This window comes from Dactylosporangium sp. CA-139066 (assembly GCF_050936175.1).
In the GTDB taxonomy this organism is placed as follows: Bacteria; Actinomycetota; Actinomycetes; order Mycobacteriales; family Micromonosporaceae; genus Dactylosporangium.
Genome location: NZ_JBNJNH010000002.1, coordinates 561736 through 786909, shown reverse-complemented (window position 1 = coordinate 786909; position 225174 = coordinate 561736). Strand labels below are relative to the sequence as shown.

Below are 225174 nucleotides of genomic sequence, written 5' to 3'. Positions count from 1 at the left end.
ACGTCACGGTCACCGTCGCCGACCAGGCGAAGCTGGGGACGTACGACGCGGCGCCGGTGAAGGTCACCCTCGTGTCGCAGCAGCGCGAGAACGTGCTCATCGTGCCGGTGAGCGCCCTCGTGGCGCTGGCCGAGGGCGGGTACGGCCTGCAGCTGGTCAGCGACGGCGCCGCGCGCACGGTCGCCGTGAAGACCGGGCTCTTCGCCTCCGGCAACGTCGAGGTCACCGGCCCCGATCTCGCCGAGGGCCTGACCGTCGGGGTGGCCGGATGATCGAGCTGACGGAGGTTCGCAAGGTGTACCCCGGCGGCGTCACCGCCCTCGACGACGTCTCGCTGCGCATCGACGCCGGCGCCCTGGCCGCGATCGTCGGCCCGTCCGGCTCCGGCAAGTCGACCCTGCTGCACCTCATCGGCGCGCTGGACGTCCCGACGAGCGGCACGGTGCGCATCGACGGCCGCGACGTGGCCGCGCTGTCGGACGCCGGCCTGTCCCGCCTGCGGGCGACCACGATCGGGTTCGTCTTCCAGCAGTTCCACCTCGCCCCGGGCCTGTCGGCGCTGGACAACGTCGCCGACGGGCTGCTCTATGCCGGCGTCGCCCTCCCCGAGCGCCGCCGCCGGGCGGCCGAGGCCCTGGAGCGGGTCGGCCTGGCCCACCGCCTCTCGCACCGCCCGCACCAGCTCTCCGGCGGCGAGCGCCAGCGCGTCGCGATCGCCCGCGCGGTCCTCGGCGACCCGCCGCTGCTGCTGGCCGACGAGCCCACGGGCAACCTCGACAGCGCGGCCGGCGCCGGCGTCATGGCACTGCTGCGCTCCCTGCACGAGGCCGGCACGACGGTCGTGGTCATCACCCACGACCGCGACATCGCGGCCGCGCTGCCTTCGCGTTTCGCGCTTCGCGACGGGCGGCTGGCATGAGACCCGCCGACGTCGTACGCCTCGGTCTCATCGGCCTGCGCACGCGCCCCCTGCGGGTGGTGCTCTCGGCGCTGGGCATCGCGATCGGCATCGCCGCGATGATGTCCGTCGTCGGCATCTCCGCGTCCAGCCGCGCCCAGGTCGACCGCCAGCTCGCCGCGCTCGGCACCAACCTGCTCACGGTCGGCCCCGGCAAGTCGTTCTTCGGCGCCGACTCCCACCTGCCCGACGGCGCGGAGGCGATGGTCGCGCGCATCGGCCCGGTCACGGGAGTGTCGGCCACGGGCCGGGTGCCGTCGGCGCACGTGTACCGCACCGACCGCATCCCGTCCGCGGAGTCCGGCGGCATCGCGGTCCTGGCCGCCCGCCCCGACCTGCCGGCGACGGTCGGCATCACGGTCCACGCCGGCACCTGGCTGACCGCGCCGACCTACCCGACCGTCGTGCTCGGCTCGCGCGCCGCGTCGATCCTGGGCCTTACTTCCGGCCTGGGCCTGAACGTCTGGCTCGGCGACCATTGGTTCACGGTGGTCGGGATCCTGGATCCGGTACCCCTGGCCCCGGAGCTCGACAGCGCCGCCCTCATCGGCTGGCCGGCCGCCACGGAGGTGCTCGGCTTCGACGGGTACCCGACGACCATCTACAGCCGCTCCCGCGACGACTCGGTGTCCCAGGTCGCCGACGTGCTGGCCGCGACCGCCAACCCGGAGTCGCCGAACGAGGTCCAGGTCTCGCGCCCGTCCGACGCACTGGCCGCGAAGGCCGCGACCGACCAGGCGTACACCGGCCTGCTGCTCGGCCTGGGCGCCGTAGCCCTGCTGGTCGGCGGCGTCGGCGTGGCGAACACGATGGTGATCTCGGTCCTGGAGCGCCGCTCGGAGATCGGCTTGCGCCGCGCGCTGGGCGCCACGCGTTCGCACGTCCGTCTGCAGTTCCTGTCGGAATCCCTGCTGCTGGCTTTCCTGGGCGGCTCCGCCGGCGTCGTGCTCGCCCTCCTGGTCACCGAGTCGTACGCCGCCCTGCGCGACTGGCCGGCGGTGCTCCCGCTGTGGGCTCTGGCCGGCGGCCTGGCGGCAACGCTGCTGATCGGCGCGGTAGCGGGGCTGTATCCGGCGATGCGCGCGGCGCGGCTCTCTCCGACGACGGCCTTGGCTTCGTAGCCCTCGCCACCCGCCTCACCTGTCGCGGGGCGCTGTGCGGCTTGCGGTGCGCTGTGCGGCTTGCGGCGCGCTGTGCGGCTTGCGGCGCGCTGTGCGGCTTGCGGCGCGCTGTGCGGCTTGCGGCGCGCTGTGCGGCTTGCGGCGCGCTGTGCGGCTTGCGGCGCGCTGCGCGGCTTGCGGCGCGCTGCGCGGCTTGCGGCGCGCTGTGGTGCTTGTGCGGCGCCGTGGGTCCTCCCGCGGCGCCGCAGGTCCGATAAGTCGGGCACTCCGTGCCACGACTTATCGGATTTATACCTTATGTCGGATTCTAGGCAATGATCGCTTGCAGGGCGATCTCGACCATCTGCCCGAACGTCTGCTCCCGCTCCTGAGCCGTGGTCCGCTCGCCGGTCTTGATGTGATCGCTGACCGTGAGCAGGGTGAGCGCCCGGGCCCCGAACCGCGCCGCGATCGTGTACAGCGCCGCAGACTCCATCTCCACGGCCAGCACCCCGTAGTCGGCGAGCCGGTCGTACAGGTCGGGCCGGTCCGTGTAGAAGGCGTCGGCGGCCAGGATCGGCCCGACCCGCATCGCGATCCCCTTCTCCGCGGCCACGTCGACGGCGGTCCGCAGCAGCCCGAAGTCCGCGACGGGCGCGTAGTCGATCAGCCCGTCGAACCGCTGCCGGTTCATCATCGAGTCGGTGCTGGACCCGATGGCCGCCACCACGTCGCGCAGCTTGAGCGACTCCTGGATGGCCCCGCAGCTGCCGACCCGGATCAGCGACCTGACCCCGTAGTCGTTGATCAGCTCGTGCGCGTAGATGCTGGCCGAGGGCATGCCCATGCCGGACCCTTGTACGGACACCCGGACCCCCTGGAAGGTCCCGGTGAACCCGAGCATGTTCCGGACGGTGGAGTAGCAGGTGGCGTCCGCGAGGTAGGTCTCGGCGATCCACTTGGCCCGGAGGGGATCCCCGGGCAGCAGGACAAGCTCGGCAATCTGCCCCGGCTCGGCCCCGATGTGCGTGCTCATACCCGTGATCCTGCCAAACGGTGAGCCCCCGCGTAGACGGGGTTGGGGGGTCAGGTAACCTCTTCGGCGGTGGCGTGTCCGAGTGGCCTAAGGAGCACGCCTCGAAAGCGTGTGAGGGGGTAACTCCTCCCGGGGTTCGAATCCCCGCGCCACCGCACCTGGCCAGCACGAACGCCCGGCGACTCTGAGTGAGTCACCGGGCGTTTTCGCGTGCGGTCTCAGTTTTGGTCTCAGTTGGCGTCGTCGGCCTCTTCGGCAGGTCGCCACAGGAGCCCGCCGACGCGCTTCGCCACGTCTCGCCGCACCTGACCCGTGATGTGCTGGTACCGCTTCGCCATGGCCGAGTTGGACCAGCCCATGATGCCCATCACCGCCCGTTCGGCGACTTCGAGGATCAGGAGCACGGTGGCCGCCGTGTGCCGGGCGTCGTGCAACCGGCCGTCTCGCAGCCCTGCCGCCTTGAGTAGCCGCTTCCACTCCCAGACGCAACGCCCAGTGGAGCTCCGTCCGCACATCGAGGCCGCATTCGAGCGCTCGCACGTGGCGATCGACTTTGCAGGCTTCTCGGGGGAGACGCTACGCGACGCGCTCAGCGAAACCCTCGACAAGGTGCGCGCCGGCAGCCTGACGCCCGAATCCCTGGCCGTGCGCGTCCTCCTGTACGACACCTCCGGACCGGTGGCCCTGCCCGCCAGGGCCGAAACACAGTCCGACGATCCAGCGGTACGCGAACGCGCCGAACGGATCACCCGACGCGCGGCGAGCGGCATCCTCGACCAGGTCAACGAGCTGGGCGAACTCGGGCTCATCCCCTCGGCGACCGTCGCCGTGCGGGTGTGGGGCGGCGCGCCGCAGTGCAAGCTGTACATCCTCAACAACGACGAGGTGTTCTTCGGCTTCTACCCCGTGGTTGAGCGCACGGTGACGATCAAGGGCACGCCGTTGGCAATCTACGACCTGATGGGCAAGGACGTGCCGCTGTTCCACTACGCAGTCACCGACGACGATGAGGCGATGGGGACCCAGTTCGTCCATAGCTCGCGCGCCTGGTTCGACTCGCTGTGGAACAGCGTTGCCCGGGAGTACGAGCCGTGACCGGCGACGCAACCCTGAGCCGGCTTCTTGCGGGGCGTGGGCCGCTGCTGCTCGATTTCGACGGACCGGTGTGCGCGATCTTCGCTGGATACCCCGCGCTCAGCGTCGCCGATGACCTCCGCGCACTGCTTCACGCCCAGGGCGTCACGCTCTCGGAAGAGTTGCTCGGTACCGCCGATCCGCTGGAGCTGCTCCGGTGGGTCGGAACGCTGCGGCAACCCGAGACCACGCGTGCGGTCGAGGATGCTCTGTGCGCGGCCGAGCTGCACGCGGTGCGGTCCTCGGCGCCTACCCCGTACGCACGGGAGGTCATTGTGGCCGCCCGCAAGGCCGGCAAGCCGATCGCCATCGTCAGCAACAACTCTGCGGGCGCGGTTATGGAGTACCTGACCGCGAAGCGGCTTGCGCCCTACATCACCTCCGTGATCGGGCGCGCCTACGCCGACCCGGCCCGCATGAAGCCAAACCCTGAGCCGATCCTGCACGCCGTGTTTGACCTCGGCGCCGAGCCGAGCGACTGCGTGCTGATCGGCGACTCGCTCGGCGACATCGCCGGTGCACAGGCGGCCGGCGTACGAGTCATCGGCTACGCCAACCGCGAACGGAAGCTACAGCCCTTCAAGGACGCGAAAGCAGATGCAATTGTCAGCAGCCTCGGCGACGTCGCCGTAGCGCTGATCTGCGAAGAATCAGACTAACCACACAGTCCCGCCCATTGCCGCCCGCGAAAACGGGTGGGGAATCAGCGCGCCCTGGAACGACTCACGTCCCGGCGTCGCAATAGAGAGTCCGTCGTTCAGAAATGGAACTCCCCGGCGCTTCTGTGGCTGAGATCCCGGTGGCGTCGGGTCGAGCCGGTAGGGCGCACTGCGCCGCTCGTGCAAGGCGAAATAGCCGCGCGGTGTGCCCTGCCGGGCGTGAGACCGGAGGCGATTGCGTTGACACATGCGCCACGGCAGACAGGCGACGGTGACGTGATGGCGGCTCGCCGACTGACGCAGGCCACGAGATACGACGCACCGGTCAGGACGCAAGCCGTGTACCCGGGCGGTCAACTGATCGATGACGCGCAATCAGTGCTGGACTCGCACGTCACGGTGCTGGGAACCGGGCGATGTCGGAACTGCGGCGAGCCGGGGCCGTGCCCCGAGAGGGAGCGCGCGGCGCAGATCTTCCGGCGATCGCAGCGATTGCCGCGCCGCCAACCGGGCGCCTCGCGACCAGAGACGGTAGGCCCACATCGGGACGGCTGGCGGTGGTTCGGCGGTGGCTGACTTCGACCGTGTCGATCAACAGGCGCTGCTGCCCGACGCGCGAGCGGTCGCAGCGACACATGTGCCCGAGAACGGATTGTGCCGTGGATGTCTGGATGCCTGGTCACGGTTGGCGCCGCATCCGTGCACCCACGCGCAGTGGGCATCGGTCGTTGGCTGGCTTGCACCGGTAGTGAAACAGCAGCAACAGGCAGGAGGGCGAGAATCCGATGAGCGCTGACTTTCCGGCCGTGCCGTCTATCACCGAGGCGGAGCTAAACGTACGCGGCCTGCACGCCTACGTCGCCCAGGACGAGGACGACCTGGTCCTCGTGCTCCAAGAGCACGACCCGGACGGCGCAGGTCTCACGGTGACGCTTGAGTCAGGCTTCGGCCCAACGTTGCAGGAGGCGATCGCCTCCGCCGAAGAACTGTCCCGAGCGGCGTGGCAATGGGCCGCACTACTGCGACGTCGCGCGGGGCAACCGCAGGCCAACCGACGCCACGTAGACCGGTAGACCGGTAGTTGTGTTGCCGAATTTGCCTGTGCTAAATCAAGTCGCCTACGGCGCAGCCCGCAGGCGGTGACCGCTCGCCCGCAGGCCGCGCAGAGTGGTCATGAGTAGAGCCCGGTTAGCTTGCGGCCGACGATGGTCCCACGGCTTTCGACCTCGGTCCGTCGGGGCTGCATGCCGCAGCTCCCGCGGACACCGGTCGGCGCTCAGCGCCTCCCTGCCAGATCCGCACATACACGACGAATGCCTCCGGCGAACCTCAGGGTCCCGGAGGCGACGCCCTCCGTACACCCGTCGGCCAGGCAAGCCGTGCAGACCACCATCGGAGCCGCCAGGCCAAGCCCGCTGCACGAGTCGCCTCCGGCGAGCCTGGCGACCTGACGCCGGCCCGCTCCCCGGGGGCGGCCGACGGGTGCACGAGGGCTTCAGGCAAATTGACGGTATCAACCCAACGAAGAGTTCCCCATCGAACCGCGCCCGGAAGCACCCGCGAAGAGACCGGCGAACCGCATGACTACATCAGGAGAAAGCCTCGCCAGGACAACCAACGGCCGGAACCAATCGCCCACCGCGAACGCTGTGCCAAGCAGCCGGTTGGCTGCATGCACGCTGTCCAATCCAGCGTCTACAGCCACCTGCGCAAGGCCGGTCAGGGCCTGTGCCTGCCCGTACGGGTTGGTGATGGTGCGGGCGAGCTGTTCGGCCTGGTCCAGGTCGCCGGTGCTGGCCACAGCCTGAACCAGGCCGGCCAGGGCCTCTGCCTGCGAGCCCGGGTTGGTGATGGTGCGGGCGAGCTGTTCGGCGTCGGTGGCCAGTCGTTGCGCGTGGTCGACGTCGCCGGTGCTGGCCACAGCCTGAACCAAGTCGGCCAGGGCCTGCGCCTGCGAGTACGGGTTGGTGATGGTGCGGACGAGCCGTTCGACGTCAGTGGCCAGTCGATGCGCGTGGTCGACGTCGCCAGTGCTGGCCACGGCCTGAACCAGGCCGGCCAGGGCCTGCGCCTGCCAGTCCGAGTCGGTGATGATGCGGGCGAGTTGCTTGGCATGATCGACGTCGCCAGTGCTGGCCACGGCCTGGACCAGGCCGATCAGCGCCTGCGCCTGCGAGTACGGGTTGGTGATGGTGCGGGCGAGCTGCTCGGCATGGTCGACGTCGCCAGTGCTGGCCACGGCCTGGACCAGGCCGATCAGCGCCTGCGCCTGCGAGTACGGGTTGGTGAAGCTGCGGGCGAGCTGTTCGGCGTCGGTGGCCAGTCGATGCGCGTGGTCGACGTCGCCGGTGCTAGCCACAGCCTGAACCAGGAGAATCAGGGCCTGCGCCCGCGAGTACGGGTCGGTGATGGTGCGGGCGAGCTGTTCGGCGTCGGTGGCCAGTCGTTGCGCGTAGTGGACGTCGCCGGTGCTGGCCACAGCCTGAACCAAGCCGGCCAGGGCCCATGCCTGCCAGTGCGGGTCGGTGATGGTGCGGGCGAGCTGCTCGGCATGGTCGACGTTGCCGGTGCTGGCCACGACGTGGACCAGGCCGGTCAGGGCCTCGGCCTGCGAGCCCGAGTCGGTGATGGTGCGGGCGAGCTGCTCAGCATGGTCGACGTTGCCGGTGCTGGCCACGGCCTGGACCAGGCCGGTCAGCGCGTGCGTCTGCGAGTCCGGGTTGGTGATGGTGCGGGCGAGCTGTTCGGCGTCGGTGGCCAGTCGTTGCGCGTGGTCGACGTTGCCGGTGCTGGCCACAGCCTGAACCAGGCCGGCCAGGGCCTCTGCCTGCGAGTCCGGGTCGGTGATGGTGCGGGCGAGCTGCTCAGCATGGTCGACGTTGCCGGTGCTGGCCACAGCCTGGACCACGCCGGCCAGGGCCTCTGCCTGCGAGTCCGGGTTGGTGATGGTGCGGGCGAGCTGTTCGGCGTCAGTGGCCAGTCGTTGCGCGTGGTCGACGTCGCCGGTGCTGGCCACAGCCTGAACCAGGCCGGCCAGGGCCTGCGCCTGCCAGTGCGGGTCGGTGATGGTGCGGGCGAGCTGCTCAGCATGGTCGACGTTGCCGGTGCTGGCCACAGCCTGAACCAGGCCGGCCAGGGCCTCTGCCTGCCAGCCCGGGTTGGTGATGGTGCGGGCAAGCTGCTCGGCATGGTCGACGTTGCCGGTGCTGGCCACAGCCCGGACCAGGCCGATCAGGGCCTGCGCCTGCGAGTACGGGTCGGTGATGGTGCGGGCGAGCTGCTCAGCGTCGGTGGCCAGTTGATGCGCGTGGTCGACGTTGCCGGTGCTGGCCACAACCTGAACCAGGCCGGCCAGGGCCTGCGCCTGCGAGTACGGGTTGGTGATGGTGCGGGCGAGCTGTTCGGCGTCGGTGGCCAGTTGATGCGCGTGGTCGACGTCGCCGGTGCTGGCCACAGCCTGAACCAGGCCGGCCAGGGCCTGCGCCTGCCAGTGCGGGTTGGTGATGGTGCGGGCGAGCTGCTCGGCGTCGGTGGCGAGTTGTTGTGCGTGGTTGAGGTCGCCGTTGCTGGCCACAGCCTGAACCAGGCCGGCCAGGGCCTGCGCCTGCGAGTACGGGTTGGTGATGGTGCGGGCGAGCTGCTCAGCATGGTCGACGTTGCCGGTGCTGGCCACGGCCCGGACCAGGCCGATCAGGGCCTGCGCCTGCGAGTACGGGTCGGTGATGGTGCGGGCGAGCTGCTCAGCATGGTCGACGTCGCCGGTGCTGGCCACCGCCCGGACCAGGCCGATCAGGGCCTGTGCGTGCGAGTACGGGTTGGTGATGCCATCGGCAAGTGCTTCACCGCGGGCGGGATGTCCAAGCATCGCCCATGCTGCGGGCAGGTCCGCCGGAATGTTGGCGTTGCGTTGCTCAAGTTCGCCGCGGTGGAGCGACAGGCACGCCAGCGCGTACAGATCGGGGACCGGACGGGCCAAGAGCAGGGTTTGGCAGGTCTGGACCTCGGCCAGCGCGGCGGCGTCACCGCCGGACAGATCCAGCATCCGGTCATGCCGGGCACCGTCCGTTGCCAGCGCCACCAAACGGTCGACCTCGCCGCTATCTTCGAGCATCCGCACATACCCGCGCAGCAGATACTCAGGCGTCACGTCGGGCCAGGCGGGCGAACCATCGCAGGGCGCGCGGTACGTTTCCGCCCATGCGTGCAGCCGCGCGCGATAACCGGCCAGATCTGCGCCGAGGTACTCGACAGCGGCGCGCTGCAGTTCCTCGTGACCCAGCAGATACACCTCACCCACGGTGTCGGCTGCCCACTGCGTCGCGCGCCGCATGAACGTCCGGCCCGCGACCGTGTGCAGCACATCCTCGATCTCGACCAAATCCGCGCCAGTCAAGGACCGCAGATCAGCACCCGACAAACCACCGCGTGCAGCGGTCAGCAGACCCAACAGGTCACGCTCCAACCTGGTGCCCTTGAGTAGACGCTTCAGTTCGGAGCGTCCTGCCCGCTGCAGGTCGAGGGCATGCGCCGAGCCGCCCAGCAGCCGCACAATGCCGCCCTCCCGCAGCGGATGTCTCGTCGGGACGTCATCCGGAATCGGCGGATTCGGCCGCCCAGCCACAATCACCCGCATGCCGGCCGGCGGCACCCGCGGCAACAACCCGGCGATGCTGTGCGCATCCGGGCCCGTCGTCGTCCCACGATCCTCGTCCAAACCATCGACGACCAGCACCAGGCGGCCACCCGCACCACGACACCGCGCAGCGGCCTGGCTCAACAGGTCCAACAACTGCGCCTCACGCACCATCTCGCTCACGGCCGCTGGCAACTCCTGCCCGAGCAACGCGCACAGCTGCTCCGTCAAGACCGTGGTAAACGCCTCACGCGTATCCTGCGCCGCCAACCGAGCAGTGATGAAGAACGACACCAACCACACGCGTCCGCGCAGCACGGCTGGCGGCTCCAGCACAAACGACGACAACAACGCCGACTTCCCCGCCCACGGCCCCGCTTGCCACCACACATACGATCCGCGGCCCTCATCCAGGCAAAACCCCGCCAACTCCGTCAGCTCCGCCTCCCGATCGAGCAGCACCGGCGGAGCAATACGGCGCACCTGCTCCAGATACGTCGACCGAGCCGGCCGCACCGCAGGCGCCGCCGAGATATGCACCTGACCGGCGTAACCGATACCAATCCCGCCGCCCGAACCATGACCGTGCCAACCTGATGCGCTCACACCGCCGTACGGGATGACTTCGGGCCCACCCTCGTCGCCGGGCACGGTCAGGGGCTCGACCGGCCCGGCTGAGAAGGGTCCTCGAGCTCCCGCCCCCGCGCCAACCGCACGTCCCCGCCGACCTGACCGAACGCAATGCCACCACGGTCGGCCTGGGCATGACCCCCACCCGTCAACACCCGGACGTCACCCCCAGCCAGGACCGACATCCCGGCCCGCTCCTGCGCACCACGCAACTCAGCAACAAGATCGGCGATCACCTTGCCGAACGCCTCGTCTTTGTTGGCGGCCGCCGTGATTGACAACTCGACGCGCTGCCGGGTCACCTCGCTGACCGCACCATCACCAGCGCCCACTTCGTCGGCGAGATCAGCCAATGCGGGATCCGCACCCAGCTTCGCCGCCACCACATCGTGCAATCGATCAAGACCCGCGTCGACCGTCGCGTCGAACTCAGCGTCCAACCGGCCGGCGACACGACGGGCCTTCCGCAGCACCCAGGCGATGACATACCCGGCGACCACACCAGCCTCGATCACCACAGCAGCGACACCTCTCCTCACGACATCCATCGACAGTCTCATGCGCGACAACCGGCCGTCGCAACGATGCCTCACCTCATCGACCGAAATACCGAACAGTAGAACCGACCGGCCCACCGATTCCGCATCGACCTTGAAGTGCGTACGCACGGCACCTTTGCAGCTCAGATCGACGTTACCGATCTCGTTGCGTGTCCCTCGTGTCCCTGGCTGGCCTTCTAGCAGGGAAATCCCAGGGATAGCTTGATCACGATCGTCCCTGTAGCCGCCTCGAACGCGACGAACGGCTGGAACAGAGGGACGGTAGGATCCCCTCTGTTCCGGCCGTTCTGGTCTTAGTTTTGGTCTCATTCGTGGGCGTCCGGCACGGTCCGCAGGAGGCCCAAGGCCGCCCGCGACCAACGCAGCGAACGCACGATGACGATGCCGAACGAGCGACCGAGGCACTGAAAAGCGGAAGGTCAGCGCAAGATCGTCATATAGGTGTGGGCGCATACGCGGTTGGAACGCGGTCTCAGTTCTGGTCTCATTCGTCACCGTTCGCGGGGTCCCGCCGACAAGCACAGAAGGCCGCCTGTGCTGGTCACGGACGGTGCTGTATCCCCGCGGACGGTGCCTCTCAGACCTCGAAAGCGTGTGGGGGTAACTCCTCCCGGGGTTCGAATCCCCGCGCCACCGCACTCGGCCAAACCCGGACGCCCGGCACCTCCGCAAGGAGGCGACCGGGCGTTCGGCGTATCAAGGTCGGCGAACGGCTAGCGTGGTGCGCATGGCGAACCCGCGTGACCCGCTGGCCGATCTGCGGCGCATTGCGTTCCTGCTGGAGCGGGCCCACGAGGCGACCTATCGCGTCCGGGCGTTCCGAGGGGCCGCCGCCAAGCTCGCCAAGCTGCCCGACGGCGAGCTCGAGGCCCGGGTCAAGGCGGGGACGCTGCGGGAGCTGCCGGGGGTCGGCGACGTCACCGCCCGTTGTGTGGCTGAGTCGCTGGCGGGGGAGGAGCCCGTGTACCTGCGGCGGCTCGAGGCCACCGCCGGGCAGGATCTCGACGAGGCCACCGCGGCGCTCCTCAACGCCCTCAAGGGCGACTGCCACGCGCACTCCGACTGGTCCGACGGTGGGTCGCCGATCGACGAGATGGCCATGGCGGCGGCGCAGATCGGGCACGAGTACCTCGTGCTCACCGATCACTCGCCGCGGCTCACCGTCGCCCGGGGGTTGTCCGCGGAGCGGCTCGAGGAGCAGTTGGCGGTGGTGGCCGAGATCAATGCCGGGTTCGAGGGGATCGGGATGAGCTTCCGGATCCTCACCGGGATCGAGGTCGACATCCTCGCCGACGGCTCGCTCGACCAGACCGACGAGCTGCTCGGGCGGCTCGACGTCGTCGTGGGGTCGGTGCACAGCAATCTCAAGGACGAGCCCGACGTCATGACCCGGCGGATGGTCACGGCGCTGGCCAACCCGCACCTCGACATCCTCGGGCACTGCACCGGGCGGCTCATCACCGGCGGGCGCGGCACGCGGCCCGAGAGCCGGTTCGATGCCGAACAGGTCTTCCGGGCCGCCGTGGAGCACGACAAGGCGATCGAGATCAACTCGCGGCCCGAGCGGCTGGACCCGCCCAAGCGGCTGCTACGCGTGGCGCTGGAGGCCGGTTGCCGCTTCTCCATCGACACCGACGCGCACGCGCCCGGGCAGCTCGACTGGCTCTCCAACGGGTGCTCCCGGGCCGTCGCCTGCGGCGTCCCGGCCGACCGGATCGTCAACACCATGGGGGGCAAGGACCTGGTGGCGTGGGCGGCGTCGCACGGTCAGTAGGCCCTGCGAGATGCCGACGCCGGCCAGGACGATGAGGCCGCCGACCGGCTGGTGCCAGGTCAGGCTCTCGCCCAGGAAGACGACCCCGGCGATCGCGGCCACGAACGGCGGGAAGTACGTGACCATGGAGCCCGTCGTGACGCCGGCCGTCTGGACCACGTGGTAGTTCAGCGCGAACGCGATGCCCGTGCCGAAGACGCCCAGCGCCAGGACGCCGATCCAGACCTTCGGTGAGAGATCGAGCGGGGACGGCGGGAGGCCGGCGATCAGCGGGGCCGCGATGACGAGGTGCAGCGTGGACATGATGAGCTGGCCCGCCGAGAGCTGGAACGGCGAGATCTCGAAGTGCTGCATCAGCCAGCGGGTGTAGTTGAACGCGATGCCGTAGCAGGTCACCGCGACCAGCAGCATGAGCTGGCCCGTCAGCGAGCTTCCGCCCACGCCGTTCCAGACGCCGAGCACGACGAGTACACCCGCGAAACCGGTCAGCAGGCCGGCGATCTGGCGGCGGGCCGGGCGCTGCGAGCGGACCGCGACCAGGGTCACCACGAGCGTCGTGAGCGGGGCGGTGCCGTTCCAGATGCCGGCGAGGACCGACGGGACACGTTGCTCCGCGTAGCCGAAGAGCACAAAAGGTACCGTTGCGGCGAAAGCGGAAAAGAGGAACAGATGGCCCCAGAGCCGGGCGCTGCGGGGGAGGGGCTGGCGGCGGGCGGCCAGGATGATCAGCAGCGTGAGGGCGCCCAGGAAGATCCGGTAGAGGGCGATGTACACCGGCGCCAGGCCCGTCAGCGCATCCTTGATGAACATGAAGCTCGTGCCCCAGATCAGGGCGACGGCGGCAAACGCCGGCAGCCAGCGTTTGATGTCAGGGGCAGAAGGAGCCATGGACCTTACTGTGCCGGACCGCGCGAACGGCTGTCATCCCCGTTCAGCCACGCGCTGCGAATTGGCCTGCGCGTGTACCACGCCGACCGCCCCGGTGACGTAGGGTTCGCGCGTGGGTTCTATCGATGACATCGCCAACAGGTATGTCGAGCAGTGGGCGCCCCTCGACCCGATCGGGGCGACCTTCGTCGGCGTTGCCGGCCACGACGACCGGCTGACCGACCTCTCGCCCGACGGCTTCGCCGCCCTGGCCGACCTCGATCGGCAGGCCCTGGCCGACCTCGACGCCGAGACGCCCGCCACGGAGACCGAGCGCGTCGCCAAGGAGGCCATGCAGGAGCGCCTGGGCCTGGCCCTGGAGCGCTACGAGGCCGGCGACCTCGCCAGCGACATCAACGTGATCTCCAGTCCGCTGCACGGCGTGCGGAGCTCGTTCGACCTGATGCCGACCGACACCGAGCGGGCCGCCGAGGACATCCGCGCCCGGCTCGCCGCCGTGCCCACCGCGCTCGCCCAATGGCGCCAGACGCTTCGGCACGAGGCGCAGCGCGGCAACGTCGCGCCCACCAAGCAGATCATCGAGGTTGCCAAGCAGTGCGAGGTCTGGGCCGACCTCGAGGGCGACAACTTCTACCCCGACCTCGCCGCCCGCGTCGGCGCCGAGCACCCGGCCTTGGCCACGCATCTCGCGCGCGCCGCCGAGGCCGCGCGCGCGGCGACGGTGGAGACCGGCGAGTTCCTGCGCCGCGAGCTGGCGCCGCTGGGCCGGCCGAAGGAGGCCGCCGGGCGCGAGCGCTACCAGCTCGCCTCCCGCTACTTCCTGGGCGCGACCGTCGACCTCGACGAGGCCTACGCCTGGGGCTTCGACGAGCTCGCCCGCCTCGAGGCCGAGATGCGCACGGTCGCCGACAAGATCGTGCCCGGCGGCTCGGTCGACGAGGCGGTCGCCGCGCTGGACGCCGACCCGGCCCGCACGATCCACGGCAAGGAGGCGTTCCGCGACTGGATGCAGCAGCTCGCCGACGCCACCATCACCGAGCTCAACGGCCGGCACTTCGACATCCCGTCGCAGGTGCGCGCGATCGAGTGCATGCTCGCCCCGACGTCGGACGGCGGTATCTACTACACCGGGCCGAGCGAGGACTTCACCCGCCCGGGCCGCATGTGGTGGGCGGTGCCGCAGGGCATCGACAGCTTCTCGACGTGGCGCGAGGTCACGACGGTGTACCACGAGGGCGTCCCCGGCCACCACCTGCAGATCGCCCAGACGTATGTGCGCGCCGAGCTGCTCAACCGGTGGCGCCGGGTGCTCGCGTGGTCGTCCGGGCACGGCGAGGGCTGGGCGCTGTATGCGGAGCGGCTCATGGACGAGCTCGGATACCTGTCCGACCCCGGCGACCGCCTCGGCATGCTCGACGGCCAGGCCTTCCGCGCGACCCGCGTGATCGTCGACATCGGCATGCACCTCGAGCTGGAGATCCCGCGGGACAACCCGTTCGGGTTCGCGCCGGGCGAGCGGTGGACGCCGGAGCTGGGCTGGGAGTTCCTGCGCGCGCACTGCCGCGTCGAGGAGAAGTCGCTGCGGTTCGAGCTCAATCGGTACCTCGGGTGGCCCGGCCAGGCCCCGTCGTACAAGCTCGGGGAGCGGGCCTGGCTCGCCGCCCGGGCCGACGCGCAGGCCCGCAAGGGCTCGGCGTTCGACCTCCAGGCCTTCCACCGCGACGCGCTCAACCTCGGCTCGCTCGGCCTCGACCCCCTGCGGGCCGCGCTCGCCCGGCTGTGACCCGGCTCCTCGGACTGAGGGCCGAGGAGCGGTTCGCGTTCGCCGTAATTTTCGTTTGTGACCTTCCCTCACTCTGGGCGACGCTAGGGTGACTGATCAGATGCACGGCCGGTGGTGATTTCGCAGGTTGCGATATGGCACCTTGTGGCCTGGCGATCTGTGACGCAGCCGACTCATACTGATGGCGAGGCTAAGGGGGGAACCGATGCCCACCGTCTTCTACAAACGCCACGGCATTCTCATTACTGACGATGTCTACGCCGCCTGGGGGCTCGAGCCGCGGATGTACGACCTCGAGGGCCTGCAAGATCTGCACGTCGAGCACGACGGGCGCCCCGCCCGCGTCGTCCTGCTCGTCGCCGGCGCGCTCGCGACCGTGGGGGCGGTCGTCGCGATCAACCTGACCGAAATCTCGGGGCAGTACGTCGTCACCGCGGGCGTGCTGTTGTCCGTCCCGCTCACCAACCGTGCGCTGCGGATCTTCTCGCCGGGCGCCTGGCACCTGTGCGCGCGCTACGCGGGCGCCGGCGTCACGCTATTCACATCGACCAACTTCATGTCGGTAATGCGCGTGCGCCGCGGCCTGATGCGCGCGTTCACGGCGAGCGCCGCGGACGTTGAGCGCCTGGACCGCTCCGGCTACGCGGAGGCCTACGGGAGGCTGAACTCCCTGCTCTGACGGCCGTACCGATGAGCACGCCCGCGGGGCCGAGGAGCCCCGCGGGCGATGCCAGTTGCCCGTATTGTCGCGAATGTGCATTCATGGGCCAACTTTGCATACTCACGTGAGGCATGACGCGGCACTTCGTATGCTGAAAGCGCACGTCCTAGGGTTTGGAGGAGGTCCACCCGATGGCCGCGAGCAACGAGGTACTCGTCTGGCACAAGTCTTCCGCCTGTGGCAGTTCGTCCTGTGTGGAGGTGGCCGGCGGCGCCGATGGGATCCTGGTTCGTGATTCGGATGACCCGGACGGCGCTCGGCTGAAATTCGGCGCGGCGGACTGGCGCGCTTTTGTCGCGGTGGTGTGCAGCGACGCTCTGTTTCCGCCGGAATGATGGCTGTGGGAGCACGCCGGAACGGTGTGCGTGCGGTCGTGGGCTTGTGGCATCGCAACGCGTGTGAACCGGCATGGCGTGATCACTGAAGGTCGAAATCGCCGTCCTTGATGCCGGTGACGAACGCACCCCAGGTGTCGCGTCCGAACGACAGCACGGAAGCGTCCGGATTCTTCGCGTCGCGGACGAAGATGCCGTCCGACGCGAGGTCCGCTACCTCGACGCAGGTCGAGTTGCCGCAGTAGCTGCTCTTGCGCCAGCGCGGCGGCATGACCGTCTCGTGCATTGAACACCCATTTCCTGGTTAAGGGGCCGCCCACGGGCGCCCCGATGGTCTTCGGCGTCAATCCGAAGATCCCTTTTCGGCAGGGCGACCGTCCGCGCCGGCGACGGGGCGTTTCGCGGCGGCGGCGATCCTTCGTGCCGACTCCTCCTCACCGATCGAGTGCTCCCACATGTGATCCCAGGCGTCGCGGTGGCGCGCGATCCGCACTGAGTCGTCGACGATCTCGTCGGTGGGCCCGCTCTCTCGGTACAACACGGCGTGGCTGTTCTCGTCCGTCAGGTACAACAGGTCGTAGTTGCCGAACGGTGGGTAGGGTCGCTGAAGCGGGTGAATGCGCACCCGGATCAGCCCGTTTTCGATGGCGGTGCTGATCGCGGCCAGCGTCTCGCGCAGTGCCTCGGGCCCGCCGTATTCGCGCATCAGGAGCGCCTCATCGAACAACGCGAAGAGCTGCGGTCGCGGATTGCGCCCCAGCAGCGCGTTGCGACGTTCGGCGCGAATGGCGGCGCGGGCCACGATCTCGTCGTTGGTGAGATCTCCAATGAAACCCTCGGTCACGGCCCGCGCGTAGGCCTCGCTCTGCAACCATCCCGGAATCACCTGCGGCGCGAAGCTGCGGATGACGGCGGCCTCGGCCTCGAAGCCGATGAGCTGGCGCATCGCCGCGGTCAGAAGTCCCTGGTACCGCCGGTCGTCCCACCACTGCCGGCGCTGCTTCGACGCCTTGGCCGCCTGGATGAGGTCCTCGACGGTCCTGCGGTCCTTGATGCCGAGGTACGCCAGCAGCGGGCGCAGATCGTTCTGGGTGATGGTGACCTCGCCGGACTCGATGCGCATCACCTTGGAGAGCGACCACTCCATGGCCTCGGCCACCTGGGTCTGCGTGTCTCCCTTGGCGTTGCGGGCGTCCCGGATCGCCATCCGGACCTTCCGGCGCGCGACGGCGGGCGTGTCACCCGAGCTCATGACGTCGTCTGTCCCTCGTTGGACGTATGCCTACTTGCCGTATCGCTGTTTCTGGTTACCCTACGCGTCGGTGGACGCGGGCGGCAGACATTGGTGAAAACGCCAAAATCCGGCATTCCCCTTTTGATGCGGACTGCACGGGCTGATCGGGTGATCGCGGTATCGACCGGAGGACAGTGTAGGTACCGATCAGCAATACAGCTGTCCGTGATATGGCAGATTTCGCCGGATCGTTACCTACCCTTCGGTAGGTAACGATCCGGACGGTCAGCCCGATGTCGCGTGGCGCCGCTCCAGCGCGCGGATCAGGGCGCGGCGGACCTGGCCGAAGACCCGCCGGTCGCAGCTGTGGAACAGGCGTACGTCGTGGAGCCCGTACTGCGCGCGGATCTCCTGCGCGGCCGGGCGCCGGCCGGCGCGAGGGTGCTCCAGGACGTACACACCCTCCAGGAAATCGATCCGGTACTGCACGTGGGCGGGCCGGAGGATCACAAAGTGCTCGGCGGTGACGACCAGGTCGGGACTTCGGTAGAACATTCGCATCTCCCTTTCCCCCTCGGTCTTGCGGGAGGGGCCGGCGATGCGGTAGGGATTACTTCAGGTATCGACGCTGCCCCTCCGCGTAGCCGGAGCGGCGGCCCGCAACGAAAACAGCGCCCGGTTGCCGCCGGGCGCTGTTGCGTATCCGCCACTCGCCCCCTCGTGGCTTACTGCATCGATGGTCGCATGGCCACCTACCTGTGCGCTAGCTAACAACCTGCTATATCGCAGATTGCAGTACCGCGGGTTGGCTCGATCAGAACGGCAGCGGGTGGGCGCGCTGCTCGAGGGCGCGGAGAAGCGCAGCTTGCGGTAGTGCCGGTCGTCTCGATCAGAAGGGCAGCGGGTGGGCGCGCTGCTCGAGGGCGCGGATGAGCGCCCGGCGCACCGCGGAGAAGCGGGCGCGGTCGGTGGTGAAGTAGATCCGGACGTCCGCGTGCTCGTAGCTCGCGCGGATTTCGTGGCCGGCCCGGAAGCGGACCCCGCGGGCGTGCCGGAGGACGTAGGGCGCCTGGATGGCCTCAAGGTGGAACCGCGCCTCGACGGGCTGCAGGACTACCACGTGCGTGCCGGTGATGAGTAGGTCCGCGCTCCGGTAGAACAACATCGCCGCCCCCCTCAAACGACGTGTCGGTGTCCCGATGGTCGCACGGGCTGTCACGGGTCAGTAGGCGTCGGCCGGCGATGTTGCAGATGGCGACATGACGTTTTGGCTGTCCGGTGGGTGACGCCCGCCACACTGGACGGCTTCCGCGTGACCCCCGGGGCGCCCCCGGGCGGCCCCTCCGTGGGGGCGGCCCGGCGTTTTGCCTGGTAGGCGAGCGGAGGATACGAGATTCGAACTCGTGAGGGTTTTATCCCAACACGCTTTCCAAGCGTGCGCCCTAGGCCTCTAGGCGAATCCTCCGTGCGCCAGGATACCCATCGCTCGGACGGCGCGTGCACCGGGTATTGTGGTGTCCAAGCCACTCGTGCGGCGGCACCTCATGAACCTCCCCAGGGCCGGAAGGCAGCAAGGATAAGTGAGCTCTACCGGGTGCACGGGTGGCCTCTTTTGCATCCGTGCCCGCCCGCGTGACGCCTCCCGAAAACTGTCGGTGGTCCGGAGTACGGTGGTCCCGGCTCTAGTCGAACGGAGGACCGCAGGTGGCGCTCGCGCTCTACCGCAAGTACCGGCCTCGCACGTTCGCCGAGGTCATCGGGCAGGAGCACGTCACCGAGCCGCTGTCGCAGGCGCTGCGCTCGGGCCGGCTCAACCACGCATACCTCTTCTCCGGCCCGCGCGGCTGCGGCAAGACCAGCAGCGCCCGCATCCTGGCCCGGTCGCTCAACTGCGAGCGCGGCCCGACCCCCGAGCCGTGCGGCGAGTGCCAGTCCTGCCGCGACCTGGCGCCCGACGGCGCCGGCTCCATCGACGTCATCGAGATCGACGCGGCCAGCCACGGCGGCGTGGACGACGCCCGCGACCTTCGCGAGCGGGCGTTCTTCGCCCCGGTTTCGAGCCGCTTCAAGGTGTACGTCATCGACGAGGCCCACATGGTGTCCTCGGCCGGCTTCAACGCGCTCCTCAAGCTCGTCGAGGAGCCGCCGGAGTATGTGAAGTTCGTCTTCGCCACGACGGAGCCGGAGAAGGTCCTCGGGACGATCAAGTCCCGGACCCACCACTATCCGTTCCGCCTCATCCCGCCGGGCGTGCTGCGCCCCTATCTCGAGCAGCTCACCGCCGCCGAGGGCGTGAAGGTCGAGCCCGCCGTCTTCCCGCTGGTGGTCCGCGCCGGCGCCGGCTCGGCCCGCGACACCCTCTCCGTGCTCGACCAGCTCATCGCCGGCGCCGGCGACGACGGCGTCACCTACGCCCGCGCGGTCGCCCTGCTCGGCGTCACCGACGTGGCCCTCATCGACGAGATGTGCGATGCCCTGGCCGCCGAGGACGGCCGCGGCGCCTACGGCGTGATCGACCGCGTCGTCGAGGCCGGCCACGACCCCCGCCGCTTCGCCTCCGACCTGCTCGAGCGCCTGCGCGACCTGATCGTGCTGCAGCAGGTCCCCGACGCCGTCACCAAGGGCCTGCTCGACGCACCGCACGACCAGCTCGAGCGGATGGGCGCACAGGCTTCGCAGCTCGGCCAGGCGACGCTGTCCCGCTACGCCGACATCGTCCACAACGGCCTGACCGAGATGCGCGGCACCACCGCGCCGCGGCTGCTGCTGGAGCTCATCACGGCCCGGATGCTGCTGCCCGGCGCGGACACGTCGAGCTCGGCGCTGTTGCAGCGGCTGGAGCGCATGGAGCGCCGCCTGCAGGCCGGCGGGGTGCCGGCGCCCGAGAGCGTCGCCTCTCCGGTGCGGGCGACCGCCGACAGCGGCAACCGCGGGCTCGACTACATCCGTGGCGCGGCCGCTGCGGCTCCTCCTGCGGCCGCTCCTCCTGCGCCGGTTGTCTCGGCGCCTCCCGCTCCTGCGCCGGCCGCCGAGTGGGCCGAGGAGCCGGCTCCCGCACCGGCACCCGCGCCGGCTCCCGAGCCGGTCGTAGCGCCGGCTCCGGAGCCGCCCGCGGCCGCGTCTGCGCCTCCCCCCGCGGCCGCGCCCGCGCCTCGGCCGCAGAGTGGTGGGGGCCTGGACGCCGATGCCATGCGCCGCGCGTGGCCCGACGTCCTGGCGCTGGTCAACGACAAGAGCAAGAAGACCGGCGCCATCCTGCGCGACGCGACCGTCCAGGACGTCGAGGCCGGCACGCTGGTGCTCGGGTTCAAGTACGCGACGCACGCCAACATGCTCAACGCCGGGCCCGAGGTGCTGCTGAGCGCGCTGCAGGAGCTGTTCGGCGGCCGGTGGCAGGTCCGCTGCGAGGTCGGCGGGCAGCCGGGCGGCGGCGGGGGCGGCAATCGCCCGGCGCCGCCGAAGCCCACGCCCCAGCCGGCCGGCCCGTCGTCCGGGCCGGCGCCGGGTGCGCCGCCGTCGTCCGGGGGCGATCCGGCGGCATCGGGGCAGTTCCGGGCGGCGCCCCAGCAGGCCCGGCCCGATGCGAGCCTCGCACAGTCCCACGCGATGTCCCAGCCGGCCCCGGCGGGGGCCCTCGCCGCGGCGCGTGGCGGCGATTCACCCGCAGGGGGCGGTGGCGTTCAGGGCGCCGCGGTGGCCGTGGCGGTTCAGGAAGACGACTGGCCGGTGGCCGCCGTGCCGGGGGGCGGAGCCTCCGCAGGGCCGTCTCGCCCCGCCTCGGTCGAGCAGGACGGCTGGCCGGAAATGGCGACGCCGGGCGGCGCCGCGGCCGGGAGCGCGCCGGCGGTCGACGCGCGCTCCACGGCGACGGTTGAGGCGCCGAGCGCCAACGGGCACGGACCGGGACCTGTTTTCTCCGGCGACATGACGGCGGCCAACGGCTCGCCGGTCAGCGCCGGCTGGGCGGGCGGTTCGCCGGCGGCTTCGGGGGCGGCACCCGCTTCGGCTTCGAGTTCGACCATGGCCTCGGCGGGGGCGGCGATCGCCGAGCCGGCCGCGCCGCCGGCCCGATCGCGGCCGGCCGGGTCCAGCGCCATCGAACGGGCCCGTGAGGCGGCCAGGGCGGCGGCCGCGGCGAATGGTGCCCGGCGCGGCGGCGGAGCCGGCGTCGGCGTTGCCCCGGCCGGCGGCAGTGTCAACGGCTCCGGCCCTGCGCCCGGCGGCGGAGGGCCCGGCGGGCGCGCCGGTGCGGCGGGGGCCAACGGCGGGCGGTTCGGCGCCAGGGGCGACTCGGCCTGGGAAGGCACCAGCGCGGACGAGCCGCCGTGGGATCCCGACTACGACTCGCCGGTGCCCGATCCACGCTCCACAGGGCCCGAGCCACGCTCCACAGGACCCGATCCGCGTTTCTCGGGGCCCGATCCCCGCTTCCCGGGGCTCGATCCGGGCGACGAGCTGCTCGACGACGCGAGCGAGGTGCGCGAGACGAGCGAGGAAGCGGCGCTGCGGCTGCTGATCGAGACCTTCGGGGCCGAGAAGATCGGCGAGACCACCACGTAGACCGGCGGGCGACCGGCCTTGGAACGGTTCGGGTGGAGCGAAGCTCCTCCGGCGCGAGCGAAGCGCGCCCGGGATACTGTGCAACATAGGTCACAGCGACAACACACTCGAAGGAGCGCTCTGTGCGGCCCGGTGGACAGCCCAACCTGCAGCAGATGATGAAGCAGGCGCAGAAGATGCAGCAGCAGATGGTCGCCGCGCAGGCGGAGCTGGCGGAGGCCGAGCTCACCGGGACCGCGGGCGGTGGGCTGGTGACGGCCACCGTCAAGGGGACCGGCGAGGTCGTGTCGATCAAGATCGATCCCAAGGCGGTCGATCCCGACGACGTCGAGACGCTTGAGGACCTCATCGTGGCGGCGGTGCACAACGCGGCGCAGGCGGCTCGCGACCTTACCGAGCAGAAGATGGGCCCGCTGACCGCGGGGCTCGGGGGCCTGGGCGGCGGGCTCGGGCTGCCCGGCTTCTAACGGGCGTCCGGCGTGTACGAAGGCGCCATCCAAGACCTCATCGACGAGCTCGGGCGGCTGCCGGGGGTCGGGCCGAAGAGCGCGCAGCGCATCGCGTTTCACGTGCTCTCGGCCGATCCGGTCGACGTCAAGCGGCTCGCGCAGGCGCTGCAGCGCGTCAAGGAGCTCGTGCGGTTCTGCCAGCGCTGCTTCAACGTGGCCGAGGCCGAGCTGTGCCGCATCTGCCGGGATCCGCGGCGCAGCGACGAGGTGTTCTGCGTGGTCGAGGAGCCCAAGGACGTCGTGGCGATCGAGCGCACCGGGGAGTTCCGGGGGCGCTACCACGTGCTCGGCGGGGCGATCAACCCGCTCGAGGGCATCGGGCCGGACAACCTGCGCATCCGGGAGCTCATGGCCCGGCTCGCCGACGGGGCCTGCAAGGAGCTGATCCTGGCGACCGACCCCAACACCGAGGGGGAGGCGACCGCCACCTACCTCGCGCTGCTCGTCAAGCCGATGGGGCTCAACGTGACGCGCCTGGCGAGCGGGCTGCCGGTGGGCGGCGACCTCGAGTATGCGGACGAGATCACGCTCGGGCGCGCCTTCGAGGGAAGGCGCGCGGTCTAGGCCCAGGGCAGGGGCTAACCCTCGGGGCGGTTGAGGATTCCGGCGACGACGGCGTGCACGACGGGCAGGTCGGCCGGGTCCTTGAGCGTGCCCTTGGCGCCCGTCACGGTGTACCACTCCTCGGCGTCCTTGTATTGGACCTTCACGACGAAGGAGCCGTCGGCGCCGATCTCCGAGCGCAGCGTGAGGTCCCCGGTGACGACGCCGACCTCGTCGGTCATCACCCCACCGGGGCCGGCCACGATGTCCGTGGTCGGCGCGGCCGCGACGGGGGCCGGTGCCGGTGCAGGGGTGGGAGCCGGAACGGCGGGAGTCTCAGCAGGCGTCGGCGTCGTCTCCGCCATTCCGGTCCCTCCAAATAGGACTAAGGATTTACTTGCAGGTCGCCAGCATGTCCGACAGCGCGGTCTTCTCGGCCTGCGTGACGGTCAGCTTGTAGTACGTCTTGACGGTGATCCAGTTCTGCGCGTACGTGCACCAGTAGGCGTGGGACGGCGGCTTCCACGTCGACGGGTCCTGGTCGCCCTTTGCCCGGTTCGACTGCAGGCTAACCGCGAACAGTTGCGGGCGGGTCAGGTCGTTGGCGAAGTCCTTGCGCTGCTCGTCGGTCCACTTCGCCGCGCCCGAGCGCCAGGCGGCCGCGAGCGGCACCATGTGGTCGATGTCGAGGTCCTGCGGGTTGGTGGTGTCCTTGTCGTCGTACGGGCTGTGCCACGAGCCGGCCGTGATCTTGCAGTCGGCGGTGGCCTTGACGTTCTTGCCGTCTCGCTTGAGTACGACGTCGCGCGTGTCGCAGCCGTTCCCCTGGCTGATCCAGTGCGTGAACTTCTCGCGGCTGTAGCCGGACATCGATCCGGCCGTGGCGACGCTCAGCGCGTCGAGGGCCGCGGCACCGCCGCCGGCGTTGTTGCCACCACCGCCGCCGTTGCCGGCCGGGGCGCCCGACGCGGGCTGAGCCTCGCCGGGGGAGGTGGAGACGTCGCAGCTGCCGGCGCCGGTGAGCACCGTGGCGAGCGCGAGGGCGATGAGGACGGCTTTGCCGTTGTGGAGGGGGCGCACGTCCTTACTGTGCGGCATCGGCGCCCGTGATGCCCGGAAGACCCGCCCGTGTCGATCCTCACGGGCGGGTCCGGTTCCCGACTCTCAGCCGCGGTTGGCGGCGCTCAGCACGGCGCGCAGCGACGCCGTCACGATGTTCGCGTCGATGCCGACGCCCCAGTACGTGGTGCCGTCGACGGAGCATTCGACATACGCCGCGGCCTGCGCGCCCTCGCCGGAGGTCAGCGCGTGCTCGGCGTAGTCCAGCACCCGCACGTCGACGCCGACGTCGCCCAGGGCGTGCACGAACGCGTCGATCGGGCCGTTGCCGGTGGCCGTCACGGTCCGGGTCTCGCCGCCGGCGGTGATCTCCGCGGTCAGCGAGACCTTGCCGTCGGCCGTGGCGGCCTCGTAGCCGACCAGCGTGAAGCGGCGGTCGCTGAAGTACTCGCCGGAGAAGATGTCCCACATCTGCTGCGGCCCGACCTCGCCGCCCTCGTCGTCGGTGTGCCGCTGCACGACGCCGGAGAACTCGATCTGCAGCCGGCGGGGCAGGTCGAGGTGGTGCTCGGACTTCATGACGTAGGCGACGCCGCCCTTGCCCGACTGCGAGTTGACGCGGATGACGGCCTCGTAGGAGCGGCCCAGGTCCTTCGGGTCGACGGGCAGGTAGGGCACGCCCCAGGCGAACTCGTCCACGGGCACGCCGGCCTTGGCCGCGTCCCGCTCCAGCCACTCGAAGCCCTTCTTGATGGCGTCCTGGTGGGAGCCGGAGAAGGCGGTGTACACCAGGTCGCCCGCATACGGGTGCCGCTCGTGGACGGGCAGCTGGTTGCAGTACTCGACGGTGCGCTTGATCTCGTCGATGTCGGAGAAGTCGATCTGCGGGTCGATGCCCTGCGAGAACAGGTTGAGGCCCAGGGTGACCAGGTCGACGTTGCCGGTGCGCTCGCCGTTGCCGAACAGGCAGCCCTCGACCCGGTCGGCGCCGGCCATCAGGCCCAGCTCGGCGGCGGCCACCGCGGTGCCCCGGTCGTTGTGCGGGTGCAGCGACAGCACGACCGACTCGCGACGGGGCAGGTTGCGCGACATCCACTCGATGGAGTCGGCGTAGACGTTGGGCGTGGCCATCTCGACCGTCGCCGGCAGGTTGACGATCAGCGGGCGGTCCGGCGTGGGCTGCAGCACCTCGATGACCGCGGTGCACACCTCCAGCGCGTAGTCCAGCTCCGTGCCGGTGTAGGACTCGGGGGAGTACTCGTAGAAGATCTCGGTGTCGGGCGTGATCGCCTCGGCGTACTTCTGGCACAGCCGCGCGCCGGTCGTGGCGATGTCGGTGATCCCGGCCCGGTCCAGGCCGAACACCACGCGGCGCTGCAGCGTCGACGTCGAGTTGTAGAAGTGCACGATCGCGCGGCGGGCGCCGACCAGCGACTGGAAGGTGCGCTCGATGAGGTTGTCCCGGCACTGGGTCAGCACCTGGATCGTGACGTCCTCGGGGATCAGGTCCTGCTCGATCAGCGTGCGTACGAAGTCGAAGTCCGTCTGCGAGGCGGCGGGGAAGCCCACCTCGATCTCCTTGTAGCCCATGCGGACCAGCAGGTTGAACATCCGCCGCTTGCGCTCGACCGACATCGGGTCGATCAGCGCCTGGTTGCCGTCGCGCAGGTCCACCGCGCACCAGCGGGGCGCCACCGTGACCTCGTTGCCGGGCCATTGCCGGTCGGTCAGCGGGATCGGGAACTGTTCGGAGAAGGGCCGGTAGCGGTGAACGGGCATACGGCTGGCGGACTGACGGGCGATCTCGGACATGATCTATCTGCTCCTGAGTTTGCGCGAATTCGCGGAAAAGGTCTGGGCTTCCACAGACCGGCAGGAGCGCAGACGCGCACTATCCCCGCGACGAGGTGCCGGCCTGACGGGCCTCGTCGCGGCGACCAAGAAGAAGCGTCTGCCACATGTCGAGAAAAACCATACGCCCCTCATCCGGTACGGCGAAGCCGGTCCCGGTCAGTGAGAGGATTTCACCGGCGGGGCGACCTCGGCCGATGTGCTCAGTGACCGAGGTCACGACGACGGCGAAGCGGGCCGCGGTCAGCGGGAGGGCTTCGCCGAGGGCGGGACGACCTTGGCCGATCCGCTCGGCGACGGAGGCGGCGGCGGAGGGGCCGAGGTGGCCAGCGGCGCGCCGTCGACAACCGGGCCCGGCAGCGAGATCGTCGGCGGGGCCGCCACCACGTCGCCGGTGAGCATGAGCTGACCGAAGGGCAGCTTGGCCGCGGTCAGGATGCCGTTGTCGTTGTAGCAGAACGTCCCGGGGTCGATCGCCGGCGCGAGCGCGGTGGTGCCCGGCTCGACCGAGAAGCACGGCGCCGACGTGCCGGCCAGCGGGTCGGCCGGGGCCACCGACATCGGGATCTGCCGGTCCAGCAGGACGTCGAGCCAGGTCACGAAGACGTACTGGATGCGGGGGTCGATCGCGGCCGGCAGCCGCTTGCCGGCGGCGGCCACCTTGATGCAGCCGCCGGCCGGGTTGATCGAGCACTGGAACAGCCCCTCGGGCCGGCTCGCGATCGCCACGTCCGCGGTGCCGCCCAGCGCGCCGCCCTGGATGTCGACCCGCCAGGTGCGGTCGGCGGCCACCGTGACCAGGACCGAGCGGGGCGTCTTGCCGGGCGCGGTCAGCGTGTAGGCGGCCACGTAGCGCTGGTCCTTGGCCACCGCCACCCGGGCCGCCAGCTGGCTGCGCGGTTCGGGCTGGGCCGGCGCCGGAGTCGCGGTGCCCGTGGCCCGCGGGTCGGCGCCGCCCGGCGAACTGCAGGCGGCGACCAGCACGCCCGTCAGCACGGCCAGCGCCGTGCCGGTGGTCACAGTGATCGCATGAGTCCCGCCCCGTCGACGCCGCACCCGCGTATTCTCGCCCGGCGGAGCGGCCGGATCGTGGAACGCCACTCCCGGGGGCCATCCGACCCCGGTACGCTCGGCTGCGGTGTCCTCGCCCGAACGGGCGGGATGAGAGCTGGAAGGAGCTCGACGGCGGTGGCGCTGATCGTGCAGAAGTATGGCGGTTCGTCCGTCGCCAACGCCGAGCGCATCAAGCGCGTCGCCGAGCGGATCGTCGACACGCGCAAGGCCGGGCATGAGGTCGTCGTGGTGGTGTCCGCCATGGGCGACACGACCGACGAGCTGCTCGACCTCGCCTCGCAGGTGAGCCCGGTGCCGGCCGGCCGCGAGCTCGACATGCTGCTGACCGCCGGCGAGCGCATCTCGATGGCGCTGCTGGCGATGGCGATCAACAACCTGGGGTATGAGGCCCGCTCCTACACCGGCAGCCAGGCCGGCGTCATCACGACGTCGACGCACGGGCGCGCCCGGATCATCGACGTGACCCCCGGGCGCCTGCGCAGCGCGCTCGACGAGGGCGCGATCGCGATCGTGGCCGGGTTCCAGGGCGTATCCCAGGACACAAAGGACATCACCACCCTCGGGCGCGGCGGCTCGGACACCACCGCCGTCGCGCTCGCCGCGGCGCTGCACTCCGACGTCTGCGAGATCTACACCGACGTCGACGGCATCTTCACCGCCGACCCGCGGGTGGCCAAGAACGCGCGGCACATCAAGCAGATCACCTACGAGGAGATGCTCGAGTTGGCCGCGTGCGGCGCCAAGGTGCTGCACCTGCGCAGCGTGGAGTACGCGCGGCGGTTCTCGCTGCCGATCCACGTGCGTTCCTCGTACTCAACCGCAAACGGCACCATGGTCACCGGATCGATGGAGGACCTTTCCGTGGAGCAAGCGCTCATCACCGGCGTCGCGCACGACCGCAGCGAGGCGAAGATCACCATCGTCGGCGTGCCCGACCAGCCCGGTGTCGCCGCGCGGATCTTCCAGACGGTCGCGGCCGCGGAGACCAACATCGACATGATCGTGCAGAACGTGTCGACCGAGAGCACGGGCCGCACCGACATCTCCTTCACCCTGCCGAAGACGGACGGCCCGGCCGCGATGGCCGCGCTCGAGCGGATCAAGTCCACGATCGACTTCAAGTCGATCCTGTTCGACGACCACATCGGCAAGGTCTCGCTCATCGGCGCCGGCATGCGTTCCAACCCGGGCGTCGCGGCCAAGCTCTTCGCGGCCCTCGCCGAGGCCGGCGTGAACATCGAGATGATCTCGACGTCGGAGATCCGCGTCTCGGTCGTGTGCCGCGACACCGACCTCGACGTCGCCGTCCGGGCGATTCACGACGCGTTCGAGCTGGGCGGGGATGAGGAAGCCGTGGTGTACGCAGGGACGGGAAGGTAGGTTCGTCCCTCATGGGCGGTCTGCCGAGCCTCGCCGTTGTCGGTGCCACCGGGGCCGTCGGCTCCGTGATGTGTGAGCTGCTGTCGTCCCGCAAGAACGTGTGGGGCGAGATCCGGCTCGTGGCCTCCAAACGCTCGGCCGGCCGGAAGGTGACCGTGCGCGGGGAGGAGACCCTCGTCCACGAGCTGGCCCCCGAGGTCTTCGACGGCATCGACGTGGCGATGTTCGACGTGCCCGACGAGGTCTCGGCCGAGTGGGCGCCGGTCGCGGTGTCGCACGGCGCGATCGCCGTGGACAACTCCGGCGCCTTCCGCATGGACCCCGACGTGCCGCTCGTGGTGCCGGAGATCAATCCGGAGCAGGTGCGCAACCGCGCCAAGGGCATCATCGCCAACGCCAACTGCACCACGCTGACGATGATCGTGGCGCTGGCGCCGCTGCACCGGGAGTACGGCCTCAAGGAGCTCGTCCTGGCCTCCTACCAGGCGGTCTCGGGCGCCGGCAAGGACGGCGTCGACACGCTGCACGACCAGCTCAAGCGGGTCAGCGGCGATCGCAGCCTCGGCTCGCGCTCCGGCAACGTCCGCCAGGCCGTCGGCGACGACCTCGGCCCGTTCCCGGCGCCGCTCGCGCTCAACGTCGTCCCGTGGGCCGGCTCGCTGCGCGACGGCGGCTGGTCGTCGGAGGAGCTGAAGCTGCGCAACGAGTCGCGCAAGATCCTCGGGCTGCCCGATCTCAAGGTCTCGGCCACCTGCGTTCGCGTTCCCGTGGTGACCGGGCACTCCGTCGCCGTCCACGCCGTCTTCGGGGTGGAGGTCGACGCGGAGGGCGCCCGCGAGGTGCTGCGGCACGCGCCGGGCGTGATCCTGGTCGACGATCCCGCCGCCGGCGAGTTCCCGATGCCGATCGACGCCGTCGGCACAGACCCGTCGTGGGTCGGCCGGATCCGGCGCTCGGTCGACGATCCGCGGGCGCTGGACTTCTTCGTGACCGGGGACAACCTGCGCAAGGGGGCGGCGCTGAACACCGCCCAGATCGCGGAGCTGCTCTCGGCGGAGTTCCAGGCCGCCGCGTCCGCGTAGAGCGCCTTCGCTTCCGCGGGCAACGCTGCCGGCGCGCGGCCGTGCCAACGCCGGCCACGAGTCCGCTTTGGCTCGCCCGAGTGCTGTCCGCCGCTCACCGGGTCCGCTTTTCGCTCCGCCAGAGCTGCCCGCGCGCTCAGCGTCCGTTTCGCCCGACGACTGCTGCCCGCGTTCGATGGCGCCCTCAGCGTCGGTAAGCACGCTGAGAGCTGGGGACAAAGGGGACGTTCGCCGCCCTGCCGCCTCTACCGCCGCCGCGGCGGCGCCGCTCTTGGCACCGCGGACGTCGGGATTCCTCGTGGGAAGAACGGTCGTCAGTTGCGCGGGCCCGAGCCATGCTTCGAAAACCGCCTAACGCCGCAACTGCCATGACTTGACCGATTTATGCGGCGTCAGGCGAAAAATCCGAGCATGTCGTGGCGCGCCAGCGCCCGACATGTCGTCTGTGAAGCGGCTCTCAGTTGACACGTACATCTAACTGGTAGCTACTCTCAAAATATGGATGCTGTCACTTCGAGCCCGCGGCGGTGGCTCGCGCTCGTCGCGATCGTGCTCAGCGTGCTCACGGTGGGGTTCGACACCACGATCCTCAACGTGGCGCTGCCGACGCTCGCGACCGCGCTCAACGCCGGCAACGACGACCTGCAGTGGATCGTCAACGCGTACGTGCTGGTCTTCGCCGGGCTGCTGCTGCCCATGGGGGCGCTCGGCGACCGCTACGGGCGCAAGCGGCTGCTCATGACCGGGCTGCTGCTCTTCGCCGGGGCCTCGCTCATCGCCGTCTTCGCGGGCAGCGCGGGGCAGGTCATCGCCGCGCGGGCGCTCATGGGGATCGGCGGCGCGATCCTGACGCCGCTCACGATGGCCGTGCTGCCCGTGCTGTTCGAGCCGCACGAGCGCGGCAAGGCGATCTCATTGCTCACGATGGGCATGGGCATCGGGCTGCCGCTCGGGCCGATCATCGGGGGCTACCTGCTGGAGCACTTCTGGTGGGGGTCGATCTTCGTGATCAACCTGCCCGTCGCGCTCGTGGCGCTGGTGGCCGTGGGGCTGCTCGTGCCGGAGTCGAAGTCGGCCACGCCGAAGCGGGTCGACCTCCTCGGGGCGCTGGTGTCGACGCTGGGGCTGGTTTCGCTGGTGTACGGCGTGATCGAGGCGCCCGCGCGGGGCTGGACCGACGGGCTGGTGCTCGCGGGGCTCGTCGGCGGCGCGCTGCTGCTGGCCGCCTTCGCGCTGATCGAGCGGCGCACGGCGCAGCCGATGATCGACCTTCGGCTGTTCCGCAAGGCCCGGTTTGCCTGGGGTACCGCCGCCGGCACCCTGGCCTCGTTCGCGCTCTTCGGGGTGCTGTTCATCCTGCCGCAGTACCTGCAGGCGGTCCGCGGCAACGACGCGCTCGGGGTCGGGCTGCGGCTGCTGCCGCTGATCGGCGGGCTCTTCGTCGGCGCGCCGCTCGGCGAGCGGATCGCGCACCTCACCGTCACGCGGCTGCCGGTCACGGCCGGCCTGCTGATCGGCGCGGCCGGGCTCGGGCTGGGCGCCCGCACCGACGTCGGCTCCGGGTACGGCTTCGTGGCCCTCTGGCTGGCGCTTACCGGCTTCGGCGTGGGGCTGGCGCTCACCCCGGCGATGGACGCGGTGCTCGGCTCGCTGCCGCGCGACGAGGCCGGCTCCGGCACGGCGATCACGATGACGCTGCGGCAGGTCGGCGGGGCGCTCGGGGTGGCGCTGCTGGGCAGCCTGACCTCGGCCGTGTACCGCGACCGGCTCGCCGGCGCGCCCGAGACCGCGCGGCAGTCGATCTCCGCCGCGGTCGCGGTCGCGGCGCGGACCGGCGACCGGGCGCTCGCGGCGACCGCGCGGGCCGGGTTCCTCGACGCGATGACGGCGGTCCTGCTGGTCTGCGCTGGCATCGCCGTGGTGGGCGGCGTGCTCGTGGCGCTGTTCCTGCCCGGTGCGCAACCGGCCGGCGGTGCGGAAGAATCGGTGGATGAGCTCACCAGGGTTGCGTGAACGCAAGAAGCAGAAGACCCGCTGGGCGATTCAGGAGCACGCGGTGCGCCTGTTCGTCCAGCAGGGCTACGACGCGACCACGATCGAGCAGATTGCCGAGGCGGCCGAGATCTCGCCGAGCACGTTCTTCCGGTACTTCAAGACCAAGGAAGACGCGGTCATCCAGGACCGCTACGACGAGCTCATGGCTCAGGCGATCCGCGCCGCCCCGGCCGATCTGAAGCCGCTCGACGTCGTGCGCCGGGCCTTCGTCGAGTCGTTCGCGGCGATCGACCCGGACGAGGTCGAGCAGGTCCTGCAGCGGGCCCGGCTGCAGTTCTCGGTCCCGGCCCTGCGCATGCGCTCGCTCGACAACATGCAGGAGTCCATCCGCTACCTCGCGGCGCCGCTCGCCGAGCGCCTCGGCCGGGAGCCCGACGACTTCCGCTGCCAGGCGTTCATCGGCGCCTGCGTCGGCGCGATGATCAACGCGGTCCTGGCCTGGGCACGCGAGGGCACCAACCCGGCCGAGCTGCGCCCCCTCATCGAGGAGGCGCTGTCGGTGATCGCCGACGGGCCCTGAGCCTCACTCCTCGGCCAGCAGCCGCGTGGTCGGCAGGCGGCGCAGCAGACGCACCGGGAGGATCGCCGCCGCCGCGGTGACCGCACAGCCGGCGGCCGCCGCGAGGCCCGCGACGACGTAGCCGACCGGCGGGAGGCCGCCGCCCAGCGCCGCGGCCACGCCCAGGCCGGCGCCCGCCCCGAGCAGGCCGCCGGCGACGCCGAGGATGACCGCCTCGTAGCCGGCCAGCCGGGCGAGCCGGGCGCCGCCCCAGCCGACCGCCCCGAGCAGCGCGAACTCGGCCGAGCGCTCGCGGATGTTGACGTACAGCACGTCGGCCACCGTCGCCGCGCCGAGCAGCATCGTGATCGCCGCGGCGACGTAGTCCGTGCCGCGCACCTGCACGGTGATCGCGTCGCCCAGCAGCGTGCCGGTCACGCTGCCGCGGAACCCGGTCGCGATGACGGCCAGCAGGGTCAGCGCGGCCACCCCGACGGCCAGGCTCAGCGCGCCCATCGCCGTGCGGGCCGGCGCCCGCAGCGCGTTGGTCCAGGCCAGGCCGGCGATCGTGCGCGGAGCGCGGCGCATCCGCACGCGGGCCACGGCCGGGCGGATCGCCGCCGCCGGCGACGCATGGGTCGCCCGCCAGGCCGGCACCAGGGCCGCCAGCAGGGTGAGCGCGAGCGCGGCCGGGGTCGCCGCCAGCAGGTACCACGGCCGCAGCGGCACCGACAGCAGCGGCGCGACGATCGCCGCCAGCGCCGTGCCGGCCGCGCCCGCGGCCAGGCCGACCGCCGCCGACTCGCCCAGGACCAGCCCGAAGAGTTTCCGGCGCGGCCAGCCGAGGCAGGCCAGCACGCCGAGCTCGGTCTGGCGGGTGCGCACCGCCGCGCCGGTCGCGTTGGCCACCGCCAGCACGCAGGTCACCAGCACCAGGATCGCCAGCAGCAGGCTCTTGCGGTCGATTGCGGCAACGATCACGGTGGCGACGCCGGGCTGCAGCCACAGCCGTTCCACGCTGAGCGCCGGGCGCCCGTGCAGGCCGGCCGGCACGTCGGTCGCCACCGGGGCCGCCGAGCCGCCGACCGCGATGTCGACCCGCAGGCCGGTCTGCTGGTTGATCAGGTCGGCGACCGCGCGCACCCGCTCCTTCGACAGGTCGTCCAGGCCGAGCTCGCCGGTCAGCCGGACGCGGATCGAGCCGATCGGGGCCGCCGTGTTCACGCCCTGCCGCGCCGTCAGGCCGTCGTACCGCGCCCGCCAGAGCCGCTCCATCGCGTCGAGGCTGGTCACCAGCTGCGCGCGCGGCGCGACCGGCCCGGCGATGTTCGCCGTCGGCGCGAGGGTGCCGCCGGGCATCGCCACGCTCGTGTCGCGGTACGGGTCGGCCGGCATCGCGGCGAGCGCCGGCCCGGTGTTCACCCGCGCCGGGTCGTACACCCCGACGGCGTGCAGTACGGCCGGCCCGACGGGGTCGCCGAGCTGCGGCAGGAACGCGTGCGCGTAGGTCGGGCGCATCGCGGTGTCGGACAGCTCCAGCGGCGGCGGGCGATGCCCCACGCCGTCGCGCGGCGTCGTCCCGGCCGCGTCGCCCGCCGGCCCCGCGCTCCAGAAGATCCCCACCGTGGCGTCCCGCGCGTCGTCGCGCACGGTCGGGTGGTCGCCGCCGTTGATGCCCGACGTCGCCAGGGGCGACAGGTCGGGCTCGGCGGTCAGCCGCGAGAGGATCCGGGGGTACGCGTCCGCCTCGGACACGCCGACCGTGGCCACGTTGGTGCCCGGGTCGGCCTCGTAGCCGTCGATGAGGTTGTCGAACCGGGCCCCGTTCGCCACGGCGTCGGCCCCGGCGCCCGTGAGCCGGTCGACGCGGACGGTGGCGTGCTGGTCGAGGGTCGGCTGCGAGGCCATCAGCACCGGCAGCACGTTCGGTTGTGCCTGGCCGCCGAGGTACGAACCCGACAGCAGCGCCGAGTCCAGCCCGCTGAGCCGGGCCTCCTGCTCGGGGTCGACCGCCGCCACCAGCATCGGCACGGACACCAGCACGTTGAGCTGGGGCCGGTCGGTGGCGTTGCCGCTGGAGGCGGGGTCGCGCGACCAGCACTGCGCGACGGTCCGGTAGTCGGGCGCGAACGGGTTCTCGCTTCCGCCGATCGGGTGGGTCACGCCGGGGCAGACGGTGACCCGGCTCCCGTCGGCGCCGATCTCATCGAGGCGGGACTCCCGCGGGAAGGTGTCGCCTTCGTAGTGCCGCCCGAACTCGACGCGTTCGCCGGGCACGAACTCGAGGCGGTCCGCGGTGACGTACAGGTAGGAGCCCCCGTCGCCGGCCCGGCTGAGCCCGCGGTCCCAGTCCCAGGTCGAGCGGATCCGCAGGACCTGGTGCTGGAGCCGGTTGTCGACGTACGGCGTGAGGTCGATCGGCACCGCGGCTTCCTGGATGACGTACCCGACCGTGGCCAGCGGCGCCGCCACCGCGACGCCGGGCACCGCCTGGACCTTGCGCCACTGCGCGACGGTGATCCCGCCGAAGCCGCCGGCGGCCGCGTCGAACGAGACCCGCGGGTCGGGGTTCTGGTCGGCCGGCCGGACCAGCAGGTCGTACACCGGCCGGAAGTTGGCCCGCACCGTGCCCTGCGCCTGCAGCTGCGCGCCGCGGGCGGCCGACCCGAGCAACGCGAAGCTGCCGACGGCGATTGCGACCGCCAGGAGGGTCGCGCCGACCCGTCCCGCCCGGAACCGAAGATGTGCCCAGATGAATGCCATGGCTGCCCCCGCTCTCCACCGGCTTGGGGACAGCCTTCTATGTCTCTGGCACTTATTTCAAGTCCCGAAATCAGCTCGCCATCTCCGTCGCCGCCGCGGCGCCCGGACGAGGACGTCGCCTCCGCAGCGCTCGGGCGAGGACGTCGCAGGTGCGGCGCTCTGGCGAGGACGTCGCGAGCGCGCCGCCCAGGGTCAGGACGTCGTCGGCGCGGCGCCCAGCGAGAAGCGTCGCCGGTGCGGCGTTGGGGCGAGGACGCTGCCGGTGCGGCGCCCGGGCCAGGACGTCCCGAGCGCGCCGCCCAGGGCCAGGACGTCGTCGGCGCGGCGCTCGGGCCAGCACGTCGCGAGCGCGCCGCCCAGGGCCAGGACGTCGCCGCCGTGGCGCCCGGGCGAGGACGTCGCGAGCGCGGCGTTCAGGCCAGGACGTCGCCGCCGTGGCGCCCGGGCGAGGACGTCGCGAGCGCGGCGTTCAGGCCAGGATGTCGCCGCCGTGGCGCCCGGGCGAGGACGTCGCGAGCGCGGCGTTCAGGCCAGGATGTCGCCGCCGTGGCGCCCGGGCGAGGACGTCGCGAGCGCGGCGTTCAGGCGAGGACGTCGCCGGCGCGGCGCTCAGGCGAGGACGTCGTCGGCGTCGGTGATCGTGTAGGCATACCCCTGCTCGGCCAGGAAGCGCTGCCGGTGGGACGCATACTCGGTGTCGATCGTGTCCCGCGCGACGACCGTGTAGAAGTGCGCCTGCCGCCCGTCGGACTTCGGCCGCAGCACCCGGCCCAGCCGCTGCGCCTCCTCCTGTCGCGACCCGAACGTGCCCGACACCTGCACCGCGACCGCCGCCTCCGGCAGGTCGATCGAGAAGTTGCCGACCTTGGAGATCACCAGGATCTTCAGCTCGCCGGTGCGGAACGCGTCGAAGAGCCGCTCGCGCTCCTTGTTGGTCGTCGAGCCCTGCACGATCGGCGCCTCGAGGAACTCCCCGAGCTGGTGCAGCTGGTCGATGTAGCCGCCGATGACGAGGATCTGGTCGTCCTTGTGCCGGTTGATCAGCGCCCGCACCACCGGCAGCTTGGTCCGCGCGGTGGCCGCCACCCGGTAGCGCTCCTCGGGCTCGGCGACCGCGTAGGCCATCCGCTCGGCGTCGGTCAGCGTCACCCGGACCTCGACGCACTCGGCCGGGGCGATCCAGCCCTGCGCCTCGATGTCCTTCCACGGCGCGTCGTAGCGCTTGGGGCCGATCAGCGAGAACACGTCGCCCTCGCGGCCGTCCTCGCGCACCAGGGTGGCGGTCAGCCCGAGGCGCCGCCGGGCCTGCAGGTCGGCGGTGAACCGGAAGATCGGCGCCGGCAGCAGGTGGACCTCGTCGTAGACGACCAGGCCCCAGTCGCGGGCGTTGAACAGGTCCAGGTGCGCGAACGTGCCGCTGCGGCGGGTCGTGAGCACCTGGTAGGTGGCGATGGTGACCGGCCGGATCTCCTTGCGCTCGCCGGAATACTCCCCGATCTCGGCCTCGGTCAGCGTGGTGCGGGCCAGCAGCTCCCGCTTCCACTGCCGCCCGGCGACCGTGTTGGTGACCAGGATCAGCGTCGTCGCCTTGGCCTCGGCCATCGCCGCCGCGCCGACCAGCGTCTTGCCGGCGCCGCACGGCAGCACGACGACGCCGGAGCCGCCGGCCCAGAACGACTCGACCGCCTCGCGCTGGTAGGAGCGCAGCGTCCAGTCGCTCTCGGCCAGATGGATCGGGTGCGCCTCGCCGTCGACGTAGCCGGCGAGGTCCTCGGCCGGCCAGCCCAGCTTCAGCAGCGCCTGCTTGAGCCGCCCGCGCTCGGAGGCGTGGACGATGACCGTGTCGGCGTCGATCTGGGCGCCGAGCATCCCGGCCAGCTTCTTGCTCTTGGAGACCTCGATGAGCACGGCGCGGTCGGACGCGCGCAGGACCAGGCCGTGGACCGGGTCGTTGAGCAGCTGGAGCCGCCCGTAGCGGTCCATGGTCTCGGCGATGTCGACGAGCAGCGCGTGGGGCACGGGATAGCGCGAGAAGCGCAGCAGCGAGTCGACGACGCCCTCGGCGTCGTGGCCGGCGGCGCGCGCGTTCCACAGCCCGAGCGGGGTCAGCCGGTAGGTGTGCACGTGCTCCGGCGAGCGCTCCAGCTCGGCGAACGGCGCGATGGCCATCCGGCACGCCTGGGCGTCGGGGTGGTCGACCTCGAGCAGGAGGGTCTTGTCGGACTGGACGATCAATGGACCTTCTGGCACCGGACCAGTGTCGCATGACGGTGTGACACTTCCCGGATAGTGGGAAGGGTCCACGCCCATGCAACCGCGCGCATCACGGCCTGCGTTGTTCATTGTGACGGTCTCGCGGCCGTCGCCGCGGAGCCGGACGCACGCGTTCGGGGCCGCTCCGGGAGGGGGCGGTCGAATCAATTCGGGGGCGGACGCGTCGTCCGATTCCGGCTCCGTGACCGGCCGGCCTACCATCGATGCATGACGGACCTGCCGGAGGGCTTCTCGCCGCTGGCCAAGGTCGGCCTGAGCGTTCTCGCCGTGGCGGCCCTGACCTGGTTCCTCGTCTCCTGGCTGGTGCTGCACAGCCCGCTGACCGACGCGATCGGCGAGACCGCCGGCTCCCTCACCGCGGTCCTGCTCGTCGTCTCGGTGATCGGCATGGCCGGCGAGGCCGACTAGCGCCTGTTTCATTACTGGGGTGGGAGCGAGGCCGAGTCCAGATTTCGTCTGGCGGTGGCCCGCGGAAGCCTGGCTACCGGTGTTGTAACCCGGCTTTCGCGGGACGCCGCCAGGCGGAATCTGGGCCGGCCGCAGCCCCGCCTCAGTAATGAAACAGGCGCTAGGTCCACCGGCTTTTGCGACAACGACCGGACGCGGACCTGGCGTGGCCCGGGAGTCACGGGCCCCGGCCACGGCGGACGTCGCGGTAGCTCAGATGTCGGATTCCGGAACCGCGCCGGTGATGCGGTGCAGCGCGAACGTGTGCAGCATCTCCGTGCGCTCGTCCTCGGCCCGCAGGTAGCCCGAGCCCATCGACACCGGCCGGACCAGCCGCGACGCCGTCGCGCCGTGCGCGTCGACGTAGCCGACCCAGACCCGGGTCTTGTCCCGCAGCGCCTGCTGGAGCACCTCGAGCGCCTCGGTGTGCGAGGCCCCGCCGGCCCCGTTGGCCCGCACCGTCACCGGCGCCCGCCGGGCCACCCGGGCCGCGGCGTCGCCCCGGCGGATCTGCTCGATGACCCCGGCCAGCCGGGGCGCCGACAGCCGCACGCTCGCCGCCGGGTCCTCCACACCGCGGGCCGCCCACGTCGGGCGCGGCGCGCCGCGGCGGGCCTTCGGGCGGCTCAGCACCGCGGCCCCGGTCGAGTCCTCCTGCACCGGCGGGTAGCCGGCCTCGCGCAGCGCCTCCAGCAGGCGGGCCGGCGTGTGGCGGCAGGCGAGCACGGTCGGGGCCAGCCGGCGCAGGCCGAGGCCCTGCAGCCGGCGGTCGGCCAGCACCTCGGCGATCACCGTCTCGTCGTCGCTGCGCACGTAGGAGTTGGCCGAGCCGATCCGCATGCCGCCGTGGCGGCGGGCGACGTCGTCGATGAGGTACGCCAGCGTCTGCGGCACCGGCGTCCGCGAGCGCCGGGCCAGCAGCGCGTGCAGGTCGCCGGCCGAGTAGCCGGCGTCGAGGCTGCGGCGCACGGTGTCGGGGGTGATGCGGTACACGCTCGCCGACTCCTGCAGCCCCAGCAGCTCCAGCTCGCCGGCCAGCGTCGGCTCCGGCGGCCCGGGCACGATCACCGACAGGTCGGCCTGCAGCAGCACGTGGTCGACCGGGGCCGGCAGTAGCACGTCGAGCGCCGCCGCGGAGCCCGGCAGCGCAAACCCCTCCGGCGCGGCGATGCCGAGCGGGTCGTCCGGGTCGAGCCCGTCGGCGGCCAGCTCGGCCAGCAGCAGCCGGCCGTATCCGGTCAGCCCGTCGAAGCCGGTCAGGCCCACGAACGCGGCCTCGGCCAGGGTGGCCTCGATGCCGGTCGCCGCACCCCGGCTGTGGCGCCGCGGCGCCCGCCAGGTCAGCGTCTCGACCACCGCGGCCGGCGCCGCGGTCTGCCCCGGTTGCAGGTCGGCGAGCACCTGCAGCGCGGCCCGGCGCTGCGTCGGCGCGCCCGGGCGGGACAGCTCCGGCGCGAGCGCGTTGATCGGGCGGTCGCGGTCGTCGCGCTGCCCGACCAGGGCCGGCGCGCGGGTCATCGTGAGCCAGGCGACCGCCAGCCGGTGCCAGCGGGCCGCGATGCCGAAGGCGCGCCAGGCGTCGTACGCCACGGTGGGCAGGAAGACGCTCTCGATCCGCTTGTTGTCGACGATCTCCTCGCCGATCAGCCCGGCGGCGGTGACGATCTCGGCCAGCAGCGCCGCCTGCGGCTCCTCGACCCCGACGAGCTTGGCGTAGCGGCGCAGCTCGCGCACGCCGAGCCCGCCGGAGCGCAGCACGGCCGGCGGGTCCTGGCCGATCGCCTCGATGAGCCCCTCGGCGTGGCGGACGAGCTCCAGCACCTGCCCGGCGCCGGCCCGGTCGAGCTGGGCGGGCTCGCGCTGCGGGGTCTCCATCGGCGGCGGCTCGGGGTGCATCTGGCCCAGCGGCCCGGCGTCGCGGCGCAGCACCAGCGACACCTCGACCGGCAGCTCGACCGCGTCGCGGCCGACGGCGACCAGCAGGTGCCGGTCGAGCAGCCAGCGGATCGGCGAGTCGGAGTCGGGCTGGAGGCTGGTGGCGGCGACCGTGCCGACGGGCGGCCCGGCGGCGAGCCGGTCGAGCACCGCCCGGGCGGCCGGCGGCGCGGCCAGCAGCGTGCGGCGCAGCCCGGCGGCGTCGGCGGCCAGCGCGCCGGCGACCGGGTCGAGCTCCTCGGCGGGCCGGCCGAGCCCCGCCGGATAGGGCGAGCAGACCTCCTCCACCGCGCCGGCGATGCGCAGGGCCTGGTCGGGGCCGAAGACCACGGCGTAGGCGCGCAGCCGGTCGATCGCCGCGCGCACCCGGACCGCGTCGACCCCGGACTGCGCGGTCAGCGCCAGCACCGCCTCGACCGAGGAGACATGACCCACGCGGGTGTACCGCAGGGCGTCCAGGATCTCCAGGGTGAACTGGTCGAGGGCGTCCAGCGCGCGGGCCACGGCGACCCGCGACTGGGCCCGGTGGGCGAGCGCGGAGAAGTCCGACGGCGGCGGGATGACCAGGTCGGGGCGCAGGCGGATGAGCGCCGCCAGCTCCTCGTCGGGCAGGGCGCGTAGGTGGTCGGCCAGCGATGTCGTCGTCATCTCGCCTCATACGCTAACCGGCGCGTATGACAAAAGAGGGCGGGCCCGTCGGGCCCGCCCTCGATTGCTTACGGTGTGTTACTTGAGACCCCCGCTGACCGCGGTGATGAGCTCACCGTTCGTGGTGTCGCCGGAGAGCTCCCAGACGAACGCGCCACCGAGGCTCTGCTGCTTGGCGTACGCCATCTTGCTCGAGATGGTCGACGGCGTGTCGTAGCTCCACCAGTTGTTGCCGCAGAGCGCGTAGGCGGTGCCGCCGACGGTGCTCGTGGCCGGGCAGGTGTTCTTCAGGACCTTGTAGTCCTCGATGCCCGTCTCGTAGGTGCCGGGCGCGCCGCCGGTCGCCGAGCCACCGGGCGCGGCCTGGGTGACGCCCGTCCAGCCGCGGCCGTAGAAGCCGATGCCGAGCAGGATCTTGTCGGACGGGATGCCCTTGCTCTTGAGCTTCTGGATCGCCGCGTCCGAGCAGAAGCCGGCCTGCGGGATGCCCGAGTAGCACGTCAGCGGCGAGTGCGGGGCCGTCGGGCCCTGCGCGTTGAAGGCGCCGAAGTAGTCGTACGTCATCGGGTCGATCCAGTTGAGGTTCGAGATCGCGCCGGCGTAGTCGGTCAGGTCGATCTTGCCGCCGTTGGAGCCGTCGGCCGTGATGGCCGCCGTCACCAGCGCGCTCGAGCCGAACTTGGCGCGCAGCGCCGCGATCACGCTCTTGAAGGCGTTCGGGCCGCTGGAGTCGCACTGCAGGCCGCAGGCGTTGGGGTACTCCCAGTCGATGTCGATGCCGTCGAACACGCCGGCCCAGCGCGGGTCGTTGACCAGGTTGTAGCAGGAGTTCGCGAACGCGGTCGGGTTCTGCGCGGCCTGCGTGAAGCCGGCCGACCAGGTCCAGCCGCCGAACGACCAGATGACCTTGAGGCCCGGGTGCTTCGCCTTCAGCTTCTTGAGCTGGTTGAAGTTGCCCCGCAGCGGCTGGTCCCAGGTGTCCGCGACGCCGTCGACCGACTGGTCGGCGGTGTACGCCTTGTCGTAGTCGGCGTAGCTGTCACCGATCGAGCACTGGCCGTTCGACGTGTTGCCGAACGCGTAGAGGATGTGGGTCAGCTTCGAGGCCGAGCCGCTCGTCTCGATGTTCTTGACCTGGTAGTTGCGGCCGTAGACGCCCCACTCGGTGAAGTACGCGACGACCTTCTTGCTGCCGGTCGACGGCGGCGTGGAGGTGGTCGGCGGGGTGGAGGTCGGCGGCTTAGACGTCGGCGGCTGGCTGGTCGGCGGGTTCGACGTCGGCGGCTTCGTCGTGGTCGGCGGCGCGGTGGTGGGGGTACCGCCGCTGCAGCTCACGCCGTTGATCTTGCAGTTCAGCGGCGGCTTGGCGCCGGCGCCGTTCATGCCCCAGCTGAAGCTCGCGCCGGCGGCGAGGGTCGGCGCCCACGACTTGTTCTTGGCGACGTAGTGCTGACCCGTCTGGGTCACGTCGGCGTCCCAGGAGCTGGTGATCGAGCCACCCGCGGGCAGGTCGAACTCGAGCGTCCATCCGTTGATGGTGCTCGCGGTGCCGTTGGTGATCTTGTAGGTGGCGCCCCAGCCGGTGCCCCAGTCCTGGTCGACCGTGAACGTGGCGGTAAGGCTCCCGGCGGCGTTGGCCGACGTGGTGACGATGGGAACGACGGCCCCGGCCGCCGCCAGAGCGGCGGCGACGATGAGGCCGTTGCGGACGGATCGTTTCATCGCGTCTCCTGGATGGTCTCTTAGGAAACTTTCCTAAAAGTATTGGGGACGGTAGTGGTCAAACTCTCATCGCGTCAATAGACATGGCCGATTTTCTCGATGGCATAACCACTGTGACCTGGGCATCCTTAAAGGTGTCTCAACAACCGGTTGTCATTGGCTTTGACCTTGACATGACGCTCCTCGACACCCGGCCCGGCATCGCTGCAACGTGGCGGGCGCTCACGGTGAGTACCGGGGTCCACGTCGACGCCGATCTGGCGGTCAGTCGGCTGGGCCCGCCGCTGCGGCAGGAGATGTCCGAATGGTTCCCACCCGATCGGATAGAGGAGGCCGTCGGCATCTATCGTGCGCTTTACCCGGACCACGCCATAGCGCCCGCGATGGCCCTCCCAGGAGCATTCGAAGCCTTGGATTCGGTACGCCGAGTGCCCGCCCAAATCGCCGTCATTACCTCGAAACTGGGGCGACTCGCCGAGCTGCATCTCGCACATTTGGGCATTTCGGTTGATCGGGTGTACGGCGACGTCTTCCATGACGGCAAGGCGCGCGTGCTGCGGGACATCGGCGCCGCTCTCTATGTCGGCGATCATGTGGCCGACATGCAGGCCGCCGTCCTGGCAGGCATCCCGGCGGTCGGCGTCACCTCCGGCCCGTGCTCCGAGGCCGACCTGCGCGCCGCCGGCGCCACGGTCGTGTTCGAGGATCTGCGCCCGTTCCCGGCGTTTCTCCAAGGCATGATCTCGGTTGGCCGGGCCGTTTCCGGTGACTAGCCTTGGTGTGCAATCCCGGTGTCCGCGCTGCGCGGCCGCCGGGACGGGTCCGACACTGGGGAGCAGGGCAGCGTGCCGACGGGTCGAGTGAAGTGGTACGACCAGGAGAAGGGTTTCGGGTTCCTCACCAGCGACGACGGCGGAGACGTCTTCGTACACAAGGCGGCGCTGCCGTCCGGAGCGGGTGAGCTGAAGACCGGCCAGCGGGTCGAGTTCGGGGTGGTGGAGAGCCGCAAGGGCAGCCAGGCGCTGCAGGTGAAGCTGCTCGAGGCGCCGCCGTCGGTGACCGAGGCCCGCGCGGTGGCGAGCCGGCGCCCGCCGGAGGAACTGCACGGCCTGATCGAGGACATGATCAAGGTGCTGGAGGCGAAGATCCAGCCCGACCTGCAGCGCGGCCGCTTCCCGGATCGCAAGACTTCTCGCACGGTCGCCGAGGCCGTCCACCTGGTGGCGCGCGAGCTCGAGGTTTAGTTTTCGGGGTGGTTCAGGGGGCTGTCCGGCTCTTGCGCGGACGGGCCCCCTGTGCCATTGCCGCCTTACGCGCCGACGAGCGGGGTGGCCGGCACCAGGCCCTCGGCCGCCGCCCGGTTGAGCAGCGCGTCGACGGCGGCGTGCCCGTCGGGCCCGAGCGAGGCCGTGAACTCGTTGACGTACAGGCCGATGTGCTGATCGACGACCGACTGCTCCATCTCCTGCGCGTGCTTGAGCACGAACTCCCGACTGGCCTGCGGGTTCTCCCACGCCAGCCGCACCGACTCCTTGATCCACGCCGTGGCCTGCTCCGGGTCCACCCGGTCGCGGTGCGCGATGATCGCCCCGAGCGGGATCGGCAGCCCGGTGTCGTTCTCCCACCACTCCCCGAGATCCACCATCGCGTGCAGCCCGTACCGCTGGTAGGTGAACCGCGCCTCGTGGATCACCAGCCCCGCGTCGAACGTCCCCGCGGCCACGGCCGGCATGATCTCGGCGAACGGCACGATCGTCACGCTGGCCGGCGGCTCCGCGGCCGACCAGAGCCGCATCAGCAGATAGGCGGTCGTGCGATCCCCCGGCACCGCGACGCTCTTCCCCGCCAGCGACCGGGTCTGCGCATCCTTGACGAGCACGAGCGGCCCGCACCCCCGCCCGAGCGCACCGCCGCACGGCAGCAGCGTGTACTTGTCGAGCAGCCACGGCAACGCCGCGTAGCTGACCTTGACGAGGTCGAACTCCCCGTTCAGCGCCGCGGTGTTCGTGACGTCGACATCGGCGAACGTCACATCAAACTGCGGCGCCCCGGCCACCAGCCCGTGCGTGAGCGCATGGAAGACGAACGTATCGTTGGGACACGGCGAAAAGGCCAGCGAAAGCGTCACAAACCCCAACCTAGACCTCCGAGCCGACCCCGCACCCCGAGTAACGAAACCCCTGGTGTGACCCTCGCGACTCCGCGGCCTCTTCGCATTCCCCGTGCTCAGCGCTCGCCTTTGCTCGTGCTCAGCGGTCGTGCTCAGCGCTCGCCTTGCCCGTGCTCAGCGCTCGCCTTGCCCGTGCTCAGCGCTCGCCTTGCCCGTGCTCAGCGTTCGCCCGCCTTGCTCGCGCTCAGCGCTCGCCGAGCGCGGCGAATGCCTCACGCAGCGTGGCCAGCGCCTGCGGAATCCTCCACGCCGCCCGGTCCCGCGGCCCGACGGCATTCGAGATCGTCCGGATCTCCCCGAACGGCACCCCGGCACACACCCGAGCGGCGGACGCCACCCCGAACCCTTCCATGGCTTCGGCCACGGCATCGGGATGCCGCTTCTCGACGGCCTCCTTGGACCGCGCGGTGCCGGTGACGGTCGACACGGTCAGCACCGGCCCCCCGACGGCCTCGGGCAGCACCACCCGCAGCTGGCGCAGCAGGTTGGCGTCGGCGTCGTACCGGCTCGTCCCGAACCCCAGCTCGTCCACGCTCTGAAACCCGTCGGGCCCTTCGGCGCCCAGGTCGGCCGCGATGGACTCGGTCGCCACGACGAGCCCCCCGATCTCCACCCGCCCCGCAAACCCACCGGCGATCCCCGCGGACAACACCACGTCGAAGGGCGCCCCCAGCTGTGCCCCCAGCCCGAGCATCTGCGCGGTCACGGCCGCCGCGGCCGCCGGCCCGACCCCGCAGGCAACCACCACAACGCCGCTGCCGTCTCCGAGCGCGTCGCCGCGCTGCTCGCCGATCCCCAGCCCGGCAAGCACCTCACCGCGCTCAGCCTCAACCGCGGTGACGATCAACGCGCGCTCGTACCCAAGAAGCCCACTCATCCCCGGCCCACCTTCCCTCTACCGCCCATAGTCCCGCGTACACCCCAATCCGCGGTCCGCCAAACGTCGGGCAGAGTAGGAGAATGCCGGACACCCCGCCTTCTGACTGCTGGCTGCACCCCGACGTCGAGGTCCGCAGGTCCGCAATCGCCGGCGACGGGCTGTTCGCCCGCGCCCCGATCCCGGCCGGCACGCCGATATCCCGCCTGGGCGGCCGCCTGGTCACCTGGCCGGCCCTGCTGGCGATCCTGGACACCGCCGCCCGCGACCCCGCCCACCCGTACGTCGACACCATCACCGTGACCGAAACGCTGCACCTCGTGCTGCCACCGGCCACCCCGAACGGCAAGGGCAACCACAGCTGCGACCCCAACCTGTGGTGGACGGACGCCTACACCTTGACGTCCCGCCGCCCGGTCGCCGCGGACGAGGAACTGACCAACGACTACGCAACAAGCACCGCGAGCCCGGACTTCACGATGCCCTGCCACTGCGCGTCGCCGTCGTGCCGCACCGTGATCACCGGCGACGACTGGCAACGGCCCGAGCTCCGCGCCCGCTACGGCCGGCACTGGGTACCCGCCCTGCTCACCCTGATCGACACCCACGCCCCACATCCCCCTCGGTGAGCCACGGCGCCCATCTGTTCCATCGGGTCCGCACCGGTCGCCGCTCGACACTCCGCGCCCGGGCGGCGGTCAACGGGCCGCCGCGCTACCGGCCCGGACGGCGCTGTGCGGCGCCGGGAGCCGGTGGACAGCGTGCGCCGCGAGGTGGTCCCCGGTCCGCCACGTCGGCAGGGGCCCGGGCTCCCGGCCAGCAACACAGGGGTCGGGCGGCGCTGTGCGGGCTCCGGAGGGCGGCGGCGGGCACAGCGCGCGCCGGGAGCCGCTCGACGTTCCGCGCTACCGCCGGGTCCACGCCGGTCCGCGTTGGGCGCCAGCGGACAGCGTGCGCCCCGAGGTGGTCCTCAGTTCGCCATGTCCGGCTGCGGGCCCAGGCTCGGGCGCGGAGGTCGTGCGCCGCCAGGCCGGCTGCGGCCAGCGCTCAGTGCCGCCTACCGGCCGTCGTCCTCCAACCGTGCAGTGGGGTCGATCCCCGACGGTCGATACAGCGTGTATCCAGGCGGCGCCAACGGCGATGCCCCGTCCTCCACGTCCACGGCCGGCATCTTTCGAGTCTCGCCGGGTCCGCCCGGCGCCGCACTCCCGGCACCGGCCGGCGCCTCCCCAGCGCCGGACTCGCTCCGGCGCCGTCGCCACCCGAACCGGCGCCGTCCGCCGTCGTCGGCCGCTCCGGCTGGCTGCGGCACCGTCGGCCCCTCGGCCGGCCGCGGCACGGTGGTCGCATCGCCGGCCGGCATCCGCGCAGTGCGCGCCGCCGATCCGCCACCTGCCGATCCGCCCCGCCCGGCACCGGCCGCCGCTCCGCCGGCCGCCGCCGCAGAACCAGACGTCGCCCCAGCCCCCGACCGAGCCGACCCGGCCCCGGTCGCAGCCCCCGCGCCCGGCCCAGCTGCCGACCTGGCGGCACCTGAAGCGGACCCGGGCCCAGGCGCAGGGCCGGGCCCGGCGCCGGGGGTAGAGCCGGCGCCGGAGGCCGGCGTCGAGACCGTGGTGGCGTCCAGGTCGGCGGCGTCCGGCGGCGCACCGCGCAGCCGCTCGCGTCGCAGGACCACGGCCGAGTACACCGCCCGGACCGCACCCAGCGTCACGAACGCCGCGGCGATCAGCAGCCCCCACGAGCCGCCGAACGGGATGAGGCCCACGGCGCCGCCCAGCACCCACGCGACCATGAGCAGCGTCTCGGAGTGGGCGAAGGCGCTGGCCCGGACGTTTTCGTCGATGCGCTCCTGGATCGAGGCGTCCACGGCGAGCTTGGCCAGGCCGCTCGCGATCGCGGTGACCAGGCAGAGCAGCGCCACTGTGCCCAGCGAGTCGCGGTCGGCGGCGAGAATCGCCACGAGTGCGGTGAGCACCAGGCCGATCGCCTGCAGCAGCGCCGGGCGATGGATGCGCAGCCGGGTGCCGATCGCGGTGGCCAGGAACGAGCCGACGCCGAGGGCGCCCGCCGCCACCACGACCGCGACCTGCTCGGACAGCTGCCAGGCGGCGAGCCGGACCGGGAGCGTGCCCTCGCGGATGGCGAAAGCGAGGTACAACGTCAGGAACCCGAACAGCGCCCGGAGCGTCGCGCTGCCGAACAGCGCGCTCACCACGACGCGGCCGCTGAGGACCTTCACCCCGCGCCGGCCGAGCGGCTGCAGGATGCGCGGCATGGTCTCGGGCGGGTCGGAGTCAGCGCGCGGGGGCAGGCGCAGCGAGGTCACCATGCCCCAGAGGAAGATCAGGATCGACACCCGCAGCGGCCACTGCGCCCCGAAGTGCCCGGCCAGTAGGCCGATGGGCAGCGCGATGGCGCCCGCGAACGTGCCGAACACCGACGCCCGCGCCCCCGCCTCCGACAGGCCGAGGCCGGCCGGCAGCAGGCGGGGCACGGCGGCGCTGCGGGCCACGCCGTAGGCCCGGGACAGCACGAGCATGCCGAACGCCGCCGGATAGAGCGCCCAGCCGGTGAGGTGCTCGGAGAGCAGGAAGGCGAGGAACGCGCGCCCGAGCATGGTGACGGCCAGCGCATATCGCCGGCCGTGGCGGAACCGGTCGAGCACGGGCCCGACCACCGGCGCGAGCAGTGCGAACGGCAGCATCGTGACGATGAGGTAGAGCGCGACGCGGCCGCGCGCCTCCCCGGCGGAGACCGAGAAGAAGATCGTCCCGGCGAGGCCCAGGGCGACCAGGGTGTCGCCCGCGCACGACGCCGCATGCAGGTCGAGCAGGCGCAGCATGCCCGCCTCGCCGCCCGCCCCGCGCTCGCGAACGCGCAGCAGGTTGCGCCCGAGGAACCGGCCCGCCCTGGTCGTGCCGACGGTGGCGACCCGTGCCGCGCGCACGGTGGTGACCACGGTCTGCGCCACTCCTCGAATCACCGACATGCCACCATCCTGAACCATGGGTACGACAGTTTCGGGGGCGCGCCGGGGCCGCCCTGCCCGACGGGCTCGGCGATGAGGAACAATGGAGGCGTGACTGCCTCGACTGCACCCGCGCGCGGAAGCGGCCGCGCGTCCAAGCCCGACCAGGTCCTCGCGGACGCCGTCGAGGTTGCGCGGCAGGGCCTGGACGTCGTTGATCCCGACCACGTCGGCGGGCATCTCGGCGTGGTTGCCGAGGGTGAGCGCCTCGTCACACATTTCTTCGAGTGCGGCCTGCCCGGCTACCGCGGATGGCGCTGGGCGGTCACCGTCACCCGCATCCCGCGCAGCAAGCAGGTCACGATCTGTGAGTCGACGCTGCTGCCCGGCCCCGAGGCGCTGCGCGCGCCCGAGTGGGTGCCCTGGCAGGAGCGCCTCCAGCCCGGTGACCTGGGCGTGGGTGACCTGCTGCCGACCCCGCCCGACGACCCGCGCCTCGCGCCCGGCTACGTGCAGTCCGACGACCCCGCGATCGAAGAGGTCAACTGGGAGCTCGGCCTCGGCCGCACCCGCGTCCTGTCGCGTGAGGGGCGCCTCGACGCGGCCCAGCGCTGGTACGACGGCGACCGCGGCCCCAACGCCCCCATCTCCGTCGCCGCGCCGTCCAGCGCCCGCTGCGGATCGTGCGGCTTCTACCTGCAGCTCGCCGGTTCGCTGCGCCAGGCGTTCGGCGTGTGCGGCAACGAGTACGCGCCCGATGACGCCCAGGTCGTCTCCGTCGACCACGGCTGCGGCGCGCACTCCGAGGTGCTGGTCGAGCAGGTCCAGACGGTCGAGGAGCTGCCGACGGTGTTCGACGACAGCGAGGTCGAGGCGGTCGCCGTGAGCCGCGCGCCGGGCTCGGTCGACGCCGACGAGCCGGCCGAACCCTATGGGCACGGCTGAGTCCGACTACACTGAGCGACCGTCTCGCATACGCGGGGCGGTCGTCTGGCGACTGGACACCCGCGCCCCCGGCCCCGGGCGTATCCTTCCCGATGGCTGCATGGACGTCATCCATCGCGACGGCGAGCTGTTCGTCGCCGGGCCGGACACGACCGCTCATCCTTGGTTGGGCACGCGCGGGGAGCGCCTCAGCGCGGTCAGGTTCGGCCCCGGCTCCGGACCCGCCTTCCTGAGGGTGCCGGCCAGCGAGCTGCGGAATCTTCGGGTACCGCTGCAGGATCTTTGGCCTTTGTCACGAGTCCGTCGCCTGACGGCGGCGCTCGATGCTGCCCGCGACCGCGGGTTCGTCCTCGAGTCGGCCCTGCTGGCCGTGGACCGCGCCGACGACCCGCTCGTGCCGCACCTGCTCGCCCGGGTGCGGGCCGGGGAACCGGTGGCGGCGATCGCGTCCGAGGTCGGCCTCAGCGAGCGGCAGCTGCATCGTCGCGGGCTCGCGCTCTACGGCTACGGCCTGAAGACCCTGAGCCGCATCCTGCGCCTCAACGACGCGCTCGAGCTGGCCCGCCGTGGGATGGCGTATGCGTCGGTGGCCGCGACCGCCGGATATGCCGACCAGGCCCACCTCGCCCGCGACGTGAAGGACCTGACCGGCGTACCGATGTCCGAATTGCTAAAAGCCAAAGACTGAGCGCATTTACTCGGGTCCGCGCAAGTTGCGACCGTTGTTCCCACCAGACACCGGTCGGCGCCGGGGCGCCTCCCTGCCACCTCCGCGGTGCCAAGAGCAGTACGGCCCGCCTACGATAGCGGCGAGTAGAGATCGACGCCGTTGCCGTCGGGATCGTGCATGACGGCGTACCGCTGGCCCCAGAAGGCGTCCCAGGGCGCCTTGTGGCTCTCGTAACCGGCCTCGACGAGCGCGGCGTGCATCCGGTCCACCTCGGCGGGCGACGGGCACTCGAAGGCGAGCGCGATCCGCGGGCCGCCGGACGCCGGCGTCCACGAGGGATCAAACGAGTGGATCGTCTCGATCGTGTCCCAGGTGAGCTTCACGCCGCCCGGCAGGACGTACTCCACGTGCGGGCTCTTGTCCTCCGCCTCGGGCACGTCGAGCCCGAGAAGGCGGTAGAAGGCGAGCGAGCGGCCCATGTCCGCGACGATCAATCCGAAGACGTTGAGTCGAAGTGCCATACGCCCAAGCTAGGCCGCCCGGCGCGCGCCCGTCTTGAACGAATCGGACGCCGCGCTACGGCGCGGCCGGCGCGTCCGTGCTGGGCGATCCGACGTCGGCCCGGGGCCTGGCGCGACGCTGCGCTATGACGGGGCTGGCGTGTCCGTGCTGGGCGATCCGACGTCGGCCCGGGGCCTGGCGCGACGCTGCGCTATGACGGGGCTGGCGCGTCCGTGCTGGGCGATCCGACGTCGGCCCGGGGCCTGGCGCGACGCTGCGCTATGACGGGGCTGGCGTGTCCGTGCTGGGCGATCCGACGTCGGCCCGGGCCCGGCGCCGCCGCCGGTTCCGGTCGTGCACGACCATCGTGAGCAGGCCCGGAATGCCCCACAGCGCTCCCGCGACCGCGATCGTGAACCAGTTGCCGTGCCCGTTTCGGGAGAGTTCGTCGCGGAACGGCAGCATGATCAGCGCCGCGATGATCCACAGCGCGATGCCGACGATGGCGAACGGCACCATCGGCGGGTCGAGCGGCTTGGGCGGGGTGCTCACGGAGATCACGGTACCCGCCCGGAGCCGTCCCCCGCAGGTGCCGGGTGACCGAGGGCACAGGTCGTTAGCCATGCTTATTAGGTAAGCTAACAAACGTGATGGTTCGCGCTCCCCGACTCGCCGCCGCCCAGCTCGCGGCGGCCCTGCGGGACAGCATCACCCGGTTGAACCGGCGCCTGCGCCAGGCCCGGCCGATGGGCGATCTCACGATCACCCAGCTGTCCGCACTCACGAGCCTGGAGCTCGGCGGCGCGCTCACGCCACGCGAGCTCGCCGAGATCGAGCGGGTGCAGCCGCCGACCCTCACCAAGATCATCGCGAAGCTGGAGGAACGCGGTCTCGTCCAGCGCACGCCGCATCCGACCGACGGCCGCCAGGTCATCCTCGCCGCGAGCGAGTCCGGCCGCGCCGTCGTCGCCGAGCACCGCCGCACCCGCGACGAGTGGCTCGCCAAACAACTCATGGCCCTCACGCCCGAAGAGCGCGAGGTGCTGGCCAGGGCCGCCGAGATATTGGGGAGGATCGGACGCAGCGCATGATCGGGACGACGTTCGGCTCATTGCAGGTCCGCAATTATCGACTGTTCACCATCGGCCAACTCGTCAAGCTCCTCGGTACCTGGATGCTGTTCACCGCGCAGGACTGGCTGGTCCTGCAGGTGTCCGGCAACTCCGCCTCCGCACTGGGTGTCGTCACCGCGCTGCAGTTCACGCCGGTCCTGCTGCTGACGCTGTACGGCGGCCAGCTCGCTGACCGCTTCGACAAGCGCCACCTGCTCCTGCTGGCCAATGCGGGCTCCGCGGTGGTCGCCACGCTCCTCGGCGTCCTGGTCGTCTCCGGCGTCGCGACGCTCGGGTGGGTCTACGTCACCGCCGCCCTTTTCGGCGTGATCAGCGCGATCGAGACCCCGGTCCGCCAGTCGTTCGTCTCCGAACTGGTCGGTAAGGAGCTGCTGCCCAACGCGCTCTCGCTGTCGTCGGCCACGTTCAACAGCGCGCGCATCATCGGCCCCGCGATCGCCGGCCTCTTCATCGCCGCCATGCACGACCGCACCGGCCCGATCTTCCTGGCCACGGCGCTGCTGTGCACGGCCCCGCTGATCTGCATCGCCCGGATGCACCCCGCCGATCTGTACCGCGCCGAGCGCTCGGCCGTGGCCGCGAGCGAGGCACGGACGGTGGACGGCCTGCGGTACGTCTGGCACCGCCCCGATCTGAGCCTGGCCATCCTGCTGGTGCTGGTCGTGGGCCTGTTCGGGTTCAACTTCCAGCTCACCCTGGCCGTGCTGGCGCGGGTCGAGTTCCACGTCGACGCGAAGTACTTCGGCCTGCTCACCACGGCCATCGCCCTCGGCGCCCTGGCCGGCGCGCTGGCCAGCTCGCGCCGCCGCAGCCGCCCGTCGGTGTACACGGTGCTGACGGCCGCCATCCTGTTCGCCGGCTTCGAAACGCTCGTCGGCTTCGCCCCGTCGTTCATGACGGCGGTGGCCCTGCTCGTCCCGACCGGCTTCTTCATGATCTACTTCGCACAGGCCGCCAACCAGCGCGTCCAGCTCGGCGTCGACGCCGCCTTCCGCGGCCGCGTGATGGCCCTGTACGTCCTGGTCTTCCTCGGCAGCACTCCCATCGGCTCCCTGGTCATCGGCTGGTGCGCCGAGCGTTTCGGCCCGCGCTCGGGCCTGTGGACGGGCGGCCTTATCTCGCTGATCGCCGCGGTCGCAATGGGCGTCGTCCAACTGCGCCGGGTGGGCGGCCGCATCCACGTGGGCCTGCGCCCCCGCCTGCACGTGCGGGTGCACGAGACGGCCGGCGTTCCTGCGGTACGCCCCGCGGTGCGCTGAAAAAATGTCGTACCCCTGTGGTTGAGTCAGGGGCATGGAGCGATCGCGTCTGCTGCAGTGCCTGGCCGCCGACTACATGCGCCTGCGTGAGGTGGCCACCACCGGCCTCAACGCCCAGGTCCCCAGCTGCCCCGGCTGGACAGTGTCCGACCTCGTCCGCCACGTCGGCCAGGTCTACCTGCACAAGGCCCTGGTCATGCAGGCCGGAGCCTGGCCCGAGCCGTGGCCCCCGGCGACCACGGCGACGGAGGACCCGATAGCTCTGCTCGACCGCGCCTATGGCGCCCTGACCCACGAGTTCTCCCGCCGCGGCGACACCGACCACGCCCTGACCTGGCACGAGCCCGACCAGACGGTGAAGTTCTGGATCCGCCGCATGGCCCAGGAGTCCGTCATCCACCGCCTCGACGCCGAGCTGGCCCACGACACCGAGCCCGCTCCCATTCCCGACGACCTGGCGCTGGACGGCATCGACGAGGTCCTGCAGGTGATGGCCGGTTACGGCTCCCACGCCTGGCACGAGGACCTCACCGACCAGCTCGCCGGCGCGAAGGGCCGCACGGTCCGCGTCCAGTCCGCCGCCCCGTCGTCCACCGCCGGTTCGCCCGCCACCGCTGCGGCGTCGGCCGGTTCGTCCGCCGCCGGCGCGTCGCCCGCGTTCGCCGGTTCGTCCGCCGCCAGCTCGCCCGCCGCGGGTGCGACGTCGGCTGGTTCGTCCGCTGCCGGCGCGTCGCCCGCGTCCGCCGGTTCGTCCGCCGCGGCGTCGGCGTCGGCCGCAGGATCGCCGTCGGCCCAGGGTGGCTCGCCGGTCGCCGAGTCCGTCCCCGCCTGGCTGGTCCGCATCGACCCCGAGGGCGCCACGATCACGCCCGTCACCTCGGCAACCGCCGCCACAACCGGCCCCGCGGCCACCATGGACCTCATTCCCGATGCGGTGGTAACCGGCCCTCCGGCCCACCTCTTGCGGTGGCTGTGGTCACGCGAATCGACCCCAACGACCGATGCGCATTCGCCGGTCCAGGTGGATGGTGACGAGGAGGCCATCAACGAGCTTCAGGCTCTGCTGAGGGCCTTGACCCAGTAGCGAACGAGCGCGGCCCGACGTCGCCCGTTCGGGCGCAGGCCACGGCGGTGGCCCTGCCGCCCCGGCGCGACGTCCGGGTCAACGCGTCGCAAGCCCGACCAACCGGCACGGACCGCACGACCGCCACGGTGGCACCGCGCTCGATCACCGAGCACCGCACGGATCGCACCGACCGCCACGACGGCTCTGCGCCGGACCGTCGGGCACCCGCACGGACCGCACGACCGCGACGACGGCACCGCGCTGGATCTCGACCACCGCACGGCTCGCACGGACCGCACGACCCGTCACGACGGCACGGCGCTGGATCTCGACCACCGCACGGCTCGCACGACCCGTCACGACGGCACCGCGCTGGATCTCGACCACCGCACGGCTCGCACGGACCGCACGACCCGTCACGACGGCACGGCGCTGGATCTCGACCACCGCACGGCTCGCACGACCCGTCACGACGGCACCGCGCTGGATCTCGACCACCGCACGGCTCGCACGGACCGCACGACCGCCACGACGGCGCCGCGCTGGATCTCGACCACCGCACGGCTCGCACGGACCGCACGACCGTCACGACGGCACCGTGGCGAACCACCGAGCACCGCATGGACGGCACCGACGGCACGACCGCTACGGCGGCACCGTGCCGGGCACGGAGCACCGAACGGGCCGCATGGTCGCGAACGACCGGGCGACCAACCGCAAGAACGCAGGACTCAACTGGAGGGACCGCAGGACCGACCTGGACGCGCTGGCGGGCGCGACCGGCAGAAGTCCCGCGGCCCGCGCCGGCGCGAGGACGCGACCGGACCGTAGGTCACGCTGGCGGGCGTGACCACGGGTTCGGGCTCCCGCGCCGGCGGTGCGGCCGAGCAGGCGGTGGCGAGGGGGCGCCGCCTGCTCCGGCCCCTTAGCCGACCCGCACGCCCGACCCAGCCCGCGCCAGGTCAAGCCCGCGGGTCCGACCGGAGCCCGCGTGTGCCACCGAGCGTGCGCCCGCGCCAGATCAAGCCCGCGGGTCCGACCGGGGCCTGCGGGTGCCGCCGAGCATGCGTCCCATCGAGTCTGCGCGCCTGCCCGAGCCCGCGTCAGGTCAAGTCCGCACGTCCGACCGCGGCCCACGTCCTCTGCCGAGCGGGCGGCCCATCGAGCCCGCGCGCCTGTCCGAGCCCGCGCGCCTCTCCGAGCCTGCGCTTGGCCCCGGCCTGCCGCCAGGCCAACGTGCTGCTGTAAGCCGAGTGCTCGTGGGCTGAACCTGACGGTCAACCTGCCGCTAGGCGAATGCGTCGCCCGGTCGACGTGCGGCCGAGCGCGACGGGCCTCCCGACGCCGGGGCGCGTGGCTGGGTTGACTCGGGCGAATACCGAATGCGCTGCCCGGGGCGACACACCAGCTGCGGGGCCGGCCCGCGCTCCGAATGATCTTGCGTGGTAGGCGTGGGGCGGGTGAGGTTGGCGCGGCGAAGAGGGCGAAATTGGTGGCGATCGCTGTCGTGTGAGCTTAGTCTCAGATCGTGGGCGTGTTGCACGGCCTGCTGGTGGCCGGGGTCATTGGGCTTATCGCCGTGGCGCCGTGTCTGCTCTGTGCGCTGCTCATGTCGGCCGACGAAATGATGTACCGCGCGGGGGAAGCGGTTCGTGGGTGGCTGCGGGGCGAGGTCGAGGTCGGTGGGTGGTGGTCGCGGACCCGGCTGGGGCGCAAGTGGCAGCTCAGCAAGGCCGCGCAGCAGGTGACCACGATGAGGAACGCCCGGGCCGCGACGCCGCCGATCGAGCAGGTGGCGGGGGATCTGCGGCGGCTCAACCGGCTGCGGGAGAGTGTGGCCACGCGGTCGCGGGTATGGTTCGTCGCCGTGCAGGAAGCGTACGACGAAGGGCTGTGCACGGCGTGCGCGCAGCTCGACGTCGAGGAGCACCTCGGGGAGTTGGGCGGGGTCGACCTCGAGCTCGAGCGGCTGCGGGTCGAAGGGGAGCTGGAGAGGGCGGGGCTTGTGTTGCGCAATGCGGAGGCCCAGCAGCGTTGAGGGTGTTCATGGCGGCGTACCCGCCGGCGGAGGTGCGGGAGCACTTCAAGAGCATGGTCGACTCGCTGGCGGTCGCGCGGCCGCGGGAGCGGTCGGTTCGGCTGCACTCCGGCGAGCGGTGGCATCTCACCGTGGCGTTCATCGGGGACGTCGAGGAGCCCGACGCGGCCGTCGAGGCGCTTGGCGAGCTGCGAGGGACGCATGGCCCCACCGTGCGGATCGCCGGGGGGAAGACGCTCGGGCGGGGGCGGTTCCGGCACCTCGTCGCCCAGCTTGAGAGCGACGATCTCGAGCCGCTGGGAACCGCCGTGCGGCAGGCGCTCAAGCGGCACCGGCTGCCGTACGACCGGCGGCCCTGGCAGCCGCACGTGACGATCGCGCGGCCGGGGGACCTGCTCAGCCGGGAGGAGCTGGACGGGGATCTGGCGACGCTCGCCGCGTATCGGGGGCCGCTGTGGCGGGTCGACGAGGTGCGGCTGATGCGCAGTCACCTCGGGCCGAAACCCGAGTATGACCAGCTGGCGGCCGTGACGCTGGACGGCACGGCCGCCGGCCGGTGACTACCAGGCCCAGGCCTCCGGGCCGGGGCCGCCCTTGCCGACGGGCGGGAACAGCTCGTCGAGCCTGTCCAGCGTCGCCTGGTCGAGGGTCAGCGAGAGCGTGCCGAGCGTGCTGTCCAGCTGCTCCTGCGTGCGCGGGCCGATGATCGGGGCGGTCACCGCCTCCTGGGCCAGCAGCCAGGCCAGGGCCAGGTTGGACGGGGTCGCACCCAGCTCCGCGGCCAGCTTCTCGAAGGCCTCGAGCGCGGCGCGGTTCTTCTCCAGGTCGTCGGCGGCGCGGCCCTCGGCGGTGCGGGCCGCCGAGCCCTCGGCCAGCTTCGCCAGGGCGCCGCTGAGCAGGCCGCCGTGCAGCGGGGACCACGGGATGACGCCGAGGCCGTAGTGGCGAGCGGCGGGCAGGACCTCCAGCTCCACGGTGCGCGCCATGAGGTTGTAGATGCACTGCTCGGCGACCAGGCCGAGGAAGTGCCGGGCCTTCGCCGACTCCTGCGCCGCGGCGATGTGCCAGCCGGCGAAGTTGGACGACCCGACGTACAACACCTTCCCCTGCGCGACGAGCAACTCCATCGCCTGCCAGATCTCCTCCCACGGGGTCGTGCGGGAGATGTGGTGCATCTGGTACAGGTCGATGTAATCGGTCTGCAGGCGCTTCAGGGAGGCGTTGGCCTCGGCGATGATGTGGCGCGCGGAGAGGCCCTGGCCGTTGGGCCACTCCTGCATCTTGCCGTAGACCTTGGTGGCCAGCACCACCTTGTCGCGGCGGCCGCCGCCCTGGGCGAACCAGTTGCCGATGATCGTCTCGGTGACGCCCTCGCCGAGCTTCCAGCCGTAGACGTTGGCGGTGTCGAAGAAGTTGATGCCGTGCTCCAGCGCGCGGTCCATGATCGCGAAGCTGTCCGGCTCGGTGGTCTTCGGGCCGAAGTTCATGGTGCCCAGGCAGAGCCGGCTGACCTGCAGGCCGGTGCGGCCAAGGTTGGTGTACTCCATGTACACCAACCTATTACGACGTCTCCCGGGCCGCCGGTGCGCCGCCGAAGAGCACGTCGTCCCAGCTCGGCAGGCGCTTGCGCGGCTTCTCCGTCGTCGCCGACGGCTGCTCGACCGCGGCGGCCGCCGAGGCGGTGTTGCGCCGCGGGCGCAGCACGGCCAGCGACGGCACGGCCGGGACCTCCTTGGCCTGGTCGCTGCCGTCGTCGTCGAACGGCGAGCGGCCGATGAGCGCGGCCGCGCCCCGGGCCCGGTTTTCGTGCTTGACCGGCGGCGGCGTGACGACCGGCTCGTCGGAGCCCCCCGGTGCGGCGCCGAGCGGGCGGTCCAGCGAGGCCAGCAGCGCGTCGCGGCCGGCCCGGATCGGGTCGTTGCCCAGCCCGCGGCCGCCGGGGCGGCGCTCCGGCGTGGCCGGGCGGATCGGCTCGTGGCCGCCGCTGCGCACGGCGTCGGGGCGCAGGCCGAGGTCGCCGCGGCTGGTCTCGCCGCGCGAGGGCAGCGAGCGCTCCGGCGACGGCGGCTCCTGGCCGAGGATGCCGGGGCCGCGCTCGGTGCACAGATACTGCGCCATGTCGTCGTGCGGCGCGACCAGCTGGCGGGCCTTGTCCAGCTCCCAGACGGCCTGCGCGGTCGCCTTGCCGCTGGGCCAGGTCGCGGTGATCCGCCAGGTGCCGTCCTCGCGCCGGTAGGCGTCCCACGAGATCTTCTCGGTGTCGATGCCGTGCTGGCCGAGCCGGGTGTCGACGACCTCGGCCAGGGACGAGCCCTTCTCCGAGGTCTTCAGCCGGGTGCGCCGGGCGTGCTGGGCGAGCATCGCGCGCTCCTGCAGCACCGGGCCCGCGTAGCGCAGGACCCGGTCGACAGGCACGCCGGCGACCCGCGCGACCTCCTCGGCCGACTCGCCGGAGCGGATGCGGGCCTGGATGTCACGCGGGGCGAGCTGCGAGGAGCCGGTCTCGACGGTGCTGGTCGGATGGCTGTGATCGGGGCGCAGCGCACTGTGCACACGTTCGTCGATGGGCAGCGCCAACAGCCGCCCGACCTCGTCGGCCAGCACGAACGCCTGGCCGTCCTCCGAGAGGGCGACGAATCGCACAGGACGCATCGCGTGCCTCCGTCCCACCCGCTGCAGGCGCCAACGGCCGGCGCCTTCTGGTCACAGTACGGCAACCGTAGCTGGAACGATGCGCGCCGCGCCGACAGAAACGCGGATCCGACCAGATCAGGGCCGCATCAAAGCCGTTCGATCACGTAGTCGACGCAAACGGTCAGGGCCTCGACGTCCGCGGGGTCCACGCCCGGGAACATCGCGATGCGCAGCTGGTTGCGGCCGAGCTTGCGATACGGCTCCGTGTCCACGATCCCGTTCGCGCGCAGCGCCTTCGAGATCGCGGTCGCGTCGATCGAGGCGTCGAAGTCGATCGTCCCGACGACGTTGGAGCGCACCGCCGCGTCGGCGACGAACGGGGTGGCGACCGCCGAGCGCTCGGCCCAGCCGTACAGGATGGCGGCCGACTCCTCGCTGCGCTTGGCCGCGAACGACAGGCCGCCGCCGGCGAGCATCCAGTCCACCTGCTCGGCGGCGAGGAAGATCGTGGCCAGGGCCGGGGTGTTGTACGTCTGCTCGAGCCGCGAGTTGTCGATGGCGGTCTGCAGGTCGAGGAAGTCGGGGATGTAGCGGCCGGACTCCTTGATCTCGGCGGCCCGCGCGATCGCGGCCGGCGACATGAGCGCGATCCAGAGGCCGCCGTCGGAGCCGAAGCCCTTCTGCGGCGCGAAGTAGTACACGTCGGTCTGGCTCACGTCGACATCGAGGCCGCCGGCGCCCGACGTCGCGTCCGTCAGATGCAAGGCGCCTTCATCGGTACCGCTGAGCCGCTGGACCGGCACCGCAACGCCCGTCGAGGTCTCGTTGTGGGGCGAGCAGTACGCGTCGATGCCCTCCTCGGCGCGCAGGAACGCGCCGGTGCCCGGTTCGGCCTTGATCACGGTCGGCTCGCCGAGGAACGGGGCCTTCTTGGCGGCCGAGGCGAACTTGGCGCCGAACTCGCCGAAGCTGGCGAACTGGGCCCGGTCGCGGATGAGGCCGAAGACCGCGACCTCCCAGAAGGCGGTGCTGCCGCCGTTGCCGAGGACGACCTCGTAGCCCTCGGGCAGGCTGAACAGGTCGGCGAGGCCGCGCCGCAGCCGGGCGACCTGGTCGCGGACCGGCTTCTGCCGGTGGCTGGTCCCCATCCAGCTCTGGGCCACCGCCGCGAGCGCCTGCACCCCCTCGGGTCGCACCTTGCTCGGACCGGCGCCGAAGCGTCCGTCGGCGGGCTTGATCTCGTCGGGAATGCGGATTTCAGCCATGTAGGTACTCCGGGGTGCGGCGGGCGGACGACGGGTACCTCGCGGATCCTGCCACCTTCCGCGCCGCACCCCCGGAAAAATTAACGAGGGTCACACTCCGTGCGGAATGCGATCCCACCCCTCGACATCCTGCGGCTTGCGCGGGGCCGGGCCGACGTACTTCGCCGACGGCCGGACCAGGCGGCCCAGCTCCTTCTGCTCCAGGATGTGCGCGCTCCAGCCGGCGACCCGGGCGCACGTGAACATCGAGGTGAACATGTGCGCGGGCACCTCGGCGAAGTCGAGCACCACGGCCGACCAGAACTCGACGTTGGTGGCGAGCACCCGGTCGGGCCGGCGGGCGTGCAGCTCCTCGAGCGCCGCCTTCTCCAGCGCCTCGGCGACCTCGAAGCGCGGCGCGCCGAGCTCCTTCGCCGTGCGCCGCAGCACGCGGGCACGGGGGTCCTCGGCGCGGTACACCCGGTGGCCGAAGCCCATCAGGCGCTCGCCGCGGTCGAGGACGTTCTTGACGTACCCCTCGGCGTCCCCACTGCGCTCGACGGCCTCGATCATGCCGAGCACGCGCGAGGGCGCACCGCCGTGCAGCGGGCCGGACAGGGCGCCGATGCCGGAGGAGATGCAGGCGGCCGCGTCGGCGCCGGTGGAGGCGACCACGCGGGCGGTGAAGGTGGAGGCGTTCATGCCGTGCTCGGCGGCGGAGATGAAGTAGGCGTCGACCGCCTTGACGTGGCGCGGGTCCGGGTCGCCCCGCCAGCGGCGCATGAACCGCTCGACGATGGTCTCCGCCTTGTCGATCTCCTTCTGCGGTACCGCCGGAAGACCGAGGCCCCGGGCGGCCTGTGCGACGAAGGAGAGCGCGGTGACGCTGACCCGCGCGAGGTCCTCGCGGGCCTGCGGGGTCTCGATGTCGAGCAGCTGGCCAAGGCCCCAGTAGGGCGCGAGCATGGCCACGGCCGACTGCACGTCCACGCGGATGTCGCCGGAGTGCACGGGTACGGGGAACGGCTCCGCCGGCGGCAGGCCCGGGCCGAACTTCCCGTCGACCAGGAGTGCCCAAACGTTGCCGAAGGACACCTGGCCGATGAGATCCTCGATGTCGACGCCGCGATAACGCAGTGCGCCGCCTTCCTTGTCGGGCTCCGCAATTTCGGATTCGAAGGCGATCACGCCCTCGAGTCCCGGCTTGAAATCGGACATCACGCACTCCTGCTGAAATCGGGGTGTCAACTCCCTGACCATCTTCGCCCCGGGGTGTGGCGGCTGCCGACTGAACGGAGGCTCAGATGTGTCCTGCATGACACATCTTCACGCATAGGCGATCGGCGGAGGAAGGATGTGGGCGTGAGACCCAGCACATCACCGCAAGATTTATCGCGGATGCGGACCGAGTACTCAGGGGAACTGACCGAGGAAAGCATCGCCGACAACTGGCTTGTGCAATTCGCCACTTGGTTCGCGGACGCGGTGGAAGCGGGGGTCGAAGAGCCCAACGCCATGCTGCTCGCCACCGCATCCGCCGACGGCCGTCCGTCGGCCCGCACGGTGCTCCTCAAGGGGTACGACCAGCGGGGCTTCACGTTCTTCACCAACTACGACTCGCGGAAGGGCCACGACCTCGCGGGCAACCCGCGCGCGACGCTCGTCTTCCCGTGGTACCCACTCCATCGCCAGGTGATCGTGAGCGGCGCGGTGCAGAAGGTGCCGCGGGAGGAGACCGAGGAGTATTTCGCGGTCCGGCCCCGCGGCGCCCAGCTCGGCGCGTGGGCGAGCCCCCAGTCGACCGTGATCGGCGCGCGGGCCGACCTCGAGGGCTGGCTGGCGGCGGCCGAGCGCCGCTTCGGCGACGGCCCGGTCGAGGCGCCGCCGCACTGGGGCGGCTTCCGGGTCGCGCCCGACGAGGTCGAGTTCTGGCAGGGCCGGGCCAGCCGGCTGCACGACCGGCTGCGCTTCAGCGGCGGCAAGCTCGAACGACTCGCGCCGTGACCGCCGTTCAGGAGAAACAAAGCACCTGGCTGCGCCGGCACGCGATCGACATCCGGCCGCTTCGCCACTCGGCGTACCGCCGCATCTTCATCGGCAACGCGGTCTCGTTCTTCGGCGTCCAGTTCACCGCGGTCGCCGTGCCGGTGCAGGTGTACGCCATCACGAAGTCCGCCCTGTGGGTCGGCATCTCGAGCTTCGTCGGCCTCGTGCCGCTCATCGTGTTCTCGATCTGGGGCGGCGCGATCGCCGACGCGTACGACCGGCGCAAGGTGCTGCTGACCAGCTCCACCCTGATGTGGGTAACGACGCTCGGGCTGCTGGTCCAGGCCGTGCTGCACGTCGACAACGTGTGGCTGATGCTCCTGCTCATCGCGGCCCAGTCGGCCGCGTTCGGCATCAACAGCCCGGTGCGGCAGGCGATCATCCCGGCCCTCGTCGGCTCGGAGGAGGTCGCCGCGGCCAACACGCTGGGCTTCACGGTGTCCAATGTGGCGGCGATCGGCGGCCCGGTCGGCGCCGGCATCGTCATCGCCGCCTTCGACTTCTCCGCCGCCTACGCGGTCGACGCCGTGCTGTTCACCGTCGTGCTGTGGGCGGCGCTGCGCCTGCCCGCGCTGCCGCCCAGCGGGACCAGGGCGACGGCCGGCCTGCGCGACATCCGCGACGGGCTGCGCTTCCTGGCCGGGCACCGGCTGATCCTGCTCACGTTCGCCATCGACATCGGCGCCATGGTGCTGGCGATGCCGAAGGCCCTGTTCCCGGTCGTCGCCGACCAGCACTTCGGCGAATCGTCGCTGGCGTGGTTGTACTCCTCCATCGCGATCGGCGCCGTGCTCGCCGGGCTGACGTCGGGCTGGATCGGGCGCGTGCACCGCCGGGGCGTGGCGCTCGTGCTCGCCGTGGTGGGCTGGGGCCTCGCGGTCGCCGCGGCCGGCGCGGTGCCGTGGCTGTGGGCGTGTGTAGCTTTCATGGCGCTGGCCGGCGCGGCCGACATGATCAGCGGGGTGTACCGCCAGACGGTGCTCCTCAGCGCCCCGGACGAGATGCGGGGGCGGTTGCAGGGCGTCTTCTTCGCCGTGGTGGCCGGAGGTCCACGTCTGGGTGACCTTCGGGCCGGCTCAGTGGCCGACGCCACAAGCGCCACCTTCTCGTGGGTCAGCGGCGGAATCGCCGCCGCCGTCGTCGCGGTGCTCCTCGGGCTGACGTTTCCCGTCCTCCTCCGCTACACCGACACGACACAGTAACGATATTGTCGCGCCCATGGACACCGCCGCCTCCGCGCAGCTCTCGCACGCCCCTTCGGGTACACAGTGGACGATCCGCTCGGGCGGCCAGGAGGCCGTCATCGTCGAGGTGGGCGGCGGCATTCGCGCCTTCACCGCCGACGGGCGGGACGTCGTCTCCGGATTCGCCGAGCACGAGGGCGCGGTCGGCTCCGCCGGGCAGATCCTGGCGCCGTGGCCCAACCGCATCCGCGACGGGCAGTACGCCTTCGGCGGGGAGCACCTGCAGCTGCCGCTGACCGAGCCGCAGCGGCACAACGCCATCCACGGCCTCGTCAACTGGGCCCGCTGGCACGTCGTCGACGCCGCGCCCGACCGCGTGACCGTGGCGCACGACCTGGTGCCGCAGCCGGGGTACTTCTGGCCGCTGCACTTCGAGACGACCTGGTCGGTGAGCGAGGACGGCCTGCGCGCCGAGCACGTGGTCACCAACACGGGCGATGCGGTGGCGCCGTTCGGCCTCGCCACCCACCCGTACGTGCTCGTGCCGGGCGTGGCGGTCGACGACCTCACCCTGCGCGTGCCGGCCCGCAGCCGGCTGCTGGTCGACGCCCGCCTGCTGCCGATTGGCGCGGCCCGGGTCGCCGGCTCCGAGTACGACTTCGTCGAGGGGCGCCGCCTCGGCGCGACCGTGCTCGACACGGCCTTCGGCGACGTGGACACCGACGCCGACGGCGGTTCCCGGGTCGAGATCACCGCGCCCGACGGCCGGGGGGTCACGGTCTGGGCCGACGCCGCCTTCACGTGGTGGCAGGTGTACTCCTCCGATACCCTCCCCGCTGACCGGCTGCGCAAGGCGCTCGCGATCGAGCCGATGACCTGTCCGCCCGACGCCTTCCGTTCGGGTCGCGACGTGGTGAGCCTGGAGCCGGGTTCGAGCTGGCGCGGCACCTGGGGGATCCGCGCGATCTAGGCTGCATCTGTGGAGCTTTCCGAGGTGATCCGCCGGCGGCGGATGGTGCGCAACTACGACCCCGACCGTCCGGTGCCGGCGGAGACCGTGGAGCGGCTGCTCGGCTACGCCGTGCACGCCCCGTCGGCCGGCTTCTCCCAGGGCTGGGAGTTCCTGCTGCTCGACACCCGCGCCGACGTCGAGCGCTTCTGGGCCGCCACCACCCCCGAGGACAACCCGCCCACGGGGTGGCTCGACGGCATGACCCGGGCGCCGGTCGTCGTGGTGGCGCTGAGCCACCGCGACGCGTACCTCGACCGCTACGCCCAGCCGGACAAGGGCTGGACCGACCGCGACGAGGCCCGCTGGCCGGTGCCCTACTGGCACATCGACACCGGGATGGCCAGCCTGCTGGTGCTGCTCGGCGCGGTCGACGAGGGCCTCGGCGCCTGCTTCTTCGGCATCACGCCGGACCGGATTACGCAGTTCCGGGCCGAGTTCGGGGTGCCCGAGGCCTACATGCCGGTCGGCGCCATCACCATCGGCTACCGGGCGGAGGACAAGCGATCGCCGTCGCTCAAGCGGGGTCGCCGGGAGTCGCCGAGCGTGACGCACCGCGGCAATTGGGGTAACCGAGCCGATTCGTGACGGGCTTTCTGTCGTACCCACTCGGTACCCTGGCTCCGTCAGGGGGGTGACGTTCATGATCTTCAAGGCGGTCCGCGACGGCCGGCCGTATCCGGAGCATGGGCTGACGCTGAAACAGTGGTCCGAGATTCCGCCGCGGCAGGTCCGGCTCGACCAGCTCATCACCACCAAGCGGGAGCTGGCCCTGGACAAGCTGCTCGCGGAGGACTCGACGTTCTACGGCGACCTGTTCCCGCACGTGGTGGAGTGGGAGGGCGGCCTCTATCTGGAGGACGGGCTCCACCGCGCGCTGCGCCGGGCGCTGCTGCAGCACACCACGATCCACGCGCGGGTCTTCCAGGCCTGAGCGCTTACCCTTGGGTAGTGACGACGCCGACACGCCCCCTGGACCTGCTCGACATCGACGGACTGCACTCCGAGGAGGAGCTGGCGATCCGTGGGGTGGTGCGTCGCGTCGTCGACGACCACGTCCGGCCCTATGTCGCGGAGTGGTACGAGCGCGGCCAGGTGCCGGTCCGTGAGCTGGCTCTCGAGCTGGCCAAGGTGGGCCTGCTCGGCATGCACCTGGAGGGCTACGGCTGCGCCGGGGCCAGCGCGGTCGCCTACGGCGTGGCCTGCCTGGAGCTCGAGGCCGGCGACTCCGGGGTGCGCAGCCTCGTGTCGGTGCAGGGGTCGCTGGCGATGTTCGCCATCTGGAAGTACGGCTCGGACGAGCAGAAGGACGAGTGGCTGCCGCGCATGGCGGCCGGCGAGGCGATCGGCTGCTTCGGGCTGACCGAGCCCGACCACGGCTCCGACCCGGCGTCGATGACCACGCGGGCCCGCCGCGACGGCGACGACTGGGTGCTCAGCGGCGGCAAGATGTGGATCACCAACGCGCCGGTGGCCGACGTCGCGGTCGTGTGGGCGCGGACCGACGAGGGCGTTTCCGGGTTTGCCGTACCGATGGACACCCCCGGCGTCTCGACCCGCGAGGTGCACCACAAGCTCTCGCTGCGGGCCTCCTGCACCGGGCAGATCTTCCTCGACGACGTGCGCCTGCCGGCCTCGGCGCAACTGCCGCTCGCCTGGGGCCTCAAGGCGCCGCTGTCGTGCCTCACCGAGGCGCGGTACGGCATCGTGTGGGGCGCGCTCGGCGCGGCCCGTGACAGCCTGCACGCCGCCCTCGACTACGCCGGCGCGCGCGAGCAGTTCGGCCGCCCGATCGCCGGCTTCCAGCTGACGCAGGCCAAGCTGGCCGACGCCGCGGTCGAGCTGCAGAAGGGCTACCTGCTGGCGCTGCACCTCGGCCGGCTCGCCGACGCCGGGAAGCGCCGGCCGGAGCAGGTCAGCGTCGGCAAGCTCAACAACGTGCGGGAGGCGCTCGCGATCGCCCGGCAGTGCCGCACGATCCTGGGCGCCAACGGGATCAGCGCGGAGTATCCGGTCATGCGCCACGCGGCCAACCTGGAGACGGTGCTCACCTACGAGGGGACCTCGGAGATTCATCAGCTGGTCGTCGGGCAGGCGCTGACGGGGCTCGCCGCCTTCGGGTGAGATCGATTCGCGGCGCTTTACCTCGGCCCTTACCGTTGATGTCAGGAAGATCCTTCCATCAACGGAGTCGAGCATGGGCGACAAGGACGAATCGAAGACCTCCGAGTACCCGGAGGTCACGTCCGGTTCCGGTTCCGGCACGTGGAACCCGGAGATCGGCGACCCCGTCGACCCGCCGCGGCCGATCGAGGGCCAGGTCGTCGACAAGCGCGAGCCGATCGTCATCAAGCAGGGCGGCGGCGCGATGCGCGGGCTGTTCTGGCTCGTCGCCACGATCGGCCTGATCGTCGCGCTCGTCCTGGGCGCCAAGACCATCGGGCTGTTCCCGGGGCTGAAGAACCCGTTCGCCCAGCAGCAGACCGACCGCAGCGGCCCGGCGCTGCTCAAGTCCGTACAGGACCTCAACCAGTTCGTCGCCGCCGAGGGCAACTTCCAGGTCATCGTCGACGTGCAGAAGGACCGTAAGTACATCCCGGACTTTCTGCTCAACGAGCGCATTCTGTTCGTGGCCGCCGGTTCCGTCGAGGTGTACGTCGACTTCTCGGCCATCGGCCAGGGTGCGGTCAAGGAGTCGGAGGACCGCCGGTCGGCCGAGATCAACCTGCCGGCGCCGCAGCTGCGGCCGGTGCGGATCGACAACGACCACAGCTACGTCTACGAGGAGGAGCGCGGCGTCTTCAACCGCATCGGCGACGCGTTCAGTTCGGACCCGAACCGTCTCCAGGAGGTCTACAAGCTCGCCGAACAGAAGATCGGCGCCGCCGCCAAGGACGCTGGCCTGCAGAAACGCGCCGAGGACAACACGCGCAAGATGCTGATCCAGTTCCTGAACGCCCTGGGGTACACATCGGTGACCGTGAACTTCCCGGCGGGCTGATCGCCGCCGTGAACTGCAAAGTTCCTTGTCAGTAGTTGTGTGGTAACACGCCGAACACTGGTCATTTACCCGATGGACCAACTTGCGTGCCCCTCATCACAGTATTTGACTCGGGGTAACTGGCCGATCCGCGAATTGATGACCTGGGGCGGAGGTGACGGTGGCTACCGTCGCGCTCAAAGATGTGATGAAGGTGTTCGCCGACGGCACGGTTGCCGTCGACCGTGTGAACCTGGACGTTGGCCAGGGCGAGTTCATGGTGCTGCTCGGCCCCAGCGGCTGCGGCAAGTCCACGCTGCTGCGCATGGTGGCCGGCCTGGAGGACCCCACCTCCGGCGCGATCATCATGGACGGCGAGCTGGCCAACGACCTTCCGCCGCGGGAGCGGGGGGTCGCCATGGTCTTCCAGGACTTCGCGCTGTACCCGCACATGACCGTCGGCGAGAACATCGGCTTCCCCCTGCGCCTGTCCGGCATCGAGCCGGAGCCGCGGGCCGAGCAGGTCGCCGAGGTGGCCAGCGCCCTGGGTATCGGTGACGTCCTCGCGCGCAAGCCCGGGCAGCTCTCCGGTGGTCAGCGCCAGCGCGTCGCGATGGGGCGGGCCATCGTGCGCCGCCCGAAGCTCTTCCTCATGGACGAGCCGCTGTCCAACCTGGACAGCGGCCTGCGCGCCGAGCTGCGGGCCGAGATCTCCGGCCTCGTCCGCGAGCTGGGCGTCACCACGATCTACGTCACGCACGACCAGGCCGAGGCGCTCACCATGGCCGACCGGGTGGCGATTCTGCGCAAGGGCGTGCTGCAGGACGTCGGTACCCCGACGCAGGTGTACGGCCGGCCGGCGACGCTCTACGTGGCCGCCTTCCTCGGCAGCCCGCGGATGAACCTGCTCGAGGCCGAGGTGTACGTGCACCTCGACCGGCACATCGCGCTGCACATGGGCGACCAGGTGCTGCACCTGCCCTGGAACGACCTCCGCTCGCGGCAGGTCGCACACTTCCACGGCGAGCGCATCGTCATCGGGGTCCGGGCGGAGGCGTTGACCCCGGTGCCGGACTCGACCACGGGAGACGTCCTTCGGGGCCGCATCCGGTACCTCGAGCACCACGGCCACGAGTCGCTGGCGTTCCTCGACATCGGGGCGACCGCCGTGATCGTCGACGAGATCGGCAAGCCGCCGACCGACGTCCCGATCAACGGCGGCGGCCTGCGCCGGTTCGTCTCGAAGATCACCGGCCGCGGCGGCGAGGACGAGCTCGTCGGGGCCGGCGTCAACGGCCGCGGCGGCACCCAGCGCCGCCCGGCCAACCGCGAGAGCGTGCTGAGCGACCCGGGCCGCCACCACCGCCGCCCGGCGGAGCTGGCCGTGCGGCTCGCCCCGTACCCGAACGTCACGCACGGTCACCCCTTGACCGTCGCTGTGCGCATGGAAGCTCTGCACTTTTTCGATGAAAGGGGACAGCGCATCGATGTGGGGTGGCGCTGAGTGACATACGTCGCTTAGCCTTCGCCGATGGCGGCCAACGGAGAGTCCGGCACGGGTCTGCTCATCATCGAGCGGATCCTGCGTGATCGCGAAGGTATCTGGCGGCAGATCGGCGAAGAGCGCGATCTGGGCAAGCTGACCAAGCACATGCTGTACAGCTCCGTGGTGGCTCTGGCCTGCTACGGAGCTGTACTCGGCGCGTCGCACAGCGTCGCTCAGGCGGCGCTGTCGGCCGTCAAGCTTCCGCTGCTGTTCCTCATGACGCTGGCGATCTGCCTGCCGACGCTGTACCTGTTCAACCTGGTCTTCGGGGCCCGGCTGCAGGTCCGGCAGGCGCTGTCGCTGGTCATGGTGACCATCACCGTGACCTCGGTGCTGTCGCTGGCGTTCGCCCCCATCAGCCTGTTCTTCCTCATCACGGCGTTCAGCTACGACTTCTACAAGGTCCTCAACGTCGCGATCCTCACGATGACCGCGTTCGTGGGTCTGCGGTTCCTGACCAGCGGCATGCGGGCGCTGAACGCGCACACGGAGGCGATCGCCGCCGCGAAGCGGGCGGAGACTGCGCGGGCGCAGCGCGAGGAGGCGGAGGCCCTGGCCGCGCTGTCGGCCCCTTCCGCCGAGGACGGCGGCGACGACGCCCCGGTTTCGCCGGCGCCCGCCCCTGTGCCCGTGCCCGTGGCCGCGCCCGCCCCGGTGGCCGCGGCTCCCGCGAACGGCCTTGTGGCCACCGTCGCCGCCCCGCCCGGTCAGCCGTTGCTCATGCCCGACGGCCGCACGGTGTACCCGGTCAGCCCGTATCCGCAGCCCATCCCGGTCATGCGCGAGGCGCCGCACCCCGCGCCGCAGCTGGCGCCCGGCGAGCGCCCGGCCAGCATGACGCTGCTGAACGTGTGGATCCTGCTGTTCGGCTTCGTCGGCACCCAGCTGGCCTGGACGCTGCGCCCGTTCGTCGGCTCCCCGGGCGAGCCGTTCGAGATCTTCCGCAAGATCGAGGGCAACTTCTACGTCGAGATCGTGAAGGCGATCGGTCGCCTGTTCACCTGAACCCTACTGGCCGGTAACATGTCCGGCCATGAGCATTGATGCGAAGGCCATGGCGCTGGGCCTGACGTCGGCCGTCCCGTTCGCGCGCACCGTCGGCATCGAGATCGTCGAGGTGAGCGCGGACGGCGACGACGTCCGCGCGGTCGCGACGCTCCCGGACGAGGAGCGCCTGCACAACCACGTGGCGGGCCCGCACGCGGGCGCGCTGTTCGCGCTGGGCGAGACGGCGTCGGGCGCGGTCGTGATGGCCGCGTTCGGCCCGCATCTGGCGCTGGGGACCCCGCTGGCGGTGCGCGCCGACATCGCGTACGCGAAGCTCGCGCTCGGCCCGGTCCGCGCCACGGCCACGCTGGGCCGGCCGGTTGCCGAGGTCATCGACGAGCTGACGGCGGGCGGCCGCCCCGAGTTCCCGGTGGCCATCGAGATCATGCGGGCCGACGGCGCCGTGACCACGACGATGACGGTGGTCTGGACCATCCGGCCGCACCGCTGAGCCGCTCGTTTCTCCCGGCTTTCCTGACGGCGCCGCTTCGGCGCGGGCTCGCACCCGCGCCCGCGGCGCCTTTTGCGTTCTCGTGTTCGGAAGAGGGACGAACCTGTTAACTACTGGAAAGTTTCTTGACTATTACCGAGATGTGATGTGACCATCATCGCCAGGCTCGAAGGGGTGGTTCACGCATGGATGCAGGCACGGGGGTCGACCTGGTGGGCATGGCGGACGCCGTGCTCCAGCCGGGGTTCATCGGCAAGGAGCCGCCTCCCTGGTTACGTCGCCGCCTCGCCGAAGGGCTGGGCGGCGTCGCTCTGTTCGCGCGCAACGTCGTGGACCGCGACCAGGTGGCCGAGCTGACCGCCGCAATGCGGGCCGAGAAGCCCGACGTCATCGTCGCCATCGACGAGGAGGCCGGCGACGTCACGCGCATCGATGCGCACACCGGCAGCCCCTGGCCGGGCAACCTGGCCCTCGGCGCGATCGACGACCCGGCGCTGACCCGCGAGGTCGCCGGGCACATCGGGCGCGGCCTGGCCGCCGCCGGCATCACGTTCGACTATGCGCCCGACGCCGACGTGAACAACGACCCCAACAACCCGGTGATCGGCTCCCGCGCGTTCGGGGCCGAGCCCGAGCGCGTGGCCCGGCACACCGCGGCGTGGATCGCGGGGCTGCAGGAGGCCGGGGTCGCGGCGTGCGCCAAGCACTTTCCGGGGCATGGGAACACGAGCGTCGACTCTCATCTGGATGTACCGCTGATCAAGGCCGGGCGCGTCGAGCTCGACGCCGTCGAGTTGCTGCCGTTCCGGGCGGCCATCGCGGCCGGCGTCCAGGCGGTGATGAGCGCCCACCTGCGCGTCCCCGCCCTCGACGCCGAGCTGCCCGCGACGCTGAGCCGGAAGATCATGACCGAGCTGCTGCGCGACGAGCTCGGGTTTGACGGGCTGATCGTCACCGACGGCATCGAGATGCGCGCGATCTCCGACCGCTACGGCCTGGCCCGCGCCACCGTCATGGCCCTCGACGCCGGCGCCGACGCGATCTGCGTCGGCGGCGAGCACGCCGACGAGGAGACGGCGGTCATGCTGCGCGACGCGATCGTCGCCGCGGTGCGCTCCGGCGAGCTGTCCGAGGAGCGCCTCGCCGACGCGGCCGCGCGCGTGGCCCGCCTCGCGGCCTGGTCCGTCGCCGCGCCGAAGCTCGCCCCGGACCCGCGCGCGGCCGAGATGGGGCTGTCGGCGGCCCGGCGGGCGCTGCGCATCACGGCCCCGGACGCCACGTTCCCGCTGGCCGCCCCGGCGTACGTCGTCGAGTTCGAGCCCCAGCTCAACTTCGCGATCGCCCCCGAGACGCCGTGGGGCGTGCTCGCGCCCCTGGCGGACGTGGCCCCGGCGACGTCCGGCGTGCGGCTTTCCTCGGAGGCCGGCCTGCCCGACGCGCTGGAGGCGTCGCTCGGCCGCCCGCTCGTGCTGGTGGTGCGGGACCCGCATCGCTATCCGTGGATGGCCGACTCGCTCAAGGCCTCCTTGGCGGTACGTCCCGACGCCATCGTCGTCGAAATGGGCGTGCCGGCGGATCCCAAGGGTGACGTGCACATTGCCACGTTCGGCGCGACGGCGGCGGCGGGCCGTGCCGTGGCCGAGCTGCTGGCCGGCCGCTGAACCCCTGATCGTCCCATGCCGGGCGCGGCGGCACGGTTGCGTCGCGCCCCTCATCACGATCGGTGACTTCATCGATACCCTGAGACGACCCACAGCTTCGAAACCCGCGTCGTTACCCGGCCCGGTCTAGCATGCCGGGTATGCCCCGCACCCAGTCCCGCCCCGCTCTGCTCGTCGCCGGCATCGCCGCCCTGACGGCGGTGCTCGTCGCCCTTACCGGCTGCACCGGCAAGTCCGACAACAAGGGCGGCGCGCCGACCCCGGACCCCAACCTGCCGGCCGCCGACGGGCTGCTCAAAGACTCCGCGACCGCGATGGGCGGCATCAAGACCGCCAAGTTCCTCATCACCGCCGACGGCACGATCGCCGGCGTCGCCCTGAAGCGCGCCGACGGCGTGCTGACCAAGGAGGGCAACGCCCAGGGCACCGCGCAGGTCGAGCAGGTGGGCACGACCGCCGACCTGGCGTTCACGATCGTCGGCCAGACGATGTGGCTCAAGGGCCCCACCGGCGACTACCAGCAGATCCCGCTGGCGCTGGCCGCGTCCGTCTACGACCCGTCGGCGATCCTCGACCCGGAGCGCGGCATCGCGAAGGTGCTCGCCACCGCGACCGAGGGCAAGAGCGAGGCCGCCGAGTCGGTGGACGGCCAGGCCACCTATCGAGTCGCCGCCAAGTTCCCGGCCGAAAACCTCTCGAAGGTCGTCCCCGGCGTGACCGGCGCGGTCCCGGGCAAGGTGTGGATCGCCAAGGACACCAAGCGCCTGCTGAAGGCCACGTTCGACCTGCCGGCCGTCGGCGACGCCAAGGGCGGCACGGTCACCGTGACGTTCACCGAGTTCGACGCCCCCGTCACCATCACGCCGCCGAAGTAGAGCCGAGCCGATGCGCCAGAGCGACCCCTCGGCCTCGGCTCCGTCCGCCGATGCCACCGCCGACCGCGTCTCGGTCCCGTCGCCTGAGACCGCCGCCGACCGCGTCTCGGTCCCGTCGTCTGAGGCCGCCACCGATCGCGTCTCGGTCCCGTCGCCTGAGGCCGCCGCCGACCCGGGCTCGTCCGTTCGCACTTCGGACGCAGCCCGGGCCCGGCCCACGAGCCTGACGACCGCTTCCGGCGACGGGGTTTCGGCGCCGCGGCGGCGATTGGCCATCGGGGTCGGCGGAGCGACGGTGCTGCTGGCGGCGCTGGACGCGTATGTGGTCGTGGGAGTGCTGACCGACATCCTCGCCTCGCTGCACATCGCGACCAACCGGCTCGAGCGGGTGACGCCGGTCGTGACGGGGTTCCTGCTCGGGTACATCGCCGGCATGCCCCTGCTCGGGTCGCTCTCCGACCGGCTGGGGCGGCGCACGGTGCTCATCGGGTGCCTCGTCGGCTTCGCGGGCGGCTCCGTGCTCACCGCGGCGTCCGGGGACTCTGTCTGGCTGCTCGCGACCGGGCGGGCCGTGCAGGGGCTCGCCGGCGGCGCGCTGCTGCCCGTGACCCTCGCGCTCGCCGGCGACCTGTGGGCCGAGCGCCGGCGCGCGACCGTGCTCGGCGCCGTCGGGGCGGCGCAGGAGCTGGGCAGCGTGCTCGGCCCGCTGTACGGCGTCGGCATCGCGGCGCTGCTCGGCTCGTGGCGGGGCATCTTCTGGCTCAACCTGCCCCTCGTCGCCGTGGCGATCGTGCTGGTGTGGGTGGCGCTGCCGGGCCGGACGGCCGGCGCGCCGCGGCAGAAGACCGACGTGGTGGGCGGTCTGCTGCTGGCGGTCACGCTCGGGGCGGCCGTTGTCGGGCTCTACAACCCCGACCCGGAGCGCGCGGTGCTGCCGCCGTGGGGCGGGTGGGCGCTGGCCGGCGCCGGGGTGGGGGCCCTGCTGTTCGTCGGCTGGGAGACGCGGGCGCGCACGCGGCTCGTGGACCTGCGCGACGCGCGGCGGCGGCCGTTCTTCGCGGCGCTGGGCGCGAGCTTCTGCGCGGGCGCGGCGCTCATGGTGACGCTGGTCGACGTCGAGCTGGTGGCGCAGACGCTGCTCGGCCGCCAGGGCGTGCAGGGCACGCTGGTGCTGACTCGGTTCCTGGTCGCGCTGCCGGTCGGCGCGGTGCTGGGCGGGTGGCTGGTGTCGCGCTTGGGCGAGCGCCTGATCGCGACGGCCGGCCTGGTCGTGGCCGCCGGCGGATACGTCCTCGTCGCCGGCTGGCCGCCCGACGTGCTCCAGCGGCAGTACCTTGGGTTCCTGCCCCGCCTCGACACCGACCTGGCGATCGCCGGGCTCGGCCTGGGCCTGGTCATCGGCCCGCTGTCGGCCGCGGTCCTGCGCGCCACCCCGTCGGCCCAGCACGGCGTGGCGTCGTCGGCGGTGGTCGTGGCCCGGATGATGGGCATGCTGATCGGCGTGGCCGCGCTGACCGCGTGGGGCCTGCACCGCTTCCACGAGCTGACCGCGAAGCTCAACTTCCCGCTGGTGTTCGGCAAGCCGGCCGACGAGCAGCAGCGGTTGCTGGACGCCTACAAGGCGGCGTTGCAGTCGGCGCTGCGGACCGAGTATCGGGAGATCTTCCTCGCGACCGCGGTCATCTGCGTGCTGGGCGCCGCCTGCACGCTGCTCCTGCCCGGCCGCGCCCGGACCGCCGAGTAGCCCACCGGCCTACGCCGCACGCTGCGCGGGCCGGGCGGCACGGGACGGCCTGCGCGCGTCGGACTCTGCGAGGCGCCCGGGCGGGCGTCGGTCCGCGCGGGAGGGCCTGCGCGCGTTGGGCTCTGCGAGGCGCCCGGGCGGGCGTCGGTCCGTGCGGGATGGCCTGCGCGCGTTGGGCTCTGCGAGGCGCCCGGGCGGGCGTCGGTCCGTGCGGGACGGCCTGCGCGCGTCAGACTCTGCGAGGCGCCCGGGCGGGCGTCGGTCCGCGCGGGACGGCCTGCGCGCGTTGGCGTGTGGGGCGCGGTCCGCGCGTTGGGCCGCGTTGGGCCTGAGTGCGCCGGGCGTCGTGGGGCTTGCGTGCGCTGGGCGTCGTGGGGCGGGCGTGCGGTGCCGGGCTAGATGTGGCCGCCGGCGCGGGCGAGTGAACAGATCGCGATCAGGCGCAGGGCGGGCCACTCGAGGCTGGACCAGTCGACCTCGGAGGTCGGCGGGAGCTGCCACTGGGCCTCGATGAGGGCGTCGCGGACGCCGGTGGCGTAGCCGGCCAGCGGTACCGCGCCGGGGCCGTGCTCGGGGTCGCCGAGCGCATCGCGGACGGCGGCGGCGTGCTGGTCGATCGCGGCCTGCAGGCCGGCCGACTCGCGGGCGGCGGCCAGGCCGGCCTCGCCGAGCCAGGTCATCAGGCCGTTGAGCGTCGAACGGGCGACGCTGCGCCGGGTCGCCTCGGAGTAGTCGCCGAACGCGCCGCTGCCGGTGCCGGCCGCCGTGTAGCTCGTGTCGTTGGACATGCCACCGAGTTCGGCCGCGCGGGCGACCGGATGACCGGTGAACCCGGGCCGCACCCCGCGCCACCCGGCCCGCTCCCGAAACGCCGTCACCGCCGCTCGCCGCAGCGCTCCCGAGCCGCCGACCCGCTGCCACAACGCCCGATCGCGGGCACCGTGAGGCCGAGTCCGGCGTCGACGCCACACGAACGTGCGGATCACCGATCCGCTGCTGCAATGCCCGGTCGCCGGCACCGTGAGGCCGAGCGAGCCCGGCGGCGACGCCACGCGAATGTGCGGGTCGCCGACCCGCTGCTGCAATGCCCGGTCGCCGGCACCGTGAGGCCGAGCGAGCCCGGCGGCGACGCCACGCGAATGCGCGGGCCGCCGACCCGCGGCGGCGTCGTGAGGCACAGTGAGCCTGCCGACACACTTGCGGGTCGCCGATCCGCTGCCACGACGCCGGATCAACGGCGCCGTGGACGGCATGCGGGCGGGAGGTGGCCCGGGCCGCACCCCGGGCCACCCGTCCCGCGGCCGAGGCCCGCTGTGGAGGAGGCGGGCTCAGCCGAAACTGCGGGCCTTGGACTCGTCCGGCATGAGGACCCACAGGATCAGGTAGATCACGAACTGCGGGCCCGGCAGCAGGCACGAGATGACGAAGAGCAGGCGCATCACGTTGGGCGACATGCCGAAGCGCCGGGCTAGACCCGAGCAGACGCCCGCGATCCAGCGGTTGTCGCGCGGCCTGACGAGACTGGACATCCCTGGCTCCCTTTGTCGATGTGTACCTCAACCGTAGAAATGCCCGGACCGGCCGCCCTCCAACCTTTGGCGGAAATCGGGGCGGGCGACCACTAGGGACTTGTCCGCACGGGTAGCCGTCCGGTTGCCGAGCGTTGCGTCGTGGTTGGGCCGCTCACGCGGGGTGTGAGGCGGGCGATACCAGGTTCGTCCGACCTCATGACAACGTCCCCGACGGAAGGCCTCGTACTGTGACCCGGTTCGCCCGCCGCGCCACCACCATCGCCGCCGCGCTCATCGCGGCGCCCCTCGGCTTCGCGCTCGTCACGACCGCTGGACCTCAGGCCCTCGCGGCCGGCGCGCCCGCCACGGCCGGTGTCGCGCACGTCGTCGAAGCGGTTGGCGCGCACGCCGCGAGTGCCGTGAGCGCCGACGACGCCAGCGCGAAGATCAGCAAGAAGAAGAAAAAGAAGAAGAAGCCGACGGCCAAGAAGACCCCCGCCAAGACGCCGGCCACGACCCCGCCGACCACGCCGTCGAAGCCGGTCGAGGGCGGGTACACCGAGATCGAGAACGAGGTCGTCACCCTCACCAACAACTTCCGGCAGGCCAACGGCTGCGGCGCGCTGCGCATCGACAGCCGGCTCGTAGCGGCCGCCCGGGCGCACAGCACCGACATGGTGACGAAGAACTACTTCGACCACACCGGCTCGGACGGCAGCAGCTTCGTGCAGCGCGAGGCCGCCGCCGGGTACACCACCGGCGCCTCGGCGGAGAACATCGCCTGGGGCTACCGCTCCGCGCAGGACGTGGTCACCGGCTGGATCAACAGCCCGGGGCACCGCGCCAACATGCTGAACTGCTCCAGCGTCGCCGTGGGCGTGGGGCTGGCGTACAAGGCCGACGGGACCCCGTACTGGACCCAGGATTTCGGACGCGTGTAGAAAGCACGGGTGACCACCCCTCGTGGACTGCTGCCGCTGCTGGCGGGCGCCGCTCTCCTGGCGCTCTCCGGCTGCGGCGACGACAAGGCGGCCGCGCCGCCCCAAGCGAAGAGCAACGCCGCCGCCTACTCCGGTGTCGACGTGTGTTCCCTGGCCGACGACGCGCAGCTCAAGGCGGCGCTCGGCGAGGGCCTCGGCGACAAGGCGCGCAAGGACACCGACGCCCTCAAGGCGTGCGCGGTCGACGCGTCCTCCGGCAACTTCTACCTGTTCCTGACGGTCGTGAAGCCGTCGATGGCCGCGACCGATCAGGTCGGCTACGACAAGGCCGCGGTGGAGGGCGAGAAGGAGATCGACGCGAGCACGTTCTCGTTCTTCGACGACGGCCAGGCGTACGTGGAAACCGCCGACGGCGATCTGGTGCTGCGGGCGTCGCTGATCTACTACGTCGACGGCGGCAAGATCACCGATGGGCCCGGCGTCGTCGGGCGCCTACATACGCTGCTCGGGCAGATGACACAAAAAGTCTAGGCCGGGTTCATGGCGGCTCCTTAGCGTCCCGGCCCATGAAGAATCTTCGACGTGTTGGCCTCGGCGTGGGTGTCGGCGTGCTCTCGCTCGCGATCGCCGCGCCGAGCGCCTCGGCGCACGACTCGTTCGGCCAGGCCACCCTCACCGGCTGGGCGATGCTCCCGGCGGCGACGTTCGTCTCGGCGAGCGACCCGTCCGGCGCCCTGCTCGGCGGCACCCCGTCCAACGGCATCACCCCGCCGTTCGACGACCAGCCCGTCCAGGGCTTCAGCGGCATCGTGAAGAACGGCGACGGCACGTTCGACGTCATCTCCGACAACGGCTACGGCAACAAGGCCAACAGCGGCGACTTCGTCCTGCGCATCCACAAGGTGTACCCGGACTACGCCAAGAAGACCGTCGACGTCGTCGGCGGCATCAACCTCACCGACCCCAACGGCTTCGTGTCGTGGCCGCTGACCCGCAAGGACCGGGTCCTGACCGGCGCCGACTTCGACATCGAGTCGATCCAGCGGGTCGCGGACGGCACGTACTGGATCGGCGACGAGTTCGGCCCGTACCTGCTGCACTTCGACCGGGCCGGCCGCCTGCTGCAGGCGCCGATCCCGCTGCCCGGCGTGCGCGCCCCCGAGAACCCCGAGGGCAACCCGAACCTCAACAGCAGCAAGGGCTTCGAGGGCCTGGCGCAGTCGCCCGACGGGCGCCGCCTCTACGGCCTGCTGGAGGGCACCGTGGCCGGCGACCCGGCCGGGGCGCTGCGGTTCAACGAGTTCGACCTGGCGAAGCAGCAGTACACCGGGAAGATCTACACGTACCAGCTGGACGACCCGAACAACTCGATCGGCGACGCGATCGCCGTCGACGACGACCGCTTCCTCGTCATCGAGCGCGACAACGGCCAGGGCGCGACCGCCAAGTTCAAGAAGATCATCATGGCCGACAAGCGCGACCGCAACCACGACGGCAAGATGGACAAGACCGTCGTCGCCGACCTCATGAACCTCGCCGACCCGCACCACCTGGGCGGCACCGCGAACGTCTTCACGTTCCCGTTCCAGACCATCGAGGACGTCGTGATCCTCGACGACCGCACGCTCGGCGTGGTGAACGACAACAACTTCCCGTTCTCCAGCGGGCGCACCCCGGGCCAGCCGGACAACGACGAGTTCATCACCATCCGCCTGACGGACAACCTGCACGCCGACAAGCGCTTCCTGCACTAGCGAACGCGGGTGTGCAGCCTGGGACCGCTACGGAACGAGGCTGCACACCGCCAGCAGGCGCAGCATCGCCCACGACGGGCGCGACCAGTCCTCGAGCGGGTCGCCGGCGTCGCGGGCCGCGTCGCGGATCGCCGCCGCGTAGCCGGCCAGGGCCACGGGGTCGAGGAGCGACCCGCCCAGCGACTCGCGGATCGCGGCCGCGTGCTGGTCGACGCGGGCCAGCAGGTCGGGGCGCTCGGCGGTGGCGGCCCGGCCCGGGCGCCCGATCGCGTTCGCGAGCTCGGCCAGACCGGCGCGGGCGATCCAGGCCCGCCGTCCGGCGGTCAACGCGTCGAAGGGTGCACTCACGCCGCGACCATAAGCCGGGCAGGCGGGCCCGCGCAGCCCCCAAATTCGCGGATGGGCCGAACTGGCACGTTCGCGGCAATGATCAGCTGGGTAAGTGAATCCTCATGGCCGATCGCGACGAGACGCCGGACGAGCGTTACGACCGCAACTGGAACGAATTGCTCCAGGAGCTTCGGGTCGCGCAGACCGGTGTGCAGCTGCTCTTCGCATTTCTGCTGACGCTGCCGTTCAGCACGCGATTCCCGGCGGTGTCCCCGGGACAGAAGGTCACCTATATCGTCACGATCCTGTGCACGACCGTGTCCGCGCTGTGCCTCATCGCGCCGGTGAGCCACCATCGCATTCTGTTCCGCCGGGGCCGTAAAGAGGAACTCGTCGCGGTGAGCAGCAATCTCGCGGGAGTCGGCCTGTGGTTTCTGTGGCTGTCGGTGGTCGGTGCCGTGTTTTTGATCTTCCAGTTCGTGGTGGGAATGTCCTGGGCCGTCGTGGTCGGCGCGGTGTTCGCTGTCGCTTTCATCGGAATCTGGTACGTCCTGCCGACTCTCAAGCGCTGAAGCGCCCCTGCTCTTGACACCGGCTGTGCCCTACGCCACAGTGGGAGCGCTCCCAATTCCTTTCCGCCAAAAGGGGTGTCTGTGCAGCGCAAATTCCCCATAGCCGCCGCGGCGGCACTGCTGCTCGTTCCGCTGGCGGCCTCGGCCGCGTATGCGGATGCACCGGAACAGATCGTCAACGGTACCTTCGACAGTGGCACCGACCCGTGGTGGTGGACGGGCAACTCGCCCGCCTCGGTGGTCGACGGGCGCCTATGCGCCAACATTCCCGCCGGCACCACCAACCCGTGGGACGCCATCCTCGGCCAGAACGCGATCCGCCTGCAGGCCGGCGAGTCGTACCGGCTGGCGTTCACGGCCTCCGGCTCGATCCCCGTCACCGTGCGCGCCAACGTGCAGCTGGCCGACCCGCCGTACACCCAGGAAATCTCGGAGGCGCCGGCCCTCTCGCCGGAACCGCACGATTTCAGCTACACCTTCACCGCGGCCGCCGACACCACCGGTGGGCAGGTCGCGTTCCAGGTCGGCGGCAGCGCCACCGCGTGGACGTTCTGCGTCGACAACGTCTCGCTGCAGGGAGGGGCGCCGCCGCCCGTGTACGTGCCGGACACCGGCCCGCGGGTGCGGGTGAACCAGGTCGGGTACCTCGCCAACGGCCCCAAGCAGGCCACCGTCGTCACCGACGCGACCGCCCCGCTGCCCTGGCAGCTGCGCAACGCCGGCGGCACGGTCGTCGCGAGCGGCACCACCTCGCCCAAGGGCGTGGACCCGACGTCCGGGCAGAACGTGCAGACGGCCGATTTTTCGCGGTACACCACCGTGGGAAGCGGCCTGACGCTCAGCGTCGACGGGGACACCAGCGTCCCCTTTGACATCGGGGTGAACACGTCCTACGAGAAGCTTCGCACGGACGCGCTGTCCTGGTTCTACGTCCAGCGCAGCGGCATCGAGATCTCCAACGCGATCGCGCCCGGGTACGGCCGCGCGGCCGGGCACCTCGGCGTCGCGCCCAACCAGGGCGACACCGACGTGCCGTGCCAGGCCGGCGTGTGCGACTACCGGCTCGACGTGCGCGGCGGCTGGTACGACGCCGGCGACCACGGCAAGTACGTCGTCAACGGCGGCATCGCCGCGTACCAGCTCATGAGCACCTTCGAGCGGACCAAGACCGCGGCGAACACGCGCCCGGACAAGCTGGCCGACGGCTCGCTGCGCCTGCCGGAGCACGGCAACAAGGTGCCCGACGTGCTCGACGAGGCCCGCTGGGAGCTCGAGTTCATGCTCCGCATGCAGGTCCCGGCCGGGCAGCCGCTCGCCGGCATGGTGCACCACAAGGTCCACGACCAGAACTGGACCGGCCTGCCGCTCGACCCGGCGGCCGACCCGCAGCCCCGCGAGCTGCACCCGCCGTCGACGGCGGCGACCCTCAACCTGGCGGCCACGGCGGCCCAGGGCGCGCGGCTGTTCGCGCCGTACGACAAGGCGTTCGCGAACAAGCTGCTGGCGGCGGCCCGCACGGCGTACTCGGCGGCGCTGGCCCACCCGGCCGTCTACGCGCCGGCCAGCGACGGCAACGGCGGTGGCGCGTACGACGACGCCGACGTGAGCGACGAGTTCTACTGGGCGGCGGCCGAGCTCTACCTGAGCACGGGCGAGCGGGTGTACCGCGACGCCGTCATGGCCTCGCCGTGGCACACCGCCGACGTCTTCAAGCCGGAGGGCTTCAGCTGGCAGTTCACCGCGGCCGCGGGCCGGCTGGACCTCGCGACCGTCCCCAATGGACTGCCGGACCGCGCGCGGGTGCGCCAGTCGGTCGTGGACGGCGCCCGGAAGTACCTCGCGGCGGTGCGCGCCAACCCGTACGGCATCGCGTACGCGCCCACCACCGGCAAGTACGAGTGGGGATCCAACAGCGCGGTGCTCAACAACCTCGTCGTCGTGGCGACCGCCTTCGACGTCACCGGCGCGGCCGAGTTCCGCGACGGCGTCGTCACCGGCATGGACTACCTGCTCGGCCGCAACGCGCTGAACCAGTCCTACGTCACCGGCTTCGGCGAGCGCTCGTCGCACAACCAGCACACGCGCATCTACGCGCACCAGCTCAACCAGGCGCTGCCCAACCCGCCGTCCGGATCGCTCGCCGGCGGCCCGAACTCCAACCTGCAGGACCCGCTCGCGGCCAAGCTGCTCGCCGGCTGCGCGCCCCAGTTCTGCTACGTCGACGACATCAACTCGTACTCGACCAACGAGATCGCGATCAACTGGAACTCGACGCTGTCCTGGGTGGCCTCGTTCATGGCCGACCAGGGCGAAGGCCGCGGGGCCACGCCGGCGTGCTCGGTCTCCTACAGCAACGTGATCGACCTCGGCTCGGCGTTCGTGGCGCAGGCCACGGTGAAGAACACGAGCCGTCAGACGATCGAGAACTGGCGGCTTCGGTACTCGTACACCGGGACCCAGCAGGTCCAGCTCGCGGTCAACGGCACGGCGACGCAGACCGCGGCGGACGTGGAGATCAGGCCGTGGCAGTCCCGGCTCCGGCCGGGCGAGCAGACGACGATCGTGATCGTCGGCACCGTCCCGTGGGGCCCGAACAACGCGCCGGCGACGTTCTCCTGCGGATAACGTCACGCACCGGTAAATGCTGATAAGTCCGAAAAGTCCGGCGCCGCCAGGCGCCGGACTTTTCGTTGGTCAGACCAGCCATACGACCAGCGCGACGATCGCGGCCAGGACGACCACGACGGGCAGGGCGAGCTTCAGCAGCGTGCTCGTGCCGGCGACCTTTGTCAGGTCCACCGCCTCCGCCTCCGGTGCGTCAATGACGCGAACCGCGGGCGCCGCTTCGGCCACGGGCTCCGGTGCGGCCTCCGGTCCGGGAGCTTCCACAGTGGACTCCGCGGCCAGCTGCTGCTCGAGGTTCTCGACGAACTGGGTGAGCAGGCGGGTGCTGATGTCGGCGATCGTGCTGCGACCCATCTGGGCGAGCGGGCCGGCGATGTTGAGGTCCGTCTCCACCTGGACCCGGGTCGTGGCCTCCTCGGCGACGAGGACCGCGGTCACCAGCGCCGACGCGCGGCCCTTGCCGCTCGCGTCGCGGCCCTTCGCCTCGATGACCGCGCGGTGGGCGGCGGCGTCCTGCTCCTTGAAGACCGCGGTGCCGGAGAACTGAGCGGTCATCGGGCCGACCTTCACCTTGACCTTTCCCTGGTACTCGTCTCCGCTCACGCCGGTGAGCTGAGCGCCCGGCATGCAGGGGGCGATGCGTTCGATGTCGGTCAGGACGGCCCAGGTCTCATCGATCGGGCGGGCGACGATGAACTCGTTGGTCAGCAGCATGATGGGGGGTACCTCCGGTGAGTGCATCCAGGAGTGGTCCGACGGCGGCCAGCGAGTGGGCGCTGACCACGGCGTCGCAGTACGGCCACGCGGCCGCCATGCCGCCGACGAGCGGCCGGTAGCGCGGGCTCTGGGTCCGAGGGTTGACCCAGACGATGCGGTTGGCCAGGCGCGACAGCCGGGCCATCTCGGCGCCCACCGGGGCGGGATCGCCGGTCTCCCAGCCGTCGGAGACGATGAGCACGACCGCGCCGCGGGCCAGGCCGCGGCGGCCGTACTCGTCGTTGAAGCGCTTGAGCGCGGCGCCGATGCGGGTGCCGCCCGACCAGTCGGGCGCGGCGCGGCCGGCCCGCTCCAGGGCCACCGCGGGGCGGGCGCGGGCGAGCGCGCGGGTGAGCCGCGTCAGGCGCGTGGCGAACGTGAACACCTCGGCGCGCGTGGCGCTGCTCGCGCAGTACAACAGCTGGATCATGGCCCTCGCGTAGGGCTCCATGGAGCCGGAGATGTCGCACAGCACCACGAGGCGGCGGGGCTTCTCCTTGCGGCGCCGGCGCGGCAGGCGCAGCGGCTCGCCCCCGGTGCGGCGGGCCCGGCGCAGGGCGGCGCGCAGGTCGACGGCGGTGCCCTCGGGCGCGGTGCGGTAGCGCCGGCTGCGCCGCGGCGGCGTGGCGATGCGCAGCTGCCGCATCAGATCGGCCAGCAGCGCCAGCTCGTCGGCGCTCAGCGTGGCGAAGTCCCGCGCGGCGAGCCGCTCGGCGCCGCTGCCGGCGATGGCGACCTCCACCTCGCGCGGCATCTGCGACCTGTCCGTGGAGTCCGATGCCGTCGGCGTCCCGCCGGACCGGGTCGCGGTCATGCCCTGCGCGTTCAGGTCGCCGCGGAAGTCGGCCTCGTCGACGAAGCCGCGGAAGACCGCGTCGAAGATGCGGTCCAGGATCGGGAACTGCTCCGGCGAGCAGGTCAGCGTGGCCCGCGCGCAGCGGTGCAGCTCGTCCACCGTGCGCGGGGCGAGCAGCTCGACGGCCAGCGCGAAGCGGGCCACGCGGTCCGGGCCGACCGGCAGCCCGGCGTCGTGCAGGGCCGTCCCGAAGGCCGCGACCAGCGTGGCGAGGTCAGTCCGTGACGATGTCGGCGAGCCCGGCACTGCGGGCCACCTCCTGGTCGTCGCGGTATTTGAGTACCGCGCCGAGGGTCGCCGCCGCCGATACCTCGTCGAGCGGCAGGCCCAGCATCCGCAGCGCGTTGGCCCAGCTGATCGCCTCGGCGACGCCCGGCGGCTTGGCCAGGTCCAGCGTCCGCAGCCGGGAGACCGCCCCGGCCACCCGATCGGCCAGCGGCGTGGCGGCGGCCGGCACGCGGCGGCGGATGATGGCGGCGACGCGCCCGGCGTCGGGGTAGCCGATCCAGTGGTACAGGCAGCGGCGCAGCAGGGCGTCGTGCAGGTCGCGGGTCCGGTTCGAGGTCAGCACCACGACCGGTGGCACGACCGCGGTGCGGGTGCCGAGCTCGGGGATGGTGACCGAGCCCTCGGCGAGCAGCTCGAACAGGAACGCCTCGAACTCGTCGTCGGCGCGGTCGACCTCGTCGATGAGCAGCACCGCCGGGCGCGGGCCGGGGTGCTCGATCGCCGCCAGCAGCGGGCGGCGCAGCAGGTACTCGGGCGCGAACAGGTCGGCCTCGCTCGGCGTCTCGCCGCGGGCCTCGGCGAGGCGGATCCCGAGCAGCTGGCGCGGGTAGTTCCACTCGTAGAGCGCCTCGGCGGCGCTGAGGCCCTCGTAGCACTGCAGCCGGATGAGCGGCGTGTCCAGGGCCGCCGCGAGGGCGCCCGCGGCGGCCGTCTTGCCGACGCCGGGCTCGCCCTCGAGCAGGATCGGCTGGCCCATCTTCAGCGCCAGGAACAGCGCGGTCCCGAGGCCGGGATCCGCGAGGTAGCCCTGCCGGTCGAGGCCCTCGACCAGCGACTCGACGGTATCGGTCACAGGTATCGGGAAGGGTCGTCGGCGAACGCGCGGCGGCAGCCCGTGCCGCAGAAGTAGTAGACCGTGCCCTCGTGCTGGTAGTGCAGCGCGTCCGGGACCACGGCGACGTCCATGTTGCAGACGGGATCCTTCGCCGTCTGTACCGCGGAGGGCTTCTCGATCAGCGGCAGCATCACGCGCCCGGGCGGAGGTGCCGTCTGCCGGGGCCGCGCCGAGATGATCTCGGCCAGCACGGACAGGGCGATCTCGGCCGGGGTGCGCGCGCCGATGTCGAGCCCGGCCGGCGCATGAATGCGGCCGTCGGGCACGTCGAGCTCCGACAGCACCGCCGCGGCGCGCTTGCGGCTGGCGACCAGGGCGATGTAGGGGACGCCGGCCTTCACCGCGGCCGTCAGGATCTCGCCCTCGTCCCGGCCGTGCGAGGCGACCACGACCGCGCTCGCGTCCAGCGGGATGGGACCCTGCGCGGAGCTGTCCCAGCCGATGGCGCGGGCCACCTCGACCAGCGCGCGGGCGACGGGCGCCTCGCCGTGGACGAAGACCAGCGGGGCCGGGATCATCGCCTCCAGGAAGATTTCGAGGGTACCGCCGGAGAGGCACGGATTCGCGACGGTGAGCAGACCCTCGGCGCCCGGACGGTCATCGGGCCCCTCGGAGTCCGGGGTGATGCGCAGCAGCGTCGACTCGCCCGTCTCCAGCAGCCGCAGCCCCTGGAGACGGACGGTCGACTCGGCACAGGTACCGCCGACGAACCCCTCCATCGTGCCGTCCGGCAGGACGAGGGCGCGGTCGCCGGCCTTGGCGCTGGTCGGCCGCTCGGCCCGCACCACCGTCGCCAGGACGAACGGGGTCCGGTCGGCCCGCAGCCGGTCGGCGCGATGAAGGAGGTTCGTCATGAGATCGCCAGGTCCGTTCGGATCGGGCGGCCCTGGGCGGCGCGCCACACGTTGGACGGGGTCAGGGGCATGTCGGCGTGCCGGACCCCGAAGGGCTTGAGCGCGTCGAGCACGGCGTTGACGACGGCCGCCGGTGAGCCGACCGTGGCCGACTCGCCGACGCCCTTGGCGCCGATGGGGTGGTGCGGCGACGGGGTGACGGTCTCGCCGAGCTCCCACGACGGGCACTCCAGCGCCGTCGGCAGCAGGTAGTCCATGAGCGAGGCGCCGAGGTGGTTGCCGTCCTCATCGAAGGCCATGAGCTGCATGAGCGCCATGCCGATCCCGTCGGCGAGGCCGCCGTGGACCTGGCCCTCGACGATCATCGGGTTGATCCGCACGCCGCAGTCGTCGACCGCGATGAACCGGCGCACCTTGACCTGGCCGGTGGCCGGGTCGACGTCGACGACGCAGATGTACGCGCCGAACGGGTACGTCAGGTTCGGCGGGTTGTAGACCGTGGTCGCGTCCAGGTGGCCCTCGACGCCCTCGGGCAGCTCGAGGCTGGAGTGCGCGGCCATCGCGATCTCCTGGATCGTCTTGCCCGCCTCGGGGTCGCCCTTGACGAAGAAGCGGCCCTTCTCCCAGTCCAGGTCGTCCGGCGAGACCTCGAGCATCGCCGAGGCGACGATCCGGGCCCGGTCGCGCACCTTGCGCGCGACGATCGCCGTGGCGGCGCCGGAGACCGGCGTCGAGCGCGAGCCGTAGGTGCCCAGGCCGAACGGGGTCTGGTCGGTGTCGCCGTGCACGACCTCGATGTCGTCGGGGGAGATGCCGAGCTCCTCCGCGACGATCTGGGCGAACGTCGTCTCGTGGCCCTGGCCCTGGGTCTGCACCGACAGGCGCAGCACCGCCTTGCCGGTCGGGTGCACGCGCAGCTCGGCGCCGTCGGCCATGCCCAGCCCGAGGATGTCCATGTGCTTGCGCGGGCCGGCGCCCACGCCCTCGGTGAAGAAGCTCAGGCCGATGCCCATGTACTCGCCGCGCTCGAGCTTCTCGGCCTGCTCCTTGCGCAGGTCCTCGTAGCCGACCATGTCCATGGCCAGGCGCAGCGCCTTCGGGTAGTCGCCCGAGTCGTACTCCCAGCCGGTGGGGGTCGTGTAGGGGAACTGCTCCGGCTTGAGGAGGTTCTTCATCCGCAGCTCGGCGGGGTCCATCTTCAGCTCGTACGCGAGCACGTCGATCATGCGCTCGACGAGGTACACCGCCTCGGTGATCCGGAACGAGCAGGCGTACGCCACGCCGCCGGGGGCCTTGTTGGTGTACACCCCGGTGACGTCGCAGGACGCCGCCTCCAGGTCGTAGGAGCCGGTGAAGATGTGGAAGAAGCCCGCCGGGAACTTGGTGGGCTGGGCGGTACCGTTGAAGGCCCCATGATCGGCGAGGACGTTGACCCGCAGGGCCCGGATCTTGCCGTCCTTCGTCGCCGCGATCTCGCCGCGCATGTGGTAGTCGCGGGCGAACGCGGTGGCCGTGAGGTGCTCGTTGCGGTCCTCCATCCACTTCACCGGCTTGCCGGTGACGATGGAGCCGACGATCGCCAGCACGTAGCCGGGGTAGATGCCGACCTTGCCGCCGAAGCCGCCGCCGATGTCGGGCGAGACGACCCGGATCTTGTGCTCGGGCAGCCCGGCGACGAGGGCGTACACCGTGCGGTGGGCGTGCGGCGCCTGCGTCGTCGAGTAGATCGTGAGCTTGCCGCTGACCTTGTCGAAGTCGGCGACCGCGCCGCACGTCTCCAGCGGGGAGGGGTGCACGCGCGGGTAGAGCACGTCCTCGGCCACGACCACCTCGGAGTCGGCGAAGACCGCGTCGGTCTTCTCCTTGTCCCCGGCGCTCCAGTCGAAGATGTGGTTATCGGTCTTGCCCTCCTTGTCGTCCCGGATGACCGGGGCGCCCGGGGCGAGGGCCTGCTTGGCGTCGGCGACGACGGGCAGCGGCTCGTACTCGACCTCGATGAGCTCCAGGGCGTCGCGCGCGATGTAGTGGTTGTCGGCGACGACGAACGCGACCTCCTGGTTCTGGAAGCGCACCTTGTCGGTGGCGAGCACCGCCTGGGTGTCGTAGGACAGGGTCGGCATCCAGGCCAGCTTGAGTGTCTCCAGCACGGCGCCGGTGATGACCGCGCGCACGCCCGGCAGCGCCTCGGCGGCGCTGGTGTCGATCGAGATGATCTTGGCGTGGGCGTACGGGCTGCGCAGGAACGAGCCGTGCAGCATCCCCGGCAGCTGGATGTCGTCGACGTAGTTGCCCTTGCCCCGGACGAACCGCGCGTCCTCCTTGCGGTGCATCCGGCCGAAGCCCATAGGGGTGGGGTTCTCGGTGACGGTCATGCCTCAGCCGCCTCTTTCGTCGTCTCGTGCTCGGCGGCCCAGCGCACCGACCGGATGATGTTCTCGTAGCCGGTGCAGCGGCACAGCTGACCGGAGATCGCCTCGCGGATCTCCTGCTCGGACGGGTCGGGGTTGCGGTCCAGCAGCGCCCGGCTGGTCATCAGCATGCCCGGGGTGCAGAAGCCGCACTGCAGGCCGTGGCACTGCACGAAGCCCTGCTGGACCGGGTCGAGGCCGTCGGCCGTCTCCAGCCCCTCGACGGTCCCGACGCTCTTGCCGTCGGCCATGACCGCCAGCACGGTGCACGACTTCACGGGTACGCCGTCGAGCGTCACGGTGCACACGCCGCAGTTGGACGTGTCGCAGCCCCAGTGCGTACCGGTGAGGCCGAGTTCGTTGCGCAGGAAGTGCACCAGCAGCAGCCGGGGCTCGACGTCGCGGGTGTGCTGCTCGCCGTTCACCGTCACGGTGATGTGCATGGTCTAGGCCTCCTGCCCGCGCGCGCGAGCGGTCGCGGCGCGCAGCGCGCGCGTGGTGAGCTCGCCGGCGAGGTGCCGCTTGTAGTCGACCGGTCCGCGCTGGTCCGCGACCGGGTTGGTGTGCTCGGCGGCGATGCGCCCCGCCTCGGCGAACGTCTCCTCGGTGGCCGGCTTCCCGGCCAGGTAGGCCTCCGCCTCGGCCGCGCGGAAGTGCTCGGCGCCGACCGCGGCCAGGCCGATCCCGGCGGACCGGACCCGGTCCCCGTCCAGCCAGACGGCGGCACCGGCGGCCGCGACCGCCCAGTCGCCGACGCGGCGCTCCACCTTGAGGTACGCCGAACCGCCGCCCGGCCGGATCGGCACCCGGACCTCGGTCAGCAGCTCGCCCGCCTCGACGACGGTCTCGTACGGCCCGACGTGGAACTCGGACAGCGGCACGGTCCGCGACCCCCGCGGACCCTGGATCACCGCCGAGGCGTCGACCGCGGCGAACGCGGCGGAGAGGTCCTCGGCCGGGTCCGCCTGGCAGAGCGAGCCGCCGACTGTACCGCGGTTGCGCACCAGCGGGTCGGCGATCACGCGCTCGGCGTCGGCGAAGATCCGGTAGTGCTCCTCCACGACCGGCGAGGCGAGCAGCTCCGCGTGGCGCGTGAGCGCGCCGATGCGCAGCTCGCCCCCCTCGACCCGGATGTAGGAAAGTTCGGCCACGTCGTTGATGTCGATGAGCGCCGTCGGGCGGGCCAGGCGCAGCTTCATCATCGGGATGAGGCTGTGGCCGCCGGCGATCACCCGGGCGTCCTCGCCCCACTGGGCCAACAACTGCAGCGTCTGCCCGACGCTGGTAGCTTTCGCGTACTCAAATGCGGCGGGTACTTGCATCGCGCCTCCGGTCGTTCGGCTCCGGACAATGAGTCGAATCGTCGTCCTAAAGGCGACAACGGACAACTCCGTCTGTGTAGCCGGCGGCTATACGCAGCGTGGTCCCCCTTGCGTGGCCAGGGCCGCCGGGCAAGATTGCGGGCGTGGGTGGCCGCAAAAGGGTGATTGGTTCGATTGCGCAGGTCGACGGCGGGGTGGCCGAGCTCTGCCCCGACGACGGCCGGCCGGGCCGCTGGACCCTGCTGCTGGACGGCTATCCGCAGTCCGCCGTCGATGTCGAGGACCCGAGGCGGCTCGACTTCGAGTACATGCGGCGGATCGCCTCCGTCGTGGACGCCATGACGCCGGCCGGCACCCCGCTGTCCGTGCTGCACCTCGGCGGCGGCGCGCTCACCATGCCGCGGTACGTGGCCGCCACCCGCCCCGGTTCGGTGCAGCGGGTCGTGGAGCTCGACGCCGCCCTCATCGACTTCGTCCGCCGCGAGCTGCCGCTGCCCCGCGGCGCCGACATCCGCGTGCGGGCCGCCGATGCCCGGGCGGCCGTCGAGTCCCTCGCGCCGGGCCGGTTCGACCTGGTGATCGCCGACGTCTACGCCGGCGCCCGCGTTCCGGCCCACCTGGCGTCGCTGGAGTTCCTGACCGCGGCCGCGCGCCTGCTGCGCCCCGGCGGCGTGTACGTGGCCAACCTCGCCGACGGGTCCGGCCTGCCGTTCGCGCGCGGTCAGGCGGCGACGCTGCGGCGGGTGTACCGCGACCTGGTCCTGCTGGCCGAGCCCTCGGTGCTGCGCGGGCGCCGGTTCGGCAACGTGATCCTGGTGGCCGCGGCCGAGCCCGGTCGCATACCGCGGGCCCCGCTGACCCGGGCGGCCGCCGGCGACCCCTTCCCGGCCCGCCTGGTCGACGGCGCCGACCTGGCGAACCTCATCGGCAACGCGGCCGTGGTGACCGACGCGACCGCCACGTCGTCGCCGCCACCACCGGCGGATTTGTTCTGATGGATTAGTTACCGACCAGTCCGCGGGAACGCGCTTAGGGATCGTTCAGGTTCCGCTTACAGTTCCGGAATGCTGGAATTCGACACCGTTCCCGCCGCGCGCCGCTCGGCCGAGGAACGCGCCGCACTGCTCACCGATCCCGGGTTCGGCCGGGTGTTCACCGACCACATGGTCACGATTCGGTACGCCGAGAGCAAAGGCTGGTACGACGCCCGCCTCGAGCCGTTCGGGCCGCTCTCGCTGTCGCCCGCCACCGCGGCGCTGCACTACAGCCAGGAGATCTTCGAGGGCCTCAAGGCCTACGCGCTGCCGGACGGCGGGGTCGGGCTCTTCCGCCCCGAGGCCAACGCCCGCCGCCTCAACGCGACCGCCGAGCGGCTGGCCATGCCGGCGCTGCCCGAGGAGTTGTTCCTGCGCGCGGTGTGGACGCTCGTCGACGCCGACCGCGACTGGGTGCCGACCGGCGAGGGCCAGAGCCTGTACATCCGCCCCTTCATGATCGCCACGGACCCGTTCCTCGGCGTCCGGCCGTCTTCGGAGTACCTCTTCGCGGTCATCGCCTCCCCGTCGGGCTCCTACTTCGCCGGCGGCGCCAAGCCCGTCACGGTCTGGATCTCCCAGGACTACTCCCGCGCCGCGCCGGGCGGCACCGGCCACGTCAAGGCCGCCGCCAACTACGCGGTCAGCCTCCGCGCGCAGGCCCAGGCCCAGGAGGCCGGCTGCGACCAGACGGTCTTCCTCGACGCGGTGGAGCACCGCTGGATCGAGGAGTCGGGCAGCATGAACCTCTTCTTCGTGTACGAACGGGACGGCGCCCCGCTGCTCGTCACCCCGCCCCTGAACGGCTCCATCCTCCCGGGCGTGACCCGCGACTCGGTCCTGACGCTGGCCCGCCACCGCGGCTGGTCGGTCGAGGAGCGCCCGTACTCCCTGCAGGAGTGGCGCACGGACGCCGTCGACGGCACCCTGCGCGAGACCTTCGCCTGCGGCACCGGCGTCGTCATCACCGCGATCGGCACCGCCCGCTCCCGCGACGGCGAGTTCCTGATCGGCGGCGGCGCGGAGGGCCCGGTCACGTCGTCGATCCGCGATGCGATCGTCGGCATCCAGCGCGGCCTGACCGACGACCCGTTCGGCTGGTCCCGCCGCTCCTGATCCACCGGTACGTCCCTGCCCGCCCGATCGCGGACCCGATCGGCCGGAGGGGCCGCTTGCCTGACCCGGGCGGCGGCGCTTGAACGTCCTTCGTGCATGGCTGGCCGACTTACCCATTCGGCCGGCCCACGCCGCGCTTTTTGTCGGCCCGCTCCCGGCGCCGCACTTTTGTCAGCCTCTGTACTTTCTGATCCGCTTTGTCGGCCCGCGGTCTCTGCGCTGCGCTTTTCTAGCCGCCCTCTTCGCGCCTTCTCTGCCAGGCAGCGCCCCTCCGGCCCCGGGCTGCCCTCGACCGCCTGGCCGCGCTCCTCAGCAGCGTGAGCGGCGTCGCATCGTAAAGCGAACGTTCGTTCTTGACGCGTCGCCGCGGCGGCGCGATCCTTCAAAAGAGCGAACGAACGTTCTTTTTAGGAGACGCAGATGGCCGCGAAGCACACTGACGCCCGCTCCGGGTGGGGGCGGGTCGGGGGGATCGTGCTCCTGCTCACCGCCCTGCTCGGCCTCATCATGGTCGCGTTCGCCTGGCCGGCGACGCGCTCGAGCGTGCACGACGTGCCGCTCGCCGTGGCCGGGCCCGACCAGGCCGCCGCGCAGGTGGTCCGGCAGCTCGACGCCAAGCGGCCGGGAGCGTTCGACGTCAGGGTCGTCGCCGACACCGCGGCGGCGGAGCGGCTGATCAGGGACCGCGAGGTGTACGGGGCGATCGACCTCACCACCGGAAAGCCCCAGGTGATCATCGCGTCGGCGGCCAGCCCGGTCGTGGCGCAGGCGCTGCAGCAGCTGGCGCTCGGGCTCGCCCCGTCCGGCGGCGAGGGCACCGCGCCGGCGGTGCGCGACCTCGTACCGCTGCCGGCCGACGACCCGCGCGGCGCCGGCCTCGCCGCCGGCGCGCTGCCGCTGGTGCTCGGCGGAATCATGGCGGCCGGCCTGATCACCAGCCTCGTCGCCGGCATCGGCCGGCGCGTGACCGGCGCGCTCGCCTTCGCGATCACGGGCGGGTTGGCGCTGGTGGCCATCCTGCAGTACTGGCTGGGCTCCCTCGAAGGCAACTTCTGGACCAACAGCGGCGTCGTCGCGCTGTCCATCGCCGCCACCGCCCTCACGCTGCTCGGGCTCGAGTCGCTGCTCGGCGTGGCCGGCCTGGGCCTCGGCGGCGCGCTCATGATGCTGCTGGGCAACCCGCTGTCCGGCCTGGCCAGCGCGCCCGAGATGCTGCCGTCGGGCTGGGGCGCGATCGGGCAGTACCTGCCGCCGGGCGCGGCCGGGTCACTCCTGCGCAGCACCGCGTTCTTCGACGGCGGCGGCGCGCTGCCGCACCTGCTGGTCCTGATCGGCTGGGCGGTCCTGGGCCTGCTCCTGGTCGGCGCCGCAGCGCTGCGCGGGCCGCGGCCGCGACGGGCACCGGCCCCGGAGACCGAGCTCGTCGCCGCATAAGGCACCGGGCGCTCGGGCGCAGGCCCGAGACGGCGAGCTCGTCCGGCCTAAGGGCGCGGGCGAGCTCGCCGCGCAGGGCCGTGCGCTCACAGGTGGTTGCCAAGCTGACCCCGGCCCGGTGCCAGGGAACCTCGGGATTGTTGCTCGTGAGCGGCTCCCCGGAAGCGGGCCGCCGGACGACTCAGGGAGCCACGATGAGCAGCCAGACCGACCAGCAGCCCGCCGCCCCCGTCTGGGCGAGCCCGGCCCCTACGACGACGCCGCCGGTTGCTCCGGCGCCGCCGAAGCGCATCAAAACGGTCATCGTCGGGGTGGTCGCGGCGCTGGTGATCGGCGGCGGTGGGTTTGCGGTCATCCGAGCCGCGAGTGGCTCGTCCGCCTCGACGTCGCAGCAGGCGGGGCCGGGCGGCGGGCAGGGCGGGCCCGGCGGCCCGGGTGGCTTCGGCGGCGGGTTCGGCGGGGGCATGGGCGGGGCGAACGGCCTGTCCGGCGCCCTCTACGGGGACTTCACCGCGTCCGACGGCAACGGGGGGTACACCACGAAACGCCTCCAGTCGGGAACCGTCACCGACATCAGTACCACCTCGATCACCGCCAAGAGTGCCGACGGGCACGCCACCACGTTCGTGATCGGCGCCTCCACGACGGTCGACAACGGCAACGACCAGGTGGCGGATGTCAAGACCGGCGACGCCGTGACCGTGGTCGGCACGGTGGACGGCTCGACGGTGACCGCGACGACGATCACGGACACGACGCTGAACCAGGCCAACGGGGACCAGGGCAACGGCCAGATGAACGGCCAGCCGCCGAACGGAGCACCTCAGGGCGGCGCCGGCAATTGATCCAAATCACGTGGCATCCGCGGTGTGCTTGTACGAATATAATAGTTATGGTCGTACAAGCACGCAGCCGGCGCCTGCTGATTCTTGGCATCTGCTGCATGAGCCTGCTCATCGTCGGGCTCGACAACACGATCGTGAACGTCGCGGTGCCGGCCATCGGGAGCGACCTCGGGGCCCCGCTGTCGGGGCTGCAGTGGACCATCGACGCCTACACCCTCGTGCTGGCCAGCCTGCTGCTCATGGCGGGCTCCACGGCCGACCGGGTGGGGCGGCGGCGCACGTTTCAGACGGGCCTGATCGTGTTCTCGGTCGGCTCGCTGCTCTGCGGCCTGGCGCCGACGCTCGGCTGGCTCATCGCCTTCCGGGTGCTGCAGGCGATCGGGGGCTCGATGCTCAACCCGGTCGCCATGTCCATCATCACCAACGTGTTCACGGACCGCCGCGAGCGGGCGCGGGCCGTCGGGGTGTGGGCGGGCGTGGTCGGCATCAGCATGGCGCTCGGGCCCGTCGTCGGCGGTCTGCTCGTGCAGACGGTCGGCTGGCGCACGATCTTCTGGATCAACGTCCCGATCGGCATCGCCGCCGTCGTGCTCACCGCACTGTTCGTCCCCGAGTCGCGCGCGCCGCGGCCGCGCCGGGTGGACGTGCCCGGGCAGGCCATCGTGCTGGTGCTGCTGGCCAGCGCCACGTACGCCATCATCGAGCACGCACCGGCGGCCGCGGTCGTGGCGCTCGTCGCGCTCGTGGCCCTGCTGCTGGTGGAGCCGCGCCGCACCGAGCCGCTGGTCGACATCACGCTCTTCCGCAGCCCGCCGTTCGCCGGCGCCACGACGATCGCGGTCGCGGCGTTCGGCGCGCTGGCCGGGTTCCTGCTGCTCAACACGGTCTATCTGCAGGACGTGCGCGGGTACTCGCCGCTGCACGCCGGCCTGCTGACGCTGCCGATCGCCGCGATCACCGTGGTCCTCGGCCCGCTGTCCGGCCGGCTCGTCGGCGGCCGCGGGCCCCGCCCGTCCCTGCTCGTCGGCGGCGCCGGCATCGGCGTCAGCGGCCTGCTGCTCACGACGCTCACCCCGCACACGTCGATCGCGTGGATCCTCGCGGCGTACGTCTGCTTCGGCATCGGCTTCGCCATGGTCAACCCGCCGATCACGGTCACCGCGGTGTCGGGCCTGCCCACCGCCCAGGCCGGGGTCGCCGCCGCGTTCGCCTCGACGAGCCGCCAGTTCGGCTCGACGCTGGGCATCGCGGTCCTCGGCGCCGTCATCACCGCCGGCCTGCACGGCCGATCGATGGCCGTCGGCTTCAGCCCGGCCAGCCACGTGGGCTGGTGGATCATCGCCGGGTGCGGCGCATCGATCCTCGCCATCGGTACGCTCACGACCGGACGCTGGGCAACCGCCCGACAACCCGATCCGGAGCTCGTCGATGCCTGACCCGCACACCGCCGCCCAGGCCGCTCAGGTCTGGCGCGACCTGCTGACCCTGGTGCACGAGCGCCACGACCGCCGCAAGGAGGCCTGCGAGGCCCTCGACCTGAGCTTCGTGCGGATCAAGGCCCTGCGCCGCCTGGCCGGCGAGCCGTTGACGATGCGCGAGCTGGCCGCGCGCCTGCAGACCGACGCGCCGTACACGACGCTGGTCGTGGACGACCTGGAAAAACAGGGTCTCGTACGCCGGGAGCCCCACCCCGCCGACCGCCGCTCCAAGCTCGTGACGGCGACCGACCTCGGGCGCGCGGAGGCCGCCCGGGCCGAGGCCATCCTGTCGGCGCCCCCGCCACAGATGCTGGCCCTCTCCCCGGAGGATCTGGCCACGCTGGCCCGCATCGTCGAGCAGCTCGACTCGCCGTGAGACCGGCTACCGTCGCGTGCGGCGCGCGGCTCGACTCGCCGTGAGACCGCCTACCGTCGCGTGAGGTGCGCGGGCTCCAGCGGGGCCGGCAGGGGCGCGGCGGGCAGGGTGAACGTGAAGCGCGAGCCGCCGCCCTCGTTGTCCGTGGCCGCGATCGTCCCGCCGTGCCGCTCCACGATGCGCTTGCAGATCGCCAGGCCCAGGCCCGTGCCGGCGTAGCCGCCGGAGCGGTGCGCGCGGTGGAAGTTGGTGAAGATCGCCTCGTGGTGGCCCGGCGGGATGCCGATGCCGTTGTCGGAGATCTCCACCCGGACCAGGGCGTCGGGCGTCGGCGCCGACGAGATGGCGATGCGCGGGATCGTGCCCGGGGCCGTGTACTTCACCGCGTTCCCCACCAGGTTGTCGAGCAGTTGGCGCAGGAGTACCGGGTCGGCGCGCACCTCGTCGAGGTGGCCCAGGAAGAACTCCGGGGGCGGCGTGCCGGCCGCCGCGGCGAGGTCGGCGCGGGCGTTCGTCACGTCGACGACCAGGTCGCGCAGGGAGACGTCGGCTGGAGCGATCGTGGCGTTGCGGGCGGTGGTGTACGCGAGCAGGTCGTTGATCAGGTGACGCATGCGCGCGGAGGCGCGGGTGATGCGCACGAGGCTGTCGCCGGCCTCGCGAACCTCGGGGTCGCCCGGGGGCATCGAGCGCAGGATGTCGCCCAGGTTCTCGGCCCAGCCGTCGATCGTCGTGAGCGGGTTGAGCAGGTCGTGGGCGACCACGCCGGCGAAGGACGACAGCTCGTCGCGGTGGCGGCGCTCGGCGGTGACGTCGTGGAAGACGACCACGGCGGCGTCCTGCGAGGGCAGGCGGGTGGCGCTGACGCTGACGATGCGGCCCTCGGGGATGCCGGCGTTCTGCACCAGCAGTTCGAGGTTGCGCACGTCGGTGCCCCGCAGGGCCTGGGCGTGGGCCATCTCCTCGGCCGGCAGCGGGGTGCCGTCGGCGCGGTACAACCCGTAGTGCGCCGGGCTCGCGATCGCGCCGGTGCCGCTGGTGACGCCGCCGAGCAGCGCGACGGCGGCCGGGTTGCGCATGATCCAGCGGCCGTCCGGGCGGATCACCGAGACGCCCTCGCTCATCGAGTTGACGATCGTGGTGAGCAGGTCGGCGTGGGCGGCCGCCTCCCGGCCGGCGTCGGTGAGGCGGGCGAGCAGGTCGTTGCGCTCGTCGCGGCCGAGCGCGATGGACAGGCCGACGACCGCGAGCATGCCGACGAACGCCTGGGCGAGCAGGGCGCGCACCGGAGGGGAGCCGACGGCGGCGAAGGGGCCGTTGCCGTGCAGCGTGAAGAGCACGGCGATGGTGCCCAGGCCGAGGTCGTGGACGACCACGAACGTGGTGTGCAGGCGCAGCGCGGCCCACACGGTGAAGACGAGCAGGGGAAAGGCCAGGGGGAGGCGGGGGGAGCCGAACGCGACGCCGTACGCCGTGAGGGAGCACGCGACGACCGCCGCGTACTCGGCCAGCCGCGCCGGGCGCGGGCGCCGCAAACGCCGGCCGTGGACGAAGTGGTACCCCAGTCGCAGCCCGACCGCGCTGATGAGCAGGATGCTGACGGCGTTGCGCAGGAACCAGACCAGCCCGTCGGACCAGCGGAACTGGCCCGTGGTGAGCCAGACCGCGGTCGGGCCGACCAGGGCGCCCGCGCCCGAGCCGGCCACCGTGGCGATCATGAGCCGCCAGAGTTCGGCCGAGCGGGCCAGCGGCTCGTCGCCGCCGGCGCCCCACAGGCGCGGGCTGAGCCGGCGCAGCACGTGCATGAAGACGGCGACCTGCGCGAGGTTGGCCACGACGAACCACAGCGCCAGCGGCAGCGCCGCGCCCGTGGCGGTGTTGACGCCGACGGTAATGGCGGCCAGGACGATCGGGTCGAGCCAGCGCAGGCGGGCCCGGCGCTGGGTGGCGAACCACACGATCGAGACCCCGGCCGCCGGCCAGACCAGGCTCAGGCTGCTGCCGTCCATGATGGTGTTGCGGCCGGCGAGGGTGGCCAGGATGTACACCACCGCCCACGCCGCGGTCCGCATGATCGACGCCGTCATCCGGCGCCCCGCAGCGCCCGCTCCAGGCCGGCGCGGAGCATGTCGGCGGTGAAGGGCTTGCGCACGTAGAGCGCGCCGGTCGCCTGGACCCGCACGCTGACCGCGCCGTCCCACAGCACGGTGAGGAACATGGCCGGCAGGTCGGGGCGCTGCCGCCGCAGCCGCTGGAGCAGCTCGATGCCGTCCATGCCGGGCAGGTCGACGTCGAGGATCGCCGCCTCGGGCAGCCCGTGGCGGGCCACCGCGGCCAGCGCCGCGGCGCCGTCCTCGGCGGCGAGGACGTCGTGGCCGTCGGCCTGCAGCCGCTTGACGATCAGGTCGCGGACGTCCGGTTCGTCGTCCACCACGAGCAGCCGCGCCATGGAACGCACCTCCCGCCTCTCCAGAGCCAATCGGCAGCCGGAGGGCGGGACTTACCGATTTACCCCTTGGCCGGGATGACGCCCTGCAGGTGGCGGCCGTTCACGGCGGCGCGGCGGCCGGCGTCGACCTCGCTCTTCCACGAGCGCACGTAGTTGGACGCGGTCAGCCGGTCCACGTCGTCGAGGTCGAGCAGGTCGCCGACGAGGTTGGTGAGCGCGACGACGTCGCTGCGGTCGTTGGCCGGGACGTGGTCATGCAGCACCTGGAACACCTGGTTGCGCAGCGACCCCTCGCGCACCGGCGGCGCCGGCTCCTCCACGACCTCGACCGGCTCCGGCTCCGGCTCGTGGGCGACCGGCGCGGTGCGCGAGCGGGGCCGGCGCGGCTGCGGCGTGAGCGGCAGGATGCCTTCGAGATCGGCGCGCAGGCCGCCGAGGGCCGAGGGCGCGGTCGCTCCCGCCTCGGCCGCCTCCGCCGCGCGGGCCACGGCCTCGCGGGCGGCCCGGCGCTGCTCCTGCTCCGGCGTGATGTCACGGGTCACGAGCCGGTCGGCGACCGGGGTGCTGGGGGCCGACGGGAGCGCCTGCTGCTCCTCGGTGTCGAGCACCGGCATCGGGGCGGGGGCGACGGGGGCCGGCGGAGGCGGCGTCGGCGGGAGTTCGACGGCCGGCGCGCCGGAGATCGCGGCCAGCCGGGCCGGGGCGAGGTCGGCGGCGATGAGCGAGGTCAGCCCGTCGTAGTCGGCCCCGTCGGCCAGCCGCAGCGCGATCTCGTCGAGGTCGTAGACGGCCACGGCGATGTCGGCCGTGGTCGGGTCGACGGCGGCGCGGATCTTGCGGTGCAGCACCTTGGCGATCGCCGCCGTGCGCTGCTCCTTGCGCTTCTCCGCCTTGGCGGCCGCGAGGGAGGTGTAGAGGCCCAGGCTCGCGTCGGCCTTGGCGAGGTTCTTGGCCCGCAGGGTCATCCAGGGGTGGCGGAGCCAGTGCCCCACCACCTCGTATGCCGGAGTGGTGGGCGGCAGGTCGCCCTTGGCCCGCAGCCGGTCGCGCCGCTGGTTCTCGGTGTGCATCAGCCAGACGAGGTACCCCAGCGCCGACATGCCGGCGAAGAACCCGGCCATCAGCTTGTTGTCGTGGGCCATCCAGTTGAACGCGACCGCGAAGGCCGCGATGGCGACGGACAGGATGCGCGAGGCGGTCGCCTTCTCGCCCAGCCGGCGGCGCACGTCGGCGTTGGCCAGCACGACGATGCCGCCGAGTTCCAGTGCCCCGACGGCCGGGATCGCCCAGATGAGCGGGATGCCGAGCGCCTCCACGGCCCCGGAGACCTGGCCGGCCAGGGCGACGAGGAGGACGACGATGTAGAAGAACTGCCGCATGTAGGAGGTGCGCCGGACGGTCTTCTGCAGGTCGGCGTCGTATTCGTTGATGCCCGGCGTGCTCACCGGCTTCTCCCGTCTTCGTTCGGCTGGGGCAGCGGATAGCCCCTCGCCGCGAGGAACTCGGCCAGCGCGAGGTCCACGGAGCTCTGCACCGTGGTGTTGTGGTCGACGACGAACCGCTGCAGGGTCTGCTCGATCTCCACCCGGACCCGGGTGTTGAGCTGGACCCGCTCGAACCGCGGCCGCTGTGGCGGCATCGCCACCGTCTTCTCTGTCGCTTCCAACGATCACTCCCGCTAGCCGTGTGCTAGCGCGCACGCTAGCAAAGCAACGGTCTATGAACGTAATCGACACGCCGGAACGTGTGTTCGAATCACCCGTAACAGGCTCGCCCGAGCCCTTACGTTGCGTAAGCGAGAAAGGTTCATCCGGCCGGAAATATCACGCACGGTGATCACCCGGGAGCGTTCTCGGTCCTGTGCCGGCCCGTATCCGTCCAGTACGCTCACGGCATGCGACGCCGGGCACTGACGTTGGTGACTGCGGTGCTCGTGCTGATCGGCGCCTGGGGCATCCCCGCGGCGGCCGCGCCGGGCGATCCCACGGCCCCGCCCGACGAGGGCGGCGCCAACCTCACGCTCGGCGAAAAGCTCGACGCCGCGAACACCGACTGGCTTCAGGCCCAGGCGACGCTCGAGGCGTCGAAGAAGCGGCAGGCCGACCTCGTCAAGCAGATGGACGAGATGCAGAAGGAGCTCGAGCCGATCCGGGCCAACGTCAACATCATCGCGGCGGCGGCGTACCGGACGGGCGGCAAGGTCCGGATGAGCTCCGCGCTCGTCGACACCGCCTCGCCCGAGCAGTTCATGGATCGCGTGCTGCTGGTGAACGAGATCGCGATGTACAACGACCGCGTCATCGGGCGCCTGACCAAGCTGCAGGCGGACCTCGACGCGGCGAAGAAGGCGATCGACCAGGAGGTGGCCACCCAGCAGAAGGCGGCGGACACCCAGGCCAAGAAAAAGGCCGACGCCGAGGCGGCGCTGGCCAAGATGCGGGGCCGGGCTGACGGCTACGTGAACGTCAACTCACCGTTGGCCACGCCGGCACCGCGCAACGCCGACGGCAGTTGGCCGGCCGAGAACTGCATCATCGACGACCCGACGACGACGGGCTGCATCACGCCGCGGATGCTGCACGCGGCGCAGGAGGCCCGCAAGGCCGGGTTCACACACTTCTACTCGTGCTTCCGTCCCTCTGGGCCCTATGAGCATCCGAAGGGACGGGCGTGCGACTTCTCCGCCGCCCCGGACGGGTTCGACGGCGTGGCGTCGGGCAGTGACAAGACCTACGGCACCAATCTGGCCGCGTACTTTGTCAAGAACGCCTCGTCGCTGGGCGTGCTGTACGTGATCTGGTTCAGGCAGGTCTGGACGCCGGCCGCCGGCTGGCACGCGTACAGCGGCGGCAACGGCGACCCGTCGAGTGACCATACGAACCACGTCCACCTGTCGGTGATTTAGGCACCGACGGGGGTCAGGGCCCGCTCGCAGACGTGCCGCGCCCACTGGATGCGGTCGAGGGCCACGTCCGGCCGGTCGCCGAACACCTCGGCGGCGCGGGCGTAGCACTCCTCCGGGCCGAGGCGCTCGAGGGTGTCGTCGACCGTCGCGCGGACGGTGGCGGCGTCGGGGTCGGAGAAGCAGGGCGTGTCGGAGACGAACAGTGCCATGCACAGCACCGGGTCAACCGGGCAGGTCGTCATGGTGGATCACCTGTTCATGGGGGGTTGGATGACTGATCCACCGTCTCTCCGGGCGGCATGCGGCCGCAGCGGCGCCAGCGGGCCTCTGGGCCTGCTGGTTTCCGGACCCGCCTCTTCCGGCTGGCCGCCATGCCCGACTCAACTGGCGTCACCCATTTGGAGGCGGTCGCGAGCGGTCCCGGCCGGGGCTCAGATCTGGCTCGCCCCGTCGCCGGAGCGAAGCGGGGGCGGGGGCGTGAGCGGGACCGTAATGCTCAGCCGGGTGCCGTTGCCGGGCCGGCTGGCGATCTGCATGGTGCCGCCGAGCGCGGCGACCCGGTCGCCGAGCCCGGTCAGGCCGGTGCCGGCGCCCGGGTCAGCGCCGCCCACGCCGTCGTCGTCGATGGACAGGTGCAGGTGGTCCTCGTGGCACTCGGCGCGGATCGTGACCACCGTGGCGTTGGCGTGGCGGACCGCGTTGGTGAGGGCCTCCGCCACGACGTAGTACACGCCGATCTCGATGTTGGGTCCGATCCGGCCGGGTAGGTCCAGGTGCAGCTCCACGGGCATCGGCGCGCGCCGGGCCAGCGACTTGATGGCCGGCCCGAGGCCGCCCTCGGACAGGATCGAGGGGTGGATGCCCCGGGCGAGCTCGCGTAGCTCGTCGATGGCCTCCGACAGGTCGCTGCCGATCGTGTGCAGCCGCTCCTGGGAGGCGCCGTCGATCTCCGTCTCCGCGGCCCGCAGGCCCAGCAGGATGGCGATGAGCCGCTGCTGGGTGCCGTCGTGCAGGTCGCGCTCGATCCGGCGCCGGCTCTCATCGGTCGCCGCGACCACGCGGGCGCGCGACGCCGTGAGGTCGGCGCGGGCCTGCGAGTTGGCGATCGCGCTCGCGACCAGCTCGGTGAACTCGGCGGCCCGCTCCGCGTCGTGCTCCTCCAGCGGCCGGGCGCAGGTCGACAGCGCCTTCAGCGCGCCCCAGGTCCGTCCGGCCACGAGCACGGGGGCGCCGATCGCCGAGCGGATGGCGGAGTCACCGAACTCCTGCTGCAGGAAGTCCGCGCTGCGTGGCCCGGACATCCGGATCGGCCGCCCGGAGCGCAGCACGCGCCCGGCGATCCCGCCGTCGGCGAGCTTCACCGGGCCGAGCGCCACCCGGTGCCCGGGGTCGTTGCTCCAGCTCGCCACCACCGTGGCGTTGCCGTCCAGCTCAAATCGCAGCAGTACCGCGGCGTCGGCCCCGAACAGCTTGCCGGCCTCCTCCGTCACCGCCGCGAACACCTCATCCGGCGGCCGGCCGCGGGCCGCCACCGTGGCCACCCGGCGCAGCGCCGCCTGTTCGGCCGCCACATTGCCGAGCATCACCCGGCCCTTGTCGAGCGCGGTGACCATCGCGTTGAAGGTGCGCTGCAGCGCGCCGACCTCGACGGGGGCGTCGGTCGCGACGCGCACGGAGAGGTCGCCGCCGGCCACGCGGTCGGCGGCGGCCACCATCCGGCGCAGGGGGCGCACCACCATGACGGCGAGCGACCGGGTGAGCAGCGCGACGGCGATCAGCGCGACGGCGAACCCGGCGACCGCCGCCATCGCCGAGCGCCGGCCGGCCTTCTCCGCCTCCGTGTGGGCCGTGGCCACGATCGTCGACTGGTTGCTCATGAAGTCGTCGAACTCGGTCCGCAGCGCCGCGATGTGCTTCTGGCCATCCATGATGGACTGCGGGTCGATGTTGTCCGGCTCGCCCGACTGGTCGTCGGCGATGGCCGGGTCGGCGTAGTTGTCCAGGTAGGCGGTGACGTCGTTGTTGAGCCGCGTCACCCTGGCCGCCTGGGCCGGGCTGCCGGACACCGAGGAGGCGAGCTCCTGCTGGCGCAGGGGAATCTGCTGCTGCGCGCTGACCCACGGCTTCAGCAGCTCCCGGTCGTGGGTGAGGGCATAACCGCGGCGGCCGGCCTCGACGTCGAGGACCAGGCGCTCCAGCGCGTTGGACGCCGACACGGACTGCTCCGCGCGGGTCACCTCGGTGACGGATGAGTTCAGCTGGTGTACGGAGTAGAGGGTCACGGCGAACGCGGCGGTGATCATCAGCGTGAAGACGGCGCTGATCACCGCCAGGCGGACCGTCAACCCCCCGTTCATGGTGGGTGTCTACCCGGACTCGCGGGGATATGTTGGATTTGATGGCATTCGAGGGGGGCGGGGCGCTCCGTCGTTCGGTCGTGATCGCCGACGACGACGTCCTGCTGCGCGAAGGGCTGGCGAGCTTGCTCGACCGGCATGGCTTCGACGTCACCGGACTCGCTGACGACGGCACTCACCTGCTGGAGCTGGTCGAGAAGGCGGCGCCGGACATGGCGGTCGTCGACATCCGCATGCCGCCTACGCATACGACCGAGGGGCTGGCGGCCGCCCGGGAGATCCGGCTGCGCTTCCCGCGGGTGGCGATCCTGGTGCTGTCGGCCTTCGTCGAGGTCGAGCACGCGATCGAGCTGCTGGCCAGCGGCGAGCGGATCGGCTACCTGCTCAAGAGCCGGGTGACCGACGTCGAGGAGTTCATCGAGACGCTGCACCGCATCAACGACGGCGGCACGGTCGTGGACCCCGCCGTGGTGCAGGAGCTCGTCGCCGCGCACCGGCGCAAGGACCCGCTCGACGTGCTCAGCCCGCGCGAGCGCGAGGTCCTGGCGCTCATGGCCGAGGGGCGCTCCAACGCCGGCGTGGCCAAGGCGCTGTGGGTGACTGAGGGAACGATCGAGAAGCACGTGCGCTCGATCCTGACGAAGCTCGACCTGCCGGAGACCGACGAGACCCACCGGCGCGTGCTGGCCGTGCTCACCTTCCTCGAGGCGGCGTCGTCCTCAACAGGCTCCTGACATCGCGCGCAGCAGGCCGGTGATCGCGTCGCCCGACAGCTGCTCCTTCGGCAGGAAGCCGATGGCCGGGCTCTCCTCCAGCATGTCGGTCAGGTCCTCCGGGGCGAGGCTGGAGGTCATGATCACCGGGCTGTGCCGGATGCGGGCGGCGAGGTCGAAGCCGTTCTCGGCGCCCAGGCCGACATCCACGAGTACGACATCCGGCTGCTCCTGTTCCACCGCGTGCAGCGCCTGGCGGATGTCCGCCGCGGTCGCCACCACCGCGATCCCCTGGTCGGTGAGCAGCCGCCGGGCGCTGGCCCGGAAGCGTTCGGAATCGTCGACGATGACGCAGCGGATCGTCATACCAAGCAGCCTGACACAGGGGCGGGTGGTATGGCCTTGCGGCTAGCGGGAAAGGCCCTGGCGAACCCTCCAACAACTGTCCACAAAAAGGAGCATTCGCCGAAGGAACGGAATATTGGAAAGGCCACCCGTGGCGGCGGGTGGCCTTTCCGACGCCGGTCGGGCGGAACCGGCGGTCCTTGGAATTGATCCAGAAAACGTCCTAGAAGGTGCCCTGGGCATTGCATTTGTAGCCCTGGTCGAGGCAGTCGCGCACGCGCTGGGCAAGCGCGTCCGGCTCCCATGCGTTAAAGAAGTCCGCGTGCATCGAGAAACCGTTGCCGGACGAGAGCGTGATGCCGTTCGTGTCGGTGTTCAGTGCGTACGCGATCACGAACGAGACCGACGGAATGGGGACGGGGTGAGTGGACGGGCAGGCCCCGGTGTGGTCGCCGTTGGTCATGTGCGCCTTGTGGTCGGGGCTGTCCAAATGTACGCCGTCCCAGCAGTCGGGGAACGTGATCTGCCGGACCAGTTGAGCCGTCTTCGCGCAGATCGGGTACTGCCCGTCCGCGGTTCGCCCGACCTCGCCGCCGATGCCCGCGCACCAGAAGTGGTTGCCCTGGTGGTCCGGGGTGTCGCTCTGGTTCTTGGCGTCCCCGGTGATCATGCGCAGCCCGAAGGGGAACGGCTGGGTCCTGCTCGGGTCCTTGAGGCGCGAGCCGTAGTACACGGTCACCTCTTTCGGATCCACGACCTTGCCGTTCTGGTACAGCGTCGGGATCCAGTACGCCGAGTGGTCCTGCGCCGGCGTGCAGGTCGTGCCGGCGGCGAACAGCGACTCGGCCGTCGAGGCCGCGTTCGTCGACCGGTTGCCGAGGAACGTGTGGTCGTGCGAGGCCCCGGCGAGCCCCGGGAACACGATCGGGTCGTCCGGCGCGTGGTGGCTGACCGTGCAGGTGGCGTGGAACTCGGGCACCTTCACCGGGTTGTTCGTGATCGGCGCCGGCCGGCGCGCGAAGAACGCCGCGGTGTCGGCCTGCTGCTTGGCCGGGTCGACGGCCGGCCACCCGGCGTTCTGCGGCGGCGTGGCGCTCGCGGTCGGCCCGGGCGCCCCGGCGCTGGGCGAACCCGGCACGGTGGCGGTCGGCGTGCGCTTGAACTGCATCCAGTTGACGTTGATGAAGTCGCCGGTCTGCGGGCTCTTGAGCAGCAGGAAGATCGTCTGCTTGCCGGTCAGCTTGGAGCCGCTCAGCACCGTCTTCGTCGTCCAGGTCTGCCAGCCGCCGGTGTACCCGACCGCGTAGCTGGCCAGCAGCTCGCCGTCCTTCGCGCCGGCCCGCAGCTCGATCGTCCCGCCCGCGCGGCTGGCCGCGGCGACCCGGACGCCGGCGCTGAGGGAGCCGCTGCCGCCGAGGTCGATGTTGTCGTACCGCATCCAGTCCCCGTCGGCGAGCCACCCGACGTTCTTGCCTCCACCGGCGTCGGTCGTGTTCTCGACCCGCGCGCCGGACTGGGCGCTCCAGGCCTCGGCCTGGACCATGCCGGCGGTGTCGATCTGCTCGGCCCCGGCGGTGGTGCTGACGATGACGGTCGTCGCCACGGCCCCCGCGACGGGCACGGCAACGAGCGCGAGCAACGTGCGGCGTCGCTTCGGCACCCGGTACGGCGTGGTCGGCATGCGGCCGACCGTACGGTCCGGAGAGCGCTCTCTCAAGCTCCATCGAGAGATCTAAGTTGAACGTAAAACTGCGCTGCGCTGTGTTTTAGCTCGCTTCGCTGTGTCCCTGCTCGCTTCGCTCGCGCCGGGGGAGCTGCGCTCCACCCGGACCCCCTCAAAACCGCAGCGGCGCGCTCTGGTGGCGAGCGACGCGCTCGAGTTCGTCCAGTGGTACGTCTTCGTCCCGCGGCCGGTCGTCGACCGCGTGGTGACGCGGTGCCGGCGCGCGGTCTCCTCGCATGGCGGTCCCATCGCGTGGCGCGCGGTCTCCTTGCGCGGCGCGCCATCCCATCGCGTGGGGCGCGGTCCCGTCGCGTGGGGCGCGGGACTGGCTCGCGGCAGCGGTTTGGCCGGTCGGCCACTGCCTCCGCGGCGCCGCGTTCTGTCGCATGGTCCGTGGTCCGCGCCGCGTTCTGTCGCATGGTCCGTGGTCCGCGCCGCGGCATGGTCCGTGGTCCGCGCCGCGTTCTGTCGCTCGTGCGGTCCGTGGTCCGACCCGCAGCGTCGGCCCGCCGGCATGCCGCCCGGCGGCAGCTCAGCGCACCAATCGGCCGGTGCCGGATTTATCGCCTGCCGGGGTATAAATCCGACAAGTCGTGGCGCGCCAGCGCCCGACTTGTCGTGAAAAGCCAGCGCTAGGCGTCGCGGTGGCGCAGGGTCAGCCAGCCGGTGACCAGGGCTGCGGCGGACCACGCCGCAAGGATGGCCAGGCCGCCCCGCGGGCCGAAGGCGCGGTTGTAGTCCGGGGACGCCGGGTCGCCGAAGAAGTGCAGGATCGTCACGCCTGCCTGGTCCGGCAGGAACTGCGTGGCGTGCCACACGCCGGGGATGTTGCCCAGGCCCTGCGAGCCCAGGAAGAACAGCGGCAGCAGGATCCCGAGCGACAGCGCCGTGCTGCGCAGCGCCTGCGCCACGCCCGCCGCGAACAAGGCGATCAGCACCAGGTACAGCCACGCGCCCGCCGCCGTCTCCAGCGCGAGCGGGGTGCGCAGGCGGGGGGCCAGGCCGGCCTGGGCGGCGGTGAACGACGCGGCGACGCTCAGCAGGGCGACCGTCGCCGCGCACAGGGTCAGGGCCGCAAGCTTCGCCAGGTAGAACGTGCTGCGGCGCGGTACCGCGGCCAGTGAGGCGCGGATGGTGCCGGAGCCGTACTCGCCGGCCACCGCCGTGACCGCGAACACCACCAGGGCGAGCTGCGCGAACGACAGGCTGTAGTAGTTCGCGAACGTCGCGTCGAAGCGCATCGTCGCCGGGTCGGCGTGGGCGAACGACAGGCCGACCAGGTACGCCATGGCCGCCGCCGCCAGCGCGGTCAGGGCCAGCGGCCAGCGGGTCGCGCGCAGCGTGCGGAGCTTGATCCACTCGGCGGCGAAGGCGCTCATCGGGACACCGCCTTCAGGAATGCGTCCTCCAGGCTCGGCGCGCCGGCCACGAAATCCGCGACCGTGGCGTCGGCGACCAGGCGGCCGCGGTTGATGACGACCAGGCGGTCGGCGACCAGGGCGGTCTCGGCCATCAGGTGGCTGGACACCAGGACCGTGCGGCCCTCGGACGCGTACCGGCGCAGCAGCGAGCGCAGCCAGTGCACGCCCTCCGGGTCCAGGCCGTTGACCGGCTCGTCGAGCAGCAGGACCGGCGGGTCGCCGAGCAGCGCGGCGGCGATGCCGAGGCGCTGGGCCATGCCGAGGGAGAGGCCGCCGGCCCGGCGGCGGGCCGCCTCGGGCAGGCCGACCAGCGCGAGGACCTCGGCGACGCGGGCGGCGGGGACGTCGTTGCTGCGGGCCAGGTACCGCAGATGGTCCACGACCCGCCGGCCCGGGTGCGCGCAGCGGCCCTCCAGCAGGGCGCCGACCTCGCGTAGGGGGCGGCGCAGCGCGGCGTACGGGCGGCCGTCGACCAGGGCGCGACCCGCCGAGGGGAGGTCCAGGCCGAGGATCATGCGCATGGTCGTGGACTTCCCGGCCCCGTTCGGGCCGAGAAAGCCCGTCACGTGGCCGGGGCGCACGGCGAACGACAGGGCGTCGACCGCGACCGTGCGCCCGTAGCGCTTGGTGAGCTGCTCAACGACGATCACGCCGGGGACGCTAGGCGCGCGGGCGGGGGCGGCGCAGTCGCCGAAAGTTGCGGCGCTCCGGCGACGTTCGTCGCTCGGCCGGGGCGTTTATCCTGCGGGCATGCGCCGATACTTCGCCGCCGCGGGCATCGTGGGCGTCGACTGCGTCCTGCTGACGTACGCGCATCCGGGCGAGCCGCACGCCTGGCTCCTGCCGGTGTGGGCGCTCGTGGTGGCCGCGGTCGTCTGGCTGCGCTACCGCAGCCCGGTCGCCGCGTTCGTCGCCGCGCTCGGGCCGGCGGTCGTCGTCGGCGGGGTCGTCGCGGTGCTGCCGTGGTCGGCCTATCAGGCGGGGAAGGCTTCCCGCGGTACCGCATCCGGGGTTGTGATGGCGGTGGCCGGGGCGGGGGCGCTCGCGGCCGAGATCGCGCGGCGGCCGGGCGCGGCGGGGCCGCTCGTGGTCGCCGCGGTGGCGTTCGGGGTGCTGCCGGCGCTTTCCGGGCGGTACGTCGCGCAGCAGGAACGGCTCCGCGCCGCCCTCGCCGCGCAGGAGCGGCTGCGCATCGCCCGCGACATGCACGACGCCCTCGGCCACCGGCTCAGCCTCGTGTCCGTGCAGGCGGCGGCGCTGGAGGTGGCCGGGCTGCCGGCCGAACAGCACGCGGCGGTACGGCGACTGGCCGAGGCGGCCCGCGGTGCCGCCGGCGAGCTGCAGGAGGTGGTTGGCGGGCTGCGCGGGCCGCGGCCCGGGCTCGCGGCGGTGGACGAGCTCATCGCGAAGGCGCGCGGCGCGGGCGTCGACGTGCGGCTCGAGGCCCGCGGTGCGGCGCGGGAGCTGCCCGACGAGGCGGGCCCGGTCGCGTACCGGGTGGTGCAGGAGGGCCTGACCAACGGCGTCAAGCACGCGCCGGGGGCGCCGCTGACCGTGCGGGCCGAGTGGGAGGACGACGCGCTGCTGCTGTCGGTGGTCAATCCCGTCCCGTCGGTGGCGGGGCCGCCCGGGCGCGGGCTCCTCGGCCTGGCCGAGCGGGCGGAGGCCGTCGGCGGCCTCGTCGGGTACGGGTGCGAGCTCGGCGAGTTCCGGCTCTGGGCCGTGCTGCCGGTCGCGCCCGCGCACCGGCGCCCGGCGCTGCTGGGCGTGGTGGTGGCCGGGCTCATGTTCGGGTTCCTGCCGCTGAGCATGATGGTCGGCGTGGCCTGACCGTGGCGCCGATCCGGGTCCTCGTCGCCGACGACGAGCCGCTCATCGCCGCCGGCATCCGGGCGGTGCTCGAGTCGGCGGCCGACCTCGAGGTGGTCGCCGTGGTCGCCGACGGGGCCGCGGCGGTCGAGGCGGCCGGGCGGGCGGGGCCGGATGTGGCGCTGCTGGACGTACGGATGCCGGTTCTGGGCGGCCTCGACGCGATGGCCGCCGTGCGGGCCGCGCGGCCGGGCGTGGCGATCGTGGTGCTGACGTCGTTCGGGGACGAACCGAACGTGCTGCGGGCGCTGCGCGAGGGCGCGTCCGGCTTCCTGCTCAAGTCGTGCGCGCCGGAGGAGCTGCTGCGGGCCGTCCGGGCGGCGCACGCCGGCGACGCGTACCTCTCGCCGCCGGTCGCCCGGCAGGTGCTCGGGCTGGTCGGCGCCGGCGGCGTGGCGGCGGCCGAGCGCCGGCGGGCCGCGGCCGGGCGGCTGGCCGCGCTGAGCCCGCGCGAGGCCGACGTGCTGCGGCTGGTCGCCGAGGGCCTGTCCAACGCCGACATCGGCGCGCGGCTGCGGATGAGCGAGCCGAGCGTGAAGACGTACGTCAGCCGGCTGCTCGCCAAGCTCGACTGCGCCAACCGCGTGCAGGCGGCGTTGCTCTACCGCGACGCGAACTAGATGAGCAGCCCCTGGCGCGCGGCGAGCGCGATCATCGCGGCGGTGCGGTCGGCGATCGCCGGGTCGAGCTCCTCTCCGGTGATGTAGGCGCGGGCGTAGTACGGGGCGCCGACCAGCCGGATCACCTCGGCGGCGTCGGTGCCGGGGGCCGCGTCGCCGCGCTCGACCGCCCGCTCGACGATCGCCTTGCCGAGCTCGATCCGCGCCGCGAAGAACTCGGTGAGCGCGGCCCGGCTGGCCGGGTCGTGGATCGCCTCGCGGACCACGACGTCGAAGATCAGGCGCAGCCGGGGGGTGCTCAGCAGCGCGATGCTGGCCCGGCCGAGCGCGCGCAGGTCCCCTTCGAGCGAGCCCGTGTCCGGCGGCGGGATGAGGGCGCCCGCCGTCTCGGCGAAGGCGTCGACGACGAGCTGGCTCAGGGACCCCCACCGGCGGTACACCGTGGTCTTCGCCACTCCCGCCCGCTGGGCGATGCGCTCGATGGTGGTGCCCGCGTACCCGACTTCGAGCAGCTCGGCCTGCAGGGCCTCGGTCACCGCGGCCCGCGTGCGGGCGGTGCGCCCCCCGGGCCGGACGCTGCCCACCGGTTCCGACGTCAATGAAACTCCAGTTGCGTTTAGCGCCGTTGCTCTGTCATGCTCAGCCTAACGCAACTTGAGTTCACTTAGTAGTTGGGACCACCATCATGGCGTTCTTCGTGGGCGCGCTCCTGTTCGCCGCGCTGATCGGCGCACTCGACGCGAAGCTGCCCTGGCCCGCCCCGCGCAAGGGAGACAACCGATGATCACCGGCCACTTCGGCCTCGCGGCCGCCGCCAAGTCCGTCGAGCGCCCGGTGCCGCTGTGGGCACTCATGCTCGCCACGATCTGGCTCGACGTCATCTTCGCGCCGCTGTACGTGGCCGGCATCGAGCACATCGACCCGGTCCCCGGCACCGACGGCGGCTACGGCAACGGCATCATCTACGCCGACTACACGCACTCCCTGCTCGGCGCCCTGGTCATCGCGGCGGCGACGGGCCTGCTGTGCGCCCGCTGGTGGGGCCGCCGCGGCGCGGTGACCGTCGGCGCCGTCGTCTTCTCGCACTGGCTGCTCGACCTGGTCGTGCACCGCACCGACCTGCCCCTGCTGCCGGGCAACGCCGGCGACCTGCCGCGGCTGGGGTTCGGCCTGTGGCAGTACCACGCCCTGACCGCCACAATCGAGGCCCTGCTGGTGGTGGTCGGCGCCGCCCTGTACTGGCGCGCGGCCCGCCAGACGACCGGCTCCCGCGGCCGCATCAACCTGATCACGGCCCTGATCCTGGCCAGCGGCGCCGCCACCCTGACCCTGGACCTGGCCGGAATCTAGGCCGGCGGGCCGGGGGCTAGCCCGAGATCGGCTCGCGGCGGGGCTTGGCGCGGTACATCGCGGTGTCGGCGTCGGCCAGCACGTCGTCCGGGCACTGCTCGGGCGCGGCGACCGCCACGCCGACGCTGCCGTGGGCGGTCAGGCGGCCGGCGCTCGTCGGGAACGGCTGGTCGAACGCCGCCCGGACCGCGGCGGCCAGGCGCTGGGCGGCGTGCGCGTCCGCGCCGGGCAGGAGCACCGCGAACTCGTCGCCGCCGAGGCGGGCCACGACGGCGCGGTGCTCGGCGGTGCGGGTCTCGGCCAGCGCGGCGTCGCGCAGGCGGTGGGCGACGGCGGTGAGCAGTTCGTCGCCCGCCTGGTGGCCGTGGGTGTCGTTGACGGCCTTGAAGTCGTCGAGGTTGACCAGCAGGACCGCGTACGGGCGGTCGGCGGCGGCGTTCAGGTGCTGCCAGAGCATCGCGCGGTTCGGCAGGCCGGTGAGCGCGTCGTGGTACGCCGCGTGGTGCAGCGACTCCTCGTAGACGCGCTGGGCGCTGACGTCGAGCAGCGCGAACACGGTGCCGCCGCCCTCCTCGATCGGCACCGCCTCGACGAGGACGTCGCTGGTCGAGCCGTCCGGGCGGGTCAGGCGCACCTCCTGGGCCGCCGTGCCCGAGCGGGCCAGGGTGCACAGGTCGACCGGGGCGCCGGCGGGGGTCACGAGGTGGAGCGAAGCCGGCGACGCCAACCGCTCCGAGGGCCAGCCGAGCAGGTCGAGGGCGGCCGCGTTGGCCAGCATCACGCCGCCGGCCGGGTCGGTGACGAGCACCGGGAACGGGAAGCGGCGCAGCACGGCCTGCAGCAGGGCGCTCTGTGAGCGGTGCTGGTCGCGCAGGCGCAGCAGGAGCACGCGGACGCAGTACACCAGGAGCCCGATCACGCCGAGGGAGAGCAGGGCGCCGGGGTACACGGGGATCGCCGGCTCGATCGCGCCCGCGCAGACCCACACGGCCGCGTAGCCGGCGGCCAGCGGCAGCAGGCGCCTGAGGCCGGTGACCGACGCGCGGCACAGCATGTGGCAGAAGAACAGCCCGGCGAACGCGTCGATGTCGGCGACCTGGACGACGACCGGCAGCAGCGCGGCCAGCTCGAGCGCGTCGGCCCAGATCGGCACCGGGGCGCTCCGGACGTGCTCGAACCCCCGCAGCGCGAGCATCCCGACGACCACCGCGAACGCGGTGCCGACGAGGCGCGGCGGGAGCCCGAGCACGCCGATCCGGAGCAGCGAGGCGGCCGTGACCGCCGCCAGCGCCAGCACGAACACGAGTCGCATCGCCCGCAGGAGGTCACGCCGCAGGTATGCGACCGCCGAAGCCATACCGGCCACATCGTCCGCGACCCCGGCGCGCCCAAGTACCTTTCGGGTGCAACTGCGTTAGCCGAACAGGCCGGCCGGGTCGTAGGTGCGCTTGACCCGCGCGAGGCGCTCGCCGTCGAAGCCTTGATCAGTCGTTTCGACGTCCAGCACGCGCTCGGTGACGGCGTCGACGAGCGGGGCGAGCCCGGGGGCGCCGTGACCGGCGACGTGAAGAGCGAACGTCGTTCCGGCGAGGTGCCGGATCTCAACCATCGGCAGCGGTACGTTCACCTGCGGCCCGGCCGCGTCCAGCACCCGCTCGACGGTGCGCTCGCTCAGCTCACCCAGCCGCACGCCGCGCGCCCGCACCGGCTCCGGCTCGTCGGGGTCGCGGTGCACGGTGTCGATCTCGGTGTACGGCCGCCAGGAAACGTCGTCGACGAGCATCGGCGCGGCGGCGCGCATCGGCGCGAGCAGCTCGGCGCCGTCGTCGGGCGTCCCGACGTACGCCACCCGCACATGCGTGACGAAGGCCCCGCGCAGCGAGTCGGGCAGCTCGCCGGTGTCGGGCAGCCGGAGCATCGCCACCGAGGTGCACATCGACTCGGGGAGCCCGGCCGACCACTCCCGGTAGGCCCGCAGCACGGCGCCCGCGTGCTCGGCCTCGAAGTACAGGCCGCCGCCGTAGAACCCGTCGCCCTCGGCCAGGTCGAGCTCGACCGCCGTGACGATCCCGAGCTTCGCCCCGCCGCCGCTGCGCAGGGCCCAGAACAGCTCGGGTTCGCGCCTGGCGTCGACGGTCCGCAGCTCGCCGTTGCTCGTGACGATGTCGATGGCCCGGACGTGATCGGCGGCGTACCCGTACCGGCGCCCGAGCGGCCCGGCGCCCCGGCCGAGGATGTGCGCGACCACGCCGGCGGCGGACGAGTCGGCGCAGACGGGGAAGAGCCCGTGCGGCGCGGCCGCCGCGATGACGTGCGCCCAGCGCGCCCCGCCCTCGACGCGCGCCCGCCGAGCCGAGGCGTCCACGACGACGCCGTCCATGCGCTCGATGGTGACGAGCACGGCCCCCGCGGCCGGCCGGAGCGAGACCGGCATCCCGTGCTCGCCCGCGAACCGCACGGCGGCCACGACGTCGGCGGCGTCGACGGCCCCGAACACGGCACCGGGCTCTTCCTCCTCGGCCCTTACGTCGGCGACGAGCGGCGCCGCCTGCGGAAGCTCTTCTTCGGCAATGGTCTCCGGCTCGGTCTCGGCCGGGGTGGAAATCAGCGAAGTCATGCCCTGACAGTGGCCGAACCCTGTTAACCATCGGTTGGCGCCGAATTGGCAGCCGCTTGGACTCGGCTATAACCCCGGCCGTTCGAGGGGCCACGCGGGAGCGCATCGACCGCTACCGTGGGCGGGCATGAGGCTGAGCCGGCGGGGGCTGCTGCTTGGGCTGGGCGGGGTCGCCGTGCTCGGGGCGGCGGGCGGGGGAGCGTTCGAGCTCGTCGAACACGAAGTGCTGCCCGGGAAGAGCCGGCTCGACGAGGCGCTCGGGCGCTGCGACGCCAAGGCCCCGGCCGGGACCGGCGTCCCGCCGCCGCCGGCCATCACGGGGACCTTCCATTCGGCGCGGCGCGGGCAGGATGTGAACTACGCGCTGGTGTACCCGCACGGGCACGAGCGCGGGGAGCGGCTGCCGGTGTGCCTGGCGCTGCACGGGTTCGGGTCCAATGGGGCGGCGGCGGCGAGCACCGGGAACTATCCGGCGCTGGTGGGCGCGGGGGCGCCGTTCGTGATCGCCGGGGCCGACGGGGGAGGCGGGTACTGGCACCCCCACGCAACGGACGATCCGCTCGGGATGCTCGTGGACGACTTCCTGCCGTTCCTCGGCCGGCAGAACCTCGACGTGGACCGGGTCGCGGTCGCCGGATGGTCGATGGGCGGCTACGGGGCCTTGTTGTGCGGGTTGACGTACCGCGACCGCTTCCGGCTCATCGTGGCCTCCTCGCCGGCGATCTTCCGCGACTACGCCGACGCCGAGCGGGTCAACCCCGGCGCGTACGACTCGGCGGACGAGTGGGATCGCTACGACGTCACCGCGCGGGCGCGCGAGTTCGCGGGGCTGCCGGTGCGGATCGAGATCGGGGCCGCGGACCCGTTCGCGCCCGCGGTGCGGCGGCTGCGCGAGCGGCTCCCCGACCCCTCCGTCGTCTCGCTGTCGACCGGGTGCCACGACGGCCGGTTCTGGGACGCCGTAGCGCCCGCCCAGGTCAGCGCGATCGCGGCCGCCCTCGCTTGACAAACAACGCGGCTCAGCGGCGGGCCTCGCGCCACGCGGTGCGGGTAAGTGCGATGCCGACCCCGGTCGCGGCGAGCGCCGCCCACAGCGGCGGGTGGCCGTCGTGGCCGAGCGCGCCCATGAAGTCGAGCGCTCGAGTGTCGTTGATCAGGAGGTACCACAGCACGGTGTACGCCGCCTGAAACACCCGCGGGGCGCCGGTCAGCGTGCCGAGGGCCAGCGCCAGCGCGGGGATGAACAGGGCGCCGGCCGCCCAGGCGGCCAGGCCGCGGGCATCGCCGGTGAACGCCATCCGCGCCGCCGCGCCCGCGCCCGTCGCGACGGCCAGCAGCACGCCCGCGGACCACTCGGCGAGCAGGCGGCGGCGCGGTGACGGGTACGCGGCGAGGATCGCGGACGCGCCCGACGCCGCGGGCTGGGTGCCCAGGCGCGACCAGAGCAGCACCGGCCAGACCCACACGATCGCCAGCAGCGGGCCGGGCGGCGCGGCCAGGCTCGCCAGGGCCAGCGCGCCCGCGCCGAGCCACCACCACAGCGGGGTGCCCTGCACCAGGATGCGGAACTCGCCGGCGAGCAGGCGCGGGGCCGTCGGGCCGGGGTGGGGCGCGGTCGGGGGCAGGCCGCGGTACACCGCGCGCGGCTCGGGGCCGAGCGCCGACGCCTTGGCGGCGGGGGCGGGCCGGTCGAAGCGGTGGAACCACAGCGACGGCAGGAGGGCGATCGCCACCGCGATGGCGGTAAGGGCGAACCGGCCGCCGAGGAACGCCGCGTCCAGCCGCAGGCCGGGGTGGTTGAAGGTGCGGAGGGGGTCGTCGACGTACATCAGGCCGAGCCCCACGTCCCGCGACGCGCCCGCCGGCAGGTCGACCGGCTGCAGGCCGATGCCGCCGAACGGCGCGTGCGGCGACTCGCCGGCGATCGCGCCGATCATCCACACGAAGATCCACAGCACGTTGCCCAGGCCGCCGCGCAGTAGCGGGGTGGCCTCGAACAGGACGGCGAGCGCGGCGGTGAGCACGAGCATCGGCAGGGCGACGAGCACGAACGGCAGGCCGAGCGCGACCGGGTCGACGGTGCGCGACTCGCCCCGCAGCAGCTGCAGCGCCAGCGCGGTCGCGGCCAGGACCACGGTCATCGAGGAGAGGACCAGGGTGTTGCTCAGCAGCTTGCCGGCCAGGTACACGGGCGTGCGCAGCGGCGACGCGGCCAGCAGCCGGCCGACCCCGGTGCGCTCGTCCCGCGCGATCGCGTCGCGCACGAGGTAGAAGCCGACCAGGGTCAGCCACAGGGCGCCGGTGAGCGCGGTGACCAGGCCGACGTAGCCGCTGGTGTACCGGCCGCGGAATCCGCCGATGACCAGCACCGACCAGTGCGAGCCGGTCGGCGGCACCGCCAGCAGGCCCAGGCCGATGGCCGAGATCAGCATCAGCAGGTACGCCGGGCGCCGCACCCGTTCCCGGAAGTCCGCCAGCGTGATGCCCCACAGCGCGGTCACCGGTGCACCGCCCCGACGTACGCGTCCTCCAGGTCGGGCGCGACCGGCACCGCGTCGGCCAGCGGCCGGCTCGTCGCCAGCACGCGCAGCCGCACGCCGGCCGGGGTGCGCACGGCCCGGGTGGTGAGCAGCCGCTGCTGCAGCCCGGCCGCGGCCTCCGGCGGCGCGGTGACCTCCCAGACGTGCCCGGCGACCCCGCGCAGCAGCTCCTCGGGCGGCCCGTCGAGCCGGACCCGGCCGCCCTTGACCACGGCGATGCGCGAGGCGACCGACTCCACGTCGCCGACGATGTGCGTGGACAGCAGGACCAGCCGCTCGGCGGCCAGGTCGCTGAGCAGGTTGCGCAGGCGCACCCGCTCCTCGGGGTCGAGCCCGGCGGTGGGCTCGTCGACGATGATGACCCGCGGGTCGCCGAGCAGCGCCTGGGCGATGCCGACCCGGCGCAGCATGCCGCCGGAGTACCCGCCGAGCGGCCGGCGCGCGGCGTAGGCGAGGTTCACCAGCTCCAGCAGCTCGCCGATGCGGGCCTTGGCGGAGCGGGCGGACAGGCCGCGCGCCGCCGCCAGGTACGCCAGGAACTCCACCGCCGACAGGTTCGGGTACACCCCGAAGTCCTGCGGCAGGTACCCCAGCGCGCGGCGCAGCCGGTCCGGCCGGGCCACCGCGTCGGCGCCCTCGAAGCGCACCTGGCCGCTGGTCGGCCGGGTCACGGTGGCGGCGATGCGCAGCAGCGAGGACTTCCCGGCCCCGTTGGGCCCGAGCAGGCCGACCAGCCCCGGCCCGAGCCGCAGCGTCAGCCCGTCGACGGCCCGCTTCTGTCCCTGGTAGACCTTCGTGATGTCGAGCAGTTCGAGCATGTCCTAAGGCTGCTGGCCGGGCCCGGGCCGCACATCTGCCGAATGGGAGAGATCGGCGACGACCCGCCACCCGCCCTCGAACGGCCCGGCCTCGAACGTGCCCCCGGCCGTCCGCACGCGCTCGGCCAGCCCGGCGAGCCCGGATTTATCCCCCGCTCCGCGAGGGATAAATCCGACATTTCGGTTATATCCGGTGTTGGTGATGATCAGCACCCCGGCGGTCGTCAACAGGACCGAGACGCGCGACGAGGGGCCGGCGTGCCGCCGCACGTTCGTGAGCGACTCGATCACCACGTGGTAGGCCGCCGTGCCGGCCGCCGCCGACAGTTCGACGCCGGGCTCGACCGACAGCGACGCCGAAGCGCCGAAGCGCGCCACCACGCCCGGCAGGTCGGCCAGGCCGTACGAGCGCGGCCCGTCATCCGTCGAGCGCAGGGCCGCCACCAGGTCGTCCATCGCGGTCAGGGCGCGCTGGCCGGCCGCCTCGATCCGCTCGTATGAGCGCGGATCCGGCGCCACCTGCGCGGCCTGCGCCTCCACCACGATCCCCGTGACCTCGTGCGCGACCAGGTCGTGCAGGTCGCGGGCGACCTCCAGCCGCTGCGCCCGCCGGGCGTCGGCCAGCACCCGGGCGCGCCGCGCGTCCGTCCAGCGCAGGTAGAGGCCCACGCCGGCCGCGGCGACCACGCACGCGAACGCGGTCGCCACCAGCAGCACGGAGCCGTTCAGCCGGTTGTGCGGCACGTGCAGGGTGATGCGCAGCGGCAGGACCGTGGCCGCCAGGGCCACGAGCGAGCCCGTGAGGGCGGGGGCGGGGTGGCGGCGCAGGGTGAGCACCAGCAGTACCAACAGGGGAATGAACTCGAACGTGAACCACAGGCCCGGCGGCTGCGGCGCCCCCGTGTAGGCGGCGGTCACCGCGAGCGAGAAGAGCGCCGCGGCGAGGGGCAGGGCCCGAAGGCCGGGGCGGATCGCGGCGGCGACGGCGAGCATCGCGGCGAGGCTGACCGGCACGCCGGGCGCCTTCGTGAACGGCAGGGCGCACAGCACCGGCACCGCGAGCAGCAGCAGCCAGGCCGCCCTCACGCCGCGACGATCCCGTTGTTCCACGCCCACACCGCGATCCCGACCCGGTTGCGCACGCCGAGCTTGCGCTGCACGGCGGCCACGTGCGTCTTGACGGTGCCGGCCGAGATGAACAGCTCGGCGCCGATCTCCGCGTTGGTCCGCCCGGCGCCGACGTGGCCGGCGATCTCCAGCTCGCGCTCGGTGAGCGGCTCCGGCGACTGCGGGCGCGGGCTCGAGAGGTGCCGCAGCAGCTTGACGGTGATCGCCGGGCTGATGAGGCTCTCGCCGGAGACCGCGGCGCGGACCGCCTCGGTGAGCAGGGCCGGGCCGGAGCGTTTGAGCAGGAAGCCGGCGGCGCCGTTGCGCAGCGCCGCGTAGACGTACTCGTCCAGGTCGAACGTCGTCACGACGACCACCCGGGTGGGGCCGCCGGCGAGCTCACGGGTGAGGGTGAGCCCGTCCATGCGCGGCATGCGGATGTCGACGAGGGCGACGTCGGGCGCGAGGTCGCGCACCCGCTCCAGCGCCTCCACGCCGTCCGCGGCCTCACCGACGACCTCGATGTCCGGCGCCGCGGCGAGGATTCGGCGCAGGCCGTCGCGGACTATCTCCTGGTCGTCGGCGATGAGCACCCGGATCCCCACTGTGCGAGCGTAACGGCGCCCGTGCGGCATAGGCTGGCCCGCTGTGAGCGACGGCATCACCACCTGGCGGCGGGATGTCACCGCGCCCTTGCGAGCCTTCATCCGGACCGAGGCGGGCAGCGCCGGGGTCCTCGTGGCCGCGATCGCCGCCGCGCTGGTCTGGGCGAACGTCGACGAGGCCGGGTACGAGCGGCTGTGGACCACCGAGCTCGCGCTCCGGGCCGGCGGCTGGGAGCTCGCCTATGACCTGCGCACCTGGGTCAACAGCGGCCTCATGACACTGTTCTTCCTGGTCGTCGGCCTGGAGGCGCGGCGCGAGTACGACCTGGGAGAGCTGCGCGACCGGCGCCGGTTCGTGCTGCCGATGGCCGCCGGCGTCGCCGGCATGGCGCTGCCGGTGGCCATCTACCTCGCGTTCAACGCGGGCGGCGCGGGCGCGCACGGCTGGGGCGTGGCCATGTCGACCGACACCGCGCTCGCGCTCGGCCTGCTCGCGCTGGTCGGCCGGGGCGTGCCGGAGCAGGCGCGGGTGTTCCTGCTGACCGTGTTCGTCGTCGACGACCTGGCCGCGCTGGTGATCATCGCGGTGGCGTACTCCGAGCACATCCAGCCGATGCCGCTCGTCCTCGCCGTCGTCGTGTTCGGCCTGATCCTGGGCCTGCGCGCGCTCGGGGTGCAGGGCGGGCCGGCGTACGCCCCGTTCTGCGTCCTGCTCTGGTACTGCCTGCTGCGCAGCGGCGTCGACCCGGTCGTCGCCGGCCTCGCCATCGGCCTGACCGCCACGGCGTACACCCCGGCCCGCAACGCGCTGGAGGCCGCCACCGGGCTGTTCAAGCTGTTCCGCGAGCAGCCCACGGCGGATCTGGCCCGCTCGGCGTCGCTCGGCCTCACCCGCACCCTCTCGCCCAACGACCGCCTCCAGCGGATGTGGCACCCGTGGACGAGCTACCTCGTGGTCCCGCTGTTCGGCCTGGCCAACGCCGGCATCGCCATCGACGGCGCGTTCCTGACCCGGGCGTTCACGTCGCCGATCACCCTCGGCGTGCTGGCCGGCTACGTACTCGGCAAGCCGGTCGCCGTCGTCACGACGTCCTGGCTGGTCACGCGGCTGTCCGGCGGGCGGGTGCGCCCCGGCGTCGGGTGGGCGGCGGTGCTCGGCAGCGGCACGATCGCCGGGATCGGGTTCACGGTGTCGCTGCTGATCGCGAGCCTGGCGTTCACCGGGGACGCGCTGGCCGAGGCCAAGGTCGGCGTCCTCGCCGCCGCACTGCTCGCGTCGCTGGGGACCTGGATGGTGTACCGCGTGACAGCCCTGCTGCCGAAGCCCAAGCGCGCCCGTGCGCTGCTCGGCGACGCCGACGTCCTGGTGGACCTCATCCCGCCCGTCGACGTGGCGTCCGACCACGTCCGCGGCGCCGCGGAGGCCACGGTGACCGTGGTCGAGTACGGCGACTTCCAGTGCCCGTACTGCGGCCTGGCCGAGCCCGCCGTCCGCGAGCTGCTCGCCGACACCGACCTGCGCTACGTCTGGCGCCACCTGCCCCTCACCGACGTGCACCCGCAGGCGCAGCTGGCGGCGGAGGCGGCCGAGGCGGCGGCCGCACAGGGCGCGTTCTGGCCCATGCACGACCTGCTGCTGGATCACCAGGACGCGCTGCGCCCCGTGGACCTCGTGAACTACGCCGAGCGGCTCGGCCTGGACCGGCAGCGCTTCCACGAGGACCTGATGCGCCACGAGCACGCGGGGCGCGTGGCCCAGGACGTGGAGTCCGCCGACCTGAGCGGCGTCGGCGGTACCCCCACGTTCTTCATCAACGGCATCCGGCACTACGGGGCGTACGACCTCGCGACCTTGACGGAGGCGGTGAAGGTGGCGCGCTCCCGGGCGCTCATCGGCAGGTCCACCGCATCGCGACGCGACGGCCGTTCGCCCCGGTGATCGCCGAGCCGGTGGCCGATCCGGGTTTCACCGTTCCGGAAGCGCACTGAAGGGCGCGTCCACCTCGTCGACGGACAGGTCGCCGGGAGGTTGCATGGATACGCGATTTCGGCGCGCCCCTGTTCTCCCCTAGACTCGACGTCGGGACAGGGCCTCGTAGCTCAGGGGATAGAGCACCGCTCTCCTAAAGCGGGTGTCGCGCGTTCGATTCGCGCCGGGGCCACCGACGGGGACCTTGACCAGCGGCAACGCGGTCAAGGTCCCCGATTGTCTGTCCGGCTGTTCGCGGTGTGCCTGGCGGTCAGCAGCCCGGGGCTGTAATGATCCGCCGGCTGTCGACACAAGTAGCGGTGTACCCGTTGTCGATAGTCAGGAGAGCCCATGCCCGTGCTGCGAGAGCGCGGCGAAGGCTGGTTCACTGCCCTGTACTCCGCCCACTACCCGCAGGTTGTTCGTTACGCGCTGCGCCGGATCGGTGATGCGGACGCGGCGGCCGAGGTGGCGCAGGAGGTCTTCGTCGTCGCGTGGCGCCGCCGCGTCGAGGTGCCCGATCGTCAGCTGCCTTGGTTGTACGGCGTGGCGCGCCGCCTGCTCGCGAACCACTGGCGCGCTCGGCAGGCCACGCCCGTGCCGATCGGCGACGAGCGCCTGCTTGTCGCGGCTGACGAGCACAGCGCGACCGACCGGCTGGCCGACGTTCGCCGGGCACTGGTCACCCTTTCGGACGCGGATCAGGAGCTGCTGCGCCTGGTCGGCTGGGAGGGGCTCTCCCTCGCCGAGGCGGCTGCCGCTGTGGGCTGCAGCCGTGCCACGGCGGCCGTCCGGCTGCACCGAGCGCGGGGACGGCTGAGCCGGGCGCTCAGTGCGCCAACCGCGGCGGGCCCTCGTGTGCCGGCGCCGCAGCATCTGAAAACGACAGCAGACGGGAGCCGCCATGTTTGACACCAGCAGCACCAAGGCACTGCTCGGCCCGGCGGACCCGGCCCGCGGCGTGCCGATCCCTCCGCCGCGCGCGAGGGCCGTCGACCTCATCGCCCTCGCCGAGGCGACCGTCGACATCGACGTAGCGTCGGGCGTCCGGCGCCGCCGCATCCTGGTCCCGGTCGCGGCCGGGGTCGCCGCCGTGGGGCTCGTCGCGACCGGCGTGGTGGCCGGCGGCCTGATCCGTAGACATCCGCCCGGGGACACGGCCGGCCAGGCCACTGGACCGATGCCCACCGGGACCGCCGCACCGACGCCCACCCGGACCGCCGCACCGACGCCGAGGTTCGGGCCCGTCGTCCGGCCGGTGGCCTTCGAGTTCGACAAGCGGCCGCCCGCCGCGGGCGACCAGCTGCGTGCCCTCGCCGCGCAACTGACGCCCAGCCGCTGCGATACCACCACAGGCAGGTACACGTTCATCCACACCATCGGGTGGAACGCGGTCTTCGACGACACGCCCGACGGCAAGTCGCAGCGGATCGTTCCCAGCGAGAGGTGGGAGTGGCGCGCCGACGACGGCTCCGAGCGGTTCCGTAGCACCTTGCTGCCGGCGGTGTACCCGAACGAGGAGTCCTACCGGTACTACCAGAAGCACCCGGTCCAGCCGTCCGGCACGCCGGCCGCCGTCGTCCACGATCTGCCGCCCAACCCGGACCGGGCGATTGTGCCCCTGCCGACCGACCCGGCCGAGGTCGCCAAGAAGCTTGCCGCCGGTGGCAAACAGTTCCTGTTCTGGAACGTACGCGACTGGTTCAGCGCCCACGCGGTGCCCCTCGCCACGCGGGCCGAGGTGCTGCGCATCCTCGCGAACACACCGGGCGTCGTCTGGCGCGGCGAGACCACCGACCGCGCCGGCCGCACTGGCGTCGCGATCAGCCTCGACGACAAAGCCGCCCAGCACGTGCTCATCTTCGACCCGAGTACCGGCGAAATGCTCGCCTGGGACGACGTCGAGCGCCCCGTCGACACGGTCGCGGGCTCGACGCTGCTCCTCGGCTGCGAACACACCGACCAACTCGGCTGACCCCGGCACCGCCGGCGGACTGTTGCCGGAATCCCTTGGTCCGGGGACGTTCGACACTGTCCGCTCGGCCGTGTCTGGCAGTCGGTTCGGTTCGTGTGTCGCCGTGGACCTTCGTTGTTCAGGATTCCAGCGAGAACATTCTCCGGTGGAAGAGCTGACGGTGACGCGGTGGCGCAAATACGGCAAAGACCGGTTGTACGTGTCCACGCCCGGCGGCGTGAGAATGGGCTGGCACGACCTTCTAACAGGCGAAATACACATGGAGGAAACCGCTGACCGGGACGCCGTGATGGCGGCAATCGCGCATTGGCAGGAAAACGCGCCTCCCACGGCCGAGCCGGCGTCGGGTGATCCGCTCAGCGCTATTCGGCCGCACGAACCCACTGCCGCAGATGTCGAGACGACGTCAACGGACACCGAGTTGATTGCGCCGCAGGCCCCGCCGGCGGTCGACGACGAGCCGGCGGCGGCCGTCGAAGATTGGGAGGACCTTGCGCTGCGCCGTGCCGGTGCCGAGGCTCGCGAGCAGGCGGTCGCACTGCGGCAAGCGGCGCCGGTGAGGACGTTTCTCGCGCGCGTCCTCGGGGTGCATACCGACGAGCGGGCCTGGCGCATCGGCGCCGACGGCGAAGAGAAGGTCGCCCGACAGCTTGCCGTGCTGATCGAGCGTGATTCCCGTTGGCGGGCGATCCACGCGATTCCGGTCGGGGATCGCGGCAGCGACATCGACCATCTCGTGATCGGGCCGGGCGGCGTCTACTCGCTGAACGCCAAACACCATCCCGATGCGAAAGTGTGGGTCGGCGGGAACACGGTCATGGTCAACGGACAACGCCAGCCCTATGTTCGCAACAGCCGACACGAAGCCGAACGGGCGAGCAAGCTCCTGACTGCGGCGACAGGACGCCCGGTAGTCGTCACCGGGGTGATCGTCATCGTGGGCGCCGACGACATCGTCATCAAGCAGGCACCCGATGACGTCCACGTCGTCAACCGCATGCGGCTCCGCAAGTGGCTGCAAGCCCGCGCCGACGCGCTCGACGAGGCCGCAATCGAGGCCGTGTTCCAAACAGCCCGGCAATCAACGACGTGGCGCCCACAGACGCCGAAGGCAACCCAGCCCACGTCCTGAGGCGGGGGGCCGTGGGGGCGCGCAACGGCCCCGCCGGGGGCGGGGCCGTTCGTTGTGCGGTGGGTGGTCAGGAGCTGAAGGACTCGCAGCGCGCCGATGTTGGTGTTGCTGCCGCGGCCCGAGCGGACGGCGACCGTGCCGGGGGCGGCCAGGTCGTAGACGCCGGCGCCGAGCGCGATCGTCGCCGCGCGTGGAGACCCCGCGAACAGTCCGACAGCCAGGCCGTTCGGTGGATGGGGATCGGACCGACAGGGGACGGTTTGGCTGCGCGCATATGCCTACATTCACTTGCGCCATGTACATCAACGTCCTCGGCGACCTCACCGCGACCCGCGACGACGAGCCCCTCGATCTCGGCGGGCGGCGCCAGCGCGCCGTCCTCGCGCTGCTCGTGCTCGCCCGCGGGGAGACCGTCTCTGTGGACCGCCTGGTCGACGCCGTGTGGGGCGACCAGCCGCCGCCGGCCGCCGTTGCCGCCCTGCAGTCGTACGTCTCCCACCTGCGCCGCCGATTGGAGCCGGACCGCGGCGCCCGGTCGCGAGGCGCGGTGATCGCGAGCCGAGGTGCCGGTTATGCGGTACTCCTGGAGCCCACCGCGGTCGACGCCTGGCGCTTCGAGGCGATGGTCCGCGACCCCGGGCCCGACCCCGTCGCCCGGCTCAGCGAGGCGCTGGCGCTGTGGCGGGGCGCCGCCTACGCGGAGTACGCCGCCGAGCCGTGGGCGGAGGCCGAGGCGACCCGCCTGAACGAGCTGCGGGAGGTCGCCCGCGACCAGCTCGCGGCCGCCCGGCTGGCCCGCGGCGAGGCCGCCGTGCTCGTGCCCGAGCTGGAGACGCTGGTCGCGGCCGCGCCGCTGCGGGAGGAGCGGTGGCGGCTGCTCGTCCTGGCGCTGTACCGGGCCAACCGGCAGGGCGACGCGCTGGCCGCCCTGCGCCGCGCCCGGCGCGTCCTGTCCGACGAGCTCGGCGTCGAGCCCGGGCCGGCCCTGCGCTCCCTGGAGTCCGAGGTCCTGGCGCAGTCCTCGGCGCTGTCGCCGCCCCTGCCGATGGCGGTGTCGCCCCCGCTGACGAAGGCGGTGACGAGCGACCTGGTCGACCGCGACCGGGAGCTGGAGGAACTCAACGCCGCCGTCGCCGAGGCCCTGGGCGGGCAGGCGCGGCTCGTGCTCGTCGAGGGCCCGGCCGGCATCGGCAAGACCCGGCTGCTCACCGAGGCCCGCCGTACCGCGGCCGGGCGGGGCGCGCGGGTGCTCGGGGCGCGGGGGAGCCGGCTGGAGAAGGAGTACGGCTTCGGCGCCATCCGGCAGCTGTTCGAGACCGCCGCGCGGGACACGCCGGGCGCCCTCGACGGGCCGGCCGCCCCGGCCGCGAGCGTGTTCGACCTCGACGGGGCCGGGGAGGGCGGCGGGCAGTCGGTGCTGCACGGGCTGTACTGGCTGACGGTCCACCTCTCCAGGGCCGGGCCGATCGTGCTCGCCGTCGACGACCTGCAGTGGTGCGACTCGGCCTCACTGCGATTCCTGGCGTACCTCGTCCGGCGGGTCGAGGGGCTGCCCGTGCTCGTCATCGCGACCCTGCGCACCGGCGAGCCCCACGACGACGAGGCCGTCCTGGCCGAGCTCGCCGCCGATCCCATCACCACGCACCTGCGCCCGGCCCCGCTCACCGAGCCCGGCGTGGCCGACCTGGCGCGGCAGGTCCTCGGCGCGCACGCCGAGGACGCCTTCGTGCGCGCCTGCCACCGCACCACGTCGGGCAACCCGCTGCTGCTGCGCCAGCTGCTGCAGGCGCTGCGGACCGAGCAGGTGCCGCCGGACGCCGCGCACGCCGGCACCGTCACCGCGATCGGCTCCCGCGCGATCTCCAGCCTCGTGCTCATGCGCCTGGCCCGGCTCTCGGCGGCCAGCACCGCCGTGGCGACCGCGATCGCCGTGCTCGGCAGCGGCGCCGCGCTGCCCACCGTCGCCGTCCTGGCCGGCGTCGACGAGGCCGAGGCGGCCGCCGCCGTCGCCGCGCTGGCGCGGGCCGAGGTGCTGCGCGACGAGTACCCGCTGAGCTTCGTACACCCGCTGGTCGCCGACGCGGTCTACCGCGACCTGGCGCCCGGCCGCCGCCAGCTCGAGCACGGCCGCGCCGCCCGGGTCCTGGCCGACGCGGGCGCCGCCCCCGAGCAGATCGCGGCCCAGCTCCTGCAGGTACCGCCGCGCGGCGACGCCTGGGTGGTGGACGTGCTGCGCGCCGCCGCCCGCCGGGCCCGCGACCGCGCCGCGCCCGAGGCCGCCGTGGCGTCGCTGACCCGCGCCCTGCAGGAGCCGCCCGACGCCGCCGCGCTGCCGGGCGTGCTGCTCGAGCTGGGCCACGCCGAGGCGATCAGCGACGCGGCGGCGTCGATCACCCACCTGCGGCAGGCCTACGAGGCGAGCACCGATCCGGCGGTACGCGCGGATCTCGCCCTCACGCTCGGGCGCATCCTCGTCTTCGTCGGCGAGCCCGGCTCCGCGACCCGCTTCGCGCACGACGCCGCGGCGGCCCTGCCGGCCGGGCTGGACGACGACCGCCAGGGGCTGCTGGCGACGGAGCGGATCAGCGGGTACCTCCACGACCTCGAACCCTCCGCCTGGCGCACCCTGCCGCCGCCCGCGGTCACCGGCACCGGCATCGGCGCGCGGATGCTGTCCGTCGCGCTGGCCTGGGAGGCCGCGATGGACGCCACCGACCGCGGCCTGGCGGTGCGCCTGGCCCGCTTCGGCGTGGCCGAGGGCGACCTGCTCAACATCGACACCGGCCTGCTGTGGGTGATCGCCGGCCAGGTCCTCGACCTGTGCGACGAGGACTCCGGCCCGCTCTGGACCGCGGGCCTGCACCAGGCCACCCGCCGCGGCGACATGTTCACGGCCCTGGGCATGAACCTGTGGCGCGGCTACGTCGAGTGGCGCCGCGGCGACCTGCGCGAGGCCCGCCAGGCCCTGGCCGCCGGCAACGAGGTGGCCCACGCCTGGGGCGAGGGCGGCATTGCCTCCGGCTACGGCGAGTCCTTCCTGCTCGAGGTCCTGCTCGACCAGGGCGACCTCGCCGCCTGCCGCACCTTCCTGGAGCAGGTCCGCCCGCACCACCGCATCACCGAGGGCGCCCGCATGTTCGGCGAGGCCGAGGCCCGCCTGCTCACCGCCGAGGGCCGCTTCCGCGAGGCCCTGACGGCCCAGGATGCGGTACTGCGGGTCATGTCCACCATCGACAACCCGGCCTGGCGCCCGTGGCGCTCCGTCCGCGCGGCCGCGCTGGCGGGCCTCTCGCGCACCGCCGAGGCCCTCGAGCTGCTCGACGAGGAGGTGGCGCTCGCCCGCGCGTGGGGCGCCGCCCGCCCCATCGGCCGGGCCCTGCGCCTGCGCGGCGAGCTGCGCGGCGGCGAACCCGGCCTGGCCGACCTGCGCGAGGCCGCCGACCGCCTCGACGCCGGCAACGCCCGCATCGACCACGCCCGCGCCCTGCTCGCCCTCGGCATCGCGACCCCCGACCGCGACGAGGCGGTCACGGCCCTGCGCCAGGCCGTCGACCTGGCCGCAACCGGCGGCGCGGACGCCCTCTACGCTTCCGCGGTCGCCGCGCTGACGGCCCGCGGCGTCGCCCCGCCCGCCCCGCCGGAGCCCGTCGCCACCCTCTCGGCGACCGAGCGCCGCATCCTCGACCGGCACCTGGGCGGCGTCGACGAGCGCGAGATCGCCGAGGCGCTGTTCCTCACGCCGCGCTCGGTCCGCGCCGCCCTGGAGTCGATGCGCGCCCGCCTCGGCGGACTGCAACTGCGCCCGTCCTAGGATCGAGGGCATGGCGGATGCGGCGCGCATCTTCAACGAGCATCGCGAGCGGCTCAACGGCGTCGCGTACCGGGTGCTCGGGCGCGTCGCCGACGTCGAGGACGTGGTGCAGGACGCGTGGCTACGGTGGAGCGCGGTCGACGCCGCCGAGGTGGAGGACCCCGAGGCGTACCTCGTCCGCGTCACCACCCGCCTCGCCATCGACCGGCTCCGCAGCGCGCAGGCCCGGCGGGAGGCCTACGTCGGTCCGTGGCTGCCGGAGCCGATGCTGACCGCGCCCGACGTCGCCGACAGCGTGGCGCTCGCCGACTCGGTGTCCACGGCGATGCTGCTGGTGCTCGAGTCGCTCTCGCCGCTGGAGCGGGCGGTGTTCGTGCTGCGCGAGGCGTTCGGGTACTCCTACGCCGAGATCGCCGGCTTCGTCGACCGCTCCGAGGCGTCGGTGCGCCAGACCGCCGCCCGCGCCCGCGCGCACGTCGAGGACCACCGCGTGCGCTACGACACCGACCCGGCCACGCGCGCCGCGGTGACCGAGCGGTTCCTGGCCGCCTGCGTGGGCGGCGACCTGCGCCGGCTCGTCGAGGTGCTCGCCCCCGAGGTGACGATGATCAGCGACGGCGGCGGGCTGGCCCCGGCCCCGCGCAAGGCCATCACCGGCGCCGAGCTGGTGGCCCGCGCGCTGATCACGTTCGCCGGCCGCACGCCGCCCTCGCCCACCGTCGAGGTGGTCCAGGTCAACGGCGGCCCGGGCATCGTGGTGCGCTCGGCCGGCGCGCCGGCCGCCGCCATGACGCTGTTCCTGGTCGACGGCCGGATCGCGACGATCCACCTGGTCAGCAACCCGGAGAAGCTCGCCGGTCTGGCACCGTAGCCAGCAGCGTCTCCGTCGCCACCCGCAGCCGCGCGGCGGGCGTCACGCTGATGGAGTCGTTGTCGAGCCTGGCGGAGTGGGCCGTGCGGAACGCCGGACCCACCACAGCAGCGCCCCGATAGCGAACACGACCAGCCCGGCGATCACCGCCTTGAACGGCAGCGTCGCGGCCAGCAGCAGGCAGCCGGCCAGGCCGGCCACCGGCACGAGGCGGTGCGGCGCGCCCTCCTCCCGGCGCAGCGTCAGCGCTGAGCCGTTGGCGACCGCGTAGTAGACGAGCACCCCGAACGACGAGAAGCCGATCGCGCCGCGCAGGTCGAGCAGCGACACGAGCACGACGACGGCCGCGCCGACCGCGAGCTCGGCGCGGTGCGGGATCTGCCGCGCCGGGTGCACCGCGGCCAGGAACCCGGGCAGGTGCCGGTCGCGGGCCATCGCCAGGGTCGTGCGCGACACCCCGAGCAGCAGGGCGAGCAGCGAGCCCAGCGCCGCGACGGCCGCGCCCACGCGCACCGCCGGGGCGAGCCAGCCGTTGCCGGCCGCGGTGACCGCGTCGGCCAGCGGGGCGGTGGAGGCGCCGAGGCGCACCGAGCCGAGGACGGAGACGGCGGCGACCGCGACGGCGAGGTACACCAGCAGCGTGATCCCGAGCGAGATCCGGATGGCGCGGGGGATCGTGCGCGCCGGATCCACGACCTCCTCGCCCAGCGTGGCGATGCGCGCGTAGCCGGCGAAGGCGAAGAACAGCAGGCCGGCGCCCTGCAGCACGCCCCAGCCGCTGAAGCCGGCCGGGGACGGCCCGGGCGCGGGGGAGCGGCCGAACACGCAGGCGGCGACGACCGCGGCCAGCACCACGAGCACGAAGGCGACGATGATCCGCGTGGCGAGCGCCGACTTCTGCACCCCGAACAGGTTGAGCGCGGTCACCGCGACCACGGCGAGCACCGCGACCGCGCGCTCGTGGCCGGGGAACGCATAGGCGCCGACGGTCAGCGCCATCGCCGCGCACGACGCCGTCTTGCCCACCACGAAGCCCCAGCCGGCGAGGTACCCCCAGAAGTCCCCGAGCCGCCGCCGCCCGTAGACGTACGTGCCGCCGGACTCCGGGTACAGCGCCGCGAGGCGGGCCGAGGACGTCGCGTTGCAGTAGGCCACCACCGCGGCGATGCCGAGCGCCACGAGCAGCAGGCTCCCGGCGGCGCGGGCGGCCGGCGCGAAGGCGGCGAACACTCCCGCCCCGATCATCGCGCCGAGCCCGACGACGACCGCGTCGGTGGTGCCCAGGTGCCGGGCCAGGCGTGGACTAGTCACGCACGAAGTTCACCACAGGTCTGGAAACGGCGGGTTACGGTAATTAGCATCTGGCTCATGACTCCTTACAAGCTCGATTCGCGCGCGTGGCAGGAGAGCTGGGACCGCCAGCAGGAGGCGTACATGCCCGATCGCGAGCACCGCTTCACCGCGATGCTCGACGTCGTCGACGCGGTCACGTCCGGGGACGGCGCCGACGGGCCGGTGCGCATCCTCGACCTCGCCGGCGGCACCGGCTCGATCAGCCTGCGCGCCCTCGCGCGCTTCGACCGCGTCGAGGTCACCCTCCTCGACCTCGACCCGGCGCTGCTGGCCATCGCCGGCGCCTCGCTCGGCGACCGGGCCCGCCTCGTCGCCGCCGACCTGCGCGACCCGGGCTGGGCGACCCGGCTGCCCCACCGCGCGTACGACGCCGTGCTCACCGCCACCGCCCTGCACTGGCTGACGCCGGAGCGGCTCACCGAGCTGTACAAGGAGCTGCCGGCCGTGCTGCGCCCGGGCGGCGTGTTCGTCAACGCCGACCACATGCCCGACGACACGCTGCCGGAGCTGTCGCGCCGGCTGGTGGCCCGGGCCGACCAGCGGCGCGACGCGCGGTACGCCACCGGCGCCGTGCCGAGCTGGCGGGCCTGGTGGGACCTGGCCGCCGCGCACCCCGTGCTCGCCCCGCTGGTCGAGGAGCGCAACCGCATCTACAGCGGGCCGCACTCGAGCGAGTTCCTGCCGCCCGCGACCTGGCACCTCGAGGCACTTCGGGCGGCCGGCTTTGCCGAATCCGGCGTCGTCTGGCGCGGGGGCGCGGACGCCGCCGTCGCCGGGGTAACGCTGGCCTGACCACGCGGGGTATGGCCTGCCCTACCCTCAACACTCCGCCCAGCGGGCTGGGGTCGCGGTTGCCGTTTTCATAGCGTCGGGTCTATGACGACGGCCACCCTGACCCTGGCCCGCGGCGCCGCGCAGCCGATCCGACGGCTGGGCTGGCCCGCGGCGTTGGCCCTGCATCTGCTCCCGGCCGCGGCGACGTTCGCCGCGGCGTTCGCGCTCGAGCCGCTCATGCGCGCGTGGCACCTGCCGCCGCAGTTCGCCCTGACCCTTGCCTTCGCGTTCGTGCTCACGCCGATCGAGGCGGGCCTGCTGCTGCGCGCGGCGGGCTGGTCGTGGCGGCGCCTGCCCGACGTGCTGGCGTTCAAGCGCAAACTGCCGATGAAGTTGTACCTCATGATCCTGCCCTCGGTCACCGCCATGGCGATCGGCCTGGTCGTCGTCCTGGCGCCGCTGGAGGAGCGGATCCTCGGCGTCTACCCGCGCTCGTGGCTGCTGCCGCCGGACTCCGAGGCGTTCCCGGCGGGCACGATGGTGGCCGTCCTGCTCGTCACGCTCCTGGTCGACGGGCTGGTCAACCCGGCGGTCGAGGAGCTGTACTTCCGGGCGTACCTGCTCCCGCGCCTGCCCGTGCGCGGCGTCGCCGCCGTAGTGACCTCGGCCGGCCTCTTCGCCGCCCAGCACTACTGGCAGCCCGAGAAGCTCGTCTTCGTCTTCGTGGCCCAGCTCGTCCTCATCGCCGTCATGCTGCGCCTGCGCAGCGTGCGGATCAGCATCGCCGCGCACTGCCTGACCAACAGCCTGGCCATCCTCGCGTCCCTGGCGGCCCTCCTGACCTGAGCCCGGTACGTCGACGTTCCTCATTAGACTCGCGCTCATGACCGGACCCACCAGCTTCGGGGCGCTGCTGCGTGGGCACCGGCACGACCGCGGCCTGACGCTCGAGGAGCTCGCCGCGGCCGCCGGGGTGCGCGCCCGCGCGCTCGGCGACATGGAGCTCGGGCTCGGCCGCCGTCCGCGGCGGCGCACGGTCGCGTCGATCGCCGACGCGCTGCGCCTGCCCCCGGACGCGCATGCGGCCCTGGTCGCCGCGGCCGGCGCGGAAGGTGGACGCGGACCGGCGGCCCCACTCGAGCCGCCGCGCACCGTCCTGGACTTCACCGGCCGCGGCGCCGAGCTCACCTGGATCGCCCAGCTGGCCGCCGGCGCCGCCCGCGCCGCGCGTGCCGGCGGGGGCGCGACGGTCGGGGTCGTGTCCGGGCCGCCGGGCGTGGGCAAGACCGCCCTCGCCGTGCACGCGGCCGGCGTGCTCGCCGAGCGGGGGCTCTTCCCCGGCGGCCGCTTCTTCCTCGACCTCCGCGGCGGGGACGCCGACCCGCGCGACGAGGAGGCCCGGCACTACCGCGCGCGGCCGGCCGAGCCGCGCCGCCTGGTGATCCTCGACGATGCCGCCGATGAGACCCAGGTGCGGCGCCTGCTGCCGGACGCGGAGGCCGGCCTGGTGCTCGTCACGAGCCGCGGTCCGCTCGGCGGGCTCGAGGGCGTGCACCGGCTCGCACTCGGCGGGCTGCCGCCCGGCGACGCCGCCGAGTTCATCGGCCGGCTGCTCGGCGCCGGACGCGCCGAGCGGGAGGCCCGGGCCGTCGCGGAGCTCGCCGCGCGCTGCGGCGGGCTGCCGCTCGCGCTGCGCATCGCCGGCCACCGGCTGGCCAGCCGCCCCGCGTGGACGGTGGCCCACCTCCTGGGCCGGCTGCCCGCGGACGAGCCGCCGGTCGAGGCCCTGCTCGAGCTGTCCTACCGGGAGCTCTCGCCGCTGGCCCGGCGCGTGTTCCGCCGGCTCGGCGCCGCCCCCGGCCCGGACGCGGGCGCCGAGCGGGCCGCGGTGCTCGGGCAGACGACCGTGGAGGACGCCGAGGACGCGCTGGAGGAGCTCGTCGAGCTCGGGCTGCTGCGGTCGGAGCGCGAGGAGCGGTACGGCTTCCACGACCTCGTCCGCCGCTTCGCCCGCGCCCGCCGGGAGGACGAGTCCGCTCAGGCGAAGTCCGGCGGCTGGGGGGCCTCGACGGTGACCCGTTCGCCGCGGTGATCGAAGGACAGCCGCCACGAGTGCAGGTACGTGCGCCCGGCCGGCGCCTTCTCGAACAGCGGGTCGCCCACGATCGGGTGGCCGATCCAGGCCAGGTGCACCCGGATCTGGTGGCGCCGCCCGGTCTCCGGCACCGCCTCCAGCAGCGCCCGCTCGGCGGTCTGGCTCCGCACGGCGAAGGTCGTCACGGACGGGTACGTCGGCACGGTGTCGAAGACCGCCGCCGCCGGGACGGTATAGGTGTCATCCTTGACCTCGATGCTCTCCCGAGGCGCGGCGATCCGGACCCGGTTCTTGCGCCCGACGCTCAGCGGCAGGTCGATGCGGCCCGTCTGCGGCAGGCCGCCGGGCGCGGCCACCGCGAGGTACGCCTTGCTCACCGTCCGCTTGTTGAACTGCCGGGTCAGCCCCCCGTGCACGGCCAGGTCCTTGGCGAACAGGATGACCCCCGAGGTCACCTTGTCGATGCGGTGCACCGGGAACAGCCGCTCGCCGGCGTCGGCGGCCATGCGCACGAGGTCGGTCTCGTGCCGTTCGCCCATCACGGAGACGCCCGCCGGCTTGTCCAGCACCAGGATCGCGTCGTCCTCCAGGAGCACGCGCTCACGAAACTCCGCCCACATCGTCCTAACATCGCACGCCGCGACGAGAGGGCTCGCATGGACCTGACCGAACTCCTGCACCGACACCGCCGCGAGCTCGAGGTCCACTGCTACCGGATGCTCGGCTCGTACCACGAGGCCGAGGACATCGTCCAGGAGACGTTCCTGCGGGCCTGGCGCGGCTGGGACGCCTTCCAGGGCCGCTCGTCGGTGCGGGCCTGGCTCTACCGGATCGCCACCAACGCCTGCCTGGACGCGCTCAAGAGCGCCCAGCGCCGGGTCCTGCCGATGGACCTCGGGCCGCCCGGGGCGCCCGGCGAGACCCGGCCCCCGCGCGCCGACGTGCCGTGGCTGGAGCCGATCCCCGACCGCGTGCTCGACGAGGACCCGGAGACCCGCGCGGTCGCCCGCGAGACCGTGGAGCTCGCGTTCCTGGCCGCGCTGCAGCACCTGCCGCCGCGGCAGCGGGCCGTGCTCATCGCCCGCGACGTGCTCGGCTGGCCGGCCGGCGACGCGGCGGCGCTGCTCGGCCTGACGGCGCCCGCGGTCAACAGCGCGCTGCAGCGGGCGCGGGCGACGCTGCGCGAGCGGCTGCCCGAGCGCGGCGCCGACTGGACGCCCGCGCGGGGACCGGAGCCCGGCGAGGCCGAGGTGCTGCGCCGCTACGTCGAGGCGTTCGAGCGCGCCGACGTGGCCGGGATGGCGCGGCTGATCGCCGACGAGGCGCGCGCGACGATGCCGCCGATCCCGGTCTGGTACCTCGGCAAGCCCGCCATCGTCGGCGCGCTGGAGCTCAGCGTCCCGCCGGGCAGCCCCTACGACATCGGGCAAATCAGCGCGGTGCCGACGCGGGCCAACCGGACCCCGGCGATCGTCGTGCACCACACCCCGCCGGGCGCCGCGTCGCCGCGCCCGTTCGCGCTGTCGGTCCTGCGCATCGAGGCCGGCCTGATCCGCGAGATGACGGCGTTCCACGACCCGGGCGTGCTCGCCGGATTCCCCTAGGGGTAGGGAAAGCCCCACCGCGGATCGGCAAGGTGGCACCGCTGATTTCGCCGCCGCCGGACGGCACCGTTGACGGCATGGAATCGATGGCCGGCTGGGCGTACCTGCTCATCTTCGTGTTGCTCGTGCTCGACTGCCTCATCCCGGCGGTCCCGGCCGAGACGAGCGTGATCGCCGGCGGCGCCCTCGCGGCGAGCGGGCACCTGCACGTGGCCGTCGTGCTGCTCACGTCGGTGAGCGCCGTCGTGGCCGGCGACCTGCTCATGCACGAGGCGGCCCGGCGGGGCGGCCGGCGGCTGGTCGAGCGGTTCCTGCGCGGCGAGAGGTACGGCAAGGTGGTCAGCCGGGTCGCCCGCCTGCTCGACCGGCGCGGCGGCGCGATCGTCGCGGCCGGGCGCTTCGTGCCGCTCGGGCGCACGACGGTGGCCCTGGTCAGCGGCTACGCGCAGTTCCCCCGCCGCCGGTTCCTGCCCGCCATCATCGTCGGCGCCGTGCTCTGGAGCCTCTACATCGTCGGGCTCGGGTACCTCGGCGGCAACGTCTTCAGCGGCAACCCGCTGGCCGCGGCCGGGCTCGGGGTCGCGTTGTCGCTGCTGGTGACGGGTGTGACGACCGTGGCACAGCGCCTGCGTTTGCGGTGGCGCGCCGCCGGGCAACCTGTGATGTAGCAAGGCGAAAGACCGGAAACGTGGAAGGGATGTGCAATGAGCTTCACGGACAAGGTCGAGCACAAGGCCGAAGAGCTCAAGGGCGCCACCAAGGAGAAGTACGGCGACGCCACGGATAACGAGCGTCTCGAGGCCGAGGGCGCTGCCGAGCGCACCGGCGCGAAGGCCAAGCAGGCCGGCGATCACGTGAAGGACGCCGGGCGCAACGTGCGCGACGCGTTCGACCACTGACGCCCAACGCGACGGGATATCGGGCCGCCCCCTCTGTCGGGGGCGGCCCGCCTCATGTCATTCCGGCTCGTCGGCCGGCCCCAGCGCCGCGCAGACCAGCATGAGCAGGCCGACGACGATGTCGTTGGCGGTCGAGGTCGACCAGCCGTACTGCAGTACCAGCGGCGCCATGAGCACCCAGCCGGCCAGGCCGCCGCTGACCCAGGCGAACGCCACCGTGCGCGGGTGCAGCAGCCGCAGCGTCGTGACGATCGCGATCGTGATGCCGGTGACCGCGTCGCTCCAGAAGATGTCGTAGCGGCCGGCCCCGATGTACCCGAACGGCACCGACGACACCACGAGCCACACGGCGGCCAGGAAGGTGACGGAGAGCAGCGCGCGCGAGGCGCTCTTCGTCTCGCGGACCCGGCGCTCCTCCGGCGGCGCGGCCCGGACGTGCGCGGGCGTTGTGAAGTCCTGATCCGAGATGAAGCTCGTGGTCATGGCCGTAGCCTCGGCAACGCCCGGATGATCGTGGATCACCCCGACGGAAGGCTTTCGTTCCACGACCGGTCGAGCGCGGTGACGCAGTACGTGCCCTTGGGGCCGGTGAACTCGCCGTCACCCCCGCGCCGGGTGGCGACCAGGCGGGCGGCGCCGCCGTCGACCCGGTAGACGGCGGAAGAGACGCCCTTGCCGGTCCAGGTGAGCTTCAGGTTGTCGCCGGCCGCCTGGGTGCGCAGCGCGGGCGCGGCCGGCGCCTTGTTCGGCAGCCACTTCATGACCGGCGGCAGCGCGGGCGTGGCGTAGAAGTCGGCCGCGTACTTCGACACCGAGCCCAGCGCGTCGGCCCGCATGTTCTTGGCGGAGAAGTGGACGCTGCCGGTGACCTGCGGATACTTGCGGTTCAGGGCCAGCTGGCGGTCGAGCTCGGCCGGGTCGGACCACGGGCCGGCCTGCCCGACGCGGTAGTCGGCCTGGCCGATGTACAGCTGCACCCGGGTGTCCTTGACGACGTTCACCCACCAGGGCACGAGCTTGGCGTAGTCCGCGACGTCGAAGCCGATGTTCCAGTACAGCTGCGGGACGATGTAGTCGAGCCACTGCTCGCGGACCCATTTGCGCGTGTCGGCGTACACGTCGTCGTAGCTCTGCAGGCCGCGCGTCGGCGAGCCGGCCGGGTCGGTGCCGTCGTTGCGCCAGATGCCGAACGGGCTGATGCCGAACTTCACCCACGGCTTGAGCTGCTTGATCCGCTGGCTCATCTCCTGCACGAGCAGGTTGACGTTGTCCCGGCGCCAGTCGGCCTTGCTCTTGCCGGCGCCGTACTTGCGATAGGCGTCGTCGTCGGGGAAGTCCTGCTTGCCGACCGGGTACTGGTAGAAGAAGTCGTCGAAGTGCACGCCGTCGACGTCGTACTTCTCCGCCGCCTCCAGCATCGAGTCCTCGACGAACTTGCGCGCCTCCGGGATGCCCGGGTTGAAGTGCAGGCGGCTGCCGGTGGTGCCGGCCGACGGGTAGACGACGGCCCAGTCGGGGTGCTGGCGCAGCGGATGGTCGGGCGCGAGCGCGTTGATGTCGGACCCGGCGCCGGACGGCAGCGGCTGGCTGCCCCGGTACGGGTTGAACCAGGCGTGGAACTCGAGGTTGCGCTTGTGGGTCTCGTCGATCATCCACTGCATCAGGTCGAAGCCCGGCCCCTGGCCGCGCACTCCGGTGATCCACTCCGACCAGGGCGCGTACTTCGACGGCCACAGCGCGTCGCCGCTGGGCCGCACGTGGACGAAGACGGCGTTGAGGTTGCGCTGGACGGCGAGGTCGAGCCAGCCGAGGTACTCCGCCTTGATCTGGTCGTTGGGCAGCCCCGGCCGGCTGGGCCAGTCGATGTTCTCGACGGTGGTGATCCAGATGCCGCGCAGCTCCCGGGGCGCGCTCAGCTGGACGCCTCCGCAGCGGGCGTCGGCGCGCCCGTCGGCCCGCCCGGCCCGGTCGCCGGCACCGAACCGCTCCACCTCCGGGCCGCCGCCGGCCGTGGCGGACGTGGCGCTGGACCAGACCATCCGGGCGACGCTGACGCCGCCGACGAGGATCAAGACGATGGCGACGACGATGGGAAGCACCGCCCGGTCTGGGCCGACACCGCGCAGCCGCATCGGGCCAGACTGGGCGCCCGGTGCTTGGCGGGGGCCTCGGTGACGCACCGGCCCAGTCTGCCCGTACGGGATAGTCCAATAGCAAGCGATTCGGGAAGTTCTGTCCTAACGGACCAGTCGGGACTGGTCCTCGAGCTCGGCCATGAGCCGCTCGGTCGCCTGGCTGACCGCGGCATCGATGAGCCGCCGCTCCTGCACGACCGTGTCGAGCCCGTCACCGGCGATCTCGCCGGCCGAGGTGGCGACCCGCAGCTCCTGCTCGTGCCGGCGGATCTCGGACAGCTCCCGGCGCCGGGCGTCGCGCGCCTCGGCCCGCTCGTAGCCGTTGCCGTGCGAGACGAGCTTGAGCCACACGGCCGCGCAGTCCAGGCACACCAGCAGCGCCGCGACGCCGAGATAGAAGAAGCCGAAGCCCCAGAAGTCGCTGGTCACGAGGTGCCACATCGCGGTCGTGCGGGCCCCGAAGCCGGCGCCGGCCTCGACGGAGGAGCGGTTGGTGCTGCGCTGCTCGGCGATCTGGCCCATCAGCGACGCGACCTGGTCGGCGCGGCTCTTGCGGCCGGCGTCCTGCGACGTGCGCAGCGCCGCGGCCTCGCCGTCGAGCCGGGTCGCCTCGTCCATGAGCGAGCGGGACTGCTGGACCAGCGTGTCGCAGTAGCCGCCGGGCGGGCAGCCGGCCCGGCGGGTGACGCCGTCGGCACGCGAGTCGGCCAGGGCCTGGTCGTACGTCGCCGCGGACTCCTTGCGCTTGTCCGCGGCGAGCTGGTGCAGCCGGTCCACCGCCTGGTCGTCGGCGGCGTCCTGGGCCCGCAGCTCGTCGACCTGGCGCTGGAAGGCGGCGATAGCGCCGGACTTCTCGAGCTGGGAGAGCTGGGCGTTGTGGACCGTGCCGAGGTACGCGTCGATCTCGCCCTTGTAGCGGGCCAGCATGAGCGGCTCGGTGATGACCACGGCGAACAGCAGGGCGAGCACGATGCGCCCGGCGTGCAGCCCGAGGGTGCGCCGGCGCAGGAGCTGGTGCGGGTCGGTCGACTCGGGCCGCTCGAAGTTCACCGCGACGCGCCCGACCACGGCCCGGTCGTAGGCGATGACGGCGGCGGCGACCGGCGGGCCGACCAGCCACTGCCACCAGGGGTGCTCGTAGTTGGTCGAGGCGTCCACGAAGCTCGCCGCGCCGACGATCGCGTACACGCCGTACAGCAGGATGAAGACCCCGATGGAGCTGTAGAGGGCCCGATCGGTGTGGCTCCGCACGCTCGCGGGGTTGACGTTGGCGACCTTGAGCAACACGTCTCGCGCGGGTCCCCCAGCCATGCGCGCAACGTTACGCGAGGATAAGTCGCATTTGTGGGCGCTTCCCGTAATGTCCCCGGCAGCTACTCACCGTCTAGCGCCTTGACCATGATCTCGCACAGCTCGTAGCCGTCGTCCCGTTCACCGCCGTCGTCGAACGCCTTGACGACGGCGTTGATCGGGCCGAGGCCCCAGTCGGTGTACCCGGCCCCGGCGTAGAGCTTGCGGGCGCCGTCGTTGTCCGGCCGCACACCCAGCGCGATCACGGACCGTCCGTGCGCCCGGGCGTACTCCTCGGCGGCGTGCACGATCATCTTGCCCACGCCGTTGCGCTGCTGCTCGGGCACGACCTCGACGTGCATCAGCACCGGGGCGCCCGGCAGCCGTTCGCGCAGCTCGGCCTCCTCGGCCGGCGCCAGGCGCAGGAACGCGCTGCCGACCACCGAACCGTCGGCGCGCGCGGCGACGAGCAGGATGCCGACCTCCGGCTGCCCGTCGAGCCGGATGGCGAAGTAGTGGGGCTGGCCGAGCGCCGCGACGAGCGCGGTCAGGTCCGATGGCTGGGCCTGGCGCACGGTGACGCCACGTGCGTCGTCGTTCATGACCGCCGTGCAGTTCTCAACGCCGGACCCACCTCAGCCGCAGGTGTGGCCCTTCGGCGCCGCTGCCTCAGGCCAATCGGGAGGGGTCAATCATAGTCGGTGATCTCTAACGGTCGGTAAGGCCGATCCCTCAACCGACCCTCTCCAGGCGCATACGCTGCTGGTGGAGGTGCGGTTCCTTCGGCGCGCGGCCGGTCCGGTTGAGGCGGATCGTGGCCGACCGGTCGAGGAGGAAATGTCTGAGCGCCCCCGCGATTCCGCGTCCGGTGCGCAGGTTGCCGACGGCCTCGCCCCATACCAGCTGGTCGCGCTGCCAGGCCCGCAGGAACCGCACGCACGCCCGCGGCTCGATCAGGTAGGAGCGGCCGCGCGCGGCCTTGAGCGCCTCGACCATCGGCGGGTTCGAGCCGGCCTTTCCGAGCAGCGTCGTGATCAGGCGGCGGCGGGCCTCGAGGAAGTCGCGCCAGTACCCCTCGTTGAGCACGTCCTCGATGCTCCCGGAGTCGCTCAGCGCGCCGAAGACGCCCTCGGCGAGGGTGTCGCCCAGCTCCTCCTCGCGGGCCCGGGCCGGGTTGACGAACGGGTCGTAGGGCAGCTGCTTGGCCTCGCCGACCTCGGTGACCGGGCGGAGGTGGGTCTTGTCGAGGAGGAAGAACCAGTCCTCGTTGTAGATGTTGGGAAAGAACGCCTCGTCGTTGATGTCGGTCGGCACGGCCAGCGCTCCGCCGCCGAGGAACGTGCCCTGGTCCTCGCCGAGCTCCCGCCGGGCGTGGCAGACCACCGAGTTGTCCGGCATGCCGCCGATGCGCAGCCCGACCGCGGCGTGCCGGCCGCTCAGCTCGGCCGCGGCCCGGTGCAGGTCCTGGGCGGTGGGCACGGCGATGTCGTCGTCGAGGAACATCACCCGCTGCCAGCCGATCGAGCGGGCCAGCAGCAGGCCGAGGTTGCGCTTGACGCTCACGTCGGTCGGCCGGTGAAACGGCGTGCCCTTGAACATCGTGTCCGTCTCGAGCGCGGGCATGCCGCGCACGGGCGCGCGGACGTCGACCGCCACGACGTCGACGACGATCGTGTTGTCCTCGATCTTCCGCACGACGTCGACGGCCAGCGACTTGCGGCTCGACAGCACCATGAGCGGGACGTTGAGCTCCTCGGCCAGCCAGGCGGCGTGGATGAGGGAGGACGCGGGCCGGGCGCTCGGCACGATGATGGCGTCGAGCTTCCGGTCCACGCTGTCGGGCGTGTCGGGCCTGCGGATGAGGCCGGCGTGCGACAGCCGCTGGGTGGCGACGTTGCTCATGGCGTGTCGGGCCACTCGTGGAGCCGGGTATGCGCGACGGTCCAGTCCGGAGTCACGGTTTCCCCCGCGAAGACGTTGACACGGAACAACAGGCTGAAGCTCTCGGTCGCGCCGAAGCGCTGCTTGACGTACCCCTCGTTGCGGTTGCGAAACTGCCGGTCCGTGAGCGCCCGAACCGCACCGTAGGTCCCCCGCCCGAACATTCCATTACACAGTGTTACGGTGCGCTTGACGTTCATGGGGCTTGGACCGCGGAAAAAGTACGCCACGTCCTCGACCAGCGTGCGCTGCCCGGTCTCCTCGTCGACCTCGACCACCGGCTCGTAGCGCTTTCCGTCGACCTCGAACCAGCCGTTGTCCTCCGCGGTCAGCCGGGCCTGCTGGTTGATGCGCGGCTTGAGCTGCTTGATGAGGTCGCGGGTGATCGGGTTGAAGTCGATCCCGCCCAGCAGCACCAGGTGGCTGTGGTAGTCGTCGCCGATCAGCCGGTCGTCGGTGCGGATGCGCACCTCGGCGAGCGGATTGACGGCGCGGATGTGCCCGAAGAGCTCGATCACCGAGTCGACGTCGGTGTAGGTGTACGCCCGGACGTAGTCGGGATCGCTCTTGTGCGCATACGGCATGTTGGCCCGGAGGTGCTCGGGCAGGCGCGCGGTGACGATGACGATGCGCTTGGCGTCGGGCCCGAAGTACCACGTCCCGCCCCCGATGCGATCGCCCGGCGCGAGCTCGATCTCCCCGCCGGCGCTCAGCACGCTGATCGGGTTGCCACCCCGGGCCGCGGTCTCCTCGGCCTCGGCGTGGCGCAGCCGCTGCAACTCGGCGGCGATGCGGTGCTCGGCCTCCTGCTCCTCGTCGGTCAGCTCGTCGTCCTCGAGCAGCCGGGCGGGGTCGGTCTCGACGGACCGGGTGGAGGCGAAGAAGCGGGCGTAGCCGGCGAGGCGATGCGCCGGCGGCGCGACCGGGTTGATCGGGTTTTCCCACGACGAGATGACCGACGTGCTGAGCGGCTTGTCGCCGCCGAGCGCCTCGGCGAGCTGCTTCTGCGTGATCTGCTGAAGTTCGGGCCAGTGCCGTTTCCGGAGGTCGCGAAGGTGCCGCGCGAGCGCGCGGTTAGGAGTGGCGTCTCCTGGCTGCACAGCCCTCCACCTTGTCTCACCGAAACTTCAGTTCACGGTCAACTGCAGAGTATATGGCCCGGGTGAACGGGGACGCCATGCGATATCGGCGGAGCTTCGGACGGCGTCGGAGAGCATACCGGAAGGCATCGACACGTCTTGTGCGACCTCTCCCACGCATCTACCGTGTGACATAGGGAGGTGAAGTTTCGCTGAAGTGCCGAACCGAAGTGAAGTCCACAAGTCTCGATCGAACCCAGACGGGGCACGCGGTGCCGGAGTCCTTGGCCGGGTCGGGCACCACGAGCCGCCGCTGAAGCGCTCCCGCTGAGAGGGGGATGGCTCATGGACAAACTAACGCTCCGCGAGGGCGGAGTAAACGACTCGCGAGATCGAGTTGCCCGTGCGTCCTCGGCGGCGGTCGGCACCGGAAACCGAGGGGGATTCCGGTGCTGACCGTCTTCGTCGTGGTCGGCGCGGTGCTGCTGCTGGCAGCGGGGGCGACCACTCTGAGCCGCCGGCCCAGAGTGGTGGTCGTACAGGTGCCGGCCGAGGAGGGCAGCGGGGGGCTGCTGCCCTTCATGGTCGGCGTGACCGTCATCGCGGTACTGGTGGCGGTCGTCCTGGTCAACGTCTCCTAGTACATCCAACCCGGCACTCCAGCGAACTTCACCGAACCTCCGGCCAGGATTGGAGCGGCCATCGACGACAGTCGTCGCACCGCGAATCTCCGCTATCTGCAGCGGCGATTCGCGGGGAGGGCCGCATACAGCCTGGTTTGCCGAGTTCCGATCCTGGCCGGCGCGGTCACCGCGCCCGATCTGCATGATCCGAATGTCCGCCTGCACGAATGGCCGAGCGAGCAGGAGTAAAATTCCGTGACTCGTGGTATGCCAGATGGACGGCTCTCCCGCGCGGAGGTGGCATCCCATGGGCAAGGACGTCGAATCGCACGTGTTCAGCCGGGAAGACCGGATGCGGTACCGCGACAAAGTGCGTCAATGCCTCGACGCCTTCGCGCGGATGCTCGCCGAGTCGCCGTTCGAGGACGGTGACGGGATGAGCGGGCTCGAGATCGAGCTCAACCTCGTCGACGAGGCCTACGACCCGGCGCTGCGCAACCAGCGGGTGCTCGATGCGCTGGCCGACCCGGCGTTCGTCACCGAGCTCGGCCAGTTCAACATCGAGATCAACGTGCCGCCGCGGCGGCTGGCCGGCGACGGGCTCGGGCGGTTCGAGTCGCAGGTGCGCGAGAGCCTCAACGCCGCCGAGCAGCATGCGGCGCAGGTCGATACCCGGCTGGCGATGATCGGGATCCTGCCGACGCTGCGCCGCGACCTGTTGACGCCGGACGTGTTGTCGGCCAACCCGCGGTACGCACTGCTGAATGAGCAGATCTTCGCGGCCCGCGGCGAGGATCTGCTCATCGCGATCGACGGCGTCGAGCGCCTCCACGTGCGGTGCGACTCGATCGCGCCCGAGGCGGCGTGCACCAGCGTGCAGTTTCACCTTCAGGTGGAGCCGCCGCGCTTCGCCGCGTACTGGAACGCCGCCCAGGCGATCGCCGCCGTGCAGGTGGCGCTGGGGGCCAACGCGCCGTACCTCTTCGGGCAGGAGCTCTGGCGCGAGACCCGCATCCCGCTGTTCGAGCAGGCGACCGACACGCGCGCCGAGGAGCTCAAGAGCCAGGGCGTGCGCCCGCGGGTCTGGTTCGGCGAGCGCTGGATCACCTCGATCTTCGACCTGTTCGAGGAGAACGTGCGGTACTTCCCGGCGCTGCTGCCGATCTGCGAGGACGAGGACCCGGTCGCGATCCTGGACGACGGCGGCATCCCGCGCCTGGGCGAGCTGCGCCTGCACAACGGCACGATCTACCGCTGGAACCGCCCCATCTACGACGTCATCGACGGCCGCCCCCACGTGCGCGTCGAGAACCGCGTCCTGCCGGCCGGCCCGACGGTCGTGGACAACATGGCCAACGCGGCGTTCTACTTCGGCCTGGTACATCGCCTGGCCGGCCAGGACCGTCCGGTGTGGACGCAGATGTCGTTCGGCGCCGCGGAGGAGAACTTCCACAACGCGGCCCGCCTCGGCATCGACGCCGCGCTCTTCTGGCCCGGCCTGGGCTCGGTCCCCGTGACGGAGCTCGTGCTGCGCCGCCTGCTCCCCCTGGCGTACGAGGGCCTGGACGACTGGGGCGTGGACCCGGACCAGCGCGACCGCCTGCTCGGCATCATCGAGCAGCGCTGCCTGACCCAGCGCAACGGCGCATCCTGGCAGGTCGAGGCCGTGCACGCGATCGAGGGCAGCGGCCCGGTCGAGCGGGACGTGACCATGCGCAAACTGCTGGCGGAGTACCTTCCGAGGATGCACTCGAACGTCCCCGTCCACGAATGGTGAACGGTGAGCTCGTCCTGACCCAGGACGGCCCGATCGCCACGCTGCTCATCTCCAACCCTTCGAAGCGCAACGCCATGACCGCCGCGATGTGGCGTTCGTTGCCCACGTTGCTGCCCCCGCTGGCGGCCGACCCGTCGGTGCGGGTCCTGATCCTGGCCGGCGCCGCCGGCACGTTCTGCGCCGGCGCCGACATCACGGAGGCGGCCCCCTTGGCCCGCGCCGGCGAGACCAGCCTGGCGGTCGAGGCCGAGCAGGCGCTGGCGGCGTTCCCGAAGCCGACGATCGCCCGGATCGAGGGCTTCTGCGTGGGCGGCGGCTGCCAGCTCGCGGTGGCCTGCGACCTGCGCTTCGCCGCGGCGGACAGCCGCTTCGGCGTGACCCCGGCGAAGCTCGGCATCGTGTACCCGCCGTCGACCACCCGCCGCCTGTCAGCACTGATCGGCCCGTCGCGCACGAAGCTGCTGCTCTACACGGCGGACCTGATCGACGCCGGGGCGGCGGAGCGCATGGGCCTGGTGGATGCGGTGTTTCCGGCCGCCGAGCTCGCTTCTGCGGTACACCAGGTGGCATCGACGATCGCCTCCCGTTCGCAACTGACGTTGCGCGCGACGAAGGCGGTGCTGTCCGGTTCGGAACCCCCGCCGCAGGACGAGGCGGAGCTGACGGAGGGCATCGCGGCTTTCGCGGCCCGCCGGGCGCCCGCCTTCCGGTGGTCGTGAACCGATAGGCCGGGCGCTGGCGCGTTTACGACCGGCTTCCCGTGGGCGATGAAGCCGGGCGCTGGCGCGTTGACGACCGGCTTCCCGTGGACCGATAAAGCCGGGCGCTGGCCTGTTTGCGGCAAGGTTTCCCGTGCGTCGGCCGCCGGCGCGGCGCCTTCACGGCCCGCAGGCCGCCCGTCCTCCCGTGGTCGTGAACCGAGTGCACTGCCGGCCCTCTGTCGGCGGTGCGCTGCGGTGCTCGCGGCGCCTTCACGGCTCGCAGGCCGCCGTCCTCCCGTGGTCGTGAACCGATAAGTCGGGCGCTGGCGCGCCACGACTTATCGCATTTTTCGCCTGTCAGGAGATAAATCCGACATGTCGTGGCACGGAGTGCCCGACATGTCGGGACTCGGGGTGAACGTGCAGGTCAGCGGCCGATTGCGACCAGTGCCTGCGTCGGCGGGATGACCACCTGGCGCGGCTGGGCGATCTGGGCCACCAGCAGGGTGCCGACCAGGCCGAAGAGCGCGTAGCCGCCCAGAACGATGGCCGATCGCTGCACGCCGACGCCGTCGAAGTACACGATGCCGCGTATCGCCTCCGTGCCCAGGCCCGGCGGGAGCCAGGGGCCGATCGCCCGCCAGAACGGGGGGAGCAACGGGGCCGGGTACGCGCCGCCGGCGCTCGGGTTGCCCAGGATGACGAAGAGCAGGATGGTCAGGCCCGTGCCCACGAAGCCGAACGCGGCCTGCAGCGCCATCGTGAAGCAGCCCGACGCGAAGACCAGCAGGGCGCCGAACCACCACAGCTGCGCCAGGTGGCCGTCCAGTGCGCCGAAGAGCGAGCCCGCGATGAGCGCGCCGCCAACGCCGGAGACCGCGGCGTACGCCGCCAGCGACAACAGGCGGATGAGCGCCCGATGCGGGTTGGCCGGGCGCGAGCCCTTGCTGGTGCTGACCGCGATGGCGACCAGGTACCCGCCGACGACCCAGCCCAGGGCCAGGTAGAACCCCGACAGTCCGCGCGCGTCGTCGAGGAGGGCCGGCTTGGCGTCCTCGGTGATCATGGCTCGCTGCTGGGCGTCCTCGAGGGGCGTGATGATCTGGGTCAGCGCCGTGCTCACGCTGGAGCCGGCGGCGCTGGCGATGATGAGCCGGTCGGGCGCGTCGGTGTTGGAGACGATGAACGCCCCGTACACCTCGCGCTCGTCGATCATCCGGCGTGCGGCGTCCTCGCTGAACGCCGCGCGGGCGTCCAGCGGCTCGCCGGGCAGCCGGTCGAGCTTGCCGACCAGGTCGTCGAGCGCCTCGGGCGGCGCGGCGACGGCCACAGGAATCCGGTGCGGGGTCGGTTCGTGGAACGCGCCTATGTAGCTGCCGATGAAGGCCAGCTGGAGGGCGAGGACCGCGAGGACCAGCGCACCGGCGCGCGGCGTGACGCCGTCGCGCACTTCATGAAGAAATCCCGCTTTCACCACGTTTGACGGTATCGTGCGGGCGACTCCGGCGTGTCAGACTTGACGAACTTTGTCCGAAAAGCCTGGGCCCCGCTAAATGCTGATAAGTCCGATATGTCGTGGCGCGTCAGCGCCCGACATATCGTGAGCGGGCCGTCGGCGACGTGAGCGGGCCGCCGCCCGACGGCGTGAGCCGGCCGTCCGACAAACAAGAGCCCGACGAATTGATCGAGCGCGGGACCGGCAGACAGCTCGAGCGGGACGCCGGCTTATCGCGGCGAGGGCGAGTCACGCCCGGCGAAAGACCCAGACGCGCATCAGGACGAAGCGGAGCAGCGTCGTCACCGCGTTGGCCAGCAGCAGGACCGACAGCTCGGCCAGGTGGGTGTGCGACGGCGCCGCGACGTTCAGCGACGCCAGCGCCGCCGCGTTCAGGGCCCACCCCAGCGCGAAAAGGATCAAACCCTGGACCTGATGCCGTACGGCGCCCTCGGTGCCCCGGATCGCGAACGTCAGCCGGCGGTTCAGCGCGGTGTTCGCGATCGCCGTCGTGAGCAGCGCGACGAAGTTCGCGGCCTGGGCGCCCGCCGCGGGCCGCAGCAGGGCGTAAAGGCCCAGGAAGGCGATCGTCGAGAGGATGCCGATGCCGCCGAAGCGCAGCAGCTGCGGCAGCATCCCGGCCGGCACGCCCTCGACCAGCGGGGCGCGGCCGAAGCGGCTGCGCAGCGCGGCCAGGGGGAGCTTGCCGGTGAACAGGGCGCGGCCCAGGCGGGCGATGCCGCGAAGGTCGGCCAGCGCGGTCGCGACGATGTCCACCCGGCTGTCGGGGTCGTCGATCCAGTCGACCGGGACCTCGTGGATGCGCAGGCCGGCCCGCTGCGCCAGGACCAGCAGCTCGGTGTCGAAGAACCAGCCGGTGTCCTCGACGAGGGGGAGCAGCTGCTCGGCGACGTCGCGGCGGATGGCCTTGAAGCCGCACTGGGCGTCGGAGAAGCGGGCGCTCAGGGCGGTACGCAGGACGCGGTTGTAGCTGCGGGAGATGAACTCGCGCTTCGGGCCCCGCACGACGCGCGAGCCGCGGGCCAGGCGGCTGCCGATGGAGAGGTCGGAGTGGCCCGACAGCAGCGGCGCGACGAGCGGGAGCAGCGCGTTGAGGTCGGTGCTGAGGTCGACGTCCATGTAGGCGAGCACCGGCGCGTCCGAGGCCGACCATGCCCGCTTCAGCGCCCGGCCGCGGCCCTTCTCGGCCAGGCGGAGCACCTCGACGCCGGGGAGCTCGATGCTGAGCGCGGTCGCGACCGCGGGCGTGGCGTCGGTGCTGGCGTTGTCGGCGACGGTGATCCGAAAGGGGTACGGGAAGCTCTCGCTCAGGTGCCGGTGCAGCCGGCGGACGCAGGGCGCGAGGTCGGCCTCCTCGTTGTAGACCGGGATCACGACGTCGAGGACGGCGGCGCTCGCGCGGTCGCCGGTGCCGGTGGCGCGAGGAAGCGTCTCAGTGCTCATGGAAACCAAGGTCGGGCCGGCACCTTCCGGCACCTTCCGGCGAACCTGTGGCCCGCCTGTGAATACAGTTGGCCCATGGTGTTCACCCAGGCAGAGCTCGATTACCTGGCCACGCAGCGGCTCGGGCGGCTGGCCACCGTCTCGCCCGACGGGCAGGTGCAGAACAACCCCGTCGGCTTCTTCCTCGAGGGCGACAGCGGGGCGATCGTCATCGGCGGTGGCGCCATGGGCGCAACCAAGAAGTTCCGCAACGTTCAGCGCGGCAGCACGGCCGCGCTCGTCGTGGACGACCTGGCGTCGGTCGACCCGTGGACGGTCCGGGGCATCGAGATCCGCGGCACGGCGGAGGCGCTGACCGATCAGGATCCGCCGATTCCCCACATGTCGCGGGAAATCATCCGGATCACGCCCACGAAAATCACTTCGTGGGGCCTGGACGGCCCCCGAAGCACCCGGAACGTTTAAGCGGTCAGGTCGTAGAGCGTCGTGTTGCCGATCGTCCGGGCCGTGTAGTTGGCCGCGACCCAGTCGGCGATCTCGGCGCTCACGCTGCTGCCGCCGTTGCTGCGACCGCCGAACCCCGAGCCGCCGATGAAGTAGTGGATCTTTCCCTGCTTCACGTACTGCTGGAACTGCGCCAGGCTCGGGGCCGGGTCGCTGCCGTTGAAGCCGCCGATCGCCATCACCGGCTCCTCGGTCGCGAGCTGGTAGCCCGAGGCGTTGTTGGAGCCGACCGCGGCGGCCACCCAGGCGTACTTCGACGCGTCCTTCTGCAGCGCCGCCACGACTTCCGAGCTGGGCGTGGTCGCATTGAGAAGACCGCCCATGCCGCCGCCGCCCATGCCGCCGCGGGCGAAGCCACCGGGCGGCGTGCCGTTGAAGCGTCCACCGCCGCCGCCGAAGCCGCCCGAGCCGCCCGCGACCGCGGGGCCGGCGGTGACGATCGAGCCGGTGTGCGCGGTCGCCGCCGTGTCCAGCGAGTAGGCGAGCGGGCCGCCCAGGACCGCGAAGAGGGCCAGGGCCACCGCGACCAGCCGCAGCCGCCGGCCGATCTGCTGGCTGAGCAGCAGGCCGGCGGCGCCGATGCCGCCCGCGGTGAGCACCGCGATCCGCAGCCACGGGTGGAAGCCGGTGGCCCGGTCCAGCAGCAGGTACGACCACACCGCCGTGATGGCGACGCTGCCGCCGAGCACGAGCTGGGCGTAGAGGTCGGACCGGCGCCGCCACAGGGTCGCCGCGCCCATGCCGGCCAGCGCACCGATCGCCGGGGCCAGGGCCACCGTGTAGTAGTCGTGGAAGATGCCCTGCATGTAGCTGAAGACCACGACGGTGGTGACCAGCCAGCCGCCCCACAGCACGTAGGCCGCCCTGCGGGTGGAGAAGTACAGGCCGGCGACGGTCAGGATCAGCGCGGCCGGCAGCAGCCAGGAGGCCTGGCCGCCGGTCTGGCCGTCGAGCAGGCGCGACCAGCCGGTCGCGCCCCAGCCGCCGCCGTTGCCGCCACCGCCGCCGACGCTGCCGGTCTCGTTGCCGGTCAGCCGGCCGAAGCCGTTGTACCCCAGCGTCAGCTCGAGGATCGAGTTCGTCTGCGACCCGCCGACGTAGGGGCGCCAGGAGGCCGGGGTGAGCGAGACGATCGCGACCCACCAGCCGGCCGAGACGATCACCGCGGCGCCGGCCGCGAGCAGCTGCACCAGCCGGCGCGCCCAGCCGGTCGGCGCGAACAGCAGGTAGGCCAGGCCGAACGCCGGGACGACCAGCAGCGCCTGGAGCATCTTGGTGAGGAAGCCGAAGCCGACCATCGAGCCCGCGAACAGCAGCCACCAGGTGCTGCCCCGCTCGATGGCCCGCATCATGCCGTACACCCCGGCCACCAGCAGCAGCATGAGCAGCGCATCCGGGTTGTTGAACCGGAACATCAGCGTGGCCACCGGCGTGGTGGCGAGCACCGCACCGGCGATCAGGCCGGCGGCCGGTCCGTGCCAGCGCCGGACGGTGATGTACAGCAGCCAGACCGTCGCCACCCCGATCAGCGCCTGCGGCGCGAGCACGCTCCAGGAACTCAGCCCGAAGAGGCGCACCGACAGGCCGGTGACCCACAGCGCGGCCGGCGTCTTGTCGACGGTGATGAAGTTGGAGGCGTCCGAGGAGCCGAAGAACCACGCCTTCCAGCTCTCGCCGCCGGCCTGGGCGGCCGCCGCGTAGAAGGCGTTGCCCCAGCCGGAGGCAGAGAGGTTCCACAGGTACAGCACGCCGGTGGCGATGAGGAGCAGCGGCAGCGCCGCGCGGGTCCAGGCCGGTGCCCCGGCTCTCGGCACGGGCTGAGCCCCGGGGTTGTGCCGCGTGGGCCCGGCCGGGCGGGTCAGCGTGGTGGTCATGCCGCCTACGCTGCGGCCCGAGCCTTCCGGCTACTTCAACGGAGGCTGTGGTCAGGCTGTGAACAGCATGCAGGTCGAGGTCGCGTGGGCGACCAGGTTGCCGCGGGCGTCGGTGATCCGGGCCTGGGCCAGGGCGGTGCGGCGCCCCTTCGAGATGATCGTGCCCTCGCAGGTGAGCATCCCGGACGCGAGCGACGCCGGGCGCAGGAACTTGGTGGTCAGGTCCAGGGTGGTGTACCCCACGCCGGCCGGAAGCGTCGAGTGCACCGCACAGCCCGTGGCGGTGTCCAGCAGCGTCGCGAGCACCCCGCCGTGCACGGTGCCGAGGGGGTTGTAGTGGTACTCCCGCGGCTCCAGCGTCACCACCACGCGCCCCTCCTCGGCCTCGAGCCCGCCGGTGCCCAGCAGGTGCATGATGGGCGGCGCCGGCAGCTCGCCGCGCGACATCGCCTGCAGCAGCTCAAGGCCCGAGCGGCGGCCGACCTCGGCGGCGTTGAGCATCGGGTCCGACCACGAGAACGTGCGCTGGCGGAGGTCCGCCTCGGTCTGCGTCATGAACCCAGCCTCTCCGGCTCACCCTGGATCTGTCAATAAGACCCAGCTCGGCGCTAGCCTGGCGGCATGAGACCCAGGGCACTCGAGTGGTCGGTCGACAACTGCACGATCGGGCGGGCGATGGCGATCCTCGGCGAGCGGTGGACGATCGTTGTGCTGCGCGAGGTGTTCAACGGGATCTTCCGCTTCGACGACATGCGCGAACGCACGAACATCCCGCGCCAGGTGCTCACCAACCGGCTCGCCCTGCTGGTCGAGCACGGGGTGCTGCGCCGCGTGCCCTACCGCGAGCCGGGGTCCCGGGCCCGCGAGGAGTACCGGCTGACGGAGAAGGGCTTCGACCTCTATCCGCTGCTGGTCGCCGTGCGCGAGTGGGGCGACCGCTACCTCGCCGACCCCGGCGGGCCGCCGCTGCAGACCGTCCACCGCGGCTGCGGGGCTGAGGTCCACGCCACCCTCATGTGCGAGCACGGCCACGTCGACGTCGCGCCGCGGGACGTCGTGCCGCAGCCCGGTCCGGGGGCCATCCGGCGTACAACTGCGGATTTGCCGGATAAAACAAATTAGCGAAGGTGCTCTCGATCACGCACCGTGAGCAAGATATGCCCGACCTGTTGACAACACTCGGCTACCGGCTGCCCAACCATGGATCACGGCGAGTCATCGACCCATGGAAGGGGCCCGCATGCCGAGCAGATACCGGACCGCACTGGGTGCCGCGTCCGCCGCGATCCTCGCAATCGCGGCCGGTGCGGTCACGCCGGGCGTGCCGGCGGTCGCCGCCACTCCGGCGGCAGCCAGCGCCGATTTGACCCGCGTCATCGTCGAGTACGACGACGCGGACGCCGCCGCCCTCGCGGTTCAACGCGCCGGCGGCACGGTCGGCCGACCGTTGGCCGTCGTGGACGGCTTCGTGGCCGAAGTACCGAGCCAGCACATCTCAGCACTCAAGACCGCGCCCGGCGTGCGGGGCGTGACCGTCGACGGAAAGGTGGCCCTCGAGGCCAGCACATGGCGCGCGGACGGCGACGCCAACTCGATGTTCAGCGTCGTTCGCGCCACCGGCGCCCTCGACGTGTGGAAGAAGACGGACACCGGCGGCCACCTCCTCGGCGGCACGGGCATCGGCGTGGCCCTGATCGACTCCGGCGTGTCGCCGGTGACCGGCCTGAACGACGGCCGCATCATCAACGGTCCCGACCTGTCATTCGAGTCGCAGGCGCCGAACCTGCGATACGTGGACACGTTCGGCCACGGCACCCACATGGCCGGCCTGATCGCCGGCCGTGACCCCGGCACCAACCTGACGACCGTGACCGACCCGAGCAACTTCACCGGCATGGCGCCGACCTCCACGCTCATCAGCGTGAAGGTGGCCGCGGCCGACGGGGCGACCGACGTGTCGCAGGTGATCGCCGGCATCGACTGGGTGGTCGCCCACCGCAACGACGCCAACCTCAACATCAAGGTGCTGAACCTGTCCTTCGGCACCGACTCGACGCAGGACGAGCGGCTCGACCCGCTCTCGCACGCGGTCGAGTCGGCGTGGAAGAAGGGCATCACCGTGGTGGTGTCGGGCGGCAACGACGGCACGACGCGCAGCGCGCTGTCCATGCCGGCGGCGAACCCCTACGTCATCGCCGTCGGCGCCGCGGACTCCAAGGGCACCGACAGCCGCTCCGACGACGTCGTGGCCGACTTCAGCAGCCGCGGCAACACGACCCGGTCCGTCGACCTGACCTCCCCCGGGCGCTCGATCGTCGGCCTGCGCGACCCCGGCTCGTACGTCGACGTGAACTACCCGACCGGGCTGGTTCCGGGCGACACGACGGGCCGCTACTTCCGCGGCAGCGGCAGCTCCCAGGCCGCGGCCATCACATCCGGCGCGGTCGCGCTGCTACTGCAGCAACGCCCGACGCTGACCCCGGACCAGGTGAAGAAACTGCTCACGAGCACCGCGGACGCGATGCCCAACGCCGTGGCCCTCGGGCGCGGGGCGGGCGAGCTGAACATCAAGAAGGCGATCGAGGCGCCGACCCCGACCGTGGCCGCGTCCACCCAGAACTGGGTGGCGTCCACCGGCACCGGCACCCTCGAGGCCTCGCGGGGCACCGCGCATGTGGCCGACCCGGTCAGCGGCACGATGCTGACCGGCGAGAAGGACATCATGGGCAAGACCTGGAACGGCACCACGTGGGCCACGGCGGCCTCGGCCGGCACCGCGTGGACCGGCGGCACCTGGAACGGCTCCACCTGGACCGGTACCACGCTCAACAGCGGCTCGTCCGGCAAGAGCTGGGCCTCGGTCGCCTGGACCGGCACCAACTGGGACGGGCACACCTGGAGCGGGCGCACCTGGAGCGGCGCCACGTGGGACGGCCGCACATGGAGCGGTCGAACTTGGTCAGGAAACACGTGGAGCGGCCGAACTTGGAGTGGAAGCTACTGGTCGTCCTCCATCTGGCAGTAGTCCAACATAACGGATAAACGGCGCAAACAGGGCGATGATGAAGAGAGCACGTGGGTGGAGTCGCCCGGATGCCCGGGTCGCGGCGCTCAGCTTCTGGCTGGGCGTCGCGACCGTCGCGGCGCACGCGTTGCGGATCCGCCATGTGGGCCTGCCCGCCAACCCGGATCCGGTACCGCTGGCGGTCCTCGTGGTCGCCTTCGCGCTGACCGAGGGGTTCGCGGTCCACGTGCGGGTGCGCCGCGGCGGGCACGCGATGAGTCTCAGCGAGATCCCGATGGTCCTCGGGCTGCTGTCGGTCGACGCCACGCTGCTGCTGTGCGTGCGGCTGATCGGCGGCATCATCGGCCTGGCCGGGCTGCGCCGCCAGCGCGGCGTCAAGCTCGGCTTCAACGTCGCGCTGCTCGGGGTGCAGACCACGGCGGCCGCGGTCCTGCTGCGGACGCTGTCGGGGCCGGCGCTGCCCAGCGGTCCCCGCGAGTGGCTGTACGTCCTCATTGTCATGCTGGCCTCCGACGCGATCGCCGCCGTCCTCGTGACCGCGGTCATCGCCCTGCACGACGACCCCGGCGAGTGGAAGCGCCTGCCCGGCGCGCTGCAGGGCATGCCGCTCGTCGCCATCACCACCAGCATCGGCCTGGTCAGCGCGCTTGCGATCGACCGCGACCGGCGGGCCATCGCGCTGCTGGCGATCGTCTCGGCGGTCACGTACCGCGCCTACCGGGCCTACGTGCGCCAGAGCCAGGGCCACCAGGAGGTGGAGGAGCTGTACGCCTTCACCCGCGCGCTCGACGGCCCGCTGGACACCGGCGGCGTGGCCCGGATCGTGCTCGAGCAGGCCCGCGACCAGCTGCGGGCCGAGCGCGCCGAGCTGATCGTGCCCGGCAACGACGGCACCTTCGTCCGGCTGCGCATGCACGGCCGGGCCCGCCTCGACATCAGCAACGTCGACGCCCTGCCCGACACCGCCTGGTGGCAGCCGGCCCGCTCCGGCACCCCGGTGCTGGTGGCCAAGGGCAGCCGCGTGATCGGCTCCATCGAGGACGGGATCGCCGTTCCGGTACCGCTGAACGACGGCGGCACCGGCGTGCTCCTCGTCGCCGACAGCCTGCCCGACATCCCGACCTTCGGCGAGCAGCAGCTGCGGCTGTTCCAGGCGCTCGCCAACCACGCCAGCCTGTCGCTGACCAAGGCCCGCCTGCTCGACGAGCTGCGCCGGGAGGTCGCCCAGAAGGAGCGGCTGGCCCTCTACGACCCGCTGACCGGCCTGCCCAACCGGCAGCGCTTCCAGGCGCTCATCGACGAGCTCAGCGCGGCCGGCACCCCGCTGGCCGTGCTGCTCATGGACCTGGACCGGTTCAAGGACGTCAACGACGCCCTCGGCCACGACGTCGGCGACCAGCTGCTGCGCCAGGTCGGCGAGCGGCTGCAGGAGCGGCTGGGCGAGCGCGGCACGGTGGCCCGCTTCGGCGGGGACGAGTTCGCGGTACTGCTGCCGGGCACCCGCACCCGCGAGGTCGCGGTGGCCATCGCCGACGACATCGACGCGGCGATGGAGCAGCCGATCCCGATCGGGCACCTGCGCCTGAACGCAAGGGTCAGCATCGGCGTGGCCCTCGCGCCCGAGCACGGCCGCGACGCAAAGACGCTCATCCAGCGGGCGGACGTGGCGATGTACGTGGCCAAGACCAGCCACACCGGCGTGCGCGTCTACACCAGCGACGACGACCGCAACAGCCCCCGCCGGCTGGCCATGGTCGCCGACCTGCGCGAGGCGATCCACCGCCACGACATCGTGGTGGTCTTCCAGCCGAAGATCGAGACGGCGACCGGCGTGGTCGTCGGCGCCGAGGCGCTGGCCCGCTGGCACCACCCGGTGCACGGGTTCGTGCCGCCGGACGAGTTCATCCCGCTCGCCGAGCACTCCGGGCTGATCCGCCCGCTGACCCTGCACGTCCTGGAGGTCTCGCTGCGCCGCTGCGCCACCTGGCGGCGGATGGGCCACGACATCCACGTCGCGGTCAACCTCTCGCCGAGCAGCCTGCAGGAGCCGGACCTGCCGGACATCGTCGCCCGCCTGCTCGGCCAGGCCGGCGTCCCGGCCAGCGCGCTCACGCTGGAGATCACCGAGAGCAGCATCATGGCCGACCCGACCGGCGCGCTGGCGATCCTCGACCGGCTGCACGCGCTCGGGGTCAAGCTCGCCATCGACGACTTCGGCACCGGGTACTCCTCGCTGGGCCGCCTGCGCGAGCTGCCGATCCACGAGGTGAAGATCGACCGCTCGTTCGTGCAGCGCATCGCCGTCGACCATCGCGACCGGGCGGTGGTCCGCTCGGCCGTGCAGCTCGGCCACGCCCTGGACCTCATGGTCGTCGCCGAGGGGGTCGAGGACGAGCACACCCTGCTCCACCTGCGGCAGGAGGGGTGCAACCTCGTCCAGGGGTACTTCATCTCCAAGCCGCTGCCGGCGGATGATTTCGCGGATTGGCTGACCGCTCGTGTCCCTCAGCTCGGCGGGGCATAACGTTCGGTTCCATGTGCACCGTGCTCCTCCGGTTCGACCCCGACGCCACCTGGCCCGTGCTCATCGCGGCCGTCCGCGACGAGTACCTGGCCCGCCCCTGGGAGCCCCCCGCCGAGCACTGGCCGGGCCGCTTCGGCGGCCGCGACAGCACCGCCGGCGGCACCTGGCTGGCCGTGGATCCGGCCCGCCCGAGCGTGACGGCGCTGCTCAACGGCTTCCCGCCGCTGCCGCCGGTCGGCGACCGCCCGACCCGGGGCTCGCTGCCGCTGGCCCCCATCCCGCCGGACGACGACGTGCTGCGCTCGTTCGACGCCTTCCATCTCGTGCGGGCCGAGCCGACCGAGGTGTCGGTGATCACGTGGGACGGCCAGTCGGTCACCCACCGGCTGCTGGCCCCCGGCGACCACGTGATCGTCAACCAGGGCATCGACGTCAACGACTTCGCGCCGCTGCGGGCGGCCGCCGACCCCGACCCGAAGCCGGGCCTGGCGCCGGCGGCGGCGTGGGGCGACTGGATCGAGCTGCTGGCCGGCGGCGAGTTCACCGGCGCCGCCGAGCGACCGCTGCTGATCCGCAAGGAGGTCGACGGGCTGCTGTACGGCTCCGGCTCGGCCACGCTCGTCGCGATCGGCGAGCCGGGCGTGCGCTACGACTTCACCGCGAACCCGGGTCCGGCGGCGCACTGGAGCGAGATTCCGCTGCCGAACTGAGCACCACCCAGGCACAGACCGCGGCCAGGGCCAGGCGCTCCATCACGCCGGTGAACAGCGAGCGCCCGGCCAGGAGAATGCCCGCCGCGGACAGGATCAGCGGCGGGTACGCCACCAGAATGCCGATCCGGCCCCGCCGCCGCAGGGCCGGGCCGACGCGCAGCGTGGCGTACAGCAGCATGGCCAGCGCGCACAGGCCCAGCGCCCCGATCGCGCCGGCGGCGTGCACGAGGTCCCGGGCGGCCGGCGTCTCGTACGGCGGCAGCGGGCACCCCGGGCTGCAGTGCACGGCCGCCGCCACCCCGGCCAGCGGCGCCGCCGGCAGGAAGCACGCGGCGATCAGCCAGGAGGCCCGCCGGGCCGGCACCGCCAGCAGCGCGAGCGCGGTGGCGAGCAGCACCATGCTTCCCGCGTAGAGCCCCGCGTGCGGCGCGCCCGGCACGCCGGACTCGGAGACGTAGGTCGACGGCGCGGAGCCCGCCACCGCCGCCGCGAGGCACGCGGCGCCGACGGTGCCGGCGAGCGCGGACCCGGCGGCGGCCCAGCGGATGATCACTACTCAAGGTTAGTGGTGGTGCCCGTGGTGCTGGTGGACGACGGCGTGGCCGCGGCCCCGGCCGATCAGGAAGCGGTTCACCGGCACCGTCACGACGAACGCGACGGCCAGTGAGATCAGCAGGCTCAGCCAGAACAGCGGGCTGGTCAGGCCGGCGTCCATGGCGCCCGGGATGGCGAGGACGACGGCGTTGTCGACGATCTCCATCGAGGCGATCGACGCGGTGTCGGCCGCGAGCACGACCGGCAGCGCGGCGTCCAGCGCGAGGCCGGCGGCCAGCACCGAACGCAGCGTGAGCGCGTAACCGAAGGCGAAGGCCAGGACGATCGACAGCACGATCGTGGCCGCGTTGCCCCAGCCGAGGGCGGTGCCGACGATCATGCCGAGCACCTCGCCGATCGCGCAGCCGGTGAGGCAGTGCAGCGTGGCGGTCACGGCCTGGCGGGTCAGGGAAGTCATGCGCCGAACATATACCCCCCAGGGGTATCTGGCAAGCAAATGGCCAGTGTCGATGTACCGTTTCCATATGGAGCTTGAGCTGCGGCATCTGCGCGTGGTGTGTGCGATCGCCGATGCCGGCAGTGTGACGAAGGCCGCGTCCGCGCTCGGCCTCGCCCAGCCGGCGCTCACCGCGCAGCTGCAGCGCATCGAGCGCGCGCTCGGGGGCACGCTGTTCGAGCGCGACCGGCGGGGCGCGCGGGTGACACCGCTGGGCGAGCTGGTGCTGGCCCGGGCCCGCGTGCTGCTGCCCGCGGTGAAGGGGCTGCAGGACGAGGCGACCCGGCTGGCCAGCGCGGCGGGGCCGCAGGCGCGCTACCGCATCGGCGCCGTCAACGGCCCGATCCTCGGCGGCCTGATCCGCCGGATCACCGCCAACCACCCGGCCGCGCGGGTCAGCACCCTCGCGTCCTGGTCGGCCGCCGAGCTCGCCGACCAGGTGCTGTCCGGGCGGCTGGACTTCGTGCTGGTCGGCGCGTGCGGCGACGCCCCGCCGGCCACCGACACCGGGCTGGCCTGGCGGGTGGTCGCCGCCGACCCGGTGTTCCTGCTGCTGCCCGGGCACCACGAGCTGGCCGGCCGCGACGAGGTCGACCTGGCCGAGCTGGCGGGGGCGCAGTGGGTGGCCGCGCCCGGGGACGGCTGCTTCTCGGACTGCCACGCCGCGGCCTGCGCGCGGGCCGGCTTCACGCCGAAGGTGCTCTTCGAGACCGAGGTGCGCGGCGCGATCGACCTCATCGAGTCCGGCGACGCCGTCGGGCTGTGCCAGGCGACGCTTCGGCCGATGGCGGGGCTGGTCACCGTGCCGATCGCCGGTGCGCCGCTGCACTGGCGGCAGATGCTGGGGTGGCTGCCCGCCGGGCCGGCGGCGGGGCTGGCCGGGCAGGTGTGGGGGTACGCCATCGAGGCCTATCTCGACGCGGTGCGCCGCAACGAGCGGTACTCGGCCTGGCTGGAACGCAATCCCGACGGAAAGGGGCCGGCGCTGTAGGCCCGGCCCCGCCGTGATCCTCGGCGGCGGGGTCGTGCCCGAGCCAAGCGAGCGCCAGGTTCGCTCGCCAGGGTTCTTGCCATGGCCAGTACGCTCGGCGCGTGGAGGAAGCTGTCGACCGGCGGGGTGCGCTGGTGCACGAAGCCTCCCGCCGCTGGCGGTCTCAGCTGATCGACCTCGGCGGGCGCAACACGCTGCTCTATTACCGTGACCTGCGGGCCGGCACGCTCGACCTCACCGGTGCCGATCCGGTGTCGCTCGAGGCTCTCCTGGGCGGCCGCACCCTGCCGCTCGGCCAGCTCTTCCCCGACCGCGATGCCCACGCCGCGGCGATCAAGCGGGCTCGGACGATCCGCAACAAGGCGCGCGAGCTCACCGAGGAGCGCGGGATCGAGACCTGCTTCGCGGCGATCGGCAGCGCCACCTGGACCCCGCCGCCCGGCGGGGGCGCCGCCCCGGCCGCGCCGGTGCTGCTGCGCTCGGCCCAGCTGCGGGCCCGCGGCGCCGCCGAGGACGACTTCGACCTCACCCTGCAGGGCGACCTGGAGCTCAACCCGACGCTGCTGCAGCTGCTCGAGGAGGACTTCGGCGTGCGGGTCGACGCCGACGAGCTCGAGGAGCTGGTCAGCTACCAGGCCGGCTTCGATCCCATGCCGCTGTACGAGCGGCTGGTCAAGGAGGCGGCCGGCCGGGTCCGCGGCTTCGCGGTCAGCCCCCGCTTCGTGCTGGGCACCTTCTCCTACGCCAAGCTGCCGATGGTCACCGACCTGCGGGTGGCCGCCGGCGCCCTCGTCGAGCACGACGTCATCGCCGCGATCGCCGGCGACCGCGACGCCCAGGCGGCGCTGCGCCCGGCGGCCGGCATCGCGCTGCGGGACCCGGACTGGATCCCGCCGGAGGACGAGTTCCTGGTCCTCGACGCCGACTCCTCGCAGAACTACGCGATCAACGCCGTGCTCGCCGGCCAGCACAGCGTCATCAAGGGCCCGCCCGGTACCGGCAAGAGCCAGACCATCGCCAACCTCATCGCCTCGCTGGTCGCGCGGGGCAAGCGGGTGCTGTTCGTGGCCGAGAAGCGCGCCGCGATCACCGCCGTCACCGACCGGCTCGCCCGCCGCGGCCTGGGCAACCTGGTCATGGACGTGCACGACGGCACCACGTCGCGGCGCAAGGTCGCGGCCGACCTCAAGGCCGCCTTCGACTCGGCCGCGCGCATCGCCCAGCCCGAGCTGAGCGTGCTGCACGAGACGCTCGCCGCCCGCCGGGCCGCGCTCAACGACCACGACGACGCCATGCACCAGGTGCGCGAGCCGTGGGGGATCTCGGCTTACCAGGCGCAGGCGGAGATGATCCGGCTGTCGGCGGCGGTGTTCCCGATGACCGCCGTGCGGCTGCGCGGCCCGGCCCTCGCCGCCCTCGACGCGGCCGGCGCCCGCCGGGTCCGCGAACAGCTGCGCGACTACGCCACGGTCGGCGGGTTCGCGGTGACCGGCGAGCCGTCGGGCTGGACCGGCGCCGCCGTGTACACCCCGGCCGACGCCGAGGCCGCCTTCGGCCTCGCCGAGCGGCTCGGCGGGCAGACGCTCCCGGCGGCCCGGCCCGCGCTGCGCTACGTGCTGGACCAGACCGGCCTGCGCGCCCCGGCCGACCTCAACGGCTGGCGCTCCCTCTTCGGCTTCCTCGACGCCGTCGCCGCCACCCTCGCGCAGTTCCGCGACGAGGTGTTCAGTGCCGACTCCTTTTGGGCGTCCCTCTCCTCCTACCTGGCCTCGGTCGCCGACGCCGAGTGGCGTCGCGCCCACGCCGGCCAGCCCGGCACCGACGCGGGCTGGTGGACCCGGCGCAAGATGCGCAAGCAGGCCGCCGGGCTGTGGCGGGGGCCGGGCTCGCCGAGCCGCCAGCAGCTCTTCGACGGCTTCTCCGCGGCCCTGGCCCAGCGCGAGCAGTGGGCGCGCCTCGCCCGCGACGGCGGCCGGCCGCGCATCCCGGCCGACCTCGGCCGCGCCCGCGCGGCGTTCGACCAGCTCGACGCGCAGGCGGGGGAGCTGCAGCGGTACTGCCCGCACCTCCCCCTGGCCACCATGGACCTCGAGCGGCTCGGCCGGGTCGTCGCCGCCCTCGCGGCCGACGAGCGCACGCTGCGCCGGGTGCCGCGCCTCAACGAGCTGCAGGGCGCCTTCGCCGCGGCCGGCCTCGACCCGCTGCTGGAGGACCTGCGGGCCCGCCGGGGCGTGGACGCCGACCAGGCCGCCGCCGTCTTCGACGCCTGCTGGAACGCCTCGATCCTGCAGCACCTCAACTTCACCGACCCGCGCGTCGGCGCCTTCGACGGCCCGCTGCACGCCCGGACCGTGGCCGAGTACCGCGACGCCGACCGCCGGCACATCGACGCCACCGCCACCCGGGTGCTGCGCGCGGTCGCCGAGCACATCACGCACACCCGCGACGAGTACCCGGACGAGAGCCGCCTGGTCGAGCACCAGGCCAACCTCAAGCGCCGCCACCTGCCGATCCGCCAGCTCTTCGCGACCGCGCCGCACATGCTCACCGCGCTGCGCCCGTGCTGGGCGATGAGCCCGCTGGTCGTCTCGCAGCTGCTGCCGCCCGTGGCCGACCTCTTCGACGTGGTCGTCTTCGACGAGGCGAGCCAGGTCACGCCGGCCGACGCCGTGCCGGCCCTGCTGCGCGGCCGCCAGGTCGTCGTCGCCGGCGACGAGCACCAGCTGCCGCCGACGTCGTTCTTCACCGCGGCCGAGGAGGGCACCGCCGCCGACCCGCTCGGCGTCAACGCCGACGGCTCGATCGACCTGTCGCTGACCTCCGGCTACGAGTCGATCCTGGACGTGCTGACCGCGCTGCTGCCCGGCTACCTGCTGCGCTGGCACTACCGCAGCCAGGACGACCGGCTCATCGCCTTCTCCAACGCCCACATCTACGAGGGCTCCCTCGTGACCTTCCCCGGCGTGGCCGGCGCCGGCAGCGTCTCCCACGTCCACGTGCCCTTCGCCGGCGCGGAAGGCGCCGAGGAGGGCACGGACTCCGTCACGGCCGAGGTCCAGCGGGTCGTCGAGCTGATCCTGCAGCACGCCCAGCTGCGCCCCAACGAGTCGCTCGGCGTCATCACGATGGGCATCACCCACGCCGAGCGGATCGACCTCGCGCTGCGCCGGGCCCTCGCCGCCCGCCCGGAGCTGCACGCGTTCTTCGCCGAGACCGCCGCCGAGCCGTTCTTCGTCAAGAACCTCGAGCGCGTCCAGGGCGACGAGCGCGACGCCGTCATCCTTTCCATCGGGTACGGCAAGAACTCGGCCGGGCGGCTGCTGTACCGCTTCGGCCCGCTCCTGCTTCCGGGCGGGGAACGCCGCCTCAACGTGGCCGTCACGCGCGCCCGCCGCCGCATGACCCTGGTGAGCTCGTTCACCGCCGCCGACATGGACCCGGCCCGCACCACCAGTGACGGCGTGCGGCTGCTGCGGGCCTACCTGGAGTACGCCGAGTCGGCCGGCACGTCGCTGGCTCAGGCCGCCGCGGGCGCCCGGCCCGAGCTCAACCCGTTCGAGCGCGACGTGCGCGACCGCCTGGCCGCGGCCGGCATCCCGGTCACCCCGCAGTTCGGCGTGGCCGGCTACACCATCGACTTCGCCTGCGCCCACCCGACGATCCCCGGCGAGATGGTCCTGGCCATCGAGTCGGACGGCGCGTCGTACCACTCGGCGAGCACCGCCCGCGACCGCGACCGCCTGCGCCAGGAGCAGCTGGAGCGCCTCGGCTGGCGCTTCCACCGGATCTGGTCGACGGACTGGTTCGCCGACCCGGTGGCCGAGACGTCCCGCGCCCGGGCGGCCTACGACGAGGCGGTGGCCGCGGTCGACGCCCGCCGCACCGACGAGCCGACGGTCGTGCTGACCCCGCCGCCGCCCGCCGAGCCGGACCCGGCCGAGGACGACGGCCGCACCCTTGCCCGTCCTGCGTTCGAGCCGGGGCGCCCGATCGGTGAGTACGCGCACGGCCTGCTCGTCGACCTCATCCGGTGGATCGAGTCCGACACCCTGCTGCGCACCGAGGAGCAGGTCCTGGACGAGGCCCGCCGGCAGCTGGGCTTCAAGCGCGGCGGCTCCCGGATCAACGCGGCCCTGCAGGCGGCCCTGAACGACGCCCGCGGCGACCGTCCACAGGATGGCGATGAGGCGCCGGATCCGGGAGCTGAGCCGACGCGGGTTCTAGAAGCCCGCACCGACCCCGGCCAGCGCCCCGAGACCGACTGACCCAGCCCGACGCGGGCGACGGCCGGTTCGGCCGGGGTTTCGAAAGAACCCGTTGCTTATCGACGCGCGTCTCATTACAGTGAGCGCACTACGGGTGTGTGAAACGTTTTAATGAAACGTTTCAGACTAGAGGGAGGGCCGATATGCCCCTGCAAAAACGAAGTCGCGCGGCCGCCACCGCGCTGATTTCGCTCGCCGCGCTCGTGATCGTCGCGCCGGCCGCGCCCGCGGCGGCGGCCACCCCGGTCAGCATTTCCGGGGCGCACTGGATCTGGTATCCGGAAGGGGACCCGCGCACCAGCGCGCCCGTCGGGTACCGGTACTTCCGCAAGAGCTTCAGCGTCGCGGCCGGCGCCGTGAGCGACGCGCAGCTCGTCGTCACCGGGGACGACACCGTCGACGTCTGGCTCAACGGCAAGCCGCTGGCCGGGTCCGACCGGGTCACCGACTCGTGGAAGAACGCGCTGTACGTCGACCTGGGCAGCGCGCTGACCAGCGGTACCAACACCATCGCCCTGGCGGTGAAGAACACCACCGCGTCGCCGGCCGGCGTCATCGGGCACGTCCACGTCGTCACCGGCGGCGGGACCACCGACGTCGTCACCGACGCGTCCTGGAAGGCGGCGCAGAGCGCGCCGGCCGGGTGGGAGCAGTCCGGGTTCGGGGACTCGGCGTGGCCGGGCGCGATGGACCTCGGGCTCTACGGGTCGTCGCCGTGGAACACCTCCGTGGTGCTGCCGGACCCGAACGCGGCCTCGCCGCTGAGCGTGGCGAGCGGGACCGTCGAGCACCTGGCCAACCCGATCGGCGTCGACGCCGCCCAGCCGCGGTTCGGCTGGAAGCTGGCGTCGTCCGCGGTGCAGCAGCGGCAGGCGGCGTACGAGATCCAGGTCTCCACGACGAGCGCCAACACCGCCGACGTCTGGGACAGCGGGCGGGTGCCGTCGGGCAACGAGGTCGACATCGCCTACGGCGGGCCGGCGCTGACGAGCATGAGGAAGTACTACTGGCGCGTGCGCGTCTGGGACACCCTGGGGCGCGCCAGCGGGTGGAGCCCGACCCTGACGTTCGAGACCGCGCTGCGCAGCCCGGCGACCGAGTGGACCGGGGACTTCATCGGCCAGCCGGCGGTCGCCGCCGACCTTTCCGGGGCCACCTGGATCTGGTACCCCGAGGGCGACCCCGCCGCCGGCGTGCCCGCGGCCACGCGCTACTTCCGCCGGACCTTCAGCCTGGCCGGCGCGCCGGCCGGCGCCACCCTGGTCGTCACCGGCGACGACACCGCGGACGTGTGGGTCAACGGCGTGCAGGTCAGCTCCTCGCCCCGGGTGACGGACTCGTGGAAGCAGGGCGTCGCGCTCGACCTGCGTTCGCGGCTGACCGCGGGTACCAACACCATCGCGATCTCCGCCCAGAACACCACGCAGTCGCCGGCCGGCGTGATCGCCAAGCTGACCGTGAGCGGCAGCGCGACGATCAACACCGACGCCGCGTGGAAGTCGTTCACGAGCGGGCCGTCGGGCTGGAACCAGCCGGGCTTCAACGACTCGGGGTGGCCGGCCGCGCAGGCGGTGGCGGCCTACGGCAGCGGGCCGTGGGGGTCCAACGTCGTCATCGCCAAGGCCGCGCCGCTGGTGCGCAAGGGCTTCACGGTGAGCAAGCCGGTCGCCTCGGCCCGCCTGCTGACCACCGCGCTCGGGCTGCACGAGACCCGGCTCAACGGGGCCAAGGTCGGCGCCGACGTGCTCGCACCGGGCTGGACCGACTACACCAAGCGGCTGCAGTACAAGGAGTACGACGTCACCGGGCAGATCCGCCAGGGCGACAACGCGCTCGGCGCCTGGCTGGGCAACGGGTGGTACTCCGGCAGTCTCGGCTTCGCCGGCAGCCAGCACTACGGCACCCAGCCGTGGTACTCCGCCCAGCTGCTCATCACGTTCACCGACGGCACCACGCAGACGGTGCGCACCGACAACACGTGGAAGGTCGTCGCCGGCCCCATCCGCGCCGACGACCTCTACAACGGCGAGTCCTACGACGCCCGGCTGACCCAGTCCGGCTGGGACGGCCCCGGCTTCAACGACGCGGCCTGGTCGGCGGTGGCCGTGAAGGGCGGCACCAAGCCCAACCTGGTCGCGCAGGTCGACCCAGGCGTCACCGTGCAGCAGGAGTTCCGGCCGGTCGCGATCACCCAGCCGAAGGCCGGCGTGTGGGTGTTCGACCTCGGCCAGAACTTCGCCGGCTGGAACCGGCTGTCGATGTCGGCCCCGGCCGGCACGACGGTGCAGCTGCGCCACGCCGAGGTGCTCAACCCCGACGGCACCATCTACACGGCCAACCTCCGCAACGCGCAGGCCACCGACCGGTACACCTTCGCCGGCTCCGGCACGGAGACCTACGAGCCGCGGTTCACCGTGCACGGGTACCGCTACGTCGAGCTCACCGGCGCGCCCGCGGGCTTCACCCCGACCGCGGACACGATCACCGGCCGGGCGGCGTGGACCAGCGGGACCCAGCTCGGCACGTTCACCACGTCCAACGCGATGCTCAACCAGCTCGAGCACAACATCCTGTGGGGCGAGCGCAGCAACATGCTGTCGATCCCGACCGACTGCCCGCAGCGCGACGAGCGCCTCGGGTGGACGGGCGACATCGCGATCTTCAGCGCCACCTCGACGTTCAACGTCGACGTGCACGCGTTCCTGGACAAGTTCGCCGACGACCTCACCGACGCCCAGCACTCCGACGGGGCGTTCACCGACGTCGCGCCGGGCGTGTGCTGCGGCGCCGGCACCGCCGGGTGGGGCGACGCCGGCGTGATCGTGCCGTACACCCTGTGGCAGCGCTACGGCGACGTCCGCGTCGTCGACGAGCACTTCGACGCGATGGCGCGGTGGGTGGACTACCTGCGCGGCACGTCCGGCACCGACCTGATCCGCAACGTGTCGACGTACGGCGACTGGCTCAACGTCAACGACAACACCGCGCAGGACGTCATCTCGACCGCGTTCTTCGCGTGGTCGGCGCGGATGGTGTCGCGGATGGCGGCGGCGACCGGCCGCACCGCCCAGGCCACCTCCTACGGCCAGCTCGCCGACCAGGTGGCGGCGGCGTTCACGAACCGGTTCGTGGCCGCCGACGGCACGGTCAGCGGCAACACGCAGACCGGGTACGTCCTCGCGCTCGCGTTCGGGCTGCTGCCCGCCAACCGGGTGCAGGCGTCCGCGGACAAGCTGGCCGCGAAGGTGGCGGCGACCGGCGGGCACCTGTCGGTCGGGTTCCTCGGCGTGGAGAACCTGCTGCCGGTGCTGGCCGACAACGGCCACGCCGACACGGCGTACCAGATCCTCATGCAGCCCGGCTTCCCCGGCTGGGGCTACATGATCAACAAGGGCGCCACCACGATCTGGGAGCGCTGGGACGGCATCCGCACCGACGGCTCGTTCAACGATCCCGGGATGAACTCCTTCAACCACTACGGCCTCGGCTCGGTCGGCGACTTCCTGTACCGCCAGGTCGGCGGCCTCGGCCCGGCCGCCCCCGGCTACTCGGCGCTGCTCGTGGCGCCGCAGCCGGGCGGCGGGCTGACGTCGGCGAGGTCGGCGTACGAGACGCCGTACGGCGGCGCGGTCAGCGACTGGTCCGTCTCCGGCGGCACGCTCACCCTGCGGGTGACGGTCCCGGCCGGCGCCTCGGCGACGGTGCGCGTCCCGACGTCGAACGCGGCGACGATCGCGGCCCCGGCGCAGGCCGTCCCGTCCGGCACGGCGTCGTTCTACCTGCCCGCCGGCTCGTACACCTTCACGGCCGCGGCCTGACGGCGGCGCGGGCGCGGGGCCTCGGTCCCGCGCCCGCGCTGGTTCACCGTCAGATGGCTCTGCAGTGCGAGGCGCCCCCGCGCATAGTCCTGGCAATCCGGGCAAACGTAGGGCGGCGGCGAGCCGGGGTTTGCAAGATGAAGGTGTTGTGGAGGTGGGATGCCGGGAAAGCTGCTCGTCATCGGCGGCGCGGAGAGTCACGACGCGGGCGATGACGAGATCCTCGAGCGCTTCGTGCTGCTCGCGGGCGGGGCGGACGCGAACCTCGTCGTGATCGCCGCGGCGAGCGAGAGCCCCGGCGATCGCGAGAAGGAGTACGCGGAGGTCTTCCATCGCCTCGGCGCCGAGCGGGTGACGCCGCTGCGGCTCGAGGCGCGCGAGGACGCCAACGGGGACGTCGCCGTGGCCGCCATCGAGCGGGCCACCGGGGTGTTCTTCACCGGCGGCGACCAGCTGCGCATCACCACCGTCGTGGGTGGGTCGAAGGTGGACTCGGCGCTGCACGCGCGGCTGGCCGAGGGCATGATCCTGGCCGGCACGAGCGCGGGCGCCACGATGATGTCCAGCACCATGATCCTCGGCGGCAGCATCGCGACCGTGAACACGGCCAGCGTGCGCACCGGCCCGGGCATGGAGTTCCTGCCCGGCGTGCTCATCGACATGCACTTCGCCGAGCGCGGGCGGCTCAACCGGCTGCTCAGCGCCATCGCCATGTTTCCGCACGAACTCGGGCTCGGCATCGACGAGAACACCGCCATCCTGGTCGACGGCGACGTGTTCGAGGTGCTCGGGCGCGGGACCGTCACCGTGATCGACGCCGGGCAGGCGCGCGACATCAGCTGCCCCTCGGGCGACCTGGGCGGGCCGATCGCCCTGTGGGGCGCCCAACTGCACGTTCTGCCGGCAGGGCACCGGTTCAACCTGACCGAGCGAGCGCCGATGAAAAGAGCGGAAGAGGATCATGCGCATTGAGAGCAGTCGGCGGCTTCGGGGGCCCAACCGGTACCTCGCGCGCCCCGTCCAGGTCACCCGGGTCCGGCTCGACGGGCTCACCGGGCGCGAGACCTGCGAGTATCCCGGCCTGCCGGAGCGGCTGCTGGACCTGCTGCCCGGCCTGGCCGAGCACCACTGCGCCGCCGGTGCGCCGGGCGGGTTCGTCAAGCGGCTGTACGGCGGCACCTACTTCGGCCACACCGCCGAGCACATGGCGATCGAGCTGTCCAACCTCATCGGCCGCGAGGTGAGCTTCGGGCGCACCGTCGGGACCCCCGATCCGTCGGCCTTCGACGTCATCATGGAGTGCCCGGTCGACGAGCCGATCGACTCGGACATGTCCGAAAAATTACTAGAAATCGCTATTCGTCTCGTGCGGGAGCTGGTCGGCGGGGCACGGCCTTCCATGCCCGATCTTTCGGACATCCAGCGGTTGTACGAGCGGGAGCGGCCCGGCCCGAGCACCGACGCGATCGCCCGGGCGGCCCGCGAGCGCAACATCCCGGTCGAGCGGATCGGCGACCTCAGCCTGCTGCGCCTCGGGTACGGCCGCCACCGGCGCCTGGTCTGGGCCGCGCTGACGGACCAGACCTCGGCGATCGGCGTCGACATCGCCGGCGACAAGGAGCTCACCCGCCAGCTGCTGAGCGAGGCCGGCGTACCCGTGCCCCGCGGCGGCGCCGCCGAGTCGGTCGAGGCCGCGCTGCGGCTGTTCGAGGAGCTGGGCCCGCCCGTCGTGGTCAAGCCGCGCGGCGGGCGGCAGGGGCGGCACGTGTACCTCGGCATCGACACCCCCGACGCGCTGCGCGCCGCCTTCGCGGCCGCGACCGCGGACGGCGGCGACGCCGTCGTCGAGCGCCAGGTCGACGGGCGCGACTACCGCGTGCTGACCGTCGGCGGCGAGATCGTGGCCGCGGCCGAGCGGGTCGCGGCGCACGTGATCGGCGACGGCCGTACCGACGTCGCCGGCCTCATCGAGCGGGCCAACCGCGACCCGCGCCGCGGCACCGGCCACGACCGGGCGCTCACCCGCCTGGTCGTCGACGAGGTCGCCGGCACGCTGCTGCGCCGCCAGGGCCTCGCCGAGCACGACGTGCCCGAGCCCGGCCGCGTCGTGTGGCTGCGCGACAACGCCAACCTCTCCACGGGCGGTACCAGCGTCGACGTCTCCGCGCGGGTGCACCCGTCGGTGGCCGACCTGTGCCGGCGGGTGTCCGGCCTGGTCGGCCTGGACATCGCGGGCATCGACCTGCGCCTGCCCGACATCGGCGAGGAACTGCCGCTGGACCGCGGCGGCATCATCGAGGTCAACGCCGCGCCCGGGCTGCGCATGCACCTGGAGCAGCACGACGTCGGCGCCGCGATCGTCGGGGCGCTGTTCCCGGCGGGCACCCCGTCGCGCATCCCGACCGTCGCCATCACCGGCACCAACGGCAAGACGACCGTGGCCCGGCTGACCGCCCACCTGCTCGCCGGCGCCGGCCTGCGGGTCGGCCTCACCACCACCGACGGCGTGGTCGTCGGCGGCCGGACGGTCCAGCGGGCCGACGCCACCGGACCGCGCTCGGCCCAGGTCGTGCTCGGCGACCCGACGGTCGACGCGGCGGTGCTCGAGACCGCGCGGGGCGGGCTGGTGCGGCAGGGGCTCGGGTACGACTGGAGCGACGTCGGCGTCATCACCAACCTCGTCAGCGACCACCTCGGCCAGGACGGCATCGAGAGCATCGAGGACCTCGTCGACCTCAAGTCCGTCGTCGCCGAGCGGGTCCGGGAGGGCGGCGCGGTCGTGCTCAACGCCGACGACCCGCGCAGCCGCGAGCTCGAGTTTCCCGGGCGCGAGATCATCTGGTGCTCGCTCGACCCGCGCAACCCGCTCGTGCGCCGGCACTGGGACTCCGGCGGCCGCGCGTACCTGCTGGCCGACGGCTGGCTCGTCGAGCTCGCCGGCCGGCGGTGGGTGCCGCTGCTGGCCGCGCACGAGCTGGGCGGCGGCTTCGGCGGTGCGGCCCGGCACCTGGTCGCCAACGCCCTCGCCGCCACCGCCGCGGCCCGCGTGCTCGGCGTGACCACGGCCCGCGTCGCCGAGCGGCTGCGCACCTTCGGCGCCGACCCGGCCGACAACCCCGGCCGCGGCATGCTCCTGCGCTGCGGCGACGTGCACGTCCTCGTCGACTACGCGCACAACCCGGCCGCGATCACCGCCGTCAGCGACCTCGTCGAACGGGTCTGGGGCTGCGAGCGCGCGGTCGCCGCGATCACGCTGCCCGGCGACCGCCGCGACGACCTGCTGCGCGAGTCCGCGGGCGTGGTCGGCGCCCGCTTCGGCCGGGTCGTGATCTACGAGGACGCCGACCGGCGCGGCCGCGGAAGCGGCGAGGTGCCCGGCATCCTGCGCGACGAGCTTCGCCGGGTCGCCCCCGAGCTCGACTGCGTGCAGGTGCGCACCGTCGAGGAGGCCGTGCCCGCGGCCCTCGCCCTGGCCCGGCCCGGCGACGTCGTGCTGCTGCTGTACGAGAAGATCGAGCCCGTGCTGGCCCTGCTCGGCGCGCTCGGTGCGCGCCATGCCGCTGAGACGGGTGTGGCTGCCGTGGATCTGGGCAAAACACTGGCGTGGATAGGTACCGCCTGATCGAGCCCCTCGGCGCCGGTGGCATGTCGGTTGTTTGGCGTGCCTTCGACGAGGTGCTCGGACGCCCCGTCGCCGTCAAACTGCTGGCCCCCAACCTGCTGACCGACTCGCGCTCCCGCACGCGCATCCAGGCGGAGGCGCGGGCGGCGGCGCTGTTGAGCCATCCGCACATCGCACAGGTGTACGACTTCGGCCATGACCGCGACGGCGCGCCGTACGTGGTCATGGAGCTCGTCACCGGCCGCTCGCTGGAGGAGGCCGGCCCGCTGCCCACGGTCGAGCTGCTGCGCACCGGCGCACAGCTCGCCGCGGCGCTGTCGGCCGTGCACGCGCGCGGCCTGGTGCACCGCGACGTCAAACCGGCCAACGTCATGCTCACCGACGCCGGCGCCAAGCTCGTCGACTTCGGCATCTCCGCGATCGCCGGCGACGAGAGCGACCAGCACGACGAGATCATGGGCACGCCCGCGTACCTGGCCCCGGAGCGCATCCGCGGCCTGCCGACCACGGCGGCGACCGACGTCTACGCCCTGGGGCTGCTGCTGTACCGCGCCCTGGCCGGCCGGTTCCCCTGGCCGGTCGACGACGACAGCACGACCGCGCTGATCGAGGCGCACCGCCGCGGCCGCCCCGACCCGCTGCCGCGCGGCGCCTGCCGTGGCCCGGTCGCCGAGGCGATCATCCGCTGCCTGGCCAAGGCCCCCGAGAACCGGCCGTCCGCCGCGGAGATGGCGCAGGTGCTTTCGGCGGCGGTACCCCGGGAGCCCGATCGTGCCGCGGTGCCGCTGGGCGTCGCGTCCGTCCCCCGCTCGCGCCGGACCCGGCTGGCCGCGGCCGGCTCGCGGATCCCGGGCGGCCGGGGACGCGTGGTCGCCGCCGGCGTCGTGGCGGCCGCGGCGGTGGGCGGCCTGACGATGTGCTCGACGGGCGCCGGCCCGGCCAGCGGGCCGACGTCGATGGCCGCGGCGCAGGCCGCCGCCGCGCCCCCGGACCCGGTCGACTGCGCCGTGCAGTACGCGGTGCGCGACGGCCAGAACGGTAACTTCGACGCCGATCTTCGCGTCACCGCGTCGGGCGGCGGCGACGGCGGCTGGAGCCTCACCTTCCGCCTCCCCGCCGGCCAGGCGATCGGCGCGGTGAACGGCGCCACGTGGAGCCAGGACGGCGACACCGTGCTCGTGGGCGGCCGCGACCTCGCCGCCGAACTGTCGGCCGGCGCCACCTTCACCGTCACCGGCGCCGCGCACGACAACGCGGATCCGCCGTCCGACTTCGCGCTGAACGGCACGGCCTGCCGCTCGGTCCAGCTCACCACGACGACGACCACGATCGCCCCGGCGCCCACGACCGCCGCCCCGGCCGCTGCGACGCCGCCCCCCGGCGCGAACGTCAAGCCCGAGAAGAAGGACAAGCCCGAGACGAAGGAGAAGCCCGGGAAGCCCGCGCAGCAGAAGAAGGAGGACAAACACGAGGACCACTGACGTTTCCGGAAGTCGATCTCTTGTTACGCAAGTTTTGACGGTTCGTCGGTTATGGCGTGCAACCTTCCTGCCTGGTACACAAGTCTGATCCTGGTGGCGTCCCGCCATATGCGGGCCGCCTCGCCGTAGGGTGAGTGTGTCGAAGGTAGGAGGCGCCGTGCGGTTCGAGATCAGCCGGGTCATGGACACCATCGAGCAGCGGCTGACCACGGACGTCACCTTGGCGCAGGCCGTGGTCGACCTGGCCGAGGTCGCCCGGTTCATCGCCCTCGACGGCGGCCGCCCCATCAACCTCCTGCGCCTGGGCATGGTGGTCGACGCCCTGAGCCGCTATCTCATCGACGCCGGCGCGATGCTCTATCCGGTGGCCGGTCGGGAGGTGCTCTCGGAGGCGGCGCTGACCTCGAAGGAGCGCATGGTCCTCGGCCGCTGGGCCGACGACGGGCTGATCGAGGTGACCCCGGTCGTGGCCGATCGCCCGGTCGAGATCGCCGACTTCACCGGGCTGCCGCTGATCGTGGTGCGGGACATTCCGCAGTACGCGGCCCGCTTCCCCTGGCTGACCGACAGCCCCGAACGGGTGCTTCGCCTCACCCCGCGGGCGGGCGGCGCGGTGCTCACGCCGGGCGGCGAGCCGGCGCCGCCGAAGGACGGCAAGGAGCGCCTGGTGGTCGTCGGCAAGGCGACGCTGCCGATCGTTCCGCCGGACCCGTCGGACCCGGCGACGGACAAGCCGATGGCCGAGCCGACACCGTCCTCTTCGGACTCCTCGCCGTCCTCTTCGGACTCCTCGCCGTCCTCTTCGGACTCCTCGCCGTCCTCTTCGGACTCCCCGTCGTCCTCTTCGGACTCCTCCTCTTCTTCGGAGTCCTCGTCTTCTTCGGAGTCCTCGTCTTCTTCTGCGGCCGCTTCGGATGCTGCTGCGTCTTCGGATTCCTCGGGTGAGGCCGCCCCGGCATCGGTCGCGGACAAACCGGACGAAGCCGTCGCTTCGGGTTCGGCTCAGCGCGAGGAGCCCAAGGGCGGCCGGCCCGACGGGCTGCAGTCGTTCACGGCCCGCGGTTCCCAGCGGTTCGGCCGCACCCGCGTGGTGCGCCGCCGCTTCACCCGGGCCGACCCGAGCGGCGTCGGCGCCGCGCTCATGGCCCGGCAGTGGCGCTGCAAGGAGCAGGACTGCCCGGCGTTCGGGGAGTACCGCCGCCTGGGCCAGCCCGTGCCCCGGATGCGCGGCGGCGTCCCCGCATGCCCCCGCCACGGCGACGCGGTCAAGGACATCGGCCCCCGCCCCGCCGCCTTCGCCGTCGCCATCGTGGTGGACGACCTGGCCCGCCGCCGCTTCGTGGTGAGCGCCGACCACCCGGTCGTCGTCGGCCGCGACCCCGCGGACCCCGACGAGATCTCGGTCGGCGCCTGGCTCCACGAGGCCTCCGCCGCCTGGATCGCCAAGGAGCACCTGAAACTCGCCGTGGACGACGCCCACCTGGTGGTCACCGACACGAGCGACAACGGCACGCTCATCTGGAAGCGCTCGTCCCCCGACATCAAGGAGGAGACCGAGCGCATCTACCACAAGTCGTACCGCCTGGAGGGCTGGGACTCGATCGAGCTGTACACCGGCGTCGAGCTGGTCGTCGGCGACCACCGCCTGCAGACGGTGGTCGGCTCGGAGCCCGCGTCGGTCCTGCTCGACGCCCCCACGGTCGCCCTGCGCCTGGTCGACTAGCGGCGCGGGCCCGCCCGCTTCTGCCGTCAGCCCTGGGCGGTGTTGAACTTCGCCGACGCGTCGCCCGGCTAGGCGCCATTGCCGTCGGTGACCGCGCCGACGTGCACGGTGCCGGCCCGTTCTGCGGCTGGGCGTTCACCCGGATCTCGAGGTTGCCCGCGGCGCCCCAGCCCGCGCCGCGCCGTCGGGTTGCGCGGCCGTCGGGTTACGGGGTCGCCGGGTCAGGGCTGCGGGTCACACGGCCGTCGGTTCGCGGGGTCGCCGGCCGGGGGCTGCGGGCGCGCGGCGTGGCCTCGGCCGGCGACCCCGGCGCCGCGGTCGTGTGCGGTGCGCGTAGGCCGGTGCGGCCGCTGGCGGTCCGGACCGTGGGCGCGGCCACAGGCGGTCGTCGGTCGAGGGGCGTGTGGCGTCGGCGGTGCGGCGTGGCCCCCGGCGCCGCGGGCATGGGCTGCGCGCCGTGCGTCGCGCACCCGGAGCCCCGGAGCGAGCGCTGTAGGCACGGGCCGGGGCCGGGGCCGGGGCCAGGGCCGGGGCCAGGGCCAGGGGCCAGGGCGGGGGCGTGCGGCGCGGGTCGGGCGCCTTCGGACGGGCGCTGCGGGGCGAAGGCTAGGGCCAGAGAGCGTGCGGCGCGGGGTTAGGCGGTCAGAGCCAGGGCGAAAGGCAGCACCCCCTTCACGCCGGATTGGAGCAAGGCGCGGGCTCAGGCCCCTGGCGCGGGCGTTGTGGGTCAGGGCCAGGGGTCGGAGGGCGTGGGGCGCGGGGTTGGGCGGTCAGGGCCAGGGTCGGAGGGCGTGGGGCGCGGGGTTGGGCGGTCAGGGCCAGGGTCGGAGGGCGTGGGGCGCGGGGTTGGGCGGTCAGGGCCAGGGGCCGGAGGGCGTGGGGCGCGGGGTTGGGCGGTCAGGGCCAGGGGCCGGAGGGCGTGGGGCGCGGGGTTGGGCGGTCAGGGCCAGGGGCCGGAGGGCGTGGGGCGCGGGGTTGGGCGGTCAGGGCCAGGGGCCGGAGGGCGTGCGGCGCGGGTTAGGCGGTCAGGGCCAGGGCGAAAGGCAGCACCCCCTTCGCGCCGGACTGGAGCAGGGCGCGGGCCGTCAGCGCGATGGTCCAGCCCGAGTCGACCATGTCGTCGACCAGGAGGATCGGGCCGGGGGTGGTGCGCAGGGCCTCGGCCAGTGGGGGTGGGACGGTGAAACCGTTGTGCAGGGCGCGTACGCGTTGGGCGCTGTTCGTGCGCGACGCCGTCTCCGTGGCCGGGGCGGGCGGGATGGTGCCGAGCAGCGGCAGGCGGCCTACCTCGGCGATTCGGGCGCCCAGCGAGGCGACTAGCTCCGGGGCGTGGCGGGAGCCGATGACGACGACGCCGGCGGGGCGCTCGGGCCAGCGGTCGTCGCCCTTGGCCCACTCGGCGAGGGTGGCGACGACGCCGTTGAAGATCTCGTCGGGGATGGGGGCGTCGGGGGCGGCCAGCAGGTTGCGCAGGCGGTCGCCCCAGCCGAGGTCGCTCAGGCGGCCGATCGCGCGGCCCGGCAGGGTCTGCTCGCCGGGTGGGATGTTGCCGCTGAGGGAGACGCCGACCGCGGCCATGCCGGTGGGCCACTTCTTGCGGGGGGCGATCTCGACGCCGGCGCGGCCGAGGTGGGCGCGGGCGGCGGCGAGGGCCTCGGGGGAGACCTCCGGCTCGTACCACACCCCGGCGCACGTATCGCACCGCCCGCACGGCGCGGCCTCCGGGTCATCGAGCTGGCGGCGCAGGAACTCCATCCGGCACGTGGTCAGTGCCGAATACTGCACCATGGCCCCCTGCTCGGCCTGGCGAGCCGTGGCGATGCGCGCGTAGCGCTCGGTGTCGTGGCGCCAGGGCTCGCCCGTGGCGGTCCAGCCGCCGCTGACCCGGCGCACGGCGCCGTCGACGTCGAGGACCTTCAGCATCAGCTCGAGGCGGCTGTGGCGCAGCTCGACCCGCGGCTCGAGCGCCATCGTCGACAGCGGCCGGCCCGACGCGGCCAGCGCGTCGAGCACCGAGCGCACCTGGTGCTCGGGCGGGAAGGCCAGGGAGGCGAAATACCGCCAGATGTCGGCGTCCTCGCGGCCCGGCAGCAGCAGCACGTCGGCCTTCTCGACCGCGCGCCCGGCCCGGCCGACCTGCTGGTAGTACGCGATGGGCGACGACGGCGCCCCCAGGTGCACGACGAACCCCAGGTCGGGCTTGTCGAACCCCATGCCCAGCGCCGACGTCGCCACGAGCGCCTTGATCCGGTTGTCGATCAGGTCGGCCTCGGCGCCGAGGCGGTCGGCGTTTTCGGTCTTGCCCGTGTACGCCGCCACGTCATAGCCCTGCGCCCGCAGGAACGCCGCCGTCTCGTGCGCACCGGCCACGGTCAGCGTGTAGATGATCCCGGAGCCCGGCAGGTCGCGCAGGTGCTCGCCGAGCCACGCCAGCCGGTGCGACGGTGACGGCAGGCTCAGCACTCCCATCCGCAGCGACTCCCGGTCGAGCGACCCGCGCAGCACCAGCGCGTCGCCGAGCTGCTCGGCCACGTCGGCGGTGACCCGCGAGTTGGCCGTGGCGGTGGTCGCGAGGACCGGCGTGCCCGGCGCCAGGTCGAGCAGGAGGGTGCGCAGCCGGCGATAGTCGGGCCGGAAGTCGTGGCCCCAGTCGGAGACGCAGTGCGCCTCGTCGACGACCAGCAGGCCCGTCGTCGCGGCGAGCTTTGGCAGCACGTCGTCGCGGAAGGACGGATTGTTCAGCCGCTCGGGGCTGACCAGCAGGACGTCGACCGTGCCGGCCGCGATCTCCTGCGTGATCGAGTCCCACTCCTCGAGGTTGGCCGAGTTGATCGTCCGCGCGACGATCCCGGCCCGGGCCGCCGCGTCGGTCTGGTTGCGCATCAGGGCGAGCAGCGGCGAGACGATCACCGTGGGCCCGGCGCCCCGCGCTCGTAAAAGGGCGGTGGCCACGAAGTACACCGCGGACTTGCCCCACCCCGTGCGCTGCACGCACAGCACCCGGCGGTGCCCGGCCACCAGCGCCTCGATGGCCGTCCACTGGTCTTCGCGCAGCTCGGCGGCGGGACCGGCGAGCTTCTTGAGAACTTCCGAGGCTTCGTTTCGCACGGGGTCGACGCTAGCAACGGGGTCTGACAAAAACGGCTACGAGTAGTTCGGGCGGCCGTATCCGGCGATCGGAGCGTAGTCGAGCAGTCGCATAGAGATACGTTCGCCGGCCCGTGGTGCCTCGATCACCCGCCCGTCCCCGACGTAGATGCCGACGTGGCTCACGTCCTTGTAATAGAAGACCAGGTCCCCGGGCTGCAGCTCGTCGCGCGTGATCGGGCGGACCGTCTGCTTCTGGCGGGCGGCGTTGTGTGGGAGTACAACTCCGGCGGTCTTCCACGCGGCCATCGTGAGCCCCGAGCAGTCGAAGCTGTTGGGGCCGTCGGCCCCCCACTGGTACACCTTGCCCAGCTGTGAATAGGCGAACCGCACCGCCTTGCCGGCCGCGTCGTCGGTGAACACGGGCACCCAGCCGTCGTGCAGTGCGCCCGAGGACGCCCGCGGGAGCCGGCCGCCGAGCCGCCGCAGCTGTGCCTCGATGGTCGCCTTGCGCTGGCCGAGTTCGGTCCGCTGCGCGCGCTGCTGTTGCTGCAGGTCGGACAGCTGGGTCTGCTCGTTGCGCAGCGCCTGCTGGGCGGTCTTGAACTCCCGCAGCGCGGCGACCCGCCGGCGCGAGATCTGGTCCAGCATTGCGAGCTGGTCCATCCACGCCTCCGGCGAGGGCGCCGTGATCAGCACCGACGTCGACCCGACGGCCCCGCTGCGGTACAGCGCCGCCGCCGTCTCGTCGGTCTCCCGCTGAGCGGCGTCGACCTGCGCCTGCAGCGGCGCCATGCGCGAGTTCACCTGGACGAGGCGCGCCTCGGTGGCTCGCAGGTCGTCATGTACGGCGTTGTACCGTTCGATGACGCCCTCGAGCTCCTGCCAGGCGTTGGCGAGCAGCCGTTGCCGGTCCGCGGCGGGATCCGCGTGCCCGGCCCCCGGCGACACCAGGACAATAAGCCCGGCGACGACGAGTGATGCGGTGCTGCGCAAGCTCTTGCGACAAAACCCCACGTGTCACTAACTTCGCAATTTGGACAAAAGTTACCTAAGTTCCCTCGCTAGGGTGGAGTGCATGGCGCTGAAGGGTCCGTTCGTGGCCGCTGGGCTGGTCGCGGCCCTCCTGCTGGGCTTTGGCATCGCGAAGACGACCGCTGCGAAGTCCGCGCCGGCGGCGCCCGCCCCCGCGACGACGGCGATCCCGTCGCACTCCCACGGCGGCGCGGTCATCGGCGACCTGGGCGGCTTCTCGCTGAGCGCCGCGGGCTACACGCTCGTGCCCTCCGGGCCGCTCGTGATGCCGGCCGCGGCCCAGCAGCAGTTCGCCTTCAAGATCATGGGGCCCGACGGCAGGCCCGTCACGAAGTACGTCGTGAATCATGAGAAAAATCTGCACTTCATCGCTATAAGGCACGACTTGTCCGGCTTCCAGCACCTTCACCCGGCGATGGCGGGCGACGGCACCTGGTCGATCCCGCTGACCCTGCCCACGCCGGGCATCTGGCGCCTCTACGCCGACTTCGTCACGCTCGACGCGACCGGCCAGCAGGTGGCGTTGACACTCGCCGTAGATGCGACGGTTGCCGGCAGTTACGCCCCCGTGGAATTGTCACCCCCCTCCCGTACAGTGAACGCCGACGCCTTCACCGTCACCCTCGAGGGCGCTCCGCAGGTAAACGCGACTCAGCCGCTGTCGATGCGTGTCTTTTCCAATGGCTCCCCGGTCACCGACCTGGAGCGTTATCTCGGTGCGTACGGCCACCTGGTGGTCATTCGCGACGGCGATCTCGGATATCTGCACGTGCACCCCGAGGACCAGCTGGTGGGCGGTGCGGTCAAGTTCTGGCTGTCCGCCCCCAGCTCCGGCCGCTACCGCATGTATTTCGAGTTCCAGAAGCAGGGCGCGGTCCATCGCGCGGAGTTCACGGTCGACCTCGCCTAAGAGCCTTTACGTCCTGGCTCGGGTCCGTGCAACTTACGACCGTTCTTCCCACGAGGAATCCCGGCCTGCGTGGTGACAAGAACAAACGCCGTCGGCGTCGCCTGAGCGACGCCGGCCTGGTCGTGGTGGCGACGCCGACGGCGTTTGTCGGCGTCGCCTGAGCGACGCCGGCCTGGTCGTGGTGGCGACGCCGACGGCGTTTGTCGGCGTCGCCTGAGCCACGCCGGGCTCGATGGCCGCGGTGGCGACGGAGGCAGGTGCGCCCGCCGGGTCGGCCGAGGAATCGCGGCCTGCGTGGTGACAAGAACAAAAAACGTGGTGACAAGAACAAAAAAACACGGCGCGGGGTCTGCACCCCGCGCCGTGTTCACAGGTCTTGCTTACTCCTCGACGCCGCCGTCGGCGTCGCCCGACCCGCCCCGGCCGCGACCGCCGCGGCGGCGACGGCGGCGGTTGCGCCCGGCCCCGTCCTCGCCGACGACCGCGACAGACGCGCCCGCCGGCTCGGCCGCGGAACCGGCCTCGACGTCGAGCGGCGAGTCGGCCAGCCCGGCCGACGACTCCGCGTGCTCGGCCGCGTCGACCTCGCCCCGGCGCCGGCGACGGCGCTGGCGGCGCGGCTCGCTCGCCTCGGCGGCCTCGGGCCCGGCGGCCGGCGCGGACGACGAGCGCCCCCGCCCCCGCGTGCGACCCCGCCCGCGCGGCTTGCCCTCGACGTCCTCGAGCTTCTCCGCCGACAGCCCGGCCCGCTTGCGCTCGGCCGTTGGCAGCGAGCCCGTCGTGCCCTCCGGGATGCCGATGTCGGTCAGCAGGTGGGCCGAGGTGTGGTACGTCTCCGGGGGCTCCGGCAGCTCCATGCCCAGGCTCTTGTCGATGATCCGCCAGCGAGGCATGTCCTCCCAGTCCACGAACGTCACCGCGACGCCGGTGGCGCCGGCGCGGCCAGTGCGGCCGATGCGGTGGGTGTAGGTGTCCGGGTCCTCGGGGCAGTCGTAGTTGATGACGTGCGTGACGCCTGAGACGTCGAGGCCGCGGGCCGCGACGTCGGTGGCGACGAGCACGTCGATCTTCCCGGCGCGGAAGGCGCGCAGGGCCCGCTCACGGGCGCCCTGGCCCAGGTCGCCGTGGACCGCGGCCGCGGCGAACCCGCGGAAGTCGAGGTCCTCGGCCACGCGGTCGGCGGCGCGCTTGGTGCGGCAGAAGATCATGGTGAGGCCGCGGTCGTTCGCCTGGAGGACGCGCGCCACGATCTCGATCTTGTTCAGAGGGTGGGTGCGGTACACAAACTGCTTCGTCAGCGGCGACGGCCCGGTGCTCGCGTCGTGATGGGCGTGGATCGTCATCGGCTGGCGCAGGAACCGCCGGGCCAGCGTCACGATGGGGTCCGGCATCGTCGCCGAGAACAGCATCGTCTGCCGCTCCTCGGGCAGCAGCGTGAGGATGCGCTCGACGTCGTCGAGGAACCCGAGGTCGAGCATCCGGTCGGCCTCGTCGAGCACCAGCGCACGCACGGCGTGCAGGCGCAGGTGCTTGCCCTTGGCCAGGTCGAGCAGGCGCCCGGGCGTGCCGACCACGATCTCGACGCCGTTGCGCAGCGCTTCGACCTGCGGTTCGTAGGCGACTCCGCCGTACAGCGGAAGGACGCGCACGCCGCGGGTCTTGCCGGCCGCCGCGATGTCGCGGGCGACCTGGAGGCCCAGCTCGCGGGTCGGAACGACGACGAGTGCCTGCGGCAGCCCGTCGGCGCCCTCGCCGGGTGCGGTGACGCGGTCGAGGAGCGGTACGCCGAAACCGAGGGTCTTGCCGGTGCCGGTCGGCGCCTGGCCGATCAGGTCCGTGCCGCGCAATGCGATCGGCACGGCGTATTCCTGGATCGCGAAGGCGTGTGTGATGCCGACCGCCTCGAGCGCGGCCACGGTCTCCGGCCGGGCGCCCAGGTCGGCGAATGAGGGACTGTCGGCGCGCACGGGTGCGCGGGCGGCCACAGAATCGGCGGCCTGAGTGTTGTCGATCGTCATGTTGTGCTCGGGGTGTCTCTCTCGCGGGAGCGCCCCTGAAATGGCGGGTGCGCTCGTTCGGTCGTACGGCGCGGGCCACACGCGACCGGATCTCTGTGCTACCTGTCGGCAGTGCTACCTGACGGCAAGGTGGTCGCGGGCTACAAGCGCCGATTTGTCAGGGCTAGGGTCCGCCCTGGGGTCATTTCGGCCATTGTACCGAGTGCGGCGCCGTTCTGCGTACGACACCGCGCAGAGCCCGTCAGGTGATCCGGCGAGGTACTGTGCCGACGTGTCCGAAATCACCCCGGCCGTTCAGCCCGGCGCCGAGTCCGCCTCCGAGGCGGTGGTCGATCTGCTGGGCATGCTCGCGTACGGCGAGCTGGTCGCCTTCGACCGCATGGCCGTGGATGCGCGGCTGGCCCCCGACCTGCGCCGCCGAGCCGTGCTCAGCGCGATGGCGGCCCGCGAGATCGTCAACTACGGCCGTCTGGCCGACCGCCTGGCCGAGCTCGGCGCCGACCCCGAGGCCGCCATGCGCCCCTATGTGCGGGCGGTGTCGGACTACCACGAGCAGACCCAGCCCAACGACTGGCTGGAGGGCCTGACCAAGGCGTACGTCGGGGACGGCATCGCCGACGACTTCACGCGCGAGGTGGCGTCGGTGCTGGCCACGCCGGACCGCGACCTGATCCTCGACGTGCTGCACGACTCGCGGCACGCCGACTTTGCCGCGGACGAGCTGCGGGCGGCGATCGCGATCGACCCGAAGGTCGCCAACCGGCTGTCGATGTGGGCGCGCCGGCTGGTCGGCGAGGGCATCTCGCAGGCCCTGCGGGTGGCGGGGGAGCGGCCCTCGCTGGCGGCGCTGCTGGCGATCAACGGGACCGACTTCCAGGCGCTGCTCAAGCGGCTCACCAGCGCGCACACGGCTCGCATGGGCGCGGTCGGCCTCAACAACTGAGCCGCGCTGCTCGCTACCAGCGTGCACACGGCTCGCATCTGAGCCGCACTGCTCGCTACCAGCGTGCACACGGCTCGCATCTGAGCCGCACTGCTCGCTACCAGCGTGCACACGGCTCGCATCTGAGCCGCACTGCTCGCTGGAAGGCGACTTTTCGGACTTATGCCCCGTCGGGCGATAAATCCGATATGTCGTGGCGCGGAGCGCCCGACATATCGCAGGCCGGCCGGCGCAGCAAAAGGGCCCCCGTGACGAGGGCCCTTCGCATGCCGTTCGAAGCGTCAGCGCGCCGACGAGAAGCCGACCGGTCGCGGCGACGACTCGGCGATCTCCACGTACGCCAGCTTGCCCACCGGAACGATCACCCGGCGGCCCTTCTCGTCGACCAGGGACAGCACGCTTTTATCCCCACCGTTGATCGCGTCGGTGACCGCAGACTCGACCTCGGTGGGCGTCTGGTTGCTCTCCAGCACCAGTTCCCGAGGCGCGTACTGCACGCCGATCTTGACCTCCACGTCTTCCTCCTTGATCGGAGCGGCGGCCGTGCGTCGGCCCGCACACCCAGTGTGGTTGAAGATTAACGCGGTCAGGCGTGTTCGCCGTGCAAGGGGAAGCTCGCGATGCCGCGCCACGACAGGGTGGTCAGCAGGGTCTCGGCCTCCGCCTTGTCCACCTGGCGGCCGTTGGCCAGCCAGAAGCGGGCCGCGATCTCGGCCGCGCCGACCAGGCCGGAGGCGAGCAGCTCCGCGCGGGCGCGGCTGACGCCGGTGTCGGCCATGATCGTGTCGGTGATGGCGGCGATGCAGCCGGTCTCGACGCGGTCCACGCGCTCGCGGACGGCCGGGTCGTTGCGCAGGTCGGACTCGAACACGAGCCGGAAGGCTTCACTCTCGTGGTCGATGAAGTCGAAGTACGCCTGGATGGCGCCCCGCACCCGGTCCTTGTTGTCGGTGGTCGCCTCCATCGCCGAGCGCACCCGCGAGACCATCGCGTCGCAGTGGGTGTCGAGCAGGGCGAGGTACAGCTCGAGCTTGCCGGGGAAGTGCTGGTAGAGCACCGGCTTGGAGACGCCCGCGCGCTCGGCGATGTCGTCCATCGCCGCGGCGTGGTAGCCCTGGGCCACGAAGACCTGCTGGGCGGCGGCGAGCAGTTGCTTGCGCCGCGCCGACCGGGGCAGCCGCACGGGCCGACCGGCCGCCTGCGTGCCGCTCATCGCCGAGGTCATGTTCACCATCCGGATTTGGGTCGAGATTGCAACTTACCCCCTTTCCACCCACACGGTAGCCTCACCTAGGGGCGACGGAGGAGCGTGCGGTGGACGAAACGGGGCAAGCCGGAAGCCCGGACGTGGGTGGCGCGTACGCCGGCGCCAACCCGGGGGCGATCCGGGGCCGGAGCGGCTACCCGGACGGGCACGTCAACGGGGGTTCGCCCAGCGACGACGCCCTGGAAGCGATCGTCTCCGCCTGGCGCGAGCCGGCCACCGGCGCGATCGCCGGCCGGGCCACGGTCAACGGCAACGGCCTCAACACCAACGGTCTCAACGGCAACGGAATGAACGGCAACGGTCTCAACGGCAACGGAATGAATGGCAACGGCATGAACGGCAACGGCGGCAGCCGCGGCCGGGCCGAGGTCCGCAGTCCGTATTCCGACATGCTGGCCCCGATGAGCCCGCCGGTCTCCGCGCCGCCGCCGGCCCAGCCGCCGACCTCGACGCTGCACTACGGCCACTACGCGCCGGACGGGCAGGGGTGGTCCACTTCCAGCGCCACCGGCGAGACCAAGAGCGTCCCCGCGCCGCCGATGCCGGGCACCGTCTACGGCGCGCTCAGCGGCGTCGATCACGAAGCGCCGCCCGCGGTGGCGCCGCTGCACGGCCCTCAGCCGCCCTTCGGCGTGCAGCCCCTGCACGGCCCGCAGCCCCCGTTCGACGTCCAACCCCTGCACGGGCCCCAGCCGCCGTTCGACGAACCGCAGCAGTACCAGGTGCAGGCCCCGCAGCCGGCGCCGTCGCCCTATGGCTACGAGCAGCCGCCGTCGGCCCTCGACCGGGTCGCCGAGCAGCAGGCGCACCAGGCCGACCAGTGGGGCTACCAGTTCCAGCAGTACCAGCAGCCGGAGCCGCCTTACCAGCCGCAGCCGGAGCCGCCGTACCAGCAGAAACCCGAGCCGGCGTATCACCAGCCCGAGCCGCCGTACCAGCAGCCGGAGCAGCGGCACTGGGCGCCGGAGCCCGCGCAGCCCGAGTTCGACTGGGCCGCGCCCGTCCAGCACCCGCCCGTGCAGCATGAGCCCCAGCCGGCGCCGGCCCCCGCGGCACCGCCGCAGAACGCGGCACCGACGCAGACCCAGCGGGCGCCGCAGGCCCAGCCGCTGCCCACCCAGCGCGTCCCGGAGGACGATCCGCTGGTCGGGCCGCTGCCGCCCGTCCTGCTCGGCTCCTCGACCTCGCTGTCGGCCGGCGAGCCGCAGATGCCGTCGTTCGCCGACGCCATCTTCGAGCCGACGTACGAGGCACCCGAGCTGCCCCAGCGCGTGCCGTCCGAGCCCGACGTGCCGCCGGTGCCCGCGGTCGAGCCGCAGTCCGTCGCCGTCGGCGCGCCCGAGCTCACCCGCATCACCAACAAGCTGCGCGAGGACGAGGACTTCGGCCCGGAGAGCCCGGACGAGCGCCCCGACGGCTTCGACGTGCAGAGCGTGCTCCGCGCGGTCCAGGCGGTCAGCGGCGTCAGCCGGGCCACGCTGCGCAAGAACGCCGACGGGCTGCACACGCTGCGCCTGGAGCTGGCCGACGAGGCCGACGCCGGGCAGGTCAGCCGCATCGTCGCCCGCATGCTCAACGACACGATGGGGCTGTCCGCCGAGCAGAACCCGCTCCTGCCGGACGACGGCGAGCCGGACCCCCTGGCGGGCATCGCCGGGCCGCTGGCGCCCACGCTGGGCGGCCGGCCGGCCGTGCGCAACACGCCGCACAGCGCCCTTCCGGGGTCCGGACGGGAGGCCCGCCGCCGCCGTCCGGTCAGCTCCGCCGGGTCGCGCCGCCCCACGGAGAGCAAGCCGCCGGCGCTCACGCCCAACCCGGGTGCGATCGTCTCGCCGCGGGTCGTCATCGAGTCCGTCGACGTCAACACGCAGGGCATCGACGCGACCGTCGAGGTGCGCCTGACGGCCGACAACCACCCGGCGATCGGCGTGGCCAGCGGGCCCAACTTCGACGGCTACATGCTGAAGCTCGCCGCCCTGGCCGCCGCCTCCGCCGTCGACCAGTTGCTCATCGACTCCGACGCCACCGTCCGGGCGCGCTGCTACATCGAGCACGCCGCCGTGGTGGCCCTGGGCGGGTGCGAGGTCGCGGTCGTCGTGCTGCTCCTGATGTACGACGGCTTCGTGGAGCAGTTGACCGGCTCCGCGGTGGTCAGCGGCGACGGGGACTCGCGCCAGGCCGTGGTCCGCGCGACGCTCGCGGCCGTCAACCGGCGGTTGGAAGCCCTGCTTCCGTAAATTTCAGGTGTCACACTTGGGGGCATGAAGCGAGCGTCTCTTGTCCCGGAGTTCACCGTTCCGTCATCTGAGCGATTGCCGGAGCGGTGGCCGGGGCGAGAGGTCGATCTCGATGGCTCGGTGGCGTACGTCCGCGACACCCCCGCGGCGGCGCCGGGCGCCGAGCCCGCCGTGTACGTGCACGGCCTGGGCGGCTCGTCGACCAACTGGACGGACCTCGCCGGCATCCTCGCCGCCCGACAGGACGGCCCCGCGCTCGACGGGCAGGCCATCGACCTGCCCGGATTCGGCTACAGCGGCCGGGCGCGCAGCTACACCCTCGACGCGATGGCGCACCACGTCATCCGCTGGATCGAGCACAGCGACCGCGGGCCGGTTCACCTGTTCGGCAACTCGATGGGCGGCGCCGCCGTGGTCAAGGCCGCCGCGAAGCGCCCCGACCTGGTCCGCTCGCTGACGCTGATCTCGCCGGCGATGCCCTTTCTGGACCCTCGCCGCTCGCTGCAGGGCCGGGTCGTCCCGCTGCTATTGCTGCCCAACGCCGCCCGCCTGGCCGGGCGCCACATGTCGGCGATGGCCCCCGAGGCGCTCGCCGACATGGTGATCGACTCCTGCTACGCCGATCCGAGTCGCTACCCCGAGCAGCGGCGGCTGGAGGCCATCGAGGAGGCGCGCCTGCGGCATCAGGTTCCGTGGTACGCCGAAGCCTACGTCGCCAGCCTCCGCGGCCTGGTCAGCAGCTTCCTGCGCGCGTACCTGCCGGGCGAGGGCTCCATCTGGCGGGCGGCCGCGCGGATCACCGCGCCGACCCTCGTCATCACCGGCCGGCAGGACCGGCTCGTCGACATCCGCACCGCGCCCCAGGTCGCACAGCTCATCCCGGACAGCCGCCTGATGATGCTCGAGGGCGTCGGCCACGTGGCGCAGATGGAGGTGCCACGCACCGTGGCCCGCGCCGTGTTCGGCCTGTTGGACGAGGTCTCGCAGGCCGACGGGCGGCCGGTTGCGGTACAGGTGCAGGAACCCCACCGGCGGCGCGTCACACGGGTGCGCATGGCAAGCTGAGCGTCGATGGCGAGCCGGCTGATCCACGACCGCCGGCGTGAGCCGGAGCCGCTGCCGAGCGACCCGCGGGCCGCCCGGGAGATCGTGCGCGCCGCCCGCCACCGCCGCCGCGAGGATGCCCGTCGCCGCCGCTACCTGGTGGCCGGCGTGATGGCCTCAGCCGGGCTGCTCGCGATCCTCGGCATGGGCCGGCAGATGCTCTTCGCCTCCGACGACGAGCCGTCCACGGCGCCGGCCCGCCGCGAGGCCCCGATGCTCGCCCCGCCCTCGCAACCGGCCAGCCCGCCGCCCGAGGCCGGCCCGGCCAAGGGTGAGGGCACCTTCGCCTACGCGACAACCGCCGGGCCCGTGGCCGGGGCCGCCGGGGCGCTGAAGAAGTACCGCGTCGCCGTCGAGAACGGATCCGGCCAGCAGGCCGACGCCTTCGCCGCCGCGATCGAGAAGACGTACGGCGACCCGCGCGGCTGGACCGCCGGCGCCGACGTGCGGCTGCAGCGCGTCGCGGGGGAGGGCGCCGCGGACTTCACCGTGTTTCTCGCCACGCCGGTGACCTCGGAGGCGATGTGCGCGACGGCCGGGCTGCACACCGACGGGTACAGCTCCTGCCGCATCGCCGGCAAGGTCATCATCAACCTCGCCCGCTGGCTGACCTCCATACCGGACTACGGGGCGCCGGTGGCGGACTACCAGACGTACGTCATCAACCACGAGACCGGCCACGAGCTCGGCCATGGCCATGAGGCCTGCCCGGGCGACGGAAAGCCCGCGCCGGTCATGATGCAGCAGACGTACGGGCTGAAGGGCTGCGTGGCGAACTCCTGGCCCTATGTCGACGGCCAGCGGTACACCGGACCCAAAGTGCCGTAGCTCACTCGGGATTGGCACCCGGGCGCGGCAGAATGAGAACCATGTCGCTGCCTCCTCTGGTCGAACCCGCCGCCGACCTGTCGGTGGACGAGGTCCGCCGCTATTCGCGTCATCTGATCATTCCCGACGTCGGGGTGGCCGGGCAGAAACGACTCAAGAACGCCAAGGTGCTCTGTGTGGGCGCGGGCGGCCTCGGGTCGCCGGCTCTCATGTACCTCGCCGCGGCCGGCGTCGGCACGCTCGGCATCGTCGAGTTCGACACCGTCGACGAGTCCAACCTGCAGCGCCAGATCATCCACGGCCAGTCGGACATCGGCCGCCCCAAGGCCGAGTCGGCGCGGGACTCGGTGCTCGAGATCAACCCGTACGTCAACGTCGTGCTGCACAACGAGGCGCTCAGCAACGACAACGTGATGGAGATCTTCGCGCAGTACGACCTCATCATCGACGGCACCGACAACTTCGCGACGCGTTACATGGTCAACGACGCCGCGGTCCTGCTCGGCAAGCCGTACGTCTGGGGCTCGATCTACCGCTTCGACGGCCAGGCGTCGGTCTTCTGGGCCGAGCACGGCCCCTGCTACCGCTGCCTCTACCCGGAGCCGCCCCCGCCCGGCATGGTCCCCTCCTGCGCCGAGGGTGGCGTGCTCGGCGTGCTGTGCGCGTCCATCGGCGCGATCCAGGTGACCGAGGCGATCAAGCTCCTCACCGGCGTCGGCGACACGCTGCTGGGCAGCCTGATGGTGTACGACGCGCTGGAGATGACCTACCGCAAGATCAAGCTCCGCAAGGACCCGAACTGCGCGATCTGCGGCGAGAACCCCACCGTCACCGGCCTCATCGACTACGACGACTTCTGCGGCGCCGTGTCCGACGAGGCCCAGGCCGCGACCGTCGGCTCGACGATCACCGCCACCGAGCTGAAGGACTGGCTGGACTCCGGCAAGCCGATCGAGCTCATCGACGTGCGCGAGCCGGCCGAGTGGGAGATCGTCCGGGTCCCCGGCGCCCGCCTCGAGCCCAAGGGCGAGTTCCTCAACGGCAACGCGCTGTCCGGCCTGCCTCAGGACAAGCAGATTGTTCTGTACTGCAAGAGCGGCGTCCGTTCCGCTGAGGCCCTCGCCGCCGTCAAGGCCGCCGGCTTCAAGGACGCCGTCCACGTGCAGGGCGGCGTGGTCTCCTGGGTGAAGACCGTCGATCCTTCACTGCCGGTGTACTAACGGATCACGCGGGGAAGGCGGGCGCGAGGTACGGTACGGCCCATGGTCGACCTTGACGCCGCGATCGGCTACGTAGTCGCCCACGGCGACGCCGTGGACCGCGCCCGCCTGGCCTGGCTCCGCACGGGCCAGGCCCCTCCGGCTGACGTGCTGGAAAAGGCCGAGGTCGGCCAGGCGTCATCGGGCGGCTGGCCGGCCTACTGGGGCGCCCACGTGGCCTCGGTCGACGCGACATGCTTCCGTCTGGCCGAGCTCGACGACCTGGGCGCCATCGACCGCCCCGCGGCCCGCCGCGCCCTGACCTGGCTGGCCCGCAGCCAGCGCCCGGACGGCATGTGGGAAGAGGACGAGTCCCTGGCCGGCATCGCCCCGCCGTGGGCCCAGCCCGGCGACGACGAGGCCAAGCTGTTCCTCACGACGAGCGCCGCCTTCTGGCTCATCGTCGGCGGCCCCACCCCCGGCGACGAGGACGAGCACGCGGCCCGCATCGCCCGCGCCGCCGAGGCCTTCCGCGCCTCCCTGCGCCCCGACGGCTCCTGGCCCTCGTTCCTGGTCACCGGCTGGCTGGGCTGCGCGATGCTGTACCACCTGGGCTGGTTCTACGAATCGGCCCAGATCCAGGTCGCACTGGCCGACCGCGTCCCGTCGATGACGGCCGCAGACACGGCAAGCATGTTCTCGGCTTTGCGCCGCGTCGGCATGTCGACGGAGGATTGGCTGCTGAGCGGCGCACGCAAGCGCCTGTCGGAGACCCAGCGCAGCGACGGCGGCTGGCCCAGCGACGACGGCGAGCAGTTCAACGTCCACACCACGCTCGCCGCCATCCGCGCCCTCCGCTGACCGGTTGCAGGCCTTCGTCTCGCTACTGAAGCCAACGCCATGTCGCGGCCGACGGCGTCGTTTGCAAACAAAGGTTCTTGTACGATTCCAGTAGCGCCGGGGAAAATGCCTCCTTTCTGCTGTCCCCCCACTCCGCCAGGTACGGATAGCGGTCGACGTTTCGCCGCGAGTTGGCAAACTCGTTGGAGGCATTCGCCAGCGAGTGCATCGCCCTACGTGGATTGCTAGAATCGTCGTACGCAAGCGCTACATCCAACCAGGCGGCGTGGCGGCCGAGAAGTTCCACCAGCAGCGGCACGTTGGCGGCACCCGAAATTCGAATCGCCTCCACCCGCTCAAAAAACCGCAGCACCCTTACCACTCGCACGTCATTCTTGTCGGCGGAATCCTTGAGCGGAACTGGTTGAGGTATCGGCTTGCCGAGCGACTTGGCCACGACCGTCAACTCGTGGCGGTCGTCATTGAGATCGCCACCGACCAACTCCCGATGAAGTTCGAGAACGCGGTCCACCTGCCGGTCATTGCGATCTCCCCGGAGTGCCATCGCGCCGACGACTACCGCGGGAATCACTCCAGCCGCCTGGATGACGCCAGCCAACGCCGCGACCAAATTTGCATCCATGGATTCCATGTTGTATGCAGCTATCCCGGCCGGGAATCCTCCGTTAGATCAGACACTTCGGCAAGTCTCAGAGCGGCCCCGGATGCCCCTGCCCGGCGGCGTCCGCGCTGATAACGCCCCCGCCACCCAGTCGAACGCGACGTTTGTGCAGCTAGCAGCTGCTGGCCTGTAGCGCGAGCGGACTGAAAATCCGTCGCGAAAGCTACAGAGGTTCGAATCCTCTACCCGCACTGGCAGTACAGAGAGGCCCGCGACCAGGGGAAACCCCGGTCGCGGGCTTCTCTCGTCGGTCCCACTCCGTCTCACTCAGAACAGGCGGATCTCACCCGTCGCGTCCAATACGCGACCACGTTTGCGGTGGTTCAAGCTGCGGCGTCCTCGTTGGCGCCCTGGTCGAGCCCCAGCGCGACCCGATGCGGTACAGCGCGGCGTCCGTTCCCCCGTCGAGACACTTCGCGTAGACGTCGAGCAGCACCTTGACGCTGTTGCCCGCCCATTCGGCTACCTGGGTAGCCGGTACGCCCGCGTTCAGCCACGTCGAGAGGCAGGCGTGACGCAGGTCGTACGGCCGCTTGGCCAGCACCGACGGCACCTGAGCGGGCGTGGGGGCCTTCTCGCGGGCCCTCCGCCACGCGGTCGTGTAGGTGTTGTTCGGGATCGGTTGACCGCGGTCGGGACGTACCTCCCCCACGCCCCTCTGCGCGTGACAAACAGCCGACCGTTCTCGGCGGGCGCGTACTTGGCGATGTGCCTCGCGAGCACCTCGGCGAGCGGCGGCGCCACCGGCACTTGCCGGGTTGCCGTCTTTGCGCGGTGCTTCAGCCGCGATTCTCGGTCACATCCTCGTCGTTGCTCCAGCCCTGGCCGATCGCCACCGTCGCGCCGGTCAGGTGTAGCCAGCTCCAAGCACCGGGCCTCGGCGGTCGCTCGAACTCGTCGTCGGCGAGGTGGAGCACCTCCTCCGGCCGCAGCCCGGCGTAGTACATGTAGTACATGCAGCCGAAGAACGCCTCCAGCTCGGGACTTTCGTCCGCCACGGCGGCCAGCAGGACGGCGGCCTGCTTCGGGTTGGCGACCACCGAGGCGTCTTTCGCGTTCCATCACGCCTGGATGGCGCCACCGTAGACCACCTGACGCAGGCCTTGTACGGACAGCGCTACGCAGAGGACACTATTGGCCCTTAGGTGATGATCGGCCCAATTCGCGCCTAAATGGATATACTTGTCGAGTTAGTGCGCAACACATCAGGCCCCCATCAGCCTGCGCTAATGCGTTTGGTGACAGACTGGACAACATTTGTTGGGTGGCTTCATGCGGCACTTCGGGAGTATTCCGGAGCGGACGCCCTATTTGCGATCGCCGAAGAGATGGCAGACGAGACTGAAGACGAATCCGCCACCCTAGACGCGTAGTGCCAGCGCGGCGCCCAGGGCGCCAACGGCGGCGCCGACCGTACGGGCGCCAGGCCCGGTTGGCGCCCGGACGATCGACACACGACGCCAGCCCGCTCCGCTGGTGCTAATGATCCTTGTTCGCGACAAGTACGATGTTTCGCGTGCGACATGCCTCGGTTCGGAAGACGATCCACGGTTGCCGGTTGATCAAGTCCGACGTTGAGAAGGTTCTTGCGACGATCGCTCACGGCTCGGATTCACCCTCGGCAGAGTTGGATCTTTCGTACAAAGAAGGTCAAACGGAAGTTCAAGCGGCGTCGCTGGATGAGCTGCTAGCCGAAGCTGCACCCAGGGAAAGTCTCAGCAATCTGCACATCGACTTCTGGCGACGGAAGGAAGTCTGCCGGGTTGTTGTCGATCTAGACGATGGCGCGGCACACCTCCGCGTAAGCGGTAATGATCTGACGTGGGTCTACGGAAAGGCCGGTCAGCTTGAAGAGGTGTTGAAGGGTGCGCGGTCGCGGCGGCGTGCCTTCTTCGTTCGATACGAGCTGGTGATACCCAATCTGGTGCTACTGACGCTGGCCGCGATGTGGACTGCGGCGTTTCTGCTCGACGCGAGCCAGGCTCTTGGTGTAATCGGGCTTATTGTTGTGACGTCAGGTGCCCTCGCACTGTCGTATTGGCGATTCGCTCGGGGAGTCATGAGAAGAACTATAGTGATCTCTGAGGCCCACGATGCATCGAATAAGATTGCTATAGCGGGCTTGGTCGTTGCGTTGTTTAGCCTTGCGGCGGCGGTTGCGCAGGTCGCGTTAGCTGCGTAACCGCGTGCAGCCGCGCGGTGCGACACAGTGTGAGCGGTGGCACCTCAACGCGCTCGCTACGCCGGGTGCTGATCGGGCGGCCGGCCGATTGGGACCGCGTGCGACCTGGGCACGACAACAGAGAGCCGTTCGGGGGCGTTGCGCAAGTAGAAGGCCCAGTCTGACTAGGACTGTAAATCCGTCGCGAAAGCTACAGAGGTTCGAATCCTCTACCCGCCACCAGGCAGGCGAAAGGGCCTGTCACCAGCGAAAACGCCGGTGACAGGCCCTCTGCGTCGGTCCCGCTCAGTCTCAGAGTGACCGACTCAGTCTGAGCCATTGCCCCAAATGCGTCCCTACGAAGGACGGCGGCGGCCAGGTACGTCGCCCCGTGGCGCGAGCCCCAAGGACAAGCCGTAGTGGTGCGGTGTGGCGCCCACAACGGTCCGCCTACAACAGTCGGCCTGCACGACCCACATAGCCGCCTGGCCCGTGAGGAACTGTCGCAACCCGTCGGGTTCTACCCCTCCCCCCGCGACACGCCCATGTCACCCTTGTGATGCGGATCACAATATCGCGACATGGGCCCCGCACCAACTAACCGTCTTCGCTCCGCAATGAGCGGCAGAACGTCGGTTACCTCGTCGCGTTTCGTCCTTCACGGGTCAATCGCCGCACCATCGAACTACCGAGAGTTCACGTCGAACCGCACGGCCTCCATAGTTGGCCGCCACGCGACCCGATCATAGATTTCGCCCCCACCCTTAAAACACCGGCAAACCGTAGCCGAAGTACCAAGAACTAAAGCTTGCGAAACATCCTCATTTACTACGCACGGTAACTCTGACTCGACTTGCGCCTCAACCCGGCTAAGAGTAACGCCTCGCTTTACGCGTTACCAGGTAACGAGAAGCGGTACTGCGTAAGGGAAAGAGTCAACTAATTGGCGCACGGACGCCGTTGAGTCGAGCAGGGCGAACTCGTTACGTTCCGTATGTATGATGCAGATGACGTTATGGCAGACCGCCGTAGCGGCGATGGGGATAGCAGCATGCTGCCATCCCCATCGCACCCACTACACGCCCGCGCAGGGCGCTTCGTCGTAGGCGGGTCGCAGCCACCTACGGACGCACTAAGGATAACTTGTGTCAAGTTCCGTGTGCATGCACACCGCTGACACCAGGGGAAAGTGCGCCGGCATACCGGGAAGCGCGCGACGCGGGCCGAACGGAAGGACGGAAATGTCCCCTCAGGACGACGGCATCCCCCTGCACCTGTCACTCGTTCTCTTGGTCAGTGTGACCATCGGCGGCATCGCCTGGCACTGGCCTAGCACGGCGGGACCGATCGCTCTCGGCCTGGCCGCATTCGGCGTCATCCATCAGGTAATCCGTCGCCGCTAACGCCAGCACCGTTGGGGGCGCGCACTTCAAGTCCGCGTCCCCAACGGGCTACGAACGAGCGTCGCCGATCAAGCAACTTGCGCGGAGGCTGCAAGCCCAAGCGCGAGGCTGATGCGTCCAACGCAGCATCAACACCGCCGTCGAGGCACTTCGCGTAGAAGTCGAGCAGCACCTTTACGCTGTTGCCTGCCCACTCCGCGACCTGGGGCGCAGGTACCCCAGCGTTGAGCCACGTGGACAGGCAGGCGTGTCGTAGGTCGTATGGGCGCCGCGCCAGCGGGGAGGCCACCTGTGCCGGAGTCAGCGCCTCCTTGCGTGCTCGCTTCCACGCCGTCGAGAGCGCATTCCGGGGCACCGGCGTGCCGATGGGGTGCTCAATCAGCCTTCCGCCCGGACCGCGGCGGGTCACGAACAGCCGGCCGTTGCTCGCAGGCGGGAAGCGCTTGATGTGGTCAATGAGCATCGCGGCGAGGGGCGGCGCAACCGGTACCGATCGAGTGGTTTTGCTGCCCGGTGCTTCAAGCCTCGGTCCTCCGTCGCCTGGTCGCCGTCGTTCCAGCCACGGCCAGGCTGCGCCGTTGCGCCCGACAGGTGCAGCCAGCCCCAGCCGTCCGGCGTTGCGGGGCGCTCGAACTCCGACCCGGTCAGGTGGAGTGCTTCTTCGGGGCGTAGGCCGGCGTAGCACAGGCAGCCGAAGTACGCCTTCAGTTCGGGAGTGTCGACCGCGACGGCATCGAGCAGAGCGGCAGCTTGCGTCGGGTTAGCGACTCCCGAAACGGCGAGCGCATCGCCGGCGGCGTCCGGTGGTGGCACTACGACCGCCGCCAACAGTGCCGACGATTCATCGACGTGCTCGAATCAGGCGCACTACGAGTGGGCGTTGGCGAGTTGGTTGAGAACCTGAGCTTCACCTCCAGGTCGCCAGAAGCGCCCGTTCTCGACCTTTCTGAGGCGATTTCGACGGTGCTGCACGCGATTGTGCTGGCCGCCGAAATCGCCGAGCATGCCGGGCGTCGCGGCGCCATCGGGATCGCGCTCGGCATGGACGGCCTTACGGGAGCCCGAGCCACCCCACCGGCCGGCGCCGACGCCAGACGACCCTTCGAGTACCTGGCGATGCGTGACGGCTTGGCGGTCTATGACGAAGATTTCTACTCAGCGCTCCGAGTAGCCACGACGACCGAACTCGGCGGCGACCTGATTGGCGTTGTCGACGACTTGCTCGGAGCGCTCCTACGCTCCCTCGGCATAGGCGATCCGCTACGGATTGACCCTGCATCTCGGCTCGGCACGTCAGAGGGCTAGGTGCCGTACAGGGTCTGGGCGTCTAGCGGCGTCCCGGCCCTGCGCTATCAGTCGTCGGTCATCACTCTCTATCCGACTTCTGGCCGTCGCATCCCGTCCGACGATGCACTTCGCGTATTACCCGGAGCAGCACGGCGACGCTGTGACCCGCCCACCCCGCGACCTGCGTTGGTGATCCGAGACCGGGGCAAGATGGCGACGCCCGTTGTGGTTGGGGTCGTCGAGACCGACGAAGGGGCGCTGCTGCTCACCGAAGCCATACAAGAGGTGCGGCCGGAGGAGCGGGGCGAGCGGCACTGGCGGAGTATCGGCGCGGCGCTTGCGGGGCTGCATCGGGTGCGCTCGAACGAGTTCGGGCTTGAGTTCGACGGGTACTTCGGGCCGCTTCCGCAGGACAACGCGCCCGCGGGCACGTGGGCCGAGTTTCTGCGGGGAGCGCCACGTGCGGCCGCGGCTGCGCGATGCGGTTGACTCCGGGTACCTGCCGAAAGAGTTCGCGCCTGTGCCTGACGTTGTGTTCGCCGAGTATCGGGAGCGCGGCGGGGTCATCGACGAGGGGTTCCGCCGAAGGCGGGAGCTGTGGTGGCTGCACGCCTACCTGGCGGTTGTCGCGGTGGTCGGCGGCGGCATGCACGTGGGCAAGATCTCCGCCGTTGTCCGGAGTTGACGTACGCTGTCGCCATGTCGGGAGTGCTTGGTGAGCCCATCAAGTTCGTGCTCAACTGGGGGCGGCGCTACTCGCTGTGGGTGTTCAACTTCGGGCTGGCGTGCTGCGCGATCGAGTTCATCGCCACGTCCATGGGGCGGCACGACTTCATGCGGCTCGGCGTGATTCCGTTCGCTCACGGGCCGCGGCAGGCCGATCTCATGGTCGTCTCCGGGACCGTCACCGACAAGATGGCGCCCGCGGTCAAGCGGCTCTACGACCAGATGCCCGAACCGAAGTACGTCATCAGTTTCGGGGCCTGCAGCAACTGCGGGGGGCCCTACTGGGACTCCTACTCCGTGACGAAGGGCGTCGACCAGATCATCCCCGTGGACGTGTACGTCCCGGGGTGCCCGCCGCGGCCCGAGGCGCTGCTGCACGGGATCATGCGGCTGCAGGAGAAGATCGCGGGGGAGCAGGCGGGGCTGGGCGGGACGCCGCGGCCCGACGTGCGGGCGCTCACCGCGCCGCCGGTCAGGGCGCAGCCGTGACGCCGGCCGAGGTCGGGGCGCGGCTGGTCGAGGCCCTCCAGCAGGGCGAGGCCTCGGAGAGCGGGGGCGGGAAGTTCGCCCGGGCCACCGTCGACGTGCCGGTCGAGGCCTGGGTCGAGGCGGTCGAAAAAGCGAAAACCGTGCTCGGGTGCGACTTCTTCGACTGGCTCAGCGCCGTCGACGAGCTGCCGGGCGGGTTCAGCATCGTGGCGCACCTCTGGTCCAGCGAGCAGAAGCACGGGGTTCTGCTGAGAACGCAGCTGCCGCGCGAAACGCCCGAGATAGCCACCATTATCCGGATATTTCCGGGTGCGAAGTGGCATGAGCGCGAGACGCACGAGATGTTCGGGATCGCGTTCATCGATCATGAGGACATGCGACCGCTGCTGCTGCCCGAGCAGTTCGAGGGGCACCCGCTGCGCAAAGAGTTCGTGCTGGCCTCGCGGGTGGCCAAGCCCTGGCCCGGCGCCAAGGAACCCGGCGAGAGCGAGCACACCGTCAGCAAGCGGGGGCCGATGCGGCCGCCGGGGGTTCCCAGTCCCGACGAGTGGCCGGGAGGGCGCGGCTGATGCCGGTCTGGCTGGAGCTGGCGATCCGCATCCTCGCGGTCGTCGCGGCGTTCCTCACCCTGCCGCTCATCGTCGGGCAGGCCGAGCACAAGGTCATGGCGCACATGCAGGGGCGCCTCGGGCCGATGTACGCCGGGGCCTTCCACGGCTGGGCGCAGCTCGTCGCCGACGGGGTCAAGTTCGTGCAGAAGGAGGACATCACGCCACGGGCGGCCGACCGGGCCGTGTTCCGGCTGGCGCCGGTGATCTCCCTGCTGCCGTACCTCATCGTGCTCCTGGTCATCCCGCTCGGGCCGCACGGGCTGGTGGCGCAGTCGCTCGACATCGGGCTGTTCTTCGTGCTCGCCGTCGTCGGCATCGGCGTCGTCGCGGTGCTCATGGCCGCGTGGGCCTCGGCGAACAAGTACGCGCTGCTCGGCGGCCTGCGGGCGGCGGCCCAGCTGCTCGGGTACGAGCTGCCGTTCATCCTCTCGGCGCTCTCGGTCGCGATGGCCGCGGGCACGCTGTCGCTGTCCGGCATCGTCGAGGCGTGGCGGCCCTGGTGGCTGCTGTGGCAGCTGCCGGCGATGCTCGTGTTCTTCACCGCGGGGCTGGCCGAGATCCGCCGGCCGCCGTTCGACATGCCGATCGCCGACTCCGAGCTGGTCTTCGGCTACATGACCGAGTACACCGGGCTCCGGTTCGCGTTCTTCCTGCTCGCCGAGTACGTCGGCATCGTCGTCATCTCGGCGCTCACCACGGTGCTGTTCCTGGGCGGCTGGAAGGGGCCCTTCGGCCTGGACGGCGAGCTCGGCTGGCTGTGGACGCTGATCAAGGTGTTCGCGGTGTCGTTCGTCGTGATCTGGGTGCGCGTCAGCTACCCGCGGCTGCGCGAGGACCAGCTGCAGCGGCTGTGCTGGCTGGTCCTGGTGCCCGCGGCACTCGGACAACTGGTGCTCACGGCCGCGGTGAAGGTCGCTGCCGGAGACTGAGAAAAACGGCAACCGTACAGCTCGTGCTCACTGCTGCGGTGAAGGTCGCTGCAGGAGGCTGAGAAAAGCCACAAGCAGCCGCTCTCGTACGGCGGGAGGCGCCGCATCCAGCAGGGCGTTCACGGGTGCCATGCGTTCCGGCAGCGCCCCGCCCGCGCCCAGCCCGAGCGCCCCCGCCACCTGTTCGATCGGCGCCGCCTCCAGCAGCTCGAAGATCCCAGGCGGCAGCTGCACCGGGCCGTGCGCCCGGGCGGCATCCACCGCGGAGGCGAGGTCGGCCTCGAACTCGCCGACCCGCGGCGCCACGGCCGCGGTCACGGTCAGGTGCACCGAGGCCGGGATGTCGCCGTGGCGGAACTGGGGCTGCGTGTGCCAACCCCGCGCGGCCAGCTCGTCGGCGAGGACGAAGAGGTCCACGCCCGAGGACATGAAGGCGACGACGGTCGACTCCCGGGGTACGACCGCGAAGTCCTCGATCTTGGCCACCGCCTCGGCCAGCGCCTTCGTGGCGTCGCGCGTCGCGGCGGCCAGCGCCAGGTATCCGTCGTCGCCGATGTGGCGCAGCGTCGCCCATGCCGCGGCGATGGGACCGCCGCTGCGGGTCGAGGAGATGACCGGGTTGATCATGGTGTACCCCGGCCAGTCTGCGTAGGCGAAGTACTGACTTGCCCTCAGTCGCTCGTCGCGATGCAGCAGGACCGAGACGCCCTTGGGTGCGTACGCATACTTATGCAGGTCGACCGAGATGCTGGTGACCCCGGGCACCGACAGGTCGAACGGCGCAACGGGCTCGCCGAGGCGACGTAGGTAGGGCAGCGTCCAGCCGCCGAAGCACGCGTCCACGTGGCAGCGCACGCCGGCGGCGGCCGCCGCGGCGGCGATGGGCTCGACGGGGTCGATCAGCCCGTGGGCGTACGACGGCGCGGAACAGGCGACGAGGACCGTGTCCGGGGTGATGGCCGCGGCCACCGCCGCCGGGTCGACCCGCAGCGTGATCGGGTCGACGGGCACGGTGTCCAGCGCCACCCGCAGGTAGGCGGCCGCCTTGGCCAGCGCGGCGTGCGCGGTCACCGGCATGACCAGGCGCGGCGCGGCGATGTCGGGCCGGCCGTCGCGCGCGGCCTTGACCGCGAGGATGAGCGACTCGGTGCCGCCGCTCGTCACGCTGCCGACGGTCCGCTCGTCGCCGCCGAGGACCCGCGCGGCCGCCCCGACGAGGTCGTTCTCCATCGCCAGCAGCGACGGGAACGCGGTCGGGTCGAGGCCGTTGACGTGCGCCGACATCGCGTGGGCGGCCGCCGCGAGCTCGTCGAGGCCGTCGAGGGCGGGGTCGTAGACGTACGCGAACAGCCGCCCGCCGTGCGTCGGCAGATCGTGCCCGCGCATGCCCCGGAGCTGCGCCAGCACCTCATCGGCCGGCACCCCTTTGTCCAGCAACGCGCTCACGCCGCCACCTCCGCTTCGCTCCGGCGCCGGCGCGAACCAACGCTGTACATATGGTTCGCGGCTCCTCCGCTTCGCTCCGGACCGCTCACGCCGCCACCTCCTGCTCCAGCTCCGTCAGCCTGCGTTCGTCCAGGTCGTAGCCGCGCAGCGCGAACAGCGCCAGGGCGACGACGACCGCCGGTACCACCGTGAAGCCCAACAGCACGCCGAGCCGCGCGGTGTCGGTCTGCGCGGCGGCGGTTCCCGAGTCGCTGGAGACGTACCCGAACGCGGCGAGCACCAGCGCGAAGACGCCGGGGCCCAGCGCGAGGCCGAACGTCTCGCCGGCCGTCCACAGCCCGGTGAAGACCCCGGCCTGGCGGCGGCCGGTCCGCGCGGTGTCGGCGGCGATGCAGTCGGGCAGCATCGCCAGGCCGAAGACCTGCTGCCCCGCGTAGCCGACGCCGACGATGCTGATCAGCACGTACACCCCGGCCGCGGGCAGGAGCGGCGCCAGCGCGATGAGGGCGGCGCCGGCGGCGAAGACGAGCGAGGCCAGCGCGTACGCGCGCAGCTTGCCGATGCGGGCCCCGACCCGCGACCAGAGCGGCATGACCAGCAGGGCCGGCCCGACGAAGCAGGCGAACAGCACCGTGGCGCCGGTGTCCGGGTCCCGCAGGATCTGGGTGGCGAAGTAGCTGACCCCGGCCAGCATGGTGGCGATGCCGGCGGCCTGCACGATGAAGCAGATGAGCAGCCGGGTGAAGGCGCCGTTCTCGCGCGCGGTGCGCAGCTGGCGGCCCAGGCTCGGCTCGCTCTCCAGGACCCGGCCCGTCGGGGCGGCGCGGGTGCCGAGAAAGCTGCCCGCGGTACCGATGAGGATGAGAACGGCGACGAAGACGCCCATGGCGCGGTGGCCCGGGATGCCGTCGCCGAACTGCTTGGTGACCACCGGGGCCAGGGCGCCGGAGACCAGGATCGCCACCGCGAGCAGCGCCACCCGCCAGGTCATGAGCCGGGTCCGCTCGGCGTAGTCGTCGGTCATCTCGGCGGGCATGGCGACGTACGGCACCTGGTAGAACGCGTACGCGGTCGCGGTGGCGAGGAAGACCAGCGCGACGTAGGCGCCGCTGCGGACCGGGGCGGCGAAGATGGCGGCGAACAGGATCGCCACCGCCACGCCCCCACCCAGGAGAAATGGTCGCCGGGCGCCCCAACGGGTACGGGTACGATCGGAGATCCTCCCGGCAACCGGGTTGATGAGCACATCCCAGGCCTTCGGCGCCAGCACGAGCAGCCCGGCGATCCCGGCTGTGACGCCGAGGGTGTCGGTCAGATAGGGCAGAAGCAGCAGTCCGGGCACGGTACCGAAGGCCCCCGTGACAAGGGAGCCGAGCGCGTAGCCGACCCGGACGCGGCCGGGCAGTGACTCCGACGGGTGATCCATGGTCCACGGATGCTACCGCGAGAATTCTTCATGGAACCGCACTGAATCCAAGATTCCGGCCGGCGTCGCGGCCGGCCATCCGGCGACCGTCGAGGTCGGCCTGCGGGTTCTCGAGGCGGGCGGTTCGGCGGCCGACGCCGGCGTGGCCGCCATGCTCGCCTCCTGCGTGGCCGAGAGCGTGATGACCGGCCTCGCCGGGGGCGGCTTCGCCACGTACTACGACGCCGAGACGGCCACCACGACGTGCCTCGACTTCTTCTGCGCGGTGCCGGGCCTCGGCTCGACCCGGGCCGCCGCGCCCATGGACCCGATCGCGGTCTCGTTCGGCGGGGTTCCGCAGCGGTACGAGATCGGGCCCTCGAGCGTGGCGGTGCCCGGCGTGCCGGCGGGGTGCGGGGTGCTGCATCGGCGATGGGGGCGGCTGCCCTGGCAGCGGGTGGTGGCGCCGGCGATCTCGCTGGCGCACAGCGGGACGCTGCTGCCGCAGGCGCACGCCACGACGCTGGCCACGCTGGGCCCGGCCATGCTGCCCGGGTTCGGTGCGTGCGTCTACGCCCCTCGGGGGCGGCTGCTGACCGGGGGCGATCTGCTGTACCACCCGGGCCTGGACGCCGCGCTGTCGATCCTGTCGGAGGAGGGGCCGGCCTCGTTCTACACGGGCGGCATTGCGCGCCGCACGGTCGAGACGGTCTACGGCGGCGGCGGGAACCTGACGTATGCGGATCTGTCCGCGTACCGCGTCCTGGTGGCGCCGGTGCTGTCGGCCTCGCTCGGCGGTGCCGGCTCGGCCGCCTTCGGCGGTGGCTTCGTGGCGCACGCGCGCGGCGACTTGAACGGATTTATCGCGACATTGGCATCCCTGCCCGACGTAGCGGACTTATCGCGACCGCTCCGGGCGGTGGCGATGGCGGAGGCCCTGCGCTCGTACGGCACCCAGCGCCTCGGCGACACCACCAACATCTCGATCGTCGACCCCGACGGCAACGCCTGCGTGATCACGCTGACCCTCGGCCTCGGTTCGGGCGTGTGGCTGGAGGACCTGGGCATCCACCTCAACTCGATGCTCGGCGAGGGCGAGCTGATCCGCCCCGGCACCGAGCCCGGCGACCGGATGGCATCCTGCATGTGCCCGACGGTCGTCACCGAGGAGGACGGCCCGCTGGTGCTCGCGGTCGGCTCGGCCGGCGCCACCCGGATCCGCACCGCGCTGCTGCACACCCTGGTCAACGTCCTGGTCGACGGCGACGACCCGGAGACCGCGATCCGCCGCCCGCGCTTCCACGTGGTCGGCGACCTGGTCCACGCCGAGCGGGACTACCCGGAGGACGAGCTGGAGGCTCTGTCCGCGGCCGGCTACAAGATCCAGCGGTGGGACACGTTCGACCACTACTTCGGCGGCGTGAGCGCGGTGGGCCTGGTCGGGGCGGCCGGCGACCCGCGCCGCGGCGGCATCGGCCGGACGCTGTAGCGCGGCGCTACAGCAGGACGAGGTCGTCGCGGTGGATGACCTCGCGCTCGTACGCCGGGCCGAGCTCGGCCGCCAGCTCGCTCGTCGAGCGGCCCAGGAGCACGGGCAGCTCGGCGGCGTCGTAGTTGACCAGGCCGCGGGCCACCGGCACCCCGCCGACGTCGACGAGGTCGACCGGGTCGCCGGCCGCGAACCGGCCGTCGACGGCCGTGATGCCGGCCGGAAGCAGCGAAGCGTGGCCGCCGACGACGGCGCGGACGGCGCCCGCGTCGAGGTGCAGCCGGCCGCGCGGGCTGGTGGCGTGGGCCAGCCAGAACAGCCGGGCCTGGGGCCGCTCGCGCTGGCGGTGGAACAGCGTGCCGACCTCGTTGCCGGCCAGCACCTCGGCGGCGTGCGGGGCGGAGGTCAGCACGACCGGGATGCCGCTGGTGGTGGCGATCCGGGCCGCCTCGACCTTGGTGACCATGCCGCCGGTGCCGACGCCCGCCCTGCCCGGCCGCCGGATGTCGACGCCCTCGAGGTCGTCGAACGTGCGCACGTCGACGATCGCGCGGGACGTCGGCCGGGAGGGGTCGCCGGTGTACAGCCCGTCGACGTCGGACAGCAGCACCAGCAGGTCGGCGTGGACGAGCGCGGCCACGAGCGCGGCGAGCCGGTCGTTGTCGCCGAAGCGGATCTCCTCGGTGGCGACGGTGTCGTTCTCGTTGACGATCGGGATCGCCTTGAGGTCGAGCAGGCGGCGCAGCGTCCGGTAGGCGTTGCGGTAGTGCGCCCGGCGGGTCACGTCGTCGACGGTCAGCAGGACCTGCCCGACGATCCGGCCGTGACGGGAGAAGGCGTCGTTGTAGGCGCGCATGAGCAGGCCCTGCCCCACGCTCGCCGCGGCCTGCTGGGTCGCGAGGTCGCGCGGCCGGCGCGGCAGCCCGAGCGGCGCGAGCCCGGCGGCGATGGCGCCGGACGACACGAGCACGACCTCCGCCGGCGTGCTGGCGAGCGCCTCGACCAGCGCGTCGACCCGCTGACCGTCGAGCCCCCCGGCCGCGGTGGTCAGCGATGACGACCCGACCTTGACGACGATGCGTCGAGCCTCGATGACCTGTTCGCGCACGCCGCCTATCTTGCCGCGTGCGCCACGCAAGGGCGCGGTAGGTTCCCATATCGTGGCCGACGAGGAGTACGCCGAGATGGTCCTCGACCTTGTGGAGCGCATCCCGCCAGGGCGCGTGATGTCATACGGCGCGATCGCCGAATATCTGGGTCGAGGCGGCCCGCGCCAGGTGGGTTCGGTGATGTCCCACTACGGCGGCGGCGTGCCCTGGCACCGGGTCGTCGCCTCGAACGGCCGCCTGGTCCCCGGCCACGAGGTCGAGGCGTTGCGCCGCCACCGCTCGGAGGGCACCCCACTGCGCGGCGACAAGGTCGACATCCGCCGCGCGATGTGGTGGCCGGACGGTACGTGACAGGGCTCAGGCCGCCGTGCGGGCGGCGGCGCCGTGAGTGGTCACCGCGGTCAGTCCGCCGTCGACCGGAAGCGTCGCGCCGTGAATGTGGGCCGCCTCGTCCGAGGCCAGGAACGCCGCGGCCGCCGCGACCTCCTCGGCCCTTGCCAGCCGCCCGCTCGGCACCGTCGAGACCATCCGCTCGAGCATCGGCCGCAGGTCGCTGAGCCACTCCACGTCGGTCGGGCCGGGGGCGATGGTGTTGACGCGGATGCCGTACGGCCCGAACTCCGCCGCCCAGGCCGCCGTCAGACGGCTCAGCTCAGCGCCCTCGGCCCTCCGCAGTCCTGGCCGGCCTGGCGCGACGTGGTGATCGCCCGCTATGAGGCGCAGGGCACACACTGCCCGCTCGGCGCGCTGACCCGGCAGCTGGCGCCGAGCAACCCCGAGGTGCGCCCGATCGTCACCGACCTGCTCACCACCTGGCACGCCCGGCTCGCGGAGGGCGCCCGCCGCGCCGGATCCGCGGATCCGGCGCGGACGGGCCTGATCATCCTGACCGCCGTGCAGGGCGGGGTGAACATGCTGCTGACCACGGGCGACTCCACGGCCCTGCGGGTGTCGCTGGACGCGGCGCTGTCGGGCTTATCGCAGCGCGGTGATGATGGCCTGAGCCATCTGCCGCCACGCCTTGCCCCAGGCGGTGTTGCACGCGTCGAGCGTGGGCTGGTTGGGCCGCTCGTCGCCCTTCTCGGCCAGCGTGTTGTAGAGGATGATCTGCACGTCGACCCGCTGGTTGTGCACGACCAGCCAGAACCACGGGTCGGTGTCGTCCCCGCCGGCGTAGAGGTCGTGCACGTACACGGTCACGCCGTCGACCTGCGTGGCGGTGACGCCCGCGGGTATCGACGACGGCGTCGCCGACGGGCCGGCGTCCGCGACCGTCACGTCGAGCTCCTGCATGAGCGCGAGCGCGGCCGGCGGAGTCTTGCGGCACAGCATGAGGTGCGACTCGCAGTCCATGCGCGGCAGGCCGTTCACCGCCGGCGAGGGCTGATGCACCGCGTACGGGGTCGTGACGCTGCCGTCGCCGAGCAGCCTGCGGGCCGCCGCCAGCGTGCGATCGCAGACGGCGGCGACCACCGCGTCCCCGGGCCGGTCCACCGACGTCGGCGACAGGCTGGGCAGCACCGGCGGCTTGCTCGACTCGGTGCAGGCACTCAAGGCGCCGGCGAGCGCGACAAGCGCCACGAGTCCGGCCAGTCGGGCGGCGACCGTCATGACGCGAGCTTCCATTCCTGATAGTCGCCGAAGTCCGCCGGCGCGTCGCCCGACGGGGCGGTGGACTCGAACACGTGCTTCTTGCCCAGGTACTCCCGGCGCACGGCGGCGCCCGCCTGCTTCTGCTCGATGCCGGCCAGGGTGATCGCCGCCTCCACGGCGTCGACCGCCATCTTGAGCACGCCGAGAATGGCCTGGCCGAGCTCGGTGATGACCTGCAGCCCGGTGGCGATCCCGTCGGTGAAGATGCCCTCGACGATCTCCTGGACGAGGTTGCGCTCGTCGTCCTCGAGCTGGGCCAGGGCGTCCTTGAGGGCGTCGAGCCCCGACGAGGCCACGGTGCAGACGCTCTGGGCGAACTGGGTGCGCATGTCGATGACGCTGTCCGCGGCGGCCATCAGGTAGTCGACGGTGTCCTGCAGGAACTGGGCGATGCTGAAATGGTTGTCCTTGAACAGGTAGTTGATGACGCCGTCGTTGTAGCCGCCGAAGCGCTCGGCCGCCGGCCCTTCCCAGTCCAGTCCGACGTCGGTGTACCGATTGGCGAGGTTGTGCCCCTGCCGGATGACCGTGTCGTAGATCGCGGTCAGCCCGCCGGCCGCGTTGTAGATCGCATACGGGTCGGTGAAGACGATCGCCCGGATGAGGTCGACGAAGCTGTGGCCGTCCAGCTCCGGCGGCAGGTCGACCTTGTGCCCCTTGGCCCGGGCCAGCCAGACCACCCGGTCGGCGGTGTAGAACGCTTCCCAGACCCGGTCGGTCAGCGCGCCGGCGAGCTTGTCGGCGCGGGCCGCCGACGGCACGTGGAACGGCGAGACCGGCCGGTCGTCGTCGAGCGTGTGCCTCATCGGTGCGGCTGCACTTCGTAGTCGTACGCCTTCGGCAGGGCGCCCCGGACGTCGTCGTGCGTGTCGTTGACGCCGCCGAAGTTGGCCACGACCTGCATCTCGGTGTTGGCATAGTTGGCCGCGACCTGCGCCAGGTTGATCGACATGCCGTGCAGCAGCCCCGCGACGTCGGCGAGCTCCTCCTTGCGCCCCATGACGGCGGCCACGGCGGCGGAGTGCATCCGCTCGGCGCCGTCCTTGACCAGCGGCAGGTCGACCCCGAACGCTTCCGCGTCGGGAATGCACCACTCCCCGACGAGGTCCGCGCACTTGCTCATGACCGCGGAAGACCCTTCCAGCCACCCCGCATACGCGATGATGGCGTCCAGGCTGGCCCGCACCTTCTTGTCCGCTCCAGGCATGGTTCGATCCCTCCCCCGTGCGTGCCGGTCCCCGGCGCAGCCATGAGAGTACATCGATTGGTCGACCCCGGGCACACACCGTTTCCCGCCGACCGCGATCGGTGACGCAACCGGGCGCGCCTTTGACTGCCGTTTCATCCCGGCGATCGCATCCGGACGGCGCTGGACGCACGAAGAAGGCCCCCGTCCAGAGTTTCCCCTGGTCGAGGGCCTTTCTCACTGCCGGTGGCGGGTAGAGGATTCGAACCTCTGTAGCTTTCGCGACGGATTTACAGTCCGCTCCCATTGGCCGCTCGGGCAACCCGCCTGGCGCAAGCCAGAATAGCGGTAGCCCCCGGGGGCAATGCAAACGGGTACCCTCGGCACGCCCACAACCGACTAACGCACGCAGTAACAGGGAGCGTCTGCCATGGCTTCGGCACCCTCGTTCGACATCGTCAGCAAGGTCGACCGGCAGGAGGTCGACAACGCGCTCAACCAGGCCGAGAAGGAGCTGGCGCAGCGGTTCGACTTCCGCGGCACCGGGGCTGAGATCAAGTGGGCCGGGGAGGAGACGGTCGCCCTCCAGGCGGAGACCGAGGAGCGCGTGGTCGCCGCGCTGGAGGTCTTCAAGGAGAAGCTGGTCAAGCGGAACATCTCGCTCAAGTCCCTCGACGCCGGCGAGCCCCGCGCGTCGGGCAAGACCTACAAGATCGACGCCAAGATCATTCAGGGCATCGAGTCGGACAAGGCCAAGGCCATCTCCAAGAAGATCCGCGACGAAGGTCCCAAGGGCGTCCAGGCGCAGATTCAGGGTGACCAGCTGCGGGTGACCGGCAAGAAGAAGGACGACCTGCAGGCGGTCATCACGCTGCTCAAGCAGGAGGACTTCGGCATCGCCCTGCAGTTCACGAATTACAGGTAGGGCCGTCCCGACGGGGCGCCGGATCGCCGCGATCCGGCGCCGTCGTCGGGAGTCGCACGGTGTCGCGCTCAGTTGGGCCGCTTGTTGCGGCGGACCATCACCACCGTCAACACGACGGCGGCGACGATGACCGTCGTGCACAGGCAACAGCCGACAAGGACTTCCCAAGGCCTGATGGCTCCCATGGCCGCCGAGCCTATCAAGATCACGACCTTTCGTTCGACCCCTCTCGATCGGATGGGTCGCGCAGGCGGGACGGCGGCTCCTCGGCGCGCACGCGCAGGAAGCTGTCCGCGTGGCGGATCTCGATGTCGAGCTCGCCGGCCTCATCGGGATCGGTGAGCACGGCGTGGACCGTCTGTGCCATGGGGGCCGACCCTACACGGCGGCCGGCTCGCGGTCGCCCGTGTGGGTGAACGGCGCCGGCGCGACCAGCGCACCGGCCGCCACCGAGGCGCCGGCCAGCAGAAACGCCCACACGGCGCCGCCGGGTCGATCGACGACGAGGCCGGTCACGGCCACCCCGGCGGCACTGGCCGCGATCGAGACGGTGGCCAGCCAGGTGTACGCCTCGTTCAGCATCGACCGCGGCACGATCGCGCCCACCATCGAGTTCTGGACCGTCAACGCCGGCGCGATGGTCGCCCCGCCGATCACCAGGGCCGCGCCGAGCGCGAGCGCATTGGGCATGGCGGCGAGGATCGCCAGGCTGGCGGCGACGCCGGCGAGGAGCCACCGCAGCCGGACCCGGGCGCGCGGCCGGCTGCCGAACCACACCCCGCTGATCGCGCTGCCGATGCCCCAGACGCCCAGCAGGATGCCGCCGGCGCTCTGCGGGTCGTCGGTGACGTACTCGGTGGCGTACGCGGGCACGGCCACCCCCGTCCCGCCGAACGCGAACCCGAGCCCGAACGCCGTCACCAGCAGCGCGACGAAGCCCGGCACCCGCAGTGGCCCCAGCCCCCGCGCCGGCGCGTGGCCCTCGGGCCGCCGCCAGGACCGCATCGCCTGCCCGCGGGCCACCACGAGCGTGCCCACCAGCGTGATCCCGGCCGCCGCCGCGAGCGCCACGGCGGGCTGCCACAGTGCGACGCACAGCGCCACGAGCATCGGCCCGACCACGAACACGAGCTCGAACAGCGACGTCTCGGCGGCCAGCGCCGTCCCGCGGACCTCGGGCGAGTCCACGGTCAGCGCGTTCCAGGTGCCCCGCACCGCCGCCGTCAGGGGCGGAAACGTCACGCCGGCCAGCACGGCCGCGCCGAGCACGATCGGCAGCGGCAGATCCTGCCGCCCCGCGAAGATCAGAAAGACCAGGCAGCCGGGGTACGCCAAACCCGTCGCCACCAGCACCGGCGCCGGACCGATGCGATCGGCCAGCCGCCCCACGATCGGGCTGGCCGCGGCGCTGGCGATGGCGTAGACCGAGCAGGCGAGCGCGGCCTGGGTGTACCGCCCGTGGGTCTGCTGCAGCAGCAGGAGCAGCGCCAGCGAGACCATGCCGATCCCGAGGCGCGCGAACACGCCCACGACCAACAGCACGGGCGCGCCCGGAAGCCGCCACACGGACATGTACTGCCGCATGGCAGACCTCGTTTCGCTCCTGACCTGTACCCTCGCATGCCAAGGGCCCGCCGATTGTACGGCGGGCCCCGGGCTTCCGGTCCTTACGTTTTTACCGGTAGCTGGTGACGTTGGCCATCTGCTCGAGCCGCGCGACCCGCTGCTCCATCGGCGGGTGGGTCGAGAACAGCGACGCGATGCCGCCGCCCTTCAGCGGGTTGTCGATCATCAGGTGCGCCTGGCTGGCCAGCTGCCCGTCGGCCGGCAGCGGCAGCGCCTGGGTGCCCCGGTGGATCTTGCGCAGCGCACTCGCCAGCGCCAGCGGATCCCCGGTCAGCTTCGCGCCGGACTCGTCCGCCTCGTACTCCCGGCTCCGGCTGATCGCCAGCTGGATCACAGTCGCCGCGAGCGGCCCCAGGATCATCATGAGCAGGAGCCCCGCGATGCCCGGCCCCTCCTCGTCGTCGTTCGACCCGAGCGGCAGGAAGATCGCCAGGTTGGCCAGCATCGTGATCATGCCGCCGAGCGCCCCGGCGACGCTCGAGATCAAGATGTCCCGGTTGTACACGTGCGACAGCTCGTGCCCGATGACCCCGCGAAGCTCTCGAGGCGTGAGCATGTCGAGGATGCCCGCGGTGACCGCCACGGCCGCGTTCTGCGGATTGCGCCCGGTGGCGAACGCATTGGGCTGCCGGGTCGGGCTGATGTACAACCGCGGCATCGGCTTCCCGGCGGACGTGGCCAGCTCCCGCACCATCGCGTACAGCTGCGGCGCCTGCGCCTCGGTCACCGGCTGCGCGTTCATGGCGCGCAGGGCGATCTTGTCGGAGTAGAAGTAGGAGAACGCGTTCATCCCCAGCGACAGGAACACGGCGATGACCAGACCGGTGCTACCGCCGAGCCAGTAGCCGACAAGCAGAATCAGAGAGGTCAGCAGCCCGAGCAGGGCTGCCGTCTTCAAACCGTTGAAATGCCTGTGCTGCATGCCATCAATAACAGCGCAACTCCCGGTGTACCTTCCCGGTGCTAGCTGTGAGCTAGCTGAATGTCGCCGCGGCCCGCATGACCAGCTCGGGCCCGAACCCGACAATCACGGCGACAACGGCCGCAACCGCCACTGAAGCGACAACCGGCCACGCTGTGCGTTCGCCCGAAATGTCCCCCTCCGTGCCTTCGCCCGCGCCGCTCGTCTCCGCTCCAACGATCCCGGTGGCGCCACCCGTCTCCGTGCCGCCGGCCCCGCCCGCACCGGCTTCCTCCATGCGCCCGGATCCGGTGGGACCGACCGTGGTCACGCCTACCGTCTCCGTGCCGCCTGCTTCGCTGGCCGTTCGGGTCAGGTCCGATGACGGGGCGGTGCTCGGCGCGGCGGGGGCGAAGAGCACGGCGCCCGCCCGCACGTAATACGCGAGCCCGATGACGGCGTTGACCGCCACGACGATCGCCAGCCACGTGGCGTCCCCGCCCAGCAGCGCCCGGACCACCGCCACCTTGGCGAACAGCCCCGCGAGCCCCGGCGGCAGCCCCGCGAGCCCGGCTAGCGCCAGCACGAGCACGCCCGCGAACCAGGGCGAGCGCCGCGCCATCCCGCGGTAGTCGTCGATCGCCCCGCCGTCGCGCGCCCCGCGCATCCCGACCAGCGCCCCGAAGGCGCAGAACTCGAGCACGACGTAGAAGAAGGCGTACCCGACGGTGGCCGCCACCAGCAGCGGCGCCTGGTCGCCCGCCGCGATCAGCGCGCCCAGCGGCGCCAGCAGGTAGCCGGCCTGCGCCACCGAAGACCACGCCAGCAGCCGCACCATCCGCCGCTGCCGCAGCGCGACGAGGTTGCCCACGGTCATGCTCAGCGCCGCGAGCACCGCGAGCGTCCACCCCGACGTCGACAGCACCGGCCGGGCCACCGACACCCCGACCAGCAGCAGCGCGACCACGCCCCCCAGCTTGGAGGCGGTCGACAGGTAGGCGGCGACCGGCAGCGGCGCCCCGTCGTACGTCGCGGGCGCCCAGGCATGCGCCGGCACCGCCGCGACCTTGAACGCGAGCCCGGTCAGCAGCAGCACCACGCCGACCTTGAGCAGCCGCTGCGCGCCCGGCACCGTCGCACCGCCGGCGATGTCCGCGAAGTGCACGCCCCCGGTCGCGGTGTACACCAGCGCCGCCCCGAGCAGCGCCACGGCCGTCGACACCACGCTCACCACGAAGAACGTGACCGCCGCCGAGCCGCCCTCGCGCGACCCCCGCCGCAGCCCGACCAGCAGGTAGAGCGGAAGCGTCAGCGTCTCGAGCGCCACGATCAGCGTGATCAGGTCCCGCGCGCCGCCCAGCACCACGGCCCCGGTGAGCGAGCTGGCGAGCAGGAAGCAGTACTCGCCGACCGGCACCTCCCCGGTCCGCAGCAGCGGCACCGAGAGCGCGAGCGCCCCGAGCGCCAGCCCGGCGAAGACCCCGGCCACGATCGCCGCCGCCGGGTCGAGCACCAGCGAACACTGATCCGGCCCGAGGCAGAAGGAGGCCCGGTGCCCGCCGGCGACGCCGACCCAGATCGCCGCCCCCGCGGTCCCGGCCATCCCCAGCGCGGTGGCGACCACGACCGGCCCCCGCCGCCCCGGCGCGATGAGATCCACGATGAGCGCGAGCACGGCCGTCCCCGCCGCCACGTACGCCGGAATCAGCGCAACTTGATCGATCCTCATCGCCCGAACACCCCCGCCAGCGCCTCGATCGCGGTGTTCGACCAGTTCAGCGCCAGGGCCGGCGCGACGCCGACGACCAGCGTCAGCGCGATCAGCGGCGACCAGGCGACCAACTCCCCGGGCCCCAGCCGGGCGTGTGCGCCCAGCCCCGCGACCGCCGGGGTCGCGGGCCCGTGCGTGACGCGCCGCAGCAGCCGCAGGAAGTAGGCGGCGGCGAGAGCCGCGCCGACCGCGGCCAGCGCGCCGAGCGTGATCCACAGCGGCCCGCCCCGCTCGAACGAGGCCACCACCGCGAACGCCTCGCCCCAGAAGCCGGCCAGCCCCGGCAGCCCCAGCGAGGCGATCGCCGCGAACGCGAGCACCCCGCTCAGCGCCGGCGCCGTCTCCCGCAGCCCGCCGAGCCGAACCAGTTCGCCGGTGTGCGCGCGGTCCTTGATCCCGCCGGCCACGAAGAACAGCAGCCCCGTGACCAGGCCGTGCGCGATGTTGCCGATCAGCGCGGCCTGCATCCCGGTCGCCGTGAGCGTCGCCACGCCGAGCAGGACGAATCCCATGTGCCCCACCGAGGAGTACGCGATCAGCCGCTTCAGCTCCGTCTGCGCCAGGCAGATCAGCCCGCCGGCCAGAATCGCGGCCGTGGCCAGCACCCCGACCACGGGCGCGCTGCGGGCCGCCCCGTCCGGCGCCACGCCCACCGCGACCCGGAGGAGGCCATATGTGCCCATTTTCAGCAGTACACCGGCCAGAATCACCGACCCCACGGTCGGCGCCTCGGTGTGCGCGGCCGGCAGCCACGTGTGCAGCGGCCACAGCGGACTCTTGACCGCGAACGCGAGCGCCAGCAGCACGAACGCCAGCAGCTGCATGCCCGCCGACATCGGCCGCACCGCCGGATCGCTCAGCGCGACGAGATCGCCGGTGCCCGACGAGGACACCACCACGAACACCCCGACGAGCAGCAACAGCGACCCGAACAGCGTGTACAGCACGAACTTGCGCGCCGCCCGCCGCCGGTCCGCCCCGCCCCACACGGCGATCACCGCGTACATCGGCAGGAGCACGACCTCGAAGAACACGAAGAACAGCACCAGGTCAAGGGACAGGAACACCCCGGTGATCCCGGCCTGCAGCACGAGCAGCAACGCCACGAGCAGCCGCCCGCGCCCCGGCTCCGGCACCCGCCACAGGCAGTAGGCGCAGCACAGCACGGTCAGCAGGGCGGTGAGCGCGACCAGCGGATATGAGATCCCGTCAACGCCGATGTGGAACCGCAGGCTCAGCGCCGGCGCCCACGGCTCGTCGATCTCGGCGAACGGCTCGATGCGGTTCTGCCCGGCCGGCGCCGTACGCGTCAGCCCGAGCGCGACGACCACGCCGGCCGTCGCCGCGGCGAACACGGTCCCGCCGACGCGCCCGGCGCGATCCAGCCGCGCCGGCATCGCGGCGGCCAGCAGCGCCCCGATCGCCGGCAACAGCAGCGTCGCCAGCAGCAGCGCCTGTCCGGAGGTCACCGCTCCACCCCCAACCCCGACAAGCCGCAAATTTCCGAAATGCCCCACCCGCGCCGCACCGCCGCGCCCCGCACCCGAGCCACCAGAAGCGAGCGCCACTTCCGCCGCGCCACCCCAGCGGCTGCGTGCGCGACGGCGTGCGCGACCCCGGCGGTGTGTGCGACCCGGGCGGTGTGCGCCGCGACGGTGGCGTGTGCGACCCCGGCGGTGCGCGCCACGACGGTGGCGTGCGCCGGCCTGCGTCTCGGCGTCGTGCCGACGGCTGGTCGCGCCGTCTCCCCGCAAGCCGCCCGTGTCCGGCCTCTCGACGGCCCCGCAACCCTCGTGGTTCGTCCGGCGTAGGCCCGTGCCGTCTGGCCGCGCCGCGGCGCACCGACAACCGGGGACCGAGAGCGCGTCGCGAGGGCGGCGGCCGGCGTGGTCATGGCCTCGTGCGCGACGACATGCCCGGACCGAAGGCGCGCCGCGAGGCGAACGCGCGCCCCGAGGGCGGCGGCGGGCGGCGTGGTCGCGGCCTCGTTCACGACGCCGTGCGCGGACTGGACGCGCGCTGCGAGGCGAACGCGCGCCGTGAGGGCGGCGGTGGGCGGCGAGGTCAAGGCGTCGTTCATGACGACATCCCCACCACGATCGCGATCGCCGCCGCCAGCACCACCGCGCCGCTCAGCACGGCCGTGGCGGCGCGTGGCAGCGAAGCGGCGTGGGCCCGCGACAGCAGGCCGCCCAGGCCGCCGGCGCCCGCGCCCAGGCCCTCGACCGCGCCGTCCACGACCGCCTCGTCGCCGCGGCGGGCCAGGCGGGCCAGGGCGGTGACCGGGCGAGTGACGAGCGCGTCCTGCACCGCGTCCAGGTAGAAGGCGTTGGCGAGCAGCCGGGCGAGCGCGGTGTCCGGCGGCGCCGCCGCCGGGTCGCGGCGCCAGGCCAGCGCGGCGCCGGCGAGCAGCAGGACCAGCGCGGCCGGCGTGGTCCAGCCCAGGTGGGCGAGGCGCTCGGCGGCCCCGAGCCGGGCGCCGAAGGCGGGCGCCAGCCCGGCCAGGCCGAGCAGCGCGGCCGGCACGGCGAGGGCGACCAGCGGCCCGCGCATCGCCCACGGCGGCTCGTGGCCGTGGCGGGCCGCCTCGCTGCGCGGGGCGCCGAAGAAGGTCCGGCGCCACAGCCGCACGACGTAGCCGGCCGTGATCGCCACGGTCAGGGCCGCCGAGCACAGCACGGTGAACGCGACGCCGCGGGGCACCGGGCCGGAGCCCGCGGCGGCCTCCAGGATGGCGTCCTTGCTCCAGAAGCCGGCCAGCGGCGGCACGCCGGCCAGGGCGCCCAGGCCGATCGTCATCGTCCAGAAGGTCACCGGCATGCGCTCGCGGAGGCCGCCCATCGCGGACATGAGGTTGGTGCCGGTGGCGTGGATGACCGAGCCGGCCGCCAGGAACAGCAGCGCCTTGAACGCGGCGTGCGTGAGCAGGTGGAACAGTGCCGCCGACGGGGCGCCGACGGCGAGGGCGCCGGTCATGTATCCGAGCTGGCTCACCGTCGACCAGGCCAGCACGCGCTTGATGTCGTCCTGGCCGAGCGCGCTCAGGGCGCCGAGCAGCATGGTCACCGAGGCCATCAGCGCGAGCACGACCAGCGCCGCGGTCGAGCGCTCGAACAGCGGATACAGCCGCGCCACCACGTAGACGCCGGCGGCGACCATCGTGGCGGCGTGGATCAGGGCGGAGATCGGCGTCGGGCCGGCCATCGCGTCGGGAAGCCAGGTGTGCAGCGGGAACTGGGCGCTCTTGCCGGCCACCCCGGCCAGCAGCAGCACGCACGCGGCCGTCACGACGCCGGGGGAGATCGCGCCCGAGGCGGCCGCCGCGAACACGTCGGCGATGCGGAACGTGTGCGCGTGCAGGCCGAGCAGCACGATGCCGAGCAGGAAGCCGACGTCGCCGACGCGCGTGACCAGGAACGCCTTCACCGCCGCGCGCGGCGCCTCGGGCAGCCGCCGGTCGTGGCCGATCAGCAGGTATGAGCAGATGCCCATGACCTCCCACCCGACCAGCAGGGCGATGAGATCCCCGGACACGACGACCAGCAGCATCGCGCCGGTGAAGAGGCTCACCTGCGCGGCATACGGCGCGTAGCGCTCGTCGTCGTGCAGGTAGGCCACCGAATAGATCTGCACGCAGAGCGCGACCACGCCGACCGCCACGGCGACCAGCCCGGCCGGCCCGTCGAGCCACGTGCCGAACGTCACCGGCAGCCGCCCGAACTGCACGAGCGTGACCCCGGCGTCGGCGCCGCGCACCCCGCGCAGGGCGACGGCCGCCGCGCACAGCAGCGCCACGGCCGCCCCGCCGACCCCGAGCAGGGCCGCCAGGCCCCTCATCCGGTACCGCAGGAGCAGCCCCGCCACCCCCGCCACCACGGGCACGGCGGGCAGCGCGAGCCCGAGCGGATCGACGCTCATCCGGCCACCCCCGCGCTCTCGTCCGCGTCGGCCCCGTCCGCGCCGTCGCCAAGCGGCAGATCGTCCACGCCGACCGTGCGCCGCAGCCGGTACAGCTGCAGGATCAGCGCCAGCCCGACCCCGATCTCGGCCGCGGCCAGCACGATGATGAACAGGGCGAACGACTGCCCGGCCCGGGGCACGGCGGCCCGGATCGCCGCGTCGGCGGTCACGAAGACCAGGTTGACCGCGTTGAGCATCAGCTCGACGGCCATGAGCAGCAGCACGGCGTTGCGCCGGACCAGCACGCCGTAGACCCCGATGCCGAACAGCAGGGCCGCGATCGTGAACGGAAGCGCCGGATGCATCAGCCTCGCCTCCGTGGCGCCACCAGCGCGCCGATGTCGGGCCGGGAGACCACGATCGCGCCGACCAGGGCCGCCAGCAGCAGCACCGAGACCAGCTCGAAGGGCAGCACCCAGGTGCGGAACAGCGCCTCGCCGAGCCGCTCGGCGGTGCCGGGCTCCGGCGTCGCGACCCGCGTCCACCGGAACGCGTCGATGAGCAGCGCGGACAGCCCGGCGCCCGCGCCGGCGCCGATCAGGGCGCCCGGCCAGCGGGTGCGGTCCAGATCGTCGCTGGCGCCGATCGGCGCCCGGGTCAGCATCACCGCGAAGAGCAGCAGGACCACGACGGCGCCGACATAGACGAGCACCTGGACCCAGGCGACCAGCTCCGCGGTGAGCACGAGATAGAGGCCGGCGATCGCGCCGAGCGCGACGACGAGCCACAGCCCGGCCCGCACGACGTGCCGGGTGGTCACGACCAGGAGGCCGGCCCCCAGCGCCACCGCGCCGAGCGCCGCTGTCAGCACGTCGGAAACGGTCATCGCTGCGCCACTCTCATGGGCGACATCCTGCCACCCGGGTACGACAGGAATCGACCACTGCCGCGAAGGTCAGCCGGCGTCCTTCGCGGCCCGCTTCGACGCGGCGGTCTCCTCCTTGGCCGGTTCGCCATGGGGATCATGGGCGGGCGGGGCCGGCACGGTGCCGACCCACTCCTCGAGCCGTTCCTTCTCATGCAGCAGGTCGCGGATGTCGTGCTCGGCGTACTCGAACTCCGGCGACCAGTGCAGCGCGTCGAACGGGCAGACCTCGATGCAGATGCCGCAGTACATACAGAGCGAGAAGTCGATCGCGAACCGGTCCAGGACGTTGCGCTGGCGCGGCCGGGCGGCCCCCGGGACCAGCACCTCCTCCTTGTGGGAGTCGATGTAGATGCACCAGTCCGGGCACTCCCGCGCGCACAGCATGCACACGGTGCAGTTCTCCTGCATCAGGGCGATGACGCCGCGCGAGCGGGGCGGCAGGTCGGGCTCCACGTCCGGGTACTGCTGGGTGTGCGCCCGCCGCGTCATCGTGCCCAGCGTGACGGCGAGGCCCTTGGCCAGACCCTTGCCCGGAAGCTCCACAGTTCGGACGTTAGCACCGCGCCCGCCCGGGTGGCTGAGGCCGAACCGCGGAAAATTGTCGTACACCCGTTCTAAGATGTACCCATGAATGAGCGACGGTGGTGGAACGGCTCCTGGTCGCGGCTCACGCGCCGCGACGTCTACGTGCGCAACGCGGCCGACGGCCGGTGGCAGGTCGAGCTGCGCCGCGGCGGCCCGGACGGCCGGGTGCGGACCCGGGCGTTCGGTTCCGAGCACGACGCGGTCGAGTGGATCGAGTCGTCGGTGATCGTCGGTGGGGCCGACTGGCGAGAAGTGCCCCGCCGGATCGACTCACGGCAGCGCCGAAACGTTGCCCGGAAACTCCGGCGAGTGAGCTGATGTAGGCGGTTTGCTGACAGTGAAATCGGCCGAAAGGTCGATTCTTCCGTGCGACCGAGTCGTCTTGGGCTGCGCTCTGTTGGTTGCCACGTGGGCTATGGCACGATCGTGGGTAACCAAACCGAGCCAAGTGTCACGACGACCGCATGGGAGTGAAAGATGCGCGCGACGACGCACGGCCGGTGGCTGTTCAGAATGGTGGTGACCATAGGCGCGGGCGTCTTCGCGCTGGGCCTGTCCTTAGCGGCAGCGCGCGCCGATGTCGCCGCGGGGGACCCGGTCGCTGCCACCGATCAGGTCACGACGCAAGTGATCAGGGGCGGCTTGGCTCCGGCGCCAGGATCGCCGGTGGCGAGCCCGACCGTGTCCGCTACGCCGACAGCGCAGCCGACGACGACCCTGCCGCCTGACTATGTAACCGAAGACTGGGGCTGGTCCTGAGCTAGATCCTGGTCGGTCCACGCGGGGCAGCGACTCGGTAGGGCTCACGGCTTCGTGCGATTGGGGAGTACGTGCCCGCACCGAAGGCGCCGATCGGCCGCGCCGACAAGACCGCTTGGCTGATCACCGGCCCCCTGTTCGCGGTCGGCGTCCTGCTGACGTTGCCCGTGGTGCTGTCCGGGCACGCGCGGCCGATCCTGGACAACATCGGATACGCGCCGCTGCTGCTGCTGTTCGCCGTGCTCGCGTCGCTGATGGAGCTGCGCCTCGACAACCGGCGGCAGGGCGTGAGCATCTGGATGAACGACGTCCCGGTGCTGCTGTCGCTGTTCTACCTGTCGCCGCTGCTGACCATCACGATCCGGGTCCTGGCCGGTCTGGTCTGGGCCATTTTCAAGGTCCGGCTCGGGCCGCACAAAGCCGCATTCAACGCGTCCAGCCAGATGGCCTCGATCGCGGCGGCAAACCTCGTGATCTTCCTGGCCGGGCTCGGCGCGGCGACCGAGCCGCGCACGTGGCTCGTGCTCGGACTGGCGATCGCCGCCAGCAACTTCGTCGGCCTGGCCGCGCTGGCCGGGGTCATGGCCCTGATGCACGGTGCGGCGCAGCTGCCGCAGTTCCTGCGCATGGGGCTGCCCGGGCACGCCGTGATGGGCGTGAACATCATCCTCGGCCTGGTCATGCTGCTGACGCTGCATGCCGGACCCTGGTCGATCCTGCTGCTCGTCATGCTCGCCGCGGTGCTCGGGGTGGCCAGCCGGGCCTATGCGCGGTTCCTGCGCCAGCACCGGACGCTCACCGAGATGTATGCGCTGACCCGCGACATCGCGAGCACCAACCACGACGGCACGCTGCCCGACGTGCTGCTCGGCCGGGTCCGCGCGCTGCTGGTCGCCGACTCGGCCTCCCTGTGGCTGCCGGCGCAGAAGCGCCACGACGAGCTCCTGCTCTCGGCCCGGTTCGACTACCAGGGGCTGCTGGACAGCGCGCCGACCCCCGACCTCTTCCGTGAGCTGGCGATGCGCACCGGGCGCACCGTGTTCGCCGGGCCGAAGGCGGGCGAGCACGAGCTGCGCGCGGCGCTGCAGGAGGCCCGGGTCAAGGACATCATCGTGGTGCCGCTGCGCTCCGGCGGTGTCACCGTCGGCACGCTGGAGGTGGCCGGGCGCCTCGGCGACCGGACCGCGTTCGGCGCCGACGACGTGCAGCTGATCGAGACCCTCGCCGCCCACACCGGCGTCGCGGTGGAGAACAGCCGGCTCGTGGACCGGCTGCAGTACGACGCCAACCACGACTCGCTCACCGGGCTGGCCAACCGGCGGCGGATGCTCGAGGCGCTCGGCGAGGCGATGAGCGGGCGCGGGCCGCGCGAGGTCGTGGCCGTGCTGCTCTTCGACGTCGTCGCGCTGCGGCAGGTCAACGACTCGCTCGGGCACGCCGCCGGCGACAAGGTCCTCGTCGAGGTGGCCCGGCGGCTGAGCAGCCTGGCGCCGCAGGGGGCGCTGGTCGCGCGGGTCGGCGACGACGAGTTCGCGATCGAGCTGCGCACGGCGGGGGTCGAGGCGGCGGTCACCGTCGCCGGGACGCTGCGCAACGGGCTGCGCGACCCGATGGTGATCGAGTCGCTGACCGTCGACGTCGACGCCAACGTCGGCATCTCGATCTACCCCGAGCACGGCGACGACGCCGAGGTGCTGCTGCAGCGGGCCCACGTCGCCACCCACGTGGCCAAGTCGCGGGGGATCGTCCAGGTCTTCAACGCCGGGCTGCAGTCGCGGGCGGTGCGCCGCGTCGGGCTGGCGGCGGATCTTCGCACCGCGCTGGCCGGCGGCGAGATCGAGGTGTACTTCCAGCCCAAGGTCGCGCTCAGCGACCGGCGGGTGGTCGGGGTCGAGTGCCTGGCCCGCTGGGAGCACCCGGTGCACGGGCAGGTCGCCCCGCCCGACTTCGTCGCCGTTGCCGAGCACACCGGGCAGCTCGCCCGGCTCAACGGGGTGGTGCTGCGCGAGGGCATCCGGCGGGCCCGGGAGTGGGCCGACGCCGGGCGGCCGCTGGCGGTGGCCATCAACCTGTCGCCGCGCACGCTGGGGGACGCGGACCTGCCGCTGCAGATCTCGGAGCTGCTCGACGAGCATGGAGTACCGGCGGATCGGCTCATCCTGGAGATCTCCGAGGACGAGGGGCTGCTGGCCGGCGGGCGGGCCCTGCCGACGCTGGACCGGCTGCGCGACCTCGGGGTGCGCCTGTCGGTCGACGACTTCGGCGCGGGGCGCTCGTCGTTCGCCGACCTGAGCCGGCTGCCGGTGCAGGAGGTCAAGATCGATCGGACGTTCGTGCAGGGCATGGCGACCTCGCCGAGCGATCTGGCGATCGTGCGCACGATCGTGGACATGGCCCGGCACTTCGAGCTCGACGTGGTGGCCGAGGGCGTCGAGAGTGAGCTCACCCTCGGGCTGCTGGAGGACATGCACTGCGGCATGGGGCAGGGCTTCCTGTTCAGCCGGCCGCTGCCGTACGAGCGCTTCGAGTCGTGGCTGCAGGTCCAGACCGCGGCGGATCCGGCGCAGGCCCCGGCGGGCGAGGTTCGCTGGCTGCGCGCCGTGCCGTAAAGCCCTGCCGCAAGCGGGTTGAGCTGCCCAAAGACCGAAAGTGGGTAAGTCGATTTCGTGCCCGGGCGGGGGCCGTGTACGCTTAGCGAGCGCGTGCACGGGAACGTGTTCGATGCAGTGCAACGCCCCCTTAGCTCAGTCGGCAGAGCGTCTCCATGGTAAGGAGAAGGTCTACGGTTCGATTCCGTAAGGGGGCTCGAGACCGGGCTTGAGACATCGAGTCCGCCCGCGGCGGTGTAGCTCAGATGGCAGAGCAAGCGGCTCATAATCGCTGTGTCGCCGGTTCAAGTCCGGCCACCGCTACAAAAGCACCGGACGCCCGATTGGGCGTCCATCTGTGTGAGCCGCTATGCTGGTTCGCTGAATCTGACTCCAAGCTCTGAAGGAAGGCACTTCGCCATGGCCAAGGCGACCGACGTTCGTCCGAAGATCACGCTGGCGTGCACGGAGTGCAAAGAGCGCAACTACATCACGAAGAAGAACCGCCGCAACGACCCGGACCGCATCGAGCTCAAGAAGTACTGCCCGCGCGACGGCAAGCACACCGTCCACCGCGAGACCCGGTAGTCGCACCTGCGGTTCCCATGATGTTCACAATGCCCTGGCCTGAGGCCGGGGCATTGTTGCGTAACCGGTAAGTTCACTGCATGCCGCTGGATCAGTCGTACATGGGCCGGGTGTTCCCGCCGACCCCGCCCTACGAGGTCGGACGGGAGAAGATCCGCGAGTTCGCCGACGCGGTCTGCGCCGCCGACCCCGTGCACCGCGACCTCGCCGAGGCGCGGGCCCGGGGGTATCGCGACGTGATCGCGCCGCCCACCTTCGCCATCATCCTCAGCCAGAACGCCGGCCAGCAGTTGGTCGACGACCCGGCGTTCGGCATGGACTACAGCCGGGTCGTGCACGGCGGGCAGACGTTCCGCTACGAGCGGCCGGTCGTGGCCGGCGATCACCTTGTGACGGTGATGACGGTCGAGGAGATCAGCAGCCGGGCCGGGCACGCCTTCCTGACCACGCGGCACGAGGTGGCCACCGTCGAGGGAGAGCCCGTGGTGACCATCTGGACCCGGCTCGTGATCCGTGGGGAGGGCTGAGATGCAGCCAGGCACCGAGTTCCCGGCCCAGACGTTCCGGATCACCCGCGCCGATCTCGTGCGCTACGCGGGCGCCTCCGGCGATTTCAACCCGATCCACTGGAACGACCGCCAGGCGACCGGCGTCGGCCTTCCCGGGGTGATCGCGCACGGCATGCTCACGATGGGCCTGGCCGGGCAGGCGGTGGCCTGCTGGGTCGGCGGGACCGCCTCGATCGTGGAATTTTCCACGCGGTTCGCCAACCCGGTGGTGGTGCCGGACGACGACGAGGGCACCGAGATCGTGGTGACCGGGGTGGTCAAAAAGATCCTGGAGGACGGCTTGGTGCAGATCGACGTGGCTGCCACGTGCCACGGGGAGAAGGCGCTGGGGGCCGCGAAGGCACTCGTTCGAAACCAGTAGGTGGGGGGTGGTTGGGATATCCCGCCACCAACCCGTACACTGGTCCGCCGTGGGGTGAGCAACTCAACGTTGCCCTCTTCACAAAGGGGTGTGGCGCAATTGGTAGCGCAGCGGTCTCCAAAACCGCAGGTTGCAGGTTCGAGTCCTGTCGCCCCTGCGCCGAAGGCCTGACCTGGGTCTGGCTGCGCCGGCTGAACGAAGCCGGCGCGTCGACCGCAGCACTCACGGTTGGTCCGACCGCGTGCCACCGGCTCCCGCCGGTGGTATCTACGATCGGACTGAAGCCGGTGGTCGACGGGTCGTGAGGCCCGGGGTCTTGCTGCCGGCCGACACGGACCGAGCACTCGCGAGATCACGGAAGAGGGCGAAAGTGGCCGAACGCAGGCGACGCGGGACCAACCCCGCCGACGATCGCCGTGAAGAGGAGCTCAGCGCCGAGGACGCCGCCATCGAGGAAGAGTTCGCCGACGAGCTGGACAGCCTCGACACCGCGGACGATGTCGAGGATGACGTCGACGAGGACGACGACCTCGACGAGGAGACCGCGAGCAAGAACGGCCGCGCCAAGGGCTCGAAGGTCAAGGACGCCAAGTCCAAGGACCTCAAGACCAAGGACGGCAAGAAGACCAAGGTCAAAGAGGGCGGTTCCAACAACATCTTCGCGCGGCTCATCAACTTCATCCGCGAGGTTGTCGCCGAGCTGCGTAAAGTTATCTGGCCGACCCGCAAGGAGCTGAGCACCTACACGCTCGTCGTGGTGGTGTTCGTGATCATCATGCTGGCCATCGTCGGCGGCCTCGACTTCGGCTTCGCCAAGCTCGTCCTCTGGTCCTTCGGTAACGGCAACGCCAACCAGTAGGGACGCTCCCGCTGGGCGGCATCTGGCAGAAGGCGCCGGCGAAGACAGACAGACGGAAGTGAGCAGCGTGCAGGAATTCGACGAGACGCCCGGTACTACCGACGACGAAGAGCAGCACGAGGAAACGTCGACGGTGATGACGGCCGCCACCCCGACGGTGGCGTCCGACGCCGAGGACCCCGTCGCCGAGCTGCGTGCCGCACTGCGCTTCGCGCCCGGTGACTGGTTCGTGGTGCACTCCTACGCCGGTTACGAAAACAAGGTCAAGACGAATCTCGAGACCCGGATCACGAGCCTCGACATGGAAGAGTTCATCTACCAGGTCGAGGTCCCGACTCGTGAAGAGGTCGAGATCAAGAACGGCAAGCGCACCCAGGTGCAGAACAAGGTCTTCCCCGGCTACATCCTCGTCCGGATGGAGCTGACCCCGGAGTCGTACTCCTGCGTGCGCAACACGCCGGGCGTCACCGGCTTCGTGGGGGCGACCGACCGCGCCGACCGCCCGGCGCCCTTGTCGCTCGACGAGGTCCTCAAGTGGCTGGCGCCCGTCGTCCAGCAGGAGGGCAAGAAGGCCGGCAAGCCCGAGGTCAAGGTCCTCGACTTCGAGGTCGGCGACTCGGTCACCGTCACCGACGGTGCCTTCGCCTCGCTCCAGGCGACCATCAGCGAGATCAATGCGGACCAGCAGAAGCTCAAGGTCCTCGTCTCGATCTTCGGTCGCGAGACCCCGGTTGAGCTCAACTTCAACCAGGTCACGAAGATCTAAACCCATTGCGGTACGCTATAGCGTCCGGCTTTCGACGGCCGGGCGCTCAAGCGTGCGTGGAAACAGCACGAACCGATTCCAGCCCAGGAAGACGAAAGCAGCCATGCCTCCGAAGAAGAAGCTCGTCAAGACCTTCACGCTTCAGTTGCCGGGCGGCCAGGCCACGCCGGCGCCGCCGGTCGGTCCCGCCCTCGGTCAGCACGGCGTGAACATCATGGAGTTCGTCAAGGCGTACAACGCCCAGACGGAGTCCATGCGCGGTGACATCATCCCGGCGCAGATCAGCGTCTACGAGGACCGCACGTTCACGTTCATCCTGAAGACCCCGCCCGCCGCCCGCCTGCTGCTCAAGGCCGCCGGCGTGCCCAAGGGCTCGGGTGTCCCGCAGCGTGACAAGGTCGGCTCGATCACCAAGGCCCAGCTCCGCGAGGTCGCCGAGAAGAAGATGGCGGACCTCAACGCGAACGACATCGAGCAGGCCGAGAAGATCATCGCCGGGACTGCCCGCTCCATGGGCATCACCGTCAAGGACTGACACCCCTCAAAGCAACCGTGGGAGGGTGCCGACAACCGGCGCCCGCACGATCACCACAGGAGAACTCAGCGACATGTCGCAGCACGGCAAGAACTACCGCAAGGTCGCCGACCTCGTCGACCGCAGCGCCCTCTACGCGCCGCTGGCCGCCATCAAGCTGGCCCGGCAGACCACGACCGTGAAGTTCGACCCCACCGTCGAGGTGGCCATGCGCCTGGGCGTCGACCCGCGCAAGGCCGACCAGATGGTCCGGGGCACGGTCAACCTGCCGCACGGCACCGGTAAGACCGCCCGAGTGATCGTCTTCGCGCAGGGGGCGAAGGCCGCCGAGGCCGAGGCCGCCGGCGCCGACGCCGTCGGTACCGACGAGCTCGTGGCCCGGATTCAGGAGGGCTGGCTCGACTTCGACGCGGCGATCGCCACTCCCGACCAGATGGCCAAGATCGGCCGGATCGCGCGGATCCTGGGCCCGCGCGGCCTCATGCCGAACCCGAAGACGGGCACGGTGACCATGGACGTCACCAAGGCGGTCAACGAGATCAAGGGTGGCAAGATCACCTACCGGGTCGACAAGCACTCCAACCTGCACCTGATCATCGGCAAGGCGAGCTTCTCCGAGCAGCAGCTGGTCGAGAACTACGCCGCGGTGCTGGACGAGGTCAACCGGGCCAAGCCCTCGGCGGCCAAGGGCAAGTACCTGAAGAAGATCTTCATCACCACCACCATGGGCCCGGGCATCCCGGTCGACCCGAACAAGACGCGCAACCTCCTCGAGGACGACAGCGTCACCACCACCACTACCACCGCCGCGGAGTAAAGCTCAGCAAAATCCCAGCCAAGCGGGAACACCCGGGACAGCGTGTCTATGGCACGCTGTCCCGGTGCGTTTCCAGGACGTGTGGTTCCGCTACGGCCGCCGGGCGCCCTGGACGCTGCGCGGCGTCGACCTGACCCTGATGCCCGGCGAGACCGCGGTCGTGACCGGCCCGAACGGCTCCGGCAAGTCCACGCTCCTGCAGCTCGCCGCCGGGGTGCTGCGCCCCGGCCGGGGCCTGGTCACTGACCGCCCCGCCGTGGTCGGCTGGGTGCCCGAGCGCTTTCCCGCGGATCAGCCATTCACGGCGCGTACACACCTGCAGCACATGGCGGCGCTGCGCGGCCTGGACGGCACCACGGACATCGTGCGGTGGGCGCGCCGGCTGCACTTCGAACACTTCCTCGACGTCCGGCTCAGCCGCCTGTCGAATGGCTCGGCCCAGAAGGTCGGCCTCGTGCAGGCGCTGCTCGCCCCGCCCGGCCTGCTCGTGCTCGACGAGCCCTGGGAGGGCCTCGACGCGCAGACCCGCGAGCAGGTGCCGGCGATCGTCGCCGAGGTCGTCGGGCGCGGCGGGTCGGTCCTGGTCAGCGATCACCTGGGCGAGGTCGCCCGGCTCCCGGGGGCCCGGCGCTGGCACGTCCGCGACGGCGAGGTGCACGCGGGGGAGCGGCCGGGGCTCAAGAAGGTCATCGAGCTCGCCGTCGACGCGGCCGAGGCGCCGGAGGCGGTCAGCCGGCTGCGCTCCGCGGGCTTTGACATTTTGACGGTACGCGATGAGGTACCCCAGCCATGACCGCTCTCGTCCGCATGCGCCTGGCCGGGTTCGTCCAGACCGGCCGGGCCGTCGCCCCGCTGCTCGCCGCCCTGGTCGTGCTCTCGATCCTCTACGGCGGCGGCCAGGCCCAGGCCGGGGAGGCCTACGGCGTCTCCGCCGCGATCCTGTTCGCCGTGCTCGCCTGGCAGACGAAGGTCCTGCTCGACGTCGAGCCCGACGTCCAGCGGCGCCTGGGCCGCGTCGCCGTCGGCACCGTCCGGGAGATCGCCGCCGGCCTGCTCGCCGCCGTCGTGGCCGGCCTGCCGCTGGTCCTCATCGCGCTCGTCCTGCCCTGGGTGGTCGGCGGCGTGACCACCCCGAAGGCCGGCGACCCGCCGCTGTCCACCGGCATCGCGCTCGGCGTCTGGGCGCACCTGCTGCTCCTGCTGCCCGCCGTGGCCATCGGCGCCCTCGCCAGCCGCGCCGTGACCCTCCAGGCGGCCCGCGGGGTGGCCGTGCTCGTCGCCGGGATCGTGCTGGCCATCGTGTTCGGCCTCAAGAACTTCCCGGTGCCCTGGCTGGCCCCGCCGGTGATGATCACGGCCCGCGACACCGTCGGCGCCGCGCACCTGCCGGCCGTCGCCCTGG

At 72.1% G+C, this 225174-nt stretch carries 205 protein-coding genes, 8 tRNA genes, 1 other RNA gene and 3 pseudogenes (2 of these 217 cut by a window edge); 123 read left to right on the top strand and 94 right to left on the bottom strand.

Annotation, left to right across the window (positions count from 1 at the left end):
* The 3 genes in view from ACQEVU_RS48335 to ACQEVU_RS48325 are tightly spaced (each overlapping or abutting the next) and all read left to right on the top strand, a layout consistent with a single transcriptional unit that may run on beyond the window.
* Window positions 1–272, top strand: partial view of a peptidoglycan-binding protein gene (locus ACQEVU_RS48335; RefSeq protein ID WP_433336802.1) — the end only. It extends 760 nt beyond the left edge of the window; 272 of the gene's 1032 nt are visible here — the last part of the coding sequence; its start codon lies off the left edge, out of view; its stop codon occupies window positions 270–272.
* Window positions 269–919, top strand: a complete 651-nt coding sequence (locus tag ACQEVU_RS48330; protein WP_433336800.1) for an ABC transporter ATP-binding protein — start codon at window positions 269–271, stop codon at window positions 917–919. The genes ACQEVU_RS48335 and ACQEVU_RS48330 overlap by 4 nt, the downstream gene beginning before the upstream one ends.
* A complete protein-coding gene (locus tag ACQEVU_RS48325; RefSeq protein ID WP_433336798.1) occupies window positions 916–2079 on the top strand; it encodes an ABC transporter permease in 1164 nt (387 codons plus the stop codon). Before ACQEVU_RS48330 ends, ACQEVU_RS48325 begins: the two co-directional genes overlap by 4 nt.
* A gap of 307 nt (window positions 2080–2386) precedes the next feature.
* On the opposite strand, the gene deoD is transcribed toward ACQEVU_RS48325, so the two are convergent.
* On the bottom strand, window positions 2387–3094 hold the full coding sequence (gene deoD / locus ACQEVU_RS48320; protein ID WP_433336796.1) for a purine-nucleoside phosphorylase: 708 nt from the start codon (window positions 3092–3094) through the stop codon (window positions 2387–2389).
* 68 nt (window positions 3095–3162) lie between these two features.
* Between deoD and ACQEVU_RS48315 the strand changes: the two genes are divergently transcribed.
* Window positions 3163–3249: transfer RNA gene (locus ACQEVU_RS48315), tRNA-Ser, on the top strand.
* Between the two features lie 75 nt (window positions 3250–3324).
* On the opposite strand, the gene ACQEVU_RS48310 is transcribed toward ACQEVU_RS48315, so the two are convergent.
* Complete coding sequence (locus tag ACQEVU_RS48310; RefSeq protein WP_433336794.1) at window positions 3325–3609, bottom strand: tyrosine-type recombinase/integrase; 285 nt, start codon at window positions 3607–3609, stop codon at window positions 3325–3327.
* Here ACQEVU_RS48310 and ACQEVU_RS48305 point away from each other — a divergent pair.
* The 4 genes and pseudogenes from ACQEVU_RS48305 to ACQEVU_RS48290 form a co-directional block, all read left to right on the top strand.
* Window positions 3572–4189: pseudogene (locus tag ACQEVU_RS48305) on the top strand (GntR family transcriptional regulator); the annotation flags it as partial. The gene ACQEVU_RS48310 and the pseudogene ACQEVU_RS48305 overlap by 38 nt on opposite strands.
* Window positions 4186–4887 (top strand): HAD family hydrolase, encoded by a 702-nt coding sequence (locus ACQEVU_RS48300; protein ID WP_433336792.1) that lies wholly within the window; start codon window positions 4186–4188, stop codon window positions 4885–4887. The pseudogene ACQEVU_RS48305 and the gene ACQEVU_RS48300, both read left to right, overlap by 4 nt.
* A gap of 568 nt (window positions 4888–5455) precedes the next feature.
* A complete protein-coding gene (locus ACQEVU_RS48295) occupies window positions 5456–5683 on the top strand; it encodes a hypothetical protein (RefSeq protein WP_433336790.1) in 228 nt (75 codons plus the stop codon).
* Window positions 5673–5960, top strand: a complete 288-nt coding sequence (locus ACQEVU_RS48290; protein ID WP_433336788.1) for a hypothetical protein — start codon at window positions 5673–5675, stop codon at window positions 5958–5960. The genes ACQEVU_RS48295 and ACQEVU_RS48290 overlap by 11 nt, the downstream gene beginning before the upstream one ends.
* 440 nt (window positions 5961–6400) lie before the next feature.
* Here ACQEVU_RS48290 and ACQEVU_RS48285 read toward each other — a convergent pair whose 3' ends face one another.
* Window positions 6401–10171, bottom strand: a complete 3771-nt coding sequence (locus tag ACQEVU_RS48285) for a hypothetical protein (protein ID WP_433336786.1) — start codon at window positions 10169–10171, stop codon at window positions 6401–6403.
* 2 nt (window positions 10172–10173) lie between these two features.
* The gene (locus ACQEVU_RS48280; protein ID WP_433336784.1) at window positions 10174–10818 is read right to left on the bottom strand and encodes a chromosome partitioning protein; all 645 of its coding nucleotides are present in this window, start codon (window positions 10816–10818) and stop codon (window positions 10174–10176) included.
* Between the two features lie 619 nt (window positions 10819–11437).
* Between ACQEVU_RS48280 and ACQEVU_RS48275 the strand changes: the two genes are divergently transcribed.
* On the top strand, window positions 11438–12484 hold the full coding sequence (locus ACQEVU_RS48275) for a PHP domain-containing protein (protein ID WP_433336782.1): 1047 nt from the start codon (window positions 11438–11440) through the stop codon (window positions 12482–12484).
* A gap of 72 nt (window positions 12485–12556) precedes the next feature.
* Here ACQEVU_RS48275 and ACQEVU_RS48270 read toward each other — a convergent pair.
* A pseudogene (locus tag ACQEVU_RS48270) lies at window positions 12557–13294 on the bottom strand (DMT family transporter); the annotation flags it as partial.
* A gap of 190 nt (window positions 13295–13484) precedes the next feature.
* Here ACQEVU_RS48270 and ACQEVU_RS48265 point away from each other — a divergent pair.
* From ACQEVU_RS48265 to ACQEVU_RS48255, 3 genes are all read left to right on the top strand, one after another.
* Window positions 13485–15155: a DUF885 domain-containing protein gene (locus ACQEVU_RS48265; protein WP_433336780.1), complete on the top strand. Its 1671-nt coding sequence runs from the start codon at window positions 13485–13487 to the stop codon at window positions 15153–15155.
* 205 nt (window positions 15156–15360) lie between these two features.
* Complete coding sequence (locus tag ACQEVU_RS48260; protein ID WP_433336778.1) at window positions 15361–15834, top strand: DUF6232 family protein; 474 nt, start codon at window positions 15361–15363, stop codon at window positions 15832–15834.
* Between the two features lie 173 nt (window positions 15835–16007).
* The gene (locus tag ACQEVU_RS48255) at window positions 16008–16211 is read left to right on the top strand and encodes a DUF397 domain-containing protein (RefSeq protein WP_433336776.1); all 204 of its coding nucleotides are present in this window, start codon (window positions 16008–16010) and stop codon (window positions 16209–16211) included.
* Between the two features lie 82 nt (window positions 16212–16293).
* Here the strand turns inward: ACQEVU_RS48255 and ACQEVU_RS48250 are convergent, their stop codons facing one another.
* The 5 genes from ACQEVU_RS48250 to ACQEVU_RS48230 all read right to left on the bottom strand — a co-directional run bounded on the left by ACQEVU_RS48250 (window position 16294) and on the right by ACQEVU_RS48230 (window position 18910).
* The gene (locus ACQEVU_RS48250; protein WP_433336774.1) at window positions 16294–16497 is read right to left on the bottom strand and encodes a DUF397 domain-containing protein; all 204 of its coding nucleotides are present in this window, start codon (window positions 16495–16497) and stop codon (window positions 16294–16296) included.
* A 57-nt stretch (window positions 16498–16554) separates the two neighbouring features.
* Window positions 16555–17463 carry a helix-turn-helix domain-containing protein gene (locus ACQEVU_RS48245; RefSeq protein WP_433336772.1) on the bottom strand — a complete coding sequence of 303 codons (909 nt, stop codon included), beginning with the start codon at window positions 17461–17463 and terminating at the stop codon, window positions 16555–16557.
* A gap of 267 nt (window positions 17464–17730) precedes the next feature.
* Window positions 17731–18000, bottom strand: coding sequence for a hypothetical protein (locus tag ACQEVU_RS48240; RefSeq protein ID WP_433336770.1), 270 nt, complete (start codon window positions 17998–18000; stop codon window positions 17731–17733).
* 334 nt (window positions 18001–18334) lie between these two features.
* Window positions 18335–18610: a hypothetical protein gene (locus ACQEVU_RS48235; RefSeq protein ID WP_433336768.1), complete on the bottom strand. Its 276-nt coding sequence runs from the start codon at window positions 18608–18610 to the stop codon at window positions 18335–18337.
* A gap of 215 nt (window positions 18611–18825) precedes the next feature.
* A tRNA-Ser gene (locus ACQEVU_RS48230) sits at window positions 18826–18910 on the bottom strand.
* Window positions 18911–18964: 54 nt separating this feature from the next.
* Between ACQEVU_RS48230 and ffs the strand changes: the two genes are divergently transcribed.
* From ffs to recR, 4 genes are all read left to right on the top strand, one after another.
* Window positions 18965–19058: signal recognition particle sRNA small type (gene ffs / locus ACQEVU_RS48225), an RNA gene on the top strand.
* Between the two features lie 91 nt (window positions 19059–19149).
* On the top strand, window positions 19150–22005 hold the full coding sequence (locus ACQEVU_RS48220; RefSeq protein ID WP_433336766.1) for a DNA polymerase III subunit gamma and tau: 2856 nt from the start codon (window positions 19150–19152) through the stop codon (window positions 22003–22005).
* A gap of 146 nt (window positions 22006–22151) precedes the next feature.
* On the top strand, window positions 22152–22472 hold the full coding sequence (locus ACQEVU_RS48215) for a YbaB/EbfC family nucleoid-associated protein (RefSeq protein WP_433339703.1): 321 nt from the start codon (window positions 22152–22154) through the stop codon (window positions 22470–22472).
* A gap of 12 nt (window positions 22473–22484) precedes the next feature.
* A complete protein-coding gene (gene recR, locus ACQEVU_RS48210; protein ID WP_433336764.1) occupies window positions 22485–23078 on the top strand; it encodes a recombination mediator RecR in 594 nt (197 codons plus the stop codon).
* 14 nt (window positions 23079–23092) lie between these two features.
* On the opposite strand, the gene ACQEVU_RS48205 is transcribed toward recR, so the two are convergent.
* From ACQEVU_RS48205 to leuA, 3 genes are all read right to left on the bottom strand, one after another.
* The gene (locus tag ACQEVU_RS48205; protein ID WP_433336762.1) at window positions 23093–23299 is read right to left on the bottom strand and encodes a hypothetical protein; all 207 of its coding nucleotides are present in this window, start codon (window positions 23297–23299) and stop codon (window positions 23093–23095) included.
* 151 nt (window positions 23300–23450) lie between these two features.
* Window positions 23451–24137: an HNH endonuclease family protein gene (locus tag ACQEVU_RS48200; RefSeq protein WP_433336760.1), complete on the bottom strand. Its 687-nt coding sequence runs from the start codon at window positions 24135–24137 to the stop codon at window positions 23451–23453.
* An 84-nt stretch (window positions 24138–24221) separates the two neighbouring features.
* On the bottom strand, window positions 24222–25928 hold the full coding sequence (gene leuA, locus ACQEVU_RS48195; RefSeq protein WP_433336758.1) for a 2-isopropylmalate synthase: 1707 nt from the start codon (window positions 25926–25928) through the stop codon (window positions 24222–24224).
* On the opposite strand from leuA, the gene ACQEVU_RS48190 reads away from it, so the two are divergent.
* On the top strand, window positions 25927–26133 hold the full coding sequence (locus tag ACQEVU_RS48190) for a hypothetical protein (RefSeq protein WP_433336756.1): 207 nt from the start codon (window positions 25927–25929) through the stop codon (window positions 26131–26133). The two genes, leuA and ACQEVU_RS48190, sit on opposite strands and share 2 nt — an antisense overlap.
* A 77-nt stretch (window positions 26134–26210) precedes the next feature.
* Here the strand turns inward: ACQEVU_RS48190 and ACQEVU_RS48185 are convergent, their stop codons facing one another.
* Entirely contained in the window at window positions 26211–26987 is a 777-nt protein-coding gene (locus ACQEVU_RS48185) for a hypothetical protein (RefSeq protein ID WP_433336754.1), read from the bottom strand.
* Between the two features lie 168 nt (window positions 26988–27155).
* Here ACQEVU_RS48185 and ACQEVU_RS48180 point away from each other — a divergent pair, with 168 nt between their 5' ends.
* The 4 genes from ACQEVU_RS48180 to ACQEVU_RS48165 all read left to right on the top strand — a co-directional run bounded on the left by ACQEVU_RS48180 (window position 27156) and on the right by ACQEVU_RS48165 (window position 32078).
* The gene (locus tag ACQEVU_RS48180) at window positions 27156–28421 is read left to right on the top strand and encodes an aspartate kinase (RefSeq protein WP_433336752.1); all 1266 of its coding nucleotides are present in this window, start codon (window positions 27156–27158) and stop codon (window positions 28419–28421) included.
* A gap of 11 nt (window positions 28422–28432) precedes the next feature.
* Window positions 28433–29503 (top strand): aspartate-semialdehyde dehydrogenase, encoded by a 1071-nt coding sequence (locus ACQEVU_RS48175; RefSeq protein ID WP_433336750.1) that lies wholly within the window; start codon window positions 28433–28435, stop codon window positions 29501–29503.
* Window positions 29504–30001: 498 nt separating this feature from the next.
* The gene (locus ACQEVU_RS48170) at window positions 30002–31516 is read left to right on the top strand and encodes an MFS transporter (RefSeq protein ID WP_433336748.1); all 1515 of its coding nucleotides are present in this window, start codon (window positions 30002–30004) and stop codon (window positions 31514–31516) included.
* On the top strand, window positions 31494–32078 hold the full coding sequence (locus tag ACQEVU_RS48165; RefSeq protein ID WP_433336746.1) for a TetR family transcriptional regulator: 585 nt from the start codon (window positions 31494–31496) through the stop codon (window positions 32076–32078). The genes ACQEVU_RS48170 and ACQEVU_RS48165 overlap by 23 nt, the downstream gene beginning before the upstream one ends.
* A 3-nt stretch (window positions 32079–32081) precedes the next feature.
* Here ACQEVU_RS48165 and ACQEVU_RS48160 read toward each other — a convergent pair whose 3' ends face one another.
* Both ACQEVU_RS48160 and ACQEVU_RS48155 read right to left on the bottom strand, forming a co-directional pair.
* The gene (locus ACQEVU_RS48160) at window positions 32082–34820 is read right to left on the bottom strand and encodes an FtsX-like permease family protein (RefSeq protein ID WP_433336744.1); all 2739 of its coding nucleotides are present in this window, start codon (window positions 34818–34820) and stop codon (window positions 32082–32084) included.
* Between the two features lie 609 nt (window positions 34821–35429).
* Window positions 35430–37070, bottom strand: coding sequence for a DNA repair helicase XPB (locus ACQEVU_RS48155; RefSeq protein WP_433336742.1), 1641 nt, complete (start codon window positions 37068–37070; stop codon window positions 35430–35432).
* A 231-nt stretch (window positions 37071–37301) separates the two neighbouring features.
* Here ACQEVU_RS48155 and ACQEVU_RS48150 point away from each other — a divergent pair, with 231 nt between their 5' ends.
* The gene (locus tag ACQEVU_RS48150; protein WP_433336740.1) at window positions 37302–37502 is read left to right on the top strand and encodes a hypothetical protein; all 201 of its coding nucleotides are present in this window, start codon (window positions 37302–37304) and stop codon (window positions 37500–37502) included.
* Between the two features lie 252 nt (window positions 37503–37754).
* Here the strand turns inward: ACQEVU_RS48150 and ACQEVU_RS48145 are convergent, their stop codons facing one another.
* Window positions 37755–40124, bottom strand: a complete 2370-nt coding sequence (locus ACQEVU_RS48145) for a helicase-associated domain-containing protein (RefSeq protein WP_433336738.1) — start codon at window positions 40122–40124, stop codon at window positions 37755–37757.
* A 78-nt stretch (window positions 40125–40202) separates the two neighbouring features.
* Window positions 40203–41846 carry a glycosyl hydrolase family 18 protein gene (locus ACQEVU_RS48140; protein ID WP_433336736.1) on the bottom strand — a complete coding sequence of 548 codons (1644 nt, stop codon included), beginning with the start codon at window positions 41844–41846 and terminating at the stop codon, window positions 40203–40205.
* A gap of 83 nt (window positions 41847–41929) precedes the next feature.
* Here ACQEVU_RS48140 and ACQEVU_RS48135 point away from each other — a divergent pair, with 83 nt between their 5' ends.
* A complete protein-coding gene (locus ACQEVU_RS48135; RefSeq protein ID WP_433336734.1) occupies window positions 41930–42619 on the top strand; it encodes an HAD family hydrolase in 690 nt (229 codons plus the stop codon).
* Between the two features lie 72 nt (window positions 42620–42691).
* A complete protein-coding gene (locus tag ACQEVU_RS48130) occupies window positions 42692–43090 on the top strand; it encodes a cold-shock protein (protein ID WP_433336732.1) in 399 nt (132 codons plus the stop codon).
* 65 nt (window positions 43091–43155) lie between these two features.
* Here ACQEVU_RS48130 and ACQEVU_RS48125 read toward each other — a convergent pair whose 3' ends face one another.
* Window positions 43156–43974, bottom strand: coding sequence for a 1,4-dihydroxy-6-naphthoate synthase (locus tag ACQEVU_RS48125; RefSeq protein WP_433336730.1), 819 nt, complete (start codon window positions 43972–43974; stop codon window positions 43156–43158).
* 226 nt (window positions 43975–44200) lie between these two features.
* Window positions 44201–44893 carry a futalosine hydrolase gene (locus tag ACQEVU_RS48120; protein ID WP_433336728.1) on the bottom strand — a complete coding sequence of 231 codons (693 nt, stop codon included), beginning with the start codon at window positions 44891–44893 and terminating at the stop codon, window positions 44201–44203.
* 83 nt (window positions 44894–44976) lie between these two features.
* Here ACQEVU_RS48120 and ACQEVU_RS48115 point away from each other — a divergent pair, with 83 nt between their 5' ends.
* Window positions 44977–45522 (top strand): SET domain-containing protein, encoded by a 546-nt coding sequence (locus ACQEVU_RS48115; RefSeq protein WP_433336726.1) that lies wholly within the window; start codon window positions 44977–44979, stop codon window positions 45520–45522.
* 428 nt (window positions 45523–45950) lie between these two features.
* Here ACQEVU_RS48115 and ACQEVU_RS48110 read toward each other — a convergent pair whose 3' ends face one another.
* Entirely contained in the window at window positions 45951–47885 is a 1935-nt protein-coding gene (locus ACQEVU_RS48110) for an MFS transporter (protein ID WP_433336724.1), read from the bottom strand.
* A 72-nt stretch (window positions 47886–47957) separates the two neighbouring features.
* On the opposite strand from ACQEVU_RS48110, the gene ACQEVU_RS48105 reads away from it, so the two are divergent.
* Window positions 47958–48809: a DUF3027 domain-containing protein gene (locus ACQEVU_RS48105; RefSeq protein ID WP_433336722.1), complete on the top strand. Its 852-nt coding sequence runs from the start codon at window positions 47958–47960 to the stop codon at window positions 48807–48809.
* On the top strand, window positions 48796–49497 hold the full coding sequence (locus ACQEVU_RS48100; protein WP_433336720.1) for a helix-turn-helix domain-containing protein: 702 nt from the start codon (window positions 48796–48798) through the stop codon (window positions 49495–49497). Before ACQEVU_RS48105 ends, ACQEVU_RS48100 begins: the two co-directional genes overlap by 14 nt.
* A gap of 110 nt (window positions 49498–49607) precedes the next feature.
* Here ACQEVU_RS48100 and ACQEVU_RS48095 read toward each other — a convergent pair whose 3' ends face one another.
* Both ACQEVU_RS48095 and ACQEVU_RS48090 read right to left on the bottom strand, forming a co-directional pair.
* The gene (locus ACQEVU_RS48095) at window positions 49608–50000 is read right to left on the bottom strand and encodes a VOC family protein (RefSeq protein WP_433336718.1); all 393 of its coding nucleotides are present in this window, start codon (window positions 49998–50000) and stop codon (window positions 49608–49610) included.
* Between the two features lie 259 nt (window positions 50001–50259).
* Window positions 50260–50499, bottom strand: a complete 240-nt coding sequence (locus tag ACQEVU_RS48090) for a DUF2530 domain-containing protein (protein WP_433339702.1) — start codon at window positions 50497–50499, stop codon at window positions 50260–50262.
* A 131-nt stretch (window positions 50500–50630) separates the two neighbouring features.
* On the opposite strand from ACQEVU_RS48090, the gene ACQEVU_RS48085 reads away from it, so the two are divergent.
* From ACQEVU_RS48085 to ACQEVU_RS48075, 3 genes are read left to right on the top strand one after another with little or no spacing between them, the layout of a single operon-like run.
* Complete coding sequence (locus ACQEVU_RS48085; protein ID WP_433339701.1) at window positions 50631–51071, top strand: MarR family winged helix-turn-helix transcriptional regulator; 441 nt, start codon at window positions 50631–50633, stop codon at window positions 51069–51071.
* Window positions 51068–52372 carry an MFS transporter gene (locus ACQEVU_RS48080; RefSeq protein WP_433336716.1) on the top strand — a complete coding sequence of 435 codons (1305 nt, stop codon included), beginning with the start codon at window positions 51068–51070 and terminating at the stop codon, window positions 52370–52372. Before ACQEVU_RS48085 ends, ACQEVU_RS48080 begins: the two co-directional genes overlap by 4 nt.
* Before the next feature lie 34 nt (window positions 52373–52406).
* Window positions 52407–53456 carry a maleylpyruvate isomerase N-terminal domain-containing protein gene (locus ACQEVU_RS48075; protein ID WP_433336714.1) on the top strand — a complete coding sequence of 350 codons (1050 nt, stop codon included), beginning with the start codon at window positions 52407–52409 and terminating at the stop codon, window positions 53454–53456.
* A gap of 144 nt (window positions 53457–53600) precedes the next feature.
* On the opposite strand, the gene ACQEVU_RS48070 is transcribed toward ACQEVU_RS48075, so the two are convergent.
* Window positions 53601–53936 carry a hypothetical protein gene (locus ACQEVU_RS48070; RefSeq protein ID WP_433336712.1) on the bottom strand — a complete coding sequence of 112 codons (336 nt, stop codon included), beginning with the start codon at window positions 53934–53936 and terminating at the stop codon, window positions 53601–53603.
* Between the two features lie 1030 nt (window positions 53937–54966).
* Between ACQEVU_RS48070 and ACQEVU_RS48065 the strand changes: the two genes are divergently transcribed.
* Window positions 54967–55476: a hypothetical protein gene (locus ACQEVU_RS48065; RefSeq protein ID WP_433336710.1), complete on the top strand. Its 510-nt coding sequence runs from the start codon at window positions 54967–54969 to the stop codon at window positions 55474–55476.
* 8 nt (window positions 55477–55484) lie between these two features.
* Window positions 55485–56036, top strand: coding sequence for an RNA 2',3'-cyclic phosphodiesterase (thpR, locus tag ACQEVU_RS48060; RefSeq protein ID WP_433336708.1), 552 nt, complete (start codon window positions 55485–55487; stop codon window positions 56034–56036).
* On the opposite strand, the gene ACQEVU_RS48055 is transcribed toward thpR, so the two are convergent.
* From ACQEVU_RS48055 to ACQEVU_RS48040, 4 genes are all read right to left on the bottom strand, one after another.
* Window positions 56037–57023, bottom strand: coding sequence for an aldo/keto reductase (locus tag ACQEVU_RS48055; protein WP_433336706.1), 987 nt, complete (start codon window positions 57021–57023; stop codon window positions 56037–56039).
* 13 nt (window positions 57024–57036) lie between these two features.
* The gene (gene sepH, locus ACQEVU_RS48050; protein WP_433336704.1) at window positions 57037–58128 is read right to left on the bottom strand and encodes a septation protein SepH; all 1092 of its coding nucleotides are present in this window, start codon (window positions 58126–58128) and stop codon (window positions 57037–57039) included.
* A 128-nt stretch (window positions 58129–58256) separates the two neighbouring features.
* Window positions 58257–59375 (bottom strand): phosphoserine transaminase, encoded by a 1119-nt coding sequence (gene serC, locus ACQEVU_RS48045; protein ID WP_433336702.1) that lies wholly within the window; start codon window positions 59373–59375, stop codon window positions 58257–58259.
* Between the two features lie 90 nt (window positions 59376–59465).
* Complete coding sequence (locus ACQEVU_RS48040; RefSeq protein ID WP_433336700.1) at window positions 59466–60572, bottom strand: citrate synthase 2; 1107 nt, start codon at window positions 60570–60572, stop codon at window positions 59466–59468.
* Window positions 60573–60752: 180 nt separating this feature from the next.
* On the opposite strand from ACQEVU_RS48040, the gene pdxH reads away from it, so the two are divergent.
* The 13 genes from pdxH to ACQEVU_RS47975 all read left to right on the top strand — a co-directional run bounded on the left by pdxH (window position 60753) and on the right by ACQEVU_RS47975 (window position 73897).
* Window positions 60753–61358, top strand: a complete 606-nt coding sequence (pdxH, locus tag ACQEVU_RS48035; protein ID WP_433336698.1) for a pyridoxamine 5'-phosphate oxidase — start codon at window positions 60753–60755, stop codon at window positions 61356–61358.
* Window positions 61355–62602, top strand: coding sequence for an MFS transporter (locus ACQEVU_RS48030; RefSeq protein WP_433336696.1), 1248 nt, complete (start codon window positions 61355–61357; stop codon window positions 62600–62602). Before pdxH ends, ACQEVU_RS48030 begins: the two co-directional genes overlap by 4 nt.
* 16 nt (window positions 62603–62618) lie before the next feature.
* A complete protein-coding gene (locus tag ACQEVU_RS48025) occupies window positions 62619–63554 on the top strand; it encodes an aldose 1-epimerase family protein (RefSeq protein WP_433336694.1) in 936 nt (311 codons plus the stop codon).
* Window positions 63555–63563: 9 nt separating this feature from the next.
* A complete protein-coding gene (locus ACQEVU_RS48020) occupies window positions 63564–64181 on the top strand; it encodes a nitroreductase family protein (RefSeq protein WP_433336692.1) in 618 nt (205 codons plus the stop codon).
* Between the two features lie 55 nt (window positions 64182–64236).
* Entirely contained in the window at window positions 64237–64527 is a 291-nt protein-coding gene (locus ACQEVU_RS48015) for a type II toxin-antitoxin system VapB family antitoxin (protein WP_433336690.1), read from the top strand.
* Between the two features lie 17 nt (window positions 64528–64544).
* Window positions 64545–65717 carry an acyl-CoA dehydrogenase family protein gene (locus ACQEVU_RS48010; protein WP_433336688.1) on the top strand — a complete coding sequence of 391 codons (1173 nt, stop codon included), beginning with the start codon at window positions 64545–64547 and terminating at the stop codon, window positions 65715–65717.
* 73 nt (window positions 65718–65790) lie between these two features.
* Entirely contained in the window at window positions 65791–66594 is an 804-nt protein-coding gene (locus ACQEVU_RS48005; protein ID WP_433336686.1) for a DUF4230 domain-containing protein, read from the top strand.
* 160 nt (window positions 66595–66754) lie between these two features.
* Window positions 66755–68077, top strand: coding sequence for an ABC transporter ATP-binding protein (locus ACQEVU_RS48000; protein WP_433336684.1), 1323 nt, complete (start codon window positions 66755–66757; stop codon window positions 68075–68077).
* Window positions 68078–68104: 27 nt separating this feature from the next.
* A complete protein-coding gene (locus ACQEVU_RS47995) occupies window positions 68105–69124 on the top strand; it encodes a hypothetical protein (protein ID WP_433336682.1) in 1020 nt (339 codons plus the stop codon).
* Between the two features lie 28 nt (window positions 69125–69152).
* Entirely contained in the window at window positions 69153–69617 is a 465-nt protein-coding gene (locus ACQEVU_RS47990) for a DUF4442 domain-containing protein (protein ID WP_433336680.1), read from the top strand.
* A gap of 185 nt (window positions 69618–69802) precedes the next feature.
* On the top strand, window positions 69803–71278 hold the full coding sequence (locus tag ACQEVU_RS47985) for a glycoside hydrolase family 3 protein (protein WP_433336678.1): 1476 nt from the start codon (window positions 69803–69805) through the stop codon (window positions 71276–71278).
* A gap of 140 nt (window positions 71279–71418) precedes the next feature.
* Window positions 71419–72153, top strand: coding sequence for an LppX_LprAFG lipoprotein (locus tag ACQEVU_RS47980; protein ID WP_433336676.1), 735 nt, complete (start codon window positions 71419–71421; stop codon window positions 72151–72153).
* Between the two features lie 295 nt (window positions 72154–72448).
* Complete coding sequence (locus ACQEVU_RS47975; RefSeq protein WP_433336674.1) at window positions 72449–73897, top strand: MFS transporter; 1449 nt, start codon at window positions 72449–72451, stop codon at window positions 73895–73897.
* A gap of 395 nt (window positions 73898–74292) precedes the next feature.
* On the opposite strand, the gene ACQEVU_RS47970 is transcribed toward ACQEVU_RS47975, so the two are convergent.
* Both ACQEVU_RS47970 and ACQEVU_RS47965 read right to left on the bottom strand, forming a co-directional pair.
* Entirely contained in the window at window positions 74293–74775 is a 483-nt protein-coding gene (locus ACQEVU_RS47970; protein WP_433336672.1) for a DUF6401 family natural product biosynthesis protein, read from the bottom strand.
* A 450-nt stretch (window positions 74776–75225) separates the two neighbouring features.
* Window positions 75226–75426 carry a PspC domain-containing protein gene (locus ACQEVU_RS47965; protein ID WP_433336670.1) on the bottom strand — a complete coding sequence of 67 codons (201 nt, stop codon included), beginning with the start codon at window positions 75424–75426 and terminating at the stop codon, window positions 75226–75228.
* Window positions 75427–75656: 230 nt separating this feature from the next.
* Between ACQEVU_RS47965 and ACQEVU_RS47960 the strand changes: the two genes are divergently transcribed.
* From ACQEVU_RS47960 to ACQEVU_RS47950, 3 genes are read left to right on the top strand one after another with little or no spacing between them, the layout of a single operon-like run.
* Window positions 75657–76349, top strand: coding sequence for a CAP domain-containing protein (locus tag ACQEVU_RS47960; RefSeq protein ID WP_433336668.1), 693 nt, complete (start codon window positions 75657–75659; stop codon window positions 76347–76349).
* A gap of 9 nt (window positions 76350–76358) precedes the next feature.
* Window positions 76359–76880, top strand: a complete 522-nt coding sequence (locus ACQEVU_RS47955; protein ID WP_433336666.1) for a hypothetical protein — start codon at window positions 76359–76361, stop codon at window positions 76878–76880.
* A gap of 35 nt (window positions 76881–76915) precedes the next feature.
* On the top strand, window positions 76916–78103 hold the full coding sequence (locus tag ACQEVU_RS47950; RefSeq protein ID WP_433336664.1) for an esterase-like activity of phytase family protein: 1188 nt from the start codon (window positions 76916–76918) through the stop codon (window positions 78101–78103).
* A gap of 27 nt (window positions 78104–78130) precedes the next feature.
* Here ACQEVU_RS47950 and ACQEVU_RS47945 read toward each other — a convergent pair whose 3' ends face one another.
* Complete coding sequence (locus ACQEVU_RS47945; RefSeq protein WP_433336662.1) at window positions 78131–78451, bottom strand: DUF6401 family natural product biosynthesis protein; 321 nt, start codon at window positions 78449–78451, stop codon at window positions 78131–78133.
* A gap of 104 nt (window positions 78452–78555) precedes the next feature.
* Here ACQEVU_RS47945 and ACQEVU_RS47940 point away from each other — a divergent pair, with 104 nt between their 5' ends.
* Together ACQEVU_RS47940 and ACQEVU_RS47935 are read left to right on the top strand one after the other, a co-directional pair.
* Window positions 78556–79005 carry a DUF6328 family protein gene (locus tag ACQEVU_RS47940; RefSeq protein WP_433336660.1) on the top strand — a complete coding sequence of 150 codons (450 nt, stop codon included), beginning with the start codon at window positions 78556–78558 and terminating at the stop codon, window positions 79003–79005.
* 81 nt (window positions 79006–79086) lie between these two features.
* Entirely contained in the window at window positions 79087–81630 is a 2544-nt protein-coding gene (locus ACQEVU_RS47935) for a glycoside hydrolase family 9 protein (protein ID WP_433336658.1), read from the top strand.
* Window positions 81631–81699: 69 nt separating this feature from the next.
* Here ACQEVU_RS47935 and ACQEVU_RS47930 read toward each other — a convergent pair whose 3' ends face one another.
* Genes ACQEVU_RS47930 through ACQEVU_RS47900 form a run of 7 tightly spaced genes read right to left on the bottom strand, consistent with a single transcriptional unit; the run spans window position 81700 to window position 88949 of the window.
* Entirely contained in the window at window positions 81700–82344 is a 645-nt protein-coding gene (locus tag ACQEVU_RS47930) for an SRPBCC family protein (protein ID WP_433336656.1), read from the bottom strand.
* Complete coding sequence (locus ACQEVU_RS47925; RefSeq protein ID WP_433336654.1) at window positions 82301–83488, bottom strand: vWA domain-containing protein; 1188 nt, start codon at window positions 83486–83488, stop codon at window positions 82301–82303. The genes ACQEVU_RS47930 and ACQEVU_RS47925 overlap by 44 nt, the downstream gene beginning before the upstream one ends.
* Window positions 83457–84323 (bottom strand): AAA family ATPase, encoded by an 867-nt coding sequence (locus ACQEVU_RS47920; RefSeq protein ID WP_433336652.1) that lies wholly within the window; start codon window positions 84321–84323, stop codon window positions 83457–83459. The genes ACQEVU_RS47925 and ACQEVU_RS47920 overlap by 32 nt, the downstream gene beginning before the upstream one ends.
* Complete coding sequence (locus ACQEVU_RS47915; protein WP_433336650.1) at window positions 84320–85219, bottom strand: XdhC family protein; 900 nt, start codon at window positions 85217–85219, stop codon at window positions 84320–84322. Before ACQEVU_RS47915 ends, ACQEVU_RS47920 begins: the two co-directional genes overlap by 4 nt.
* Window positions 85216–87591: an aerobic carbon-monoxide dehydrogenase large subunit gene (locus tag ACQEVU_RS47910; protein ID WP_433336648.1), complete on the bottom strand. Its 2376-nt coding sequence runs from the start codon at window positions 87589–87591 to the stop codon at window positions 85216–85218. Before ACQEVU_RS47910 ends, ACQEVU_RS47915 begins: the two co-directional genes overlap by 4 nt.
* A complete protein-coding gene (locus tag ACQEVU_RS47905; RefSeq protein ID WP_433336646.1) occupies window positions 87588–88070 on the bottom strand; it encodes a (2Fe-2S)-binding protein in 483 nt (160 codons plus the stop codon). The genes ACQEVU_RS47910 and ACQEVU_RS47905 overlap by 4 nt, the downstream gene beginning before the upstream one ends.
* Before the next feature lie 3 nt (window positions 88071–88073).
* Window positions 88074–88949: an FAD binding domain-containing protein gene (locus tag ACQEVU_RS47900; RefSeq protein ID WP_433336644.1), complete on the bottom strand. Its 876-nt coding sequence runs from the start codon at window positions 88947–88949 to the stop codon at window positions 88074–88076.
* A gap of 143 nt (window positions 88950–89092) precedes the next feature.
* Between ACQEVU_RS47900 and ACQEVU_RS47895 the strand changes: the two genes are divergently transcribed.
* The 6 genes from ACQEVU_RS47895 to ACQEVU_RS47870 all read left to right on the top strand — a co-directional run bounded on the left by ACQEVU_RS47895 (window position 89093) and on the right by ACQEVU_RS47870 (window position 95232).
* Complete coding sequence (locus tag ACQEVU_RS47895; protein ID WP_433336642.1) at window positions 89093–89944, top strand: spermidine synthase; 852 nt, start codon at window positions 89093–89095, stop codon at window positions 89942–89944.
* 69 nt (window positions 89945–90013) lie between these two features.
* The gene (locus ACQEVU_RS47890; RefSeq protein WP_433336640.1) at window positions 90014–91099 is read left to right on the top strand and encodes a branched-chain amino acid aminotransferase; all 1086 of its coding nucleotides are present in this window, start codon (window positions 90014–90016) and stop codon (window positions 91097–91099) included.
* Between the two features lie 420 nt (window positions 91100–91519).
* Complete coding sequence (locus ACQEVU_RS47885; RefSeq protein ID WP_433336638.1) at window positions 91520–92533, top strand: hypothetical protein; 1014 nt, start codon at window positions 91520–91522, stop codon at window positions 92531–92533.
* Between the two features lie 194 nt (window positions 92534–92727).
* Entirely contained in the window at window positions 92728–93378 is a 651-nt protein-coding gene (locus tag ACQEVU_RS47880; protein ID WP_433336636.1) for a hypothetical protein, read from the top strand.
* 98 nt (window positions 93379–93476) lie between these two features.
* Window positions 93477–94814, top strand: coding sequence for an MFS transporter (locus ACQEVU_RS47875; protein ID WP_433336634.1), 1338 nt, complete (start codon window positions 93477–93479; stop codon window positions 94812–94814).
* Entirely contained in the window at window positions 94807–95232 is a 426-nt protein-coding gene (locus ACQEVU_RS47870; protein WP_433336632.1) for a MarR family winged helix-turn-helix transcriptional regulator, read from the top strand. Before ACQEVU_RS47875 ends, ACQEVU_RS47870 begins: the two co-directional genes overlap by 8 nt.
* A gap of 50 nt (window positions 95233–95282) precedes the next feature.
* On the opposite strand, the gene ACQEVU_RS47865 is transcribed toward ACQEVU_RS47870, so the two are convergent.
* Genes ACQEVU_RS47865 through ACQEVU_RS47850 form a run of 4 tightly spaced genes read right to left on the bottom strand, consistent with a single transcriptional unit; the run spans window position 95283 to window position 99347 of the window.
* On the bottom strand, window positions 95283–97319 hold the full coding sequence (locus ACQEVU_RS47865; RefSeq protein ID WP_433336629.1) for an ATP-binding protein: 2037 nt from the start codon (window positions 97317–97319) through the stop codon (window positions 95283–95285).
* Window positions 97316–97681 (bottom strand): response regulator, encoded by a 366-nt coding sequence (locus ACQEVU_RS47860; protein WP_433336627.1) that lies wholly within the window; start codon window positions 97679–97681, stop codon window positions 97316–97318. Before ACQEVU_RS47860 ends, ACQEVU_RS47865 begins: the two co-directional genes overlap by 4 nt.
* 59 nt (window positions 97682–97740) lie before the next feature.
* Window positions 97741–99126, bottom strand: coding sequence for a hypothetical protein (locus tag ACQEVU_RS47855; RefSeq protein ID WP_433336625.1), 1386 nt, complete (start codon window positions 99124–99126; stop codon window positions 97741–97743).
* Window positions 99123–99347 (bottom strand): hypothetical protein, encoded by a 225-nt coding sequence (locus ACQEVU_RS47850; protein WP_433336623.1) that lies wholly within the window; start codon window positions 99345–99347, stop codon window positions 99123–99125. Before ACQEVU_RS47850 ends, ACQEVU_RS47855 begins: the two co-directional genes overlap by 4 nt.
* Window positions 99348–99575: 228 nt before the next feature.
* Between ACQEVU_RS47850 and ACQEVU_RS47845 the strand changes: the two genes are divergently transcribed.
* Window positions 99576–100586, top strand: coding sequence for a coiled-coil domain-containing protein (locus ACQEVU_RS47845; RefSeq protein ID WP_433336621.1), 1011 nt, complete (start codon window positions 99576–99578; stop codon window positions 100584–100586).
* Here ACQEVU_RS47845 and ACQEVU_RS47840 read toward each other — a convergent pair.
* Entirely contained in the window at window positions 100583–100828 is a 246-nt protein-coding gene (locus tag ACQEVU_RS47840; RefSeq protein WP_433336619.1) for a hypothetical protein, read from the bottom strand. The genes ACQEVU_RS47845 and ACQEVU_RS47840 overlap by 4 nt on opposite strands.
* 189 nt (window positions 100829–101017) lie before the next feature.
* On the bottom strand, window positions 101018–102943 hold the full coding sequence (locus tag ACQEVU_RS47835) for a CHASE3 domain-containing protein (RefSeq protein WP_433336617.1): 1926 nt from the start codon (window positions 102941–102943) through the stop codon (window positions 101018–101020).
* Between the two features lie 41 nt (window positions 102944–102984).
* On the opposite strand from ACQEVU_RS47835, the gene ACQEVU_RS47830 reads away from it, so the two are divergent.
* Window positions 102985–103677 carry a response regulator transcription factor gene (locus ACQEVU_RS47830; protein ID WP_433336615.1) on the top strand — a complete coding sequence of 231 codons (693 nt, stop codon included), beginning with the start codon at window positions 102985–102987 and terminating at the stop codon, window positions 103675–103677.
* Here ACQEVU_RS47830 and ACQEVU_RS47825 read toward each other — a convergent pair.
* From ACQEVU_RS47825 to ACQEVU_RS47810, 4 genes are all read right to left on the bottom strand, one after another.
* Entirely contained in the window at window positions 103663–104022 is a 360-nt protein-coding gene (locus ACQEVU_RS47825; protein ID WP_433336613.1) for a response regulator, read from the bottom strand. The genes ACQEVU_RS47830 and ACQEVU_RS47825 overlap by 15 nt on opposite strands.
* Before the next feature lie 202 nt (window positions 104023–104224).
* Entirely contained in the window at window positions 104225–105682 is a 1458-nt protein-coding gene (locus ACQEVU_RS47820) for a DUF1996 domain-containing protein (protein ID WP_433336611.1), read from the bottom strand.
* A gap of 674 nt (window positions 105683–106356) precedes the next feature.
* Window positions 106357–107103: an ABC transporter permease gene (locus tag ACQEVU_RS47815; protein WP_433336609.1), complete on the bottom strand. Its 747-nt coding sequence runs from the start codon at window positions 107101–107103 to the stop codon at window positions 106357–106359.
* Window positions 107100–107795: an ABC transporter ATP-binding protein gene (locus ACQEVU_RS47810; RefSeq protein WP_433336607.1), complete on the bottom strand. Its 696-nt coding sequence runs from the start codon at window positions 107793–107795 to the stop codon at window positions 107100–107102. Before ACQEVU_RS47810 ends, ACQEVU_RS47815 begins: the two co-directional genes overlap by 4 nt.
* A gap of 100 nt (window positions 107796–107895) precedes the next feature.
* On the opposite strand from ACQEVU_RS47810, the gene ACQEVU_RS47805 reads away from it, so the two are divergent.
* Both ACQEVU_RS47805 and ACQEVU_RS47800 read left to right on the top strand, forming a co-directional pair.
* Window positions 107896–108975, top strand: a complete 1080-nt coding sequence (locus ACQEVU_RS47805; protein ID WP_433336605.1) for a sensor histidine kinase — start codon at window positions 107896–107898, stop codon at window positions 108973–108975.
* A gap of 2 nt (window positions 108976–108977) precedes the next feature.
* On the top strand, window positions 108978–109634 hold the full coding sequence (locus tag ACQEVU_RS47800) for a response regulator (RefSeq protein ID WP_433336603.1): 657 nt from the start codon (window positions 108978–108980) through the stop codon (window positions 109632–109634).
* On the opposite strand, the gene ACQEVU_RS47795 is transcribed toward ACQEVU_RS47800, so the two are convergent.
* Window positions 109631–110233, bottom strand: a complete 603-nt coding sequence (locus ACQEVU_RS47795) for a TetR/AcrR family transcriptional regulator (RefSeq protein ID WP_433336601.1) — start codon at window positions 110231–110233, stop codon at window positions 109631–109633. The two genes, ACQEVU_RS47800 and ACQEVU_RS47795, sit on opposite strands and share 4 nt — an antisense overlap.
* A gap of 181 nt (window positions 110234–110414) precedes the next feature.
* Between ACQEVU_RS47795 and ACQEVU_RS47790 the strand changes: the two genes are divergently transcribed.
* Window positions 110415–110984 carry a permease gene (locus ACQEVU_RS47790; RefSeq protein WP_433336599.1) on the top strand — a complete coding sequence of 190 codons (570 nt, stop codon included), beginning with the start codon at window positions 110415–110417 and terminating at the stop codon, window positions 110982–110984.
* Between the two features lie 16 nt (window positions 110985–111000).
* On the opposite strand, the gene ACQEVU_RS47785 is transcribed toward ACQEVU_RS47790, so the two are convergent.
* Together ACQEVU_RS47785 and ACQEVU_RS47780 are read right to left on the bottom strand one after the other, a co-directional pair.
* Complete coding sequence (locus tag ACQEVU_RS47785) at window positions 111001–112341, bottom strand: diguanylate cyclase domain-containing protein (protein ID WP_433336597.1); 1341 nt, start codon at window positions 112339–112341, stop codon at window positions 111001–111003.
* Window positions 112342–112398: 57 nt separating this feature from the next.
* Window positions 112399–113601 (bottom strand): FAD-binding oxidoreductase, encoded by a 1203-nt coding sequence (locus ACQEVU_RS47780; RefSeq protein ID WP_433336595.1) that lies wholly within the window; start codon window positions 113599–113601, stop codon window positions 112399–112401.
* A 127-nt stretch (window positions 113602–113728) separates the two neighbouring features.
* On the opposite strand from ACQEVU_RS47780, the gene ACQEVU_RS47775 reads away from it, so the two are divergent.
* On the top strand, window positions 113729–114607 hold the full coding sequence (locus ACQEVU_RS47775) for an alpha/beta hydrolase (RefSeq protein WP_433336593.1): 879 nt from the start codon (window positions 113729–113731) through the stop codon (window positions 114605–114607).
* Between the two features lie 13 nt (window positions 114608–114620).
* Here the strand turns inward: ACQEVU_RS47775 and ACQEVU_RS47770 are convergent, their stop codons facing one another.
* The 4 genes from ACQEVU_RS47770 to ACQEVU_RS47755 are packed head-to-tail and all read right to left on the bottom strand — an operon-like array spanning window position 114621 to window position 118701.
* Entirely contained in the window at window positions 114621–116102 is a 1482-nt protein-coding gene (locus ACQEVU_RS47770; RefSeq protein WP_433336591.1) for a hypothetical protein, read from the bottom strand.
* Window positions 116099–116959 carry an ATP-binding cassette domain-containing protein gene (locus ACQEVU_RS47765; protein ID WP_433336589.1) on the bottom strand — a complete coding sequence of 287 codons (861 nt, stop codon included), beginning with the start codon at window positions 116957–116959 and terminating at the stop codon, window positions 116099–116101. Before ACQEVU_RS47765 ends, ACQEVU_RS47770 begins: the two co-directional genes overlap by 4 nt.
* A gap of 3 nt (window positions 116960–116962) precedes the next feature.
* Window positions 116963–118045 carry a sensor histidine kinase gene (locus ACQEVU_RS47760; RefSeq protein ID WP_433336587.1) on the bottom strand — a complete coding sequence of 361 codons (1083 nt, stop codon included), beginning with the start codon at window positions 118043–118045 and terminating at the stop codon, window positions 116963–116965.
* The gene (locus ACQEVU_RS47755) at window positions 118042–118701 is read right to left on the bottom strand and encodes a response regulator (protein WP_433336585.1); all 660 of its coding nucleotides are present in this window, start codon (window positions 118699–118701) and stop codon (window positions 118042–118044) included. Before ACQEVU_RS47755 ends, ACQEVU_RS47760 begins: the two co-directional genes overlap by 4 nt.
* Before the next feature lie 13 nt (window positions 118702–118714).
* On the opposite strand from ACQEVU_RS47755, the gene nhaA reads away from it, so the two are divergent.
* From nhaA to ACQEVU_RS47720, 7 genes are all read left to right on the top strand, one after another.
* Window positions 118715–120610 (top strand): Na+/H+ antiporter NhaA, encoded by a 1896-nt coding sequence (nhaA, locus tag ACQEVU_RS47750; protein WP_433336583.1) that lies wholly within the window; start codon window positions 118715–118717, stop codon window positions 120608–120610.
* 150 nt (window positions 120611–120760) lie between these two features.
* A tRNA-Arg gene (locus ACQEVU_RS47745) sits at window positions 120761–120833 on the top strand.
* A gap of 158 nt (window positions 120834–120991) precedes the next feature.
* Window positions 120992–121552, top strand: coding sequence for an RNA polymerase sigma factor (locus tag ACQEVU_RS47740; protein ID WP_433336581.1), 561 nt, complete (start codon window positions 120992–120994; stop codon window positions 121550–121552).
* Complete coding sequence (locus ACQEVU_RS47735) at window positions 121545–122615, top strand: hypothetical protein (protein ID WP_433336579.1); 1071 nt, start codon at window positions 121545–121547, stop codon at window positions 122613–122615. The genes ACQEVU_RS47740 and ACQEVU_RS47735 overlap by 8 nt, the downstream gene beginning before the upstream one ends.
* Before the next feature lie 145 nt (window positions 122616–122760).
* On the top strand, window positions 122761–123747 hold the full coding sequence (locus ACQEVU_RS47730; protein ID WP_433336577.1) for a nuclease-related domain-containing protein: 987 nt from the start codon (window positions 122761–122763) through the stop codon (window positions 123745–123747).
* Window positions 123748–124042: 295 nt separating this feature from the next.
* On the top strand, window positions 124043–127558 hold the full coding sequence (locus ACQEVU_RS47725; protein WP_433336575.1) for a BTAD domain-containing putative transcriptional regulator: 3516 nt from the start codon (window positions 124043–124045) through the stop codon (window positions 127556–127558).
* 10 nt (window positions 127559–127568) lie between these two features.
* Window positions 127569–128429 carry an RNA polymerase sigma-70 factor gene (locus tag ACQEVU_RS47720; RefSeq protein WP_433336573.1) on the top strand — a complete coding sequence of 287 codons (861 nt, stop codon included), beginning with the start codon at window positions 127569–127571 and terminating at the stop codon, window positions 128427–128429.
* A 42-nt stretch (window positions 128430–128471) separates the two neighbouring features.
* Here the strand turns inward: ACQEVU_RS47720 and ACQEVU_RS47715 are convergent, their stop codons facing one another.
* The gene (locus tag ACQEVU_RS47715; protein WP_433336571.1) at window positions 128472–129740 is read right to left on the bottom strand and encodes an APC family permease; all 1269 of its coding nucleotides are present in this window, start codon (window positions 129738–129740) and stop codon (window positions 128472–128474) included.
* A gap of 57 nt (window positions 129741–129797) precedes the next feature.
* On the opposite strand from ACQEVU_RS47715, the gene ACQEVU_RS47710 reads away from it, so the two are divergent.
* The 3 genes from ACQEVU_RS47710 (at window position 129798) to ACQEVU_RS47700 (ending at window position 132648) form a co-directional block, all read left to right on the top strand.
* The gene (locus ACQEVU_RS47710; RefSeq protein ID WP_433336569.1) at window positions 129798–130574 is read left to right on the top strand and encodes a class I SAM-dependent methyltransferase; all 777 of its coding nucleotides are present in this window, start codon (window positions 129798–129800) and stop codon (window positions 130572–130574) included.
* 84 nt (window positions 130575–130658) lie between these two features.
* Window positions 130659–131402 (top strand): lysostaphin resistance A-like protein, encoded by a 744-nt coding sequence (locus ACQEVU_RS47705; RefSeq protein WP_433336567.1) that lies wholly within the window; start codon window positions 130659–130661, stop codon window positions 131400–131402.
* 37 nt (window positions 131403–131439) lie between these two features.
* The gene (locus ACQEVU_RS47700; protein ID WP_433336565.1) at window positions 131440–132648 is read left to right on the top strand and encodes a helix-turn-helix domain-containing protein; all 1209 of its coding nucleotides are present in this window, start codon (window positions 131440–131442) and stop codon (window positions 132646–132648) included.
* On the opposite strand, the gene ACQEVU_RS47695 is transcribed toward ACQEVU_RS47700, so the two are convergent.
* Complete coding sequence (locus ACQEVU_RS47695; protein ID WP_433336563.1) at window positions 132594–133247, bottom strand: RluA family pseudouridine synthase; 654 nt, start codon at window positions 133245–133247, stop codon at window positions 132594–132596. The two genes, ACQEVU_RS47700 and ACQEVU_RS47695, sit on opposite strands and share 55 nt — an antisense overlap.
* Here ACQEVU_RS47695 and ACQEVU_RS47690 point away from each other — a divergent pair.
* Genes ACQEVU_RS47690 through ACQEVU_RS47680 form a run of 3 tightly spaced genes read left to right on the top strand, consistent with a single transcriptional unit; the run spans window position 133176 to window position 135154 of the window.
* Window positions 133176–134255: an RNA polymerase subunit sigma-70 gene (locus tag ACQEVU_RS47690; RefSeq protein WP_433336561.1), complete on the top strand. Its 1080-nt coding sequence runs from the start codon at window positions 133176–133178 to the stop codon at window positions 134253–134255. The genes ACQEVU_RS47695 and ACQEVU_RS47690 overlap by 72 nt on opposite strands.
* Window positions 134256–134287: 32 nt before the next feature.
* Window positions 134288–134923 (top strand): DedA family protein, encoded by a 636-nt coding sequence (locus ACQEVU_RS47685; protein WP_433336559.1) that lies wholly within the window; start codon window positions 134288–134290, stop codon window positions 134921–134923.
* Between the two features lie 36 nt (window positions 134924–134959).
* Window positions 134960–135154, top strand: coding sequence for a CsbD family protein (locus ACQEVU_RS47680; protein ID WP_433336557.1), 195 nt, complete (start codon window positions 134960–134962; stop codon window positions 135152–135154).
* A 57-nt stretch (window positions 135155–135211) separates the two neighbouring features.
* Here the strand turns inward: ACQEVU_RS47680 and ACQEVU_RS47675 are convergent, their stop codons facing one another.
* The 6 genes from ACQEVU_RS47675 to ACQEVU_RS47650 form a co-directional block, all read right to left on the bottom strand.
* A complete protein-coding gene (locus tag ACQEVU_RS47675) occupies window positions 135212–135637 on the bottom strand; it encodes an SPW repeat domain-containing protein (protein ID WP_433336555.1) in 426 nt (141 codons plus the stop codon).
* Between the two features lie 35 nt (window positions 135638–135672).
* Window positions 135673–137286, bottom strand: coding sequence for a glycoside hydrolase family 10 protein (locus ACQEVU_RS47670; protein ID WP_433336553.1), 1614 nt, complete (start codon window positions 137284–137286; stop codon window positions 135673–135675).
* Between the two features lie 105 nt (window positions 137287–137391).
* Window positions 137392–138600 (bottom strand): DUF4407 domain-containing protein, encoded by a 1209-nt coding sequence (locus ACQEVU_RS47665; RefSeq protein ID WP_433336551.1) that lies wholly within the window; start codon window positions 138598–138600, stop codon window positions 137392–137394.
* Window positions 138601–138662: 62 nt separating this feature from the next.
* Window positions 138663–139181, bottom strand: a complete 519-nt coding sequence (locus ACQEVU_RS47660; protein WP_433336549.1) for an N-acetyltransferase family protein — start codon at window positions 139179–139181, stop codon at window positions 138663–138665.
* A 130-nt stretch (window positions 139182–139311) separates the two neighbouring features.
* On the bottom strand, window positions 139312–140481 hold the full coding sequence (locus ACQEVU_RS47655; RefSeq protein WP_433336547.1) for a hypothetical protein: 1170 nt from the start codon (window positions 140479–140481) through the stop codon (window positions 139312–139314).
* A complete protein-coding gene (locus tag ACQEVU_RS47650; protein ID WP_433336545.1) occupies window positions 140478–141620 on the bottom strand; it encodes a helix-turn-helix domain-containing protein in 1143 nt (380 codons plus the stop codon). The genes ACQEVU_RS47655 and ACQEVU_RS47650 overlap by 4 nt, the downstream gene beginning before the upstream one ends.
* 428 nt (window positions 141621–142048) lie before the next feature.
* On the opposite strand from ACQEVU_RS47650, the gene ACQEVU_RS47645 reads away from it, so the two are divergent.
* The 3 genes from ACQEVU_RS47645 (at window position 142049) to ACQEVU_RS47635 (ending at window position 144718) form a co-directional block, all read left to right on the top strand.
* Window positions 142049–142240: a hypothetical protein gene (locus tag ACQEVU_RS47645; RefSeq protein ID WP_433336543.1), complete on the top strand. Its 192-nt coding sequence runs from the start codon at window positions 142049–142051 to the stop codon at window positions 142238–142240.
* A 289-nt stretch (window positions 142241–142529) separates the two neighbouring features.
* The gene (locus tag ACQEVU_RS47640) at window positions 142530–143999 is read left to right on the top strand and encodes a glutamate-cysteine ligase family protein (protein WP_433336541.1); all 1470 of its coding nucleotides are present in this window, start codon (window positions 142530–142532) and stop codon (window positions 143997–143999) included.
* Window positions 143993–144718 (top strand): enoyl-CoA hydratase/isomerase family protein, encoded by a 726-nt coding sequence (locus ACQEVU_RS47635; protein WP_433336539.1) that lies wholly within the window; start codon window positions 143993–143995, stop codon window positions 144716–144718. Before ACQEVU_RS47640 ends, ACQEVU_RS47635 begins: the two co-directional genes overlap by 7 nt.
* Before the next feature lie 409 nt (window positions 144719–145127).
* Here the strand turns inward: ACQEVU_RS47635 and ACQEVU_RS47630 are convergent, their stop codons facing one another.
* Entirely contained in the window at window positions 145128–146150 is a 1023-nt protein-coding gene (locus ACQEVU_RS47630) for a hypothetical protein (protein ID WP_433336537.1), read from the bottom strand.
* Between the two features lie 294 nt (window positions 146151–146444).
* Entirely contained in the window at window positions 146445–147659 is a 1215-nt protein-coding gene (locus ACQEVU_RS47625) for a glycosyltransferase (RefSeq protein ID WP_433336535.1), read from the bottom strand.
* Window positions 147660–147734: 75 nt separating this feature from the next.
* On the opposite strand from ACQEVU_RS47625, the gene ACQEVU_RS47620 reads away from it, so the two are divergent.
* Window positions 147735–148124 carry a PPOX class F420-dependent oxidoreductase gene (locus tag ACQEVU_RS47620; protein ID WP_433336533.1) on the top strand — a complete coding sequence of 130 codons (390 nt, stop codon included), beginning with the start codon at window positions 147735–147737 and terminating at the stop codon, window positions 148122–148124.
* On the opposite strand, the gene ACQEVU_RS47615 is transcribed toward ACQEVU_RS47620, so the two are convergent.
* Both ACQEVU_RS47615 and ACQEVU_RS47610 read right to left on the bottom strand, forming a co-directional pair.
* Entirely contained in the window at window positions 148121–150037 is a 1917-nt protein-coding gene (locus ACQEVU_RS47615) for an ArnT family glycosyltransferase (RefSeq protein WP_433336531.1), read from the bottom strand. The genes ACQEVU_RS47620 and ACQEVU_RS47615 overlap by 4 nt on opposite strands.
* 51 nt (window positions 150038–150088) lie before the next feature.
* Entirely contained in the window at window positions 150089–150592 is a 504-nt protein-coding gene (locus tag ACQEVU_RS47610) for a PaaI family thioesterase (RefSeq protein ID WP_433336529.1), read from the bottom strand.
* A gap of 66 nt (window positions 150593–150658) precedes the next feature.
* On the opposite strand from ACQEVU_RS47610, the gene ACQEVU_RS47605 reads away from it, so the two are divergent.
* The 4 genes from ACQEVU_RS47605 (at window position 150659) to ACQEVU_RS47590 (ending at window position 156296) form a co-directional block, all read left to right on the top strand.
* Window positions 150659–151159 carry a winged helix-turn-helix transcriptional regulator gene (locus tag ACQEVU_RS47605; RefSeq protein WP_433336527.1) on the top strand — a complete coding sequence of 167 codons (501 nt, stop codon included), beginning with the start codon at window positions 150659–150661 and terminating at the stop codon, window positions 151157–151159.
* Window positions 151160–151277: 118 nt separating this feature from the next.
* Complete coding sequence (locus ACQEVU_RS47600) at window positions 151278–153062, top strand: S8 family serine peptidase (protein WP_433336525.1); 1785 nt, start codon at window positions 151278–151280, stop codon at window positions 153060–153062.
* 37 nt (window positions 153063–153099) lie between these two features.
* Window positions 153100–155586: a putative bifunctional diguanylate cyclase/phosphodiesterase gene (locus ACQEVU_RS47595; RefSeq protein ID WP_433336523.1), complete on the top strand. Its 2487-nt coding sequence runs from the start codon at window positions 153100–153102 to the stop codon at window positions 155584–155586.
* 11 nt (window positions 155587–155597) lie between these two features.
* Entirely contained in the window at window positions 155598–156296 is a 699-nt protein-coding gene (locus ACQEVU_RS47590) for an NRDE family protein (protein ID WP_433336521.1), read from the top strand.
* Here ACQEVU_RS47590 and ACQEVU_RS47585 read toward each other — a convergent pair.
* Window positions 156241–156852, bottom strand: coding sequence for a DUF998 domain-containing protein (locus ACQEVU_RS47585; RefSeq protein WP_433336519.1), 612 nt, complete (start codon window positions 156850–156852; stop codon window positions 156241–156243). The two genes, ACQEVU_RS47590 and ACQEVU_RS47585, sit on opposite strands and share 56 nt — an antisense overlap.
* 9 nt (window positions 156853–156861) lie before the next feature.
* On the bottom strand, window positions 156862–157311 hold the full coding sequence (locus ACQEVU_RS47580) for a DUF4396 domain-containing protein (protein WP_433336517.1): 450 nt from the start codon (window positions 157309–157311) through the stop codon (window positions 156862–156864).
* A gap of 67 nt (window positions 157312–157378) precedes the next feature.
* On the opposite strand from ACQEVU_RS47580, the gene ACQEVU_RS47575 reads away from it, so the two are divergent.
* The 7 genes from ACQEVU_RS47575 to ACQEVU_RS47545 all read left to right on the top strand — a co-directional run bounded on the left by ACQEVU_RS47575 (window position 157379) and on the right by ACQEVU_RS47545 (window position 173250).
* Window positions 157379–158341: a LysR substrate-binding domain-containing protein gene (locus ACQEVU_RS47575; RefSeq protein WP_433336515.1), complete on the top strand. Its 963-nt coding sequence runs from the start codon at window positions 157379–157381 to the stop codon at window positions 158339–158341.
* A 101-nt stretch (window positions 158342–158442) separates the two neighbouring features.
* The gene (locus tag ACQEVU_RS47570) at window positions 158443–162606 is read left to right on the top strand and encodes an AAA domain-containing protein (protein ID WP_433336513.1); all 4164 of its coding nucleotides are present in this window, start codon (window positions 158443–158445) and stop codon (window positions 162604–162606) included.
* A gap of 143 nt (window positions 162607–162749) precedes the next feature.
* A complete protein-coding gene (locus ACQEVU_RS47565) occupies window positions 162750–166424 on the top strand; it encodes a family 78 glycoside hydrolase catalytic domain (RefSeq protein ID WP_433336511.1) in 3675 nt (1224 codons plus the stop codon).
* A 159-nt stretch (window positions 166425–166583) separates the two neighbouring features.
* Complete coding sequence (locus tag ACQEVU_RS47560; RefSeq protein ID WP_433336509.1) at window positions 166584–167396, top strand: cyanophycinase; 813 nt, start codon at window positions 166584–166586, stop codon at window positions 167394–167396.
* A complete protein-coding gene (gene cphA, locus ACQEVU_RS47555; protein WP_433336507.1) occupies window positions 167386–170046 on the top strand; it encodes a cyanophycin synthetase in 2661 nt (886 codons plus the stop codon). The genes ACQEVU_RS47560 and cphA overlap by 11 nt, the downstream gene beginning before the upstream one ends.
* Window positions 170028–171527: a protein kinase domain-containing protein gene (locus ACQEVU_RS47550; protein WP_433336505.1), complete on the top strand. Its 1500-nt coding sequence runs from the start codon at window positions 170028–170030 to the stop codon at window positions 171525–171527. The genes cphA and ACQEVU_RS47550 overlap by 19 nt, the downstream gene beginning before the upstream one ends.
* A gap of 157 nt (window positions 171528–171684) precedes the next feature.
* A complete protein-coding gene (locus ACQEVU_RS47545) occupies window positions 171685–173250 on the top strand; it encodes a hypothetical protein (RefSeq protein ID WP_433336503.1) in 1566 nt (521 codons plus the stop codon).
* Window positions 173251–174267: 1017 nt separating this feature from the next.
* On the opposite strand, the gene ACQEVU_RS47540 is transcribed toward ACQEVU_RS47545, so the two are convergent.
* Together ACQEVU_RS47540 and ACQEVU_RS47535 are read right to left on the bottom strand one after the other, a co-directional pair.
* A complete protein-coding gene (locus tag ACQEVU_RS47540) occupies window positions 174268–176358 on the bottom strand; it encodes a DEAD/DEAH box helicase (protein ID WP_433336501.1) in 2091 nt (696 codons plus the stop codon).
* A gap of 36 nt (window positions 176359–176394) precedes the next feature.
* Window positions 176395–177333, bottom strand: a complete 939-nt coding sequence (locus tag ACQEVU_RS47535) for an NlpC/P60 family protein (protein WP_433336499.1) — start codon at window positions 177331–177333, stop codon at window positions 176395–176397.
* An 82-nt stretch (window positions 177334–177415) separates the two neighbouring features.
* Here ACQEVU_RS47535 and ACQEVU_RS47530 point away from each other — a divergent pair, with 82 nt between their 5' ends.
* Window positions 177416–178282 (top strand): hypothetical protein, encoded by an 867-nt coding sequence (locus tag ACQEVU_RS47530; protein WP_433336497.1) that lies wholly within the window; start codon window positions 177416–177418, stop codon window positions 178280–178282.
* 380 nt (window positions 178283–178662) lie between these two features.
* Here ACQEVU_RS47530 and ACQEVU_RS47525 read toward each other — a convergent pair whose 3' ends face one another.
* Entirely contained in the window at window positions 178663–180300 is a 1638-nt protein-coding gene (locus ACQEVU_RS47525) for a DEAD/DEAH box helicase (protein ID WP_433336495.1), read from the bottom strand.
* 271 nt (window positions 180301–180571) lie between these two features.
* On the opposite strand from ACQEVU_RS47525, the gene ACQEVU_RS47520 reads away from it, so the two are divergent.
* A complete protein-coding gene (locus ACQEVU_RS47520; protein WP_433336493.1) occupies window positions 180572–181243 on the top strand; it encodes a ferritin-like fold-containing protein in 672 nt (223 codons plus the stop codon).
* A gap of 281 nt (window positions 181244–181524) precedes the next feature.
* Here ACQEVU_RS47520 and ACQEVU_RS47515 read toward each other — a convergent pair whose 3' ends face one another.
* Both ACQEVU_RS47515 and ACQEVU_RS47510 read right to left on the bottom strand, forming a co-directional pair.
* The gene (locus tag ACQEVU_RS47515) at window positions 181525–181758 is read right to left on the bottom strand and encodes a DUF3107 domain-containing protein (protein ID WP_433336491.1); all 234 of its coding nucleotides are present in this window, start codon (window positions 181756–181758) and stop codon (window positions 181525–181527) included.
* A gap of 71 nt (window positions 181759–181829) precedes the next feature.
* On the bottom strand, window positions 181830–182468 hold the full coding sequence (locus ACQEVU_RS47510; protein WP_433339700.1) for a TetR/AcrR family transcriptional regulator: 639 nt from the start codon (window positions 182466–182468) through the stop codon (window positions 181830–181832).
* A gap of 89 nt (window positions 182469–182557) precedes the next feature.
* Here ACQEVU_RS47510 and ACQEVU_RS47505 point away from each other — a divergent pair, with 89 nt between their 5' ends.
* Genes ACQEVU_RS47505 through ACQEVU_RS47485 form a run of 5 tightly spaced genes read left to right on the top strand, consistent with a single transcriptional unit; the run spans window position 182558 to window position 188739 of the window.
* Window positions 182558–184747: a hypothetical protein gene (locus ACQEVU_RS47505; RefSeq protein ID WP_433336489.1), complete on the top strand. Its 2190-nt coding sequence runs from the start codon at window positions 182558–182560 to the stop codon at window positions 184745–184747.
* A gap of 24 nt (window positions 184748–184771) precedes the next feature.
* Entirely contained in the window at window positions 184772–185812 is a 1041-nt protein-coding gene (locus ACQEVU_RS47500; protein WP_433336487.1) for an alpha/beta fold hydrolase, read from the top strand.
* Between the two features lie 6 nt (window positions 185813–185818).
* Entirely contained in the window at window positions 185819–186679 is an 861-nt protein-coding gene (locus ACQEVU_RS47495; RefSeq protein ID WP_433336485.1) for a DUF3152 domain-containing protein, read from the top strand.
* A gap of 41 nt (window positions 186680–186720) precedes the next feature.
* Window positions 186721–187899 (top strand): adenylyltransferase/sulfurtransferase MoeZ, encoded by a 1179-nt coding sequence (gene moeZ / locus ACQEVU_RS47490; RefSeq protein ID WP_433336483.1) that lies wholly within the window; start codon window positions 186721–186723, stop codon window positions 187897–187899.
* A 42-nt stretch (window positions 187900–187941) separates the two neighbouring features.
* A complete protein-coding gene (locus ACQEVU_RS47485; protein ID WP_433336481.1) occupies window positions 187942–188739 on the top strand; it encodes a squalene--hopene cyclase in 798 nt (265 codons plus the stop codon).
* Window positions 188740–188761: 22 nt separating this feature from the next.
* Here ACQEVU_RS47485 and ACQEVU_RS47480 read toward each other — a convergent pair whose 3' ends face one another.
* The gene (locus tag ACQEVU_RS47480) at window positions 188762–189370 is read right to left on the bottom strand and encodes a hypothetical protein (RefSeq protein ID WP_433336479.1); all 609 of its coding nucleotides are present in this window, start codon (window positions 189368–189370) and stop codon (window positions 188762–188764) included.
* 136 nt (window positions 189371–189506) lie between these two features.
* Here ACQEVU_RS47480 and ACQEVU_RS47475 point away from each other — a divergent pair.
* Window positions 189507–189593 (top strand) — tRNA-Phe (locus tag ACQEVU_RS47475).
* Window positions 189594–189683: 90 nt separating this feature from the next.
* Here ACQEVU_RS47475 and ACQEVU_RS47470 read toward each other — a convergent pair.
* Together ACQEVU_RS47470 and ACQEVU_RS47465 are read right to left on the bottom strand one after the other, a co-directional pair.
* On the bottom strand, window positions 189684–190052 hold the full coding sequence (locus tag ACQEVU_RS47470) for a hypothetical protein (RefSeq protein ID WP_433336477.1): 369 nt from the start codon (window positions 190050–190052) through the stop codon (window positions 189684–189686).
* 127 nt (window positions 190053–190179) lie between these two features.
* Window positions 190180–190440, bottom strand: a complete 261-nt coding sequence (locus ACQEVU_RS47465) for a hypothetical protein (protein WP_433336475.1) — start codon at window positions 190438–190440, stop codon at window positions 190180–190182.
* 518 nt (window positions 190441–190958) lie between these two features.
* Here ACQEVU_RS47465 and ACQEVU_RS47460 point away from each other — a divergent pair.
* From ACQEVU_RS47460 to nuoH, 7 genes are all read left to right on the top strand, one after another.
* Complete coding sequence (locus ACQEVU_RS47460; RefSeq protein ID WP_433336473.1) at window positions 190959–191582, top strand: hypothetical protein; 624 nt, start codon at window positions 190959–190961, stop codon at window positions 191580–191582.
* 2231 nt (window positions 191583–193813) lie between these two features.
* Window positions 193814–194269 carry a hypothetical protein gene (locus tag ACQEVU_RS47455; protein WP_433336471.1) on the top strand — a complete coding sequence of 152 codons (456 nt, stop codon included), beginning with the start codon at window positions 193814–193816 and terminating at the stop codon, window positions 194267–194269.
* Between the two features lie 192 nt (window positions 194270–194461).
* The gene (locus ACQEVU_RS47450; RefSeq protein WP_433336469.1) at window positions 194462–194740 is read left to right on the top strand and encodes a fructosamine kinase family protein; all 279 of its coding nucleotides are present in this window, start codon (window positions 194462–194464) and stop codon (window positions 194738–194740) included.
* 31 nt (window positions 194741–194771) lie between these two features.
* The gene (locus ACQEVU_RS47445; RefSeq protein WP_433336467.1) at window positions 194772–194936 is read left to right on the top strand and encodes a hypothetical protein; all 165 of its coding nucleotides are present in this window, start codon (window positions 194772–194774) and stop codon (window positions 194934–194936) included.
* Between the two features lie 14 nt (window positions 194937–194950).
* Window positions 194951–195466, top strand: a complete 516-nt coding sequence (locus tag ACQEVU_RS47440; RefSeq protein WP_433336465.1) for an NADH-quinone oxidoreductase subunit B — start codon at window positions 194951–194953, stop codon at window positions 195464–195466.
* Entirely contained in the window at window positions 195463–196035 is a 573-nt protein-coding gene (locus ACQEVU_RS47435; RefSeq protein WP_433336463.1) for an NADH-quinone oxidoreductase subunit C, read from the top strand. Before ACQEVU_RS47440 ends, ACQEVU_RS47435 begins: the two co-directional genes overlap by 4 nt.
* Entirely contained in the window at window positions 196035–197006 is a 972-nt protein-coding gene (gene nuoH / locus ACQEVU_RS47430) for an NADH-quinone oxidoreductase subunit NuoH (RefSeq protein WP_433336461.1), read from the top strand. The genes ACQEVU_RS47435 and nuoH overlap by 1 nt, the downstream gene beginning before the upstream one ends.
* 27 nt (window positions 197007–197033) lie before the next feature.
* On the opposite strand, the gene ACQEVU_RS47425 is transcribed toward nuoH, so the two are convergent.
* Entirely contained in the window at window positions 197034–198452 is a 1419-nt protein-coding gene (locus ACQEVU_RS47425; RefSeq protein ID WP_433336459.1) for a pyridoxal phosphate-dependent decarboxylase family protein, read from the bottom strand.
* Window positions 198453–198537: 85 nt separating this feature from the next.
* Entirely contained in the window at window positions 198538–199878 is a 1341-nt protein-coding gene (locus tag ACQEVU_RS47420) for an MFS transporter (RefSeq protein ID WP_433336457.1), read from the bottom strand.
* On the opposite strand from ACQEVU_RS47420, the gene ACQEVU_RS47415 reads away from it, so the two are divergent.
* Window positions 199877–201346, top strand: coding sequence for a gamma-glutamyltransferase (locus ACQEVU_RS47415; RefSeq protein ID WP_433336455.1), 1470 nt, complete (start codon window positions 199877–199879; stop codon window positions 201344–201346). The genes ACQEVU_RS47420 and ACQEVU_RS47415 overlap by 2 nt on opposite strands.
* A gap of 7 nt (window positions 201347–201353) precedes the next feature.
* Here ACQEVU_RS47415 and proB read toward each other — a convergent pair whose 3' ends face one another.
* On the bottom strand, window positions 201354–202463 hold the full coding sequence (proB, locus tag ACQEVU_RS47410; protein WP_433339699.1) for a glutamate 5-kinase: 1110 nt from the start codon (window positions 202461–202463) through the stop codon (window positions 201354–201356).
* 43 nt (window positions 202464–202506) lie between these two features.
* Here proB and ACQEVU_RS47405 point away from each other — a divergent pair, with 43 nt between their 5' ends.
* Complete coding sequence (locus ACQEVU_RS47405) at window positions 202507–202806, top strand: MGMT family protein (protein WP_433336453.1); 300 nt, start codon at window positions 202507–202509, stop codon at window positions 202804–202806.
* 6 nt (window positions 202807–202812) lie between these two features.
* On the opposite strand, the gene ACQEVU_RS47400 is transcribed toward ACQEVU_RS47405, so the two are convergent.
* From ACQEVU_RS47400 to ACQEVU_RS47380, 5 genes are all read right to left on the bottom strand, one after another.
* Window positions 202813–203274 (bottom strand): SDR family oxidoreductase, encoded by a 462-nt coding sequence (locus ACQEVU_RS47400; protein ID WP_433336451.1) that lies wholly within the window; start codon window positions 203272–203274, stop codon window positions 202813–202815.
* A 156-nt stretch (window positions 203275–203430) separates the two neighbouring features.
* Window positions 203431–204066, bottom strand: a complete 636-nt coding sequence (locus ACQEVU_RS47395) for a hypothetical protein (RefSeq protein WP_433336449.1) — start codon at window positions 204064–204066, stop codon at window positions 203431–203433.
* The gene (locus ACQEVU_RS47390) at window positions 204063–204914 is read right to left on the bottom strand and encodes a hypothetical protein (protein ID WP_433336447.1); all 852 of its coding nucleotides are present in this window, start codon (window positions 204912–204914) and stop codon (window positions 204063–204065) included. Before ACQEVU_RS47390 ends, ACQEVU_RS47395 begins: the two co-directional genes overlap by 4 nt.
* Window positions 204911–205315 (bottom strand): hypothetical protein, encoded by a 405-nt coding sequence (locus ACQEVU_RS47385; RefSeq protein ID WP_433336445.1) that lies wholly within the window; start codon window positions 205313–205315, stop codon window positions 204911–204913. The genes ACQEVU_RS47390 and ACQEVU_RS47385 overlap by 4 nt, the downstream gene beginning before the upstream one ends.
* 226 nt (window positions 205316–205541) lie before the next feature.
* A tRNA-Tyr gene (locus ACQEVU_RS47380) sits at window positions 205542–205622 on the bottom strand.
* A gap of 102 nt (window positions 205623–205724) precedes the next feature.
* Between ACQEVU_RS47380 and ACQEVU_RS47375 the strand changes: the two genes are divergently transcribed.
* Complete coding sequence (locus ACQEVU_RS47375; RefSeq protein ID WP_345126478.1) at window positions 205725–206219, top strand: YajQ family cyclic di-GMP-binding protein; 495 nt, start codon at window positions 205725–205727, stop codon at window positions 206217–206219.
* A 205-nt stretch (window positions 206220–206424) separates the two neighbouring features.
* Here the strand turns inward: ACQEVU_RS47375 and ACQEVU_RS47370 are convergent, their stop codons facing one another.
* The 9 genes from ACQEVU_RS47370 to ACQEVU_RS47330 all read right to left on the bottom strand — a co-directional run bounded on the left by ACQEVU_RS47370 (window position 206425) and on the right by ACQEVU_RS47330 (window position 215888).
* Entirely contained in the window at window positions 206425–206586 is a 162-nt protein-coding gene (locus ACQEVU_RS47370; RefSeq protein WP_433336443.1) for a hypothetical protein, read from the bottom strand.
* A gap of 11 nt (window positions 206587–206597) precedes the next feature.
* Entirely contained in the window at window positions 206598–207803 is a 1206-nt protein-coding gene (locus ACQEVU_RS47365; RefSeq protein ID WP_433336441.1) for an MFS transporter, read from the bottom strand.
* Between the two features lie 91 nt (window positions 207804–207894).
* Window positions 207895–208767 (bottom strand): zinc metalloprotease HtpX, encoded by an 873-nt coding sequence (gene htpX / locus ACQEVU_RS47360; protein ID WP_433336438.1) that lies wholly within the window; start codon window positions 208765–208767, stop codon window positions 207895–207897.
* A 52-nt stretch (window positions 208768–208819) separates the two neighbouring features.
* The gene (locus tag ACQEVU_RS47355) at window positions 208820–210475 is read right to left on the bottom strand and encodes an NADH-quinone oxidoreductase subunit N (RefSeq protein WP_433336436.1); all 1656 of its coding nucleotides are present in this window, start codon (window positions 210473–210475) and stop codon (window positions 208820–208822) included.
* Window positions 210472–211986, bottom strand: a complete 1515-nt coding sequence (locus ACQEVU_RS47350; RefSeq protein WP_433336434.1) for a complex I subunit 4 family protein — start codon at window positions 211984–211986, stop codon at window positions 210472–210474. The genes ACQEVU_RS47355 and ACQEVU_RS47350 overlap by 4 nt, the downstream gene beginning before the upstream one ends.
* A gap of 607 nt (window positions 211987–212593) precedes the next feature.
* Window positions 212594–214435, bottom strand: a complete 1842-nt coding sequence (locus ACQEVU_RS47345) for an NADH-quinone oxidoreductase subunit 5 family protein (RefSeq protein WP_433336432.1) — start codon at window positions 214433–214435, stop codon at window positions 212594–212596.
* On the bottom strand, window positions 214432–214782 hold the full coding sequence (gene nuoK / locus ACQEVU_RS47340; protein WP_433336430.1) for an NADH-quinone oxidoreductase subunit NuoK: 351 nt from the start codon (window positions 214780–214782) through the stop codon (window positions 214432–214434). Before nuoK ends, ACQEVU_RS47345 begins: the two co-directional genes overlap by 4 nt.
* The gene (locus tag ACQEVU_RS47335; RefSeq protein ID WP_433336428.1) at window positions 214782–215303 is read right to left on the bottom strand and encodes an NADH-quinone oxidoreductase subunit J family protein; all 522 of its coding nucleotides are present in this window, start codon (window positions 215301–215303) and stop codon (window positions 214782–214784) included. The genes nuoK and ACQEVU_RS47335 overlap by 1 nt, the downstream gene beginning before the upstream one ends.
* Before the next feature lie 69 nt (window positions 215304–215372).
* Window positions 215373–215888 (bottom strand): NuoI/complex I 23 kDa subunit family protein, encoded by a 516-nt coding sequence (locus ACQEVU_RS47330; protein ID WP_433336426.1) that lies wholly within the window; start codon window positions 215886–215888, stop codon window positions 215373–215375.
* An 84-nt stretch (window positions 215889–215972) separates the two neighbouring features.
* Here ACQEVU_RS47330 and ACQEVU_RS47325 point away from each other — a divergent pair, with 84 nt between their 5' ends.
* The 15 genes and pseudogenes from ACQEVU_RS47325 to ACQEVU_RS47255 all read left to right on the top strand — a co-directional run.
* Window positions 215973–216248 (top strand): hypothetical protein, encoded by a 276-nt coding sequence (locus tag ACQEVU_RS47325; RefSeq protein WP_433336424.1) that lies wholly within the window; start codon window positions 215973–215975, stop codon window positions 216246–216248.
* A gap of 159 nt (window positions 216249–216407) precedes the next feature.
* Entirely contained in the window at window positions 216408–216689 is a 282-nt protein-coding gene (locus ACQEVU_RS47320; protein WP_433336422.1) for a hypothetical protein, read from the top strand.
* 71 nt (window positions 216690–216760) lie between these two features.
* A complete protein-coding gene (locus ACQEVU_RS47315; RefSeq protein ID WP_433336420.1) occupies window positions 216761–219298 on the top strand; it encodes a putative bifunctional diguanylate cyclase/phosphodiesterase in 2538 nt (845 codons plus the stop codon).
* Between the two features lie 124 nt (window positions 219299–219422).
* Window positions 219423–219495: transfer RNA gene (locus ACQEVU_RS47310), tRNA-Thr, on the top strand.
* A gap of 33 nt (window positions 219496–219528) precedes the next feature.
* Window positions 219529–219601: transfer RNA gene (locus ACQEVU_RS47305), tRNA-Met, on the top strand.
* A gap of 96 nt (window positions 219602–219697) precedes the next feature.
* The gene (rpmG, locus tag ACQEVU_RS47300) at window positions 219698–219865 is read left to right on the top strand and encodes a 50S ribosomal protein L33 (protein WP_433336418.1); all 168 of its coding nucleotides are present in this window, start codon (window positions 219698–219700) and stop codon (window positions 219863–219865) included.
* Between the two features lie 80 nt (window positions 219866–219945).
* A complete protein-coding gene (locus ACQEVU_RS47295) occupies window positions 219946–220392 on the top strand; it encodes an FAS1-like dehydratase domain-containing protein (protein WP_433336416.1) in 447 nt (148 codons plus the stop codon).
* Window position 220393: 1 nt separating this feature from the next.
* Window positions 220394–220795 carry a MaoC family dehydratase gene (locus ACQEVU_RS47290; protein ID WP_433336414.1) on the top strand — a complete coding sequence of 134 codons (402 nt, stop codon included), beginning with the start codon at window positions 220394–220396 and terminating at the stop codon, window positions 220793–220795.
* Between the two features lie 84 nt (window positions 220796–220879).
* Window positions 220880–220952: transfer RNA gene (locus ACQEVU_RS47285), tRNA-Trp, on the top strand.
* A 213-nt stretch (window positions 220953–221165) separates the two neighbouring features.
* A complete protein-coding gene (gene secE / locus ACQEVU_RS47280) occupies window positions 221166–221654 on the top strand; it encodes a preprotein translocase subunit SecE (RefSeq protein WP_433336412.1) in 489 nt (162 codons plus the stop codon).
* A gap of 166 nt (window positions 221655–221820) precedes the next feature.
* Window positions 221821–222420, top strand: a pseudogene (gene nusG / locus ACQEVU_RS47275) (transcription termination/antitermination protein NusG); the annotation flags it as partial.
* Window positions 222421–222523: 103 nt separating this feature from the next.
* Window positions 222524–222955: a 50S ribosomal protein L11 gene (gene rplK, locus ACQEVU_RS47270; RefSeq protein WP_432980389.1), complete on the top strand. Its 432-nt coding sequence runs from the start codon at window positions 222524–222526 to the stop codon at window positions 222953–222955.
* 73 nt (window positions 222956–223028) lie between these two features.
* Window positions 223029–223772, top strand: a complete 744-nt coding sequence (gene rplA / locus ACQEVU_RS47265; RefSeq protein ID WP_433339698.1) for a 50S ribosomal protein L1 — start codon at window positions 223029–223031, stop codon at window positions 223770–223772.
* 64 nt (window positions 223773–223836) lie between these two features.
* A complete protein-coding gene (locus ACQEVU_RS47260) occupies window positions 223837–224565 on the top strand; it encodes an ATP-binding cassette domain-containing protein (protein WP_433336410.1) in 729 nt (242 codons plus the stop codon).
* Window positions 224562–225174, top strand: partial view of a hypothetical protein gene (locus ACQEVU_RS47255; RefSeq protein WP_433336408.1) — the 5' portion only. 74 nt of this gene lie beyond the right edge of the window; the window shows 613 of its 687 coding nt (coding positions 1–613); its start codon is at window positions 224562–224564; its stop codon lies off the right edge, out of view. The genes ACQEVU_RS47260 and ACQEVU_RS47255 overlap by 4 nt, the downstream gene beginning before the upstream one ends.

What these genes read in the sequence shown, in the direction of transcription:
- ACQEVU_RS48330 (WP_433336800.1), top strand. Translation starts at nt 269, where the DNA reads ATGATCGAGCTGACGGAGGTTCGCAAGGTGTACCCCGGCGGCGTCACC.
- ACQEVU_RS48325 (WP_433336798.1), top strand. Translation starts at nt 916, where the DNA reads ATGAGACCCGCCGACGTCGTACGCCTCGGTCTCATCGGCCTGCGCACG.
- deoD (WP_433336796.1), bottom strand. Translation starts at nt 3,094, where the DNA reads ATGAGCACGCACATCGGGGCCGAGCCGGGGCAGATTGCCGAGCTTGTC.
- ACQEVU_RS48310 (WP_433336794.1), bottom strand. Translation starts at nt 3,609, where the DNA reads ATGTGCGGACGGAGCTCCACTGGGCGTTGCGTCTGGGAGTGGAAGCGG.
- ACQEVU_RS48290 (WP_433336788.1), top strand. Translation starts at nt 5,673, where the DNA reads ATGAGCGCTGACTTTCCGGCCGTGCCGTCTATCACCGAGGCGGAGCTA.
- ACQEVU_RS48275 (WP_433336782.1), top strand. Translation starts at nt 11,438, where the DNA reads ATGGCGAACCCGCGTGACCCGCTGGCCGATCTGCGGCGCATTGCGTTC.
- ACQEVU_RS48260 (WP_433336778.1), top strand. Translation starts at nt 15,361, where the DNA reads ATGCCCACCGTCTTCTACAAACGCCACGGCATTCTCATTACTGACGAT.
- ACQEVU_RS48255 (WP_433336776.1), top strand. Translation starts at nt 16,008, where the DNA reads ATGGCCGCGAGCAACGAGGTACTCGTCTGGCACAAGTCTTCCGCCTGT.
- ACQEVU_RS48250 (WP_433336774.1), bottom strand. Translation starts at nt 16,497, where the DNA reads ATGCACGAGACGGTCATGCCGCCGCGCTGGCGCAAGAGCAGCTACTGC.
- ACQEVU_RS48245 (WP_433336772.1), bottom strand. Translation starts at nt 17,463, where the DNA reads ATGAGCTCGGGTGACACGCCCGCCGTCGCGCGCCGGAAGGTCCGGATG.
- ACQEVU_RS48240 (WP_433336770.1), bottom strand. Translation starts at nt 18,000, where the DNA reads ATGTTCTACCGAAGTCCCGACCTGGTCGTCACCGCCGAGCACTTTGTG.
- ACQEVU_RS48235 (WP_433336768.1), bottom strand. Translation starts at nt 18,610, where the DNA reads ATGTTGTTCTACCGGAGCGCGGACCTACTCATCACCGGCACGCACGTG.
- ACQEVU_RS48205 (WP_433336762.1), bottom strand. Translation starts at nt 23,299, where the DNA reads ATGACCGACGAGGTCGGCGTCGTCACCGGGGACCTCACGCTGCGCTCG.
- ACQEVU_RS48190 (WP_433336756.1), top strand. Translation starts at nt 25,927, where the DNA reads ATGATCTATCTGCTCCTGAGTTTGCGCGAATTCGCGGAAAAGGTCTGG.
- leuA (WP_433336758.1), bottom strand. Translation starts at nt 25,928, where the DNA reads ATGTCCGAGATCGCCCGTCAGTCCGCCAGCCGTATGCCCGTTCACCGC.
- ACQEVU_RS48175 (WP_433336750.1), top strand. Translation starts at nt 28,433, where the DNA reads ATGGGCGGTCTGCCGAGCCTCGCCGTTGTCGGTGCCACCGGGGCCGTC.
- ACQEVU_RS48170 (WP_433336748.1), top strand. Translation starts at nt 30,002, where the DNA reads ATGGATGCTGTCACTTCGAGCCCGCGGCGGTGGCTCGCGCTCGTCGCG.
- ACQEVU_RS48165 (WP_433336746.1), top strand. Translation starts at nt 31,494, where the DNA reads ATGAGCTCACCAGGGTTGCGTGAACGCAAGAAGCAGAAGACCCGCTGG.
- ACQEVU_RS48160 (WP_433336744.1), bottom strand. Translation starts at nt 34,820, where the DNA reads ATGGCATTCATCTGGGCACATCTTCGGTTCCGGGCGGGACGGGTCGGC.
- ACQEVU_RS48150 (WP_433336740.1), top strand. Translation starts at nt 37,302, where the DNA reads ATGACGGACCTGCCGGAGGGCTTCTCGCCGCTGGCCAAGGTCGGCCTG.
- ACQEVU_RS48145 (WP_433336738.1), bottom strand. Translation starts at nt 40,124, where the DNA reads ATGACGACGACATCGCTGGCCGACCACCTACGCGCCCTGCCCGACGAG.
- ACQEVU_RS48140 (WP_433336736.1), bottom strand. Translation starts at nt 41,846, where the DNA reads ATGAAACGATCCGTCCGCAACGGCCTCATCGTCGCCGCCGCTCTGGCG.
- ACQEVU_RS48135 (WP_433336734.1), top strand. Translation starts at nt 41,930, where the DNA reads ATGGCCGATTTTCTCGATGGCATAACCACTGTGACCTGGGCATCCTTA.
- ACQEVU_RS48120 (WP_433336728.1), bottom strand. Translation starts at nt 44,893, where the DNA reads ATGAGTGGGCTTCTTGGGTACGAGCGCGCGTTGATCGTCACCGCGGTT.
- ACQEVU_RS48115 (WP_433336726.1), top strand. Translation starts at nt 44,977, where the DNA reads ATGCCGGACACCCCGCCTTCTGACTGCTGGCTGCACCCCGACGTCGAG.
- ACQEVU_RS48110 (WP_433336724.1), bottom strand. Translation starts at nt 47,885, where the DNA reads ATGTCGGTGATTCGAGGAGTGGCGCAGACCGTGGTCACCACCGTGCGC.
- ACQEVU_RS48105 (WP_433336722.1), top strand. Translation starts at nt 47,958, where the DNA reads ATGAGGAACAATGGAGGCGTGACTGCCTCGACTGCACCCGCGCGCGGA.
- ACQEVU_RS48100 (WP_433336720.1), top strand. Translation starts at nt 48,796, where the DNA reads ATGGGCACGGCTGAGTCCGACTACACTGAGCGACCGTCTCGCATACGC.
- ACQEVU_RS48095 (WP_433336718.1), bottom strand. Translation starts at nt 50,000, where the DNA reads ATGGCACTTCGACTCAACGTCTTCGGATTGATCGTCGCGGACATGGGC.
- ACQEVU_RS48090 (WP_433339702.1), bottom strand. Translation starts at nt 50,499, where the DNA reads ATGGTGCCGTTCGCCATCGTCGGCATCGCGCTGTGGATCATCGCGGCG.
- ACQEVU_RS48085 (WP_433339701.1), top strand. Translation starts at nt 50,631, where the DNA reads ATGGTTCGCGCTCCCCGACTCGCCGCCGCCCAGCTCGCGGCGGCCCTG.
- ACQEVU_RS48080 (WP_433336716.1), top strand. Translation starts at nt 51,068, where the DNA reads ATGATCGGGACGACGTTCGGCTCATTGCAGGTCCGCAATTATCGACTG.
- ACQEVU_RS48075 (WP_433336714.1), top strand. Translation starts at nt 52,407, where the DNA reads ATGGAGCGATCGCGTCTGCTGCAGTGCCTGGCCGCCGACTACATGCGC.
- thpR (WP_433336708.1), top strand. Translation starts at nt 55,485, where the DNA reads ATGGCGGCGTACCCGCCGGCGGAGGTGCGGGAGCACTTCAAGAGCATG.
- ACQEVU_RS48055 (WP_433336706.1), bottom strand. Translation starts at nt 57,023, where the DNA reads ATGGAGTACACCAACCTTGGCCGCACCGGCCTGCAGGTCAGCCGGCTC.
- sepH (WP_433336704.1), bottom strand. Translation starts at nt 58,128, where the DNA reads ATGCGTCCTGTGCGATTCGTCGCCCTCTCGGAGGACGGCCAGGCGTTC.
- serC (WP_433336702.1), bottom strand. Translation starts at nt 59,375, where the DNA reads ATGGCTGAAATCCGCATTCCCGACGAGATCAAGCCCGCCGACGGACGC.
- ACQEVU_RS48040 (WP_433336700.1), bottom strand. Translation starts at nt 60,572, where the DNA reads ATGTCCGATTTCAAGCCGGGACTCGAGGGCGTGATCGCCTTCGAATCC.
- pdxH (WP_433336698.1), top strand. Translation starts at nt 60,753, where the DNA reads ATGCGGACCGAGTACTCAGGGGAACTGACCGAGGAAAGCATCGCCGAC.
- ACQEVU_RS48025 (WP_433336694.1), top strand. Translation starts at nt 62,619, where the DNA reads ATGGACACCGCCGCCTCCGCGCAGCTCTCGCACGCCCCTTCGGGTACA.
- ACQEVU_RS48015 (WP_433336690.1), top strand. Translation starts at nt 64,237, where the DNA reads ATGATCTTCAAGGCGGTCCGCGACGGCCGGCCGTATCCGGAGCATGGG.
- ACQEVU_RS48005 (WP_433336686.1), top strand. Translation starts at nt 65,791, where the DNA reads ATGGGCGACAAGGACGAATCGAAGACCTCCGAGTACCCGGAGGTCACG.
- ACQEVU_RS47995 (WP_433336682.1), top strand. Translation starts at nt 68,105, where the DNA reads ATGGCGGCCAACGGAGAGTCCGGCACGGGTCTGCTCATCATCGAGCGG.
- ACQEVU_RS47990 (WP_433336680.1), top strand. Translation starts at nt 69,153, where the DNA reads ATGAGCATTGATGCGAAGGCCATGGCGCTGGGCCTGACGTCGGCCGTC.
- ACQEVU_RS47985 (WP_433336678.1), top strand. Translation starts at nt 69,803, where the DNA reads ATGGATGCAGGCACGGGGGTCGACCTGGTGGGCATGGCGGACGCCGTG.
- ACQEVU_RS47980 (WP_433336676.1), top strand. Translation starts at nt 71,419, where the DNA reads ATGCCCCGCACCCAGTCCCGCCCCGCTCTGCTCGTCGCCGGCATCGCC.
- ACQEVU_RS47965 (WP_433336670.1), bottom strand. Translation starts at nt 75,426, where the DNA reads ATGTCCAGTCTCGTCAGGCCGCGCGACAACCGCTGGATCGCGGGCGTC.
- ACQEVU_RS47950 (WP_433336664.1), top strand. Translation starts at nt 76,916, where the DNA reads ATGAAGAATCTTCGACGTGTTGGCCTCGGCGTGGGTGTCGGCGTGCTC.
- ACQEVU_RS47940 (WP_433336660.1), top strand. Translation starts at nt 78,556, where the DNA reads ATGGCCGATCGCGACGAGACGCCGGACGAGCGTTACGACCGCAACTGG.
- ACQEVU_RS47930 (WP_433336656.1), bottom strand. Translation starts at nt 82,344, where the DNA reads ATGCTGCTGACCAACGAGTTCATCGTCGCCCGCCCGATCGATGAGACC.
- ACQEVU_RS47915 (WP_433336650.1), bottom strand. Translation starts at nt 85,219, where the DNA reads ATGACGAACCTCCTTCATCGCGCCGACCGGCTGCGGGCCGACCGGACC.
- ACQEVU_RS47910 (WP_433336648.1), bottom strand. Translation starts at nt 87,591, where the DNA reads ATGACCGTCACCGAGAACCCCACCCCTATGGGCTTCGGCCGGATGCAC.
- ACQEVU_RS47905 (WP_433336646.1), bottom strand. Translation starts at nt 88,070, where the DNA reads ATGCACATCACCGTGACGGTGAACGGCGAGCAGCACACCCGCGACGTC.
- ACQEVU_RS47900 (WP_433336644.1), bottom strand. Translation starts at nt 88,949, where the DNA reads ATGCAAGTACCCGCCGCATTTGAGTACGCGAAAGCTACCAGCGTCGGG.
- ACQEVU_RS47890 (WP_433336640.1), top strand. Translation starts at nt 90,014, where the DNA reads ATGCTGGAATTCGACACCGTTCCCGCCGCGCGCCGCTCGGCCGAGGAA.
- ACQEVU_RS47885 (WP_433336638.1), top strand. Translation starts at nt 91,520, where the DNA reads ATGGCCGCGAAGCACACTGACGCCCGCTCCGGGTGGGGGCGGGTCGGG.
- ACQEVU_RS47880 (WP_433336636.1), top strand. Translation starts at nt 92,728, where the DNA reads ATGAGCAGCCAGACCGACCAGCAGCCCGCCGCCCCCGTCTGGGCGAGC.
- ACQEVU_RS47875 (WP_433336634.1), top strand. Translation starts at nt 93,477, where the DNA reads ATGAGCCTGCTCATCGTCGGGCTCGACAACACGATCGTGAACGTCGCG.
- ACQEVU_RS47870 (WP_433336632.1), top strand. Translation starts at nt 94,807, where the DNA reads ATGCCTGACCCGCACACCGCCGCCCAGGCCGCTCAGGTCTGGCGCGAC.
- ACQEVU_RS47865 (WP_433336629.1), bottom strand. Translation starts at nt 97,319, where the DNA reads ATGACGGCGTCGATCATGCGGACCGCGGCGTGGGCGGTGGTGTACATC.
- ACQEVU_RS47860 (WP_433336627.1), bottom strand. Translation starts at nt 97,681, where the DNA reads ATGGCGCGGCTGCTCGTGGTGGACGACGAACCGGACGTCCGCGACCTG.
- ACQEVU_RS47845 (WP_433336621.1), top strand. Translation starts at nt 99,576, where the DNA reads ATGCGACGCCGGGCACTGACGTTGGTGACTGCGGTGCTCGTGCTGATC.
- ACQEVU_RS47840 (WP_433336619.1), bottom strand. Translation starts at nt 100,828, where the DNA reads ATGACGACCTGCCCGGTTGACCCGGTGCTGTGCATGGCACTGTTCGTC.
- ACQEVU_RS47835 (WP_433336617.1), bottom strand. Translation starts at nt 102,943, where the DNA reads ATGAACGGGGGGTTGACGGTCCGCCTGGCGGTGATCAGCGCCGTCTTC.
- ACQEVU_RS47830 (WP_433336615.1), top strand. Translation starts at nt 102,985, where the DNA reads ATGGCATTCGAGGGGGGCGGGGCGCTCCGTCGTTCGGTCGTGATCGCC.
- ACQEVU_RS47825 (WP_433336613.1), bottom strand. Translation starts at nt 104,022, where the DNA reads ATGACGATCCGCTGCGTCATCGTCGACGATTCCGAACGCTTCCGGGCC.
- ACQEVU_RS47820 (WP_433336611.1), bottom strand. Translation starts at nt 105,682, where the DNA reads ATGCCGACCACGCCGTACCGGGTGCCGAAGCGACGCCGCACGTTGCTC.
- ACQEVU_RS47815 (WP_433336609.1), bottom strand. Translation starts at nt 107,103, where the DNA reads ATGAGCGCCTTCGCCGCCGAGTGGATCAAGCTCCGCACGCTGCGCGCG.
- ACQEVU_RS47805 (WP_433336605.1), top strand. Translation starts at nt 107,896, where the DNA reads ATGCGCCGATACTTCGCCGCCGCGGGCATCGTGGGCGTCGACTGCGTC.
- ACQEVU_RS47790 (WP_433336599.1), top strand. Translation starts at nt 110,415, where the DNA reads ATGATCACCGGCCACTTCGGCCTCGCGGCCGCCGCCAAGTCCGTCGAG.
- ACQEVU_RS47785 (WP_433336597.1), bottom strand. Translation starts at nt 112,341, where the DNA reads ATGGCTTCGGCGGTCGCATACCTGCGGCGTGACCTCCTGCGGGCGATG.
- ACQEVU_RS47780 (WP_433336595.1), bottom strand. Translation starts at nt 113,601, where the DNA reads ATGACTTCGCTGATTTCCACCCCGGCCGAGACCGAGCCGGAGACCATT.
- ACQEVU_RS47775 (WP_433336593.1), top strand. Translation starts at nt 113,729, where the DNA reads ATGAGGCTGAGCCGGCGGGGGCTGCTGCTTGGGCTGGGCGGGGTCGCC.
- ACQEVU_RS47765 (WP_433336589.1), bottom strand. Translation starts at nt 116,959, where the DNA reads ATGCTCGAACTGCTCGACATCACGAAGGTCTACCAGGGACAGAAGCGG.
- ACQEVU_RS47755 (WP_433336585.1), bottom strand. Translation starts at nt 118,701, where the DNA reads ATGCCGCACGGGCGCCGTTACGCTCGCACAGTGGGGATCCGGGTGCTC.
- ACQEVU_RS47740 (WP_433336581.1), top strand. Translation starts at nt 120,992, where the DNA reads ATGCCCGTGCTGCGAGAGCGCGGCGAAGGCTGGTTCACTGCCCTGTAC.
- ACQEVU_RS47735 (WP_433336579.1), top strand. Translation starts at nt 121,545, where the DNA reads ATGTTTGACACCAGCAGCACCAAGGCACTGCTCGGCCCGGCGGACCCG.
- ACQEVU_RS47725 (WP_433336575.1), top strand. Translation starts at nt 124,043, where the DNA reads ATGTACATCAACGTCCTCGGCGACCTCACCGCGACCCGCGACGACGAG.
- ACQEVU_RS47720 (WP_433336573.1), top strand. Translation starts at nt 127,569, where the DNA reads ATGGCGGATGCGGCGCGCATCTTCAACGAGCATCGCGAGCGGCTCAAC.
- ACQEVU_RS47710 (WP_433336569.1), top strand. Translation starts at nt 129,798, where the DNA reads ATGACTCCTTACAAGCTCGATTCGCGCGCGTGGCAGGAGAGCTGGGAC.
- ACQEVU_RS47705 (WP_433336567.1), top strand. Translation starts at nt 130,659, where the DNA reads ATGACGACGGCCACCCTGACCCTGGCCCGCGGCGCCGCGCAGCCGATC.
- ACQEVU_RS47700 (WP_433336565.1), top strand. Translation starts at nt 131,440, where the DNA reads ATGACCGGACCCACCAGCTTCGGGGCGCTGCTGCGTGGGCACCGGCAC.
- ACQEVU_RS47680 (WP_433336557.1), top strand. Translation starts at nt 134,960, where the DNA reads ATGAGCTTCACGGACAAGGTCGAGCACAAGGCCGAAGAGCTCAAGGGC.
- ACQEVU_RS47675 (WP_433336555.1), bottom strand. Translation starts at nt 135,637, where the DNA reads ATGACCACGAGCTTCATCTCGGATCAGGACTTCACAACGCCCGCGCAC.
- ACQEVU_RS47670 (WP_433336553.1), bottom strand. Translation starts at nt 137,286, where the DNA reads ATGCGGCTGCGCGGTGTCGGCCCAGACCGGGCGGTGCTTCCCATCGTC.
- ACQEVU_RS47665 (WP_433336551.1), bottom strand. Translation starts at nt 138,600, where the DNA reads ATGGCTGGGGGACCCGCGCGAGACGTGTTGCTCAAGGTCGCCAACGTC.
- ACQEVU_RS47660 (WP_433336549.1), bottom strand. Translation starts at nt 139,181, where the DNA reads ATGAACGACGACGCACGTGGCGTCACCGTGCGCCAGGCCCAGCCATCG.
- ACQEVU_RS47655 (WP_433336547.1), bottom strand. Translation starts at nt 140,481, where the DNA reads ATGAGCAACGTCGCCACCCAGCGGCTGTCGCACGCCGGCCTCATCCGC.
- ACQEVU_RS47640 (WP_433336541.1), top strand. Translation starts at nt 142,530, where the DNA reads ATGGGCAAGGACGTCGAATCGCACGTGTTCAGCCGGGAAGACCGGATG.
- ACQEVU_RS47635 (WP_433336539.1), top strand. Translation starts at nt 143,993, where the DNA reads ATGGTGAACGGTGAGCTCGTCCTGACCCAGGACGGCCCGATCGCCACG.
- ACQEVU_RS47625 (WP_433336535.1), bottom strand. Translation starts at nt 147,659, where the DNA reads ATGAGCACTGAGACGCTTCCTCGCGCCACCGGCACCGGCGACCGCGCG.
- ACQEVU_RS47620 (WP_433336533.1), top strand. Translation starts at nt 147,735, where the DNA reads ATGGTGTTCACCCAGGCAGAGCTCGATTACCTGGCCACGCAGCGGCTC.
- ACQEVU_RS47615 (WP_433336531.1), bottom strand. Translation starts at nt 150,037, where the DNA reads ATGACCACCACGCTGACCCGCCCGGCCGGGCCCACGCGGCACAACCCC.
- ACQEVU_RS47610 (WP_433336529.1), bottom strand. Translation starts at nt 150,592, where the DNA reads ATGACGCAGACCGAGGCGGACCTCCGCCAGCGCACGTTCTCGTGGTCG.
- ACQEVU_RS47605 (WP_433336527.1), top strand. Translation starts at nt 150,659, where the DNA reads ATGAGACCCAGGGCACTCGAGTGGTCGGTCGACAACTGCACGATCGGG.
- ACQEVU_RS47600 (WP_433336525.1), top strand. Translation starts at nt 151,278, where the DNA reads ATGCCGAGCAGATACCGGACCGCACTGGGTGCCGCGTCCGCCGCGATC.
- ACQEVU_RS47595 (WP_433336523.1), top strand. Translation starts at nt 153,100, where the DNA reads ATGAAGAGAGCACGTGGGTGGAGTCGCCCGGATGCCCGGGTCGCGGCG.
- ACQEVU_RS47590 (WP_433336521.1), top strand. Translation starts at nt 155,598, where the DNA reads ATGTGCACCGTGCTCCTCCGGTTCGACCCCGACGCCACCTGGCCCGTG.
- ACQEVU_RS47580 (WP_433336517.1), bottom strand. Translation starts at nt 157,311, where the DNA reads ATGACTTCCCTGACCCGCCAGGCCGTGACCGCCACGCTGCACTGCCTC.
- ACQEVU_RS47575 (WP_433336515.1), top strand. Translation starts at nt 157,379, where the DNA reads ATGGAGCTTGAGCTGCGGCATCTGCGCGTGGTGTGTGCGATCGCCGAT.
- ACQEVU_RS47565 (WP_433336511.1), top strand. Translation starts at nt 162,750, where the DNA reads ATGCCCCTGCAAAAACGAAGTCGCGCGGCCGCCACCGCGCTGATTTCG.
- ACQEVU_RS47560 (WP_433336509.1), top strand. Translation starts at nt 166,584, where the DNA reads ATGCCGGGAAAGCTGCTCGTCATCGGCGGCGCGGAGAGTCACGACGCG.
- cphA (WP_433336507.1), top strand. Translation starts at nt 167,386, where the DNA reads ATGCGCATTGAGAGCAGTCGGCGGCTTCGGGGGCCCAACCGGTACCTC.
- ACQEVU_RS47530 (WP_433336497.1), top strand. Translation starts at nt 177,416, where the DNA reads ATGGCGCTGAAGGGTCCGTTCGTGGCCGCTGGGCTGGTCGCGGCCCTC.
- ACQEVU_RS47525 (WP_433336495.1), bottom strand. Translation starts at nt 180,300, where the DNA reads ATGACGATCGACAACACTCAGGCCGCCGATTCTGTGGCCGCCCGCGCA.
- ACQEVU_RS47510 (WP_433339700.1), bottom strand. Translation starts at nt 182,468, where the DNA reads ATGACCTCGGCGATGAGCGGCACGCAGGCGGCCGGTCGGCCCGTGCGG.
- ACQEVU_RS47500 (WP_433336487.1), top strand. Translation starts at nt 184,772, where the DNA reads ATGAAGCGAGCGTCTCTTGTCCCGGAGTTCACCGTTCCGTCATCTGAG.
- ACQEVU_RS47495 (WP_433336485.1), top strand. Translation starts at nt 185,819, where the DNA reads ATGGCGAGCCGGCTGATCCACGACCGCCGGCGTGAGCCGGAGCCGCTG.
- moeZ (WP_433336483.1), top strand. Translation starts at nt 186,721, where the DNA reads ATGTCGCTGCCTCCTCTGGTCGAACCCGCCGCCGACCTGTCGGTGGAC.
- ACQEVU_RS47485 (WP_433336481.1), top strand. Translation starts at nt 187,942, where the DNA reads ATGGTCGACCTTGACGCCGCGATCGGCTACGTAGTCGCCCACGGCGAC.
- ACQEVU_RS47480 (WP_433336479.1), bottom strand. Translation starts at nt 189,370, where the DNA reads ATGGAATCCATGGATGCAAATTTGGTCGCGGCGTTGGCTGGCGTCATC.
- ACQEVU_RS47450 (WP_433336469.1), top strand. Translation starts at nt 194,462, where the DNA reads ATGGCGACGCCCGTTGTGGTTGGGGTCGTCGAGACCGACGAAGGGGCG.
- ACQEVU_RS47440 (WP_433336465.1), top strand. Translation starts at nt 194,951, where the DNA reads ATGTCGGGAGTGCTTGGTGAGCCCATCAAGTTCGTGCTCAACTGGGGG.
- nuoH (WP_433336461.1), top strand. Translation starts at nt 196,035, where the DNA reads ATGCCGGTCTGGCTGGAGCTGGCGATCCGCATCCTCGCGGTCGTCGCG.
- ACQEVU_RS47415 (WP_433336455.1), top strand. Translation starts at nt 199,877, where the DNA reads ATGGTCCACGGATGCTACCGCGAGAATTCTTCATGGAACCGCACTGAA.
- ACQEVU_RS47420 (WP_433336457.1), bottom strand. Translation starts at nt 199,878, where the DNA reads ATGGATCACCCGTCGGAGTCACTGCCCGGCCGCGTCCGGGTCGGCTAC.
- ACQEVU_RS47395 (WP_433336449.1), bottom strand. Translation starts at nt 204,066, where the DNA reads ATGACGGTCGCCGCCCGACTGGCCGGACTCGTGGCGCTTGTCGCGCTC.
- ACQEVU_RS47390 (WP_433336447.1), bottom strand. Translation starts at nt 204,914, where the DNA reads ATGAGGCACACGCTCGACGACGACCGGCCGGTCTCGCCGTTCCACGTG.
- ACQEVU_RS47385 (WP_433336445.1), bottom strand. Translation starts at nt 205,315, where the DNA reads ATGCCTGGAGCGGACAAGAAGGTGCGGGCCAGCCTGGACGCCATCATC.
- ACQEVU_RS47375 (WP_345126478.1), top strand. Translation starts at nt 205,725, where the DNA reads ATGGCTTCGGCACCCTCGTTCGACATCGTCAGCAAGGTCGACCGGCAG.
- ACQEVU_RS47370 (WP_433336443.1), bottom strand. Translation starts at nt 206,586, where the DNA reads ATGGCACAGACGGTCCACGCCGTGCTCACCGATCCCGATGAGGCCGGC.
- ACQEVU_RS47365 (WP_433336441.1), bottom strand. Translation starts at nt 207,803, where the DNA reads ATGCGGCAGTACATGTCCGTGTGGCGGCTTCCGGGCGCGCCCGTGCTG.
- htpX (WP_433336438.1), bottom strand. Translation starts at nt 208,767, where the DNA reads ATGCAGCACAGGCATTTCAACGGTTTGAAGACGGCAGCCCTGCTCGGG.
- ACQEVU_RS47355 (WP_433336436.1), bottom strand. Translation starts at nt 210,475, where the DNA reads ATGAGGATCGATCAAGTTGCGCTGATTCCGGCGTACGTGGCGGCGGGG.
- ACQEVU_RS47345 (WP_433336432.1), bottom strand. Translation starts at nt 214,435, where the DNA reads ATGAGCGTCGATCCGCTCGGGCTCGCGCTGCCCGCCGTGCCCGTGGTG.
- nuoK (WP_433336430.1), bottom strand. Translation starts at nt 214,782, where the DNA reads ATGCATCCGGCGCTTCCGTTCACGATCGCGGCCCTGCTGTTCGGCATC.
- ACQEVU_RS47335 (WP_433336428.1), bottom strand. Translation starts at nt 215,303, where the DNA reads ATGACCGTTTCCGACGTGCTGACAGCGGCGCTCGGCGCGGTGGCGCTG.
- ACQEVU_RS47325 (WP_433336424.1), top strand. Translation starts at nt 215,973, where the DNA reads ATGAATGAGCGACGGTGGTGGAACGGCTCCTGGTCGCGGCTCACGCGC.
- ACQEVU_RS47320 (WP_433336422.1), top strand. Translation starts at nt 216,408, where the DNA reads ATGCGCGCGACGACGCACGGCCGGTGGCTGTTCAGAATGGTGGTGACC.
- rpmG (WP_433336418.1), top strand. Translation starts at nt 219,698, where the DNA reads ATGGCCAAGGCGACCGACGTTCGTCCGAAGATCACGCTGGCGTGCACG.
- ACQEVU_RS47295 (WP_433336416.1), top strand. Translation starts at nt 219,946, where the DNA reads ATGCCGCTGGATCAGTCGTACATGGGCCGGGTGTTCCCGCCGACCCCG.
- ACQEVU_RS47290 (WP_433336414.1), top strand. Translation starts at nt 220,394, where the DNA reads ATGCAGCCAGGCACCGAGTTCCCGGCCCAGACGTTCCGGATCACCCGC.
- rplK (WP_432980389.1), top strand. Translation starts at nt 222,524, where the DNA reads ATGCCTCCGAAGAAGAAGCTCGTCAAGACCTTCACGCTTCAGTTGCCG.
- rplA (WP_433339698.1), top strand. Translation starts at nt 223,029, where the DNA reads ATGTCGCAGCACGGCAAGAACTACCGCAAGGTCGCCGACCTCGTCGAC.